Here is a 230,686-nt window from a genome sequence, read left to right as displayed (position 1 = left end):
CAACGGAAATGTACCATCTGAAAAAGACGAATGGAAGATTCAGCCTGATGATATGGGAAATCTTGTTTTGGATATTTTAAAAATGAATCCAAGAGTTTTACCTAGCAAGATAGAGTTTAGGGCAACAAAACCAGCCAAGTAAATACATCTAATGCTTTGAATAATAAATTAATAAGTATTATGCATGCATAATATATTTTTTATTTATATTAGCAAAAATTAATTAAAACAAAATCTCTTCATAAAACACCTGTTTTTATGGTGTAAAAAGGGAAACAATAAAATAGTACACATGAAAATATTAGTTTGTATTAGTAGTGTTCCGGATACTACTTCCAAAATTAACTTCACAGCAGATAAATCTGCATTCGACAAAAACGGTATTCAGTGGGTTATCAATCCATTAGACGAATTTGCGTTGACAAAAGCGGTTAAACTTCAGGAGTCTCAAGGAGCTACTGTAACAGTGATCAATGTAGGAGATACTGCTACGGAACCGGTAATCAGAAAAGCTTTGGCAATCGGTGCAAATGATGCGGTAAGAGTAAATCTTGATCCAAAAGACAGTTATTCTACAGCTAAAGAAATTGCTGCTGTTGCTCAAAATGGTGGTTATGATTTAATCCTTTGCGGTAAAGAATCTATCGATTATAACGGTGGATCTGTTCCGGGAATGGTTGCTCAGTTATTGAATCAGCCTTTCGTAAATGCATCTGTAGGTTTAGATGTAAACGGAGCTGAAGCTACTGCAGTAAGAGAAATTGAAGGGGGTAAAGAAACTATTTCTGTGAAATTACCTGCTGTAATTGCGGGTCAGAAAGGATTAGTGGATGAAAAAGATTTGATCATTCCAAACATGAGAGGGATTATGTCTGCAAGAACAAAGCCTTTGCAAGTTGTAGAGCCTACTTCTTCAGAAGTGAAAGTTCAGGGAGTTTCTTATGATAGCGTTCCTCCAAGAGCTGCTGTAAAGCTTGTTTCTCCGGATAATTTAGATGAATTGGTAAGATTACTTCACGAAGAAGCTAAAGTTATCTAAAAGCCGGAAGCTGGAGGTAAGAAGTATGAAGTTTAATTCGATTTCTAAATCCACTCTAATCTTTTAATTATTAAATTTTTTAATCTTTTAATTTAAAAAAAATGGCAGTATTCGTATACACAGAAAATATAAATGGAGTTTACAAGAAAGCAGCTTTTGAAGCGGTTTCTTACGCTAAAGCTGTTGCAGATCAGGCTGGAGATACCGTTACAGCGATCTCTGTAAACCCTACAGATTCTTCAGATTTATTATATAAATATGGAGCATCAAATGTTATCAATATTAAAGACGAAGGTCTTAAAAGCTTCTCAGCTAAAGCTTATGCTCAGGCTGTAAGTGAAGTAGCAAACGGAAACATTATCGTTTTCCCTCATACTACAGATGCTTCTTCAGTTGCTCCAATGTTGGCAGTAATGAACGGACATTCTTTAATTACTAATGCTTTGGCTGCTCCGGAAAGTCTTTCTCCATTCCAAGTGAAAAGAAGAGCTTTCTCAGGAAAAGGTTTCATGCATGCAAAATCTGAAGCAGCTGGTGTAATCATCACTGTTTCTCAAAATGCTTTCGGTGTTAAAGAAAATGCAGTTTCAGGTTCTGAAGAAGTGAAAAACTTATCAGTAGCAAACGAAGATACTAAAGTAATTTCTCACGAACAGAGTTCTGGAAAACTAGACCTTAAAGAAGCTGAAGTTGTAGTTTCTGCAGGTAGAGGAATGAAAGGTCCTGAAAACTGGGGAATGATCGAAGAATTAGCAAACGTTTTAGGCGCCGCTACAGCTTGTTCTAAGCCAGTTTCTGACATCGGTTGGAGACCTCACACAGAGCACGTTGGACAGACTGGTAAAGCAATTTCACCAAATCTTTACATTGCAGTTGGTATTTCTGGAGCTATTCAGCATTTAGCTGGAGTTAACTCTTCTAAAACTATCGTTGTAATCAACAGTGATCCTGAAGCTCCGTTCTTCAAATCAGCTGATTACGGTGTAGTTGGAGATGCTTTCCAGATTATTCCTGCATTAACTGAAAAGATTAAAGCCATCAAAGGATAAGAGAGTGAATTGTGAATTTTGCTTCGCAAGTCAATAGTGAATTTTTAAAATTGACAACGAAGTGAATTGACATTTGACTATTCACATTCAAATAAATACAATAAAAGCTCGGCTTCCGGGCTTTTATTTTTGTCTAAAAAGTAAATCCTACAATAAAAAATTAATTTATATTTGTAGTTATGGATTATAAACAGCTAATTATTCGCGGAATATCGTACAGCCAGACCCAATCAGGGGCGTACGCTTTGTTATTGGAACATGAAGAAACACACATAAAATTACCTGTTGTTATAGGAAATTTCGAGGCACAATCCATTTCTCTTGGTCTGGAGAAAGATATACATCCGCCTCGTCCTCTTACACACGATTTATTCACCAAATTTATAGTTTCTACTAATTATGAATTGATCTCAGTGATCATTTATCAGATCGTAGACGGCGTTTTCTTTTCAAATATTAATTTTAAAAATAAAGTTAATGATGAAGAATTGATTCTTGACGCCAGAACTTCCGATGCCGTTGCAATGGCAGTAAGATTCGATGCTCCTATTTTTACCACTCAGCAAGTTTTAAATGAAGCAGGAATTCTGCTGGAACTTGAGGATGTGGCTAAAGAAGAACAGCCGTTTTCTGAAACCATTCAGTCAGAAGACAACTTAATATCTCTTTCGATGGAGGAGCTTCAGAAATTATTGGATGAAGCCGTAAAAGAAGAAGATTATGACACCGCTTTAGAGATCCAGGAGGAGATCAAAAGAAGGAAAAAGAAAATTGACTAAAAGAGATATTTTACACTAACTATGAATTTAAAACTACGACTTACCATCCTTAGCTTTCTTCAGTTTTTTGTCTGGGGAGCATGGCTAATTACGATGGCTAATTTCTGGTTCGGTACAAAACATTGGGACGGAACTCAGTTTGGGGCTGTTTTCGGAACAATGGGGATAGCTTCTATTTTTATGCCGACCCTTACAGGAATTATTGCAGACAGATGGGTGAATGCAGAACGAATTTTTTCTGTTTTACAAATCCTTTACGGGATTACACTTTTCATTTTACCACATACAGAGACTCCCAGTTCTTTTTACTTGATAATGCTTGTTGCGATGTGTTTTTATATGCCGACAATCGCTCTTGCAAACTCTATTTCTTATACTGTTTTGAAGAACAGTAATTTGGATGTTGTTAAAGATTTTCCCCCGATTCGTGTTTGGGGTACAATAGGTTTTATTGTGGCCATGTGGGTTACCAATCTTACAGGAAATAAGGCTACAGAAGGACAATTTTATATTGGAGGGATTGCAGCTATTATTTTGGGAATATATGCACTGACTTTACCAAAATGTCCGCCACAGAAATTAATTGATAAAAGTACATCTATATTTGAACAATTAGGTTTGAATGCATTCAAGCTGTTTGCTAATTATAAAACGGCTTTATTTTTCGGATTTTCTATGCTTTTGGGAGCTGCATTACAGTTGACAAACGCTTACGGAGACGTATTTTTGAGTGAATTTTCTCATTTCCCTAAATATGCAGAATCTTTTGTAGTTCAAAGATCAACCATTGTAATGTCTATTTCTCAGGTTTCTGAGACGTTATTTATTTTGGCGATTCCTTTCTTTTTAAAGAGATACGGAATCAAAAAAGTAATGCTGATTTCAATGTTTGCATGGGTATTAAGATTCGGATTCTTTGCATATGGAACTCCAGAAGGATATGGTGTTTCATTAATCATTTTATCTTGTATCGTTTACGGGATGGCTTTCGATTTCTTTAATATTTCGGGATCACTTTTCGTGGAAACGACTACGGATAAGAAGATGCGTTCTTCTGCGCAGGGATTATTTATGATGATGACAAATGGTTTCGGAGCCTATTTCGGAAGTAATATCGCAGGTTGGGCAATTGATAAATTCTTCACCCATAAATTTGTAAATGCTACACAATTATCAAGCTATCTTGATACAACACCAAGCAATCCTACTTTTCTTGAGATTCTTAAAAATACATTCAATTCAGCTGTAAATGCAGATGGAACTTTAACTTCTGCAGTAATGCTAAGAGATTGGACAAATATTTGGCTGGCTTTTGCAGCTTATGCATTGGTTTTAGCTATTTTGTTTGCTATTTTATTTAGACATGAACATAAACCTGAAGATGTTTCTGTTGTAAAACATTAATTTATTTCAGTTATTAAAATATAAATGCACTTTTGAGAAAAGGTGCATTTTTTTTGTTCTGAAGTAAACTTGAAAAAATTATATCAATAATTTGATCTTTATATATTTTTAATGAAAGTTGAATATGAATTTACATCAGCATTTAATAATAAAAATCATATTGAAGAAGAAATATGGCTTAAAAGTAGATGTTAAAATCTTTAATGTTAATTTTTAATTAAATAACAAAATAATGTTTTTATTGTGAAATGTTTAAAATTATAATATTTATTTTGAAACTAACAAATGTTTGTATGCAAATAATTTGTTTTTAAAACACACTGATATAAAGTGTGTTTTTTTTTGTATTTTGGCACTTTAAGAATTATGAAAAATATTCAGTTATTAGGATTGTTATTGGTGGTTGTGGGTAGTTTTTTACCCTTGGTCCATGTTCCGATTATTGGTAATTGGAATTACTGGAAGCTAGACCATTTTCTGGCCATTGCATGCTGGGTTCTCTCTGCCTGCGCCCTTTTCGGAATAGTGAATAATAGTGCGAAAATCGTAAGAAGTTTTGCGGTTCTTTTAATCCTTTTATTCATCCTAAGTTTGATTGCCATTAAAGTTCAGTCTTTAGATTATTTCAGCTTTTTGCCGTTTAAATCTTGGAGAGAAACTTTCGCTGGCGTTGTAAAGCTAAAGTGGGGTTGGGCAATTGAGTTTCTGGGTGCTTTCCTAATGATTTTTGCAAAAAATAATAAAGTTAAATAACACACAGATATGAAGTACATAAAAACAATTTCCCTTGCAGTATTATTTTTAGGTGTTTCTCAGATGAACGCTCAGAAAAAAATAACTACCGATACCAAGAAAAAAGAAGCCGTACAGCAAAAGCCTGTAGATAACCCTACTAAATGCAGTAATATAAAGGAAGGAACGTTTTTGCGCTCTAATTATCCAAAAAATCTTTGGTATATGACTGTGAAAGATAATGTTCAGACAGAATATTATAATGATGGTAAAGATCATATAAAATCAAGTATGGTTTTTGTGGATGACTGTAATTATAAGCTGATCGTTCTTGAAAAAACTGAAGAAAGTAACCCTGTTAAAGTTGGGGATGTTTTCAGTAATAAAGTAATTGCAACAATGGATAATTATATTAAAATTCAATCTAAAGTTGATAACAATCAGTTTGATTTGGTTTTAATAAAGGCAAAAACAAAATAACCGAAAAGGTTAAGATTAATTTAAAAATAGAAAAAATAAAGATATACACATGAAAGAAGTATTCATCGTTTCCGCAGTAAGAACACCAATGGGGAGTTTCTTAGGAAGTTTATCAACTGTTCCGGCTACAAAGTTGGGATCGGCTGCAGTAAAAGGAGCATTAGATAAAATTGGTCTAGATCCTAAAAACGTTCAGGAAATCTATATGGGGAACGTTTTACAGGCAGGTGAAGGACAGGCTCCGGCTCGTCAGGTTGCTTTAGGAGCGGGACTTTCAAACGAAACAATTGCTACAACAATCAATAAAGTTTGTGCTTCAGGAATGAAGGCAGTAAGTATGGCTGCACAGGCGATTAAAGCTGGTGATGCAGACGTAATTGTTGCAGGAGGTATGGAAAACATGTCTTCAGTTCCACATTATTACAATGCAAGAAATGCTACAAAATTAGGAGACGTTAAAATGTTGGACGGAATGGTTCTAGACGGTCTTACAGACGTTTACAACAAAGTTCACATGGGAGTTTGTGCTGAAAAATGTGCGACTGACTATAATATTACAAGAGAAGAACAAGATAATTTCGCTATAGAATCTTACAAAAGATCTGCAAAAGCTTGGAGCGAAGGGAAATTTGCTGATGAGGTTGTTCCTGTATCAATTCCTCAAAGAAAAGGAGATCCTATTATTTTCGCTGAAGATGAAGAATACAAAGCAGTAAATTTCGACAGACTTCCTACACTTCCAACAGTATTCAAAAAAGAAGAAGGAACGGTAACTGCAGCTAATGCATCTACTTTAAATGATGGTGCTTCTGCGTTGATCCTTGTTTCTAAAGAAAAAATGGAAGAATTAGGTCTTAAGCCTTTAGCGAGAATTGTTTCTTATGCTGATGCCGCTCACGAACCTGAAAACTTTACAACTGCACCTTCAAAAGCTTTACCAATTGCTCTTAAAAAAGCTGGTTTAACGCTTGCAGACATTGATTTCTTCGAATTTAACGAAGCATTCTCTGTGGTAGGTTTAGCAAACAACAAAATTTTAGGATTAGATGCTGCTAAAGTAAACGTGAACGGTGGTGCGGTAGCTTTAGGACACCCACTTGGAAGTTCAGGTTCTAGAATTATTGTTACTTTGATTAATGTTTTAAAGCAAAACAATGCAAAATATGGTGCTGCAGCGATCTGTAATGGAGGCGGTGGTGCATCTGCAATTGTTATTGAGAATTTATAATACTTTTTAAAGTATATTTACAACCATTAAGGATTTGATAATTTTTTTAAATTGTTATCAATTTCTTAATGGTTTTTTTATTTTTGCTAAATTAATACTATTATAAATGTCTGAAACAGGGAATCAACCATCACAAAATATTAAGAATAATCCAAAGATTATGAAAGCATGGGCAGTCTACGACTGGGCCAATTCTGTTTACTCTTTGGTAATTACCTCTGCAATATTTCCTATTTATTACACCATTCTTACTACGGCATACAACAAAAAGGAATATGTTGCAGCGGCAGGAGAAGTTCAGGAAATTCCTGTGAGAACGATGATAAAAATATTTGGAGAAACTTATGAACCGGATGCTGTTCTGAGTTTTTCTTATGCTTTGTCATTTTTCTTGGTCGTTTTATTATCTCCATTTTTGTCTTCTTTGGCAGATACAATTGGTAATAAAAAATCCTTTTTACAGTTTTTCTGTTATTTGGGAGCTACTTCTTGTATGGGATTAGCGATGTTTACGGGAATGCATAATTTCTTTTTAGGACTTCTTTTCAGTGTAACTGCGAGTGTTGGCTTCTGGGGTAGTCTTGTATTTTACAACTCATTTTTACCGGATATTGCAACACCGGAAAAGCAGGATTCACTTTCTGCAAAAGGATATATTTACGGTTATGTAGGATCAGTCGTATTGCTTATCATTTGTTTGGTTTTAATACAGGTTGTTGCTAAAGGTGCACATCAGCAGAATATATTTATCCGAATTAGTTTCTTATTAACAGGAGCTTGGTGGTTTGGTTTTTCTCAATATACTTTTAAACATTTACCTCAATTTGGAGATGTTAGAGAAGAGAAACTTCCAAAAGATTTAGTATTATTAAATTATAAAAATATCTTCAAAAAGCACGAAGAACAGGGTGGATTTCTTGAAGTTTTAAAAGATAACATCAGTTTTTATAAAGATATTGCTAAGGAAAGTTTTAGAGAGCTATTTAGAGTCGGAAATAAACTTTTCGCAGATAAAAGCTTGAAGTTTTTCTTATCAAGTTTCTTCTTTTACAGTGTAGGAATGCAGACCATATTTTTAATGGCAACCCCATTTGGAAGTAATGTAATTTTCCCTAAACAGGATGAAAAGTATAAACTGATTATTACTATTTTGGTTATACAGATCATTGCTATTTTTGGAGCATTTTTATTCTCAAAAATTTCAAAAAAGATAGGAAACAAAAACGTAATTACCATTGCTGTAGTTATTTGGATCGTTTGTTGTCTTTCTGCATTCTCATTAAATAAAGAAAACCCGAATCTTCAATATCAGTTCTACGGTTTAGCGGCGCTTATCGGTTTGGTAATGGGTGGTTTACAGGCTATGTCTAGGTCTACTTATTCCAAATTATTACCTGAAAATTCTATGGAAAATACAACGTTTTTCAGTTTCTATGACGTTCTTGAGAAGCTTGCGATTATCTGTGGAATGCTAATATTCAGTGTGCTTATTCAAAAGTTTGGAAATATGCAGTATGCCTTTATTGCAATGTCCGGATTCTTTGCGGTAGGAGCAATTTTAATACGTTTCTTAAAAATTGATTCTCATAAGAACTAAATTTTAAGCAAGAAAAATAATAAAACAATAATTTTTGAATAATTAATAATAAAAGCCTGATTTTGTCAGGCTTTTTTGCTAACTTTAAGATATTAAATAAGGTTGTTAAGATTTAATTAAATACTAAGAATCAATTTTCTGTTAAAATAAGTTATAATTCGGCGTGGATTTTGCTTATACTGAGCAGAATAATTTTAACTTTGCAAAAAAGATTTATTATATAATGACAAACCCTTTATTTTACGCAAAAATTCTTTTGTTCGGGGAATACGGAATCATTGAAGATTCCCAAGGTTTGACATTACCTTATAGTTTCTATAAAGGTACCCTCAAGTTCTCAGCATTAGATTCTGATTTTGAAAAGAAATCTAATGAACACCTTACAAAATATGCAGAATATCTCCTAAATTTGGAGCTTCCGAAAGGTTTTGAAATTAATGTTTCAACATTTAAGGAAGAGATTTCAAAAGGTTTATTCTTCGACAGTAATATTCCGCAAGGATATGGAATAGGGAGTTCAGGCGCTCTAGTTGCTGCTATTTTCGAACGTTATTCAATTACAAAACGTAATCCTGAAAACATTGCTAAAGACGAACTTAAAAATTTAAGAAGCGTTTTTGGCTTAATGGAAAGCTATTTCCACGGAAAAAGCTCTGGAATTGATCCACTTATCTGCTACATGAACCTTCCGATTTTAATCGAAAGCAAAGAAAGTGTAGATAAAGTAGCCATTCCTAGAAGTCAGGAAGGCAAAGGAGCAATTTTCTTAATTGATTCTGGAATGACGGGCGAAACAGGACCAATGGTTCAGATTTTCTTTGAAAAAATGAAAACAGAAGGTTTCCGTAAAACGTTGAAAGAAGAGTTTATCCGTTACAATAACGCTTGTATTGAGGCTTTCCTTAAAAAAGATATGAATCCTTTCTTTAGAAATTTAAAGAAACTTTCTCATTGGGCATACGAACACTTCCGTCCGATGATTCCTGAAAGTATTTTTAATGTCTGGAAAAAAGGTTTGGACTCAAATGCGTATTACTTAAAACTTTGCGGAAGCGGAGGTGGAGGTTATATTTTAGGTTTCACTAAAGACTACGAAAAAGCTGAAAAAATGCTTGATGGCTTCCATAAAGAAGTGATTTACAGATTTTAATTGTATTGGAAATGAATTCTGAAAAAGAAACTTTCCAACAAAAAAACTTTGTCAAAAAATCTCTATTTTACAGATTTTCACAATTCGTGGGCTTTCTTTTGGGCGCACGATTTTTTGTGGCTATTCTGCTCACTTTTGCCTTGTATGTTTCTACCTTTTTCCTGTTTAATCAAGATGAAAGTTTCAGGAAATTTGTGTTCGATTTTAAAGTTCACGGCATTATTTTCTGTACTGTTTTAACCATTTTGGCAGGTGGAATTATCAACCAATTCTACGATTTTGAAAAAGATCATATCGTAAAACCGTTCAGAACACGAGTTCAAAGCTTCATAAAACAGAAATATTTCCTTTACGCTTACTTGTTTTTAAGCATCATTTCCTTGGGAGTTGCATGGACAATTTCCCATAATGTCTTTGCTTTTTTTGTCGTTTATCAGTTTTTTATGTGGTTTTACAGCCATAAATTGAGTCGATTTTTAATACTAAATAATCTCACTTTTGTAAGCCTTACGCTCTATCCTTTTTTCGGAATGATGGTGTATTATGAGACGTTTTCAAAGAAGGTTTTGTTAATGGCAATCTTCCTTTTTTTGATGCTTTTATGCATTGATATTGTAAAAGACACGCTCACAAAAAGTGTAGATAAAGCCTTTGGATATACTACAATTCCGAATTATTTTAAGACGAAAACAACAAAAGGAATTATTATTTCCTTGCTGATTATTACGATGGCAGTTTCCATGAAACTCATTCTCAGAACAGGAATTTCCGGTTTTATGGCTTATTATTTTTCTGGTGGATTATTTGTTTTCATCTTTTGTATTTATTTACTTTTAAATTCTTCTAGGAAAAGTAATTTTTTGACAATCAATATATTAAGACTTTGGGTTTTTGTAGGAATCATTGCAATGCTTCTGAACGGAATTGAAGGTAAAATATAATAGAAAATGTTGGAAAAAGATTAAGGTTATCCTTACCTTTGCAAAACTAAATTTAATAAAAAGGAATGCCCATTTTTAACGATACCAAAGTTGCATTTGCAGATAAATCTGATGCACAGTTAAGAAAAGCGTACTGGATGTTCAAAATGATTGAACAGCCCGCTCTTACAAGTCTTGGAACTTCTATCCTTAATTTCACTGTTCATAATAATTTCCCTTTCGTTACCGGAATTGTAAAAAACACTTTGTTTGATCAATTTTGTGGTGGAGAAACGCGTGAAGAAAGCATGAAAGCCGTGAAACAACTCTTCAAAAGAGGGGTTGGAAGTATTTTCGATTACTCGATTGAAGGTAAAGAAGATGAAGAAACATTTGATGCTGTTTGCAAAGAAATTAAAGATATTGTAAGATTTTCTGTAGGAAATCCTGCTATTCCTTTTATCGTTTTTAAGCCTACTGCGTTCGGTAGAATTGATCTTTACGAAGCTGTTGGAAAGAATGCAGAGCTTACTTCAAGTCAAAAAGAAGAGTGGGAAAGAGTTGTAAAAAGATTCGATGAAGTATGTAAACTTTGCCATGAACACGACAAAAAAGTAATGGTAGATGCCGAGGAAACCTGGATGCAGGATGCAGCTGATCACTTGTGTGAAGAGATGATGGAGAAGTATAATCAGGAAAAACCTATCGTTTGGAATACGATCCAAATGTACAGAACCGGCAGATTGGAATACATGGAAGAGAATCTTCAGAGAGCAAGAGAAAAGAATTATTTCATTGGATATAAGATCGTTCGTGGAGCTTATATGGAGAAGGAAAGAGCGAGAGCGGCAGAAAAAGGATATGCAGATCCAATCCAGCCAAACAAAGAAGCTTCCGATAAAAATTACAATGCAGGAATTGATTTTGTAATGAATCATTTGGATAAAGTTTCGGCGTTTTTCGGGACTCATAATGAGGTTTCTTCTGAGTTGGTAATGGATAAAATGAAGGCTAAATCTCTTGAAAATAGCAATCCCCATATCTATTTTGGACAGCTTTACGGAATGAGTGATAACATTACATTCTATTTGTCTAATAAAGGCTATAATGCAGCAAAATATCTTCCATACGGACCCGTAAAAGATGTTGTTCCTTATCTTACGAGAAGAGCTAGAGAAAACACTTCTGTAGCAGGGCAAACAGGACGGGAGTTAGGTCTTATTCAGAAAGAATTGGACAGAAGAAAGAATAAATAATTTCATTTAAAATATAAATACCTCACATTTTTTGTGAGGTATTTTTTTATCTATAGTTTAAATTGATAATATGTATTAAATAATTTATTATGTTAATTATATAATATTAAAATAAAAATTTTATTGTCAAGTTCGTAAACTTTTTGTAATTTAGTTGAGCAACATGAAAAAAGCAATAAAATGAACGCTCATTTTACTTTAAATAGCTGAAAAATATAAAGCTTTAGCTTTAGTTTTCTTCTTCAAATATTTTTTTGCCTGATCATTTTCTTGATCAGGCTTTTTTATGGCTCAAAACTTTCAAATTTTCCGTTTTCGTAGAATAGGACTATACGTTTTATTTTATTAGACTGATTTCCAATTACTTGATCGAGTATTTGCTGATTAGATTTTTCTAATCGCTGAGAATCGAATATTTTCTCCTGAGGTATACTTTGGTGCGGTATAAAAGATTCCTGAAGCCTCTCATTGGGAAGCTCAATTTCTGTTTCATCTGCTCCAAAATCATCGTCATTATTCATCATCGTAAACAGATCGGGAAGTGAAGTAGGCTTGGCTTTATCTTCGTCGATTTCCAATTCTAATTCTTCCAAATCGTTCGTTTCCGGTAATTCAGATTTCAGCATTTCACCATCGCCGTTCACCAACCAGTCCCATAAAATCTCCGGAAATCGGGATTTTATTTTTATGATAAATTCTAACGACGGTTTATTTCTTCCTGAAGTAACATGAGAAATAGAAGATCGTTGTACATCGATCTCATCTGCAAATTCAGAAGACGTCAATTTTGAATACTCTATAACTTTGGAAATTCTTTCATTTAAACTCATAAAATAAGCTTTTAATCACTTTACAAATGTAAAGATAGTATTTACAATTGCAAAATACAAATGTAAATCAAAATAAAGTTATTGACAATACATTTGTAAACTAATATATTTAACTAAATATCAGATATTTACATTATGGATAAAATTAAATCACAAATTTTATTTAACATTTTATCCGCAAAATTGACTTTTTAAGATTTTACTTAAAGTAATAGGCGAAGTAAGCTGATTATTGAACGATTTAACATTGTATCAGTCATTAAATAACCTGTTAAAGAGGATTCATGTAAACATCAGATCATAATTTTAACATATAGAGTAGGAGATCAGCTAAATACCTGATTTTGTAGATATTTACTGATTACAAATGTATGTTTTGGATTATTTTACCTCCGTGAACACCCAATACAAGCTCATTTTAGTGGTTAATTATAGTTAAGCAACAAAACCTATTTCAAATAAATTTAAAGGCGAGTTACGCTTTTATTTTAATTCAAATTAAACACTAATTTTTAAGGTAGTTTTCTGAATAATTAACAATTTACATTTGTATATAAAAAGTAATTAACATACTTATCCACTATCCACATGTTTAAGTTAATTACACTCATTTCGTGATAAATAGGGTTTTCCACACTTAAAGTGAAGTTCTAATTAACATTTAAGTAAATTTTATAATTAACTGAATTTTATTTAATTACATGTATTTAATTAAATTATCAACAATCCACAATTTTATCCACAGTCAATCTGTCATTTTACATTGTTTAATGAGTTTACAAACGTTAATTTTATTTTTTAACTAAAAATGGTTAAATTTGACTCTTGTAAACTATTCCACAATGAATTTTGAACAGATCTATTTAGAAAACCCTAATTTCCCAAACCGTTATATTTCCCCTGAAAAATTATTTTCATACTTACAGACGAATCTCGCAGACTATATTCAGGAGATCGGAAAATCGTATTTGGAAAAGCCTATTTATAAACTAAGCATCGGAACCGGAAACATAAATATTCTGGCTTGGTCACAAATGCACGGAAATGAGTCGAACGCTACCCATGCAATGTTGGACTTGTTGATCACTTTAGATAAAGCTCCGGAACTGAAGGAAGAACTTTTCAGTAAGATCAAACTGGATTTTATTTTTATGCTAAATCCTGACGGCTCTGAAAAATGGACAAGGCTCAATGCTTCGGATATTGATCTTAACAGAGACTTCCATAACGAGTCAAGTAAAGAGATTAAATTTCTGAAAAATGCTGTCGCTTCAAAAAAGTATGATTACGCTCTGAATTTACATGAGCAGAGAACAATTTTTACAACAGACGGAATCCATCCTGCGACTTTATCGTTTTTGGCACCTTCGGAAAATGTTGAACGTACGCTTACCGAAAACAGAAAAAAATGCATGGCGGTAATTGCAGAAGTTTATCATCATCTGAAAGAATTAATTCCAAATCAGATTGGCAGATATTCTGATGAATTTTATCCGACTTCTACAGGCGATAATTTCATCAAAGCAGGAATGCCTACGATTTTATTTGAAGGCGGACATTTTGTAGATGACTACACGAGAAAAGGAACTAGAAAATATTATACGATTGCATTATATTATGCACTAAAAGCAATCAGCGAATTAAACTCTGATATTACAGGTTGGGAAGCTTATCTTGAAATTCCCGAAAATCAGGAAACGCATTACGATATCGTTTACAGAAATGTAAAGTTGAATACCGATCATGAATGTATTTTAGACGTGGCTGTTCAGTACCGCGAGATTATGGAGGAGGGCAAGGAGGAAATATCTTTTGTACCGTTTGTAATGGAAGTCGGAGATGTGAAGAAAAGGAAAGGCTGGCTCGAAATCGACTGCACCGGAAAGAAATTTATTTCTGCCACTAAATATCCAAAACTGGATGCTGTAGTAGAATTTAAAATAGAAGACTAAAAAAAAAGCGGAACAAATTGTTCCGCTTTTGTTTTTATGTAATTTTTTAAACGTCGCTTTATCAGCAAATTTATTTGCCATTCTTTGCTCCTTAAAATTGGAGACATCAAAATAAAACTTTGCGTTTAAAATTTTAGAATTATTAGTTCACAACTTTAATTCCATTCGCTACAAATCTGATCTCTTCTTTCGGAGTCGTAATCGCGTCAATTTCAGCTTGAGGTTTTTTAGCATCTTCTGCGTAATGTTTTTGCTCATCGATAGAAGTTACTTTTCTTTCAGCGCTTCCGTCCAACACAACAGTTTTTCCTTTCAAAGCAGTCGGAACGAAAAATGCATAATCTTTCATTTTTACGAAGAACTGAGATTTATCTTCAGTCTGAATCGTTAACCAACAACCTTTTTTATCACAAACATCAACTACTTTTCCTTTAATAGCTACGTTTTCTACTTTTTTGTTCTCTTTTTTAAGCTTTTTGCTTAATTTATCTACAGAAATAGCTTTAGATTCCACTCCAGCAGAAACTGCGCTTCCGTAAGTATCACCAACCACTGCATTTCCTGCCGGTGGACCGAATTTCTTTGTCTCCTGTGCAAAAGCTAAAGTGGATGCACTTACAGCGACTGCAAATAATATTGCTTTGAATTTCATTTTTAATATTTTTTCCAAAAATACTAATAAATATTGAATAAGAAATCGTTAAAAACTTGATAAAAAACAGGTCGTTGTTTCTTGTGTTTAAAATGATTTTAAATAGAAATCTATTTGAATATTTTTTAAGAGCTATTTCCCGCTTTCCATTGCAATCTTTTTTTTTCAAAAAAGGATTTTCATTACAATCGGGGCTAGGATTGCAGTCATCCATTTAAGAATCAGGGAAATACTCACAAAGTTTGTCATTCCGTGGGAATCTGGACACGAATCTTTCTATACATTTAATAAATATATTTGTTGATATTTTTTTTTCAACACGATGTTCACAAAGATGCTTTACATTATTTTTTTAAATTTTTTACTGTAGAATCTGTATTTATTTAACAGCGTAAGTTCCAAAAAAATAGGAGATTAATATTGCAAAACAAAAATCCTATAATTCTGGAACTCATTAGCCTTGTAAATAAAAGTATTTATAGAATTAGTTTTAATCAAATACTTCCATTGTCATATGGATATTATGAGTTGAATTACCATAATACCCCCACCATGTGCATCTGTACATTTTACCGTTGCGATTAATTACAGCACTACAAGTTTCAAAAGTTGAAGTATCATAATATACGATTCCGTCAGGATCCACATTTACATAGCTACCATTGGCAAGAGCGCTATATGCTACTCTTTTTGTACCACTTACTGTTGACTGATTGTACAATACAAAGTCGTTAATGGCAGCACCTGATATATTTTCTATTATCGGACTCATAAGAGTCCCCGATGTACCTTTGTTGTAAAAAACAACATTCATTCGAATTCCATCTATAACAGGAACATCGGATAATTTTGAAGGATCGTTATTTGTTAAATAGCCTACAATATTACTATTAACTGTTTCAGAGGGTTTAGCCCCTGTTGTTGTAAAAGCTGTTGAGGTTGTCATTGTAGTATAATCTGGCTGATAAAATAAGTGTTTAAATGTTCCATCACTATTTGTACTTCCTCCGCCGCTTGATGTGCATGCCCAATTCGGAGAAGAAGGAGTTCCATTATTAGACATCAGGCATTTTAAGTCTGTATCATAAACTAAAAGTCCTGTAGCGGGCAAAGAAATTGAATTTCTTTGGGCTGTTGTTATTGGATTTAATAATGTTCCTCTGATAGATGTGCCATTATTAGCAACATGTAAATTAGCAGAGGCATCTGGAGATGCTGTGTTAACGCCAGTTTGAGCTGAGATGTGAGAAATGCTCGTCAATAATATTATTGACAAAAAATAAGTTTTTTTCATGATTAATTTATTTTGAAAGTTAAGTTTGTTTTATGGTGTTTTTGCATAATCCCATAATAGGGAGGAAGGCGAAGAAAGGATGCCAATAAATAGAGAATGGTTTTCCCATTAGAGAAATTTTTTTTCATTTTTAATATTTTGCGTTATTACAATCAATTTTAAATAAATTATGAGAGAATAATTTATTTGAAAAATAAAATTAGACTATACACCAATAAACAAGGGAAGATATAAAGTTTAAAATTTTCTAAATATAATAATTTTCACTCAACTAAGATTTATTATTGTCATTTACTGAATGAAATGCTCTTGCGGTCAAAAAAATAAAATCATTTATTATAAAAGACTTGGGAATCATTGGATTGAAGAGATTAAAAATACTTTTCAAACAAAACCTATATTTATTTATATTTGACGCCTATACTTGACTATGCAAAAAAAACTAAAACTTTGGGACGCCATCATGCTTGTAATGGGTTCCATGATCGGAAGTGGAATCTTCATCGTAAGTGCCGACATGATGCGGAATCTAGGGTCTGGATACTGGCTTATCGTTGTTTGGGTGATAACGGGAATCATGACGGTGGCTGCAGCGATCAGTTATGGTGAACTATCAGCCTTATTTCCTAAAGCAGGAGGGCAATACACCTATCTTAAAGAGATCTTCGGTAAAAAGATGGGGTTCTTGTACGGATGGGGATTATTTACGGTAATTCAGACAGGTACAATCGCTGCGGTGGCAATGGCTTTCGGAAAGTTTACGGCATATTTGGTTCCTGCTCTTAATGATGCAGCACCCATCTTTCAAAGTGGAGAATTTAAAATTACCTGGATACAGATTTTAGCCATCGGGACAATAATTTTATTGACTTATTTTAATACAAGAGGTGTTGAAAGCGGAAAAATATTACAAAATGTTTTTACAGGTTCTAAAATCATAGCCATATTGGGTTTAATTGCTGCTGGATTTATTTTAGTTGATTTCTCTCATTTGGCGGAAAATTTTAGCTTGGGATATGATTCTTTCAGCAATCTTAAAAAAGATACTCTCGGAAACTTCCTTAAAGAAGGTTGGGAACCAATCGGCGGAATGACTTTACTGGGCGGAATTGCAGCAGCAATGGTAGGTTCCGTATTCAGTTCTGTGGCTTGGGAAAGTGTGACCTTCGTTTCGGGTGAAATTGAAAACCCCAAAAAAAACGTTGTAAAATCTATGATCTACGGAACTACTGCCGTAATGATCTTATACATCGCAGTGAATTATGTTTATTTAAATGCTTTGGACAGAGACGCGATCGCCTTTGCTGAAAATGATAGAGTAGCGGTTGCCGCTTCACACTTTATTTTCGGAAGTGCAGGAACTGTAATTATTGCCGTTTTGGTAATGGTTTCTACCTTCGGATGTAATAATGGATTGATCTTAGCCGGAGCAAGAGTTTTCCAAACTATGGCTAAAGACGGGATGTTCTTCAAACAGGCCGAAAAAAACAACAAAAACGAAGTTCCCGCTAATGCACTATGGATGCAGGGAGTTTGGGCTTGTTTGTTGTGTTTAAGCGGGCAATACGGGAATCTTTTAGATATGATCTCATTCGTGATCGTTTTATTTTACATGATAACCGTTTTTGGAGTTATTTATTTAAGATTTAAACAACCCGATCTCGAAAGACCTTACAAAACATGGTTATATCCGGTTACGCCTATCGTTTATTTGCTTATTGGCTCTGGTTTTTGTATTTTATTATTAATTTACAAGCAACAATATACTTGGCCCGGATTCGTAATGGTTTTGCTCGGACTTCCGGTTTATTATTTTATCAATCGAAACAAGAAAATAGAAGAATAAATTTCAAAAGCTGTTTGACTAAGTCGGACAGCTTTTTTTGAAGCAATTTCCCGCTTTCCACTATATCTTTTTCATTACGGCCTCCGTTTCGCTCCGGCCGCAACAAAAAAGGATGTCGTTTCAATCGCGGCTAATGATAATATTCTGCAAATAAACCTAACAGGTTTTTAAAACCTATGAGATTTGAATAACAACCCAACAACCCAGAAAGAATTTTAAACAGCAATTTTAAAATATTACAATACTCTATTTCGTGAAAAATGTTTAATTTGGTATTTCGTTTCAAGTAAACAAGACTATGACGTAAAAAATAAAGCTGAATCATGGACACACCAAATTATAGAATGCCTTTTGTTCCATCAACATTAATGACGGAGGGAGGGAGTATCGACACCTGCGACATGGGTGAAAGTATTGCCCACAACATCATGTTGCTGATAACCACCAAAAAGGGCGAAAACAGATATGATGAAAATTACGGAAACGACGTTTGGAATCTGGAATTCGATAATGGAGTTACAAGTGCCGTCTGGGAAAATATTTTTATCAAAAGTCTCAAAAGACAAATACAGGAATACGAACCCAGAATCGTTCAGCCGCAAATCGATGCGCACATACAAATTGTAGAACACAACTACGACACGAAAGAACACACGGAAATCAAAAAGAAAGTAAAAATCGCCATCAATGCAAAAATGGAGGAGTCGGGAGAGCGTTTCAGCTTTTCTACAGAATTATTTTTGAGCCCGATGTCTATCGACTAAATATTTTTATTGTAATTAGAATTTATGAATTTAGACCAGAATATTTATTCCAAAGAATCTGTAAAAGCAAGAATGCTTCAGAACGCAACCAAAGTTTGGGGATTAAAAAGTCCGCAGTCATTGGATCCTTTCGTTAAATTACTGATCGATGCGTTCAGTACAGAAGTTTTTAAGGCAAACAACGAAATACAGACGGTAAACGCCAGAATTTTAGAAAAGTTGGCGAAATTATTGACGCCGTCCATCTATACTCACCCGATTCCTTCGCACGCCGTTGCCTTTACACAGCCTTACGAATCTTCGGAGGTTTTGTTGGAGCATACAGAATTTTTCTTCAAAAAGCAGATGACTTCCACGGTGAAATCGGAGTCGGACAAACAGGTGAATATTCCTTTTACACCGATCGGGAATGTGAGAATCAATAAAGCTCAGACATCAATCATGTTTGTAGGAAATACCTGCTACAGTATTGATGATCGATTAAATAAAATTCCAATCTCAAGATTTCAGGGAAAACCGGAAGATTACAGAAAAGTAACAATCGGAATTAACGTCAGCAAATATGCAAGCGAAAATTTTCCTAAATATTTAAGCATTTTTTGTTCGAATCCAGCTTTCGAGCATTTGGATTTTGTTTACAAACTGTTGCCTTACATCACGGTTACCAGCAATGGAAATCCTTTGTTTGTGAGAGAAGGTTTATCGTATCTGAAAAACAGTCAGCCGGAAGGGTATGAGCAGATGTTCCGTGAACAGTCGATCAGAACAAAAACGATTGAAGATATCAAAAGCATTTACCATCATAAATTCATTGAGATCACAGGAACTTCGGACAGTCTTTTTTCGGAACCCGGAAAACTTCCACAAAATCTGGATTTCCTTGAAGAAAAAGATGAAATTTCAAAACATATTGAAGGAAAACGTTATTTATGGCTGACTTTTGAGTTTCCGCCACAGTTTTCTGCGGAGATTTTAGATAATTTTTCTTTTGTATTAAATGCTTTCCCGATTTACAACAGAGCTTGGAAAAAAACAGAATACAGTCTGGATATCATGGGAAATAATATTCCTTTGGTAACGGATGAGGGCGAGCATTTCCTTTACGTTGATGAAGTTCAGGACGGAGAAGGAAGAAGATATACGGAAATTCCTTTCACTCCTGCAGATGATTTAAAGAAAGGTTTATACACCGTCCGAAAAGGCGGAATGGAACGTTTTACCAACAGAAATGCAGTCGATATGATCGCAAACGTGTTGGAACTGACAAGAGATGAGATCGCAGCGTTTTCACTTTTAAACAGAGATAACGTGAAAGGCGTGTTGAGCGAAATGTCCGATAAAATGAAATCAATGGTTCAGAAAGTGAATAATGCGAAAAGAAGCATTAAGCAAGAGCTAAATTATGTGATCATGGAACCTGTAGAAAAAACAGATCATACATACGCCTCATTTTGGGTAACTCATTGTACGTTGGCCAATCACATGCGTCCGGGAACGGAACTTTCCAATCAGTTAAAATCGCAGTCGTTGGTACTTCTTACGGAAAGTATCGGCGGATCTGAAGAGCAAAAAGGCACAGATAGTATTCAGGCTTATAAATACGCTTTGACAACAAGAGATAAGATCATTTCTCTGGAGGACGTTAAAAACTATTGCAGAATGGTTCTGAAAGACGAAGTAAAAGACGTGCGAGTAAAACGTGGAACCATGATCAGCAACAGACCAAAAGAAGGGTTCGTACGAACCGTTGAGGTTGAAATTATTCCCCAAAATTATTCTTTCTACGGAAGAGCTTATTGGGAAAATATGGCCAACATTCTCAGAAATCAAATTATATCAAAAGCAATCGACGGAATTGAGTACGTTGTAAAGATCAGCAACGAAGATGTAGATTTTTTTGAAAATTAAAATAAAAAAAATTCCGGAAGCTCAATAGTTCTCCGGAATTTTTATTTTTAAAGAATCATTAAAAAAGCTGATCCATAAGAATGACTTCTCTATTTTCAAGCAAAGGGATAATTTGCTCTGCTACCAAACTTTTATAATGTTCAGAATTACGGTGAATTTCTACAGCAGATTCATCTTTATATCCTTCAAATAAGATCAAAGTATTTTCGTCTGATTTGCTTTGATGTAATTTATAAAACAAATTTCCTTCTTCCTGACTGCTTTTTTGCGAAGCTTCTTTCATAATTTGCAGTACAAGATCCAATTTTCCTTCTTTCACTTGCCATTTGGCGTAAACATAAACAGCTTTCTGATTCATTTTCTTTAGATTTAATATTTAATATTTTGTTTTAACCACAAAAGAGACAAGAGATTAGCACTTTAAGTATTTTAAGTTCATCATTAAACTACAAATAAGAACACATAAGTTTTAAAAATCTTTGATTTTTTAATGATTAATTTATTCTAATGGCTTTTGTAACTTTTGTGGTTAAAATACTTTTTTAGATTCTAAAATTGCCACAATCTTTTCACCCACACCTTTTGCAGAGGCAGGATTTTGTCCGGTTACAATATTTCCATCCGTAATACTGTTGGCAGACCAAGCTTCGGCAGCATGAAAAATAGCACCTTGTTTTGTCAATGCAGTCTGAAGATCAAAAGGAACATCTTCTCTTGCGTAATTATCTTCTTCTTCTGTTGTAAAAGATGCAATGTTTTTTCCGTTTACGAGATAAGAGCCGTCGCTTAATTTTACATTTAATAAAGATACGGGACCATGACAAACTGCGCCAACAACTGCACCATGTTCGTAAGTTTCGGCAATTACTTTTTTAAGTTCAGAATTTTCCGGCATATCTACCATTGGAGCCAGACCTCCGGGAATGAAAATAGCATCATAATTATTTACATCTACCGTAGATAATTTTGCAGCTTTATGCATGTCTTCCCAGCCTTTACCTGTTAAGAATTTTAAATTATCAGGATCGTCAGCTAAATTTAAAGCATCTAAAAATGGTGATTCACCGGTAAAGCTTGCAAAATCAATTTGATAATCTGCTTTTTCAAATTCTGCGTAAGGATGTGCTACTTCAGATAAAAATGTACCTGTTCTTCTGTTATTGGTTCCGATGGTGTTGGCATTAGAAACAATGATTAAGATTTTTGATTTCATGACTTAAAATTTTTTTGTTAATTAAATAATTGGATTGATTTTTTTGAAATTGTTTTAATTTCTATAGCAAATTTATGCCGATCCAATGCCTTAACAGAAGGAGCAAAGTCACAAAAAAAGTGTGATCGAAATCACACTTAGTAATAAGTTGGTTTAAACGATATAATTTTAACCACAAAAGGGACAAAAGCCTTTATTTGCTATTAAAACTTATGTGTTCTTGTTTGCAGCTTAATGATGAACTTAAAATCACTAAAGTGCTAATCTTTTGTCTCTTTTGTGGTTAAATAAAATTTTATTTATTATTACTAGAATATAATCTACTTAATGTTTCCCTGCTTACTCCCAAATATTCTGCAATGTATTTTTTAGGGATCTGTGAGATGAGGTCAGGATATAATTTTGAGAACTCTTCATATCGTTGTTGAGGTGTGCTTGATAGTAAAAGAGTTATTCTCTGTTGTAAAGCGATGTAACCGTTTGTTAATTTTACTCTGAAGAAATGTTCCATTTTATGAAATTCTGAAGCTAATTTTTCTCTTCCTTCTAAAGTAAGAAACGCAACTTCACCATCTTTTAGGCATTCTACAAACATGGTGGCATTATTTTGTTTAAAAAATCCTATATAATCTGTCATCCACCAATTTTTTTTCGCAAACTGTAGAATATGTTCTTTTCCATCTTCATCTATATAGAAAACTTTGAAAATTCCGTCTAAGGCAAGAAATTCAAATTTCACTTCATCCCCTTCATGAATTAGGAATTGATTTTTACGGACTTTTTTTAGAGTGAAAAATGTTTTAATATAATCAAACTCTTCGTCTGTAACTGGGGTTATTTCCTCGATATGTTCTCGTAGCCTGTTCATGGTTTTGGATTAATGAATGTAAATTTAATTAAATTTTTTATTAAGAATAAAAGAGACGCTTCGACTCCGCTCAGCGTGACAGTATAATATTAACTGTTTATTTTATGAAGGATAATTTGCCAGTGTCATCCTGAGCGGAGTCGAAGGATCTTAATGATAAAACTATAATTAAGCTAAAAGTCTTACTTGAAAACAAAAGATTTTATCTATTTTACAGTTAATAAACTAACATTTTTTAACACAAAAAATTCCATAAAATTCCGTAATTTTGCACAGCGTGATTTTCAGGTAAGATCACATCAAATTATGAGTAAATCAAAAGAATATATAGAAGTTTACGGTGCACGAGAGCATAATCTTAAAAACATTAATGTCAAAATTCCTCGTAATGAATTAGTCGTAATTACCGGACTATCCGGAAGTGGAAAATCTTCATTAGCTTTTGACACGATTTTTGCTGAAGGTCAGCGTCGTTATATTGAAACATTTTCAGCGTATGCCCGTCAGTTTTTGGGAGGTTTGGAGCGTCCTGATGTAGATAAAATTGAAGGACTTTCGCCCGTAATTGCCATTGAGCAGAAAACAACCAACAAAAATCCGCGTTCAACTGTAGGAACCGTTACAGAATTGTACGATTACCTTCGTCTTTTGTATGCGAGAGTTTCCGATGCTTATTCATTATCTACAGGCAAGAAATTGGTAAGCTATACCGAAGATCAAATTTTAGATACGATCAAACAAAATTATAAAGGAGAGAAATTGATGTTGATGGCGCCAGTTGTGCGTTCCAGAAAAGGTCATTACCACGAACTTTTTGTTCAGATGGCTAAAAAAGGATACGGACAGGCAAGAATTGATGGAGAATTACAGGATATTGAATATGATTTAAAACTTGACCGTTACAAAACCCACGACATCGATATCGTAATCGACCGTTGGATCATCGGCGAAAGTGCTTCCGAAAGCAGAATGGAAAAATCATTACGTACAGCAACGGAAATGGGAGAAGGGCTGATCGGGATTCAGAAGTTGGGAAGTACGGAAATTGAATATTTCTCAAAAAACTTAATGGATGCGGAAACAGGACATTCATTAGCGTTACCAGAGCCTAATACTTTTTCATTCAACTCGCCGAAAGGAAGCTGTCCGGATTGTAAAGGTTTAGGAACAATCAAAAAAATCAACACTGATTATTTTGTTGAAAATAATAAATTATCGATCAATCAGGGAGGTTTACTGCCTTTGGAAGATATTAAATCTAATAAATGGATCTTGTCACAGATCAAAAGTATTCTTGAGATCTTCGGACTTGGTTTAACGACTCCATTTAAAGATATTCCTGAGGAAGCATTAGACTATATATATAATGGTTGTCATAAAGAATTCAATAAAGATCTGAAATATGCAGGAATTGCTAAGAAGATAAAGATTAGTTTTGACGGTCTGATTCCTTTTATGGAAGAAATGATCGATGAAAGAGAATCTTACGAAGCGATTTTACTGGAAAGGCATTTCACAACAGAAGAAACTTGTCCATCATGTAATGGGGCTCGTCTTCAACCTGGAAGTCTAAGTTTTAAAATTGATGGAAAAAATATTGCTGAGGTTAACGGATTAAGTTTAGCCGACCTGAAAGACTGGTTAGCTGATATTAAAGATAAGTTTTCCGAAAAACATAAAATCATCGCTCACGAAATTTTAAAGGAAATCGAAACCAGACTTCAATTCTTATTGGATGTTGGTTTGGATTATTTAAGTTTGAGCAGAAGTTCAAAAACGCTTTCTGGGGGAGAATCTCAAAGAATTCGTCTGGCAACTCAAATTGGTTCTCAGTTAGTGAATGTCTTATATATTTTAGATGAACCAAGTATCGGACTACACCAGAGAGACAACGAAAGATTAATTAATTCATTAAAAAATCTTAGAGACATTGGAAACTCTGTTTTGGTTGTTGAACACGACAAAGATATGATTCTTGAAGCCGATGAGGTTTTAGACATTGGTCCAAGAGCTGGAAAATTCGGTGGCGAGATTCTTTGGCAGGGAAAACCAAAAGATTTATTGAAAGCTGATACAATAACAGCCGACTATATTACAGGAAAAAGAAAAATTGAAGTTCCTAGCGAAAGAAGAGCTGGGAATGGAAAAAATATAGTTTTAAAAGGAGCTACAGGAAACAACCTTAAAAATGTTAACCTTGATATTCCGTTAGGAAAATTGGTAGTTGTGACAGGAATTTCAGGAAGCGGAAAATCTTCCCTGATTAACGGAACTTTGTATCCGATCCTTAACAAACATTTTTACAGAGCAGTTCAGGAACCTTTACCATACAAGAAAATTGAAGGTCTTGACAACATCGATAAAATTGTAGATGTAGATCAAACTCCGATCGGAAGAACTCCTCGTTCAAATCCTGCAACCTACACAGGAATGTTTACAGACATCAGAAATCTTTTTGCAGAATTGCCAGAAAGTAAAATCCGTGGTTACAAGCCGGGAAGATTTTCTTTCAACGTAAAAGGCGGAAGATGCGAAACCTGTCAGGGTGGAGGTTTGAAAGTTATTGAAATGAATTTCCTGCCTGATGTTTATGTTCATTGCGAAACCTGTAACGGAAAACGTTTCAACAGAGAAACATTGGAAGTTCGTTACAAAGGAAAATCTATTTCCGATGTGTTAGATATGACGATTGATGAAGCGGTAGATTTCTTCCAGCCGATTCCTAAGATTTTTGCTAAGGTTAAAACTTTACAGGATGTTGGTTTAGGATATATTACATTAGGACAACAATCGACAACTCTTTCCGGTGGAGAAGCTCAACGTATCAAGTTAGCGACAGAATTAGCAAAAAGACAAACCGGAAATACATTATACATTCTCGATGAGCCAACAACCGGACTTCATTTTGAAGACGTGAAAATTCTGATGGAAGCAATCAACCAATTGGTAGAACTAGGAAATTCATTCATTATTATTGAACATAATATGGATGTGATAAAATTAGCAGACCATATTATTGACGTTGGCCCAGAAGGAGGAAAATACGGAGGTGAAATTGTAGCCAAAGGAACTCCCGAGGAAATTGTGAAGTCTAAGAAAAGCTTAACAGGGAAGTTTTTGAAGAGGGAGTTGGAGTAAATCTTAATACATGGACACATTAGCACAAAAAGATGGAAGAAACTCAAAGTATTTTGAAATTCAGGAAGACGGAGTTTTTATAAAAAATAATTTTGCAAAAGAAATAAATGAATATAAGGTCTATTTTTCTGATATTCAGGATGATGAAACTGTATTTAGAAAAAAGAAAGATTTTGTATTAATTGGAATAGTCATTTCTATGGTATTTAATTCGATATTGTTAACTATCTTTATTAATGATAGTTATCAACTTTCCTATTCAATAGGCATGATCGTTTTTGTAATTGCATTGTTTCCTACTTTGATTGTAGGTGGTATATGTAATAATGAATTCAGAAAGGAAAATTCTAAAAGTCTTACAGCTTCAAAGCCTATTATTTTTTCTTATGCGAAGAAAGAAATGGAAGAGGTTGATTCTTTTATTCTAAGAATTAAAGAATGCAAGAAAGAGTATTATTTAAAAACCTATTATAAAGTAGATAATTTAATTCCTGCTCATGTACAAATTTCTAGAATTCATTGGCTCTATGAAAATAAATACATTAATGAAAGTGATGCAAAATTTATTTTAGATGAAATTGATAGTAAGAGGATTATAGAAGGTTTATAATTTTAAAATAAGGGCTAAACTAATCAAGTTTAGCCTTTTTTATGCTCTTTATTAACTCCCAATGTTAAATTTTCAATTATTTAAAAATTTTATTTAACTGATAATCAGTATTTTATATTTCAATGTTAACCCAATGTTAACAGCATGTGAATTTAGTATTAATTATTTTTAATACCTTTGGTCAAGAGATACAAAATAAGTTTAATATAATATTTAAAACCAAAGAGTTATGAAAAATAAAATTCAAATATTTATTGCTTCCTTTTTAGTTTGCGGATCTATATCTGTAATGAACACAGCGAAGGCACAAAATACAAATAGTAATGTAATTCAGGAGATTCAATTAAATAAAAGTGATATGCTAAGTGAAGTTAGAAGCGAACTGATTGATAATTTCGACTTCACAAATTATGAATATAAGCAAGGAATTGTAAATTCGGAAGTGAAATTTGAAGTTTCAGAAAACGGAAAAATCATGAACGTTCATTCAACAGGAGATTGTAAAAATGTAAGTAAAGAAATTGAAAACGTTTTAACCAATCTTAAAATAAGTGGTAAAAAATTAAATGAAAATATGACAGCATATACCTATGTAATGCCTGTAACATTAGAAATTGATAGATAGATTAATAAAAGATCTTTTTTAAATAAGCCATACAGATTCTGTGTGGTTTATTTTTTTAATGAAAATCCTGAAAATTTTAAATATAAAATTGTAATAATCGAGTATGAATTTCGTTTTAACTTTAACCAACAAAATTAAAACGATATGAAAAATTTAAAGAAACTTAACAAAGAAGAACTAAAATCAGTGTACGGAGGGCAACCAAAAAAGTATTGCGTGTACTGTGAAAGATTGAATCAGACAGTATGCAGCGAGGTTCCAATTGCTCAATGTCCTTAAAAAACAAAAAACTGCTTAAATTAAGCAGTTTTTTTATGTTGAAAATTTAATCTATTTTTTCGCTTGAGAAATAAAACTCTTTAAATTAGATTGTAAATCATTTTTTCCTCCAAACTTTTCCGAAAAAGTAATATTATCAACTTTCCATCCGCTGTCAAGGGCGTTTATTAAATGTACGGTGTCACTCCAGGTAATTTTTGGAGAAACTTGTGAGTTTTCAAAATCAATGGTAACATCAGCAGCCATACCCAAAGGTTTTGTGCTTTCCATTAATTGAATTGACTTTATTTTGTAAGTCGTATATCCTTCATAAAGACTTGTAAACATCGATCCTTCCATTAATAAAGGCTTATCTGTAGGATGATCACTCTTTTTTACTTTCTCAATATCAGATTTTGAAGTGTTTATTGCTTCCTGAAAAGTTTTTTCAAGCTCAGGCGAGAATAGGTCTTTGGGAATGGGCTTGTTATAAATTGCATCACTCGACTTTCCATAAGTGGAATACAAGGTTTTTACTTTCTGAGTGATCTCGGCATCAGCTCCCAATGCCTTGGGTTTGGGCTCGTTTTTTATACAGCTTGTTAACAGTAGAAAAATACTTAGGTAAAAAAATAATTGCTTCATAATTTGTGTGTTTTCTTTAATTTTTTCGAAAAAAGAATTTCAAAACTTATGCCAACAATCATATACAAAGTACTTTATCTATTTACTACTTCATATTTCTTTTTAAGGTTTAAGAAAAATTTTTCATAGGTTATAAAAGATATCCATGAGATAAAGATCGTGCTAGATAAGATGGTAGAATATAATACAGTATTATATAAAAAACTATTATCTATTTTCGGAATGTATTTCACCAATAAAATAACAATGATCCAGTGATAAAGGTATATTCCGTAAGATATTTTCCCTAAAAATCTTGTAACCTTATTATCAATATTTATGTTGGGATGCTGAACAAGATTATAAATTGAAAAAGCAAAAAGCACGGCATACATTTCATCATTCAAATGATTAGTTCCAAATTTAAAAAACCATAAAATAAAGGGCAGTAAGGTTAAGATTATGGTTAAGAAATTATATTTAAACAAGATTTTATTAATGTATTCTTTATTTCTAAAAAATAAGAAACCAATCAAAGTTCCAAGTCCTAAACAATTGAATTTTGTTCCATAAAAAAATCGACTGATCAGACTGTAAATTTCTTCACTTTTAAAAAAAATTTGATTAATAAACTTTAGACCAAAAGGTAGAAGCGTAAAAAATGCAATTAATGAAATAATATAATGTAAAGCCTTTTTCCTTTTTGAAATAAAGATGAAAAGTAACGGCCAGACAATATAAAACTGTTCTTCAACGCCTATCGACCATATTTGCGGGCTAACATCCCATGTTTCCTTAAGCGCATAAGCTACATTGGGAAATATAAATAATGGCAATAAAATTCTGCTCAAAGAATAATCCGGACTGAAAATAATATAAGACAGAAATAAAACCAAATAATACAAAGGCCAAATCCTTAAAACCCGCCTCATGTAGAAGTTTTTGAGATCTATACCACCACTTTTTTCCTGTTCTGCTAATAACAAATAAGTGATAAGAAAACCGCTGATAACAAAGAAAAGGATTACAGAAAGATGACCGTCAGGATAGATTAGGGTAGGGCTATCAATAAAATTATGAATCCCGTTGTCTTTTTTGATGATTTCCACATGATCCACCACCACAATTGTCGCGGCTAATGCTCTTAATGTATCTAATCCCTTTAAATGTTTCATCATCTATGACCTGATTGACGGCAAATTTAATGTTTATATTTAAAACTAAAGTAATTCCTTTAAACTTGAAATTATTATCACAGCAAATCATAAAAATCAATACATTTGATACTATAAATAAATTCTTGTGAATCCCATTCTAGATGTAGTTGTCCGCTCGCTTTGTGTTTACCTTTTCATGATGGTAGCTATTCGGTTATTTGGTAAAAATCAGCTTTCTCAACTTAATGCTGGAGATGTGGTTTTGTTATTGCTGATTTCCAATGCGGTTCAGAATGCGATGGTAGGGCAGGATACTTCTTTGCAGGGAGGATTAATTGCAGCTTTGGTTCTTTTTGCGGCTAATTTTATTGTAAAAAGATTAATGTTTGCCAACAAATCTTTCAAAAGTTTTATGGAAGCAGATCCTGTAATTTTGGTGAAGGACGGTAAAGTAGATGAAAAAGCTTTAGATGATGTTAAAATAACCATAGATGAACTTGAAGAAGCCGTCCGCGAACACGGTGTTGACGGAATTAAAAATGTAAAATTATCTATTCTTGAAGTTGACGGAAATATCAGCGTAATTTCAGAAGATGAAAAAGATAAGCAGACGCACTATTCCAGAATTAAAAGAAAAAACAAAAGAAAATATCATTAAATACAATGAATTACGAGATACGAGAAATGCTTCCCGATGACGAACCCAAGGTACTGAAGATCTACAAGCAGGGAATAGATGGAGGGATGGCTACTTTTGAAACAGAAGTTCCCAACAGAGAAGTCTGGAATACAGAGTTTTTTAACGACTGCAGATGGGTTTTGGAAAACGAAAATAATGAAGTAGTTGGTTGGTGTGCCTTAAAACATGTAAGTAAAAGAGAATGTTTTAAAGGCGTTGCAGATGTGAGTATTTATTTGGACAATAAATATCAGGGACTAGGTTTAGGTTCAGTTTTGCTTAAAAAGATGATTTTGGACAGCGAAAACCACGGATTCTGGACTTTACAGGCTAATATCTTCCCCGAAAATGAAGCGTCGATCAGATTTCATCAAAAAAACGGTTTCAAAAACGTTGGTCTCCATAAAAAAATCGCAAAATTAAACGGCGAGTGGAAAGATCTTATCTCGTATGAAAGAAGAAGCGAAATAATTTCTTAGATTAGGTTTAAGTCGATAAAATTATAAAGTTTCTTAAAATTTATATAGAATCAAATAATAAAGCGTTATTGGCATCAGACTTGCAAGTTTTCATATCGTAATTTGAAAATAGTTGATTTATGAAAATGCTAACTAAAATAGTAGGATTTTTCTTACTGATTTTTTCTTTTGCTTATTATCAAGCATCACCCCTACAAAAAGGACGTCATCACCGTGGACACGGACCATCGAAACATTATTATCACGGGCCGAGACCGCATTACAGACCTGTTGCTTACAGGCATCACAGACCTGCAAGACATTATTATAAACCCAGACATTATTACAGACCGGTAAGACCTCATAGATATTCTCATCACAGAGAATACAGAAGACATTATGCACCGTCTAGACCGGTAGTTGTTGTAAGATTATAAATAAAAAAGCACTGATAATTTCAGTGCTTTTGTTTTATGTTTAATTTAAAACAATAATTGTATCAATAGGAACGGGCTTTAGCCCGTTTAAAACGAAAAATCATCTTCAAAATGGCTTTAGCCAAAACCTAATATTAATTTCAATTTTTAAAATTAAAATCTAGATTTTTTCGGATTTAAAAAAGTATTAAAGATCATTACTTCCTGTCCAAATTTATTTTCAACGATTTCAGTGATATTTAAAAGCTCACTTTCCATAAAATCATTTCGGACATCATCATTATCGAACATCAAAAGGAGGTTGTAATTTTTTCCGTCTTCGATATAATCGCTATGTACTTCAGAAAGGATATATTTATCTACATCCAGTAGGTTTTCAGTCATTAAAACCAATGTTTCATCCATATAATTTTCCCATTTTTCGATATTATCTTTTGTGCAGTGGAAAGTTATACTTAATACGCTCATATTTTATGAATTTTTAAGATTTTGTTGGTAAATTCTAGGGCAAAAATCGACAAATTTTTCGTAAATTAGCACGTTAATAAAAAATCAAAATAGATAATTTTCAGACTCACAGCTAATGGTCTGAATATCATTATAATAAAATTTGTTTATGCAAAAAGAAGGAGAAAGACTGATTCCTATCAACATTGTTGATGAAATGAAGTCATCTTATATCGATTATTCGATGTCGGTTATCGTGTCAAGAGCGTTACCTGATGTAAGAGATGGCTTGAAACCCGTTCATAGAAGAGTGCTGTATGGTATGTATGGATTAGGGGTTTTTTCTAATAGAAAATATTTGAAATCTGCGAGAATTGTTGGGGATGTTTTAGGTAAATATCACCCGCACGGAGACTCTTCAGTATACGATGCAATGGTAAGAATGGCTCAGCCATGGAGTTTACGTTATCCTCAGGTTGATGGTCAGGGTAACTTTGGTTCAATGGATGGTGACCCGCCTGCAGCAATGCGTTATACGGAAGCAAGATTGAAAAAAATCTCTGATGATATTCTTTCAGATTTAGATAAAGAAACTGTTGATTTCCAGAATAACTTCGATGATAGTTTAACTGAACCTACAGTTATGCCTACAAAAATCCCTAACCTTTTGGTTAACGGAACTTCAGGTATTGCAGTGGGTATGGCAACAAACATGGCTCCTCACAACTTATCTGAGGCTGTAAATGCTATTGGTGCATATATCGACAATAGAGATATTACGATTGACGAATTAATGCAACACATCATAGCTCCCGATTTCCCAACAGGAGGGATTATCTATGGTTATGATGGTGTAAGAGATGCTTTCCATACAGGTAGAGGTAGAGTAGTTCTTAGAGCTAAAGTAAGCTTTGAAGAAGTACATAACAGAAATGCAATTATCGTTACTGAAATTCCTTTCCAGGTTAATAAGGCTGAAATGATTGCCAGAACAGCCGAATTGGTAAAAGACGATAAGATTGTAGGAATCTACGAAATTAGAGATGAGTCAGACAGAAACGGTCTTCGTATCGTTTATGAATTGAAAAATGATGCAATTCCAAATGTTGTTCTGAACTTATTATATAAATATACGTCACTTCAAACATCTTTTAGTGTTAATAATATTGCTTTGGTACATGGTAGACCGGAACAATTGAACTTAAAAGATATCATTCATCACTTCGTTGAGCACAGACATATTGTCATTGTAAGAAGAACTCAGTATGAGCTTAAAAAAGCGAAAGAAAGAGCTCATATCTTAGAAGGATTCATGAAGGTGATCGGAACTCAGGATTCGTTGGATAAAGCGATTGCTATCATCCGTCACAGTGCAAACCCTCAAGGTGCAAAAGAAGGATTGATTCAGGAGTTTGAACTTTCTGATATCCAGGCTCAGGCAATTCTTGATCTTCGTTTAGCTCGTTTAACGGGAATGGAACTTGATAAGATCCGTGATGAGTACGATGCAATCATGAAAGAAATTGCAGATTTAGAAGACATCTTGGCAAATGAACCTAGAAGATTCCAAATCATTAAGGATGAATTAGCTGAGGTTAAAGAAAAATATGGAGATGAAAGAAGAACTGAAATCGATTATTCAGGAGGAGAAATGTCTATTGAAGATATTATTCCGAACGAAGCGGTAGTTCTTACGATTTCTCACGCAGGTTATGTGAAGAGAACATTGCTTTCAGAATATAAAATTCAAAGTAGAGGTGGTGTAGGAAACAAAGCAGCTACAACAAGAGATTCAGATTTCTTGGAGTATATCGTTTCTGCGACCAATCACCAATACATGTTGTTCTTTACTGAAAAAGGTAAATGTTATTGGTTAAGAGTGTTCGAAATTCCTGAAGGGTCTAAAACCGCTAAAGGTAGAGCAGTCCAAAACTTAATTAACATCGAACCGGACGATAAGATCAAAGCATATATCAGAACCAACGATTTGAAAGATGTAGATTACATTAATCAAATGAGCGTTGTAATGATCACTAAAAACGGTACGATCAAGAAAACTTCTCTTGAAGCTTATTCAAGACCGAGAGTAAATGGTATCAACGCTATCGAAATTAGAGAAAATGATCAGTTGTTAAGTGCATATTTAACAAACGGAACTTCTCAGATTATGATCGCTACTAAAAATGGTAAATGTATCCGTTTCCCTGAGGAAAAAGTAAGAGAAGTTGGTAGAGGATCTATCGGAGTTCGTGGTATCACGATGGAAGATAGCGATGAGGTTATTGGTATGATTGTTGTGAACGATGGAGAAAATGAAACGGTTCTTGTAGTCTCTGAAAAAGGATACGGAAAGAGAACTGCAGTAGAAGATTACAGAATTACCAACAGAGGAGGAAAAGGAGTTATTACCTTAAATATTACTGAAAAAACAGGAAATCTGATTGCTATTCAAAACGTAACAGACGACGATGGATTGATGATTATCAATAAATCAGGTGTTGCGATCCGTATGAATATGGATGAAATGAGAGTAATGGGTAGAAATACTCAAGGGGTAAGAATGATTAATCTTAAGAAAAATGACGAAATCGCAGCCATTGCAAAAGTAGCGATGGATAAAGATGTAGAAGAAGATTCTGAAGAAATTCAAGAAGGAAGTGAAATTGTAGCTGATAACCAAGAAGACAATACAGCACCTCAGGTTGAAAATGAAAATCCTACAACCGGGGAAACAGAGAGCTCTGATTCTGAAGAATAAAATTGTACAATTAATATAAAATAGTGATTATGAAGAAACTAATTTTAGGTATGGCTATCGTAGCATCAGCTTTAGTTTTCGGACAAAAAGAAGATGCAAATGCTAAGCTACAGGTTGCTAACAAAGCAGCTATGGATGCATACAGTGCGAAAAACTATACCGTTGCGGCTCCTAAGTTTTTAGAAGTTTATAACTTATTGAAAACGAATGGTCAGGACGATAAAACGTATATGTATTATGCTGGATTAAGCTATGCTTTGGCAAACAACAGTGATGAAGCAATTAAGATCTATACAGAACTTATTAATTCAGGGTATACTGGTGTTCAAACAACATATACTGCAAAAGATAATAAATCAGGACAAGTTACTACTTACGATAAAAGTACTTGGGATTTATTGAAAAAAACCTCTTCAAAAGATTATTCTGATTTCAAAACTGAGCAGACTAAAAGTGTAGAACCGGATTTGTATGAAACTTTGTCAACACTACTTTTAAATGCTAAAAAAAATGACGAAGCGGTAGCTATTATTGAAAAAGGATTGGCTAAATATCCTAATAATGCTAAGTTGAAAGAATATCAGGGAACAGCATATTACCAATCAGGTAATAATGATAAGTTCTTGGCGAATTTGAAAGAACAATTGGCTAAAAATCCTAACGATGCTACAAACTGGTATAATTTAGGAGTTTTACAGTCTAAAGATCCTGCTACAACGGCTGATGCAGAAGCTTCATTCAAAAAAGCAATTGAGCTTAAGCCTGATTTTTCAAATGCATACCAAAACTTAGTTTTAATAACGATTGGAGATGATTCTAAAGCTGTAGAAGAAATTAATGCTCTTAGAAAATCGAAACCGGATGATGCTACTAAATTAATTGAAGCAAGAAAAGCTAGATTTGAAAAAGCGATACCATCTGCAGAAAAATGGTATCAGGCAACACCAAATGATTTAAATGCTGTTTCTACATTGAAAGACATTTATAACATCACAAAAAACCAAGCTAAAGCTGCTGAAATGAAAGCTAAAGAAGCTGAACTTAATGCTAAAGCAAAATAATAATTCAACCTTAAAGGCAGAAATCAAACCGAAACAATTTTGTTTCGGTTTTTTTATGAAAATTTTTCGTATCATTTACATATACCTAAGAAAAAGAATAGTGAACAATCTCTTTTTTCCAATTAAATCAGATCAATAGGAATGGGCTTTAGCCCGTTTTCAATAGAAACATTCAATTCGGCTTTAGCCAAAACTTAAAACACATAAATAAACATAATCATCCGTGTAAATCTGTGAAATCCGTGGGAGAAAAAATCAACACAATTTCTATCATTTCGAAGAAGGAGAAATCTATCTTTTAAGACATCTTTTTTCTTTGCTGAGTAAAAGCCTTTGCGAACGAAAAATATCCCCAATATTTTAAAGAAAACTTAGTGTTCTTTGCATTAAAACTAATTTCATCCAAAATACTTTAAAAGATAAATTTTCATCCAAAAATTCTCATAAACTTTCCAATGATTATCATCAAAAATCAATGTTAAAATTCTCTGTAATTCCGTATCTTTGGGAAAAATTTTTACAAGATGATCGAGTGGAAAACCGTCAAAGAATACGAAGATATTACCTATAAAAAATGTAATGGTGTAGCAAGAATTGCCTTCAATAGACCGGAGCTTCGAAATGCTTTTCGTCCAAAAACTACTTCCGAATTATATGATGCTTTTTATGACGCTTCAGAAGATTCGTCAATAGGCGTTGTTTTGCTTACGGGTGAAGGACCAAGTCCTAAAGATGGAGGTTGGGCTTTCTGTAGTGGAGGAGATCAAAAAGCTAGAGGACATCAGGGTTATGTTGGTGAAGACGGCAGGCATCGTTTAAATATTTTGGAAGTTCAGCGTTTGATCCGTTTTATGCCTAAAGTTGTTATCGCGGTTGTTCCGGGATGGGCTGTGGGTGGCGGACATTCACTTCACGTGGTTTGTGACCTTACTTTAGCGAGTAAAGAACATGCTATTTTCAAGCAGACGGATGCTGATGTTACAAGTTTTGACGGTGGTTACGGTTCTGCTTATTTAGCAAAAATGGTTGGACAGAAAAAAGCTCGTGAAATTTTCTTTTTAGGTAGAAATTACTCTGCTCAGGAAGCGTTGGAAATGGGAATGGTAAATACTGTAATTCCTCACGACGAATTAGAAGATACTGCTTACGAATGGGCTCAGGAAATTTTAGCTAAATCTCCAACTTCTATCAGAATGCTGAAATTCGCGATGAACTTAACAGACGACGGAATGGTTGGTCAGCAGGTTTTTGCAGGCGAAGCAACCCGTTTAGCGTACATGACCGAAGAGGCAAAAGAAGGAAGAAACGCATTCTTAGAAAAAAGAAAACCAGACTTCGGAAAAGATCAATGGATATCTTAACATAAACAATTGGTAATAAGTAATGAGCAATATTGGCATTACTTATTACCAATTACACATTACTTATAAATTATGTCGGATTGGATAAAAGCCGCAAGGCTAAGAACATTACCGCTTTCTTTAAGCGGAATTATCATGGGAGCTTTCATTGCAAAATGGAGGCTTTATGGCGAAGGTGGAATTTGGGACTGGAAAATTTTTGCTTTGGCACTTGTCGTGACTTTGCTGTATCAGGTACTTTCAAACTACGCCAATGATTATGGCGATGGAGTAAAAGGAACGGATGCAAAAAGAGCAACAGAAGCAGAATCGAGAGCAGTAGCTTCAGGAAGAATTACGGCAAAACAAATGAAAAATGCGGTGATTCTTTTCTCAGTTTTATCTTTTGTAGCAACGATTGCACTTTTATACATTGCTTTCATTCCAAAATATATGAATGAGTTTTACATTTTCATAGGATTAGGAGTAGCGAGTATTTTAGCGGCAATTGGCTACACAGTTGGTAAAAAACCTTACGGATATATGGGATTGGGAGATCTTTTCGTATTTATCTTTTTTGGTTTAGTTTCAGTTTGCGGAAGTTATTTTCTGTTTACAAAATCGTTCAGCTGGGATATGTTATTGCCTGGAACAGCAGTCGGAATGATGAGTATGGCAGTTCTTAACCTTAACAATATGAGGGATATAGAAAGCGACAGGTTATCAGGAAAAAATAGCTTTGCATTAAGAATTGGCTTCAAAAATGCAATGATTTATGAGATGATTTTACTACAGCTTCCTTTAATCTTAATTATGATATTTTTAGGATTAAATGGCTTCATTCAGAATCAAAATTATTACGTTTTCATCGTGATGATATTATTAATTCCGTTTGCGAAACTGAGAAGAAAAATCATGGCTGTAAAAGAACCTAAAGAATTAGATCCATTCTTAAAACAAGTTGGAATTCTTACGTTTACAATGGCTGTTCTTACAGCAATTGGACTTAATTTCTTTAAATAAACGTCTAATCTTTGCTAAGTGTTAACGCCTTTGCGAACTTAAAAACATTTAGTTTATAAAAAAAAATCTTAGCGCCCTTTGCGTTTAAATAAAAAACACAAATAACACCAATATTTACACAAATTTTCACTAATATTTTAATTGTGTTATTTGTGAAGAAATTAGTGTTATTTGTGTTTAAAGTTTAAATAAAAATTCAAAAATAAATTAGAAATGAAAATACAATACTTAGGACAAAACTGTTTTTTGTTCAATTATAAAGACAAAACTATTTTGAGTGACCCTTTCTACAACTACAAAAAAGTAGAATCGGGGTTTGATATTTCAGCTCAAAAAATTGATTATATCTTATTAACTCACGCACACGGAGATCATATTGCGGACGTGGAAGAAGTTTTACAATTTCATCCTGATGCTACGATAATCGGAGTTCCGGAAGTTTGTGCGTATTTCAAAACAGCTAAAAATAAAGACGATGTAAACTTAGGAGGATCTGCAAAAATCGACGATCTTAAAATCTCTATGGTAACGGCTCATCACACGAGTTCTTTCCCTGATGGAAGCTATGGAGGTGTTCCTGTAGGATATATTTTCAGATTACCAGAAGGTAAAAACCTTTATATGGCAGGAGATACAGGCGTAATGGCTGATATGGAATTATTCCCGAGACTTTTCGGAAACATCGATCTGTCAATCTTACCAATCGGAAGTCACTACACAATGTGTCCAAGAAAAGCAGCTTTCGCAGCAGCAGAATTATTGAAAACTCCAAAGGTTATCGGATGTCATTTCGATACTTTCCCTGCAATTGAAATTAATCACGAAAGTGCATTAAAGCATTTTGCAGATAAAAATGTAGAACTTGTTTTGCCTAAACTAGGAGAGGAGTTCGAATTTTAAGTAAAGATAAAAGGTAATTTGAAAATGAAGATTGAAATGTTGAAACGTATAGAGACAAAAAAAGATAATTATAAAATTACCTCTGTTCAACTTAAAAATAAAAAAATGGCAAGCTACCTAAATCACACCGCTACGACCAATTACCTTTGCTGCGTTCCCACCCTGGAGGGTTCTCAGGAGCTGGTTGTTTAGGACTTGCCGTTGCAAAGGTAGGAATATTTTATAAACTTCAAAATAAAATCAAAGAAAAATAATCTGAAAAATCCTTTATTGAAGCTAAATTGCTGAAATTTAGACTAATAATTTTTCAAAAAATTTCTAAAAAATTAAACATGACGAAAAGTCCAACTACAATAGGAATTATACTTTTTATAGCCACTATGATCGTTTTTTTCATAGTATATTACTTCTTTTCAGGAATACATTATTTCGATATTTCGCTGAAAGCCAATGCTTTCGTTTTACCAGTTTTATATGCCGGAGCTGCATTTTGGTCAGTAAAAGTGTATTGGAATGATCACCGATTAAATTTCAGACAAGCTTTTAAAAGAGCATTTATCCCGATGTTTATTGGAGGGATTCTTTCAATTTTCAGCATATATTCGTTCTTAAATTTTGTTGATACAGATGCAAAAAAGTTGTTAAATTACCAATATGTTCAAAGACAAAAATCGGAATTGGACAAAGAATATCTGTCTGCCAAGAAGATTTTAAAGCATCAAAAAGATATTGACGAATTAGAACAAAAATATAAAGAAAGACTTCCAAGTTTTACACCGGAAGCTGTGAAAGGAAAAGATATGCTTACGGCAAGTCATTTTTCAGGATATTTTGCGGCAATTCTTATATTTTACGTAGTTTTGTCTTTGTTTTTCGGAGCATTTTTCAGAACAAGAAGTGTTCACGAGGAACCAATAAATCAAGAATAATTTTTATTAAAATTAAATGAATCTATCTATAGTTATTCCGTTACTTAATGAAGAAGACTCTCTGGAAGAGCTTTTTTCGAGGATTGATAATGTTTGTAAAACAAGCAGTTTATCATATGAAATCTGGTTTGTGGATGATGGAAGTACGGATCTATCATGGAATATTATTGAAAATTTGAAGATCCAGCATCCTCAGATTCATGGAATTAAATTTTCCAAAAATTACGGAAAATCTCAGGCGCTTCATGCAGCTTTTGAAAGAACAAACGGAGATGTAATTATCACAATGGATGCTGATTTACAGGATTTTCCGGAAGAAATTCCTGAATTGTACGACATGGTAATTAAAGACAATTACGACATCGTTTCCGGTTGGAAAAAGAAGCGTTTTGATAATGTGATGACGAAAAATGTTCCGTCAAAATTATTCAATGCAGCTGCCCGAAAAGTTTCTGGGGTTGAGCTTCATGATTTCAATTGTGGTTTGAAAGCTTATAAAAAACAGGTAGTAAAAACAATCGATGTGTATGGAGATATGCACCGTTATATTCCTGTTTTGGCTGCCAATGCAGGTTTCAGAAGAATTACTGAAAAAGAAGTTCAGCATCAGGCAAGACCTTACGGAACTTCAAAATTCGGAACAGAAAGATTTATCAGAGGATTTCTGGATTTGGTAACGCTTTGGTTCGTAAGTCGTTTCGGCGGAAGACCAATGCATTTCTTTGGAGCTGTAGGAACAATAATGTTCATTTTAGGTTTTCTTTCTGCAGTTTGGTTAGGTGTTTCAAAATTAATTGATGTTGCAAGAGGAATTTATGGTCATTTAATCACCAATAATCCGTGGTTTTTCATTGCTTTAACGATGATGATTATGGGAACTTTACTGTTTATAGCAGGATTTTTAGGAGAAATGATCATTAGAACGAATAGAGAACATAAAAATTATAATATTGACGAAGTTATTTAGGTAACATATGAGTAAAAAGAGTTGTTTAAACTGCGGTCACACGATTTCCGGTGAGTTTTGTTCTCATTGCGGACAAAAATCCGACACAGCTAGAATAACTCCACATTCTCTTATCAAAAATGATATTTTAGGATCTATTTGGCATGTTGAAGCTAAATTTTTCCATACACTAAAAGATGTTTTGTTCAAACCCGGACAAACAGCGATGGATTACATTTCAGGGAAAAGAATTAAGTATTATAATTTATTTTCCCTGTTGCTTATCCTATTTGGATTCAATGTTTTAGCACTACATTTTTATCTGGATTTAAATCCTCAGGAGATTCCCGCAGACAGCTCAAATATTATGAGTTTTTTCTCAAAATATTCTAAAACAATTTTATTTGCGCTCATCCCAATTTTAGCCTTCAATGCTTTTATTATTTTTAAACGCATGAAGCTGAATTTTGCTGAACATATAATTATTGCATCTGTCAGTCTTTCAGCAATTTTGACGATTTTATTATTAGATGATGTGATTAGTATCATCGGAACATATGATCCTTTGTCGAATATTATTAATATTTTAGATAAAATTTTAGTGTACGGACTGCTTTTATTTCCTGCTTTTACCTATTTTAATGCCTTTAAAAATTCGTATTCAAAATCAGGTTTATTCTGGAGATTGTCTGTATTTTATGTGATATTAGGAATCGAAATTTTTACTATAATTATACTTATATATAAAATATTTTAATAAAAATAATGAAGAATATATTTTATGCAGTTGCTGTTTTTGCTTTAGTTTCTTGCGGAAAAGTATCCCCGAAAGGGAAAATTGAAACTAAAGATATTGATGTTGCAGAATTTGTTAATCTTGAGCTTGAAGGTAAATTTCGAGTTTTCTACGCAAGAGGAACCAAAAATTTTGTTGAAATAGAAACGTATCCGAATGTCGCCAATAATTTAGATGTTGATGTGAAAGATAAAACACTTTTCATCAAAGAAAATAGAGGCACGAAAGGTGTTGATTTCTATAATGTAACGATTTATTCAAAATATAATTTGGAGAAAGTTTCTATCTCAGATTCGGTAGAAATGAACATTTCAAGTGAAATTAAGACCGATAATTTTAGGCTTAATTTAAAAAATAATGCTACTTTTATGGGTTCCGTGAATACGAGAAGAGCAGAAGTAGATATGCAGAACAGAAGCCGTGCAAATTTTCTTGGACTGACAAAAGATGCTGTCATCAAAATCTCTGATACAGCAAGTTTAATCGCTCCTTACTGGAAAATTACCAATCTGAAAATAGACTCCAAAAATGGAAATTATGCAGAAGTAAATGTAAAAGATTCACTAAAAGGACAAATTCAAAATACCGCGAAATTTATTTATTATGATAACCCAATCAGAGCATTTAAAATAGATAAAATGGCAAGGGTTGAGAATAAAAAACTGGATTAATAAGGCTTGAAGAGGGAAGTTGGAGGATGGAAGAATCGAAGCCTTTCAATTTTAAAGATAAACAAAGTATTAATTGATGAGTTTCAAATTTGAAAAATTAATTATTTGGCAAAAATCAATGGAGTTTGGAGAAGATATTTTTAAATTATCTCAAAATTTTCCAAAAGATGAGTCATTTAACTTAACATCACAAATTAGAAGAGCTTCTGATTCTGTTGCACTTAATATTTCTGAAGGAAGTATTTTACAGTCAAAATTAGAATTTAGAAAATTTTTAGGATACTCAATCCGTTCTCTAGCGGAAGTTGTAACTTGTTTATATAAAGCGAAAAATAGAAAATATATTTCAGAAGAAGATTTTAATAAATTATATAATGATAGCTATAATATTATGAATCAAATTATAGCATTTAGAAACAAAATAATAGAATAAAAGGCTGGAAGCCTAAAGCAGAATAATGGAAAACTTCCAGCTCCCAGCTTCAAACTTCCAGCCTAAAAATAACAACTATAAAAGAACAAAATACACATATGACAACATTAGAAAAAGCAAAACTTTGGTTAAGTGACACATTCGATAATGAAACAAGAGACGCTGTTCAATCATTAATTGACAGCAATTCACCTGACTTGGAAGACTCATTTTACAGAGAGTTAGAGTTCGGAACAGGAGGGATGCGTGGAATTATGGGTGTCGGAACCAATCGTTTAAATAAATACACGTTAGGTCAAGCAACACAGGGACTTGCGAATTATATGTTAACGCAGTTTCCTAACGAGGAAATCAAAGTTGCGATCGCTTATGACGTGCGTCACAATTCAAAGGAATTTGGAAAATTAGTTGCTGATGTTTTAACGGCAAACGGAATTAAAGTGCTTCTTTTTAAGGATCACAGACCGACTCCTGAATTGTCTTTCACGGTTCGCGACAAGAAATGTAACGGAGGAATTGTATTAACGGCTTCTCACAATCCACCTGAATATAACGGTTATAAAGTATATTGGAATGACGGAGCTCAAATCGTTCCGCCACATGATGAAGCGATTATCAATGAAGTATATTCTGTAAAATTTGATGAAATTAAATTTGAAGGAAACGATGATTTAATTGAATGGATTGGGCCTGAACAAGATGATGTTTACATCGATGCTTGTATAGAAAATTCTACGTATCAGAACGTTGGAAAAGAAAATTTAAATATTGTTTTTACTTCAATCCACGGAACGACTTATACAACGGTTCCTAAAGCTTTAGAAAAAGCAGGTTTTAAAAAGATCGATCTTGTTAAGGAACAGATGATTCCGAGCGGAAATTTCACAACAGTGGAATCTCCAAATCCTGAAGAGCCTGCAGCATTGGAAATGGCAATGGATTTAGCCAAAATCACTAATGCAGACATCGTTATCGGAACCGATCCTGATGGCGACAGACTAGGAATTGCTGTTAGAAATCTTGACGGAGAAATGCAGTTATTGAATGGTAATCAGACCAATACGATTCTTACATATTACATTTTAAACGAGTGGAGAAAATTAGATAAAATCACAGGTTCTGAATTTATCGGTTCTACGATCGTAACTTCAGATATTTTCTTTGATATTGCTCAGAAATTCGGTGTTCAATGTAAATCTGGACTTACAGGTTTCAAATGGATCGGAAAAATGATTCGTGAAGCAGAAGGAAAAGAAAAATTCATTTGTGGTGGAGAAGAAAGTTTCGGGTTTATGACAGGAGATTTCGTTCGTGATAAAGATTCTTGTGGAAGTATCCTTGTTGCATGTGAGATCGCTGCATGGTGTAAAGCCAATGGCAGAACGATGTATCAATATTTAATCGAGATTTATCAAGAAGTAGGAATGTACTATGAAGGATTGGTAAATCTTGTGAGAAAAGGTAGAGACGGAGCAGAAGAAATTCAGAATATGATGAAGAATTTCCGTGAAAATCCACCAAAAGAATTAGCAGGTTCGTTGGTTGAAGAAGTGAAGGATTTCAAAGAGCAGACTAATTTTGTCGTTTCCAAAAATGAAAAATTAGTGATGAACGAAATTCCAAAGTCTAACGTACTAATTTATTATACTCAGGACGGGACAAAAGTTTGTGTAAGACCTTCAGGTACAGAACCAAAGATTAAGTTTTATATTTCAGTAAAAGACAGCATTAATTCTGAAGCAGATTTTAAGAAAAAACTGGAAAGTTTGGAGGAAAAAATTCAGGAAGTAAAAAAAGATTTGAAACTGGATTAATTTTCCAATATCAGAATTAATGATAAAAAAGAGTTTAGCAATTTTTATTTTGTGTATTTCTTTATTTTCCTGTAAAAAAGAGGTATCAAAAACTTCTGAAATAAAACAGGAAAATGATTCTATTGCAAAAGTAGAAACAAAGGAAGATCTGTACAAACCTATTGATACTGCATGTTCTTCTCAAAATAAAACGGAGGATTATATTATTGCACTTCAATGGTATCAGACAAAAACAGAAAAAGAAATTGCTGAAAACTCACCGGAGCAGAATGATAAATTATACGAAGATTATGTGAAAATTCGTAATAAATACATCGGTTGTCTCAGTAATACTCTTGGTGATGTTTTGGAAAAATATGTCAATTATTATGATTCTGAAAGCGAAAGCTACAAGTTTCCTGAAAACATAAAGAAACTTACAGCCGAGTTTAAAAAAGGAGGTCTTGAATTCAGAGAAGTAGGAGAAGGGTACACCGAAATTTGGTCTAAACCGGATCATTATTTTTCTGTTTTTAAAAATAAAGTAACTCCTGATTATGAAGCATATGTCTCTCAGACTGCAAAAGAAAATGAAGGAAATTATGCTGCCGATGCAGGTTTAATAATTACATGGAAAGAATTGGGCGACCGATTGATTTTTTGGGAGAATTTTATTAATAAATATCCTAAAAGTCCTTTAATTTCCAGAGTGAAAGAGGATTATAATAATTATCTGTACGATTATCTGTTTGGAATGGACAATACACCGACTTATGAAAATTCAGACGGAAAATTGTACGATGAAAACCGGGCAGAATTCAATAGAATGATTAAAAAGTATCCAAATTCGTATATTGCAAAAAAAGCACAGGAACTTTTGAATCTATTTGATTCTAAAACTCCGACAGAACAAATTCGTGAGAAAATAAATATCGAGAGAAAATATTAGTAAATTTTAAATAAAAATAAAGTGAAAGTTTCAAAATTAGCGGCGAACCTGATTGGTTCTGAAATTGTAAAAATTGGTAATGAAGTAAATGATTTAAAGGCAAAAGGAGCGGAAATAGCCAATCTTACCATTGGTGACCTGAATTCTAATATCTACCCGATACCTGCAAAGTTGAAGGAAGAAGTTCAGAAAGCATATCAGAACAATCTGACAAATTATCCGCCGGCAAATGGACTTTTATCTTTAAGAAATGAAGTTTCTAAAGACTTGAAAACGAGATGGAATCTTGATTATTCTGCAAATGATATTTTGATCACGGCAGGTTCAAGACCTTTGATCTATGCGGTTTACAAAACGATCGTAGACGAAGGTGATAAAGTGGTTTACCCAACACCATCTTGGAACAACAATCACTATGCTTACCTTACTTCGGCTGACGCTATTGAGGTAAAAACGACTCAGGAAAATAACTTTCTTCCGACTGCGGACGATTTAAGACCACACTTGGAAGGAGCAGTTTTGGTAGCTCTTTGTTCACCATTGAACCCTACAGGAACAATGTTTACAGAAGAACAGCTTTCTGAAATCTGTGAATTAATTTTAGCTGAAAACAAAAAAAGAGGTGAAGACGAAAAGCCGTTATATTTAATGTATGACCAAATTTATTCTAACCTAACTTTTGGAGCAAAACATTTCGATCCAGTTTCTCTTTTCCCTGAAATGAGAGAATATACAATCTATATCGACGGTATTTCTAAGTGCTTGGCAGCAACTGGAGTTCGTGTTGGTTGGGGATTTGGTCCGGCTCATATTATTGATAAAATGAAGGCTCTTCTGACTCACGTTGGAGCTTGGGCACCAAAACCGGAGCAGGAAGCTACTGCAAAATATTTCGAAAATCCAGACGATGTTAATACTTTCGTTGATGATTTCAAAGGTAAGCTTGAAGCGAGTTTAAAAGTTCTTCACCAGGGAATCCAAGATCTAAAAGGAAAAGGATTGGCTGTTGAAAGTATCGAGCCAATGGGTGCGCTTTACCTTACCATCAAATTAGATTATATCGGAAAAACAAAACCTGACGGAACTATTATCGAAAATTCTTCAGACTTAGTATTTTATCTAATTAATGAAGCTGGAGTTGCATTAGTGCCGTTTTCAGCGTTCGGAGAAGAAAAATCTGAGCCTTGGTTCCGTGCTTCTGTTGGAGGATTGCCTATCGAAGAAATTTCAGGTATGATGCCTAAATTGGAAAATGCTTTAAACAAATTAAAGTAATTTCATATAAATAATGAATGCTTCGACTAAGCTTAGCATGACAAATCTAATACTATCTGCTTTTTAATAGCATATTTTTAGCGATGTCATGCTGAGCGGAGTCGAAGCATTTTGATAATTAGCAATCAGAATCAGCAGATTATTAATGAAATTTCAAAAAAAATCTTTTTTAGAAACTAAACTCCTCAGCTATTCAACATTGGGAATTATTGTTTTGGTAATTCTAAGTGTTTGGCTTTCAGGAGCAGGTTCTCATAGATCTTTATTTCTAAATTCTATTTTGTCAACTTCAATTTTAGCTGGTGCATTTTTTCTGTTCATCAGTTTGGGATTGTATTATGGATTGAAATTAAAAGATAATGTTGGAAATGTTTTAAATCATGAAAGAATAAAAAAGGTTTCAGACAAAACACCAACAATTGATGGTTTTGACTTCGATCCTCCTGATATTGGAGACGGAATTGGAGGAATAATAGTTTCAATCATTGTTTGGTTCGTGTTTTCAATTATTATTACATTTTTATTTTATATTCTTGGAGTTTTCTTTTGGGCTGTAATTTTATTATTCATAGCAATGTTATATTGGATTTTTTTCCGAGCTTTACGTTTGGTATTTAAAAATTCAAGGCATTGTAAAGGAGATTTATTAAAAAGTTTAGCATTTGGATTTTTTTATTCATTTCTTTACATTTCATGGATTTATGGAATTATCTTTTTAACTAATTATTTAAATTAAAAGAAACTCATAATTAACAACTTATAACGATTTTACCTTATGAAAATCATCGCTGTTATTCCTGCACGTTACGAAGCAAGCCGTTTTCCGGGAAAATTAATGCAGATTTTAGGAGAAAAAACTGTAATTACAACAACGTACAAAAATGTTGTTGAAACAGGTTTGTTCGACGAAGTTTTTGTTGCTACAGATTCTGAAATTATTTTTAATGAAATTGAAAATAATGGCGGAAAAGCTGTCATGACAGGACAACACGAAACAGGAAGTGATAGAATTGCAGAAGCTGTACAAAATATTGATTGTGATATCGTTATCAACGTTCAGGGTGACGAACCATTCCTTAAATTAGACCCTTTAAAACAATTAATTGAAGTTTTTAAAGAAGATGAAAATCAGGAAATTTCTTTAGCTTCATTAAAAATACAACTGACTGAAAAAGAAGAGATTGAAAATCCAAATAATGTAAAAGTTATTACAGATAACAGTGGTTTTGCCTTGTATTTCAGTCGTTCCGTGATTCCTTTTCACAGAGAAATTTCTTATGATGTAAGTTATTTTAAACATATTGGAGTGTACGCTTTCAGAAAACATGCTTTACTTCAATTTTCAAAATTAGAAATGAAGCCGTTGGAAATATCAGAAAAGATAGAATGCATCCGTTATTTAGAATATGGTATGAAAATCAAGATGATAGAAACAAATTTTGTCGGAGTTGGAATTGATACACCCGAAGATCTTGAGAAAGCCAGAAAAATAATATCAGAATAATTGGTAAATTACTAGATTGATACACGGGTAAATTATTTAAAGCCTTATATTTGAATTTATAAATTGAATTAATGAAGAAATTACTTTTAGTATTCGTCCTGATTTATTCGCAAACTTTTTTTGCACAGACGGCAAAGGAAATCATAGAAAAAAACATCGAATTATCCGGAGGATTAACCAATTGGAAACTGTTAAATTCAGTATTACTTCAGGGAAAAGTAGTCTTAGGAATTAAAGATGAATATCCGATTAAAATTTTTCAGGAGCGTCCGAATCTTACCAAAACCGTTCTTACAATAAACAATAAGGAAACAGCCATTGAAGGCTATGACGGAAACAAAGGTTATGCAATGAACTACGCAACCAACAAAGTTCAGGAATATCCGAATTATGTTCCCGAAAGTTTTGATAACGACTTCATAGACTGGGAAAATAAAGGTTTTGATGCAAAATATTTAGGAAAAGAAAAAGTAGGAGAAATCTACTGTCATAAAGTTGAATTGACGAAAAACGTAAATAAAAATTACTATTATTTCGACACCAAAACCTACATGCTTTTGAAAGAAATTAAGAAAGACGAAACCCTAAATTATTCTGATTACAGGAAAGTTGGAAACCTGGTGATGCCTTTCAGAATAGAATCTTCAAGCCCTAAAAAGGACGGAGATTATGTTATGTTAATTAATAAAATTGACATCAATAAAGTATTTCCTACGAATATTTTTAAGTTTTAATAATCCAAAAAGCTTGATGAACTTTGCTGAGTGAAACGCCTTTGCGATCCTTAAAAGTAATTAATAGTCAAAAAAATCTTTGCGAGCTTTGCGTTAAAGAAAAGTATTATTAAAATCAGATATAGAATAATTTTAATTAAAGAAAATAAAATATACTAAAATGAAAAAGGTTTTCTTATTGATGCTTTCTTTCGTAGCATTTCTACAAAGTTGCACCAACCAAAAAAGTGAATTGTCTAAAACTAAAACCAACGAACTTATGGGAAAAACAATATACGATTTCAAAGTAAATGCTTTGGAAGAAGGCAAAGAAATCAACTTTGCAGATTTCAAAGGAAAGAAAATTCTTATCGTAAATACAGCTTCAGAATGCGGATTTACTCCACAATATGCTGATCTTGAGAAAGTTTATGAAGAGTATAAAGATAAATTAGTAATTGTTGGTTTCCCTGCAAACAATTTTGGAGGACAGGAGCCAGGAACAAACACTGAGATCGGTGCTTTTTGTCAAAAAAATTATGGAGTAACATTTCCATTAGCTGCTAAAGTTTCAGTGAAAGGTGATGATACTGCTCCAATATTTAAATATTTAACTGAAAAAGATTTAAACGGAGTAAAAAATACAACCATCCTTTGGAATTTTACGAAATTTTTAATCGATGAAAACGGTAAGTTAGTTGATAGTTTTATCAGTACTACAAAACCTACTGATCAGGCGATTACAAAATATTTGAAATAAGATTTAAAATATATATTTTTGCAGAGTGGATGTTTTTCATCCACTTTTTTTATTTTTAAAACTATGAAAAAACTATTAATCATTTTTATTTTGATCTTTTCTATTAAAGGGTTTTCACAAGACAGCTATTTTTTAGGAAAAACAAATTATTGTACTCCTGAAAAAGCTGAATCAAAAAAGAATTTTGAGTTAGGTATAAAAGCACTTCAATATCCTGAATTTTACGAAAAAGTAACTCGTATTCTTGTTTTAGCTGCAGATAAAGATCCCAAATATTGTGATGCTTTTTTCTTGGCAGGATATTTCTTAAGATTACAGGACAAGCATGAGGATGCTATTGCATATTATTATGTTGCAGATAGTTTAGCACAAAATAAAGCGCCGATATTTAAACAGAATCTTGCAATTGAATTCATGAGATTTGGAAAAGCCGATGAAGCCAGAAAAGAATATGAAGAAATGGTAAAATATTTTCCAACCAACCCTGAAGGATATTATGGAATTGCCAATACTTCTATAATGTTGGCTGATTATGATAAAGGACTTGAAAATCTGAAGAAAGCTGAAGACCTATATAAAAATACGGGTGGAATGAAGGATGACGGAAAGTATATGTATGGAATGTTGTATAGTCTGAAAGGTAGCTATGAACAGGCTTTACCATATCTTGAAGATGTATATTCTACTTATAAAAAAGATAATAACTATTTGGCTCTTTATGCCTTATCTCAGATAAAAGTTGGAAAAAGTAAAAATGATGAAAAGCTTATCAAAAAAGCAAAAAATACTTACGATAAAATAAAAGATAAGCCTATTGTTGAAGATATTTCTAAGAAATTAAAAGAAGAGTTTTCTTAAATTTTAAGCAATATAAAAAACTTCGACTCCGCTCAAAGTGACACATTCAAATTATACAAATAGTATAAGAAACGTCACGCTGAGCGGAGTCGAAGCGTTTTATTCTAGTCATTACTCTTTTCCGCAAAGCAAAAAATATTCCCCAATTTAATACTCGAATACCCATTACTTTTTATTTTAGCAGAATTAATCATCGCTTTAGCTAAAATATCAGTCGGAAGCGGTTTTTGACTTTCCAAAAGCCCTAATTTATTCGCAAATTTTATAATTCTGCTTCCCAGAACTTCTCCGGTTCTTTCGGAATCTTTTCTTTCCAGCATTCCGGGTTTGAAGATTGTAATTTTATTGAAATGTAACTGTTTTACAGCCTCTTCGAGCTCTCCTTTCATTTTAGAATAGAAAATTTTAGACTTAGAATTAGCTCCATAAGCAGAGACTAAAACATAATCATCAACCTCATTTTCTTTTGCTGCTTTTGCAAATTCATATTGATAATCGAAATCGACTTTTCTTTGAGCCTCTTTACTTCCTGCACTTTTCAAAGTCGTTCCAAGACACGAAAAAGCAACATCACCTTTTACGGAATCTTTCCATTCATTAGGTTTTTCGAAATCAACGACATGAACTTTCAATTTATTATCCTGAATATCAATAGGTTTTCTAACAAAAACATTTACTTCTTCAAAATCTTTATCGTTAAGTAATTGATTAACTAAATCTTTTCCTGTAGCACCTGTAGCGCCGATTACCAAAGCTTTCATATTAAATATTTTAAGGTGGATGATGTTTCTTTCTTAAATTTACTAAATTTGAAATTAATATCAATGATCATTAATCACTTATCATTTATTAAAATTCATGGATGCCAACGAAATACTAGATTATTGCCTAGCAAAAAAAGGAGTTACAGAAACATTTCCTTTTGACAATGAAACACTTGTGATGAAAGTAGGAACAAAAATGTTCTTATTGATGGGACTTGAAAGACAACCATTAGCAATCAATGTAAAAACAGATCCGGAATGGAGCGCAGAACTTCGCGAGCAACATCCACAAATCACAGGAGCATTTCATATGAATAAAACGCATTGGAATTCTGTTTCCGTAGATGGATTAAAAAGAGAGTTGATCTTTAAACTAATCGATCATTCTTATGAATTGGTATTTAATTCATTAACAAAGAAAGCAAAAGAGGAAATTATAAATAGTTAGAAATTAAACTCTTCGGTTAATTTTTTATCTTCATCCAATCTTTCAACTAATTTTTCCAGCCCTTCGAATTTAATTTCCTCATGAAGAAAATCTCTGAATTTCACAGTGATATTTTCATCATAAATATCTCCGTCAAAATCAAGGATATAAACTTCTACAGTTAATTTTTCTCCGTTTACGGTTGGATTGGTTCCAACGCTTAACATTCCTTTATATTGTTGATTCTTAATGAAAACTTCAACGATATAAGCTCCTTTTTTAGGTAAAAGCTTGATAGTTTCAGTTCCGATATTGGCTGTAGGATAGCCGATTGTTCGTCCTAATTTTTTCCCATGAACCACCGTTCCGGAAACAGAGTAGGAGTAACCCAACATTTCATTGGCTTCTTTAATATTACCTGTTAAAAGTGCATTTCGGACTTTCGTAGAACTGATATTGTTCTCATGAATATTGATGGCTTCCATTTGTTCAACCTCAAAATCTAATTCTTTAGATAATTTTTGAAGCAATTCAAAGTTTCCGCTTTTATTTTTTCCGAATGAATGGTCGTATCCTATAATTAAATACTTTACATTTAATTTTTCAACTAAAATCTGACGAACAAATTCTTCTCCCGTAAGATTTCTGAATTCTTCATCAAATTCTTTAAGGAATAAATTATGAATGTCATATTTTTCCATCAACGATTTTTTCTCTTCTAGGGTATTCAGAAGCTTAAGATCTTCATTTGGATTAAAAATAAATCGCGGATGTGGCCAAAAAGTAAGGATAGCAGTCTCCAAATTGTTCTCTGAACCTACTTTTTGTAATTCGTCGATAATACTTTTATGCCCCAGATGCACTCCGTCAAACATACCTAAAGACAATGCTAGAGGCTTTTGAGAAGAATAATCACTAAAATTCTTGAAAACTTTCAAAACGGAAAAATTTTGACTGCAAATATAAAGCCTTTAAAATGATCTATTATAATATAGTAAGAGTTATTTTCGATAAGAAAATTCGATAAATTATTAATTTGAAAGTATAATGATTTGAAATATTCTAAATGAATATCGGTATTAATTGTTAAATATTTAAATATAGACCCAAAATCTGCAATTTTAGATACAAGTCATCTCAACTCAATCCTAAATCCTGATTCCTTTTGTTTAATACGAAAAGCATGATAAAAATCTTTTTTTTAGCAATTGCGGGTTTGGTAAGAATCATTATATTTGCACCAAGAAAAAATTTAGCAATGGCAAACCAAATTAAAGGAAAAATTTCTCAAATTATTGGTCCTGTAATCGACGTAGTATTTAAAGATGTGGAAGCAATTCCAAGTATTTATGATGCATTGGAAATTACAAAAGGAAACGGTGAAAAAGTAGTCTTAGAGGTAGAACAACATATTGGTGAAGATACTGTAAGATGTATCGCAATGGATGCTACAGACGGTCTTCAAAGAGGGCAGGATGTGATCGGATACGGAAATCCTATTACTATGCCAATCGGTGATGCCGTGAACGGAAGACTATTCAACGTTGTTGGTGATGCTATCGACGGGCTTCAAAATATTTCTAAGGAAGGTGGTCTTCCAATTCACAGACCAGCTCCAAAATTTGATCAACTTTCAACTTCTGCAGAAGTTTTATTCACAGGTATTAAAGTAATCGACTTAGTTGAGCCTTACGCAAAAGGAGGTAAAATTGGTTTGTTCGGTGGTGCAGGTGTAGGTAAAACAGTATTGATCCAGGAGTTGATTAACAATATTGCAAAAGGACACGGAGGTCTTTCTGTTTTCGCCGGAGTAGGTGAAAGAACGAGAGAAGGAAATGACCTTTTGAGAGAGATGCTGGAATCAGGTATTATTAAATACGGTGATGATTTCATGCACTCTATGGAAAACGGAGGTTGGGATCTTTCTAAAGTAGATTTAGAAGCTATGAAAGAATCTAAAGCTGCATTCGTTTTCGGACAAATGAACGAGCCACCAGGAGCAAGAGCTAGAGTAGCACTTTCTGGTCTTACATTAGCTGAGTATTACAGAGATGGAGGTGAAACTGGACAAGGTAGAGACGTACTTTTCTTCGTAGACAACATCTTCCGTTTTACACAAGCTGGTTCTGAGGTATCTGCACTTCTTGGTCGTATGCCATCTGCGGTAGGTTACCAACCAACATTGGCATCTGAAATGGGTGCGATGCAGGAAAGAATTACTTCAACTAAAAATGGTTCAATTACTTCAGTACAGGCGGTTTACGTACCTGCGGATGACTTAACTGACCCGGCTCCGGCAACAACGTTTGCTCACTTAGATGCAACGACAGTACTAGATAGAAAAATTGCTTCATTGGGTATTTATCCAGCAGTAGATCCATTGGCTTCAACGTCAAGAATCTTGGCTCCGGAAATTATCGGTGAAGAGCATTATAACTGTGCTCAGAGAGTAAAAGAAATTCTTCAAAGATACAAAGCGCTTCAAGATATTATCGCGATCCTTGGTATGGAAGAACTTTCTGAAGAAGATAAATCTGTTGTTTACCGTGCTAGAAAAGTTCAGAGATTCTTATCTCAGCCTTTCCACGTAGCTGAACAGTTTACAGGTCTTAAAGGATCATTGGTAGATATCAAAGATACTATCAAAGGATTTACAATGATTATGGACGGTGAATTAGATCACTTACCAGAAGCTGCTTTCAACTTGAAAGGAACTATCGAAGAAGCTATCGCAGCAGGACAAAAAATGTTAGCTGATAACGCTTAAATTTTTGAACGCTTTATGCCTAAAGCTTAAAGCCTAAAGCCTTAAAAATATGAATATAAAAATTTTAACACCAGAATACGTAGTTTTTGAAGGAGAAGTAGACTCAGTATTATTGCCTGGAAAAGATGGTGAATTTCACATCATGAAAAACCACGCAGGAATTGTTTCTTCTTTAATCGGCGGTAAAGTAAAGCTTTTTGCTCAATCTATTGATAATGCTTTTGCTAAAAACTTAACTAAAGAAAATGAGAAAGACTCTGTTTTTTCTTACTCAATCAAAAGCGGTGTTGTAGAATTTAATCATAATAAAGGAATTATCCTTTGCGAATAATTAAATGAAAAGCTAAATATATTTTCAAAAAGTGTAACTTTGGTTACACTTTTTTTATGTCATGTAAAAATCTGATTCTATGAAGAAAAATATGATCATGTTGTTTACAATTTTGAGTGTTTTCCTGAATGCCCAAAGTATTAAAACTAAAAGAGGAATTGTAAGTCTTGACGGAGTGCATGTTGCAAAAATTTCAAATAAATCAAATGAATATACTTTTTTAGATTTAAAGGAAACTCCTATTTACACAATGCAGTTTATTGATAAAGGTATAGTTGATTCTGTAAGAGATAGTTACGTTACCCTCAATCGTGTTTATAACAGAGATAAAACACTGGATCTGGATTATATTTCGCCATCTGCATTTTCGGGTGAAGAAAAATCGGCAGTATACACTTCAATAAAAGGATTGAAAATTATCGACGAAAGAGGAATCAATATTAAAAATTTAGATGACATTTTTAAAAATCCACCTAAAAGAAAGCTTGATTCTAAAACCAAAGATGCTTACACAACAAGAAGTAAAATTGATAGACTGAAAATTGAGATCAATAATGTTGGTGAAATCCTCAGCAATGGAGTTCCGGTAGGATATTTTACCAATTTACCGGTAAGTTTCGGCTCTGATGATACCGTTTCTGAGAAATCTTTTTTGGATATTGAGATCTATGATGCTAAAAGTAAATACATTGGAAAGTATATTACAACAACAAAACAGATTAAAACTGCTGGTGGAAAGACTTTCACGCTTTACAGGGAAATGTCTGGAAGAGCTTCAATTCTAAAGTTTCCTACCTACAAAGCTATCGCAGAAAGAATGGCAATTATGGATCCTAGTTTTATTAAGATTCAGGACAAAGTAACTGTAGGAGAGGTTGTAAAAGATGGTGTTCAAAAATAAGGTTATCAATAGGAACGTGCTTTAGCCCGTTTAAATAAGGAATAAATTCAATTGGCTTTAGCCAAAATCTATAAAAAACTCTTGAAAATTAATTTTCAAGAGTTTTATTTTTCCATTCACTTTGTTATTCCGGTAGGAATCTCAACATAATTTTACTAAAATTGGAGTTTAGATTCCTACCGGAATTACAAACTTGATGTTATATTTTTTATGTATAAAAGTTATTAAAAAAGATAGCTTTCAAAGTTTACAAACTCAAAACCACTCCATTATCTTTAAGCTGCTGCATTGGTTTTGAAAACCAAAATAATTCAAAGTCTTCTAAATTTTCTTCAAACTGAATCTTCAATTGTTGAAGTGTAATTTTTTTCGCGTTATCAGTAGAATTTTCTTTAAGCGTTTTTATCAGCCATTCTGCTTTTTCCTGCTCCAAATCTATTTTTACTATATTGGTTTTTAAATGGAATGTAAGTTGTGTATACGCCCATGAATTCTGCTTTTTTGTTTTTATGTAATTCTCAGCGATTACGTTTTTGTCCAGAAAAACAATCTTTGAATTTCCTTTAAATTTAAAATCATCTTCTTCCAAAAGACAATCGTGAATATAATCGGGATGAATCGTTGTTTTTGGAATTTTAAAATCAAACCAATCATTTAACGGAATTTCAAAATTAATTCCATGCATATAATTGAATAAAGATTTTTTTAAACCAAAACTAAATTTGCTATGATCGATTCCGGTTTTGTCTGTAAAATCGATATCGTTATTGGCAAATAAGATTTCCTGCTTTATTGGAGTAACTCCAAATTCCTCGGGATTTAATCCGACAGGCGAGTGGGCAGTCATTGCAAACTGATGCCAAAATCCACTTTGTAGAATTCCCATTTCGAATAATTGTCGAACCATTTCTAAGGAGTCAATCGTTTCCTGAATGGTTTGTGTAGGGTAACCATACATCAAATAAGCATGAACCATAATTCCAGCTTCAGTAAAGTTTCTTGTAACCTTGGCAACCTGTTCTACAGAAATTCCTTTGTCAATTAATTTTAACAGTCGATCACTTGCAACTTCAAGTCCACCCGAAACGGCAACACAACCGGAAAGTTTTAATAGAAAGCAGAGATCTCGCGTAAAACTTTTTTCAAAACGAACATTCGTCCACCAAGTCACGACAAGATTTCTTCTTAGAATTTCCAGTGCAACTTCTCGCATCAAAGCGGGTGGAGCTGCTTCATCCACAAAATGGAATCCTGTTTCGCTTGTCGTAGCAATCAATTCCTCCATTCTGTCAACCAAAATTTTTGCAGAAATGGGTTCGTAAATTTTAATGTAATCTAAAGAAATATCACAAAAAGTACATTTTCCCCAATAGCAACCGTGCGCCATTGTTAATTTATTCCATCTTCCGTCGCTCCATAAGCTGTGCATCGGATTGGCAATTTCAATAACAGAAATATATTTATCTAGCTGTAAATCAGTATAATCAGGAGTTCCAATATCTGCTTGCTTGTAATCGTGTCTTTTAGAATTATTTTTATAAGTAACTTCTTGATTTTCAATTAAAAAAGTTCGCTTAAATTCTGCTGTTTCAACTTCAATATTGATGTTTTCATGAAGCAATTCAATCGGAAGTTCGCCATCATCCAACGTAATAAAATCAAAAAATTCAAAAACTCTTTGGTCTTTGATTTCTCGTAATTCTGTATTCGGAAAACCGCCTCCCATGGCTGTTTTGATGTGAGGATAATTTTCTTTGATGAACTTTGCACATCTAAAAGATGAGTATAAATTACCAGGAAAAGGGATTGAAAAACAGATCAATTTTGGCTGAACAGATTCAATTTTTTCCTGAAGAATTTTTAAAGTAAAATCATCAATAAATGTTTGATTATCTGATAGTTTTAAATATAATTCATCAAAGGAATTGGCGCTTTTTCCTAAACGTTCCGCATATCTGCTGAAACCAAAATCTGAATCTACATTTTCAACAATATAATCAGATAAATCTTCTAAATATAAGGTAGCCAGATGCTTAGCTTTATCATGAAGTCCCATATTTCCGAAAGCATATTCCATATCATCCAATTGATTGAAACGGGAAGCTTCGGGAAGGAAATTCATTGAACAAATCTGTCTGGCCAACGTAGGATTTTTACCCTGTAAAAAGGAAATAACCTGATCTATTGTTTTTAAATATTCTTCTCTTAAAGCAAAAATTCTCTGAGAATTTTCTGAAATATTTTGAAGATCAATTTCTGTATCGAAAATTTTCTGAATTCCGTCTTTTGAAAATAACTCCAAAATAACTTCAATCCCCAAATCGATCTGATAGCTTGAAATATTTTTTGTATTCAAAAAACCTTTGATATAAGCCGTCGCGGGATAAGGAGTGTTAAGTTGGGTAAAAGGCGGAGTGATAAGAAGCAGATCTTTCAACAGTAAATTTTTTGTAAAGTTATTTTAAATATTTTAAATTTTATGAATGGGCAATTTTTTTACTTCCCGCCAGAACATTAAGTATGACTCCAAAAAGAATTAACGAAATTCCGATGAATAAATTAAAGGTAAATTTTTCATGAAAAATCATAACACTCACCATCACGGCAACTACTGGTTCTAAAGCTCCCAGAATTGCTGCAGGAGTAGAACCAATACTTTTAATCGCATACACCAAACATAAAGTTGAGATAACGGTTGTAAGAAACGCAAAAACTGTCAGGTTAAAAAAAACAGCTGTTGATGGAATTTCAAAAGATTCTTTTCCGACCAATGCTTTAATCATAAAAAATCCTGAAGTAAAAAGCATGGAATAAAAGGAAAGCTTAAACCCTGAAACTTTAATATTTGATTTATTGACAATGATAATGTAAAGTGCATAAAATAAAGAGCTTAACATTACAATTCCTAATCCTGCATAATTAATTTCCAAGCCTTTTCCTTTTAAGCATAAAATAATTACGCCTGTAAAAGCAAAAAATAAGGATAAAATGGAAAGTTTTGTAAGCTTTTCTTTATAAAAGAAAAACATGATCAATGCTACTATGACTGGATAAATGAAAAGTACGGTTGAAGCAATTCCGGCTGTGAGATAATCGTATCCTAAAAATAAAAGTTCGGAAGAAAATGCATAGCATGTTCCCAATGCGGCTAAAATTAATCCTTCTTTTTTATTGATAGAAAGATTCTCTTTAGAATAGAGTAAATATCCGCCAATCATTAAAGCTGAAAATAAAAATCTATAAAATAAAGTAATATCTAACGAAAAGTGTGCTTGCTTCACAGGCAAGATAAAAATCGGAATCAAACCATATGAAACCGCTGAAATAATTCCTAAAGCATAACCCTTAATCTTCATTACTCTTATTTTATAAAAAACCACTGAAAATGATCAGTGGTTTTTTTGTATTATATGATGATATCGAAATTACATTTGTTTGTACTCGATGTTCATTTGCTTTTCCATTTCTGCGTAGGCTCCTGAATTTAATTTTTCTTTGATGCCGTCAAAAGCAGCTAAAGTTTCATTAATTTCTGAATCTGTGTGTGAAGCTGTAGGAATTAATCTTAATAAAATCATTCCCTTTGGAATCACCGGATATACAACAACTGAAGTAAATACACCGTAATTTTCTCTTAAATCTTTTGCTAAAAGAGTAGCTTCAATCGTAGTTCCTTCAATAAAGACAGGAGTTACACAAGTGTTTGTGTTTCCAAGGTTGAAACCTCTTTCTTTTAGTCCACTCTGAAGTTTATTTACGTTTTCCCACAATTTATCTTTAATTTCCGGGCGGGTTCTCAATAATTCCAATCTTTTCAAACCTCCGATTACCATTGGCATTGTTAAAGATTTAGCAAAAATCTGAGAACGAAGATTGTATTTTAAGAATCTGATGATCGTTTCATCTCCTGAAAGAAATGCTCCGAAACCTGCCATAGATTTAGCAAAAGTTGAGAAATATACATCGATCTGATCTTGGCAACCTTGCTCTTCACCTGCTCCAGCTCCGGTTTTACCCAAAGTTCCGAAACCGTGTGCATCGTCTACCAACAATCTGAAATTGAATTTTGATTTTAAATCACAAATTTCTTTCAGTTTCCCCTGCATTCCTCTCATTCCGAAAACACCTTCAGTGATCACCAAAATTCCGCCTCCGTTTTCTTCGGCTACTTTGGTTGCTCTTGCCAAGTTTTTTTCTAAACTTGCAATATCGTTATGTTTGAACGTAAAACTTTTTCCCATATGAAGACGAACTCCATCTACGATACAAGCGTGAGAATCAGCATCATAAACAATTACATCGTGTCTTGTAACCAAGGCATCAATAGCCGAAACCATTCCCTGGTAACCGAAATTTAAAAGATAAGCAGACTCTTTTTGAGTGAATTCTGCCAATTCTTTTTCTAATTGTTGATGTTGTTGAGTTTCACCAGACATTGCTCTTGCGCCCATCGGATAAAACATTCCGTATTCTGCGGCAGCTTTTGCATCGGCTTCTAAAACCTCCGGATGGTTGCAAAGACCTAAATAGTCATTGGCACTCCAGAAAATTACATCTTTACCCTGAAATTTCATTCTTGGACCAATCGGACCTTCCAATTTTGGGAAAACAAAATATCCTTCTGCATAATCTGCAAATTGTCCCAATGGACCTGGATTTTGTTTAATACGATCAAAAATATCTAACATTTTATTAATATTTAAGTAAAAAAGCCTTCTGTAATCTACAAAAAAGGCTTGATTTGTATAAAATTATTTATTCTTATTTAATGAATTCTGTCTTGAAAACTTCATCATAGTTGTGTACACAATTATTAACGAAACCTTGCTCAGCCATCCATTTATCACTGTAAACTTTGGTGATATATCTTGAACCGTGGTCAGGATAAATTAAAACAACAACATCGTCTTTAGAAAATTCGTGAGACTGTGCATATTGTATTAATCCCTGAGTTACTGCTCCCGTTGTATAACCTCCCATAATTGCTTCTTTTAAAGCGATTTCACGGGTTCTGTAGGCAGACATTTCATCATTCACTCTTACAAATTCGTCTACTTTGTCAAAAAGCAGGGCAGAAGGGATCAAATTTTTTCCCATTCCTTCGATCTGGTAAGGATGAACGTCTTCTTTGTGAATCTCTCCTGTTTCGTGGTAACTTTTTAAAATAGAACCATCAGCATCAACACCAATAATCTTGATGTTGGGATTTTTTTCCTTTAAAAACTTCGCCGAACCGGATAATGTTCCACCTGTTCCAGTGCATGCAAAAAGGTGAGTGATCTTACCTTCTGTTTGCTCCCAAATTTCAGGTCCAGTACTTTGATAATGTGCATCAATATTCAACTCATTAAAATACTGATTGATATAAACTGAATTTGGTGTTTCTGAAGCAATTCTTTTTGCTACTTCATAATATGATCTTGGATCGTCCGCAGGTACATTCGCAGGACATATATATACAATAGCTCCAAGTGCTTTAAGATAAGCAATTTTTTCCGGCTTGGTTTTGTCACTTACCGCAAGAATACATTTGTATCCTTTGATGATGCAAACCATTGCAATAGAAAATCCGGTATTTCCTGATGTGGTTTCAACCACTACAGAATCCTCCTTTAATAAACCTTTTTTCTCAGCGTTATCAATAATATGAAGTGCGATTCTATCTTTAGTGGAATGTCCAGGATTATATGATTCTAACTTGGCATAAACGGTTGCAGGAATATCTTTCGTCACAGCATTTAGCTTCACCATAGGCGTGTTCCCTATTAGGCCAAGGATATTATCGTAAACATTACTCATTATTTGTTATTTTTCAATAAAAATCTGACCGCAAAAATACAAAAAAATAAATAATTTCTAAACTTTTGTTTGATTTGTAAGCATTGTTTACTAAATATTCTTTCTTTCTTTTGCAATCTAGCTCTACTATGTTCGCAAATACTGCGCCATTTTTTTTAAATTTTGTTAAAATCGACACAGAATCATATAAAAGCCTTATTTTCGCGTAATTGATTTAATACTATGAAAAATTGGACTTTTAGGCAATGGAACACCATTTTAGGATGGGTGATTTTCGTCATTGCATTTTTCACGTACTTGTCAACTATTGAACCTAATTTTAGTTTTTGGGATTGTGGTGAGTACATTTCTTCTGCAGTAAAATTAGAAGTAACGCATGCTCCCGGAGCGGCTTTATTTCAGATAGTGGGTGCTGTGGCAGCCATTTTTGCATTTGGAAAAGGTGAAAATTATTCTATTGTAATCAATGCAATGTCTGCATTGTTTAGTGCGTTAACGATTTTATTCTTATTCTGGACGATCACACATTTTGTGAGAAGACTTCTGAATAAGGATTTTGAAGAAATTACGAAACATCAGGAAATCTCTATCCTGTTTGCCGGAATGGTAGGAGCTTTATGCTTCACATTCTCAGATACATTCTGGTTTTCGGCGGTGGAAGGGGAAGTTTACTCGATGGCTTCTATGTTTACAGCACTTTTGGTCTGGTTGATCACGAAATGGGAAAATGAGTACAAAGCAGTTGATAATGAAAGATGGATCATCCTTATTTTCTTTATTTTAGGAATGTCTGTTGGGGTGCACATGATGTGTATGTTGGCGATTCCTGCAGTTTGTTTGGTATATTATGCTAGAAATTATAAGTTCACTTGGAAAAATTTCATTTGGGCTAATGCAATCACATTAGGAATTTTAATTATAGTTTTCAAAATTATCTTCCCATTGATTATGTCAATGTTTGGTAAGTTGGAGATTTTCTTTGTTAATGGTTTAGGACTTCCTTTCCATTCGGGAACTATTGTTGCGTTTATTTTAATGGTGGCGATCTGCTATTTCATTATTAAATATGCCAGAAGAGCAAAAAAGAATATTTATCAGACAGCTGCGCTTTCTGTAGTTTATATGATGATTGGTTTTTCTTGTTGGATGGTAATTCCTATCAGAGCGAATGCAAATCCTCCAATGAACCTTAACGATCCTGATACGGCGATTGGTATGTTGGATTATTATAACAGAGTTCAGTATGGGGATTGGCCAACAATTTATGGTCAAAACTATACAGCTTTCCTTGATGCGAACGGAATTGAAAAAAATGAAGACGGAAGTTTCAAGACAACTAAAACCGGAGATATTTACGAAAAAGACGAAAAAACAGGGACATACAGAAAAACTGGGGACAGATTCAATTATGTTTTCAGTAAGTCTCAGGTGAGTTTAATGCCGAGAATGTTTAATGAAGATAAGGATGTAATGGCAAATTACATTTCTATGTACGGAGCTCCGGATTTTACTTTTAATTATGCAAACGAAGATGTTGCAGATAGCCCTCAGGCTAAGCAGATCTTTGACGAATTGAGAGGTAAATATGAAGATAAAAGCATCACAGCAGCAGATTATTTAAAGGTAAAACCTTATAATTTGATCAATGTTCAGAAGCCTTCATTGGCTCAGAATATGGATTATTTCTTCACTTTCCAGAACGGATATTACTTTGTAAGATACCTGATGTGGAACTTTGTAGGTAGACAAAACGACCTTGAAGGAAGTTATGAAGATACCAAAGGAAACTGGATCTCAGGAATTTCTGCAATAGATAATGCAAGATTAGGAAATCAGGATGCAATGCCTGCAAAATTCAAAAATGAAAGTACGGTTGCGTTTTTCTTTTTACCATTAATTTTAGGTTTAATAGGATTCTTTTTCCAATTAAACAGAGACTTCGGAAGATTTTACGCGATATTATCTTTATTTATATTAACAAGTGTCGGAATTGTTTTCTACACAGGAGTAAAACCTTTCGAACCAAGAGAAAGAGATTACGCAATGGTAGGTTCATTCTACGCTTTTGCAATCTGGATTGGGATGGGAGCCGGAGCAATTTTATGGTTCCTTCAGGCTAAAGTAAAATCTAATGTCGCAAATATTGTTGCAGGAGTAGTTTTATTAGGGGTTCCTTTTATGATGGGCTTCCAGAACTATAATGTACACGATAGAAGCAATAGATATACAGCTTACGATTATTCTTATTCAGTATTAAAATCATTACCGAAAGAAGATATTTTATTTGTTTACGGAGATAATGATACATATCCGGTTTGGGCAATTCAGGAGACTGAAAATTTCAGAGATGATGTAAAAGTGGTCAACTTCACCTTAGCTTCAACTCCTTGGAATATCGATCAAATCAAGAGAAAAACATACAACGCGAATGCTATTCCAAGTCAATTGACACACGATGACTACAGAGATGGCGTGAATGATCAGATTTATCTGATGAAAAAAGATGATTGGGAAGGAATTTTCTCAATGTTAAAAGAGCAGGGCGCACCAGCAACTGAGTTTGCAGAATTTAGAAAATATCTTACTCAGGATTCAATGACGATGAAAGAGGCAATGACCTTTATCAAACAAAAATCTGCAACAAAAGACGAACTTTTAAAAATGTATTTCGGAGAAGAGAAATTTGAAAAATATAATATTCTTCCGGTTAACAAATTCATTTTACCTGTAAATAAAGACAACGCTTTAAGAGCCGGAATCATCAATCAGGCTGATCTTCCGAACACGGCAAATCAGATCATGATTAGTTATAAAGGAAATACGCTTTTCAAAAACAACTTAATTATGCTTGATATTTTGGCTAATTTTGATTGGAAAAGACCGATTAACTTCTCTTCAGGAGGTATTTATGACAGCGAAAATATTTTCTATCTTGATGAATATCTTCAGTTTGACGGTTTCAGCTACAGATTAGTTCCTATTCATACGCCACAGACTCCGGATGGGGAAATGGGAAGAGTAGATGCCAATTCTTTATATAACGTAGTGAAAAACTTCAGATGGGGTAATTTCAAGAACTTAAATGTTCATTTTGATGAGACTGCAACCTCTAACATTATGAGCTACAGAAGTTCTGCAAGTAGAGCTGCATCAGCATTGGCTTTAGGCGGACAAAAGGCAAAAGCGATTGAATTATTAGATTTAGCTGCTAAAGAAATTCCTGCTGAAAAATACAATGATCCTCGTTCTTTAAGTTCAATGGTTTACGGATATATCGTTGCCGGACAAGAGCAAAAAGCATTAAAATTAGCAGAAACTCTTAAGAAAGGAATCTTTGAAGAGTATGATTATTATTTAAGCCTTACTCCTTACGAGCAGCAGTTTGTAAGAAGACAAATGAGAACAAAACCAATGGAATATTCATTAGTTGTTTCAGGGGTTACAGACGCTTATGTGAAAATCGGACAGAAGGATAAAGCTTATGATTACCTTGTAAAATCAATTGAACCGATTGATAAAAAGTTCAATGGTTTTGTGAAAGATCTTCAGCAAATGGGTAAAGAAAAAGCGATGAAAGAATCTGAAAATGTTCAAAAAATAACGCCTTTCTATCAATATTTATTTGATGTTATGCAGCCTTTTGATTCTACCTATTCAAAAGAAAAAGAAGAGCAGATCACAACGTCAATTATCAAAGCAACACAATAATCAAAACGAATTTTTGAAAAAATGATGAATATTTTAAAAAAAACAAATTTTCCCTTTACTGTTTTTTTAATAGCAATCGTTACATGGATATTTTTAGCTGTAGCGGTATTTTTAATAAATAAATATGTGGTATTTACCGGAAACAATCTTTTATTTCCGTTTTCGGTAATCTATCCATCCTCATTTCTAATAATAGGCAGTTTATTCTGCCTATTATTTTTGGGTACAGGGCTCTTGGCTTACCAATATCACCAGAAGCTCAATTTCTTTGCCATCTACATGATCTGTGCGTTATTAATCGTATTTGGGAATATGGGACAGGGAAATGTAGATATTGCATTTTTGCAGCCTTTCTACCTCAAAGGAAGACAGTATTACGCCGACGCCATCAACATTACAGATTGGAGATTATGGATATTGAATTTCAACCATAATTTAGAGTCTTTCCAGATGCATACACGCACGCATCCGCCTTATACAACTTTGATTCACTATGCTTTTCTTGAACTTTTTAATGGAAGTATATTAGGATTAAGCCTTTCATTTCTGGTAATCTCACTTTGTAGTTTTCCGTTAATGAATTTATTGATGAAAAACTTTAGATTTGATAAAACAAAAAGGAAATTTTTATTGATATTATTCGCTGTAATTCCATCAGTAAATATCTATCTTTTGGTTTCTATTGACGGTTTAGTTCTGGCTACAACTTTATTATTTTTATGCGGAATTTCTACGATTTTCATTAAAAATAAACTAAGCTTTTTAGGAATTTTAATGAGTGTTTCGGGATTAATTCTTACCAATATGCTGACGTTCTCAGGATTGTTTCTATTTGCATTTCTGGGACTTTTAGTATTGGTGACATTGTATAAAAAGCAGTATTCTGTTTTCTTTAATTCAGTCATTTGTTTCGTTTTAACGGTTGCTTTCTTCTACGGAAGTTATGAAGTTACAGGAAGCAATCATTGGGAAACTTTCAGAGAAGCCAGCCATTCTGAAAACCCAAATGGTTTTATGTTATTACATTCGCCAATAGTATATTTCTTTACAAGATTGGAGGATATTGGAGAGATTCTGATTTTCCTTTCTTTTGCTTATATGGCATTATTTTTTAGCTTTAAAAATGAAAATTTAGGATTATTTTCAGATAAGCAGGTTAATATTTTTTCATTCGCTGGAATTGCAGCTTTAGGAGTGATGTTCCTTACAGGTGCCTATGGAACGGGAGAAACAGCGAGAGCTTGTTTGTATATCGTACCGTTTTTTCTGTTATTTTTGAAAGAATTAAATAACAACAGAACTCTTAAAGTCTTATACATTCTTTGCTTATTGCAGACGTTCGGAATGCAGCTTATAGGCAATTATTATTGGTAAAAACTTAAACTATGAAATACTGTGCTTTTCTTCGGGGCGTGAATGTAAAAGGAACCAACATGAAAATGGCAGACGTTTGTCAGGTTTTCAAAGATGCCGGAATGAAGGATATTGGTTCAATTCTAGCTTCGGGAAATATTGTTTTTTCGTCTGATAAAAAAGCGGATGATTTAAAGAAAATCCTTGAGAAAGCAATGTCAGAGCATTTTTCCTATGAAGCATTTTTATTTATTAAATCTCAGGAAGAAACAGAATCTTTTTGGAACAACAATCCATTTGAAAAGAATGAAAACTTGCATATTTACACATTTGTAGGAAGTTCTGAAGTTGAAAATATTTTAATGAAAGAGTTTGAAAACGCTGCAAAAACAGAAGACGAAAAAGGAGAAATCGTCAATAATATTTTCTATTGGCAGGTTCCCAAAGGAAATACATTAGATTCTACTTTCGGAAAAATTTTAGGTAAAAAAAGCCTGAAAGATCAGTTTACAAGCAGGAATATCAATACTTTTGAGAAGATTCTTAAAAAGATGAACTAAATTATTCACGGTTAATTATATTTGTCAGCTAATAATAGATTATTATGAAATATTCAAAGGAATACACGGTTAAGGATGAGCATATTGATGTACAGGGAATTATGGATGGATTATATTATCCGTTTTATATGGAGTACTGCAGACATTCTTTTATTGACGAAGTTTTAGGCTTTAATCTGGAAACTGAAGCAAAAAACGGAATAAATATGGTTTTATCTGAATATACGATCAACTTTCTAAGATCATTAAAGAAAGATGATGTTATAACAGTAACATGTGAATTGCACCGCGACAAAAATAATATTCCTAAATTACACTTTAAGCAATCTATCATTTTGAATAATAAAGTGGTAACAAAAGCTGTTTTTTCAGGTACATGTGTTCCCGCAACAGGAGGACGACCATTTATTCCGGAAACATTAAAAACGATCATTGAAAATGCTCCTGTTTTAGAGTAAATAAATCTCACGGAGTAAATTTTTCTTGTTTTTAAATTCTTTGGAATACTGAATTATAATCAGCGAAGGAGAGATTGTGGTAAAACCCTTAAATAATTTCCGATTCTGAAACTTTATAAGTATTTTTACTGAACTTTTAATTTACAATAAAATGATTCAGTATTTAGATAATATTCATCACAAAGATTCCAAAAACTTTTTCCTTATTGCCGGACCTTGTATTATTGAAGGCGAAGACATGGCATTAAGAATTGCCGAAAAAGTAATTGAATTAACCAATAAATATAACATTCCTTACATTTTCAAAGGAAGCTTCAAAAAAGCCAACAGAAGTAGAGTAGACTCTTTTACGACGATTGGAGAAGAAAAATCTTTGGAAATCCTTAAAAAAGTGGGTGAAACTTTTAATATTCCTACAACGACAGATATTCACGAGAACGAACATGCTGCTTTGGCGGCTCAATATGTTGATGTTCTGCAAATTCCGGCATTTTTGGTACGTCAGACAGACTTATTAATTGCTGCAGCAAAAACAGGAAAATGTGTTTCTCTGAAAAAAGGACAGTTTCTTTCTCCGGAATCAATGAAATTTGCCGTTCAGAAAATTACAGACTCTGATAATCAGAAAGTTGCTATAATTGAAAGAGGAAATTCTTTTGGATACACAGATTTAATTGTTGATTACAGAGGAATTCCTACAATGAGAGAATATGCGCCTGTTATTCTGGATGTTACGCATTCTCTTCAACAGCCAAATCAAAGTTCAGGAGTTACTGGTGGAAGACCGGATCTTATCGAAACTGTTGCAAAAGCAGGAATCGCAGTAGGAGCAGATGGAATTTTCATCGAAACCCACCCAACACCGGAAACTGCATTATCAGATGGAGCCAATATGTTGAGACTTGATTTACTAGAAGATCTTTTACAAAAACTGACAAGAGTAAGAGAAGCGATTCTGTAATTCTTTAAGAAAAATACATTACTACTTATCTAAATTGTTTTCAAAGTTTTGGTTTAATAGGCAAAATTTAGAAAATATTATATAAAGATCATTTTAATAAATGTTAAATAAAGTTTAAATAAGTTAAAATAAAATTTATATATTCACGTTTGAAATTTTAAAACATTTCTTTTGAAAAAACTAGTTTTACCACTGAGCCTTATGGTTCCCATGTTAGTATTCTCTCAAACAAAAAAGAGGGATACAGCAAGAACAACAGATATTGAGGAAATCGTTTTCCAGAAAAAAGTGACCGGAAAAACGAATGACCTTACTGCTGTAAAAATTTCAGCAAAAGATGCTCAGAATGTAGCGAGTATTTCCGGAGGTATAGAAGGTGTTATTAAAACGTTACCTTCCGTAAACTCCAATACAGAGCTTTCTTCACAATATATGGTTCGTGGTGGAAACTATGATGAAAACCTTATTTACATTAATGATATTGAGATTTACAGACCTTTCCTGATCAGGAATTCTCAGCAGGAGGGTTTAAGTATTATTAATCCTGATATGGTTTCTACCGTCAATTTCTCTGCCGGAGGTTTTGAACCGAAATACGGAGATAAAATGTCTTCTTCATTAAATATCTATTACCGTGAACCTGAAAAATTTGAACTTTCAGGAGAGGCGAGTTTAATTGGAGGAAGATTAACGGCAGGTTTAGCTTCAAAAAACAAAAAATTAACTGCTTTATTTTCAGGAAGATACAGGAATGCGAATTTGGTTCTTAATACTTTAAAAGAAGACACCAATTTTAACCCTAGATATTTTGATTTCCAGACGTATCTTAATTATCATATCAATGACAAGTTTTCACTTTCGTTCATAGGATATTATTCTAAGAATGATTACGAAATGATTCCTAAAGAGCAAAGTATAGACTTTGGTTCTTTGCAAAGACCTATCAATCTTAGCGTTTTTTATAACGGTAAGGAAGACGATAAGTATAAAAATATGATGGGAACATTCTCTATGAATTATAAGCCATCAGACAAGTGGAAATTTACGCTAGATGCTTTTTCTTATCAGAACAGAGAAAAGGAATATTATACGATTTCATCAAGCTATATTTTACAGACTTTTGATCCTATTACAGGAGATCCAACGACTTCATATGATGCTGGCGGACAGATAGAACATGCAAGAAATGATTTGTTTGTAAGAACGTACGGAGCTCAATTTAGATCCCGTTTTTCACCTAATCCGAATACGGATATTGAAGTTGGATTTAAATATGAGAAAGAAAACCTAAAAGACCTTACCAACGAATGGAAATTGGTAGATTCTGCAGGATACAGCCTTCCACATGAAGAGTTCGTCGACCCGAGAAATCCAGGGAATTTGGAACTGATGTACAATATTTCGGGAAACAATCATATTGAGCCAACGAGAATGTCTGCTTATGCGCAATACTCTCAGAAGTTTTATTGGGGTTCAAGCAAGGTTTTTGTAAATGCAGGAGCGAGAGTTTCAAATTGGAGTTTCAATAAAGAAACAATCTTTTCTCCAAGAGCCCAATTTGCCATTAAGCCAGATTGGGATAGTGACATGTTGTTCAAACTTTCTGGAGGGATTTACTATCAGTCACCTTTCTATAAGGAAATTAAAGACTTAGATGGTAATTTTAATAGTAATATAAAATCTCAGCGTTCAATTCAGGCTATTTTAGCGAATGATTATGAGTTTACGATGTATAATCGACCGTTTAAGTTAACGACAGAATTATACTATAAGAAAATGAATAATTTGATTCCTTATTACATGGATAATGTGAGAATTCGTTACTCAGGTCAGAATAATGCAACAGGTTATGCTTACGGAATTGATACAAGGTTATTCGGAGAGTTTGTTCCTGGAGTAGATTCGTGGTTATCTGCAAGTTATGCCAGAGTATACGAAAATATTGAAGGAAAAGGAGATATTCCTAGGCCAACAGATCAAAGGTTCAGATTTGCGATGTTCTATCAGGATTATATGCCGGAATTCCCTTCTATGCGTGTGAATCTTACATTAACCTACGCAATGGGATTGCCAACAGGCGCACCGGTTCTTACAGATCCATATACTTACCAAAGAACGTTACCTTCTTATAAAAGAGTAGATATAGGACTTTCTAAAGTGTTCATTGACAGAAAAGATAACAAGAAAACATACGGATTCTGGGGGAATTTTGAAGAACTGACATTAGGTGTTCAGGTTTTCAATGCTTTCAATATCAGAAATACCGTTGCCAACCAATGGATTACAGATGCGAATACAAATTTAATGTATCCAGTTCCTGTTCGTTTAACAGGTCGTTTCTTCAATGTAAAACTTGAATTTAAAATTAAGTAATCAGGTTATAGGAGCTAGGGCTTAGGATTTAGGTTAAAATTAAACACAATTATCTGTGAAAATCAGTGTGATCCGTGGGAGAAAAAAACCACAACAAAATAAATTAAAAATCTCTTGAATATTTCAAGAGATTTTTTGTTTCCTGAATTTTATAACAACATCACAGAATTTTATAACAGTCATTCAATACTTATTTCTACCTTTGCTACAGCATATGAAAAAGATTCTTGCCATATTGTTTTCTATCTTCTACTTCGGATTTTCTTCCGGAGCGGTTGTTAGTGTACATTATTGCATGATGGAAATGATTTCCGTAAGTCAGAAAACGGATGATCTATGTAGCAAATGTGGTATAAAAACTAAAAAAGACTGTTGCAAAACAGAAATCAAAGTTGTAAAAGTTGATGATTCTCAGAAATCAGATCTTTTGAAAATTGATTTTTTAAAACAGATTTCAGAACTTCCAACTCATCAGTTTTTCTTTGTAGACAGGTCTTTTTCAGCTACAAAATTTACACAAATTCAAATTAATGCACCGCCTGAAAACAGGACGGTTCCCATCTTTATAAATCATTGTAATTTTAGAATTTAGAATTTGTCAGTCGTTTGGTATAGTTACCATTACGGACGACATGTTAGTCGCAATAGGCGATATTAAATTATTCTTTATTAATTATTCTAAATTTTAAAACAATGAAAAAGTATATCATTACAGCAGTATTCTCTTTATTTTCAATTATTTCTATTTCAGCACAGTCAAAATCTGATGCTCAGGTTTCTAAATTATATCAAAATTACATTACCATAAAAACAGCGTTGGCTTCTGATGATGCCGATAAAACTTCGAAAGCGGCTTCTGAATTCATTAAAACAACTTCAGCGATCGATTATAAAGTAGTTTCTGAAGGGAATTTAAATGTCCTTAGAAAAGATGCAACAGCGATTTCTGATGCCAGAAGTATTGCTGCTCAAAGAGAAACATTTTCTAATCTTTCAGACAATATGATTGCGTTAACGAAAGAATTCAAACTTTCAGGTAAATCAGTCTTCGTTCAATATTGCCCAATGGCTGATGCAAGCTGGTTGAGTAACGAAAAACAAATCGCAAACCCTTACTACGGAAGTTCTATGCTTACTTGCGGAAGTGTGAAGTCAGAGATAAAATAAGTATTGTACTTATCTTTAAATTAATAAGTTGTGTAGTTTAAGTTACAATTAACTTTAAGCTATGCAAATTGAAAAATAATTCGAAATATTATGAAAAAGCTAATCCTGTTTCTGATATTTTTGTTCTCTGTTTTTAATTTCGCACAAACAACCAAAACGTATTATACTTGCCCGATGCATCCGGAAGTAGTTTCTTCAAAACCTGGAGACTGTCCGAAATGCAAAATGACGTTGGTAAAAAAGACGGTTGTTATAAAACCTGCGGTTACTCCAAAACCCGTAGCGAAGCCTATTTTAAAACAAGAAACAAAAGTTGTAGAAACAAAGAAAAAACTTCCAACTAAAGTTAAGGCAAAGGTTGAGTCTAAAATAAATACAAAACCAAAAACAAAGGAGGTTCAAAAATCAGATAAAAAAGAGACAAAAATCTCATCTAAACCATTATCTCAACAATCTCAGAACCAGTCAATGTATGTTTGCCCAATGCATCCCGAAGTTACTTCAAATAAACCCGGAACATGCCCAAAATGTGGAATGGATCTGGTTGAAAAAGAACGTAAAGAGGATAAAGTAGTTGACAATCCTGAAGATAAGAACTTACAGTTTAAAAGAAATTCCGAGAACGGAAAAGTAAGTTTTGGAGGAAAAACGGTTCGTTATGATTTGTATGTAAAAGACACGATTGTCAATTTTACAGGTAAAAACAGAAGAGCAATTGCGGTAAATGGTAAACTACAGGCTCCAACTTTATATTTTACAGAAGGAGACACAGCAGAGATTTATCTTCACAATATGTTGAAAGAAAACACTGGTTTTCACTGGCATGGCGTGATTTTACCCAATGAACATGACGGTGTTCCTTATCTTACTACAAAACCTGTAGAACCTGGTGAAACGCATTTATATAAATTTAAAGTTTCACAGAATGGAACCTATTGGTATCATTCGCATCAAGGTTTGCAGGAGCAGATTGGGATGAATGGAATCTTAGTTTTCAATAAAAGAGAAGGTGAACCAAAAGTTCAATATACTAAAGAAATTCCAGTATTATTGGGAGATTGGAGCGATGACGATCCCATGCAGATCGCAAGAAGACTTCACATGGCCAATACAGATTGGTATGCGATCAAGAAAAATGCAGTTCAAAGTTATTGGGAAGCCATAAAATCCGGAAATTTAGGAACAAAAGCATTGAATGAATGGAAAAGAATGGAAGCAATGGATGTGAGTGATGTGTATTATGATAAATTTCTCATCAACGGGCAGCCAAGCTCCGATTATTCAAATTTAAAAGCTGGTGATAAAGTAAGGCTGAGAGTGGCTAATGGAGGTTCTTCCACTTATTTTTGGTTAAATTTTGGAGGCGGAAAATTTAGAGTAGTTGGTAATGACGGAAATGATGTCGTTCCTGTTGAAGTAGATCGTTTGATCGTCGGTGTTTCCGAAACTTATGATATTGAAGTCACCATTCCTGAAAATAAAAGCTTTGAATTTCGTGCAACTTCAGAAGATAGAATTGGTCATGCTTCACTTTGGCTAGGTTCTGGTGAAAAAATTGAAGCTCCAAATTTACCAAGATTAATGCTTTTTGAAGGCATGAAAATGATGAACGGAATGATGGAAATGAGCGGAAATATGAAGCCGATGAACATGACGATGGGAAATCAAATGATGGATATGAATGAAGTAATGTATCATGAACTCTCTGAAAGTCAACGAAAAATGACGGCTAAGCATATAAATGAAATGATGGGGGTGAAAGAAAAGCAATCTAGGAAAGAAGAAGATCATTCGAATCATTCAGAAATGGATATGAAAGAAGAAAAATCTATTAAAAGATTATCTTACAATATTTTAAAATCACCTGAAAAAACCATTCTTCCTACAGAAAATGTAAGAGAAATGAAGTTTACGCTGGAAGGTAATATGAACCATTATCTCTGGACTTTAGATAATAAAACCGTTACTGAAACAGATAAGATCTTGGTTAAAAAAGGGGAGGTTTTAAGAATTACGCTCTATAATAATTCAATGATGCGTCACCCGATGCACTTGCATGGTCATGATTTTAGATTGATCAATTCAAAAGGGGAATATTCGCCGTTGAAAAATGTGGTTGATATTATGCCGATGGAAACGGATATAATTGAATTTGCGGCGAATCAGGATGGTGACTGGTTTTTCCACTGTCATATTTTATATCATATGATGGCAGGAATGGGAAGGATTTTCAGTTATGAAGATTCAAAACCTAATCCTCAACTTCCGAATAGAAAACTGGCTTGGAAAGATTTTATGAAAGACAACAGAATGGTGAGCTCCATGGCGATGCTGGATGTTGCAAGTAATAAAATTCATGCAGAAACAATGACGATGTTTGGGCCAAGATGGGCTAATTTAAATGAATTTCACACCAATTGGAATATGGATCATTTTGACGGAAATTTTAAAGTTGGAAGATTTCTAGGGAAATTTCAGTGGGCATTGCCTTATGCAGGCTTCAGGATTCAAAAAAATCATGAGATCATGGAAAGGCAAATGTCAGAAGAAATGGGAATGGATTTTCATGGTAAGAAAACCTGGTTCGGACAGCAAAAAGCCTCAAAGAATAAAGCTACTTTCATTGTTGGTGCTCAATATCTTTTACCGATGTTGGTTACCGCAGATGCCAGTGTAGATCAAAACGGAAAGGTTTTATTAGAACTGAGTAGGGAAGATATACCGATTTCCAGAAGAATAAGAGGGAATTTCAGCCTTAATTCTGATGGAGAATTTACAACTGGATTGAGATATATTGTACAAAAATGGTTCTCAATCTCCGGAAATTACGATAACGAAATGGGCTGGGGAGCCGGACTAACTTTAACTTATTAATAATTAAGTACTAATCCTTCAAGGTTTCCAAAACCTTGAAGGATTTTTTTAAGAGTAAAATTACATTTCCAGTTTTATAACTTTCTCAACCATCTTTTGGTTTATACTTTCCGGAGTCAATCTCATCAAGAAATTTCGTAGAGAATTTCCCTGTTCCCATTGTGAGATCTGCCCAACTTTCCAGCTGGTGTTCACAACATAATCAACCTTTTTTCTTCTGATTTTCTGGAATTTTTCGAAAACAGTATTAAAATCTTTATCAGTTTCAAGTAATTTACCAATAATGTAGGAATCTTCAATGGCCTGACAAGCACCTTGTCCCATATTTGGCGTTGTTGCATGAGCTGCATCTCCAATCAGACAAAGGTTTTCAGAATACCATTTTGGAATAGGAGACAGGTCTATAATATCATTAAGAATAATATTTTCTTTTGGAGTAGATTCTAAAATTTTTAAAACTAAAGGATCAAAATCGCTAAAATTTTCAGCTAAACTGTTGTATCGTTTATGTTTTCCGTGATTAATTAACGCATACCAATACACTTTTTTCTCTGAAAGCTTTACAAAACCAAAACGCTTTGCTTTTCCCCAAATTTCAAGAGCTTGATGATGAAATTCCTCGGGTAAATCAAAATCTAATAAACCTCTCCAACACATTTGCTTTGCGTTTCGGATAGTTCCTGTTTCGAAAATTTGATTTCTGATTTTAGAATGAATTCCGTCTGCTCCAAAAACTATTTTACTTTCGACTTCAGTTGCATTTTCAAAGTTTAAAATATAGTTTTCCTTTTTCTTAATTGAATGTAAACAATGATCAAGTTTAATATGTTCAGAACCAATGTTTTCTGCTAATATTTTTTGTAGCTCAGCTCTCCGAATGGCTACGTTGCAGGAATTATATTTCTTTTCTAATTCAAGAATGTTGGTTTTTGTAATAGGTTTCAACTTTTCATCCGTAATAGAAATTCCATGAATTTTGTTTCCTGCTTTCTCAATTTTTTCTTTTAATCCTAATTGATCAAAGATCTGCATAGCATTTACGGCCATCATAATTCCGGCTCCGACAGGTTTTATTTCTGGTGCTGATTCATAAATTGTGAAGTCTAAGTTGTGTTGTTTTAGAATATTTCCAAGAGTTAAACCTCCAATTCCTGCTCCGATTATTGATATTGAATTCATTATTTTAAGTTTTTTAATTCGTTCAATAATGTGTTTTGTTTATTGATGAAATTATTCAAACTGTCTGTCTTCAAAGGATGAGCATTTTGATATTTTTCGATTTCGGGAAGCGTTTTTTTGATTTGGAAAATTACGTACTGATCATACAGTTTTACTCTGTTTTTACCAACTTGTTCAATCAGGTCTTTAATACGTTTGACTTTTAATTGATACTTTTCAGAGCTAGCTTTAATTTCTTTATTAATTTCCTGCTTTAAGATAGTGTCGCTTATTGCTCTTGTTAATGCGTTCGCATCTGTGTAATAGTTTTCAGTTTTATCAATAACATCATTATACTGGGAAGTTACTTTTTCGGTTTCTTCATCTGTTTTTGCTACTTTATCATCGAGAATTTGTAGATTTTTATCATTTTTCATTAATTCTACATAAATCTTATGAACTATATTTTCGCCATGACCACTTTCAAACGATCCTTTTATTGAAGAATCTGCATTGTCAACTGCATTTTTTATGATCGGCTTGTTTTCAAGTTTATTTTCTGAACAAGAAAGTAATGATAATGCTAGGATAGAGGAGAAAAGTATTTTTTTCATAGTTTATTTTTAAGTTTTTATTCTCAATTTTTGTCATTCTGGAGGAATACTGACATAGTTTTTTTAATATAATTGTTGAGATTCTTCACTCCGCTCCGCTTCGTTCTGAATGACAAACGCGATGGTCAATTTATTATTTCAATTAGTTGAAGATACTTCCAAAATTGTTACAAAAAAAAACGGAGCTTGAAAAATCAAACTCCGCCTAATAAATTGTTGCGCTAAAATTATTTACCTAAATAAGATTTCAGGATCTTGCTTCTGGTATTATGCTTTAGTCTCTTAATTGCTTTTTCTTTGATCTGACGAACTCTCTCTCTTGTAAGATCGAAAGTTTCACCAATTTCCTCTAAAGTCATTGGATGTTTTCCGTTCAATCCGAAGTATAATCTTACTAAGTCAGCCTCTCTTGGAGTCAAAGTATTTAATGCTCTTTCAATTTCAATTTGAAGAGATTCAAGCATTAGATCTTTATCTGGACTTGGAGATTCTCCTGAACGCAATACATCATAAAGATTAGAATCTTCACCTTCAACTAAAGGTGCATCCATAGACAAGTGTCTTCCGGAGTTTTTCATAGATTCTTTAATATCTTCCTCGCTCATATCAAGAACTTCAGCCAATTCTTCCGGAGAAGGTGGTCTTTCATTTTCTTGTTCTAAGTGAGCATATGCTTTGTTGATCTTGTTGATGGAACCAATTTTGTTCAACGGCAATCTTACAATTCTTGACTGTTCTGCCAAAGCCTGTAAAATCGACTGACGAATCCACCAAACCGCATAAGAGATAAATTTGAAACCTCTAGTTTCATCATACCTTTTTGCTGCTTTCATCAATCCTAAGTTACCTTCATTAATTAAATCGGGTAAAGAAAGACCTTGATTTTGGTATTGCTTAGATACGGAAACTACGAAACGAAGGTTGGCCTTGATTAATTTCTCCAGTGCAGCTCTGTCGCCCGCACGTATTCTTTGTGCCAAATCTACTTCTTCGTCCGCAGTAATCAGTTCCACTTTACCAATTTCCTGCAAATACTTGTCTAATGAAGCAGTTTCCCTGTTGGTTACCTGCTTAGTGATTTTTAATTGTCTCATTTATTTTATCCTCAAAATAGAGTTACTATATATTATACGTTTGAAAAGGTAAAAAGGTTACACAGGTTTTAATTATTTTTTATTTAATTAAAATAAATTTCGAAAATTAGTTGTAAATTATCGCTCTTGTAAATCTGGAGAGGATTTTGAACCATTAAGATTTTATTTAAGGAATTGGACTTAATTAAGATAAATCATTTTGATTTTTTAAGATTAAGGTTAATATTTTTATTTGAAGCTTTATCCCGCTTTCCACTATATCTTTTTGGTTACGGGCTCCGCTTCGCTTCGCCCGCAACCAAAAAGGATGCCGTTACAATCGGGGCTAGGAAGTTGCGACTGCTCTTAGAAACTAAACCTTCAAGGTTTTTAAAACCTTGAAGGTTTGATATTTAAAACAAAAAAAGCGAAACCAAAGTTCCGCTTATATAATTTTAAATTGACAATCAACTAAAGACCATCAACGATCAACAATTAAAAAAGATCATTCAACAATTTCGCCAGTCTCAAACCTCCGTAAAGAAGCTGTCTTTCCATTGTATCATTGAATTTGTACTGATAATCGTAAGATAATTTTGAATCATTTGGAGTTTGTGCATAGATTTTATTTGCAATTTTGTGAGAATCATACAACCAATCTTCCAAAGTTCCTGTCTGAATTTGTTTTACTTCATCATCAGTTTTGATATCCAATAATTTTGAATATTCTGTGTAGCTGTATTTTTGAGAATCTACTAATTTTCCGTCCCAAACTGAGTGTAAATTTGTTTTTTCTCCAAAATAAGTTACATTAATTTTGTTTCCACCTAAATCTTCAGATCTTCCTGTGTGCATAGGCTGAGCAAGATCTCCCATAATGTGAATCAAGAAAATTAAAGCAATTTTTCTGTCTTTTTCAGACGTTTTTTCGTCTTTTACCTGAGCAGATAATGTTTTTACCTGAGTATATAAGCTTGGACCAGCCTGAGCTTTCAGATTTTGCTCAAATGCTTTGAAATCTGCCTGTGGATCAATGTTTACGTAATGCCAAGCTGAAGCCTGCTTCCAAGCTCCTGTAGTGTCAGATTTAATGAAATCCGGCCAGTTTGCCCAATACGCAAGACGTTCTCTCCCCATTATTTTTTTAATCTCTCTTCTTGCTTTCCCGGAAAGGTGGTTTTCAGCGATTTCTGCAATAATTCTGTGCCCCGTCAATCCCCACGCATAAGAATACAGTGAAGATGTGATGAATGCTAACATCAGAATTTTAGAATAAATACTTTTCATTTTATATAACATTTTTCAGATCGCAAAGATACGGCTCGCTTTCCGAAATAGAATTAAATATGATGAATTTCTTATTATTAATGATGTTAATAAAATTTAATCTAAATAAAAGGTTTGGGTTAAATCATTCTTACTTTTTAATAAAGATTAAAAAAATTAAAGCACAGAAACTTAGTATTCTTAACAACTTGAATAAATCTTAATGGTTAAATTTTTAAATATTAATGATATACAAATCTCAAACTTATACTTTTACCGTATTTTCACGGAAATTGTAATATATTATTCTATTAAATGTTAATAAATTAGTATTTTTAGAAGAAATTTATTGAGAAAATGCTTTTTCTATAATTAGAGATATATTACCTTTACAAGCCAAATAATCACAGGAAACACTATGTATGAGAATAATATTGTAGATATGTATTACAATAAGCTGCAGACAGATTTCAAGGCTGAAGCTGTCGCGGTTAATCTGTTGAAATATCACAGAGCGGTAAGCAATATCTTTATTGACAGGATCGGGATCAATGACAGGGCTTATTTAAAGGATATTAAAAATATTTCAAGCAATTATTTAGGTTTTGATGAAGAAGTTTTTACGATAGAAACGTACAGAGAAGGAATTTACGATTACCTTCCTGAAGGGCTTTTTCATCCACCTTCATTGGGTGCTACGAGAAAAAATGTAGAAAGCGTTGTTAAAGAAATTCGTAAGCAGAAAAGGGTAGAGGAAGATGCCAGAAAATTTTTCCAACCTTTTGAATTGGAGATTTTCTTTACGGAAGTCAGCGCTTTGCTTAAAGAATTCGATTTTGACCTTACCAGCGACACCGATACATTGTTAGAAACTGTCAGCGAACTTTGGCCTTTGGTGAAGATGCTTGATAAACAAAATGCCTATATTTTTATCTATATTTTACCGTTTTTTCATCAGATAAGAGGAGATAAAAACTGGTTTGAAAGATGTATGACAGCATTTTTACAAGTTCCTGTAGAAGTAACTTTTGCCCCAAATATTATTGATGGAATAGAGCAAAATGATGATTCTATGTTATTGGGAAATTCAAAATTGGGAGTTACTTACATTCCGAGTGGGAAACATATGGACGGACAGCGAAATTGGGTAGTGAATATCGGTCCGATTCCGTATTCGGATATGAAAAAATATATTCATGGAAACCCGTTCAGAAAAGTACTTCAGGCTTTATACGATTATTTTCTTCCCGTAAGCGTAGATGTGGAAGAAAATTTTATTACAGAAAAGAAAGAATATTCATTTATGCTTGAGGATGATGGCAGAAATGCAAACCGCCTCGGATACTCTACCTTTCTGTAAAATATTTTATTATATTTACAATCACCAACAAAATATAAATTCGAAAAGAAACAAATGGAAATTTCTTCAGTTAAAGGGATCTTTTTTAGGTATATTTTAATGCCGTTAATAGCAGTTATTATGATGGTTATCCTCGGGGTAATCAGAAGAAACAAACCTGCTATAAAAATTAAAGTTATCATTATATACGTTCTGCTTTGCAGTTTGTGTCTTGCTTTGCCTGGTTTTTTCGGGTTTGCAGGGAATTTGTTTAATCCGTATTGGTATCTTATTGCACAGATCATTTACCTTATTTTTGGGATTATCCACGTTAATTTATTAGACAAATATTTCAAAAAACATATTGAATCTGTATCGATGAGTATTTTGTTTGAATCAATACTTTCATTGACGTGTATTGCTTTCGGGGGATATCTTTTTTATCTGATTTTCAATTGGATGAGTAAAGGAACGGGGTACCCCATTATGTCTGCAACGAGTATGCTGATCTTTTTGGTTCCGATGGTATTCTACTATTGCTATATTCAGTTCATCAGCATTCCGTTTGATATTTATAAAACCTGGAGATATTCACCGGATCAGAGACTTCCGGACTTTGAAGGCGCGGATTTTGATAGATTAATGGTGTTGAATGTTGAGTTAAGTAAAAACCTAGAAGACGCCAACAGATTTAGAATTAAAGCTAAAACTTTACCAACCGGAGTAACTTTCGGAGATTGGTTTTATAGAGTAGTGGATGATTACAATCACAAGAATCCGGGATCCATCATTCACTTATCAGACATTGAAAAAGAACCGTATTACTGGATCTTTTATACAAAAAAATCGTTTTTCAGCTTCAGAAGGTATATTAATTTTGATATGGATATTTCTGCAAACGGCATTTCTGAAAATGAAGTGGTGATCTGCAAAAGAGTTATCCAGCATGAAGAAGAAGGAATTACGAGAAAACCATAATCACAAATTTTAAAAGTATTAACTATGATACAGCCTATAAAACATTTTGCAATCAATTGGGTAGATGGGATGAAAGTTTCCCAAAGACACCTGAATGATCAGGATAATTTTCTAATAGATACCATAAGAGATTCAAATTCTTTGGCGATCACAACATACAATTACGGACTTTTACCAATCCCGAACGAGTTTACGGACAAAACTATTTTTGATGTTCACAATACAGCTACAAATGATGTTCAATTAGTCATAAAACATTGTAGTGCAGTGACTTTGGCAGGTTACAGAGTTGAATTGAATGATAGGAGAGTAAGCGTAAAATCATTAGCCAAATCAATGAATGAAGAACAGGCTGATGGTGAATATTATATCCTAATTTCCGTTAATCCGTTTGATAAAGTTCCGTTTGGAGATATCGATCCTGAAGAGATTCCACCTCGCCATCCCAATGCGCAACCGAATCATCATATCGAGTTGCTTCCCGTAACTTCTTTGAACAGCAGCTACTCAGGAGGGAATTATCTGATCGTCGGAAAGGTTGATTTAAAGGGAAATATTGCTCAGGTAGATTCTAATTTTATTCCGCCTTGTACGTCTATTCAGAGCCATCCGGCTTTGTTGGATTATTACAACAGCTATGCAAAATCTATCGGAAATTTACAGCAATATGCTTTTAAAATCATTCAAAAAGCATCTCATAAAAACCAAAATACAGCGTTAGCTCAGAACGTTAAGTTTCTGTGTACTACAATGGTAAATACTTTTGGAGATATGTATTTCCAATTCAGAAATATTATTCCTTGGCAACCGCCTGTATTTTTAATTGAAAATTTTGCAAAATTGGCGCTTCATTTATACAATTCAACTCAGGTTTTGGTTCCTGCAGAATTGGAAGAAATGCTAAATTACAGCTTAGAATGGAGTGAAATTGCTCCTCATACTTTATTAAATCAGTTGTCAATTGTTGCTGAAACCAATTACGATCACCATAATTGTGGCGAACCACTTCTTTATATCCAACAGATGCTGAGAAGTTTAGAAACAATTTTCTCAAAATTAAGCGAGCTTGATTATATTGGTCAAAGAAAAGAAAACATCATTGTTAACGAACAGGAAGTTTCTTCAAACAGCAATCCGAAAAGAGGTTGGAGTGTTCTTGATTAATTTTATAATCACTTTCAAAAAAATATTTAATCCCGAACGCAATAATTCGGGATTTTTTGTATAAAATTGTCAGATTAAAATTCAGTTCAATTTTTACAGGTTTTTAAACACAATCATCTGTGAAAATTTGTGAAAATCCGTGGGAAAAAAATAAAAAAAATGAATCTAGACCAAATAAGACAAGACACAAAAGGTTTATCCGATAATAAAATATTTCTAAACAACGCCGGTTCATCATTAATGCCAAAAGTTGTTGTAGAATCAATGGTTGATTATTTTCATCAGGAGGAACAATTCGGAGGATATGAAATAGCAAACCGAAATGCAACTTTACTCGAAGAATTTTATGAAGAGACAGCAAAACTGATCAATTGTAAATCATCAAATATTGCTTTTGCGACAAGTGCTACAGATGCTTATGCAAAGGCTTTGGCGAGCATTATTTTCAAAGAAGGAGATGTTATTATTACAACAGTTGATGATTATATTTCGAATCAAATTGTTTTTATTTCGCTTCAGAAAAAATTAAATATAAAAGTAATAAGAACGAAAAATCTTTCAGATAATGAATTGGATTTGGAAGATTTAGAAAATTTAATCAAGCAGCACAATCCAAAATTAATTGCCGTAACTCATATTCCCACAAATTCAGGCCTGATTCAAAATGTGGAAGGTGTTGGAAAAATCTGTCGTCAATATGATATTTTGTATTTGGTTGATGCCTGTCAGTCTGTTGGACAAATGGTTGTTGATGTCAAAAAAATTGATTGTGATTTTCTGACGGTAACAGGAAGAAAATTCATGCGAGGACCAAGAGGAACTGGTTTTCTATATGTTTCAGATCGAGTTTTAGAGCAAAATTACACCCCATTATTATTAGATATGCGAGGTGCAAACTGGACGGAATACGATGATTATGAATTATTTAAAACTGCAAAAAGATTCGAACATTGGGAAGTTTCTTATGGTTCTTTGCTAGGTTTTATGGAAGCTGTAAAGTATGCAAATAATATTGGCTTAGATAATATTGAAAATTATAACAAAAATTTATCCGGAAAGCTTAGAGAAAACCTTAAAAATAGTGGTTTCAAAGTTTGGGACTGGGGAAATAAGCTGAGTAGTATTATTACTTTTTCTGAACCTAATGGCGATCTTGAAAATATTCAAAAAGTCCTAAAAGAGAATAATATATTTTTCTCAGTAACCTACAAAAATTCTGCTTTGATTGATTTTACTAATAAAAATGTGAATGGAATAGTAAGACTTTCACCACACTATTTTAACACCATAGAAGAAATTGAAACTGTTTCTGAAATTTTGAAGAATAGTTTTTAACCATTAAGTTTTGTTTAAGGAATTAAGTTTAATTAAGAAAAATATGCTAAGAATACTTAAAGCGTAGCTAATCTTAACATTCTTAACTCCTTAAACAAAACTTAATGGTTCAAAAAAATTATTTCTTAACCAATATTTTCTCCGTAGCTTTTTTACTTAAAACTTCCTGTTTTCCTTCAACTTCAACCGTTACAGATCTGTCAAAGCTTTCAATTTTAATAACTTTTATTTTGGTATTCAGAAGGAGTTTTCTTTCAGTTAAATAATTAAGAAAAGCATCATCAGAAAGAGTGACAGAGGCAAAAACTACGGTTTCACCAACATTGCAAGAGCTTAATTTCTGTAAATCCTGGGAGATAATATTTCCGTCTTTATCAGGAATTGGTTCTCCGTGCGGATCAAATTTTGGATGGTCTAAAATTTCATCCATTTTATCAAAGAAAATAGTAGAGTGCACGTGCTCAAGCTGTTCTGCAATTTCGTGGACATTTTCCCAGCCAAAATTCATTTTTTTAACCAAAAACATTTCGGTAAGTCTGTGTTTACGTACCACCAAAGCGGCTTCCCGTCTTCCTTTTTCAGTTACTCTGAGAGGTTTGTAGGTTTCATAAATTACCCAACTTTTGTCGGCAAATTTCTTCATCATGTTGTTCACGCTCGGCATTTTTACATTTAAAAATTTGCTTAGCTCGTTAATCGTAACCTTTCCTTCATTGTCAACTAAATGAAACAAAGCTTTCAGATAATTTTCTTCTGTTAATGTTGTTTTCAAAATGTTAGATGATTTTCAATACAAATCTAACAAAATATTATTAAAATTCAGGTCTTGTTAATTTAACTTTTTTTAATTTTACTGTATGAAATTTTCATTTAAAAACGACTATTCAGAGGGATGCCACCCGAATATCTTGCAGGCACTTTTACAAAGTAATCTCAATCAGCAGGCTGGCTATGGCGAAGACGAATATTCTTTACAGGCTAAAGAATTAATTAAAGAAAAAATTAAAAATCCTAATTCGGACATCTATTTTGTTTCTGGCGGAACACAGGCAAATTTAATTGTAATCTCTTCTATTTTAAGACCTTATCAATGTGCAATTTCGGCTTCTACAGGACATATTTTAAATAATGAAACCGGAGCAATCGAAGCGACAGGCCATAAAATATTAAATATTGAAACAGAAGATGGGAAATTAAGACCAACGGATATTACTCCTGTTTTGGAAAGTCATCAAAATATTCCGCATCAGGTAATGCCAAAATTGGTTTATATTTCGAATTCTACTGAGCTTGGAACGATTTATAATGCAAAAGAATTAGAAGAATTATCTGCTTTTTGCAAGCAAAAAAATCTGTATTTATTTATGGATGGGGCAAGACTGGGGCACGGTTTAACATCTGAAATAAGTGATTTAACTTTAGAAAAAGTAGCGGAACTAACGGATATTTTTTATTTAGGCGGAACCAAAAACGGAGCATTGATTGGAGAAGCAATTGTTATTAATAATCAGGAACTTAAACAGGATTTTGGTTTTAATATTAAACAAAAAGGAGCATTATTGGCAAAAGGAAGATTACTTGGAATTCAGTTTTTGGAACTGATGAAAAATGATCTGTATTTTGATCTGGCAAAACACGCTAATAATCAGGCGATGAAGATTAAAAATGCAATGAAAAATAAAGGAATACAATTTCTTTCCGATACTTATACCAATCAAATATTTCCGATTTTGAGTAATGATTTAATTGATATTTTATCTGAAAAATTTGAGTTTTATGTTTGGAAGAAAATTGATGAAAATAATTCTGCAATTCGTCTTATAACTTCTTGGAATACAGGCGATGAACCTGTAGACAGTTTTATAGAAATCATTAATAGTGAATTATCATAATTAAAAAAACAGCCTGATTACAGGCTGTTTTTATTTTAATCTTCAACAAGTATTTTTTTGATACCTTCAATGACTTCATTTTCAAGTTTTTTAATCTTTTCCTTTTTCATGTACATATAAATACCGATTGGGAAACAAAAAATAAGATATAACAAAGCAGAATCTGAAGCTGTTTCTGTGGTTACTTTTCCAATCTCAGGTTTTGCATTTATTTTCACATTTCCTGTTAATGTAAATCCACTGGTTCTTACTTGAAGTGCTCCAAAACTTGTCTGAATTTTATATTGTGGAAACGTTTTCTTCAGTCCATCAATCAATTCATTTTTCGAAAACGGTTTAAAATTTAAACTTTGCATAGTGTTTGTTATTAATAATTTTTGTTAGTATGAGTGTGAGCCCGTACTATAGCAAATACCATGCAATATATTTCAATAATTAGGGAATAATTGATGTTTTATTTTAAAACTTTTGAAATCAATTTGCAATCAACTAATTTATAACCTGTTCCCTCATATTTTATCTTGTTTTCATGAACGAATTTAGTGCCTGTCTGAGAATCTCTTTCACCAACACCTTCAATTATTGCGTCTTTTTTCTGTAGAAAATAAATGTCGTTTGTATTTCCTGATTTTCCTTCTGCAGCAAATTCATAAGTCAACTTAAGCGTATCGCCAGATTTTATTCCGGATAGAGTTCCCGTTGAACTGTCTTTTTCGCTGTTTTTATAAGATAATTTTCCCGTAATGGTTCCTAAATTATCATCAATAGTAGCAAAAACACTGTCTTTTCCAACAACTCCTAAATAGCAGAATGATTTTGGGCCCAGCGTATCAACCACAGGTTCAGTTGTTGCCACTGTATCCACATCTGTTTTTGGAGTTATAGTTTCCGTTTTTTTATTACAGTTCATCAAAAAAAATGATACCGAACTTAATAAGATTAATTTTTTCATACCTTTTTTATTATGTTAAATCAAATTTCGTGCTGCTAAAATAATAATACTATTTTTAATATAATTAAATATAAATTAAAAATAATATTTAGTTTTAAATGTATTTATGATTTTAATTTAAGCAATAATGATAAAATTATGAATGATTTTCCTAATCGCTGAGAATCGCTTAAAAAATATATTTCCGAATAAATATTCGTACACCAGAAAAATAATTTGAGGCATGATTAATGTTTCCATACTATTAAAAATTCATTGTTATGAAAAGTTTGCTTAAAATTATTTTTGTTGTTGTATTTATTTTTGGACTTAATCAATTAAAAGCAGAAACTCCACAAAATTATATTTATACATCTTCAGGAGATCTTCAGAAAATTGAAAAGCTCATCACTCGAAAAGATATTCGAGGAGTTCAAATTGTTTATAATTGGAAATCATTAGAAACAGCGAAAGATGTTTATGATTTTTCTAGAATTGAAAACGATCTTGATTATTTAACCAAATTGAATAGAAAATTATTTATTCAACTTCAAGATAGATTTTTTGAACCGGAAGCGAAATATGTGCCGGATTATATTTTAAATGAAAAAGAATATAAAGGAGGCTTGGTTCCACAATTTGATAATCCCGGAGAAAATAAACCGATTGGAAATGGTTGGGTTACTCAACAATGGAATTCTGCGGTTCAGCAAAGATTTCAAAAACTGATAGGAGAGTTGGCTAGAAAATTTGATGGAAAAATCCAAGGAATCAATTTACCGGAAACTGCGATTGACATTGATATGAAAAGAGATAAAACAGGTTTCAGTTGTGATAAATATTTTCAGGCTGAACTTGACAATTTAAAATTTACAAGAAGTATTTTTAAAAAATCATACGTTTTACAATATGTGAATTTTTTTCCGTGTGAATGGGAAAATGACCATAAATATATGTCCAGATTGTTTGAATTTGCGAAAGAAAATAATGTAGGTTTGGGCGGACCGGATATTGTTCCGAATAAAAATGCACAGATGAAAAATTCATATCCATTTTTTAATAAGTATAAAGGAAATTTACCTTTGATAGCAATGGCTGTGCAGGAACCGACTTTAACCTATAAAAATCCAAAGACTAAAAAACCTTTTACAAAAGAAGAGTTTGTAGAGTATGCCGAAAATTATTTAGGAGTTAACATAATATTTTGGAGTGTAGAATCTCCTTGGTTGAAAAATTCCTAATTGATTTTAAACCATTAAGATTTATTTTATTGTAATTATAAAACTTAATATTCTTAATTACTTAATTGAATCTTAATGGTTTAATTATTTTTGTCATAATTTCAAACAGCCCCGAAAACCTCTTGCTGCATAATAAGAATCTGCACCGTTATGGTATGTGAAAACGGTATTATAACGGCGATCACAGAAAATAGCACCGCCTAATTCTCTAATATTGGCAGGAGTTTTTATCCAACTTGAAGTTTTTAAATCAAATTTTCCGAGCTGTTGAAGTTGGTGATATTGCTCTTCTGATAATAGTTCAATGCCCATTTCTGAGGCTTTATCGATCACATTACTTTCAGGTCTATTGGCTTTTCTTGCTTCCCAAGCTTGATAATCGTAGCAAAAACTTCTGCGTTTTGGGCTTTCTGCGGAACAATCGAAGAAGATATATTCATCATTTTTTTTGTCATAATCAACAACATCTGGCTCACCTTCAGTTTCTTCCATTTCGTTCAATGACCAGAGTTTATCAGGATTTTCTTCCAGTTTTGACTGAATTTTATCCCAATCAAGACCTTTATGACGATTCATATTCTTTTCAAATCGGTTTCTTAAAGTTTTAAGTAAAGCTCGTGCCTGTTCTGAGGGTAGTTTTTTATTGTTTTTCATACGGACGATATTTGTGTTAGAAATTAAAGTTTAAATGTATTCAAAAATAATTAAATAAATTTTCTGTCTGATGGTCGGAAATACCAAGAAATACAAGTAATAATAAGAAGCAATAATGGCGGAAAAGTCCTGCCAATCGGATCTCCGACAAGAATATGAGAAACCAAAGCTCCGGACATAGCGAAGAAAAATCCGGCATAAGCCCATTCTTTTAATAGTGGATATTTTGGGATTAATGCGATAATAACTCCCAATATTTTGCAGATTCCAATGATGCTCATTAAGTAAATTGGGTAGCCTAGTTTTGTGAAATTTTCTACTTCATCTTTGTTTTTCATCAGTTGAACAATGGCTGTTGAAACCATTCCCAAAGACATCCAAAGAGTGAAAATCCAGTAGATAATCTTGTTCCTTTTTTGTGATTTATTTTGTGTTTCCATTTTTATAATTATTTAGTAATTAATCATTTATACCTTTTCCGATAAGGATATCAGGAATACATTTCTCAATCCTTGATTCGCGGGTTTTCGTTTGTTTTGCAGATGAAAAGTAGAGTAGATAAGCTCTTTGTCTTCCGGGAGTTAATGCTTCAAAAGCTTCTTTTAAGGCTGAATTTTCCTCTAATTTTTTTTGAAATTCTTCAACCATTTCAAACTGTTTGGTTTCTTTCATTTCTACTTTTATGCCTGATTTTTCTACTTCAAGAGCTTCAAACATATAGTTTTTAATGATTTTCTCTAAATCAACAATTTCTTTTAATTCCGTAAATCGAATTTGTCTTGCAGCCTGCACATTTTCAGATTGTTGGATTAAAATATTGTCTGAATCATTCATCAAAGCACCTTTGAAAAATAGGAGTGCGCAATATTCTTTAAATCCGTGGATCAAAAAAATATTTTTACCATGATAGGTATAACACGGACATCCCCATTTTAGATCTTCCTCAAGGCCTGTGTCCAGAGCAATTGTTCTTAATTTTTCAAATTCTTTCTGCCATTGTTTGGCATTATCAAAGAAGAAATCAACTTTAGGATTCATAATTTATGAGTGATAAGTAATTGGTAATGAGTAATATTTGTCAATCATTAATTTTAATGATGAGCTTTTAAGCTTCCTTAGAAAAAATTTCCTGCAGGCGATTATGAGCCATATTTAATCCTTGTGCAAATGGAAGTTTAAGGATTTGATCTCTGTAATCAACTGATTTGTAAATAGTTTTAATTACTATTTTGCTTGTGTTTTCCGTTAATTTTTCAAATTCTAAAAACTCTAGCTGAACGGGAAAAGGAGTGTTTTCCATTTGGAAAGTTCTTGTAATCTTTTGATTCTGAACAAATTCGTGAATCGTTCCATTGGCACGAAAAACTATATCGCCTTGAGGATTTGATGTTTCAAACTGATATCCGCCATGTTGTTGATTTTCAAGCTTTAAAACTTTTGTTCCCATCCATTGTTCAACCAATTCGGCTTCTGTATAAGCTTTGAATAATAGCTCTAAAGGTAAATCAAACTCTCTTGTAATAAGGATTTCCTGCTTGTTGTCTTCGGCTTGAATTTTCGTTTTTAGTTCCATATTTTCTATTTTTTCTGTTGATAGACTTTCATTACGCTTTCTAATTTATTGAATTTTTCGTCCCACATTTGACGGAAAGGTTCAATAAAATTGGCAATTTCTTTCATTTTATTTGGATTGAGATGATAGATCATTTCGCGGCCATTTTGTTCCTGAGTTAATAATTCACATTCTGTAAGGATCTGCAAATGTTTTGAAACAGTAGGTCGGGCGGTGTCAAAATTCGAAGCAATAGCGCCAGCAGTCATAGATTGAGTGGCAACCAACATAAGAATTGATCTTCTTGTAGGATCGGCTATGGCCTGAAAAACATCTCGTCTTAAATTCATTACGTAGTTATTTGACTACAAATATATGTGAAGTTATTTGACTACGCAAATTTATTTTTATAAAATGCTGATTTTTAATGATTAATGGATCGAAATTGAAATGAGACTCAAATAAAGCACTTAATTTAAGTCAGGTATTATGCTATCTAAGTGTATTAATACTGGGTAAATGGCTGAAAATAATCTAAAGATAATTTTGCCGTTTTCTGGTTGGAATATAGTAGGTGTACTCTTCTTTTTCGGCAAAATATAAAATACCTATAATTAATATTATGTTAAATTGAATATATCGACAGTTTTTATTCAACTATAAATTGTATCTATAATATATTGATTAGCTTATTTTTTACACTTGAAGTTTCTAAAGATCATTCACAGTCTTTTAGAAATATCGGCTTTTGTTTTTCTTTGTAATGTTGTATGAAATCCCTATTTTAAATTTGTGATGTGGTTAAACCAAATTTTTCTTTGAACGATGTATAAAAATGAGATAGATTTTCAAAACCTAAATCCAAATAAAATTCGGCTGGCTTTTGTTTTTTGTGCTTGATTAAATAATGGGCTTCTTCCAAACGTTTTGCAAGTAACCATTGTTTTGGCGTAGCATTAAATGTTTTGGTAAAATCACGTTTAAATCCTGAAAGACTTCTCCCAGTAAGCTTTGCGAAAGATGATACCGAAATATTGAACATATAATTTTGGTTCATAAACTCTTCCAAATCTATTTTGTAAGGTTCGGAAAAATCGAATAAAATTTTTTTAAAATCAGGGTTACTTTGTAATAATAATTCTATCGCTTCCCTGATTTTTAAATCTGCTAACCGTGACGTTGCTTCTTTGGTCTTATTGATATAAGGAGCTAATGAACTGAAATAATTTTGTAGAAAATCATCGGGTTCAAAAAACAATTTCTGTTTGCCTGCATATTTTTTATCAATCACGATTTTGTTTTCTAAGGCATATTGCTGTAAGGTTTCCTTGTCCAACGTGATCGACAAAAACTGGTATTTTCCTGATTTTGCGGGATATTTAGTTGTTCTTATTAATTGGTTTTTCCGAACCAATATGATGGTGTTTTCAGGAATTACCGTATTTCCATCTGCGTGAAAAGCGTGTGTTTCACCCGATAGTTGAAATCCTAAAAAATGTTCGGGAATAAATTCTTCATTTCCTCTGTGCTTTTCAAAAACACAGGAATAGACCAACTTATCGAAAATGATTTCACGCTTTGCTTCCATACTACAAATATCTTAAAATTTAATTGAGCAAAACCGCTCCTGCACTCGCAATTTCCTTATCTTGTTCTGGTGAACCGCCCGAAGATGCAATAGCTCCGATGATTTTGCCTTCTTTGTTCTTAATAACAACTCCACCAGCAATGGTCAATAACCCGTTGTTTGAATTCAACATTCCGTAGCCGTGAATGTCTGCTTCAGAAACAATTGTTCCCATTACGTCGCTATCTACGCCAAACATTACTGCAGTTCTGGCTTTTTTTATGGCGAATTCTATCACGCCAAAAACGCTGTCTAATCTTGCAAATGCAACCAAATGTCCGCCTGTATCTACCACAGCAACACTAACGGGAATATTTAAAGTTTTGGCTTTTTCAATTGAAGCATTCAATGCTTTTGTTGCTTCGTTATAGTTTATGTTCATCCTTTTTAAATTTAATTAATGATAAAAAAGAAAGCACAGTTTTTTGAACCGTACTTTCTGAATTTTTTTAGCTTTTTGCCGTCCAAGCATCTGCTTGTAATTGTTTTACAAAATCTTCGGTTTCTTTTGGATGTACATTTCTGAAATTTGAATTTTCATTCAAAGCCACATCAACAATACATTCTGCCATTGATTGCGGGTCTAATTGATTTGCCAAAGCTTCAGCAGTACCGTCGAATGCCGATGAAGGTGTGAAATTGGTTTCAGGATTGTACCAACGGTTGATGGTGTCAACTCCCCGATCGTTAAAACCAGTTCCAAAAATGCCCGGATTACAAGTTGCAATTTTGATATTGAAAGGTGCTAATTCTGTTTTCAGACCTTCGGCAATTGAACCCATTGCGTGTTTAGATGCACAATAAGCGGCAACGTAAGGAACCGTCCATAATTCGCCCATAGAAGTTGTGAAAACAATTTTTCCTGGTCTTTTTTCGTCAATAAATTTTTTGATGAAACCTTGAGCCAACTGCAATCCTCCAAAAACATTTACATCAAACATCGAACGAATTAAATCTAAAGGCTGCTCGGCAATTGGACCGCCTTCCATTATTCCTGCGTTGCTGATTAAAATATCGATATCGTATTTTTGAGTGATGTAAGCAATGTCTGTTGTATTCGTTACATCCAATTTATCAACAGTCAATTCTATTCCCTGTTCTTTGGCTTCTCTTATCAAGTCGCTCATTTGCGGATAAACTTGTGCCGTAGCAATTACTTTGTGCCCTTTTTTAGCTAAATCAAAAGCAGCAATTTTTCCAAATCCACTTGCTGCTCCTGTAATTAAAATTCTTTTGCTCATATTTTCTATATTTAAAAGTTATAGAGCAAAATTGAACGAATTAACGATGAAATTAGTTTGTGAGAGGCTCAAGTTTGTATTGGTGGGAAGCTCAATAAAAACTTAGAGCTACCCTATCATTTTTGTTTTATAGTAGAAGTTTTAATGGATATAACTTCAACATTCCAAAAAAAATCCCGAATTAACGGGATTTTAATTTTTCATATATACATTTATTTTATCTCCACAGGAACTGAGATTTTATCCCAATCCATTGTAAATCCATTGCTGTTTATTTTATAAACTAAAGTTTCCTGTGTTGCTGGTAAAGCCTTTGTTTTTACATCAACACGTAAAGCATCTTTAGCTTGTTCGTATTTATAAGCACCCCATTGTTTTGGCTCTTTATTAAAAATCGCAGTCCAGGTTCCGCTTTGTTTAGGGATCAAGAAAAAGCTGTATTTACCTGCAGGCAATTTTTTACCCTGAACGGTAATATCTTTATCCGTTTCGAAAGTAGTCGCTTCATTGGCACCCGCTCTCCAAACTTTATCATAAGCTTCTAGACCACCCCAGATTGTACGTCCTTTTACAGAAGGACTGCTATAGGCGATCGTAATATTTGCATCTTTAATTTTTCCTGTAGCAGTAGCTGGAGGACTCGCAGGTTTTTTAGTTTCCTGTGCAAAGGCATTTACAGAAATCGTCATTGCAGCAACAAGGACGGTAGCAGATTTAAGAATTGCTTTCATACTATTTTTATTTGTTTGTTTTTGTTATTGTTCGTTTACGAATTTACGGCTTTCGGCTTATAAAATAACAACCCGATTGCAGAAAATATAATTACTGCCGCTGCTCCGATTACGTTCAACCAAAGGAAAGAAACAATATCGAACTGATAAACGGCAATAACTGTAATTTCTGATAAAATGGCAGCAATAAATACATTCGAACCGGTAATTTTTTTATAATAAAATGCAACAAGAAAAATCCCCAATATCGGACCGTAGAAAAGAGAGCCCAATACATTCACCGCTTCAATAAGGGAACCCATTTGAGTGGCAAACATCGCTACACCGATTGAGAAAATACCCCAAGCTAAAGTATGTAGACGACTGTATTTCAATTCCGTTTTGTCATCAGGAATTTCTTTTTTAAATATTAAATGAACATCTTTTAATGAACAAGCGGCAAGGGAATTCAGAGCTGCCGAAATGGAACCCCAGCTCGCCAGAAAAATAACGGCAAACAGTAAACCAATCATCCCTACAGGCAAGGTATTTTTTACAAAATACAGGAAAATGTAATTCGTATCCGTTTTCTCTGCATTATAATTTGAATTATTAATCGCTTCCTCTACCTTTCCGTGAAGTGCTTTTACCTCGGTTTGTGTATTTTTAAAATCCTGAATTGTTTTTGTGAGTTGGGGAGATTGAGTTTCTTTCAACTTTAAAATTTCTTTCGATTCTGCATTGAATTTTAGTTGTAAATCCTGATGCTCTTTTTCAAAAACCGCAGCCTGTTCAGGTTTTGTTTCTTTTAAATGTTGATAAGACCGTTCATTAAAATAAATCGGAGCCGGTTTTAGAGAAAAGAAAGCGAAAAGCAAAGCACCGATCAAAAGAATAGCAAACTGCATCGGAATTTTAACCAATCCGTTCAACAGCAAGCCCATTTTCGCATTGGTATTGTCTTTCGCGGTAATATATCTCCCGACCTGACTCTGGTCAGTACCAAAGTAAGACAATGCCAGAAAAAAACCGCCAATCAATCCGCTCCAGATATTGTATTTATCTTTCCAGTCGAATTCTGTGGTGATTACATTGAGTTTTCCGGATTTCCCCGCCAGATAAAGCGCGTCGTTAAAACCAATTCCATTCGGCATATTTTGAATAAGTAAATATCCTGCAAAAGCCATGGTTCCCAGAATAATGAGAAACTGTAATTTTTGAGTGTGAGCGATTGCTTTTGCCCCGCCAACATAGGTGTAAATCAACAGAATACCGCCTGTTAAAACATTCGTTAAGTAAATATTCCAGTTTAAAACGCTTGATAAGATGATACTCGGAGCGTAAATACTGATTCCTGTTGATAAACCTCTGGAAAAAAGGAAAAGCAGTGAAGTCAATACCCTTGTTTTTTTATCAAAACGGTTTTCTAAATATTCATAGGCGGTGTACACATTTAAGCGCTGAAAAATCGGGATGAAAGTGATACAGATCACAATCATCGCCAAAGGCAGACCAAAGTAATACTGAACGAAACGCATCCCGTCTGTATAAGCCTGTCCCGGTGCTGAAAGAAATGTAATGGCACTTGCCTGCGTAGCCATAATACCGATCAACACAATGTACCAAGGCATTTTATTATCTGCTTTCAGGTAGGATTCGTTGCTTTTTTGACCACGACCGATAAATACGCCGTAAACAACCACTGCAACCAATGTAAAAATAAGAACTGTCCAATCTATCGTACTCATGCCCAGAATTTAGTAAACCAATAATAAAATACAATCTGAGATATTAATGCAACGGCTAATAATATATACCAGATATTCCAATTTTTAAGTTGCTTGTTCATCAGTTTTTCTGTGCAGATAAAAAGTTTAAAAATAATCTTGCCGCCCCAACATTTCCCGCAGGTAATTGTCTGAAAAATGCCAACGGGGTATAAATAAAATTACCTTTCCCGTATTTGGCATATAAAGTTGATCCCTGCAAAGGCTCTTCATTGGTATCGTGCATTTCAAAAAGTGGTTCATAAGCTGCATCCCATTGATCAGGGAAATAGGCGCCACGCTCCTGTACCCAGCCTTTAAAATCATTTGTAGTAATTTTGTTCGGAAAGTTCAGTAATTTATGATTTGGATTAAAAAATTTAACCTCAGCATTTTCTTCGGTAACGCGTTTATTGGCAATATTGAAATTATACATTCCCAATTGGTTAACTGTTGTATCCTGATTCGTGTTATACTGCATCACCAAATTACCTCCGGCTTTTACGTAAGACCATAAAAAAGGCATCCAACGTCCTAGTTTTTTCTCCGTATTATTGGCACGAACACCAAATACAATAGCATCATATTGTGATAGCTTGTTTTGACTTCCGTTTCCGCCAGATTCATCTAAGTTGCCATAAAAATCTTCGTCTTTCAAAACATCTACCTGAATGCCCGCAATACGCAGGAATTCAGGAATGAAATCGCCAGCTCCTTGTATGTAACCCACTTTTTTAACCTTCGCCTGAATATCGCCTTTCATTACGGTTACAGTTGCAGGCGTAAAATATTGTAATGAAGGTAAATGAGGATATTGAATTAATACTTGTTTTTTATTATAAGTTACTCCATCTGCAACAAAATTGGCATCCAATTGTAACTGATTTGATTTTATTGAAGCAAGTTTAGTTTTTGGAATGACATAATCAACAGAAAAATCTTTTCCATTCATTGATTTTAAATCGCCGCCGCCCAATCGTTCTCCATTATATAACAAGTTTACTTTACCGTTACTGAACTGTTTATTAGAATTAATTTTAAAATTTAAACTCAAATGTAAATCTTCATTTTCTTTGACTAAATAAAGCGGTTGTGTAAATTTCAGTTCCAATGCAGGAACAATGCGCAAGGCTTCTACCACATCACCACGCACCGGATCTAATTTCTTGAAAGATAAAGGAAGTTTAACCTGAAACTTTTCCGAACCGATTTTTAAACCAATCAAAACATTCAGTGGTGATTCTGCCTCGGGTAAACCAATTAAAGTATCATTTGGAACAGAGAAAGTTGCTGCATTCGTCGGAGGTTTTGCCAACCAGTAAGGTTCTGTAAGTATTGCGTCTGCAGGAATCTGAATGTCGTGCTGAATGGTAATTAAAGAATCTTTTGACAGTTTTCTGTTGAAACTTTCTGACTGACTTAACCATTTTATATCTTCTAAAACCACAGGATTTGCAGCTCTTGAAATCAAATTTAATCTGAAATTGTAATGATCACCGACAACAGCTTCAGCCTGATTGGTAACAGCTTCGCCCATAAACCCCGCACAGCTTAAAATGATATTGTCGAGAGATTTAATTTTATCCTTTTTTAAGTCTGAATCCTGTAGTGCAGTGACCTTTTTTCGTAAAACAAGCAAAGCTGGCAAACTACGGTCTGGCTCGTTGAAATTGAAATCGGAAATAATTTTATCTAACGATTGATCAATATCAGCGTTTCCTTGTGAAGTCCAGGTTTTAGTTATTCCATCAAAAAGTGTTGCTTTTGCAGGCTCGCCGATAACATGGGAAAAATATTCAGTTTTTATTCCGGCTACGGACTGTGTCCCTGCACCTTGGCTTTTATGTAAACTTCTGCTTAATCCTGCCAATTCGCCATAACCCATTCCCAATTGTGCATCATATTGCCCAACCGTGACTTTCAGTTGATTTTCAGCGGTCGTATTGTTGTTACCAAATCGGAAAGTGTTCCATAATACGCGTTTTGGCTGCCATACATTCACATATTTTAATTGATCCGGGAAAGCCGTTTTATCACCAGCCAGCTTAAAAGCTTTTTCCGCAACCACAGCCGAAGCCGCGTGTTGTCCATGCCCTGCTGCTGCAGTAGGAGGAAAACGACAAATAATAACATCAGGACGGAATTTACGGATTGCCCAAACTACATCAGCTATAATACTATTTTCATCCCATTGTTTAAAGGTATCGGTCGTATTTTTAGAGAACCCGAAATCAATCGCGCGGGTAAAAAATTGTTGGGCACCGTCTAACTTTCTTGCCTCTAAAAGTTCATGTGTTCTGATTAAACCCAATGCAGCACCTTGTTCTGTCCCTAATAAATTCTGACCACCATCACCTCTGGTTAAAGACAAATAGCCCGTTTCTACATTTTGGTCGTTGATTAACCAGGAGAGTAATCCCGTATTTTCATCATCGGGATGAGCTGCGAGGTATAAAACTTTAGGTAGGTGTTTTAGGGTTTTGATTTCGCGGTAAATTTCAGATGATTTTGAAGGTCGAACCTGTTGGGCCGAACAAAAAACCGTATAAAAGCCAAGAATAAATACAGTGCTTACTTTTTTGAACATTTGAATTTGCTTTGCGGGGCAAATATAAGTAAATCATCTTTCTTTCAACCTTAAAAGGAAAAAACAACACTTTTTGCTGACGATTTATAAATCTGTTTTTATGGCTCATGATTTATCATCAACTTAAATAAGGATACAACTTTATAATTTAGGATTAATTTAGTTTTAAAAAAATCTTATTAATTCTAGTTATTAGCTCAAATCTATTTCGATTATTATGGTATAAATTATAATATTTATATTTGCTCAAAATTAATAATTATGAAAAAATATGGAGCATTTTTATTATTTGCTTTTATCTTATTTACACAGAGCATTTCAGCACAAACAGTTCCTATTGAATGGCAAAAGAACTATGGTGGAAGCTACGATGATTCTGGTACCGCTATAGATAATACTCCTGATGGAGGTTATATATTGTTGGGAACAACGAGATCTTCCGATCGCGATGTAACGGGGCTACATGGAAGTCTTTATGATGTTTGGGTAGTTAAAACCAACAGTGTAGGGAATATACAATGGAAAAAATGTTTCGGTGGTACAGGAACAGATGTGGCAAGATTAGTAAAATCAACAAGTGATGGAGGTTACATTTTTGTAGCAGATACTAACTCTAATAATGGAGATCTTACTGGTCATTATGGAAATTTAAATGTTAAAGATGCTTGGATTGTAAAGCTTGATGCTTCCGGTAATCTTCAATGGCAACATCATTTTGGTGGGACTTCAGAAGATTCCGTTTCCTCTGTTGTTGAAACTCCGCAAGGATTTTTAATGGTAGGTTATTCTTATTCATCCAATGAAAATATACCCGCAAATAAAGGTGGAACTGATGCTTTTGCTGCATTTTATGACAAACAGGGAAATCTTCAGTGGGTAAAAAATTATGGTGGTGCGCGTTATGATTATGCTTCTTCTGTAGTGGCTGATAATAACGGGTTTGTTATCGCTGGAAACTCCGCATCCGTAGATGGGGATCTTTTAAATGCTAATTATCACTTAAATGGTAGTGGGGTTTTTTATTCTGATTATTGGGTATTTAAAATTGATTTTTCAGGAAATATGATGTGGAGCAAATATTATGGGGGCCCCGCGGAAGATTTTGCAACCTCTCTTGTAAAAACCACGGATGGTGGATACATTGTCGCTGGTAATGTACAAGCGTATGGAGGAGATATTACACAAAACAATGGAAATACTGATTTTTGGGTTGTTAAATTAGACGCTAATGGGAATATGCAATGGCAAAAGACCTATGGTGGCAGTGGTTCTGATGTACCTGAAGAGATTAGACAGACCTCGGATGGTGGATATATATTGACAGGTATTACCTATGGTAATGGGATAGATGTGACGGGTTACCATATTGGAATCCCGGGTGATATGTGGGTTTTAAAAATTAATAACAGTGGTGTCCGAGAATGGCAAAGAGCTTTAGGAGGTTCTAAAATAGACAGGGGAATGGGAATCGTTGAAGCTACTGATGGAGGCTTTATGGCTTTTGGTACTACGGCTTCTCGTAATGGGGATGGAGATGTGGTTGGCAATCCTTACGAAGTTGCTGATTTATGGTTAGTAAAACTAAATGCAGGTATTTTAGATGTTTCTGAAATTTCTACAACAGTAAAAGATCAAATAAATATTTATCCTAATCCAGCTACTGAACATTTTTTTGTTGACAGTAAAAGTTCAGTGACCCAAGTGAGTCTTTATACTGCTTCAGGAAAATTAATTTCAGAATATTTGTCTCCGGATAAACCTATTGATACAAAAAGTTTTATACCTGGAGTGTATTTTGTTCACATTAAAACAAAAGAGGGCATTACTATAAAAAAACTTATAAAAAAATAAATAATTGTTTTTCAATTATTATATACCGTAAAGAAACTTAACTTCTTATGATTAAAACTAATAAACCTCTCATTTTTGAGAGGTTTATTCTATTATTACTTTGATGTTAAATTTTACTTATATCTAAATAAAGCGCAGTAATTAATTTAAGCTTCTAAAAGCATTCGGTGTCATTCCTGTTTTCTGTTTAAATAATCTTGTGAAATGCTGAGGATATTTAAAACCTAATTCATATGCAATTTCACTAATTGATTTATTCAGATCAAACATTTGCTGTTTCGCAATATCTATAAGTTTTAACTGAATATATTCCTGAGCTGATTTTCCTGTCTCTTTTTTGATAAGATCTCCAAAATAATTGGCTGACAATCTGAGTTCTTCTGCACAATAATTTACATTTGGCAGACCTAATTCTAAAGGTTTATCAGAACTAAAATAATTGGTCAATAAACCTTCAAATCTCTCTACAATACCGTGATTTACAAAATCCCGTGTCATAAATTGTCGGTCATAAAACCTTGTGCAATAATCAAGAAACATTTCAATATTTGATACAATTAGATGCTTACTGTGCTTATCTATAGAATGTTTTAGCTCATACTCAATCTTTTCCAGACAATCCAGGATGATTTTTCGTTCCTGTTCGGATAAATGTAAAGCTTCATTTACGGCATAGGAAAAAAAGCTGTACTCTCCTATTCTTCTGCCTAAGGATGTTCCGTGTATTAAGTCGGGATGAAATACCAATGCGATACCTTGTGGCTGGTAATATTCGTCTTTATTTTCACCAATAACCTGTCCAGGAGCCAGGAATATTAAAGTTCCTTCTTCGTAATCATAATTATTAAGTCCATATCGGAGGTCACCACATTTAATTTGTTTCAAAAAAATGGTATAAAATTCATATCGTAACCTTCTAAATTGTCTTGGATGAGCATGTTGGAGGTCAACGACACTTACCAATGGATGCAGCGTTTCAACATTATTGAAATCATTATACTCTTTTATACGCTTGAAATTTACAATATCATCCATTCCTATATATTTTGATTGAACAGTACAAATTTATTGAATAATCTGCGATTAAACTTAGGTCTCTCAGGTCAATCAGTGATTTTGGTAAGCAATCGGTAATTGGGTTAATAGATTGAGTGTTTATAATCCTGAATTTTGTAAAAGTAAATGATAACGAACCAATTAACAAACAGATAATACATACTTAAATAATTAATTAAAAATGGAAAAAATTACATTAAACAACGGCGTAGAAATGCCCATATTAGGTTTCGGAGTTTTTCAGGTAGCAGATCCTTTAGAATGTGAAAAGGCAGTTTCAGAAGCTATTGAAACAGGATATCGCTTAATAGATACCGCAGCCTCTTATTTAAATGAAAAAGCGGTAGGAAATGCCATCAAAAAAAGCAGTGTTCCGAGAGAAGAATTATTTATCACGACCAAGCTCTGGATTGAAGATACCGGTTATGAAAAAACAAAAGCCGGTTTTCAGAAATCATTGGATTTATTGCAATTAGATTATTTGGATCTATACCTAATTCACCAACCTTATGGTGATATATTCGGTTCATGGAGAGCCATGCAGGAATTGTATCATGAAGGAAAAGTTAGAGCAATTGGTGTTTCAAATTTTCATCCAGACAGGATGATAGACTTGATCGTAAATAGTGGCTTTACCCCTGCTATCAATCAGATAGAAACGCATCCTTTTCATCAGCAAACAGAAAATCAGAAATTTCTTCAGGAAAACAATGTTCAGATTGAATCTTGGGGACCTTTTGCAGAAGGAAAAAATGATATTTTCAAGAATGAAATTTTAGTGAAAATTGCAATTCAATATAACAAATCGGTTGCCCAGATCATTCTTCGTTGGTTAACGCAACGAGGGGTAATTGTAATTCCTAAATCAGTTCGTAAAGAAAGAATGGCGGAGAATTTTGACATATTTGATTTTGAGCTTTCTGCTGAAGATATGGAAATCATCAAGACATTAGATACGAATGCCAGTTTATTTTTTGATCATAGAGACCCAAATATGGTAAAATGGTTAAGCGAGCGTAAAATAACCAGATAAAAATTTAATATGAATATGTATTTCAATAAAGTTTTAACCATTTCAGCATTCTTTGCAATTTCGTTGCTATCGTTAAATGCACAAACTTTAAAAAAGCAGAATCCTTTAATTATAGAATCCCAAGGAAGTTTTGCCATTGGCGGAACGGTTGTTACAACACCCGGAATCTTTGATCCAATACAACAAGGCGCTTATAATCCGGCAGGAACAGACCCAACAGGACAGACATTGCATGGCGATCATGCGGCAGTTTATTATCAAATTCCTGCAAAGGCAAAGAAATATCCTATTGTATTCTGGCATGGTCACGGCGAAAGTTCAAGATGTTGGCAAACTACACCGGATGGCAGAGAAGGTTTCCAGAATATTTTCTTGCGAAAAAATTATCCTGTGTATTTAATAGATCAGCCAAGACGCGGAAATGCAGGACGATCTACTCTATCAGCCACAATAAACTCTGTTCCTGATGAACAGTTATGGTTTGGTATTTTTCGTATTGGGGTTTATCCTGATTATTATCCTAATGTTCAGTTTTCAAAAGATCCAAAAGCGTTGGAACAATTTTATCGTCAGATGGTTCCAAATACAGCCAATTATGATGCTAAATTAAATATCAATGCTGTTGACGCATTATTTAATAAGATTGGTAAAGGAATTTTGGTTACTCATTCTCAAAGTGGCGGTCCTGGATGGTTTAGTGTTTTGAAAAATCCAAATATCAAAGCGGTGATTTCTTACGAACCGGGTGGCGATTTTGTTTTTCCTGAAGGTGAAGCTCCAACATCCATCGTGTTATCTGGACGAACAATTACTCCACCCACAATTCCGATAGAAGATTTTATGAAGTTTACCAAAATCCCGATTGTGATTTATTATGGAGACAATATTCCAAATACGCCAAGCACAAATCCAGGACAGGAACAATGGAGAGTATTTCTTGAAGTTGCAAAAAAATGGGCTGAAACTGTAAATAAACACGGTGGCGATGCTACAGTAGTACATCTTCCGACCATTGGAATTAAAGGCAATACCCACTTCCCTTTTTCAGATCTAAATAATATTGAAATTGCAGATCTTACCTCAAAATGGCTGAAAGATAAAGGGTTGGATTAAATAAAAATCAAACTATGAAATATGTGTCAATTTTCGCTTTTATAGCAACGATTATCTGTTCGTCATTATTTGGACAATCATTAAAAACAGAATCAATGGTAAAAAATAATCAAAGTTTAAGTGTAAAAGAAAAAAGCATCATTAAAATTTCTTCTTTCGCGGCAAAAGGCGATTTGGAACAATTAAAAACCGAATTGAATACTGGTCTTGAAGCAGGTTTGAGTATCAATGAAACGAAAGAAATTCTCATTCATTTATATGCTTATTGCGGGTTTCCTCGCAGTATCCGTGGATTGCAAACCTTTATGGAAGTATTGGATGAAAGAAAGTCAAAAGGAATACATGATGATGTTGGAAATAATGCGCTACCAATTAATCAAACAGAAAACAAATATGAACGTGGTAAAAAGGTATTAGAACAGCTTACAAAAACACCAGAATCTGAAACACTTACAGGCTATTCGGCATTTGCTCCGACCATAGATGTTTTCCTTAAAGAACATTTATTTGCCGATATTTTTGAAAGAAATGTTTTGACTTATGCTCAAAGAGAATTGGTAACGATTTCCGTACTCAGTACAATTGGTGGTGCTGAACCGATGCTACAATCCCATTTAAATATTTGTTTGAATATAGGGTTAACTCCCGAACAGTTAAATGAATTTGTAAACACTCTTCAATTAACTAAAAAAGAGACTGAAACGTTGAAAAATGTATTAAAAGAAGTCCTAAATAGCCGAAAATCTCAATAATTTTTAATAATAGAAAATGAAAAAAATAACTTATTTATTCATCAGTATACTATCATTAACATCAATCAAAAATACCTCCAATGCACAAATTCCCATGGAAAATAAGAAGCAAACAGAATTTCCAAATACGAAGATTTATCCGTTAAGAGATACTGAAAACGGAGTGAAAGTTCAAAAAGTATCTTATCCGAACAGAATTCAGATCAATGTAGTTGCCAATGTTTTTTATCCGCCAAATTACGATATCAATAAAAAATATCCTGCCATTGTTGTCGGCCCTCCGTTTGGTGGTGTAAAGGAACAAACTGCCGGTTTACATGCTCAGAAATTAGCGGAATTAGGCTATGTAACGTTGGCTTTTGATCCTGCATTTCTTGGTGAAAGCGGCGGTTATCCCCGTTATATTGAAGTTCCGGAAATAAAAGTTGAAGACTTCAGTGCAGCGATAGATTTTTTGAGTAATCACTCCTTGGTTGATAAAAAACGTATCGGTGTTTTGGGGATTTGTGGAAGTGGCGGATATTCTGTGGCTGCCACAGCAATTGATCATAGAATTAAAGCTCTAGCAACTGTGAGTATGTATGATATGGGACGTGCCAGACGAGAAGGCATCAACAATTCAACTTCTTATGATCAGAGAATGAAAATTTTGGATGAAATCGGGGAACAACGCACCAAAGAATTTGCTGGAGCAGAGAGAAAAGATATTCGCGCATTGCCTGAAAAAGTAGATGCCAATACTCCAAAATTTGCCTTGGATTTTCTTGATTATTATGATACTCCAAGAGGAAATCATCCCAATTCTACAGCGTATTATTCGTTTACAAGTTTGGCTCCGATGATGAATTTTTTCTCTTTTTCTAATATTGAAACCATATCTCCGCGTCCTCTTTTATTCATTGCAGGAGAAAAGGCAGTCTCAAAATATTTCAGTGCAGATGCCTATCAAAAAGCAAAAGAACCGAAAGAATTATTTATAGTTCCTGGAGCAACGCATGTTGATTTGTATGACAGACCGGAATATCTGAAAACTTCAATTAAAAAATTAGATGATTTCTTTAAACAATATTTAAAATGAAAAACATTCTAGTAATAAGCGGTGTAATTATGACATTAATGGCTTCCGGTTGCAAGGAAACATCAGATAAAAGTGAATTGATCTTCCCAAAAGGAGAAAAAATAAACAATACTAATTTCACAGGAACTGCCTGGTTAAATACTTTAGTTGAAGGAGACAGCAGTAACCAAAATTCTGTTGGCAGTGTGACTTTTGAAGCTGGAGTAAGAACAAAATGGCATTCTCATCCTGCAGGACAGATTATTTTGGCATTAAACGGTAAAGGATATTATCAGGAAAAAGGGAAGTCAAAAATCATTATTAAAAAAGGAGATGTCATTACATGTAAACACGATATTCCGCATTGGCACGGGGCAAGTTCAGATTCAGAATTTGTTCAAATTGCTATAACGGGAAGAGAAAAAGGGCCAACTTTATGGCTGGAAGAGGTGAGAAACGAGGAATATAATGCAAAATAGACCTATTTTTCAATATTTAGAAGAAGGTTTTACTTTAAAATAGGCAATCTCCTTTAAACAATTTGTATTTTCGCGAATCTAATTTTTAATAATGTCAATTTTTTCAGATAACATCAGGCTTTTGCGAGGTAAATTAGGAATCACCCAACGCGAATTGTCTGAGCAAATTACCATAACCACTTCACGATATATTTCCTACGAAAACGCCAGATCAAAACCTCCTGTCGATGTATTGATCAGGATTTCAAGATTATTTCATGTCAGCATCGATCTTTTACTTTCTGTAGATTTGATAAAATATCCTTTAGATGATATGCTGAAACTTCCCGATAACAGGATTGTATTGCCTGTTGTGGTAGATCAGAATGGAAATGAAAGTATTGAAATTATTCCGCAAAAAGCTTCTATGGGCTATTTGAGAGGTTACAGCGATCCTGAATATATTGAAAGTCTGGAAACTATTTCTTTACCTTTTCTGAAGAACGGAAAATTCAGAGCTTTCCCTGCCAGTGGGGATTCTATGCCGCCGTTTAAAGATGGTTCATTTATTATTGGAAAATATATGGAAGGAATTAATGATCTAAAATCAGGAACTTCTTACATATTTGTTACCTCAAATGACGGAATTACCTATAAAAGATTGAAGGCAAAAAATTCAGGTTCTATCACTGTTTCGTCAGATAATACATTTTATGAGCCGTATGAAATTCCTTTTGAAGAAATTTTGGAGGTCTGGAAATATGCATCCGGGATTTTTCCGGAAGAGTTTTAATGTAAAATAAAAATATTATATTTATTTCCGAAAAAAAATGATAGGTTATGCCGACTGATGCGTCTCACAAGCTGATTCCGATGACAACTTTTGTTATTGAATATTATTCTAATGAAGGTTATGCTGATCTTCAGACATTACGCTTGATGAATAATTATGCTAATTTCTTAAAACAGTCTTTAACTCTTGGAATGTTTGTTCCGGTAGATCCGCAAGGGAATGTACTAAAGGAACCAAAAAACTATGCAATATGGAAAACGCTTGAGCATAACGACGGAAAAAAAAGCGATGCTGTTGGCTTTGAAGAACATAGGATATATCAAACCGCAGAACGAAACCGTCTTTTTGAAGGGTTTGAATTGGTATACAACGGATATTCTGTTGTTCGAATTGTTAAATCAAATAATAATTCCGTTGAATTGTCTTTTAGCAAGAATGATTTAAAATGTTCAACATTTAAAGATATTGAGGCATTTTCTGTTTTAGATGAAATATCTTTAACGCCTAAAGCATTAAAAACCATCGGAATAAAAAAATAAATTTTTGAAGAAAGGCTCAGATCGTAAATCCAAGCCTTTTTCTAATTTTTATATTTTACAATTTAATCAAATCTTTTCTGAAAAGAAAAACCGGATTGATGCATTGCAATTTCATTTTTATTTGTGTCAAGTTGTGCTTGGCTCACATAAATCTTCATTTGCTGTTCATAATCGTTGATGGCTGATTCTATTGTTTCAAACTTTCCGTTGGTTAAATTTTCCGATAAAATTAATGCATCCAATAATCCTGTATTAGCACCCTGACCAGCAAAAGGAGGCATTACATGGGCAGCATCTCCAATCAAAGTTATTGGTAAAGGACGATTGCTTTTCCAAGGTTTATCTATAGAAATTTTTCTTGTCGGCAATCCTGCAAAAAAGTTTGTTGAACGGAATAATTGATGATAACATTCGTGCCAATGAGGAAGCATATTGGATAGAAATTTAGCAATATTTTCTGTATTTTGAAAATTTAAGCCATTTTCATGAATCCATTCTTCAGGTTTTCTAAATGTTACATTGTACGTTAATGCGCCATTGTTATTAGGATTTGCGACTAGATTAATTCCATTATTTGCCATCATTAATATATTGTTGTTGCACAATTGGAAAAACTCAGGACATTGTATTTCAGGCTGAAAAACTTCGCCCTGTATAATAAAAGTTCCGGTATACTCTACTTCTGCCTCTGTTACAAATTTTCTGGCTTTGGACATTTCTCCATTGGCGCCGATCACAAGATCTGCGGTTGCAATCATTTCATTTTCAAAATGGATGAGCCATTTTCCGTTTTCTTCTTCAAGTTTTGTGAATTTTCTGTCCCAAATCACAGTATTTGGTGTTAAGCTGTCTAGTAATATTTTTCTTAAATCATTTCTGTTGATTTCAGGATTATCGTATTGATTTTCGGGTGCCGGATTTTTAATAAATAAAACTTTGCCTTGTTCATCAACTACCGTTCTTCCCATCGGAATCGCTTTAGCATAATAACTTTTCAGTAATCCTTCTTTTTTCATAGCATCCTGTCCTGAGCCTTTATGCAGATCTAATGTTCCACCCCAAATTCTGGCTTTTGGATCTTTATCTCTTTCGTAAACAGTTACATTTATTCCTTCTTGTTGTAGCAATTTTGCTAAAGTTAAGCCAGCCGGTCCTGCGCCGATAATGGCAACATTTTTATTCTTTAATAACATAATTTTGCGTCGTTTAATATGAATACAAAATTCTGAAATGTTTCTACGACAGGATTGTATAAATGCGACAAAATGAGGTTTGAAAATGATTAATTTAAAAGCTAATCGTTTGCGTATTTCTTTGACGGATAGCTTCTTCCGTTCTTGGAATAAAATTTTCTGTAATATTTAATGCTGCAGTAGCCTGAACTTCTTCAATAAATGGTCTCAAATTTTGATTATATTCTTGAAATGCGAGAGTAAAATTACCGTCATATTTTTCCAGAGCATCCGCTAATGTTGCAGCTCCAATCATAGATAATGAACCGCCCATTCCAGCGGCGGGAGAAGCACAATATCCGGCATCGCCTATCAGTGCTACTCTACCTTTTGTCAATGATGGCATTTTGATCTGACAGAATTTATCAAAATAAAAGAATTCGGAATTTTGTACTTCTTCCAATAATTCTGCGGTTCTCCAGCTTTGTCCTTCAAACTGTTTCAGAATAATTTTTCTTTGTTGATTTTCATCTCGATAATCGTAAGTAATCTCTTTTTCTGAGAAGAAACAAAAAATAATATCAGTTTTTTGGTTGTAAGCATTCAATGTAACAGCCTTGTCGGGCACATTGTACATTTGCATTGTTTTTTGTTTGATTAAAAGTTTATCGGCGATTGTGATTGAAAAATAAGCTCCCAGAAAATGAGAATATTCTTTTTCTTCGCCAAACCAGATTCTTCTTACTCCCGAATGAATGCCGTCGCAACCTAATACCAAATCAAACGAACGTTGCGAACCATTTTTAAAACTAACATCTATCTTTTCTTGTGTTTCGTTTAAAGCTGTGATACTGTTGTTGAAAATAAATTCAACATCATTTTTAAGTTTATCAAATAAAATATTCATAAACTGATCGCGTTCAATTTCGATCTCATCATCGGTAGATTCGGGATCTTCATTCAAGACTATCGAGCCTTCTGAAATATCATCAGCATTTTTAAATTCTATCTTTTCGACGTTCAGTCTGTTTGCTTTTAACTGCTCAAAAATTCCCATTCGTTTAGAAATATCGAAAGCCATGCCTTTGATATCAATTGCTGCCCCAGCAATTCGGGGTTTGTCTGAGAGTTCAACCACAGTTACTTTATAACCTAATCTATTCATCCAGTAAGCGGTTGAAAGTCCGGCAATACTTGCACCGGAAATGAGGACTGATTTTTCTTTTAATGATTCCATTGTATTGATTTTTTGTTGATACAAAGGAACATCGTAAAAATGGAGACAGCAATATCAGAACAAAGTAAGTATTGGACTAATCGCGGTTTTTATTTCGAAATGTTAAAGGAGTGATTCCGACAACTTTGGTAAAAAGCCTTGAAAAATAAGGATAATCGTCATAACCCAATTCTGTAGCAATCTCTTTTACAGACTGATTTGAATGATAAAGCAAACGTTTGGCTTCTAAAATAATACGTTGCTGAATGTGATATGAAACTGAATAACCGGTAGTGTTTTTGATGCACTCATTTAGGTAAGGTGTAGAAATATTTAAGACTTGGGCATACTCTGACGGACGTTTTACAGTTATATATTTCTCTTCTAAAATTTGTTTAAAAGCTTTGGTGGCAATTTCAAACCTAGACAATTTTTCCAAAGGTTGATTATGTTCTAAATATTGAGAAATAACCAATGCCACCAACGTGTTACAGCTGTCTTTTAGTAAAGAATGATAGAGTTTTTCGTTTTTTCGGGTGTAGTATTTTAAAGAAAGTGATACGGATTCAGAAATTAGGGAAAATGTTTCTTGATCTAATAGTAAAGGTTTTACAGGCCTGATTTCATCCAATAATTTTAGATATTCAGGATTCAGATATTCACTGTTAAGCGCCCAGGTGCTGACGGTTATATTTTCGGTAGATGTGGTATAATGCACCTGATCAGGGTGAATGTAAATGACAGATGATTCTTGAATATCATATTTTTGAAAATCAATTTCAATGGAAACCGTACCTTTTTCAAGCAAGAAAAATGAATGAAGATCATGCCGATGCGACTGTTTTTCCTCTTCATTAATTATTGAATGATCGAAAGACACTCTTTCCATAACAATGCCCGGACTGCGTTCATCAGCCATCGAATTAACAGGAATAGATTTTGTCTTTTTATTCATTAGAATGTTTATTAACCAAAAAAGGGAAAAGGTTTTTTAACCTCTTGTGGTTTAATTTTTAGATATATTATGCAGGCTCCCAAAGCTCTATTTTATTACCGTCTGCGTCCATAATATGTACAAATTTCCCGTATTCATGAGCTACAATTTCGTCAACTACAGTTACGCCGTTTTCTTTAAGGTTTTTAACTAATCCTTCAATATTCTGAACTCTGTAATTGATCATAAATTCCTTTTTTGAAGGCGCGAAATATTCACTTCCATTTTTAAAAGGGCTCCACTGTAAAGCATTAACTTCATCTGGATTGTTAATATTTCTGGATTCAAAAGTTGAACCCCAGTCATTGGTGTCTAATCCTAAATTTTTCGCATACCATTCTCTGGTTTCCTTTGGATTGTCTGTGAAAAAGAAAATTCCGCCAATTCCTGTCACTTTTGGGTTTGTATCGGTTGAGTTTGGTTGTTCTGTTTTGTTATTTTGATCTTCCATATTTTTTATTTTAATTAAATTTTAGTTTGTTTAAAAGTGATAAAATCACTGCTTATTATTCGTTTCCCTTTCTTCGCATTTCGAGCAAATACAGACGGTGTCATTCCACTGTATCGCTTAAATTCTCTGCTTAAATGAGCCTGATCGGTATATCCCAATTCAACGGCTAAAGCAGCAAGATTAGATTCCGGATTTATCCATAATTGATTTCGTACCTGTTCAAACCGAATTAGACCAGATACATCTTTTACCGTATGACCAGACGATTGCTTAAATTTTCTTTCCAATGTACGGACGGTTGAATGAGCTTCCGTTGCTATCTGGTTTACAGGCATTGTACCTTTCGCTTCTCTCATTGCATTTCCTGCTTTTGAGAGTGTCGTATCGTTAGAAATTTGTAGTGTATTTAGGAAATATTGTTCTACCTGGGCGACTGCTTCATCTACTCTATCATCCTGAATATATTGAGCTAAAATAGGTTGAAGTTGAGCGATTGAATGTTCAAAAATTCGTACTCCGTCTTTTCCTGAGGGTAATTCAAGCAAATCAAAAATACTCCACGGGAAACATCTGATTCCAATAATTTCTAAGCTGTTTTTTGAGTAAAAATTGACAGGCTGATTGAGAAGTCCTATCATAAATGGTGAAGGCAAGGGCTCTATACTTCCGTTATTAGAAATGCTGCAACCGCTTCCGAAATGAAAAATAATTTCTGCATAACCATCAGGAATTACTTCAAAACCAGATTCTACTTCTCCGAATTCTCTTTTGTCATACCAAAAACATTGGATGCTATTTCGTAATTCTTCAGGAGGTTCAAATTCTAGGTGTTGCATTTTAAAGATTAGAGTTTTTCGGCTCAGTTTTTTTAGAAATATTTTAGAAACGGGTTTTATCAAAAATAATAAATAATTAGATAAATTGGAAATATTTATTTGAGATTCAAATTGTCACGATTTTTATTTTAAAGTGTAAGTTTCAATTATTTAGATATTAATCAATTATAATGAAAATTTTATAGGTGTATGGCATAATAATAGGTTGTTTTTAAGTAAGTACAACTTTTAAAACCATTCACAACATGAAATCAGATCATATAGTACAAAAAAGCCTTAGAGGAAAAACAGTAGTTATTACAGGCGGAAGCAGTGGCGTTGGACGGGCAGTTGCAGAAGCTTTTGCATTGGAAGGATGTAACATTGTTGTTGCTGCGAGAGGTAAAGAAGCGTTAGACGAAACTGTAAGTTTATGCAGAGATTTGGATGTGACAGCCATTGGTGTGCCTACAGATGTTTCGGTAGCCGAACAGGTTGAAAATCTGGCACAAACAGCTTTACAGTTTAACGGAAGAATTGATATCTGGGTAAATAATGCCGGAGTAATGGCCAGCGGAAAATTTGAGGAAATTCCAATGAAACTTAACGAGCAGGTAATTAAAACTAATCTGTTTGGATATATGCACGGCGCCTATTCCGCATTGCCAATTTTCAAGAAACAGAATGAAGGAATTCTTATTAATAATGTTTCGATTGGCGGATTTATGCCTGCTCCGTACAGCGCGGTATATTCAGCAACGAAATTTGGAATTCGTGGAATGATGGAATGCCTTCACGGAGAAATTTCAGATTTTCCAAACGTTCATATTTGCAATCTCTATCCACAGATTCAGCGGTCGACAGGGAATATGCATTCTGCAAAATATTCGGGATTGGATTTTAAAATTCCTCCTTTTGCAGCAGATCCAAGAGATACCGCAGCGAAAATAGTTGAACTGGCAAAAAATCCACGAAAAGATCTATTTCCGGATGCAGTTTCATTAATTCTTAAAAATGTCTACGGATTATTTCCAAAACCAATCATTAATATTGCTTCTGCCGGAATGCGATTAATGATGAAAGTTAAAAAAGCACCTTCTGATGATGGAAATGTTTTATATCAATCCTCAGAACCTCACAGAATTTATGGTGAAACGATGTTTCCCGTTCCTTCGAAGAAGACTAAAATGGCTGTATTAGCCGGAGTTGGCCTTGGACTAGCTTATATGTTATTGGCAAACCGATCTTCGAATAAAGATTAATTAAAGAAGAAAATTAGCATAAAAAAACATCTTTCAAATTGAGAGATGTTTTTTCTATTATAACATTTTGTTGGTAATCGCAAAGGCGCAAAGATTTTGATCTTCATTGTGTTTTAAGGCGCAAGAAAATCAAAGATTTTCAGCAAACGTTGAACTTGAAACGTGATAAATTTTATCGTAGATAAAATCTTTGCGTCTTAACAGAGTCTTAATTATAATTTTGCGCCTTTGCGATTTTCCAACTATTATACTTTTGGAACTTGTACTTTTTCATAAATTAATCCTTCCGCTTTCAATTCATTCCAAAAATCTGCTGGAATAACTTTTTGAAGAGCATTTATATTATCCTGAACCTGCTGTGGCTTGCTTGCTCCAGGAATTATTGCTGCAAATTCATCAGCTGCCAACACAAAATGAAGCGCTGCATCGATGATATATTTCTTTGCAATTTCATCTATTCGATCACGTTTTTCCGTCATTCCTTTTGGAATCAAATCTTTGTAATTATATCGATTTCTTCATGCTATAAAACCAGAATTATAACCTGCTCCTGAAACCAGTTTCACTCCGGCTTTTTTTGCGGCAGGAAGCAATCTGTCAACTGCATCTTCATGCTCTAAAATTGAATATTGTGTTGCAGAAAGACAAATATCTGGATCCGCAAATTCAATACAATTTAAAATAGGTTCGATGTTATTGACGCCCATTCCCCAGGCTTTTATCACATCTTGATCTCTCAATTCTGAAAGAACTTTAAAAGCTCCTTTTTTTGCCTGTTCCAAAAAATAAGGATACCTGTCTCCTACCTGATCTTCAGATAAGTCATGAACGTAAACGATATCGATATGACTCAAACCTGTTCTTTGTAAGCTTTCATCGATTGATCTTTTTATTCCGTCTGCGGTGTAATCGTGTTTAAAATCATAATTTAAGGGCTTTTTCCACATGGTTGGTGGCACTTCAGATTCCGGAACTTCTGTAAAAAGTCTTCCCACTTTGGTTGAAAAAACAAAATCATTTCTATCTTTATTTTGAAGAAAATTTCCAAATCTTCTTTCGCTTTTTGTAAATCCATACCAAGGAGAAGTATCATAATATCTTATTCCCAGATCCCATGCTTCCTGTAAAATGCTGTTTGCTTCTTCATCAGAAATATTTTCAAAAGCTGTTCCTATTGCTACTCCACCTAATCCGAGCCTGTGTTTTTCTGTTAGAACCTCTGTTTTCATATTTTATTATTTAAAGTGTTTGATTCTTCATTTTATGCAAACATCGTGCAGACCTTTTATAAAGTGATTGAGAAAAATGAGTTGATATAATTCTTTTAAAATTAAATTTTGATTTAAATAATTAATGATCAGCTTCTTTTGGTCTTATTATTGAAAGTATTTGATGGTGAGATTAGATCTATTCATTCTCAAACCTTTTCAAACCTAAAAATCACTAAAATATAAAATATGGAAACGAAAGAAATATCGAGAATTGCTCTTGGAGCATTTTTAATTACTGCAGGAATTGGTCATCTTACCTTTGCAAGAAAGGAATTTCAGGCTCAGGTTCCGGATTGGGTTCCTTTAAAGAAAGACGATACAGTTGTTTATTCTGGAATTGCTGAAATACTCTTAGGTACAGCAGTCATTGCAACTCCTAAAAAGTATAGAAAAACAATGGGAAAAGTTGTAGCCACCTTCTTTGCTGCAGTTCTTCCCGGAAATATTGCTCAATATCGAAACAGAAAAGATTCTTTTGGGTTAAATACAGATAACCGAAGATTGGGAAGACTTTTTATGCAGGCTCCATTAATTGGTTGGGCTTTGAAATCAACTGATGAATAATAAAGTAACAATCGATTTTAAATTTAAAATCTAACTTGTTATTTATGTGTTTATTGAGAAAAAAATATATAAATATTTAATAAAAAGGCACAGTATATGCTAGTATTTAATCAAATCACTTAAAAAATTACTATTATGAAAAGTTTATTATGGTTAGTAGCAGTCATTTGTATTATTGTATGGCTATTGGGAATGTTGGGCATTGTACCAGGAATTAGTACAGGTTATTTAATTCATGTGTTATTAGTAATTGCCATTGTTGTAATTCTTTATAATATTATTTCGGGCAGAAAGCCGCTCGATTAAAAATTTCAATAATTAAGCTTAAATTATAAAAAGATGTTCGTCACTGATGAGCATCTTTTTTTGTAGAAAAATTTTGAAATTAAAATTATTTCATATATTTGCATAACTGATTATGTAATTAATTATTTAAAATGAATTAGAAACTCACATTTTATCTCAATTAAAAAATAAAACAAATATGGATTTTTATAACAGAACAGGAAAAATGGCGATCGGAAGCAGATTAAGATTGTTGACAGGAAAGTAACCGAAGATGCTGCCAAGATCTATGAATTATATAATATAGAATTTTCTCCAAAATGGTTTCCCGTATTTTTTATTTTAATGGAAAATACAGGAAAAACAATCACCGAAATTGCTGAAGAAATTGGGCATTCTCAACCATCTGTCACGAAGATTATTAAAGAAATGACTGCGGCAGATCTGGTAAATTCAAACTTACAATCGGATGATAAAAGAAGAAATGTTGTAGGATTGACTAAGAAGGGAATTGAGGTTTCCAAAACATTAGAAATCCAATGTGCTGACATAGAAAACGCAATTGAAAACATGACAGCCGAAGCTTCGCACAATCTTTGGGAAGCAATTGCTGAATGGGAATTTCTTTTAGAAAAAAAATCTCTTTTTAAGCGAGTTTTAGACCAGAAAAAAAACAGAGAAAGTCAAGATGTACAAATTGTAGAATATCAGCCAAAATATCAGGAAGCTTTCCGGGCTTTGAATGAAGAATGGATTTCCACGTATTTTGAAATGGAGGAAGCAGATTACAAAGCATTAGACAATCCGAAAGAATATATTCTAGACAAAGGCGGAAAAATATTTGTCGCTCTGTACAATGATGAACCTTTGGGAGTTTGCGCCCTTATTAAAATGAATGATGTAAATTACGATTTCGAAATGGCAAAAATGGCCGTATCACCCAAAGCACAAGGCAAAAGCATAGGTTGGCTGTTGGGGCAGAAAGTTGTGGATTCAGCCAGAGAATTAGGTGCTTCAAAGCTTTATCTTGAAAGCAATACGATCCTTAAACCAGCAATTAACCTTTATTATAAGTTAGGTTTTGAAAAAGTTGCTGGGCATGCCACGCCTTACAAACGATGTAATATTCAAATGGAATTGGTTTTATAAATGATAAAAAAGCCTCCTGATTGGGAGGCTTTAGATTAGGGGAAAAAGTTTGGTATAAATTACTCAATATTCTTTTTAAAATTTCTGGACAACGGAATTTCTATTTTCCCTTCCAGAAAAACGGAGGTTCCGTTATTGGAAATAATCGAATTTTTATTGACAATAAAAGACCTGTGAACCTGAGTGAAATTGGGTGGTAATTCTTTAATAATTTCAGAAATTTTCCCTCTTACAAATTCTTTCTTTTTGGATGTATAAAGTTGTAAATAATGATCTTCTGCTTTGATGTATAAAAGTTCCTTGAGGTAGATTTTAGTTCTGTTTTTCAACACGATATGATCTTCTATGACCAATTGTTTCACTTTTTCCAACTCCTGAATGGTCTGTGTATGCTCTATCTGCAGGGATTCTTTTTCCTGATCCACTTTTTTCTTCCTGTAGTCTACCCTCTTCCATCGAACAAAAGAATACATAGCGATAAGAAAAACGATTCCTATCAAAACGAAATACAGTATTTTATTTTCCTGGTAATTCATTGCTATTTTTTTTAGGGAGGAAATCTGCTTATCCTTTTCAACTACCTGATATTTGGTATTTATTTGATGGATGGCAATATTTTGCTCTGTATCATTTATTTTTTTGTTTAAATGAGTGTAGAGAGAATCATATTTTTTGCGGTTTTGGTGGTCGTTTAAATAGTCATAACTTTCCTTTAACTTCTGATATAGAAGCCTTTTGGATTTTAATTCATATTGTTGAATGGGAACTGTTTCAGCTTTCAGAAACCAATAAACAGCTTCATTATATTTTTTTTGAATGAAAAATGAATTTCCATAATTGTAATAAAGAATGAATAATTCATATTGTATTTTATGTTTTGCAGCTAAATCAATTCCTTGAATAAAAAACTTTTCTGCTTCTTGAAAATCATTTTTTGTGTAATTAAAAAGTCCGAAATTGTTTAAAATTTTAACTTTTGTTTCAAGATCAGTAGAATTTTTGCTGTAAGTGTAAGCGGTATCTAAAACTTTAATGGCAGCATCAATAACTTCAACATTTTTTCTTTTATCAAAATCAAATTCATAAAATTTTTCAATCGCTTTTTGATTGTAGGCTAATGCTAATCTTTCATTTGACCTTGTTTTGGAGGCATAATTATAGTAATCATTAAAAAAAGTATATCCATATTTGTCATAGTTTACCTGTGAGGAAATCACTTTATGAATTTCCAGCGACAAATCGTGATACTGATTTTTATAATTTAATTTTCCAAATAGATCCCTGCTTTTCATGTAATAGTAAAGCGCAGAGTCTTCCTGATTGAGATATTCAAAATTTTTGCCCAAAACATAGTTGTATTTTGCCAACTCTAATGAGGATTTTTCGTTGAGAATATTCCTTTTTATTGTGACTATATTTTTGGGGAACTCTTCAAATTTCTGATTCTCGAGATAACCGTTCAGACTCTGAGCTTTAATGATGATTGCAGAAAATATAAGAAGTATATATTTTAATGCTTTCATGGAAGTTCTTCTATTCTCACAACTCCTCCGTCGTGTGTTTGGCGTGGGATGGGGCTCAGAGGGTCACAAATATCATTGACTAAAAGATCGTCATCTCCTGCATTTGATTGATTCCAAGCATCGTCAAATTTTTTGTAATCTTCGTCTGCTATATTAAGTAAATATTCAAATTTCAACAATCTGCTTCTGAAATATGGAATATGTGAGATAACATCATCGAAGGCTTTTTCATTAAAATAAATAATTCTTATCTCTTTGCCTAGTGCAAAATCTTTTGAAACTTCTATTGTTGATCTGAAAGTGAGAGTATCCGGAGCATCTTTAGTTTCGAAACAAGGATAGTCCATACTGTTATTTTTAAAACTAAAAATAATTGCCAATAATTTTGTACCGTCTGGTTTTCGTAATTTAATAGGAATACACTCTCCTACTTGGAAAAAGAATTCATCACCCGGTTTTTGAAATAATTTAAATTCAGAGGTAATAGTTAGCTCATTGCTTTTAAGAGTTACTGAATGATTCATGGTTGTTAGTTTAAAAGTTAATAATTATTTAAAAATTTAAAATGTAAAAAATTCTGTACATTGTTAATGAGTTCTAATGATTTTCTGGAATGCTGGAGGAGGTTGTAAAACTCAATATAAGTTCCTTCAAATATTTTATCGTTATTTTGATATAAATTCTTAAAATATCCGGTAAATAGACCGTCTCCTACCATCATATTTTTAGATGCTGATATAGAAATAATAGGACATTGAGGCATATTGCTTTTATGCAAGTGTAATTTTATATCCTTCAGGTAATTTTCAGAATCTATTTCTCTGTCTTTTATAGGTTTAATCTTTTTTTGAAATACCTTTAGATTATCAAAATACTCTCCGGCATAGCAACAATTAAATATGATGAAAACATAGCAGTCTTTGGGAAACCATGACAAAGCATTTCTTATTTCATCATCCAGAAAATACCTGTCACTCAGGACTATCATCTCATCTTCGCCATCAATTTCTTTCTTTAGAAGATCTTTCATATAATAACCGTGACCACAGAAGGTTAAGAAAAACAGCTCATTACTTCTTATTTTTTCGGAAATTATTTTTAACGAGTTTAATACATTATATGAGTCAGGTTCAATGTTTTTTTCACAGTTATCAGTACCATCACTTATCAAAATTTGGGATTCGAAACCTAATTCTTGTGATAAAGAATGATAATAACACGCATCGGGGGTTATAAGTTGAGTATTGCTTTTCTTGCCAATATCATCTACTAATGTTGTTGCAACTCCTATGTGCAGTGCATAGTTTATCATTAGTATTAATATTTATTCAAAGTTATCTCGGAAGATTCTCTGGTATAGCTGTCCAAGCCTTTTTTCCACTCAGTATCGGCTGCATAATAGCCTTCGAAAAGATCGACATAATCATTTTTGTCCATTTTTAAAATGGTTCCTATTACTTTGGTGAGCTCTAATGCTGCTTTTTCTATCAGATTTATCGTAACTCCGGTAACTCCTGTCGCCAACGATACTAAGGACAATACATTATTGAGTTCAGATTCGCTAATGGCATTTGATATATTAACCAATGTCTCCCCTAAATCTCTGGATTTTTGGTCAGATTCCCATATAAAAAGACGCACTGCAATACCTCCTTTTACTTGGCGTTTAGGGAATAAATTAATGCCATCTCCTATAAACTCAGTCAGTTTTCCTTTTTTCACATTTATTACAACATCCTGAGGATTAATTCCCTCACCTGGATAGTAGTGAACGGGCTGTCCGCTGAGGTCATAAGACCATGCAATGAAATAAATTTCGTTGGAAGGATTAAAAATTGTACTTATAAAGTCTTCAAAACTCTTATTTAATTTAAAGCTTTTCAAAGCTAAACCACGTTTTTCCTCAGATACGGAGAGTTCGTAATTTAGATTTTTATTGTCTGCTGAAAGTTCTTCCAGTTCAAAAAAAGATCTCAGCTTTCGTGAAGCATCATTTTTAAGATGTGATTCTGTGTTGGCCTCTATTGTAAAATTTTTAATAGAGCCCTCTGTGATTAGTGCCATAGTTATATCGTTTTTATTAGTTTTTATCCAAAATCTCTTTCATTCAATAAGGTGTAGGTAAACTTATTTCCGAAAGCATTTCTTGCGTTTTTACATTTAAGCATGAATTCCTGAAAATGTCTTGCATCTGCAAAAACTTGGCATCCCGCTGAAAATTGAGTGTTGTCTGAATTCCAATCTCCATTAAGCGGACCTTTGTGAATATTAATTCCAAACATTCCTGTATCAACTCTTGCTGGATCAGCATCCAAATTTCCATTTCGATTACTATCCCGATAGACTTTTACATTTCCTAATCTTTGACAAATCGCATCATATTTTCCTTGATGCTTGTCTATACAATGCGTTCCTAGATATTGTCCTTCCACCAAAATAGCTGTCCCCCTGCTGTTAATAGGGTGTTCCAAATAGTGTGTGCTAGGATCTGTGGTTATCGGATAATAATTCACATGCCAGTTCCCCATAAAGTTATGAAAAACAACTAAAGTATCGTCAAATTTTTCATGTCTTAATGCTTTATTTCTTATTCCGACGATGTTGATGTTCCAATCTATTTCCGGCGTATTATAAATTCTATAGTTTTTAGCGTTCATAACATTCAGAATACTGTTGATGTTTGGCTGTATCATGATGATTAGTTTTTTATTTATAAATTTTATTCCATAATTTTTTCGGCATCTTCAGTCAAAGCGAATGCCTTTTCGCCTTTTCTGAGCTCAATTTCTTTTACGAGATTGTTGTTTTTTAGAATTTCTATTTTCTTGTCGATTTCGGTATTGTCTTGATTTACTTCTGTTTTGATGAGGTCAAGCGGTCGGAACTTATTCTCTTTATTTTTGATTGAGTTGATGATTTCCGTATAAGGCAGTGTTTTGAATTTTTCCAATTCATTCGCATTAACTTGTGTACTTTCTGTGCTTATGGCAATCGTTTCTACTGTTTTGCTCAGTTGTTCGTTTTCAGATTTTACTTGTTTAATTTCTTCCTTTAAATTTTGAATTACTTTTCCTGAAATAGTATTTAGAAATGTGAGTGACGAAAAAGATGCAATGATGCAAAAACCAGAAAAAATTAAATAATTAGAAATGTGATTTTTTTCATCCAAATAAATACTTTTTACAATATCGCTGGATACAAGATTCAAAAAAAGAGGGACAGCGATAGAAGCAATAATTCCCAGACAGATGTTTTTTGATAAGACTACCCAATTACAGGTTGTGCCTCTCAATGTGTTTCCTACTCCGCCAACAATTCCGCAAATGAGCATGATAATAATGAGATTATTTGTTGGCTCGTTTAAAAAAGTTATTGTTGTAAACATGGTTATTAGTTTTTGTTTTCTGAGACAAAGTTTGCTATTAATCAGGGCTCTAGCAAATAAATGTCGTGAATGACACGAAAAATAACGTGAGTGGTAATTCCCAATTTGAGAAAAAACATTTCAATTAATAAAACTTAGTTTTAAGAAAAAAATATTTAAATTTTGACTTAGACTAAAAACAAAATCATTAGAAATTTTATATGATTTTTAATATTTTGATCTAAAATTTTCTGGACAATGAGTTAACATTATCATTAAATTTACATTTTCAATATTTCTTTAATGGCAAGAACCGAAATAGCACTTCATAGAGACGAACTCACAACAATCGGGATTGAGATAAGTCCCATTGTCGGACTTTGCGATATGTGGCAGACTCCGCATCGTGATGATCATTTTATGTTTATTATCCAGAAAAAAGGGGATTTTATCTGGGAGTTGGATTTTCGTGAAGTTGTATTGTCCGGACCTTCGATTTGCTATATTGCGACAGGCCAGGTTCATCGCTATTTAGAGTATAAAGATTGTGAAGGTTGGTTTGTTTTTGTGGAAACAGCATTGATTCCCAAGGTTTATCTTGAAGTTTTTAATGCCTGTCAAAATTCTCATCAGATTGCTTCGATAGTAGAAAATAACGATATTTTTTCGTTTATTCCTGTTTTTGAATCTATAATTAAAAGTGAGACTACTCCGTTTCAAAATATGCTTATTAGTTCATTAACAGATAGTTTAATGGGAATGATGGTGAAAGAATTTATCCAAACACAGAATTCTGAAGGCTTGATTGGCGGAACAAAGTATAAAACCGTGATTCAATTCAAACAATTGGTACAGGCAAATTATAAAGAATTGAAACTGGTAAAAGAATATGCTTCTTTATTGAATATCACCCCATTATATTTAAACGAAATTGTAAAAGAGATCACTGGATTTTCTGCCAGCCACTGGATTCATCAGGAAATAATCATTGAAGCTCAGCGTCTTTTATACTATACTGATCTGGATATTAAGCAAATTGCGTTTCAGCTCGGATATGAAGATTATACTTATTTTTCAAGATTTTTTAAGAAAAATGCAGGATTGACAGCTTCTAAATTCCGTGAACAAAAACCATTATTTGTCCAACCATAACCTTTGAATAGCTATCGTCTATTCTACCCTGCCGATCTACTTTTGTATCGTAATTATTTAAAATAAAACATTACGATATGACAATGAAAAATACAAAAGTAGTCGCTCAAAATATGGACGACAGTATTCAACAAGAACAAAAAACACAATTGGTAAAAGTGCTTACCCCGATTGTAATTTCCGTATTTGCGGTTTATCTTACTATTGGTATTGCTTTGGGAGTTTTGCCTGCATTTATAAAAAATGATTTAAAATTAGGAAGCCTTGCCATAGGAGCTGTGATCGGACTTCAATCTTTAGCTACTTTACTCACGCGTGCCTATGCCGGAAAAATTACAGATACTTTGGGTGCAAAAATCAGCAATCATCGGGGTGTGATCATGGTTTTGCTTACCGGAATATTATATATTTTAGGAAGTTATTTTGTAAATATTCCTCTTTTAGCGATCGGATTAATTCTAATCTCAAGAATCATCCACGGAATATCTGAAAGTATGTTGGTCACGGGTTCATTAACCTGGGGAATTGGTTTGCTTGGTCCTCAAAATTCCGGAAAAGTAATGACTTGGAACGGAATTGCAATGTATGCCGGAATTGCCATCGGTGCACCTTTAAGTATATGGCTGGGAAGTAGATTTGGAATTATGGTTCCTTTTATTTTAATCATCATTTTATCTTTTATAAGTTGGTTGTCAACAGCTAAACTTCCTACACTTGCAGTGGATGCTTCTCATATCCGAACACCATTTTATAAAGTAATCGGAAAGGTATCGGATCAAGGATTAGCACTCGCTTTTTCATCGATGGGATTTGCTTGTATAGCATCTTTCATTGCTTTATTATTTGCAGAAAGAAATTGGGGTGACGCTTCTTTAGGGTTTATTTGCTTTGGTGGATTTTATGTCCTCACCCGTCTATTTTTCTCTTCATTTCCGGATAAATATGGAGGTTATAAAGTGGCTCTAGTATCCTTTGTAATTGAGATTATCGGGCAACTTTGCATCGGATTTTCTACTTCAGGCTGGATGGCAATCGTTGGTTGTGCGCTTACGGGAATCGGATTTTCGTTAGTATTTCCTGCGTTGGGAGTGTTGGCGATCAAAAAAGTTACGCCACAGATGAGAGGTACTGCTTTGGCAGCGTATGCTGCTTTTTTTGATCTTTCATTAGGATTAGCCGGACCAATTGCAGGGATTATTGCGGGCTGGTTTAGCTATCAGTCCATTTATATATTTGGTGCGGTGAGCGGTTTATTAGCTTTTTTGATTCTATTAATGAAACAAAAAAATTATAAATCTTAGCTGATTTATCAGCAAAAATAAAATAGGATGCGTATTACTACCCATCCTATTTTTTATTTATACTTTATCTTTCGAGATCCATTTATCAACTTTTGGAGCTTCGTAGTTTTTTATTTTATTTAAAAGAGATTCTATATTTTCATCTACGATCAGCATCTTTTGGTTGATTTTTTTCAGGAAACCTTTGTCGACCATCGTTTGAATCATTTGTAATAAATCATCATAAAATCCATTGATATTTAAAATAGCAATTGGTTTCTGATGCAATCCCAATTGAGCCCAAGTGATCATTTCAAAAAACTCTTCCAGCGTTCCATAACCGCCCGGCAAAACGATAACGCCATCCGAAAATTCATTCATTTTGGTTTTTCGTTCATGCATTGTCTCGACTAAGATCAGTTTGGTAAGATGGTTGTGAGCAATTTCTTTTCCTTGTAAAAAATGCGGTAAAACACCAATAGCTTCTCCGTTATTTTCCATTACTCCATTCGCTACGGTTCCCATCAAACCTGTGATGGCGCCACCATAAACCAATCCAATTTTTTGGGTAGCTAATTGTTTTCCCAATTCATAAGCCTGCTCTTCATAGATCTTATCAGTTCCGAAACTTGATCCGCAGAATACGGTGAGTCGTTTTATCATTTTCTTAGTTTTTGAATAGTAAATTTAAACGTAATATATTTAAGATATCGCCATTTCTGCTTTCTTAATTTTCACTTCTTTTACGACTAAATAAGTCAATATTCCGATAGCGCAAACCGCATAAGCTGTTAAAATTCCCAAACTTAAATTCCCAACTGCCCATTTTGACGGGAAGATTTGGCTCATTAAACTCATAAATGATAAACCTATTCCTGCACCCAAAAAATAGCTCGTACTTGTTAAGCTGGAAGCCACTCCATAATCTGAAGATTCTACATCTTGGATGCCTAAAATCGATAAACTTGTGAAACAAAACGTCATTCCAACTCCTGAAATACACGCTGCGCCTAATAAAACACTTGTTAATGGATGACCAATATAAACGGATATAAATAAAGATAATGCTCCTATCAACATAAAACTCCATCCAAAAACTCCCATTTGTGAAGGGTTCATTCTTTTTGAAATATGAGGCAGAACAAATTTAGAAATCAAAGCAGACATCAAACTAAACGGAACCAACATTAATCCCGCTGAAGCCGCACTGTGATTCATATCTTTCTGCAACATCAAGGAAATCAGAAATAAAAATGAAATGAAAAAAGCTCCCAACGCAAAAAACGTAATATTTGAAATCACCAAAGATCTGTGTTTGAATAATTGCAGATCAATTAATGGTTGAGCAACCGTTTTTAAACGATAAAATACAACTCCCAAAATAGCAAATGAGATGGCTAAAGAACCAATAACCTGAATCGGCTGTTCTTTGATGTGAAATAATTCGTGGGTTCCGTAAGTTAACGTTAACAGTCCCAAAACAAGGAGAATCCCAGATATGGCATCTGTTTTTTGAACATTCGTATTCTTTTCATCCTTAGGTAGATATTGATACGAAAGAACAAGAGTCACCAAAAGAATCGGAACATTAATAAGGAAAACCCAATGCCAGCTCATATAAGTACTGATGATACCTCCAATGGACAATCCACTACCCGATCCGATCGCTGCAAATGAACTGAAAACGCCTAAAGCACGGTTTCTTTCCTGATTTTCCCTGAAAGTATTTGTAACAATAGACAAGGCTGAAGGCATAATAAATGCAGCTCCCAGTCCTTGCAAAGCACGGAATATTGCTAAAACTTGAAAATTGGTTGAAAGCCCGGCGCCTAAAGACGTCAACATAAAAATCAGTCCGCCGATAAGGAATATTTTTTTTCGTCCGATTTGATCGGATAATTTTCCGCCAATAATTAAAAATCCACCAAAAAACAGAACATATAAAGTCTGCAACCACTGAACAGTATCCGCTCCAATACCGAATTGCTCCTGAATGGAAGGGATTGTAAGGTTAATGATAGCAATATCAAGGGCTTCCACAAAAGTTCCTATCGAAGCTAAAATTAATATCAGGTTTTTTCTTGTTGGCATGATCTTCAAAATTTCTGGCAAAATTACTATTATTAGAACATTTTTAAAAATTATGTTTTAAATTTGGAACAAATATTAGTTTAATTGATTAATAAAGAACAAATGTGCTTTTAATTGAATTTTAAACCTTTAAAATAGAACAAATGGCAAGCGAAAATTATTCAGTCGACGAGAAAGACCTTTCTATACTGCGTTTATTGCAGAAGGATGCGAAATTAAGCATCAGAGATATTTCGGCAAGAATTAACCTGAGCCCAACACCAACGCATGAACGCATCAAACGTATGGAAAAGCTAGGAATCATTAAAGAATACACCGCAATTGTTGACCGTAAAAAAGTGAATAAAGGAATGATGGTCGTTTGCATGATCGCTCTAAATGCCCATAATAAAAGCGTTGCAACGAAATTCATAGAACAGGTAAGCAAACTTAAAGAAGTAGTTGAGTTTTACAATATTAGTGGTGAATTTGATTTTATGTTGAAAATTTTAGCCCCTAATATGGACGAATTTCATGAGTTTTTTGTGAATCAGCTTTCAGAGATAGAGGGGATTGGGCAAACCAAAAGCATTTTTGTAATGAACAGTATCAAAGAAAGTGCTCAAATACTCTAATTTTTTTAGTAATAAATAATAGTTCCAATATTAAGTGATTTATAGATTTTGGTTAATTTTAATAATTTGATTGATTGTTATTTATGAATTAAATTTTCCAATATATGTTATTTGAATTAAGAAAATAATATAAATATTTTAATCTATTTCGCTAGATAAAATAAATATTTCAATCAATTATGTAAATTTTATATGAAACCTAATATAATTTGCTATATTTGCGGATCGAAATAATTTTTTTTCATCATTTGTGTTTTTTTAGACCTCCTTTTTGGAGGTCTTTTTTTGTTTTAGATTTAAATGTAAACTATTAGTATTTAGTACATTATGATTTGCGTATAAATACTGAAAATAAAAAATAGTGTTTTCTACGCTATATTATATCTCAATTTAGTGACAACTTTGTAATGTTAAACAACTTAAAAACATTACACCATGTCAAATTTCAAAATTAACATCATTGCCGGACCACTTTGGAGCAATGACGAAGCGCAAAAATTAGGAGGTCGTATTGCGGCGGCACATTTAGGAAAGTTTACCGGACAATGGAGCACCATTGTTGAGGGAGAAATGAGTGTTATCGAAGTTGAGCTGAACACTCAGCCGACAGGAGATAGCGAATATACATTAGACGTTCTTGCTGGTCCTCTCTGGAGCATTGAGGATGCAAAAGAAGTTTGTCCTGCAATATGTGCGTCTTACGGAGGTACTTGGAACGGACAATGGACTACAGTCGTAGAAGGCAAAATGAGCGTTTGCGGTTGCGTGTTCAAATTCTAAAATAATTAAAACTATTATGAATCTCCAGGGTAACTTGGAGATTTTTTTTGGTTTTAGGATATACTTTTTTGTCGTTTCAGATTAAAATATTGGCAAATTTAAACAAACTGACAAGGTTAATTTTGCATCAAAATAATTCTGTTACCATGACAAAGACTGAAAAAAGAAAAAATGCTTCTTATATTTTATTGATAATTAATGTATTGATAGTGATTTTAGTGTCAAGTAACTTACGATCACCCATTATTTCGGTTGCTCCAGTGTTGAGCGATGTACGGGAAGCTTTGGGTTTGGATAATTTCCAAGTAAGTATGCTGACCTCTATTCCACTGTTTATGTTTGCAACCTGTTCGGTTCTGGTGAGCCGATTTTCTCATAAATTCAGTATTAGTCGGTTTTTGATGTATTCATTAATTATTTTAAGTTTTGGATTATTTCTTAGAATTACAGGTTCTCTTTGGATGCTATTTTTAGGGTCAATATTCATCGGTTTAGGAATTTGCATCGGAAATGTGGTAACTCCTGGATATATTAAAAATAATTTTCCAAAGCAGATCGGTTTAATGACAGGAATTTTTGCCGTATCAATGAATCTTACGGCCGCCTTGGCTTCAGGTTTCAGCGTAAGAATTGGAGAATGGACGGGTTTCGGATGGCGGGGATCTCTCGGAATCTGGCTCGTGATTGCGGTTTTGGGGCTTTTAGTTTTAAGTCTTGAAATTATATTCAATAAAAAGAATGCTGATCAGGCGAAAACGGCTTTAAGTGTTTCATATTTTAATATGTTTACATCTTCCCAAGCTTGGAGCATCAGCGTTTTTATGGGATTACAGTCCTTATTTTATTATTGTCTGATGACGTGGCTTCCATCGTTGTTGACGGATTTTAATATGCAGGCGGAAAGTACGGGTTGGGTTCTTTTTGTGATTCAAATTACGATGATTCCGGTTGCTTTTTGCTGTCCGATTATTGCGAGTAAAATGAAAAATCAGAGAATCTTGATCGTTTTTATTTGTACTTTAATGTTTGCAAGTACGATGATGTTTGTCTGGTTACAATCTCAATGGATCTATGTAAATGCTTTTATCATCGGGATTTCGAACGGATTGTCTTTTAGTTTATCTATTTTATTCTTTTCAACAAGAACAAAAAACAGTGCGAATGCAATCAAAATTTCAGGAATGGCTCAATCTATAGGATATTTAATTGCCGCATTTGGCCCGCCAATTTTCGGGAAACTACATGATTGGGATGTTTCCTGGAAAAGTTCGTTTTACTTTTTAAGCTGTGCTGTAATTCTGATGTTTTATTTTGGGATGAAAGCTGCGAGAAATAAAAGTGTTGAGGATTAATTTGCTTTTCAATTGTAATTGATACGCTCACTTTGTCATTTCGTAGAAATCTCAACAACTATACTTAAAATCTAAGTCTAAATTCCTACGGAATGACAAAATAAATGTGATATAGATCTGATTTAAATTAAAAAATTAATCATTTTCCGTGATTTCCCTTAAAACTTTACAAGGATTTCCAACAGCAATCACATTATCCGGAATGTCTTTGGTGACAACACTTCCCGCCCCAATAATAGAGTTATTTCCAATAGAAACTCCCGGTAAAATGACTACATTTCCGCCAAACCAAACGTTATCGCCAACAGAAATTGGATAAGCATATTCCAAGCCTTCGTTTCTTTGAGTTGCATTAATAGGATGTCCAGCAGTGTAAAAACTACAGTTCGGACCAACAAAAACATTGTCTCCAAAACTAACTTTAGCGCAATCGAGGATTACAAGATTATGATTGGCATAAAAATTTTCTCCAAGCTCAATATTATAACCGTAATCGCACCAAAATGGCTGTTCAATTAAAAACTGCTCTTTTGAATGTTTGATAATTTGTTTTATCAACTCATTTCTCTTTTCTGTATCGGAGTTTTTGGTTTGATTGTATTCGTGACACAAATCCTTGCATTTCACTCGTTCATCAATTAATTCCTGATCGTAATTGGCATTATATAAAAGTCCTTGGGCACATTTTTCTTTTTCTGTCATATTCTTTATTTAGGTAACTCTTTTTTTATTGCTTGCAGGAATCCACTCATCTTTTTTGCATTTTGAGCATTTTCGGGTGTCTCCCGGAGTTTTGATTTCTGTATGTCCGCAGAAAGTACATGCATAATGATCGTCTTTTTCTATCTTTTTTAAAGGTTTTTCTAAGGAATTCGGCATGATTGGTAGGCCATATTTCACATCTTTATCTTCATAAAAGAAAACACTGATCTCTCCGGAAATTTCTTCGATCGCAGTTTCTACCTGACCTAATTGCGAAACTCCTCTCAATCTTAATTCAGCAAAAAATTCATCACTTCCGAGATTTTCCTTTTTAAAATTATCTATTGCAAATTCGCCATTTTCAATTAAACAAATGGATTTTCCTTCAAGCAATTGCTCAAAGCCTTTATATTTTCCAATAAAATGAGTAATGATACTATAGAGTAAAATAATGACTACGAAAACGATAATGGATGAAATAATTCCCACATCTTTATTAAACATTGGGTCTCCGGCTGCCGATCCCAGGCCGATAATAACCACAAGTTCAAATAATGAAAGTTGTTTTACTCCTCTTTTTCCTAAGATCCGTAATCCGATAATGATTGTTAAAAACATGATTGCCGTACGCAATATGATTTCTAAAATAAATGACCATTCTTCATGACCCATTAATAATTCTTTCCAGTTAAGATTTAATAAAAATGTCGATAACATAGAAAATTATTTATAATTAAGAGTTCAAAAAATACGCCAATCAATCATAGAGTTTGTTTTAAACAAATAAAAAAGTTTCGAGGAAAAATGGAAGATAGTATTTTTATTTTATAACCTTTTAATTTCCATCAAGTTTGTCGTTGCGGAGAAATCTATACTATGCTTTAATTGCGATATGGAGATTCCTCCGGAATGACAAAGTGTGTGTTTGTTTATGCTTTAATTGATTCTTTTTCAATTTTAAATTTACCCAAAACCTCTAAAATATTTTTATAGATAAAATCCAATTCCTCAGAAGTAATACAGTAAGGCGGAACCAGATACATCACATTTCCCAAAGGTCGCATGATAATTCCTCTCGACAGAAATTCATCATACAACATCTTCCCTATTTCATTAAAATAAGAAGTTCCTTGATCATTTTTAAATTCCCAAGCCAAAATTGTTCCTGTCTGACGAACATTTTCAACATTTGAACGTTGTTTTAAAATAGTTGAAAACTGAAAATGCTGTTCAGAAATCCGTTGAATATTGTTTTGCGTTTCTTCAGTTAATAACAATTCCATACTCGCCAAAGCAGCCGTACACGACAATGGATTGGCGGTAAAAGAATGTCCGTGAAACAAAGTTTTATATTTGTCATCCGACAAAAAGGCATTGTAAATTTCATTAGAACAGGTGGTAATTCCCATTGGTAGCGTTCCACCCGTCAATCCTTTAGAAAAACACATAATATCAGGCTTTTCTGAAAGATGATTGGCTGCAAACAGTTTTCCTGTTCGTCCAAAACCTGTAAAAACTTCATCCTGAACCATTAAGATTTCCTGTTCTCTGCAAAATTTCATTAATTCATCCAAATCCTTGGCTTCGTACATCAACATTCCTGCAGCGCCCTGAATTAAAGGCTCGTAAATAAAACACGCAATTTCATTGGCTACATTTTTAATCTGATTTTTTATACTTTCCACATTTTCAGAATTGGGAGTATCAATAAAAATCACTTCAAAAAGCATTTCCCCGAAAGGTTTTGTCCAGACACTTCTTCCGCTCACAGACATGGCACCAAAAGTATCTCCGTGATAGGCGTTTTTAAAAGCTAAAATTTTAGTCTTTTCTTTTCCCTTATTATAGCAAAACTGAATACACATTTTCAACGCTACTTCCACGGCAGTCGAACCATTATCAGAGTAAAAAACTTTCTGCTGATTGTTTGGAAGCAATTGCAATAGATTTTCGGAAAGTTGTATAGCCGGTTCGTGCGTAAAACCTGCAAAAATAACCTGTTCTAACGTATTCAACTGTTCAGAAACCCGTTGTGCAATATAAGGATGCGCATGCCCATGCAATGTCACCCACCATGAAGAAACGGCGTCGATATATTGTTTTCCTTCGTTATCATAAAGATGAACTCCTTTCCCTCTAACAATGGGAATGGCATCATTTGCTGTTTTCATTTGGGTATAAGGATGCCAGTTGACGGCCTTGTCGCGTTCTTTTAGATTCATAAGTAATGGGTAATTGGTAATGAGTAATTTTGTGAATGGTCAATAGTGAATTGTGAATTTCCGTTGCTATATTGACAATTGAGTATTCACAATTCACAATTTTAAAATTAGACTAAGCTTGTTTTCCAGGTTTCAAACTGATCCATCACTTTTTCTGTTTCTCTTTTCATCGGCTTTAATCCTAAAGTTTGCAACATCTGCATATCTTCCGAAACTCCCGGATTGGGCGTCACCAATAAGGTTTCTCTTTCTCCTGTAAAAATAGAGTTTGCACCTGCCATAAAACACCAACCTTGCTCAAATTCTGTCATTTCAATTCTTCCTGCGCTTAAGCGAACCATCGAAGAAGGCATAATTATTCTTGCAGTGGCGATCATTCTTACCATTTCCCAAGTATCCGTTTTCTCATTGTTTTCAAGTGGAGTTCCTGCTACTCTTGCTAATGCATTGATTGGAACTGATTCAGGATGTTTCGGCATTGTTGCTAAAGTCAACAACATCGAAATTCTGTCTTTATGGCTTTCTCCAAGACCAATAATTCCTCCTGAACAAACAGTAATTCCTGCTTTTCTGACGTTATTAATAGTGTTGATTCTATTGTCAAAAGTCCTCGTAGATATGATCTCTTCATAATATTGTTCTGAAGTATCAAGATTATGATTATAAGCATATAAACCAGCTTCCTGCAAACGAATGGCTTGATCTTCTGTTAGCATTCCTAGTGTGCAACAAACTTCCATTCCAAGCTCATTAACTCCTTTCACCATATCAATTACTCGATCAAAATCACGGTTATTTCTTACTTCTCTCCATGCCGCAGCCATGCAGAAACGGGATGATCCATTATCTTTTGCTTTTTGAGCATGTTCAATAACGGTTTCTGTAGGCAACAACGCCTGAACTTTAATATTGGTATGATAACGTGCAGCTTGTCCGCAATACGAACAGTCTTCTGTACAACCACCCGTTTTAATGGATAATAAGGTAGACATTTGTACTTCCTCCGGATTGTGCCATTTGCGGTGAACGGTTGCTGCTTTATAGATTAATTCAAGTAAAGGCTGATGATAAATTTTTTCTATTTGTTCCTTAGTCCAATCATTTCTAATTTCTGTTTTTCTATCCATTATCCTAAATTTGTTAATTGTTTTGTGATACTTTCTATATTTTCTTTTGTTATATTTTTGATGTCCGGAATTTTAATGATTTCGGTTTCTTGTTGAATATTTTCACAAATGACTCTTTCTGTATCAGGCGGAAAATTTCCGTTAAGAATCAAATATTTTAGATTAATTTTTTTTTGGTTTAAAGCCATGATCGATAATAAAGTATGATTGATGCATCCTAAATAATTCCTCACCACTAAGGCTACGGGAATATTTAATTTTTCAATTAAATCAATAATAAATTCTTTATCAGAAAGAGGAACCATCAATCCTCCGGCTCCTTCTATAACTAAATTATTCTGTGTTTCAGGAAGTTTAAATTCATTTAAATCAATTATAATTCCTTCTTCTTTTGCAGACTGATGTGGTGAAGCTGCCAATTGTAATCGAAAGGTTTCAGGATGAATAACTACTTTTTCACCAACCCAATCTTGAATTTTCATGCTATCTGAAAAAAGTAAATCTCCAGACTGAATTGGTTTCCAGTAATCAGCATTAAAATATTTGGTTAAAATTGCCGAACAAACGGTTTTTCCTACTTCTGTCCCGATTCCGGTTACAAATAATTTCATGTAAATTCTTTAATAACTTTCGTTAATTGTATAATTTCTTCTTCTGTATTAAAACTATGAAGACAAATCCTCAACCTTTCTGTTCCTTCTTTTACAGCTGGACTGAAAACAGCATAGGTTAAAAACCCTTCATTCAATAAAGTTTCCTTTAAAGTTTTTAATTGCTGATTATCCGGAATTACAATCGCCTGAATTGGACTCTTTTCAGAAGACGGAGTTTTTAAATTTTGTTGACGAAAAATTTTAATATTCTCTTGAAGTTTTATTGATAGTTTTTCATTCTCTTTTAAAAATTCATACCCAGTTTTTATACTCATCCACTGAATGTCCTGAGCCGAAGTTGTATAGATGAATGGAGATGCAAAATTGACGAGATATGACTTTATAATATCATCACAAAGTATTGCTGCTCCATGAGCTCCAAGTGCTTTCCCATACGTAATAACGGTTGCTAAAACTCGATTCTGCAACTGATATTTTTCAACCAAACCGTATGCGAAAACCCCAAAAGCATGAGCTTCATCCACAATTAAATGAGCATTGTACTTTTCAGCGATTTCGGCAATCTCTCGAATCGATGTAAAGTCTCCATCCATCGAATAAAGGCTTTCGATTGCGATGTAGCAATTTTCGTTTTGTCTTTTTAAAACCTGCTCTAAATCTTCAACATCATTATGTTTAAATTTCAATTTTTTCGCATGTGACATTTTACAAGCATCATGCACAGAACGATGAATTTTTTCATCAACAATAATTGTATCATGACGAGTTGGAAGTGTTGAAAATAAAGCCAAATTCGCATTATAGCCCGAAGAGAAAAGTAAAGCAGAGGAATACTTATGCTCTTTTGCAATAAAATTTTCGATTTCAATAACAGTCGAACTGTTTCCGCTTATCAACCTTGAGCCTGTACTTCCAGAGAGTAATTGAGGATTTTCTATAATTTGTTTTAATAATAAATTTTGCAATTCACTATTTCTCGCCAATCCCAGATAGTCGTTAGAATAAAAATCTATTCCTTCGGATTTTGGGTGTAAAATTCTCAAAGTTCCTTCTTCTCTTCTTTTTTCTAAAGCTTCCTGAAAATGGTTAAAATTTTTAAGCATAATTAAACTTTGCAACTTCGTCAATGATCGCGTTGATCCATTGGTCATGAAGTTCATGTTCGATTTTTAAAATATTTTCAGCATGAGGTTTCCAATTTTCAGAAAATTCTTCGAGTTGATTAATCATTTCCTCCAAATGGCCTTCTTCTTCTAGAATTATTGATTTAACCATGATTTTTGAAGAAGTTTTTGTCAGGATATCTTGATAAACCGGATATAATTCATCGGCACGAACTTCAATCGCATAAGTCACAAAAAGATAGGCTGCATATTTCAATTCTTCTTTTGTTAAGCTGAAATTTTGCTGAAGATATTTACAAGCTTTAACATCCAAAGAATGAAGGTATTGTCGTGTCGCAATTGAAGCTAAAAGTTCTTTCCCATCATAGGTTTTACACAATTCAGAATCCAATTTTCCGATTTGTTTTTTAAGATAATAAGCATGACGATGCTCTTCTGCAGCATGCTTTAATTGAATTAAACTTACTTTGGTCGGATGTTCACAGGCAGAAATTTTCCTTGCTCCTGCATTTTCCATGAAAGAAAGGGTGTTCAGCCACTTGGCGTGAGTTTCGTTATCCTGCACAATTCTTTCGAGTAGATTGTAGAATTCCATAGATTTTTATTTTATGGTTCAAATGTAGTATATTGCCGGATGGTTGAATGGTGCCAGTTTTTATATTATGGATAGTCCGGTTGAAATTCCTTATAAAAGTTTTGTGAAAATTGATAGAAAGTCTGAAACTTCTATCTACATGCAAATTGCGAATCAGTTGATTAATGCCATACAGAGAGGTTATATTCCTTTTGGCACAAAACTTCCGGGAACGAGAGCTTTAAGCCAGATTTTAGAGGTACACCGCAATACAATTGTTGCAGTTTATGATGAATTATTTGCGCAAGGTTGGGTAGAGAGCCTTCCGAATAAAGGAACTTTTGTCATTGGAAAGAATCAGGAAAAACCATTAGAAATTAAAAATTTTGAGAAGAATCACCTTGAAAACTATCCAAAATCGACAGGTTTTTCATTTAAAACATCTAATATTTTAGATAATCCTTTTGAGCATTCTACTTGTGAATATGTTTTCAATGATGGCGTTCCGGATATAAGATTAACCCAAATTGATCAACATTCTAAATTTTACAGTTCTATTTTGAAACGAAAGTCACAGCAAAAAATGTTAGGATACTACAATCACGATGGAAGTGAATTTTTCAAGAAAAACCTTTCTCATTATCTCAATTTATCACGAGGATTACCTATTTCGAAGAATAATCTTCTAATTACTAGAAGCACAGAAATGAGTATTTACATTGTTTCTGAAATATTATTATCCCAAGGAGATACTGTTTTAGTGGGCGCTTTAAGCTACTTTTCGGTGAATATGATCTTTCAAAAAGCTGGAGTTAATATTGTTTCAATTCCGATTGATGAAGAAGGAATTATCGTGGAAAGTGTAAGAGAAGCCTGTCAAAAGCAAAAGATCAGAATGCTTTACATTACGCCCCATCATCACTATCCTACCACGGTCACTTTGAGCGCAAAACGAAGATTAGAACTTCTTAATTTAGCCAATGAGTATGGCTTTATCATTCTTGAAGATGATTACGATTATGAATTTCATTACGATAAAAGTCCGATTCTTCCCTTGTCCAGCGCAGATACGAACGGAATGGTTATTTACATCGGTTCTTTTGGTAAGTCTCTTGCTCCGGGATTTCGTACAGGGTTTATTGTTGCTCCAGAAAATTTAATGATCGAAATGAGAAAATACCTCGGAATTATCGACAGACAGGGAGATGTTTTGATGGAACGGGTTCTTGGAGAAATGATTGCTGAGGGTGAAATTAACCGGTATTTAAAGAAATCACTAAAAGTATATCAGGAAAGGCGGGATCATTTTTCTGATTTGTTGAATGAACATTTAGGTAATTTTATCAACTTTCAAAAACCATCGGGAGGCCTCGCTATCTGGGCAGAATGGAATATTCCGATCAACTTAATGCAGCTCAGCCGTCATTGCGCTCAAAACAATCTTTTCATTCCTAAAACTTCACTTTATCAGAATAAAAACATTAACGCCATGAGATTAGGATTTGGAAATTTAAACTTTGATGAAATGGAAAAAAGCATCGAAATTTTATCTGAAAGCGTAAAATTACTGACCTAAGTATCAATTTTGGGGATTTCAATTTATCAAATAATGAGCATTTTTATGCTGCAATTAATTCTACAATATTACATTTCCGTTAATTTAAATAATTAATATCTAAAATGTTTTCTCATTTTGGGACTGCCAATTTCGCTTCTATAAAGATGTTTAATCGGTTGCATTAACCATTAATTCTAGCTTAAGTTGACATTGGTTCACCGAGTTTTGAATTATATGACAAATATCATTTTGAATTTTATTGAAAGATTCATTTATATTTACCTCGTTATTTTTAATTATTCTAAATAAATGAAAAAGCAATACGCGCTTTCTATATTCTTGCTGGCAACGATAGCCGCAAATACTTCTGCTCAGAGTAAGCAGGACAGTTTAAACACCTCAGACATCAACGAAATCATCTTAGTTTCTTCACGTTCTCCGAAACAGATCAGTGATATTCCGGGAACGGTTTGGGTGATTAGTGATAAAGAGCTTCAAACCCAGATCAGAGGCGGTGCCGGACTGAAAGAAGTATTGGGAAATATGATTCCGGGATTTGATTTTGGAAATCAGGGAAGAACAAATTATGCCCAAAATATGCGTGGCAGAAACGTTCTTGTCTTGTTGAATGGTGTTTCTTTAAACAGTACGAGAGCGATCAGCCGACAATTTGATACCATTGATCCTTTTAACATCGAAAGAATTGAAGTGCTTTCCGGAGCTTCTGCAATCTACGGAGGTGATTCTACGGGAGGAATTATTAATATTATTACCAAGAAACCAAAGTCAAATAAATTGGCTTTTGAAACTTCAGTTGGTTTGAAATCTGGCTTCCATAAAGATGATCTCGATAAAAGAATCGCACAGTCTGTTTCAGGTGGAAACGATAAAGTTCAATTCAGATTGGGGGCTGCTTTTACTCAAAATGAAGGTGCTTTTGATGCGAATGGAAATCAAATTATAACTGATGTTAAGCAAGCCGATTTTCAATACAACAGATCGATTGATATTTTAGGCGGAATCAGTGCTAAGTTAAGTCCAGATCAGGATTTGAGCTTAGATTTACAGTATTACAATTCTAAAGTCAGAAATAAAAAATGGCTTTCTTTCGGACAGAATTTCGTTGGATTTACTACTAAAAACCCTGATCTAATCAATGTTTTAGATGGAGCAGACTCTGATATTGTTCCAAGAACAGAGCGTTTTATGGGCAACTTACAATATAATCACCGGAATATTTTGGGAGGTCAAAATTTAATTCTACAAGCTTATGCAAGACGGGAAGAAGTCGATTTTGGGGCATCTTTTGCGGAAGTTCCAAAACCGCCAGCGGGAGTTACGCTTCCCGTATTTTTATCTTCAGCAAGAGGAAATACTGATGTTTACGGAGCAAAAATCGTTTTGTCTAAAAAATGGAATTCATTCAATTTCACTTACGGAATTGATACCGATTTTGAAAATTTCACCGGAGATCAGGCGATATTTAATCCTCAAAAAAGCAGTGAATCAGGAGGTTTGATCAACAGAACAGACGCTTTTGTCGGAAGATATCCGGATACCAAAATATTCACTTTGGCAGGTTTCATTCAGGCAGATTGGAATATTACTAAAAAACTAACCCTTTCCGGAGGGGTAAGACAGCAATTTATCAATGTGAAGTTGGATGATTTTGTTGGATTTAAAGAACAGGTTTACATGCATTTCGGATATGGAAATTCTGCAGATGTTGTGAAAGGCGGTAAAAATAACTACGATGTAACCTTGCTCAATGGAAGTTTACTATACAAATTTAATCCCGCTTGGCAGGCTTGGTTTAGCTTTTCTCAAGGATTTGCCGTTCCTGATGCTGCAAAATCTTATGGTTTTGGAAAATATCAATTAAACAGCAATCGTTGGAACTTATTGAACAGCATCAACATTGCAGAACAGCCATTAAGCGGCATAAAAACCGATCAGATGGAATTGGGTTTCAGACATAACAGAACTTCGGAAGCCGGATTCTACGGGCAGGGATCATTTTTCTACGCCCTTTCCAATAAAACATTGAAAATCGACAATGCGGCTTTTACAATTTCTTTACTTGACCAAAAATTGAGAAACTATGGGTTTGAAGGAGCTTTAGGCTATCGTTTTGCAGAAGGCTTAGAATTAGGAGGAAACATTTTATTGATGCAATCTGAAACGGAAACCGTAGATAAAGGCTGGCAAAATCAATCTGTTTACACAACAAATCCATCAAAATTCATGGCTTTCACAGGTTGGAACGCTAAGAAGTTTTCTGTAAGACTACAAATGCAGAATTCTATGAATTACACCGATTTAGCAGATATGAAAATCACGGGTTATACCCTATTCGACTTTATCGGCGATGTTAAATTAAACAAAGGAACGATCAACTTCGGTATTCAGAATATTTTCAATAAAGAATATACTACAATTTGGGGACAGCGTTCTGTGTTTTTTTACGGAGCACCTCAAAAGGCCTTTGCTTACCAAGGGCGAGGAACTACATTTTCTGTAGGGTACACGATAAATTATTAATGATTTGAATATTTTTTGAACCATTAAGATTTTACTAAGGAGTTAAGTTTAATTAAGATTAATCATTCTGATTTACTTAAGCGAAGCTTGCCCTAATATTCCTTAATAAAACTTAATGGTTGAATTAAAAAAGTTAGAAATACTATTTAAAAAGTAAAAAGAAACAACCAATCCAGAATTTTATGAACACACTTATTACCGAAAAATTGGTTTCGGAAAAGGAAAGTCTTTTCCCAAATCTGGAGAATTTATTTTGTGATCTCAACATTCACGAATACCAAAATGCAGTTAGCAAAGCACAGGAAAGTGTTATTTCATTTTTGGAAGATACCACCAAGCCTTTCAGCGGAATTTCTCCACGAGAACTGAGAAAACAGTTTGAAAATATCAACCTTAACGATCCTTCACAGACCTATGAAGAGGTTTTTGAGGAAGTTAAAGAATTGTACACCCAACATGCAATTGCTTTTCATCATCCTAAATATGTTGCCCATCTTAATTGTCCGATTGTCATTCCTGCGATTGCAGCGGAAATGTTGATCAGTTCTATTAATTCTTCGCTTGATACCTGGGATCAAAGTGCGGGCGGAACATTAATGGAACAAAAATTAATTGAATGGACTTGCAATGAAATCGGTTTTGATCATCTGTCAGACGGAGTTTTCACAAGCGGTGGTTCTCAAAGCAATCTGATGGGAATGCTGTTGGCGAGAGATCATTATTCTCTGAAATATTTAAACCATAGCATCAAAAAAGACGGATTATCAAAAGATGCCCATCGTTTCAGGATTTTTGTTTCTGATGCAGCGCATTTTAGCATTCAGAAAAGTGCTTCGATTTTAGGATTGGGCGAACAGGCTATTGTTAAAATTAAAACCGACCGCTCTTTCAGAATGAACAGCGTGTTGCTAGAAGACGCTGTTAGAAAGGAAATTGAAAACGGGAATATTCCAATTGCAGTTGTTGCAACGGCAGGAACCACAGATTTTGGAAACGTTGATCCGATGATCAATATTTCAGGAATTGCAAAGAAATACAACCTTTGGTTTCATGTGGATGCCGCTTACGGTTGTGCTTTATTGTTGACAGAGAAATATCGTCATTTAATTCAGGGAATTGAGGATGCAGATTCTGTAACTGTAGATTATCACAAATCGTTCTTTCAGCCTGTAAGCAGCAGCGGATTTATCGTGAGAGATAAAAAATATTTCGGACTGATTACGCATTATGCCGATTATTTAAATCCAAAAGATCATGATGAAAACGAAATTCCTAATCAGGTTAATAAATCAATACAAACCACAAGACGTTTTGATGCACTAAAACTTTGGTTTACCCTTAGAATTATCGGCAAAAAAGGCTTGGGAGGTTATATTGACAGAATTATACACACCGCAAAAGAAGCTGCAATTCTCTTAGAAAATGATCCGAATTTTGAATTATTAAACCGCTCGGATCTCTCCGCTTTGGTCTTCCGTTATTCGGCAGATCCATTTAAAACTTTTGATCTAAATAGGATCAATACATACATTAAATCACAACTCTATAAAAATGGGAATGCCCTTGTTGCAGGAACTAAAGTCAACGGGCAGTTTTATTTAAAATTCACCATTCTAAATCCTTTAACCACAGTTGAAGACATCAAATCAATATTAAACACCATAAAAAAACACGGAAATGAATACATTGAAGTTAACTAATCAGGAATACGCAGAACAGATTAACTATACTGCTCTCATCAATTGCTACATGAGAGAATTTACAAACTGGAGCCGTTATTTGGGAATTCCAAAATATGATGACGCCATTGCTAAACATTTACAAAAAACACCAACAGATTTACATATTAGAATCGATTTTTCTTCGATTGGATGCGATGTATACGTTCCTGTAAACTATTTCTCAGAAACCGGAAGACATCTTTTTGATTTTCCTGTTTTAAGAAGAGTTTTGGATACGGATGAAGTTTCAGAAGTTGATATTTATGGTTTTATGACGCTGACTGCAGAATATTCAAAAGGAATTCATTCTAATATTGATGCTTCAACAGTGTTAAAAAGATTGAACAACAGCATTGAAAATTTGACTACTTATTTAGATCATTTGGTTGAAAATAATAAGTCGGTCAATGACCTGGAGATGTCTTTTATTGAAGCTGAACAATCACTTGTTTTAGGGCATATTTTACATCCTGTTCCAAAATCAAAACAAGGATTTAATCAAGAAGACTTATTGAAATATTCTCCTGAAACTTCCGGGCAATTTCAATTATTTTATTTCTTAATTAATCCTGAGAATATAATTGAGAAAAATGCAGATGGAACGCCTGTTACCAAAGAATTAGGTGAAAAAATCTATCCTCTTCTAGATGCAGAACATAAAAAATTATGGGACGAATTTCCAGATTATCAAATTGTTCCAATGCATCCTTGGGAAGCTGAATATTTATTGGTTCAGGAAGATGTTCAAATCATGCAGGAGCAGGGAATTTTATTTGCATTAGGACATTATGGAGAGTCCTTCACTCCTACTTCGTCTGTAAGAACAGTTTACAGCGAAAACAGCAAATGGATGTATAAGTTTTCTCTTCATGTAAAAATTACAAACTCAGAAAGAATCAACTTGTATCCTGAGCTTCACCGTGGTCACGACATCAGTCAGCTATTAAAAACAGATTGGGGGAAAAATTTACAAAAAGATTTTCCAGAGATTGATTTTATGGTGGATCCTGCCTTTATTGCTGTAAAATTTAATGACAAAATAATTAATGGATTCAATATCAGCATCAGAAGAAATCCTTTCCAAGGTGAAAATAAGACTAAAAATGTAACCCTTTTAGCGGCTCTTTGTCAGGACGGAGTTTTTGAACAGCCTTCAAGGCTTCAAAATATTATTGAAAATACAGCTAAAAACCTTGATTTACCAGTTGAACAGGTCGCTTTAGATTGGTTTAAACAATACCTTCATATTTGCGTAAGACCAATTGTCGGTATTTTGAATACCTACGGATTGGCTTGTGAATTCCATCAGCAAAACGTAATGATTGAGCTTGATAAAAAAGGCTTTCCAGGGAAAATTTATTTCAGAGATAATCAGGGATTTTTCTTTAGAGAAGGTAGAAAAGATTTGGTTTCTAATGCGCTTCCTGGAATTGCAGACGAAAGCCAGTCGATTATTGATGAAGAATCATTGGCTCCAAAATATACCTATTATTTGGTAACGAATAATATTTTAGGCGTTGTGAATGCTTTAGGATACAGCGGATTAGCTAACGAAAGAAAACTCATTAATTTAGTTTACAAAGCATTCAAAGAGCTTGAAAATGAAGATGAAACAGGGTTAGTGGATTACATTATCAACAAAAGAAATTGGTATACGAAAGGAAATTTAATCACAAGTCTTCAAAATATCAATGAAGCAGATGAAAATCTAGAATATCCTGCTGTTTTCTTGGATACTCCCAATCCTTTAAATAAATACTTCTTTTCAAATAAATTAATCAAGCCTGAATCTACACAAACTGTTTATTCAAGATACTTTGAAGAAGATAATGTAAACATCAGTATTCGTCCTTTCGACATCGATAATGATTTTGAAATGATTCACGACTGGTTCAACATGGAACACGCAAAACCTTTCTGGAAAATGGATGGTCCGAAAAGGGATTTGGAACTTTGGTTCAGAACCATTCTTCCAAGTGACGAACAGCACAGTTTTATTGGAGAAGTAAACGGTGTCGCACAGTTCAGTTTTGAGCCTTATTGGCCGATGAGGGATGTTGTAGGAGCTTATTATGAGTCTTTACCAACAGATTACGGAACGCACTTTTTTGTTGCCGAAACACAGAAAGATAAGAAGTTTTCTTTTCAATCATTCCAAGTCGCTTTAGATTATATTTTCATGCTTCCTGAAGTAGGAAAATGTATTGGCGAAGCGTCTGTAGATGCTGTTCCGACCGATAGAATCATTACAAAATTAGGCTACACTCGTGAAGGAATTATCGAAATGCCTCACAAAACCGCATATCTGACTTTCTGCACCCGTGAAGGATATTGGGGAAAGTGTCCTGAAAGCAGATTAGAAGCGAAAAGTATTTAATATTAAAAAATAACCATTAAGATTTTATTAAGAAGTTAAGAAATTTAAGTTAGATTCTTCATTTCGCTTTGCTCCATTCAGAATGACAGTACGAATGTCATTTCGAAGGAGAAATCTCTTAATAATCTTAACTTCTTAATAAAATCTTAATGGTTAAATAATTCAAATTTCAAAAAACAAAAACATTGGAAAATAACAAAATATACGACATCATCGGGATCGGAATCGGTCCTTTCAACCTTGGATTAGCAGCGCTTTTGGAGTCTGTAGAATCCATCGATTCACTTTTTTTAGATCAGGCAGAAGGCTTCGATTGGCATCCAGGTTTGATGCTTAATAATGCTACTTTACAAGTCCCTTTCATGGCAGATTTGGTAACGATGGCAGACCCGAAAAGCAAATACAGCTTCCTGAACTTTTTAAAGGAAACCGACCGTTTATATAAATTTTTTATACGAGAAGATTTCTTCATTTTAAGAAAGGAATACAATCTTTATTGTCAATGGGCAGCAAACCAATTACAGAATTGTCTTTTCGGAAAAAAAGTTGAAAACATTATTTTTAATGAATCAGAAAAACTTTACATCATCGAAGTTTTAGATTTAAAAAATAAAGATGTTACAAAATATTATAGTAAAAAATTAGCTTTAGGAACGGGAACTCAGCCGAGATTGCCTGAATTTATGAATGATAAAAACTATTCAAATGTCATTCATACTTCAGAATATTTAAATCACAAAGAAAATATTCTGAATGCAAAATCGATTTCTATTATTGGTTCCGGACAAAGTGCAGCCGAGATTTTTCAGGATCTTTTGCCAGAAACAAATGAAAATTTCCACATGAGCTGGTTCACGAGACCAGACCGTTTTTTCCCGATGGAATATTCAAAATTGACCTTAGAATTAACCTCTCCGGAATATGTTGATCATTTTTATCAAATGTCACCCAATCAGCGAAAAAATTTATTGGCAAAACAACCTCCTCTTTATAAAGGAATTAATTTCGAGTTGATCAACGATATTTTTGATACAATGTACGAAATGAGTGTTGGGAACGTGCCTCTGTATGTAGACTTGAAACCAAGCTGTCAACTGGATAATATTTCTCCTGAAGGCAATTCTTATGTGTTAAATTTCACGCATGTACAGGATGAAATTACATTTACAAATATCTCAGATTATGTTATTTTGGCCACAGGCTACAAATATAAAGAACCAAAATTCTTGAAAGGAATTGAAAATCAAATTCAAAGAAATGAAGATGGATTATTTGATGTAAGTCGCTATTATACAATTGATAATAAAGAAAATATCTTTGTTCAGAATGCCGAACTTCATACGCATGGTTTTGTGACTCCGGATTTAGGAATGGGTGCATACCGAAATGCAATCATTATCAATTCGATTGCCGGAAAAGAAATTTATAAAGTAGAAAAGCGAATTGCCTTTCAACAATTCAACACAACAAAAGCATGGACCGCAAAACATTCATCTTAAAAGGTGATCTTAAAAAGGTCATGTGGGAAACCTCATGGCCTGCCGTTGCGGCGATCGTTTTATATGGAATCAATAATTTTTTGGATGCCATTTTTGTTGGCTATTTAATTAATACAAAAGCGCTTGCAGCAGTCGGAATGGCCTATCCATTATCTCAAATTGTTCTCGGATTTGGAAGATTAGTAGGAACAGGTGCGGGTGCAGCAGTAAGTATGTGGATTGGAGAAAACAGACAGGATAAATTGTATAATTTATTTGGAAGTTTCAATTTTCTATGTATTTTTTTCTCTCTCCTTTGTACAATTCCGGCTTATATTTTTGCGCATGAATTAATGGCGATGATGGGTGCGAAAGGAGAATTACAAACCATTGCAGTTGAATATTTTAGAGTTACATTAATCGGAACAATTTTCTGGATTTATGGTTTAGCATTAAATATGTTAATCCGTGCAGAAGGAAAAATGAAAACAGCAGCTGTTATGATTGCGGTGGGATTGGTTATCGATATTATTTTAAAACCAATTTTCATTTCCACTTTCGGAATGGGAGTTTCCGGTGCAGCTTGGGCAACGAACTGCGGAATGCTGATCTATTCGCTTCTTGGATTTTATTATTACGCTAAAGGAAAAAGTTCTTTTAAAACCAATTGGAAATCAATTTCATTTGATCAAACAATTGGAAAAAAAATATTGAAATTAGGACTTCCCGAAATGATTTTATCGGTAATGGGAGTCGTTCAAAGTATTATTATTTTCAACGCAATCGCAAGATATGGTACCGAAAATGATATCTCATTTTTTACCGTTTTGAATCGATTTTTCCTCTTTTTATTAACCCCTTTATTTGGATTGATGCGAGGTTTACAGCCCGTTGTCGGAATTAATTTTGGAGCCGGGCAATTCGAAAGAGCTCGTAAATTTCTGAAAACCTATATTGTAGCCGGGATCGCCATATTGCTACCTTTCTTTTTGATCGCCCTTATTTTCCCGAAACAATTAATTGGTTTAATGCTTCCGGGATATACAGTGAGCGATAATCAAATTAATGATTTTAGATTATTCTTTTCTGTACTTCCTTTGTTGCCGATTACGGTGTTGGCGCTCTCCTACTATCCTGCAATAAATGACAGTAAGAAAGCAAGCTTTTTGGTATTTTTACGCCAGTTGATATTATACATTCCGTTAATGTTAGTTTTACCGTATTATTTCGGGGTTAAAAGCATCTATTGGGGAAGTGCTTTGATTGAATTAACAGTCGGAATAGTTACTTTCTTCTTACTGAATGATTATAAGCTAAAATTTAAAAAGGCTTAAAAATTTTAATTTTCATACATTCTTAAAGTGATTGGTTAGATTTTTGAATATTAAATCTAAACCAATCACACCATTGAAACTAATCACATTCACTAATAAAGGTATTTACTGTCCGCAAGGAAAATTTTACATTGATCCGTGGCGACCTGTTGATTTTGCAGTTATCACGCATGGTCACGCCGATCATGCCCGTTGGGGAATGAAAAAATACCTTTGCCACCATTTCACTAAACCTATTTTACACCAAAGAATTTCTCCCGATATTGAATGTCAGACATTACAATATGGTGAAGTTTTGGATATCAATGGTGTTAAGCTCTCACTCCATCCGGCTGGCCATATCATTGGTTCTGCCCAAATCCGTTTGGAATATAAAGGATATGTAAGTGTGGTTTCCGGAGATTATAAAGTTCAGGATGACGGATTGAGCACACCTTTTGAATTAGTCAAGTGCAATGAATTTGTTACAGAAAGTACTTTCGGACTTCCTATTTATAATTGGCTGGAAGTTCCTGATCTTAATAAAAGACTTCAAAACTGGGTGTTACGAAATCAGGAAAATCAAAAAACATCTGTTTTTATCGGTTATTCTTTGGGGAAAGCTCAGAGAATTATGAAAGCGGTTGAGGGAATGGGGAAAATCCATGTTCACTACTCTATCGGTAAGCTCAACAAAGCATTTGAAGAGGTCGGAATTGTACTTCCAGACTATGAAATTCCTGATTTTAGAGAAAGTATAAAACATGTTCAAGGCGACATTGTGATTGTTCCACCCGCTTTGTTGGATAGTAATGTAATTAAAAAAATACCTGATGCTGCAACTGCCATTTGTTCAGGCTGGATGCAGGTTCGCGGTGCGCGAAGATGGCGAAGTGCCGATGCCGGATTCCCGATGAGCGATCATGCCGATTGGAAAGGATTATTGCAAGCCATTAAAGCGACAGAAGCGGAAATTGTTCATGTAACCCACGGACAAACTGAAGTTTTTTCTAAATATTTAAATGAAATCGGAATAAAATCTGATGTCGTAGAAACCTTATATGGCGATGATGAAGAACAGGCAGAAGAAAAAGAAACCATTGAAAATCCTAAGCCATGAAACATTTTGCAGAATTGATCAACGCTTTGGAAAGTACCAACAAAACCAACGCAAAAATTGACGCCATTATTGATTATCTGGAACGCGCTCCCGATGAAGATAAATTATGGTTTATCGCCCTGTTTACGGGTAAAAGACCGAAACGAAATGTCAACACCAATTATATGAAAGAATGGGCATTGGAAATTACCCAATTACCATTTTGGCTGTTTCAGGAAAGCTATTCTTCGGTTGGAGATTTGGGCGAAACTATTTCGTTAATTCTTCCTCCTCCAACGGAAAAAATTGATAAGACATTGTCTGAATGGATGAATGAAATTATCAGTTTAAAAAATAAAACTGAAGCAGAGAAAAAAGAATTCGTTTTACATTCATGGAATGGATTAGATTATACAGAACGTTTGATTTTCAATAAATTACTAGGCGGAAGTTTCCGTATTGGAGTGTCTTCTAAAACATTAATTAATTCTTTAACAAAGTTTTCAGGACAGGAAGCAAGCACGTTAATGCACAGTTTAATGGGAAAATGGCAACCTGATGAAGTTTCATTTAAAGAACTGATTTCAGCGGAAAATATTAACCCGGATAATTCTAAACCCTATCCTTTCTGTTTGGCTTATCCTTTAGAAAAAGAATTGGGAGAACTTGGAACTCCAGAAGAATGGCAAGTTGAATATAAATGGGACGGAATTCGCGGACAAATTATCAGAAGAAATGATGAAGTTTTCATTTGGTCGAGAGGAGAAGAATTGGTGACAGAACAATTCCCTGAAGTCGCAGAAACAATACAGGAAATGAAAGGAAACTTTGTTTTAGATGGAGAAATACTTGCGGTAAGAGATGGTAAGGTGTTAAATTTTAATGAATTACAAAAAAGATTAAACCGAAAAAATTTAACTAAAAAAATGCTTTCGGAAATTCCGATTGAAGTTTTTTGTTATGATCTTTTAGAATTGGAAGGAACAGATTTACGTGAAAAACCAATCTCTGGTAGACGTGCCATGTTGGAGGAATTATTATTAAATCAAGCTCCTGAAAATATTAAACTTTCTCAGGTTATTGATTTTGAAAACTGGGAAGATCTCAATCAAATCAGAGAAAATTCCAGAGATATTAATAGTGAAGGTTTGATGCTAAAACAAAAGAATTCCCCTTATCATTCAGGAAGAAAAAAAGGCGATTGGTGGAAATGGAAAATCAATCCTTTAACGATTGACGCTGTTCTCATTTATGCTCAAAAAGGAAGCGGAAGACGAAGCGCTTATTACACCGACTACAGTTTTGCCGTGAAAAATGGCGATGCTTTGGTCACAATTGCAAAGGCATATTCAGGCTTAACGGATAAAGAAATTATGGAAGTAAGCAAGTTTGTCAATAAAAATGCGATTGAAAAATTCGGGCCTGTTCGTACCGTAAAACCGGAGTTGGTTTTTGAGATTGCTTTTGAGGGAATTGGTTTCAGCAATCGACATAAAAGTGGTGTCGCATTACGATTTCCAAGAATTGTAAGATGGCGAAAAGATAAAACCGTGAACGAAATTGATGATTTGGAAGAAATTAAAAAACTGATACAATAAATTAAATCTATAAACGCAAAGACACAAAGAATTTATTTATAATTGAAAATATTTTTCGTTCGCAAGGGCACTTCGTTCAGCAAATGATAGCAATAAACCTTGGCTGAAAACGAAAAAATATGCAGAAAATATTTTAAAAATATCCTTGCGAACGTAGCGTTAAAAATCAAAAAACAAAAAATTTGGCTGCATTTGAAAATACCGACGGATTTAAGGTCATTCAACAATGGATGGCTGATAAAGGTAATTCCCCTTTCAATTTTCAGATAGAAACCTGGAGGAAATTCGGCAACGGATATAGCGGAATGGTCATTGCTCCGACTGGTTTTGGGAAAACTTTTTCCGTTTTTTTAGCTCTAATTTCAGATTTTCTAACGCATCCTGAAAAGTATAAAAAAGGATTGAAAATGATCTGGGTAACACCCCTCCGTTCGCTGTCAAAAGATATTGCAAAGGCAATGCAGGAAGCGATTGATGAGATTGGACTAGATTGGCTCGTAGGCGTTCGAAACGGTGACACCGATCCTAAAGTAAGACAGCAACAGGTGAAAAATATGCCTGATATTTTGGTGGTAACTCCCGAAAGTTTACATCTTCTTCTCGGACAGAAAAACCACCTTCGATTCTTTACAAATCTCCAATGTTTTGTGGTGGATGAATGGCATGAATTGTTAGGTTCAAAACGTGGCGTTATGGTTGAGTTAGGCGTTTCTCAATTGAGAAAATACGTTCCGAAAATGAAAATTTGGGGAATTACAGCAACCATTGGTAATTTAGATGAAGCCTTGGAAACTTTAATTCCTTATGATATTAAAAAGACTAAAATTACCGCCAAAGAACATAAAAAGATTGATATTATTCCTGTTTTTCCGGATGAAGTAGAAATTTTGCCTTGGGCCGGACATCTTGGACATAAATTGGCAGACAAAGTAGTTCCTATTATTTTAGCTTCTAAATCAACCATTGTTTTTACCAATACCAGAAGTCAGAGTGAGATGTGGTATCAGTTGTTACTGGAGGCTTATCCGGATTTTGCGGGTCAGATTGCCATTCACCATAGTTCGATTGATGCCCATTTAAGAATTTGGATTGAAGAAAATTTGAGTAATGGAAAATTAAAAGCTGTCGTTTCCACTTCATCTTTAGATTTAGGAATTGACTTTAAACCTGTTGATACTGTGATACAAATTGGCTCAGCAAAAGGGGTTGCGAGATTTTTACAAAGAGCCGGACGAAGCGGTCACTCTCCTTTTGAAACCTCAAAAATATACTGCGTTCCTACACATTCTTTAGAATTGATCGAGGTTGCGGCATTAAAAGAAGCGGTTAAACAAAAAGTAATTGAACCTCGGGATCCGCAGGTGTTGTGTTTTGATGTTTTGGTTCAGTTTTTAATGACTTTAGCAATTGGTGACGGATTTTATCCTAAGGAAGCCTATGAAAGGATTAAACAAATTTATACTTTCCAAGAAATTAGAGATGAAGAATGGAAAAGTATCCTTGAGTTTCTAACGATTGGCGGAAGTGCTTTAAAAAGTTACGAAGAATATCACAAAGTGGTTGTGATGGAAGATGGTCTATTTAAAGTAACATCACGAAAAATATCCATGCTTCACCGTATGAACATGGGGGCAATCGTAAGTGATGCGATGTTAAAAGTGAAATTTATTTCAGGTGGTTATATCGGAATGGTTGAGGAATATTTTATTTCAAGATTAAAAAAAGAAGAAAAATTTATACTAGCCGGAAGAGTGTTGGAAGTTGCGATTGTGAAAGACATGACAGTCTATGTTCGGTTATCGAAAGGAAAAGCGATGGCGCCAAGTTATTTGGGCGGAAGATTGCCGTTAAGCTCTAATTTAGGACATTTTTTAAGAGAAAAACTATCAGGCGCACTGAATCCAAAAGCTTCTGAGAAAGAACTGAAATTTTTACATCCATTATTGGCAAAGCAGGAAGAACGTTCTCATATCCCGAAAGATGATGAATTTTTGGTTGAATTAATTAAAAACCGCGAAGGATATCATTTATTTATGTATCCTTTTGAAGGACGTTTGGTGCATGAAGTGATGGCGGCATTGATTGCTTACCGAATTTCAAAATTAGCACCAATCTCCTTTTCAATGGCGATGAATGATTATGGTTTTGAATTGTTCAGCGATAAAGAAATTCCGTTAAATGAAGAAAATTTACAAAAAATATTAACCAGAGATAATTTGATGGTTGATGTTATTTCAAGTATTAATTCAGCTGAAATGGCAAGACGAAAATTTAGAGATATAGCCGTAATTTCAGGAATGGTAATCCAAAATTTCCCGGGACAACAGCGATCAAATAAAGCTTTACAAAGTTCTGCAGGTCTGATTTTTAAAGTGTTGGAGGATTACGATCCCAATCATTTTCTCGTAAGACAAGCTTATACTGAAGTTTTTAATATGCAGTTGCAGGAACAAAGATTGGTGGAAGCTTTTAAAAGAATAGAAAAATCGAAAATTATTTTGAAATTTGCCAATACTTTTACTCCTTTAAGCTTCCCGATAAAAGTAGATAGTTTACGACAGACATTGTCAAGCGAAAGTTTAGATGCAAGGATTAAAAAATTGATTGAACAGGCGAAGAAAAAATGACAAAAGGATGAATTGTCAATGAGTCAATAGTTAATTTATGATAGATTAGCTTCCTACATCCGACATCCAGCCTCTAACAAAAAGATATGAATTTAGCAACAAAAAATACAATTATTCAAAACGAAACTTTCACTTTAACCAATCAGCGTGCGTTGTTTTGGAAAAAAGAAAAAGCCTTGATTTTATCTGATCTTCATATCGGAAAAACCGCTCATTTCAGAAAAAACGGAATTGCCTTAGCGAATCATATTATGAAAAATGATTTAGAGCGATTATCAATTTTAATAGAATATTTTAAACCTGAAAAATTTATTGTTGTCGGAGATCTTTTACATGCCGGCGATAATTCTGATGTTGATGAATTTTGTTCATGGAAAAATCAGTATTCAAACATAAAATTTTATCTAGTTGAAGGAAATCATGACCGAATCTCCAAAACTTTAGTCCAAAAATTATGTCTTGATTTTAGAGCTAATCAATTAAAAATTAATGATTTTGTTTTTGTGCATGATTTTGATAAATCAATCGCAGGTTTTCAGATTACAGGTCATATTCATCCTGGAATTGTACTTAATTCTGCAATTAAAAAAATAAGACTTCCCTGTTTTGTACAGACAGAAAATCAGTTATTACTTCCTGCTTTTAGTGAGTTTACAGGCTTAGATACAAAAAATCTTCCGAAAGGCGGAAGATTCTATGTTTTTACGGATTCTGAAATTCATGAAATTTAGATTATTACAGTATTTTTTTCATCATTAAATCAGTCTGTTCGTCATCTCCCAATCTGAAAATATGTTTGTCGAATTCAACAAAACCGTTTTTCGTGTAGAAATTTACGGCTCTTAGATTTTCTTCCCAAACACCTAACCATAAATATGATTTTTTCTGTTTTTGTGCTATTTCCAAGGCTTTGTCATATAATAATTGTCCAACTTTTTTGCCGTGATGACTTTTCTTAACATAGATACGCTCAATCTCCAGAGAAGTTTCATCCTGTAATTCAGTTTGAGCTTGTCCGGAATTCAATTTTAAATATCCTACCGCATCATCTTCTTCCCAAGCGATAAAGAAAAATGAATCGGGATTATTAAGTTCCGATTTAATTTTTTCTGTATTAAAGCTTTTTTCAAGATATGTTTTCATCGCTTCTTCTGAATTACTTTCTGCAAAGGTTTCAGAAAATGTTTGGATTCCTAGATTTTGTAATGTTTCAAGGTCTTCAAGAGAAGCTTTATTAATGATAATTGATGGCATTGATTAGAATTTTAATTAAAACTATGAAAATAATATTTTCTTAAAAGCTTCAGAAGCCAAATGGACCTGTACCGCCCAATCGTCTGCTGCATCGCTTCCGGCGTCATCTGAAATATACTTTAAGCACAGAAACGGAATATTTTCCTTCATTGCGATCAATGCTAATGGATAGGCTTCCATATCTACAATATTATAATCAGTTTCGGAGTGATTCATCTCAAAGCTGTCGCCGCTTCCGCAAACGCCTTCTTTTAGCTCCTGCTTTTTCAAACCATATTCCAACACAGGCGGAATTCCGGACAAAGGCGTTTCATATAAACTGAATCCAAGACCTCTTACATCCATATCTCGTTGGATAAATTTTGTACAGCAAATAACTTCACCTTTATTAAAACTTTTGCTTCCTGCCGAACCTAAATTTACAATCAATTTTGGTTTTCTGATATGAATTTCTTTGGTTAATTCCATGGCTGCATTTACTTTACCAATTCCTGTAACCAATTTATTTTTATCATTAAAATCTTCTCCAGCTTCAGAATCTAAAGCAAAAACAAAAAGCGTATCGGAAACAGGAAAATGAAGTTCGTCGTTTATTTTTATCATGAAATAGGAATATTAAATGCTGCAACCATCGGCATCACAAGAAGCTCCACCACTAGAAATATCTTTAAAAGGAACTACAGTTTCTTTATACGTCTGTTGAAGGGCTTCTGCAAAAGCTTCTACAGGTTGTGCACCTGAAACCGCGTATTTTCCATTCAGAATAAAAAACGGGACACCGCTAATTCCATTACTTTTTGCGTCTGTAATATCCTGATTTACTTCGTTATCAAACTGATCAGAACTTAAAACTTGTCGTGCTTCTTCCTTATCAATTCCTAATTTTTCAGCAATAGAAACCAGTACTTCAAGATCTCCAACATTTTTACCTTCCAGAAAGTGGGCTTCAAATAAGGCTTCTTCTGCTTCGGAAGCTTTGTTGTATTTTTTAGCTAAATGGATAAGTTTATGGGATGAAAATGTATTGGTAATTAATGCTTTTTCAAAATTAAAATCAATTCCCGACATAGCTCCCATCTGTGCTACCTGACCAATCATTTGCTGAGCCTGAGCATCAGGAAATCCTTTCTTTTCTTTGAAATATTCAGTCGTAGTTTTTGTTTCCGAAGGATCTAAAGTCGGGTCCAATTGAAAGCTCTTCCACTCTACTTCTACTTCATCTTTGAATGGCAATTTCTCAAGCGCCTGTTCAAAATTATGTTTTCCAATATAGCAAAACGGACACATCACATCCGACCAGATTTCTACTTTCATTTTTTCTTATTTTAATACTTTAATGAATCTTCTGTAAAGATTTCTTCACTTATTTTAAGTCAATCAAAGTTAATATATCTGACTATTTCGACCAAATATATTACGGTTTATTCCCCGCATAGTACCACAGTTTTTTCTCTGCGTTCCAACAGGCTTCTCACCCCCATCATGATGAATGCCAAAATCCCAAAAACAAGTCCAATCCAAGGATTAAATTCTACCCCTTTTGTGATGATCATCCATCCGCCTACGGTTGTTCCAAGTGTTACGCCTAAATTACCGAATGACGTTGCCAGGCTGTTGGCAAATTCCAATGATTGGGGTACTGACGAGATCATATACGTGGAAGCGTTAAGGAAACTTGGAGAATAAAGAAAGCCCCAAATACCAATGACCACAATGGTTGCCAGTAAATTTCCATCTGAAAAGTATAATAAAACAGGTACTAAAATAGTTCCGGAAAGGAAAAAAGCAGTAGATCCGGCGATATTTTTATTCAGCATTTTTCCTGAGATCCAATTGGCAAAAACTCCGATGATGCCGAATAGAAAAAGCATATAGCTAATCATTGTGCTGTCCATTCCTTTTGCTTTATTCAGATAATCAGCAAAGTAACTGTAGGTGGAAAACCAAGCCGTGATCATGAAAAAGTTCATCAGCGTACTGATGATAAACGTAGGCTGTGCTAATATTTTAAGCTGACTTCCGTAAGATTTTTTCTCTTTTACAGGCATTGGAGGCAGTAAAAAATAAATTCCTGCCAAAGCAATTACACTCACAACAGACTGAACGATAAAAGAAGATTCCCAAGACCAAACACTCGATAACCATGTCGCAAAAGGAACTGTAGTTACCATAGCTAGTGCAACACCGCTGAATACAATCCCCATCAATTCATTGCTGTGTTTTTTATCGGCATGAGAGACTGCAACCGATAAGGCACTTGCAATGTAAACAGGCTGTAAAAATGCAGGCAATATTCTCACCAACATCAGCAACCAGAAAGGTGGCGAAAAAGAGGAAACAACTCCCGTGATCAGAAACATAAATATGGCAGCAAACATTACTTTTTTACGGTCAAACCCTGACATCAATAATGTCATAAAAGGTCCTGTAAGCGCAATAATCAATGCAAAAGCACTTAATAAATACCCAGCCTTATCGATACTGATTTGATAATGTTCAGCTATCTGAGGAAGAATACCAATCACTCCGAATTCTGTTGTGATAACGGCCAGAAAGCCTAAACATCCTATATATGCGAATTTTTTCATTTTTCTTTTAGTCTAAATATTTTTATAAATTTTAATGCTGCAAAATTAGAATACAAACCCTAAATTTGCACTGTACACAGTTAATTGTATGGTACTAACAAATTTGTAAGTAATGGCAAAGAAAAAGGAAAATTCAACGAACAGTATTAATTCACAATATATTACGGAATGTGATTTAACGTATGCAGTTTGCAAAACTGGAGGAAGATGGAAACTCTTGATCTTATGTAAGCTTGAAAACGGCAAATTGCGTTTCAGTGAGATTAGAGACCGAATTTCAGGGATCACAGAGAGAATGCTTACCCTACATTTAAGAGAAATGGAAAAAGATGGATTACTAAAAAGGACTGTGTATGCCCAAGTTCCTCCAAGAGTAGATTATGAATTAACAGAAATAGCCAGAGAACTGATTCCTATTTGGAGACAGTTGGAAGATTGGGGGAAGAAACATAAAAAATTAGTAAAAGAACAGCTATTGGAAGTTGATGAAAATTAATGAGATTTATTCATATATTTTAAACTTTAAAACACTCTAGTTTCCAGTCTCTTTATTAACCTTGTTAGAGAATAGTATATGGGCAATCAAAGCCAATAATCCAAAAGACGCTCCCACGAAGCAAACACCATCCCATTGCGCATATTGCCATGCGATAGAAGCCAGCCATGTTCCTAATGATCCACCGATGAAATAACAAACCATATAGACAGTATTCAATCTGTTGACGGCGTTAGATTTTATTAAAAAATAATTGGTCTGATTCATAATGTGACTCGATTGTACACCTAAATCTACAAGGATTACGCCTACAATCAATCCCCAATAAGTTTCTCCTGCAAAATACGTGAATGTCCAGCTTCCCAATACAACCAATAAAGAATAAGAAATAATTCTGTTGATGTCTAAGAATTTTTGAAGTTTCCCGACTTTTGCTGCAGCTAAAGCACCGACCGCACCTGCTAATCCGAAACTTCCTACAACTGATGCACCTGCATTGAATGGTGGCTTTTCCATGTGGAAGACCAATGTTGTAAACAAAGCACACATCGATCCAAATGCCATCGCTCCACGGAATGAAGCTAATTGTAAAATCGGTTGTGTTTTGGCTAAATGTCCCACAGAACGCATCAATTCTTTATACGTTCCTTTGAAATTAGGTTGCATCTCGGGTAACATTTTGTACACGGCAAACCATACCAAGATCATCAGTCCTGCAGCAATTCCAAACATAGCTCTCCATCCCCAGACATCGCCTACAATTCCGCCTATAAATCTTGATAAAAGAATTCCTAATAATAAGCCCGACATAACGGTTCCGATATTGGATGATTTTTCTTTGTCAGAAGATAATTCAGCGGCGATAGGAATGAATAACTGAGGAATTACAGATGTCACTCCTATCAGTAAACTTGCAGCGTATAACATCCATAATTGAGTTGCAAAAGTCATCCACAATAACGATCCAAAAACTAAAAATAAATCGATAAGAATTAATCTCTTACGCAAAAATTTATCTCCCAATGGAACAATCATCAATAATCCAATCGCATATCCTATCTGAGTAAGCATTGAAATTCTGCTGGCTGCACTTTCAGAGACATTTAAATCTTTCGAAATAAGTCCCAATAAAGGTTGGTTATAATAATTGTTGGCAACTACAAGTCCGGAAATAATGGCCATTAGCCAAATCACAGTACGCGATATACCGTTGGAAGCGTTCATCTGCATGGTAAAAATTTACTTCAAATTTAATTATAGAATTCTTGAATTTTGATTGATTTCAAATTGTTAATGATTAATTATCAGATTAATGAAATCAATCAGAAAAAGAATGCTTTTTTAAGATTAGCAAAGGTACTTATTTTTATAAAAAGAGATTTGTACAAATTATCTATTTTCGAGTATTTAATTCATTTTTTTTGTTGAAAAATCACAAGGCGTAAATATTTCTAATCATTATGTTGTTAATTTGTATTGACTTTTGATAAAAAGATTATTAAATAATTTAGCTGTTTTTTTGACGCAAAGTTTTATTTTAAAGAATGATTTATTTAAGTGAGCAAAGAAGAATCAACCAAGTTGATTTGGTGAAGCTATATTTTCAAGCTTTGCGAAGCAAATTTTATTTGCCTTTGCCTCCTAAAAATCAAAAGTATGCAATAAAATCTTTGCGTTAAAAAATAAAATTCAAACAAATAAAACCTTTGTTTGATGAATAAAATAAACAACTCATAAAAAAATCCTTGCGCCTTAAAACGTTTTTTAGTTATACTTTGCGCCTTAGCGATTCACCAACTACACAATGTTTTAATATTTCTGTTTTTCATTGAATTCAAGCACTTTTTTGTACATTTATCTAATAAGATTAATTAGAAAAGATACATTCATGAATATTCAACTGATATCAAAAAATGCACTGGTAGGAGCTGCTACCCAAGGAATCGGAGCCGGAATTGCTCTGGAACTGGCGAAATGTGGGGCAAATGTCACCGTCATGGCTCGAAATGAAGAAAAATTAAAAAGCTTTGTGGCTTCCTTACCTGTTATTAACGAAGAACAGATACATCAATATCTGGTAGCTGATTTTTCTGATTTTGAAAAGTACAGAGGGATTATTTCGGGGTATTTTAAAAACAATTCAATTGATATTCTCGTCAATAATACTAATGGTCCTGAGTCCGGAGTTGCATTAGAAAAGAATGTGGATGATTATCAGAAGGCTTTTGATCTGGTCTTTAAGACTGTTTGTGAAACCACAAATTTGGCGTTACCTTATATGATCAGACAAAATCACGGACGGATTATCAACGTCTCTTCTTTGTCGGTAAAATCACCAATTAATAATTTAGTGCTGTCAAATTCTATTCGTTCTGCCGTGGCAGCATGGGCAAAAACCTTAGCTAATGAAGTTGCACAGCATAATATTACGGTGAACAATGTTCTCACCGGATATTTTGACACTGAACGAATCAAAAAACTGATTGATCACGAAGCAGAACAAAGCAATCAATCTGCGGAAGAAATAAAAAAAGGAAGAGAAGAGAAAATTCCTATGAAAAGATTGGGTAAACCTGAAGAATATGGTCATTTGGTCGCTTTTTTAGCTTCAGAATATGCTGCTTATCTTACCGGAACCAATATTCCTCTGGATGGAGGATTGAATAATACATATTAAAAAAAAGAGGTTCGTATTGAACCTCTTTTCATTATTTATTTTTAAGGTTTTAAATCCTTAAACTGTTTGTCAGCAGGAAAAACATGCTGTACTTTTTCTACGGTAATATCTGAATTGACTTCAAACTCCGCATTTTGTTTAATGTCTAAAGATGATGCCCCTACAGAAACTTTATATTTTCCTTTTTCAGCGATCCAGGCGCTTTTATCAGTGATAAATGAAGCCAAATCTTTTGGATTAAGCTGCAGAATAAGTGTTTCACTCTCACCAGGCTGTAATTCCTTCGTTTTTGCAAAAGCTTTCAGTTCAGATTTTGGTTTGTCGATCAACTTGTTCGGAGCAGAAAGATACAACTCCACCACTTCTTTTCCGGCTACTTTTCCGTTGTTTTTAACCGTAACACTCACCTGAATTTTATCTTTAAAAGTTGGTGAACTGATTTTTATATTTGAATAATCGAAACTGGTATACGACTTTCCAAATCCGAATTCATATGAGGGTTTTACATTAAAGGTGTTGAAATAACGGTATCCGACATAAACTCCCTCTTCATACGTCACTTCTTTTGGGTTTTCAGCAGGAACTCCCGGAAAGTTTTTCGCAGACGGAGTATCCGAATATTTTACAGGGAAAGTCATCGTTAATTTTCCGGAAGGATTTATTTTCCCGGAAATAACGTCCGCTACAGAATGTCCACCTTCCTGACCCGGCTGCCATGCCAATAAGATAGCATCTACTTTATCTTTCCACGATGCCGTTTCAATAACACCGCCGATATTTAAAATTACCACTACTTTTTTACCTTTTGAATGGAAAGCTTTTGAAATTTTATCCAGCATTTCGATTTCTTCAGTCGCCAGATTAAAATCATTATCAACGACTCTATCGCCGCCTTCTCCCGAATTTCTTCCTAACGTAACAAAAGCAATTTCTGAAGTTTCAGCTTTTTTAGCCAAGAAGGCATCATCCATTTTCATTTCGGGAAGTCTTTCCGGCAACGCTAAAATTCCTCTGGCTTTTCTTCTTTCCTTTTCCGCGGCTACTTCTTTTTCGGCGTGAGGCTTGTATAAATCCACCAATTCTTTATCCAGTTGATAGCCTGCAGAATTCAGCCCTTCCAATAATGAAACAGTGTGTTTGTTATTGACACTTCCACTCCCAGTTCCGCCCGTGATCCAAGCATAAGAAGTAACTCCGAATAAGGAAACTTCTTTCTGCTTATTGGCAAAAGGCAATGCACTGTTATCATTTTTAAGCAATACCATTCCTTCTGTGGCAGCATTTCTTGTCACTTCTGCATTTTGGGCAAGATTGGGTTTATCGCTGTATTTGTATTGCGCGAAAGTCGGAGTACGGAAAACATACTCAAGAATTCTTTTTACATTGAGATTGGCAACTTCCTGAGATAATTTCCCTGAATCCAGGGCGGCAAGAAGTACTTTTTTCTGTGCGGGAATTCCCGGCATCAGAAGATCGTTTCCTGCATTCATCTGTTTTACAACATCAGAAATTCCTCCGCTTTGGATAGATTCAAACCCCGGAAAACCTCCGAACCAGTCGGTCATTACAATGCCTTTGAAGCCCCATTCATTTCTTAAAACCTGAGTCAGTAAATCTTTACTGTCGGAAGTATAGACTCCGTTTAACAAATTATAAGAAGACATTACCGTCCATGGCTGAGATTCTTTGACCGTAATTTCAAAACCTTTTAAATACAATTCTCTCATCGCACGTTCTGAAACATGGGCATTGATCGTCAAACGGTTGGTTTCTTCATTGTTAGCCGCAAAATGCTTAACAGAAGTTCCTACTCCCTGGGACTGGATTCCGTTAACAATTGCTGCAGCAGTTTTTCCTGAAATTAAAGGATCTTCAGAATAATATTCAAAATTTCTTCCGTTCAACGGGTTTCTGTGAATGTTTAAAGCCGGAGCCAAAAGGACATCTACTCCATATTCTTTTACTTCATTTCCCATGGCTTTTCCCACTTGCTCCAGTAAGGTTTTGTTCCAGGTGGAAGCCAATGCTGTTCCCACCGGAAAGGCCGTTGCATAATAATTTTTTGAATCATTATCTCTGGTCGGAGCTATTCTTAACCCTGCAGGACCATCGGCAACTACTGTCGCAGGAATCCCGAATCTGTCAAAATTGGCTGTTCCTCCCGCAGCTCCCGGAACAAGACCCTGTTTAGAATCTCCTACAGGTCCTGTCAGTACTTCAATTCCGGGCATTCCTGTTCCGATCAGCAAATCAACTTTTTCAGCATTCGTCATTTGTTTGACGATGGCATCAATTCTTTTATCGACAGAAAGACGGCTGTCTTCCCAGGGATCTAATTTTCCGTTTTTATTTAAATCTTTAAAGGTTTGACCATTTACCGTAATGGTCTGAGTATTTTGCTGAGCATTTGCAACTGCTGATGTCGCCAGTAATACAAGAAATAATCCTGAATTTTTGGCTTTCTGAACAAGTTTGATCAATGCAGATTGGTTCTTCTTCATATTTTATTTGTTTGAATTAAATAATTTGAGTTTAGCATAAAAATCTTCGAACATCAGTCGGATATCTAAGTTGTTGTATATCCTGATATTTCTTCCGTTCGGATTGTATTCATATGTTCCGTTATCATTGATTTTCGGAGCATTCTTTAATACATACTGACTTGATGACGGATCGGCTTCGAAAGACGATTGTAAAGCGGTTAACAGAACCAGCGGACTATCTCCCATAATGTAAGTTTCACCAATTTGAAGATTGAACTTCTGAGTTCTTTCCATAAGGTCTTCAATCTTTTTTGACAGATACGCTCCGGTCTTTCCTTCCGCCTTTACTCTGGTCATCAGTTCTGCATACGACATTAATGCCTGTCGGTAAGCATTTCTCGGAATCTGCCATACTTTTAGATCAGATTGATTAAAAACTACCTGTCCCGCTTTGATATCGATTCCAAGATTGTATTCTAAAGGGGTGAAATTCGGTGGTGGAGTTGCCAGATCCTGATATTCAGGACCGCCAATCCATACAACGATTACTTTTTCAGCGATCTTCGGTTCCAGCAGATAGGCACTCGCAATTTCTGTTAATCCGGCTCCACATACGACAAACAGTGGCGTTTTTACATCTGTTCTCATCGCTTCAGCAACAATGGCTTTAGCTCCGGCTGAGATTTGTGGTGTTTTCAGATCTTTTAGCTGATCATTTGAACCCTGATAAATTTTAAATTTGTCTTTAAGATTCATGATCGTAAGGGTTTCATTCACCTTTTTCACTGCATTTTCTGCGGTAATTGTAGATGAATCAAACGGATCTCCCGGCTTTAAATGAGAACCGATAATGCCCCGAATTTCTGTTGATGGCGAAAGAATCTGATGAACCAATTGAAATAATCCATCCGGATCACCACCAAAATCATTGTCGACAATCACTCTGTAACGAGATTTTACAAATGGGTCCATTTCAGAAATCACAGCAGTATTCTGCGCCGAAACAGATACTGCTGCGAATAAAGAAACTATATTAAAAAATACTGATTTCATGATAAGAATTATAAAAATTTATGAAATTTCAACCAGTCAAAATAGACATCCGACCATTTGTCGACAGGTAAATTCTGAATTCCCATTCCGAAGCCATGACCTCCTTTCTCATAGATGTGAAGTTCTACAGGCTGTCCGGCATCCAGCCATTTATTGTAAAGCTGAATACTTTTTGGAGCCAGTTTCAACTGATCATCAGTCGCTGCACAAATAAACATCGGTATTGATCCCGGAATTTTTGAATTCAAAATATCCTCATTGGGACCACCGTAAATAGATGCGGCAAAGTTGGGTAAGGTTGAGGCCTCTTTACTGTGAAGTACACTTTCTAAAATGACACTTGCTCCGGCTGAGAAACCGATTACACCTAACTTATCAGTCTGAATATTTAATTCTTTAGCGTGAGCTCTTACATAAGAGATAGCGGTTTTAATATCCTCGCCTGCCATTACTTTGATCGGAGCTGTTTTAGCGTCAAAAGCTTTTCTGTCTTTGATATTTTCCATCATTTCACGGGCAGGATCGTTGGATTTTGTTTCCAGTAAACGGTATTTTAAAACAATGGCTGTTATTCCGTTTTCAGCGAGTTTTTTTGCGAGATCAATCCCTTCTCTGTTGATCGATAAACTTTGAAAACCACCTCCCGGAGCAATAACGATGGCTGTACCATTTGCTTTAACTTTGTCGGCTTCGAAAACCAAAATTGAAGGCTGTGCTACATTGTAAACAACCTCTGTTTTAAACAGATCCGAATACGTTTGTGCTTCTTTCTGCTTCCAGCTTTCTGTTCCGGGTGCTTTAACAGTGTATAACGGAATACTTTTTTGAGCCTGTATATTGTTGATTCCGATAAGGAATACACTTGCTATGATAAATTTTTTCATTTCGATTAGTTTTAAATATTTTTTAACCACAAAAGACTCAAAACACTTACATTTAAGTAGTTATAAAGTTAAAAGTCATGCTGTTGATAAGTACACTTAAGTTTTTTGAAAACCTTTGATTTTCTTCTTATGTGAACTTTAGTACTTTCGACATTTTAAATTCTTATATTCTTTTGTGGTTTAATTTTTATTGAATTATTTCACGTATTTCTGTGTTCTGGCATCTTTAATAATCCCTGACCAGTTCAGCCCATACCCGAAGTCATAGGCATGACCTTCCGAATCTTTGTAAGGAATCATATCAAACGGAACATCTTCTTTCTGAGTTTCCACTGTTTTCATATCGGCAGGCATCTGAAGTGGCAATAATCCCGATGGCTCATATTTTCCTGCGATAATATCTACTACAGCCTGATTGGAAACATTGAAATTCACTAAAATACCGTCAGAATGTTTTTCAAATTCAGAGAAAATCATTGGCTTTGAAGCGGTCACAGAAACAATGACCGGTTTTCCGTTCATTGCTTTATAAGTATTTTCAATATTCAGTAAATCAGTGAAATTTGTGGCGGTACTTGTCTTATTCCTGAACGTTCTGTCTTTAACCGTTGGTGCCACCACCGCATCTCCTGCCGCAATACTTTTTTCACGGGCATCTGTTGCCGTATAGGTTTGATATTGAAGAGAAATCGGAAGGTATCCGTTTCCGCCATCTTTTACGTCAACATCGCTGTAGCCTCCTTCTTCACTGTGCGGACTTTGAACAAATACGATGGCAAAATCTGCTTTGGTCGGATCATCTGTAACGTTGTAGTGTTTTTTAACAAAATCTAAGTCAACAGGATAATCTAAAGACGGAGCCGTGTACACTCCCCACCAATTGAATGTTGCGGGAGAATATCTCTTCGGAATGTATACCGTTTTGCGTTCTTTAATCGGTAAAACCTGCGCTTTATTTTTAAGCATAACGATAGATTTTACCTGTGCATCGTATCCCGCTTTCATAAACTCAGGATTTCCTACGATCTTTTTGGTTTCTTCCACGTTTACATAAGGATTTTCAAATAATCCGGTTCTAAAAATATTCTTTAACAGACGAACAGCCGATTGCTCGAAGCGTGTACGCATATATTTTTCACCATGTTCTTTTACGCCCATTTGATAGGCTTCCAGAACAGGTCCTTTATCATTATTTCCTCCAAACTGATCAACTCCGGCTTCCAGTACTTTGTAATGACGCTCTGCAATTGACAGTTTTTCAACACCCCAGGGCTTTCCCGCAAAAGTTCCTGGAGTTTTTCCTTCTTCAGCAGTAATCAGCCAGTCGGTACATACAACTCCGTCATAGCCATATTTTCCTCTTAAAAGATCAGTAATTAAATATTTGCTGAATCCATTTCCTACATTTTCACCGTTCTTGGTATCCTGGTTAAAGCTGATTGTATAGTAAGGCATTACTGCAGATGCTTCTTTGGTTCCGCCATTTAATTTAAAAGCTCCTTCTGTAAAGGGTTTCACATGATTTTGGAAATTATTTCCCGGATAAACGGCATATTTTCCCATGGCCCAGTGACCGTCACGACCTCCTTCTTCAGGACCACCACCCGGCCAGTGTTTTACCATTGCATTAACGCTTTTGTAACCCCAGCCATTTTTAATCACATCTTTTCCAAAAGAAGTCTGGAAACCATCGATATAACCTCTTGCTAAATCAGTAGTCAATTCAGGGCTTTCGCTGAAAACGTAAGCAATTCTGTACCAGCGAGGTTCTGTCCCTAAATCGATTTGCGGAGATAAGGCGGTAGAAATTCCCAACGCCCGGTATTCCTGGGCAGCAATATTTCCGAATTTTCTGACCAGTTCAGGATCAAAAGTAGCTCCCATGGCCAATCCATCCGGCCAAAGAGAAATTTGCCCGCCTGCCCCTTCATTAAATTCAGCAGTAACAGAAGCAGAATGCCTCGGATCAGTACTGTTATTGGATGGAATTCCAAGTCCCAGACCTTCAATATAAGACTGTAAATTGTTATTCCATTTTGCAGCGACTTCCGGTGACTGTAAAGTGGTTACCAGAACATGGCGAAGATTGTCATCTTTTAAAAATTTCTTTTGCTGATCGGTAAGATCCCATGGATTGGCACCGCTTTCGCTGAAAAACTTGCCATTGTATTTTCCCGCTCTGAAACCTTCAGACGGAGCCGGAACTGCCTGGTGAGCACTGTAAAGCATCAAGCCGGCGATCTGTTCAACAGACATTTTGGAAGCCAGATCTTTTGCTCTTTCTTCTACAGACAAACGCCAGTCTTCATACTTGTCGAGTTTTCCGTTTTTATTTAAATCCTTAAATTTCTTTCCTGCAACTTCAAGAATTTTCACTCCCGATTCTTCGGAATATCCTAAAACGGGTCCGCTGTTGTTTTTTATCTGATGAATATTTTGTGCAGAAACCGAGATTCCCAAACACAAAACTGCAATACTTAAAACTGTCTTTTTCATTGTTCTTCCTGTTAAAAATTAAAGCTTACTGAAAACTGTCCTGTCAGCGGCATAATGTATGTTCCTGTCAATAGTTTTCCGTAATATGGACTGGCATCTGTAATTAATTCAGCACCGTTGATGGTACCACTTGCTCCCCTTTGGTTCAGGAAGTTGATCACTGTTGCGCCAAGGTTGATATTTTTGTTAACCGTATAACTTACCCCACCGAAAGTTTCCCATCTTGGAGCGAAGTATAAGGCGTTGGTAAGGTTGGCATACTGTTTTGAGAAATATCTGAAGCTCGCCCAGAATCTCCATTTGTCAACGGTATAACTAGGGTCGATTTCCATTAAAACTTTAGCGACTCCCAAAACATTGTTGTCGTTGTAATCGTAATCTGTTCCGAATGCGTTGAAATTGAACTTCTTATATACAGGATTCTGTAATGTAATCAGATAATGAAGATTAAATCCTTTAAATGGTTTTAACACAAAATCTGTCGTCCATCCGATTGTCTGGATATCATAGTAAACAGTAACGTTCTGAGCCTGTGTCGTATTGGCTGGATTAACTAAATTATATCGGTTAAGGTTATTATTCTTTTTAAGGTAAGTAGCCTGAGAAATCAACTGAATGTAATCTGTGTTCCAGAAAACTCCCAATGCTCCGAGTGGGCTTTTAATTTTGTTTGTATTGGGCTCAAAAGCCTGAGAATAACTTTCCAGTCTTCTGTTTTCTTCCGTATACAGTAAATTGGCAATTACTCCGAAATTTTTGCTGATATTATAGGTTGCATTTAAGCTACCATTAATCTGGAAAAAGCTTTGACTGATATGATTAAACTGGCTTGGATCTGTAAAATTGAAGCCTACTGTTCTCGGAGTTAAAGAATATTCTCCGTCTATGATATGATTTTTCAAATGTAAGCCATAGCTCAGATTAAAGTTGTCTGATACTTTCCACTCATCGGTTGCATATACTGAAAGTTTATTTTCGGTTCCGCTGTGAAATTCACCTCCTGCATTATAGTTATAAAAGCCATCTGCATCAGTTGCTGGCCCAATCAGTCTTTGTGGCTGTGGCTCAACAGTCTGAAAAAAGAAAGATCTGTTGGATGTGAATTTATCAATGTTATAATATTGTTCTAAAATTCCCACCGTTACGTTGTGATTTCCTACTTGTTTATTTAATGAAAATCTTCCTGCAATATTGGTGATCGGAGTTGCCGGCGTGTGCATTGCCAGCTGGGTACCAACAGCTCCGGAATATGACTGTCCCGTAGAAGCTATCGTATAACCCGCAGATGGATCCGCATTGAAAATACTTAAAGGAATAATATTGGATGATTTTGCAGTGGCAAAGTGGGCTCTTGTTGAGAATTTGAAATTCCAGCCATTATTTAGCATGTAATTCCCTAAAATATCGATGTTGTGAGACGTATTTCTGTTGTCGTTTCCGGCCATGTTTGCCCAATATGTTTCTCCAGACAGAATATCTTTCATTTTGATTTTTCCGTCGTTTACAACATACGAATCTCTTCCGATCCTGAAATTGTCAAGCTCAGTCACTTTTCCGTTTTCCCCATACTGAAAAACTGCGTAGTTTCCTACATTATAAGAATCTGCATATTTATATAGAATTGAGATCTTTCCTTTATCATTATTAAAATATTTCGTAACCCCTGCTCTGAAGATTTTCGTCTCGTCTACATTTCTTGCAAAACCAAGTTTGAAAGTGCTTGGATCATAGTTTGCAAAAGCCCCCACGGTATAGGTCCAGCCGTTTTTAGAAATGGGTCCTGAGGCATTTACATCTCCCTGAAGCCATCCGAAAGTACTTGTGGTGAATTTTCCTTTCAGTTTAAAATCCTTTGTTCCTGTCTGAGAATAAGAATTAACGGCAAAACCAAGATCCCCCATGGTATTAGCCAGCTGATCCATTTTCAGCAGTCCAGTTTTCTCCAGACCTACACTTTGTCTCCATGTTTTATTGGGAAGTTCTGGCCAGAAAAAATAGACTGCGGGAAGGTCGTTTTCAAGGATGGTAATTCCGCCGACTGTGGATGGAAGTCCGATATTTACGTCTCTCGGGCTGGTGTTGTTAGCGGCATTCAGCATTACGTTTCTGTTATTATCTTCTTTTGAATTGCTGGTTTTTATTTTTTCCTGCAATTTCACAGAATCCTGTACGGTAATGTTATCTTTCTGCGCAAAAGTAAGGTTTGAACAGAAAAGAGCAATGCCCAGTGCTGAAATTTTTAATGTTGATTTTCTCATTGTTTAGTTTCTATAATTTCTTCTGTTAGTTTCTTTTTTATCTTTTAAATATTTGAATTTCAGTATTTTAAATTATTTTCATTCAAATATTTAAAACATAGAAATATCCTGCACTCAAATTTTATTTGAATGGATTTTGCAATCATTAAAAATCAGTACCGGATTTTTTAAACTAATACAGCCACTTTATTCATCTACATCTGCCTAAGAATGAGAATAATGATGCTTTGTAACATCTATTTTCATTCAGCTATTATAGTTGATCAGAGATCTACTTGTACTGAAGAATGGATACTCTCAGGGAAGAGTATTTTCGAAGTAATTTTCATTTTCTTAGTGTTGTTTTCTTATTGCTTCATTACGAAGCATTACAATACTACATTTTCTGATTCGATTTACCAAAAAAATATTAAGAAAATTTAATATCGACTTTAACTAACTGATATTTAATTAAATAAGTGTATTTTTACTTGCATGATTTCATTGATTCTTAGTGAAACAATGATTAGTGAAGTCTTAAATTTTCCCCAAAATTTGCTTCAAGAATGCGTTTTCGGGGTTGTCTCAAAATTTTTATTACTAAATTTGTGATATTACGTTTTTTCATACAATACAAATGGATTCCAAACAGCAACTTTTAGATAAATCAAACGAAGCCAGAGAACTTTTTCTTCCTCATATATCCGCAGATCCTGTGATTTTTGGGTTTGAACAGAACGAGTTAAAGGTTTTACTGATCAAAATGAATTACCGAAAACAATGGCTGCTGCCGGGAGGTTATGTGAGAAAAGATGAAGATCTGGATGAAGCTGTGGAAAGAATTTTAAGAGACAGAGCCGGTGTAACGGGCGTTTATCTTGAAGAGTTCGGGGTTTTTGGAAAGAAAAACAGAAGCGAATTTTATTTTGAAGATTTTGATGAAACGCTTTTTCACAAACAAAGATTTATCTCTATTGGATATTACGCCTTGTACAATCCTACAAAGTTGAATCCTATTCCTGATGAATTTAGTGAGAAGGTTGAGTGGATTTATTTAAGTCAATTATCAGAAATTGAATTGGCGATGGATCACCGTGAGATCGTAGAAAAAGCATTAATGACTTTACGCGAAAAAATCTCAACAAAGCCTATCGGATATAATCTTTTACCTGAAAAATTTACTCTTTCTGAATTGCAGAAATTATATGAAGCGATTTTAGGGAAAGAACTAAACCGTGGAAATTTTTACAGAAAAATAAAAAATCTTGGAATTTTAAATAAATTGGAAGAACAAAGACGCGGAGGCGCTCATAAATCTCCTGATTTGTATTCTTTTGATGAAGAAAATTACGAAAAAGCGTTGGAAAATGGGTTGAGTAATTGGTAGGTTTTAGGTTGGAAGTATGAAGATGGATGATGGAAGTTATCTTTGTTGTGTATATTAACCACAAAAGTTATAAAAGCTTTATATATTTTTTAGTTTAAAATAATGCTAAAAAAGAAGAACACAAAAGCTTTTAAAAATCTTTGATTTTCATTTTGTGAACTTTAAAATCTTTAACTTCAAGATTGGTCTTTTGTGACTTTTGTGGTTAATTTTTTTCTTCAGTTTATATATCAAGCTGTCTTTGGAACTCTTCCAAATATCTTGCAATATGAATTCCGTCTGCTAAACCGTGATGTGCTTCAATAGAAACAGGCAAGAATTTTTTAACATCACGAATACTGAATTTTCCGAAAGTAATTTTTGGTACAGATTCCGTTTTATCTAAAGGAGTCGGATGAAGTAAAGCGCTGAAAGAATTCCATGGAATGGTGGAATGTCTGATTAAATCTTTGCCCAATTCTCCGTTATTCATTCTGATTCCTGTTGTATTTTGTACTCCTTCTATTTCGCTTTGTAATTCTTCATTAAAGACATTAAAATCTTTAGAAAAATGGATGAACGCAAAACCAAAAGTCCCGTCTGCTCTGCCAATCGTTGTTCCGGCATGAATATCATCAAATTCTACAACTTTACCATCGAGGATTCTTAATCTTAATTCATATACAGAATTTACGGCAACCATTGATTTGTGCAGGTATGAGGCAAAAAAGGAATGTCCCTCATCTTTAGCTTTTTGAAATGCTTTTGTACAATCTACCTCAGTTGTAAATCCAAAATATGGACTTGTCATTCTTGAGAAAAATTCGAAATGTTCTTTTCTGTTCCAGTTTTCTACATCTATTATCTTCATTATGTCTTCATTTTTACTTGCTGCAAATTTCAGGAAGTTTTCTGATTTTAAAAAATTGTAGGAACAGAAAATTGTATTATATAATTACAATTATTAGAAATTTCCTGATTTTTAATCATAAAAAAAGAGAGCATTGAGCTCTCCATTATTTATAAAATAGGTTTGAAAAAATTAATACTTTTAAGAAATGGATCTCGATTCCAGAATTATGAAATAAGCAATACGTTCCTTTATCAGCCATTTTCCGTTTAGATATACATATTGGTCGTCATATTTTACACTGTAATCTGTTAAAACATCTTTTCCTTCGACTTCTCTGATCATTTTTATTTGTGAAAAAGAAATACCTGTAGCAGTATCAGCGTTGATTTTCACTGTGTGTTGTCCGTTTAAAGTAAAATAAGTTTTTACCTGCGATGCATGAGTGTTAAAATCACTTTCCATATTTTCTCTTCCAGAAACACTGGATACTAAATTTCCATTCATATAAACATTGTATGAAAGATCAGGTGTAAATAAATCCATCACTTTCGATATCTTTTTCTCGTCACCTAAATAAGCATAATCATCGATCAGGTTTCTTAATTCTTCTTTGATTTTTACAATTTCTAATGTCATAATTTTATTGTTTTAATTAATATTTTTTGTAATTATTACATGACAAAATTATATTATATTTGCTTACATTTTATTAGTAGTTACTAAAAGGTTAGTTGCTAATATAAATCTAACTTATGAAAGAATCGCAAGAAAATCAAATAGATAGCAAAGCGTTTACAGAAGAATGTAACACTGTTTTAATGGCAGTTTCGGATGCATTATATGTAATTGGTGGCAAATGGAAACTAATGATCATCATTGCAATGGCGAGAGGAAACAAACGTTTTACCGAAATTCAGAGACAGGTAAGCGGAATTTCAGCAAGAGTTCTTTCAAGCGAGCTTAAAGAATTGGAGCTTAACGGATTTATCATTAAAAAAGTAGAAGTTGGCTATCCCGTAAGTATTGAATATGAGCTACTACCCTACAGTCAAACGCTGGAAGAATTGGTTGGAGCTATGACAAGATGGGGAATGCAGCACCGCGAGAAAATTAAAAGTGAAATGTCTTCAGTAAAATTAAAAAAACAATAAAAAACCTCGCAATTTTATGATTGCAAGGTCTTATTACGGTTTGATTATCAAGAGTTTAAAATACCTCAGCTTTTCAAAAGTTGATCATCTTTAAATTCCAAAAACCTTGACTAAATGTGCAGGATAATTCTCCAAATCTTTAGCAATATCTCCATCTTTGAAAATATCAAAACAATTATAATCCGGAACAACCTCAACCCCACAGAAACGGTAATTGCTGGTAATGTGCAATAAATAATCCTGCGTACTTATTCCTTGAAATAGCTGTTGATTAACATCATTGAAGTTCACTGACGGAGCGTTCCAAGTGCTACAGACCATAAACTTTTTACCCTGCATTTTTCCACCTGTTCCATATTGTTTTGTTGGGTCTTCCCTGGTTCTACCATCGCCAGAAAGGAATTTTGCGCTATACAATCCACTATTGAAAACCTCATCTACATATTTTTTGTAAATCCAGGGAGCGCCGAACCAATTGATGGGTGTTTGCAAGATAATAATATCTGCTTGTAAATGTTTTTCTACTTCTTCGTCTGCATTATAACCGTTCTCAACTTTTGTTTCTACAATTTCAAAACCTTTTGATGTGAAAAATTCTTTTGCTTTTTGATTGAAAGCATCATTTAAAAGGCCTTCTGACCAATTAGGATATGTTAAATGGGTATTGATTAACAGTACTTTTTTCGTTTGATTCATTTTTGATTTTATTTAAATATTTTTAATAACTACTCACAAATTGCCATTTGCATTGCATTCATTCTGCCACCGTATACTTTTAGTTTTAAATATTCTGTTTCTAATTCCTGCAAGTCAGCATTGGTGAGTTGAATATGTAATGCTCCCAAATTTTCATTTAAATGAGGGATGTTTCTTGTTCCCGGAATAGGAATAATAAATGGTTTTTGAGCAAGCAACCAAGCTAAAGCGATTTGTGAAGCAGTCGCATTTTTCCTGGATGCAAAATCATTAAGCAAATTAACGATAGGCATATTCAATGCTAAGTTTTCAGGACTAAAACGGTCGAAAGTTTTGCGTAAATCCAGCTTTTCGTCGAAATGACTTTGAGCATTTAATTTTCCAGTTAAATAACCCATTCCAACAGGTCCCCAAGGAACAAAACCAATTCCCAGTTCTTCACAAATGGCTAAAACTCCGTTTTTTTCAACAGTTCTTTCCATAAAAGAATATTCGGTTTGAATAGCCGAAATCGGCTGAACTGTATGTGCTCTGCGAATGGTTGATACCTTAGCTTCCGACAAACCAAAATGCAACACTTTTCCTTCTCTAATCAAATCTTTTACTGCTCCGGCTACCTCTTCAATTGGCACATTCGGGTCAACTCTATGCTGATATAAAAGATCTATGCGGTCGGTTTTTAAACGGATCAAAGATTCTTCAACTACTTTTTTAATATGTTCAGGACGACTGTTTAATCCGCCTTTTTCGAGGTCAAAGCCAAATTTTGTAGCAATAGAAACTTTGTTTCTCATGGGTAATAAAGCTTTACCTACCAGTTTTTCGTTGGCATGTAATCCATAAACTTCGGCTGTGTCAAAAAAGGTTACTCCATTTTCATAAGCTGTACGAATCGTTTTTATGCCATCTTCAATTTTTGCCCCTGCCCCATAATTTGCAGTAATGCTCATACAGCCTGCGCCTAAAGCTGAAACTTCTAACGTACCCAATTTTCTTTTAGTCATTGTATCCTCTTTTTTATCCATATTATTTTCAAGGGGCTCATTTACTGATGCAGACAATATATTCGGAGCTAACATTAATCCAAGTCCTGCCATTGCTGTTTGCTGAATAAATTTCCGTCTTGAATTTTCATTATTACTGTTTTTCATTTTATCCTATTTTGTACTGAACAAATGTAGAAACGAATAAAATTTTTAACAGAGACAGATTACCAATAAAAAAGATACAAATTACTGATACAAAAAACGCCTCTTGTGAAGGCGTTTATGATAAGTTTACTCTTTATTAATGCGTTGTAAACGATACTCTTTGGGACTTAATCCCACTTGTTTTTTAAAGAACTTCGAAAAGTAATTGGGATATTCAAAGCCTAATTCATATGCAACTTCAGTGGTATTCATTTCAGCGTTTTGTTCCAGTAATTCTTTTGCTTTTCTAATGATGAAGTCGTGAATATTTTCAAGTGCCGATCTTTGAGTATAATGTTTAATGATATCTCCTAAATAATTAGCCGTTAATCCCAGCGCATCTGCAAAATACTGAACATTGGGAAGCTGTTTTATGGGCTGATTGTAATACTCTATCAAACTCTGCTGAAAATCGGTCACAATTCGGTTGTATTGTTTAGGATCGGTTGAAAACTGTCTCTTATAAAAAGCTTCTACCAATGAAATTAAAACATTCACATAAGACAATAAAACACCAAAATGCTTTTTTTCGCTTTTATAATATTTAAATAGCAATCTGAAAACAGCACTTATTTCATCAACTTCCTCTTCTGTTAAATACAGCGCTTCATGCTGTCCGTAATCTAAGTACGTTTTAAATAAAAATCTATTTTGATCAATGACTTTTTTAGAAAGCTGAAGATACATTCCTGTATACGTAGGTTCGGCATCCCAACCCGGTGCTATAACCAGATCTGGACTATTGAAAAACACTGCGGTAATGGGCTCTGCAAAAGGTGTTGCTTTACGCTTGAATTTAATCTTAATAGATATTCTGTAAAAATCAACCATCACAGGATCGGATCCCAATATGATATTTGGAGGATCATAATATCCAACATCAATATCTTCATTCAAAGGTTCAGACATTCCCATGAATCTATTATATGATGCAAAATCTTTAAAAACTTTCATTACGTAAATATATCAAATTGAATTGTCAAAAAGATTTAATTGGGTTTACTAATTCCCAAGTTTTCATTGATATACAAATTCGGATAATTAATCAATTTTGAAACAAAATCTGCAATGCTTTTTCTTGAAATGGCGGAACCAATTTCAGGTGAGCCTTTAATCGTGGTTTCGTAATCAACCTCATCTACATTGGTGAACCAATCGGGTCTTAAAATGGTGTAATTCAATCCTGAATTTTCAATAATATCCGCCAATTTTCTGTAAGGAACCAAAACAGGTCTCAACGGAACATTGTAAATCCCAATAGAGCTGATCCCAATGATTCTCTTTACCTTCTCTTCCTGCATAGCCAGTACGATGTTGTTCGTCATTGTCTCCAAATCGCCATCGAGGTTGATGTAAACAATGTCCTTTCCTTTTACGGCGTTTTTGATATCAATGAAATTCAATGCATCTCCTTCTATAATTTCACAATCATCCGAAAGGTCTTTGGAAAGTCTGTTTTTGTTTCTTACGAATAAGGTTAATTCAATATTTTCTAAAGGTTTTACCGCCTCGACAACGTATTTTGCGAGGCTTCCGGTGGCTCCTATGATAAGTACTTTTTTCATTTAAAATTTTTATTTTCCTACTCTGTTTTGAAGATGCTGAGGATATCTTTCACCTAAAATGGTAATTTTTGAAGCGGTTTCTTCAATTTGATGTAAATCTTCCTGAGTTAATTCAACGTTTGTTGCCCCAATATTTTCCTGCAAACGATGAATTTTTGTAGTTCCAGGAATTGGAGCAATGAAAGGTTTTTGAGCTAATAACCAAGCCAGAGCAATCTGTGCAGGAGTTGCTTCTTTTTCTTTCGCAATATTTTGAAGAAGATCTACCAATGCCTGATTCGCTTTTCTATTCTCTTCCGAAAATCTAGGAACAATGTTTCTGAAATCATCCTTATCAAATTTTGTCTGATCATTAATAGCTCCGGTTAAAAATCCTTTTCCCAGCGGACTGAATGGTACGAAACCAATTCCGAGTTCTTCCAAAGTTGGAATAATCTCTTTTTCAGTTTCACGGAAAAACAATGAATATTCGCTCTGCAAAGCAGCAACCGGCTGAACTGCATGTGCTTTTTTAATGGTTTCAACACCAGCTTCCGATAATCCCCAATGTCTGATTTTCCCTTCTTTTATCAAGTCCTGAATTGTTCCTGCAACGTCTTCGATGGGAACATTCGGGTCAACTCTGTGCTGATAGAATAAATCGATATAATCAGTCTGTAAAAATCGCAATGAGTTTTCTGCAACCTGACGGATTCTTTCCGGACGGCTGTCTAAACCTTTGGTAGCATCACCTCCCTCAAATCCAAATTTTGTAGCAATTACTACCTTTTCACGGAATGATTGAACGGCTTTTCCTAATAACGATTCGTTTCCTCCCTGACTGTAAGCTTCTGCAGTGTCAAAAAATGTCACTCCTGAATCGTATGCATTTCTTATTAAGTTAATGGCTTCTTTTTCGTCAGTTGCAGGGCCGTAACCAAAAGTTAATCCCATGCATCCTAATCCTAATTCGGAAACTTCTAATCCTTGGTTTCCTAATGTTCTTGTTTTCATATTTTTATTTATAAATGATTAATGATAAGTGATAAATGATGAGCAGCTTTGAATCGCAAAAAGATTCATGATTTACAAAATATAAGTTCTAATTTTCTCTCTCTGCAAATTTCAGAAGATAAAACAACGATAACTTTATACAGATTACTGTATTTGTTACCAAAATTACTGATTGAGGTTTTTGGATGATTATCAACGTCTTATAATATGTAAATTTGTATTATCAAAACGAAGAGAATGGAAAAGATTGCAAAAATTGACAGTGTAGATGTTTATAATAAATTAAGAGGAGTGGAAACTTTGAATCCTTTGATTAGTATAATTGATATGTCTAAAGCGACAGCCATGCCTGCCCAAACTTTAAATTTTGGAGTTTATGCCGTTTTCCTGAAAGAATTAAAGTGTGGAGAGTTAAAATATGGGCGTGATTATTACGATTATCAGGAAGGAACTTTAGTTTTCATCTCACCCGGACAGGTAATCGGTGTACAGCCAAAAGTTACCAAATTTGAACCGAAAGGCTGGGCTTTGATTTTCCATTCTGATCTTATAAAAGGAACGTTGTTAGGAAAGCATATTCAGGATTATTCGTTCTTTTCTTATGAATCCAATGAAGCGTTACATCTTTCAGAGAAGGAAAAGCATATTGTGACGGATTGTTTTGAGAAAATTCAGGATGAATTAGCACAAAATATTGATAAACACAGCAAAACTTTAATTGCTTCTAATTTAGAACTGTTTCTGAATTACTGTACCCGATTCTACGACCGTCAATTTATCACAAGAGATAATGTCAACAAAGGAATTTTAGAACGTTTTGAAACTGTTTTAAATGAATATTTCTCTTCTGATAAACCTCAGACGGTCGGATTACCTACTGTGGCTTGGTGTGCGGAAGAACTCAATTTGTCTGCTAATTATTTTGGAGATCTTATTAAAAAAGAAACAGGAATTTCACCTCAGGAATATATTCAAACGAAAGTTATTGATGTCGCGAAAGATAAAATTTTTGATATTGATCAGTCGATTAGTCAGATTGCGTATAATTTAGGTTTTAAATATCCGCAGCATTTTACAAGACTTTTCAAACAAAAAGTTGGAATGTCTCCTATTGAATACAGGAATTTAAACTAATTTGAATAATTATTTACCATACTTTTGTTATTCTGCAAGAAAATCCTTTTGATGATATTAAACATGCAAGAAAAATTTTCTCAGTCTAAACATGCAAGAAAAATTTTCTCAGTCTAAACAGAAAGAAAATAATCAAGGCTTTATAGCTAAAAATATTAATCATCATTAATAATTAGATAAAAACATGGAATACAGGAAGTTAGGGAACAGCGATTTAGAAGTTTCGGCAATCACTTTTGGAGCTTGGGCTGCAGGAGGTTGGATGTGGGGAAGCACAGACAGAAACGAAGCGATTGAGGCCATCAAGGCATCGTATGAAGTTGGGGTAACCTCTATTGATACGGCTCCGATTTATGGACAGGGAGTCAGTGAAGAAATTGTGGGTGAAGCCATCAAAGGATTTTCAAGAGATAAAGTTCAGATTTTAACTAAATTTGGGATGCGTTGGGATCTTGCAAAAGGAGATTTTGCGATGAACAGCTACAAGAATAACGGAGATGCTATCGACGTTTACAAATATGCAGGAAAAGAAAGCATTATTTATGAATGCGAGCAGAGTTTAAAAAGATTAGGAACAGATTATATTGATTTGTATCAAATTCACTGGCCAGATTCTACAACGCCTATTGATGAAACTTTTGAAGCTGTTTCAAAGTTGATCGAACAAGGAAAAGTACGTCATGCTGGGGTTTGTAACTACAACGCTTCACAAATGGCAGAAGCAGAAAAAACGTTGAATTTGGTTTCAAATCAAATTCCGTTCAGTATGGTAAACCGAGGAATTGAAGCAGAAACAGTTCCTTATTGCATTAAAAATAACAAATCTATTTTGGCATACAGTCCATTGGAAAGAGGTTTGTTGACGGGAAAAATTCATTCTAATTATAAATTCAAGGATGGAGATCACAGAGCGAATCTTGCTCATTTTCAACCAGAATTCGTAGCAAAAACAAATGTTCTTTTAGATAAAATAAAACCGATTGGAGAAGCGCATAACGCAAGTTTAGGGCAGTTGGTTTTACGTTGGACGATCGAAAGACCGGGAATTACGATTGCTTTGGCAGGAGCTAGAAATGCTGAACAGGCTGTTCAAAATGCTGAAGCAATTAATATCAAATTAAGCGCAGAAGAATTGAAAATAATTGATGATCTGGTGAATGCTTTTTGAAACGTTGAAAATTAAAGTAGACTATTATTTTTCGTAAGAATTTAGAACATAGTTTACAATAAAGGCTTCGACTTCGCTCAACCTGACAGTGGATAATATTGAGAATAGTATTAGCGTTGTCAGGCTAAGCGGAGTCGAAGCCTTCTTAATGAATATCCTAGAATTTTTATCGAAGATAAAATCCTTGCGCCTTAAAAACAGTATTCTAACTTTATTTGCGCCTTTGCGATTTTCCAACAATACAGTATTATTTTACTAGCATAATTAATCGCTTTTACCGATGATTTATATCGAAAAAAAACGTTTTCCAGATTAATAAATAATCAGGAAATTTGTACCATGAAGATCGTACCACTAAAAGAAGGAAATTTTTCGGCAAGTAAAACTAAAGACTTTACGCTTTTAACAGAAGAAAATTTTGAAACAGTTGGAGGAATAAAAATGTCTATTCAGCCTTTTTTAATTATTACCGAAAATGATTACATCCTTTTAGACACCGGTATCGGATGGAAAAATGAAACAGAAAAAACTGTCATTTCTGAAATTTTTGAACGGGAAAATATTACGCATCATCAGATCACAAAAGTTTTGCTTTCGCATCTTCACAAAGATCATATTGACGGGATTATAACGAACACAGAAAATGGTTACGAGGCCACTTTTCCCAATGCAGAAATCTACATTCAAAAGCGCGAACTTGATTTTGCAATGGAAAATAAAGGCAATCATTCTTTTGATTTCGGCATCTTAGAAAAGCTTATTAAACTGCCAAATATCGTCTGGATGAACGATGATCAAGGACAAATAAATGAAGAGATTTCTTTTGAAGTTGTTGGCGGTCATACTCCATTCATGCAGGTTTTTTGGATCAAAGAAAATGGAGAAACTGTTTTTTACGGAGCAGATGATCTTCCGCAGGAATCTTATCTAAAATATCACGTTGCCTACAAAAGTGATTTTGATGGCAAAAAAGCAAGTGAATTGAGACAAAAATGGGAGAAAGAAGCCAAAGAAAACCATTGGAAAGTATTATTCTACCATGATTTAGATAAAGCTATTGTTGAATTTTAATTAAAAAAATGGTTTAAATATCATTAAACCATTTATAAATATCTAATTCCGAAGGAATATTCAGTTTTTTTCTTATTCTGTTTTTTCGGTTCTGAATTGCTTTTGGCGTGACATAAGTGTATGTCGCAATTTCTTTAGTTGTAAGATTAAGTTTTAAGTAAATACAAAAAATAAGTTCCGAATTTTTGAGATTAGGCTGTATCAAAGATATTTTGTCAAAAAAATCTGGATATGCCAATCTGAATTTATTTAACAAACGGGGCGAATTTTCTTTAGCTAATGCAATGATTTCGTCTTGAGCTAAGAATTTTTGATTTAAATCTTCTAGTTTGAACTCAGGTTTTTCGTTTTTCATAATAATTTTCTCATCTCTACAGTACTTTCTGTTGCCGGTGTGCTTATGATTTTAAAGTTCCGCGTCAGAATTTAGTTTCTCATTTTAGTTGTACTTCAATCGTTAATCTTAATAAAAATTAGGAATTGAAGTCCATTAACAATGTTTTTTTAATTCAATTTTAAATAAAGCTATTTTTTTTGTCTTGATATAATTTTCTTAATATTTACATTTGTGTTTGAAATTATTCTTAAAAAAGTAATCAAAACAAAGAATTTATAATTGTCGACAAAGAAAGAAAAAATGATTAAAATTTTCCTGAATTGAAATACCACATACATACCACGCGACACCATTAGACCGTCTAATTTTACTGTTTTTTATCAAGTTTTCTAAAATCGATTTTATTTTAATTGTTAATGATCAAATATATCAGATTCTACTATTGACTTTTTATGACCTTAATCAATGTTTTTCTGTTATTTCAAATTTAATTTTAATCCTTAAAAACGCCGAAACCGATACTTTGTGGTACTTGTGTGGTATTATTTTTGGTTATTATTGATCAAAATTATTCTTTCTTTATTTTTTGATAGAGAACTTTGATTGTATTAGACGTGAAAAAGGAATTAATGATATCCTAAAGATTGATAATAGAAAAATTTTTATTAAAACTATCAAAAACAGTTAATATTATGAATGTCAATTTTTTTGAAGGTAATTTGTGGACTGCGAGGAAAATAGAAAATACATATGTTGTAAGGTTGAAAAATCTTACAGACATTATAGACGGATTGACTGACTTTGCCCTTGATCAAAAAATTAATCACGGAAAAATAAAAGGGATCGGAATGTTATCAGACATTACGTTGAACTTTTTTAATCCTTCAAAAATGAAAAATTTCAATATAAAATTTGAAGAAACGATAAGTTTTTCAGACATCTTTGGAACTGTTTCTGAAATCGACGGAACTCCAATATTTCATCTTGAAACTACCTTGAAAAGAGAAGACTACACCACTTTAGCCGGACATCTTTTGGACGCCAGAATAATCGGTATCAATGAATTCTTTTTTTACCCTTTAGAAACGGAAATTATTCAGTTTAAAAGTGAAATATTTGGTTTTAATTAATTTCATTAAAATATGATTTCTCCTTTAAAATTTAAAACAAAAAAGACCACTCTAAAATGAGTGGTCTTCTATAATTTAATTAAAATATTTACTTCAATCTATTTTTAGAAATTCGAATGCTATACATTGTAATTAAAACAGTTACGAGAAGGAATAAAGCTCCGATCCACGGCGTGCTTTCTATTCCTAATGCTGAAGTTACAATCAAACCTCCTGAGTATGAACCAATAGCAATTCCAATATTAAAAGCTGCAATATTGATTCCTGAAGCTACATCTTCTGTCCCAGGCAATTCTTTTTCTGCGATCTGAACGACCAGAAGTTGCAATCCGGGAACGGTAGCAAATGATAATGCTCCTAAAAAGAAAAGCGTAATGATACTCAAAACCGGACTGTTTACTGTGAAATAAAACGCCAATAAAACCAATCCTTGTGCTGCAAACATCCAAAGTAATACTTTCAATGGATTTTTGTTGGCTACTTTCCCGCCGATTAAATTTCCTAATGCAATCGCAATTCCGTAAATCAATAAAATAATCGTTACGACTGATTCTTTAAATCCTGTAATCTCCTGTAAAATAGGTGATAAATACGTAAACACCACAAAAGTTCCACCGTATCCCATTGCGGTCATTAAAAAAGCAAAAATCAGACGTCTGTTGGTTAAAACTTTTAATTGTTGTTTTAAAGATGCCGTTTTTCCTTTCTGTAAATTTTTCGGAACCAAAAGAATACTTGCTACTAACCCGATTATTCCTAAAATTGCGACTCCGATAAAAGTGGCTCTCCATCCAAAATGTTGCCCGATAAAAGTTCCCAGCGGAACACCAGTTACAATCGCCATCGTTAATCCTGCAAACATGATGGATATTGCCGTTGCTCTTTTTTCCTCAGGAACTAGAGAAGCTGCAATTGTAGATCCGATGGAAAAATAAACCCCGTGAGCAAATCCTGTTAAGATTCTCGCCATTATTAAAGTGATAAATCCGGGAGCGATAGAAGCTAACCCATTTCCGATAACAAAAAGCAACATGATTGCGATTAATAAAGCTTTTCGTGGTACTTTTCCTGTTAAAGCCGTTAAAATAGGAGCTCCAATAGCAACTCCAATGGCATATAAGCTTACCAACAATCCGGCTGATGGAATGGAAATATTCAGGTCACTGGCAACGGTTGGAAGCAATCCTACAATAACAAATTCTGTCGTTCCGATTCCGAAAGCGCTTATCGTTAGTGCCCAAAGTGCTGCGGGCAATTTTTTCTTTTTTATGATTTGAGAATCAGGATTGATATTAATCTCATTTTGATAATTCATTGTGAATGTTTTAATGATTTTGACAGTACAAATTTCCGATGATTTATTGTATTATAAAAATTATATAAATAGTAGTTAATTATCATTAAAATGATAGTTTGGATTTCAAATTACATTTGAAATCACCAAAAAAAGTTGTTCCTTTGTATAAAATACAAGTCAGTATCTTATGAAAAAATCGGAAGCAACCCGTTTAAATATTCTACGAAAAGCCTTTGAATTAATCTATGAAAAAGGTTATCAAACCACTAGTGTAGATGAAATTATTGCGACCACTCAGGTTACAAAAGGGGCTTTTTATTATCATTTTAAAACTAAAGATGAGATGGGTTTGGCGATCATCAATGAGCTGATGAGATCTACTTTTCAGGATACTTTTATTGATCCTTTTCAATCTTCAGAGAATCCCTTAGACACGATTTATGATCTGATGGAAAATATTCTGATGAAAAATGAATTTTTAAAAGTTGAATACGGCTGCCCCACTTCCAATTTTACACAGGAAATGGCTCCCTGGAATATTGAATTTACCAAAGCACTGAATAAGCTTTCTTCAGAATGGGAAAACGCAATGATTGAAGCTATTGAAAAAGGAAAAGAAAATGGAGAGGTAAATCAGGATGTTAATGCAAAAGGAGTTGCTGTTTTTGTGATGTCCGGATACTGGGGAATAAGAAATTTGGGAAAATTAGAAAATTCAAAATCAATTTATCTTGTTTATTTAAAGCAACTTAAGTCTTATTTTGATTCATTAAGATAATTTTTTATTAAAAAACATACCAATTAGTATGTTTTTGTTTTACCTTTGCTACATCTTAAAAATGAAAAGATGTACCAAACACTTACTTTTTTGCATTCTACATTTCGTTGGCTGGTTTTATTAAGCCTTATTTCCTCCTTATATATCGCTTACAAAGGGTATTTTTCTAATAATAAATTTTCAAAAACAGACGATTCGGTAAGACATTGGACGGCAACTATAGCCCATGTTCAATTAATTTTAGGAATCACTTTATATTCTCAAAGCCCTATCGTTAAATACTTTTGGAACAACTTCAGCACTGCAAAAGAATCTTTTGATCTCTTATTTTTCGGATTGATTCACATTTTTCTCATGTTATTTTCTATTGTCTTAATTACGATCGGCTCGGCATTAACGAAAAGAAAAGAAACCGATAAAGAAAAATTTAAAACCATGTTAATCTGGTATACGATTGCCTTGATCATTATTTTCATAGCCATTCCGTGGCCGTTTTCTCCATTTGCTAACAGACCTTATTTCAGATAATTATGATAAATTTATTTAAAACAAAAATCGGACGATTAAGAATTCTTGCTATTTTGGAAGGAATCTCTTTATTAACCTTAGTATTCATCGCAGTTCCATTAAAATACGGAATGGAAAATCCTGCTTTAGTTAAAATGATGGGACCTATTCATGGAACTCTATTTCTGCTTTTTCTTTTCAATACGCTGAGTGTAGGTGTAGAGCAACATTGGAAGTTTAAAGAGACAACCTGGAAGATACTTTTGGCGTGTTTTATTCCGTTTGGAACATTTTATATTGATTATAAAATATTAAGCAAATTATGAGAAACCTATTAATTTTTTGCGGAATTGTTCTTACCGTGTATGTTGTTTATCGCATTTACAGATACCAAACGTTGGAGAATGGCTTAGATAAGCTAATTAAAAACGGAGCCGTCATTTTAGATGTAAGAACAGAAAAAGAATATGCAATGGGACATATCGATGGATCTTTGAACATTTCTTTAGGAGAGATCAGAGAAAGATATGTAGAGCTGGATTCAAATAAAACTTATATCACCGTCTGTTCACACGGACTCAGAAGTGTAAAAGTTGAACATATTCTTAAAGAAAAAGGCTTTAAAAAGGTTTACAATGGTGGCGCTTGGAGTGATTTAGAAAAGAGCTTAAAGTAAATTTTAAGCTCTTTCGATATAAATAATGTATTTTTTAATTATTCTTAGAATCAATCCAAACCACCTTTTGCTCAGACAAATGATCCATCCCAATAATATCTTTATATAATTCAGGTCTTCGAGCTTGAATATATCGATATCCGCCAGCCTGGGTAAGTTTTTCAGGAGTAATGACGGCGGTTTCAAAGCTATCATCAAATGAGCGGCATTCTGCAATGATGTCGCCAAAAGGATCAATGATCATCGAGCAGCCATTTTTCAGTTGATCGTCATCCATTCCGATAGGATTTGAAAATATAACATAAGCTGCATTATCATAAGCTCTCGAAGGAAGCCATTTCATCAGCCAGTCTCTTCCTTTCATTCCATCAAATTCTAAACGTAAAGAGGTTGGGTCTGCTACTCTATTTCCCCAGAGTTTTGGATCAACAAAACCTGCGCCCGGCCTTGTGGAAGGCGTACACATCGTAACGTGAGGCATAAAAATAATATCTGCTCCCAACAATTTTGTAGCTCTTACATTTTCAATAATATTATTGTCGTAACAGATCAGAATGCCGCATTTCCAGCCATGAATTTCAAAAATGCAGTATTCATTTCCTGGCGTAAGATTGGGATTGATAAATGGATGTAGTTTTCTATATTTTGTAACTAATCCTGTTTTATCTACACAAACATAGGCTTTGAAGAGATTATCATTTTCATCCTTTTCAAAAAGACCTGCTAAAATGGTAATGTTATAATTCTCCGCGATTTCTTTTAGTTTTTGAATACTTTTTCCATCTGGAATAAGCTCTGCAACATCCAGAAGTTGTTCTCTATTGAGTTTTCTGGCAAATGTATATCCCGTGATTGAACATTCGTGAAAAGCAATAACATGAGAACCTTTAGAAGCTGCTTCTCCGGAAAGTTTTTCTATTACGGAAAGATTGTAGTCTTTATCACCACTTTTATTTTCAAATTGTGCTGTTGAAATTTTAAGATTGATCATCTTTTTTTTCTACAAATTTATGATAGCCAAAGATCTAAAAATTGTAAAAAACCGACATCAATTATTTTGAATGAAGCTCTATGAAATTTACCGCCAATTTATTTTCTGTTTTTAAATATTCACTTGGTGTAAGTCCAATATTATTTTTAAATTCTTTGATAAGATGAGATTGGTCTGTGTAGCCTGCATTGTAAGAAAGACCTGTAATGTTTTCTTCATTATTATTTGTCTTCATTAAGCTTAGAAAATAATGAAGACGCGCAATATTGCTGTATTTTTTGGGAGATAATCCCATATACCGTTGAAATTTCCTTTCAATCTGACGTTCAGAATACCCTGTGAAATGTTCCAATTCTTTTGACGTGACAATGCCTTTATTCTGAATAATATATTGTTGAGTTGCCTGTATAAGTTCATAATCTGAATTGATTATTTTAGACAAAAACTTTGTGAAATAAATATTTAAATCATTGATAATTAACTTAGGATCAGTTTTATAAAAAAGCTGTTCCTGAAAAATCTGCATTTCATTTTTTAAAACATCTTCCACAGACACAATCTGATTTTGAACTTCTTTTGCTGAAATTTTAAGTAAAATATTCAAAAAATAAGGTTGAAAAACAACAGCCATTAAAGAAAACGAACCATTAGCAACAAGATCTTTATATTGAGTTAATTGTCCGTAAAAAAATGAAAGCGGAAGTTGATCTCCGGAAAGATCTTGTAGATTAATATTAGCAGACAAAATAAGTCCCGTATTACCATCTGTAAACAGTCTTAATTTCTTTATATCTTCCTCAGAATTTTCCAGGAAAATATAATGTTTAATGTAAGATGCTAAATGTTTCGGCGGAGAAATCTGCATAGATCAAAATTAGGCAAAATAGATTTAATCAGTTTATGATTTGAACTTTTTAACGATCCACGGTAAAGTCAAGCCCTGCCCCAATAAGGAAATTAAAACAACCACAACAGACAGAAAAATGATCTCATTGCGCATAGGAAACGGTTCGCCATTCTCTAATGTTGCAGGGATACCAATAGCAATTGCCAGAGAGACAATTCCCCGCATTCCCGACCATGTAATGATAAAACTTGTTTTAGAATCAAACAAGGCTTCTTCACTAATTTTACGTTTTCCCTGAAAAGCTTTCTGAAGATTAAATTGTTGCAGATAAACACGCGCCATTCTGATCAATAAAGTTACTAAAACGATAATTGCAGAATAACCTGCAAGCGTCCAGACTTGTGCCTGAGGCATTTTCTTTAAGATAATAGGAAATTCCAGTCCGATCAATAAAAAGATCAAACCATTCAGTAAAAAAATAATAATGTCCCAGAAATTACGGGATTGGTCTTTCACGTGATCTGGGAATTTGTTTCGACTCAATTTTGACATTCCTAATCCTAAAATAACGACCGCAATCACTCCGGAAACTTTAAAATGTTCCGCAATAAGATATGTCACAAAAGGCATTAATAAAATCAAACTGTTGACTACCATCGCATCAGAACGGAAGAATCTAATCGTGAGTAATAATGCTTTAAAAACAACCCAACCCACCAAAAAACCGCCTCCCAAAACCATCAGAAATTCTAAAGATGCTTTCCAGGTTACAAAGGCTATTCCGGTTACGGCAGCTATTGCGAAACGGTAGGCAACCAATGCTGAAGCATCATTAATCAAACTTTCACCCTCCAATATGGTTACGGTTTTATGAGGGAGTCCGAGCCCTTTTGTGACTCCAACTGCGGCGACAGCATCTGTCGCAGAAAGAATTGAACCTAATACAAACGCCAACGGCCAAGTCATTCCGGGAATTAAATAATGCGCCAAAACCGCAATTCCTGCTGTTGTTATAAATACCAATCCGATCGCTAATGTCCCGATGGTATTCATATTGGTTTTAAAATCCTGAAAAGAAATATTAAAAGCCGCATCATACAGCAAAGGTGGCAGAAAAAGAAGCATAATAATTTCCGGATTCATCTCTATTTCCGGCATTGCAGGAATAAAACCGATTAAAATTCCGACAACCAGAAGAAGCATCGGTACAGGAATTTTGATTTTTCCCGCAAAACCAGACACTCCGATCATCAGAGCCATAATCATTAAAATAACTGCATAATTTTCCATTAATCTTCTTTTTTAATTGCTGTTGTTTGTTAAGAGTAACGAATAACCCCATAATCATTACTTTAAAAATAGTAAAAAAAATATAATGGAATTTTTATTCAAATATAAATGAGTTTGATTTTTTTTGGTCAGGTTTTTGAATTGATAATTAATATCAATTTATTGTTTAATACTAATTGATTTTATTCTTATTTAAAACTAAATCACTTAAAATATTATATTATGTCAACAGAAAATCTTACACATCTAGAAGCAATTAAGAAAATCAAAGAACTGTCCGAAAGTGCAAAATTTTGTATGTTTTGTACCGAATTGGAAACTCTTCCTATCAATTCACGACCGATGGGTTTACAGGAAACCGATGATGAAGGGAATCTTTGGTTCATCAGCAGTGATGACAGCAACAAAAATTTTGAAATAAAAGAAGACCGAAGAGTTCAGCTATTTTTCATGAATAATAGTGACTATCAATATCTTTCTGTATTCGGAGAAGCAACTGTTTACAAAGATAAAGCAACTATTGAAGACAAATGGTCGTCTATGGCCAACGCATGGTTTGAAGATGGAAAAGATGATCCCAAAGTTTCAATTATTCGTGTAGAACCAACGGAAACCTATTATTGGGACACAAAAGTTGGAAAACTCGTAAGTCTCTTTAGTTTCGTAGCTGCAGCCGTTACAGGAAAAACAACGGATAATTCCGATGGCGTGGAAGGAAATGCAACTGTATAGTTTATAATTTTTAATATTAAAATAGGCTGCCTTTTTATGAGGCAGCCTATTCTTTTTACTTTTTAACATCTTCCATTGATGCTCCAAAATTGATGTGCAATACATTACCATTTGGAGTAACCAAAGCCGGAACAGATTGTACACCTGCATTTTCAGCGTCGAAAATTTTATCTCTAAATTCTCCTAAATGAACAACTTCTACATTTTCGGCTCCAATAAGATTAATAATGTCGTGTTCTGCACTCACACATACAGGACAACCTGCATGATAAAAAACTGATTTTTTCATTTTTGACTAATTTTTAAGGGTTTTAATAATATTTTTTAATTCTTCTGTTTCACTTTCTGTTAGAGGTTTCAAAGGACTTCTTAGATTTCCTCCTTCTTCACCTAAAATATTTAATCCTGCTTTTATGGCTCTTGGAAGCCCTTTTGCTACGATGAATTTTAATAATTCAACTTGTTGATAAAAAAGATCCTGCGCTTCGTGAAGCTGATTATTTTCAATGGCATTGTACAAACCAATATTCAATTCCGGAATAAGATTCGGAGCGGCAGTACACCAACCTCTTGCTCCCGCAGAAAAGGCCGCCAAAGCTAATGGATTTGATCCATTATAAAATGCGACGTCTTCTCCCAATTCTTTTCTCAGATAATGCATTCTCTGGATATCTCCCGTGCTTTCTTTGATCATCGTCACGTTGGGAATTTCCAATAATCTTTTTAATAAATTCGGAGACATATCTACTCCACCCGTTGCCGGATTATTGTAAGCCATAATCGGGATTGAAATTTTACGGGCAACAGCATCATAATGCGTAAGGATCTCATCATCTGTCAATTTCCAATAGCTCATCGGGATGATCATTACGGCATCGGCTCCGGCTTTTTCTGCAAATTGAGCGTGATGGATAGTTTTTTCAGTCGTAAGATTAGACACGCCAACCAATGTTGGAATTCTGCCATTAACCTGTTGTATGGTGGCTTCGGTTACGGCTTCTTTTTCTTCATCAGAGAGATACGGTAAAACTCCCGTGCTCCCTAATGGAGCAATTCCATGGTTTCCTGAAACAACCAATCTTTCAACCAACTTTTTGAACAACGGAATATCAACTTTCTCCTCCTTATCAAAAGGCGTGATCGGATACGCTATGATCCCTTTAAATGGAACATCTTTCATGTAATTTTGATTTTTAATTTTAATTTTAATTATTATTTCATTTAAAGGTCTCTGCCTTCTTCTTCTCTTAATGCAACGCCCAAATTCTGTAATTGAGGGGCATTTTCGCAGGCGATATATTTTGCAGATTCTGTTTCACTAAGGTTCTGATGCTTATGCCAAGCCCAAGAGGGAATATAAACGGCATCACCAGCCTTCCATTCTACTTTTTCACCCTCAACTTCTGTCCAGCCCTTTCCTTCGATGACGTATAAAACGGTTTCGTAGGTGTGACGGTGTTTGTTGGTTTGCTGTCCCGGCAATAAACCTCCGATGGTCATGCTTACATTTTTACTTGGAAGATCAACAAAGAACACAGGATGTTTTCTTTCTGTTGAAAATTGATTGTGCTCGCCTTCATTCTCTACGTTTTTGTGAATTAAATGAGTTGGTTTTACATACTTTGGTCTTGCAAAAGTTTCGTGGAAATCTTTTGAACTGAATTGTTTAGTGTCCATAATTTTTAAATATTTAATTGTTGTTGTTTTATTGTGATACAAAATTATTTTATATTTGGACTGTTTAAATGATTCAGTTTTTACATAAATAGGTAGTCCAGATGTTACGTCCATGGAAATTAGAATTTGAGATCGATAAAAAACTTGATAAAGCAGTCTATTTACAGATCGCCGATACGATTATTGGAGATATACAATCAGGCAGGTTACAATCTGGAGTTGCCCTTCCCGGAAGCCGTAATTTGGCATTATTGCTAAAAATCAACAGAAATACGGTCGTAGAAGCTTACCAGGTTTTAATTAATGAAGAATGGGTGATTTCAAAAGAGAGAAAAGGGATTTTTGTATCGGATCAATTGCCTGTTTTAAAGGCAAGATTCAATAAAAATGAATCAGAAGATGAATACAAAACTGAAATTAATAATGGCTTACTGATCAATTTTGATGACGGACATCCCGACAGTAAAATCGCTCCGGTTGCCGAATTGGCCCGTGCCTACCGCCAGATATTTAACAGAAAAGCAAAATGGCAAATGATGGGCTACAGCAGTGAACATGGTGATCTTGAATTCAGAAAAGCGATTTCTCAAATGCTTAATCATCAGCGTGGAATGCATCATAATGAACATGATATTTCTATTACCCGAGGAAGCCAAATGGCGATGTTTTTAACGGCTCAGAGTCTATTTAGTAATGGTGATTGTGTAATCGTAGAAAATCCGGGATATCAACCTGCGTGGAATGCTTTCGAATATGCAGGAGCAAAATTATTACCTATTTCCGTAGACGAAGACGGAATTATTGTAGAAGATATTACTCAGCTTTTAAAGACAAATAAAAATATAAAAGCAATTTATTTAACTCCTCACAGACAATATCCTACAACGGTTACTTTAAGTTTGGCTAGAAGATTAAAATTAATTGAATTATCAAACGAATATAACTTTACGATCATTGAAGATGATTACGATAATGAGTTTCATTTCGGCTACCGTCCTATCCTGCCAATTTCCAGTTTTCCAGAATTAAAAAACAGTGTTTATGTTGGAACAATGAGTAAAGTAGTTGCTCCGGCTTTGAGGATTGGATATTTGGTGACCAAAAATCAGGAATTATTAAAGAAAATCGGTGATTTGCGGAAAATAATTGATGTACAAGGCGATGTGATTATGGAACAGGCCGTTTTACAATTAATCAAAGATGGGGCTGTGAAAAAGCATATTAAGAAAGCAACAATTCACTATAAAAATAAAAGAGATTTTGTGTACGCACTTTTGGAAAAGCATTTGAAAAATACTGCAGATTTTACATTACCGGAAGGAGGTCTTGCTTTCTGGATCGTTCCTAAAGTAAAATTAAATTGGGATATCGTAACTAATTTATTATTAGACAAAAATATTAAAATAATTCACCCTGAACAATTTAGTTTTAATGAAGTCGTAAACGGCTTTAGATTAAGCTATGGTTCTATTTCCGAAGAACAATTGGAACAGAGTATAAAAATAATTGCAGGAATTTTTAATGATCAAATTCCTGCAATTGGTATTTCTTAATTTTATGTTTTAACTTAATTATTCAACCTCAAAAATAGCCTGTATTTCCACAGAAGAATTCACGGGAATTGATGAAGTGCCTAATGTTGCTCTTGCATGCTTTCCTTTATCTCCAAAAACCTCAACGGTAAGATCGGATGCGACGTTCATCAAATCGGCATGTTTTGTATAATCATCTTTGGTATTGAAAATCCCAGTCAACTGTACACATTGTCTTACTTTGCTTAGATCTCCGCCAACAGCTTCATTTAAGACTGATAAAACATTCAGCATCGTTGCTCTTGTAGCATCTTTTACCTGTTGTTCATTCACATCAACACCTAATTTTCCAGGATTTAAGATTTTTCCGTCTTTCAAAGCAACCTGATTGATGAAAACCAAATTTCCTGAGCGCACAAAGGGCTTATAATTTCCTGCAGGTTTTGGAACCTGAGGAAGAGTAATATTTTTTTGTTTCAACGTTTCATTAAAATTAACAGACTTTTCAATCGTGGTCATTGCTTTTTTAGTAAATGTTCCCTTTAAAGCTAGCGCCACTTTTGCGAAATTTTTTCCTTGAAGTTCGGCAAGATTTCTTTCGTCTTTTGTAGGTCTTTCAAAATCTTTCAAAGAAGCCATGCTTGTTACTCCCAACACCGTGTTTCCTTGCGGAATCGCTTTATTAATGCTTTCTGTCCCACGAATTCCGTTAGAAACCATAACCATTCCGTGAACGGTAAGACTGTTCCAAAAAGCCTGCAAAGCCAATTCTTTTCCGGCTCCGCTTCCCGCAGACATGAAAACCGTTGCCGGCATTCCTTCCAGCGAGTGGTTGGTCCAAAGATTGACTGTTTTAGATAAGAATTCGCTCATTCCGGTGCTGATATTTCCGAAATAAACGGGTGAACCGAAAGCAATTCCGTCATACGTTGGAAGCTCCTCCACTGTTGCAACAGGGATGTCTTTTAATTTTTGATTTTGAGATGTTTTTACCTGCTTTATAATTGCCGTTGCATTTTTATCGCTTTCAATTCCTTTGGCGATTTCTTTGGCCAGTTCATACGTTCCGCCATTGTCTGAATGGATCAAAACCAATACTTTAGCTTTATCTTGTGCCATGATGTTTGTGATTTTTAGTAATAAGAGTAATACAAAAAGAGAACCTAATTTTTTCATTCTGAATAAGATATATTTTTATAATACAAATTTAGTAATGACGTTTTTATTAAATTTGCCAAAAACTTTATGCAGAACGACAAATTGAAATGCGGTTTGACTGAACAAAAAGAAAGTCATTTTATCGATACCATCGAGAAAGAAGCCTATGTTTGGTGCGAAGAAAATTGGAAACATGACGATTATGAGCATACCCACAAGCGCGCCCAGTTAACGTATGTGGAAGAAGGCTACCAGTATTTTCATATTGATCAGAAGATCTATCTGGTTCCTCAAAATCATGTAATCTGGATTCCTTCGGGTAAACCTCATCGTATTACTTCAGAAGCGAAAACGGTAAAATTGATGCTTTTTTTGTTTAATTCTTCCTTTAAAGAAGATTTTTATGAACATGTTCAAGTGTTTGCGATTCCTCCCGTTTTGCGGGAAATGCTTTTATATGCCTCAAAATGGAACAAAATTTTAACTGAAGATGATGAACAGGATATATTTTTTAAAGCTATTTTAAAAAGCCTTCCTCACTTTTGTAAGGAAAGCAATTATTTGGAGATTCCTGTTCCGACTGATGTCCGATTGATTCCTGTTTGCAACTATATCAATTCAAATTTTAAATATAATCTGAATATTGATCTTTTAGCCGAAAAAGCACAAATGTCGGTAAGAAGTTTACAGCGGATTTTCAAACATGAAACGGGAATTACACTCCAAAAATATTTACAATTGATAAGAATTCTAAAAAGCGTTGAATTAATTGATATGAAACAGTTTACACTGAGTGAAATTGGGTTTAAAGTTGGTTATCAGAGTCTTTCTGCGTTTACATCTTCTTATTTTTCAATTATGAAATCGAAGCCGAATAGTAAAAAATAAAACCATAAAATACATTATGGTTTTATCATTAATTCAAATATAGTAGGATAGTTAAGTGGTCATTATTTTAGGATTAATAATTGATTCATTTCGCTTTTAAAGCATCCTAAAATAAACTCGGTGTAATATAATTGAGCATTCAGGGCTTGTGTTTTGGGGTGTAATTCTAATTTTTTAGTCAGAACAATTTCACCTTTATATGAAAATGAAAAATAAGCGAAAATTTTATATAATGAATTGCGTATTGGCGTACAGTAGCCTGTTGTGGCAATTGACCAGTCGGATTCAAAGAGTTTTGCGACATTTAAAGCCATAGTTTCTGCTATGTTTTCTGAGACGCAATCGCATTCTTCAGCTTCATCTGAATCAATGCTTAATAATCTTACTTTTTCGGGTAAAGTGTAAGCTGTCATTCCGCCTTTATAGAACAATGAGGCGTTTGGCATTTGTGAAAAAGCAAGTTGAAGGCACCCAGAAGTTACGCTTTCTACAACTGAAATAGACTCATTAACGCTCATTAATGAACGACTGATATACTCGAGTAGGTTTTGTTGAAATTTCATAGTAATTAAGGTTTAAGTGATTTATATTGGTGTTTTAATTTAAAATTTTAATGAGAATCAACTCATTTTTGGGAACCTTTACTTTTTAATTTCTTTTTATGCTTAGTGTTTTATTAATTATTTTTAATCACAAATTTTCATGAATTTTTCAAAATAATGCAGATCATTTTTTTTCCTGATTGAAAGATAAAAAAGAATCTGTTCCGGCTCATGTTTTCCGATATTGCCAACATCATCAAATTGTGCAATCAAAGCTCTGATATCTTCTGTTTTTCCTTCGCTTTCTGAAACTACAAATAATAAAAATATCGTGTCTTTTATTTCTTTTGCGTAAATAATAGCGTGACTTTCGAACCAATTTCCGTTATTTATAATTTTAATAAAATGACTTGCTTCCAGTGATTTTAATATTTTCTGATGATCCATTTTTTCAGTATTCATGGTTAAAACAAATCAGATAGATCTTTACATAATCGGTGTTTTTAGAGTAATTTGAGTCCTCTATTTTATATCAAAATTGATGATAATTCTACACTTCAATTTATGCTATTATATTTCACTTTTTTATGACTTGGGTCATGTTCTTAATGAACTTATTTAAACTTTTATTAACCACAAAAGATACAAAAGACAAAACATTAGTATTTTAAGCTAATTAATAAACCGCAAATAAGAACACATTAGTTCTAAAAATCTTTGATTTTTATTCTTTTGAGAACTTTGTTTTCTAATAGTTGGATAAAAGTCAGTTATTCGAATAACTTTTGTCCCTTTTGTGGTTAATAAAAGTTTAAATAGGCTCAATATAATATTTTTCGGTTTACGATTTTAAGGAGACTCTCTTTTTCCATCCTTTTCAGAACTCTAATAACCGTTTCTACACGCAATCCGGTTAAATTAGCTATCTGCTGTCTCGTGAGTTCTATGTGAAAACAGTGCTGACAATCATCTTCGTAATAGCTTTTTAAATACTCCATTAATCCTTTTAATCTTAAGATAGGATTGGTAGAAGACATATTTTGCGTCATTAAAATTTTATAATAAAGTCTTTGCGAAAGGCAGGCATTCATTCCTAAAGATATTTCGGGATGTATTCTTAATAATTCCAGGAAGCTGTGCTTGGGAACTCTTATGATTTTGGAACTTTCCAGACAGATGGCATTGATGGGGTAAAACTTCTCCAAAAAAAGCATAGAATCTCCAAAACTCTGATTTTTTCCAAAAATATTCTGGATAAATTCTTTACCGTCACCATTGTAATTATTCAGTTTTACTTTCCCTTCCTCAATCTGAAAATAATAAAGTGCATGGTCTCCTTCTCTGAAAATTATTTCTCCTTTTTTATACTCTTTAGTTTCTCCACTAAAGGTGCGAAGAAGCTCCATATCAATGTTCATACAGCTTATGGTTTTCATATGTACTAGTTTTAAGTCTCTTAGTTTCTATTGTAGAATTTACGCCAATTTTTTATCAATCAATAATTATTTTTTTGTCAAACAAATTTTAAACCATATTTGATGTTTTCTCTTAAAAAATTCACAAAATGATACAATTAACCCCATTTAAGTGTATAAATGGGGTTGATTTGTAGTTGAATTAAGCTTTTGGAAGCGTATAATTAATTATTTTAATGAAATATTCTATTTCGCGAACTTTTTTGTACCCGCTACACAAAGGATAACTCCAATGGTAACACCCAACATTCCAGTGCTTACAGGTTCGTGAAGAAAATATGCGGCCAATGCCAATCCGAAAAACGGCTGTAATAATTGTAACTGACCGACCGTTGTAATTCCGCCCTGAGCCAAACCTTTGTACCAGAATATAAAGCCGATAAACATGCTGAACAAGGCAATATAAGCCAACCCAAGCCATCCTCCGGTGGTTACAGTCTCAATATTATTAGGAAAATAGATGAAAAATAAAGGAATCATTAAAGGTAAAGCTAGAATCAAAGCCCAAGAAATTACCTGCCATCCGCCCAAGGTTTTTGAAAGTTTAGCACCTTCAGCATATCCCAATCCACATAAAACTACAGCTGCCAACATTAAAATATCGCCAATCGGAGAAGCCGAAATTCCTTGAGAAATGGCAAAACCAATCACCAAAAGACTTCCAATAATTGAGAAAAGCCAAAATACAGGATGCGGTCTTTCTCCTCCTCTAATTACTCCGAAAATTGCTGTCATTAAAGGCAACATTCCTAAAAATACAATAGAATGAGCCGATGTCACATATTGTAAAGCCAATGCCGAAAGCAAAGGAAAACCAATCACACAACCTATCGATACTAAAGCTAAAGGAAATAACTGATTTTTAGTTGGTCGTTTTTCTTTATAAATTAAAAGTACAATTAAAGCAAGTAAACCTGCGATTGCTGCACGGGCAATTGTTACAAAAATCGGACTCATATCATACACTGCCAGTTTGGTTGCAGGCATAGAACCGCTGAACAAAAGAACTCCTATGAAACCGTTGATCCAGCCGTTAACTGTTTGATCTTTTGATATTGTGTTTGTCATCATTTTATTTTTGGTTTTATTTAATGTGTCAAAATTATAGAAGTTAATTCAGTAAGCACAGTCTCAGTTTTGTATATTTGCATGAGCACAGTTAGAAAATATGAATAAAGAATTTTTATATACAGAAATCGCCAACGGAATTGCTTCTCAGATCAGAAACGGAGTTTTAAAAGCCGGAGATAAACTTCCGTCAGTAAGAATTTTATGTAAAGAACATCAAATCAGCATGAATACGGCAAAACGTGTCTTTCTGGAATTGGAGTCGATGTCTTTAATAGAATCTAAGCCACAGTCCGGATATTTTGTAAGTCAGTTACTTTCAATTAAACTTCCGCTTCCCGAAGTGAGCCGACCGTCTTTGATCGCCAATAATAACGAACCCAATGAGCTGATTAGCAAGGTTTATGAAAATATGGGTAAAAATAATCTTACGCTTTTTTCTATTGCGATTCCGTCTGGAGATTTGCTTCCTCAGGCTAAACTTAAAAAAGAAATCATCAATGCAACAAGAGAATTAAAATCCGGTGGCGCTGAATATGAAGAACTTCAGGGAAATTTAAAGTTAAGAAGAATGATCGCCCTAAGATCATTGTCTTGGGGCGGAAATTTTAATGAAAATGATGTTGTGACCACAAACGGCGGAATGAATGCTCTATCTTTTTGTTTGATGGCTTTGGGAAAGCCGGGAGATACGATTGCCATTGAAAGTCCGTGTTATCCGGGGATTTTACAATTAGCTGCAGGTTTTGGATTGAAAGTTTTAGAATTGCCCACCCACCCTGCTCACGGGATTGAAATTGAAGCTTTAAAAGAGGTAATTCCTAAAATTGATATCTGTTTATTAATTCCCAATTTCAATACGCCATTGGGAAGCTGTATGTCTGATGAAAACAAAAAAGAAGTCGTAAAACTTCTCGCAGAAAATAATATTCCTTTGATTGAAGATGATGTTTATGGAGATCTTTATTTTGGACAGAACCGTCCGAAATGCTGTAAATCTTTTGATAAAGAAGGAAATGTCTTGTATTGCAGTTCAATTTCAAAAACATTGGCACCGGGTTATCGCGTTGGATGGATTGTTCCCGGAAAATATAAAGAGAAAATTTTAAAGCTAAAACTACTCCATTCTACTTCATCAATATCGATTGTAAATGAAGCCGTTGCTAATTTTTTAAAGACCGGAAGATACGAGAAACATCTTCAGCAGATTCGAAAAACCCTGCAAAATAACTATCAAAATTATGTCCAAACCATCGCAGAATCTTTTCCTGAAGGTACAAAAACCAGCCGGCCACAGGGCGGACTTTCTCTTTGGGTAGAATTTGATAAAAAAATTAGAACAACAGAATTGTATGATCTTGCAATAAAAGAAAATATAAGTATTGCGCCCGGAAGAATGTTTACGCTACAGGATCAGTTTGAAAATTGTATGCGACTTTGTATTGGTTTGCCTTGGTCGGAAGATATTCAATTAAAATTAAGGCAAATTGGAAGTTTAGCGAAGAGAATTTAATAGTTAGGAAGATGGATGCAGGAAGTTGGAAGTTAAATACTCCAAAAACTTCGAGCTTCTAACTTCCCTCTTCCAGCTAAATTATTTATTATCCGGAACGAAATTTTTCCTAGCCAATTCCTTTCTTACACGGCTTAAGCTTTCAGGAGTGATTCCCAAATAGGAAGCGATCATCCATTGTGGAACTCGCAGTAACAAATCAGGATACATTTTGATGAATTTCATGTATCTTTCTTCTGCGGTTTCTCCCAATAAAGAATTGATTCTGTCTTGAAGACTTTTGATATGTTTTTGAACTAAAACATCACTTTTTCCAAGACTGCTCGGGAATTCACCTACCAATTTACTGATGAAGTCAGGATGTAATAAAAGTACCTCGCAATCTTCAATAGCTTCTATATAGTAAATTGATTTTTCATTGAAATAAAGACTGCTTCTATCAGAAATCAGCCAGCTTTCAGGAGCGAATTGTATAATGTGTTCTTTTCCGTTTTTATCGATAGAATACATCTTCAAAAGGCCTTTTTCTACAAAGTAAATGTGTCTACAAACCTCTCCGTATTGTAAAATAAATTGATTTTTCTGAATTTTCTTTACTTCATAGTGCAGGCTGCACATATTCACTTTTTCAAGCGGAACATTTAAAACTTTAGATAAATAATTATTAATATTTTTCATTAGAGGATCTGGCTTAAAGATATATCCTGATGCGAAGCATTGCTAATTGCTTTTCCGTTTTCTATGACGATAAATTGCGGACTTTCATGTCTTACTCCCAAATCTTCTGCTATTTTATTGGAGATAGGTCTGTAAGCCAACAAATCTAAGAAATACAAATCTACTTTTTCATCGGTATTTTCTATTTCTTTTTCAAAGTTTTTCAATACAGTTTTACTGATAAAACAACTCGTCGAATGTTTGAATATCCCAATCTTATGCTGAGAAGAATTTTCAATAGCCTTTTTTAAATCTTCCTCAGATTCTATCTTGTTCCAAAAAGATTTTTCTTCTTGTTTTTCTTCTTTTCCGCCAAATATTTTATCAAAAAAACTCATACATTAAATTGTTTAAGGTGATGATTAAGATGTTTATACTCTAAAAACCCCCAGTCTTTCTCCTTCATTTTACCAAAAAGTCTGTGCTGATGAGCTAGTTTATGGTTTTCAAATGCATACCAATAATCATCCAGTGTTTTCAGGAGACTTTTCTTTACTTCATCAAAATCACATTCAAAATTAACGATTAGTTTTTGAAAAGTAGGCATGTTTCGGGGAATTCCGTTATTAAAAATTTGCATTTCGAATTTTGTAAGAATGCCTACAGCTGAAAACAAAATATTAATTTCCGGAAGAATGATTTTCTGTAAAGCAACCTGAAGAACGAGATCACAATGTCTCAGCATTTGGGCACCAGACATTTGCCCCCATTTTCTGGGAGAATTTTCGTCAAGATTAGAAATTCTATTAATAATTTCCTCAAAATAAATCCGATTATGAAGACTCTTTTTTACCAACCTTTTTCTTTCTTCAAATTTTCAATATGAGCAAAATGATGGTTGCAGTGCCAGACATACAGAGCAAGGTAATTTCTCAGATCGTAATTTTGGTTTTGTTCAGGATGATGAAAAGTTCTTTCAAACTGTTTATTGGTAAGAGTTTTAAGCAATGCAGCCCACCTTTGATGCGTTCCTTTTATCATTCTCATTGCGGGTTTTATCGGCATATTTACGCTGTCCTGAAGTTCTGCCCATTTCGCTTCATCGTAAGGTCTGATGGTTGGATTGTCTTCCGTTAATGCCAATTTAAGACGGATAAAACTGTTGATATGGCTGTCTGCGATGTGATTCACAAGCTGTCTTACCGTCCAGCCACCTTCTCTGTAAGGAGTATCTAGTTGGTCGTCAGAAAGATCTTCTATTAATTTTTTAAGCTTTTCGGGGAAGTTTTTGATGACTTTGATATATTCATCAAGTTTGATATCACAGATGTTCTCAGGCTGTTGGTACTCGCCTATTGGAAACCTTTTCTGTTCTAAATTGCTCATTCTATTAGTTTTAATTTTTAATTTTGCCGTTTTGTCCGATCATTAATTTTTTGGACAGTTTCTGAATTTTGCCGTTTGCTAATTTATCAAAAATTCGAGAATTTAAAATGAAAAAAGCGTTAATTGTATTTATTACAATTAATAAAGTAAGAATCCATAATTTACTTTAGTAAATGCCTTTAATCACAAAAGAAACAAAAGCTTTTTGGATATCTAACCAATTTTTAATTATCAGAAAACAGAAGTTCTCAAAAGAATAAAAATCAAAGATTTTTAAGCTAATGTGTTCTTGCTTGCAGTTTGTTAATTAGCTTAAAATACTAGTGTGCTGATCTTTTGTACCTTTTTTGGTTAAAATAAAAAGCTCCAATTCTATTAAAATTGAAGCTCTTATTATTTAAATTAAAGGATTAATAACCATGTAAATTAATACCTTCTGTTCTTTGTAAAGTCACTTTCTTGCCCATTTTCTTTTGAATAACTCTGAAATGCTGCAATTCGTCATCCGTCAGAATATTAATTGCAGTTCCTTTTTCGCCTGCACGACCCGTTCTACCAATTCTGTGAATATAATCTAAAGGCGAGCGTGGAAGTTCGTAATTGATAACACAAGGCAAAGATTCAATGTGAATACCACGACCGATTAAGTCTGTAGCAACCAAAATTTGCGCACCATTTACCTTAAATTCTTCCAAATTATTTCTACGAGCACCCTGCGATTTCTGACTGTGAATCGCTACTGCTTTAATTTTATTTTTCTTTAGTTTTTCAACCAAATTATCTGCAGATTTTGTAGAGGAAACAAAAATCAATGCTTTTTCAACCTTCTTTTCTTTAATTAAATAACGCAAGAATGGACCTTTATTTTCCGGAGAAACATGATAAGCCAATTGCTCGATATTATCAATTTCAACTTCTTCTTTTTTGATCTCAATTAATGTCGGATTGATTGATAAACGCTCCTTCATTTCAGAAACTTTATCATCTAAAGTCGCAGAAAACAAAGTCGTCTGCTTCATAACAGGCATTTGAGCGAAAAGTTTATTCATTTCTTCTCCAAAACCTAACTGAAACATTTTGTCTGCCTCATCAATCACCAAATGTTGGATTCCTGAGATGCTCAACGCTTTATGATCGATCAAATCTAATAAACGACCAGGTGTTGCAATAAGAACTTCTACCCCAAACATTCCTTTCATCTGCGGATTGATGGAAACGCCGCCATAAACAGCCATTGTACGAATCTCACGCTTTAAATTGTCTGTAAAAGCTCTGAAAACTTCATCAATCTGAATCGCCAATTCACGTGTAGGAACCAATATTAAAACCTGAATATTACGGTCTTTCTTAACCTCTGCATTTTGTAGTTTTTCTAAAATAGGCATCACAAAACAAGCCGTTTTTCCGGAACCTGTCTGCGCAATTCCCATCAGATCTTTTCCCTGCAAAATAACAGGTATCGCCTGCTCCTGAATTGGAAACGGCTTTAAATACCCTAATTTTTTAACAGAATGAATAATATTGTGTGATAATCCTAACGATTCAAATGACATAAAAATACTTATTTGCTGCAAAGATAAGCTATTGGTATTTGTTTTATATCCCGAAAGTGAAATAGTGATTGTTTTTATAATTAAACAAAGATGTTGTTTTGTTGGAGAATCGCAAAGACGCAAAGGTTTTTAATCTTGACACTGCTTTAAGGCACAAGAAAATCGAAGATTTTCATCTATAACGGGACAAATTTTATCGAAGATAAAATCCTTGCGTCTTACAACAGCATTTTTTCATCAACCTTTGCGTCTTTGCGATTGATAACCTTTATTGTATCCATAAAATCTCAGTCAAAAATTATTAATCTAAATGCCGTTTTGTCCGATAATTAATCTTTGGACAATTTTTTGAATAGTAGTTTTTATATATTTATCAAAAATTCGAGAAATCTAAATATGAAAAAAGCGTTAATAATAGTAGATGTACAGAATGATTTTTGTGAAGGCGGTGCATTGGCAGTTCCTGGAGCTAACGAGGTTATTCCTTACATCAATCTTCTGATGGAAGAAAATGAATACGATCAAATTGTTCTTACTCAGGATTGGCATCCTGCAAATCATAAAAGTTTCGCAAGCAACAACGGACAAAAAGTTGGGGAAAGCATTATTTTGAATGGTGTTCCACAGTTTATGTGGCCGGATCATTGTATTCAGGGGACTTTTGGAGCAGAATTTCATAAAGATCTGAACAGAGATAAAGTAACTCACATTATTCAAAAAGGAAAAAATACTGAAATTGATGCTTACAGCGGTTTTCAGGACAATAATCACTTTATGAAAACCGGTTTGGATGACTTCTTAAAATATCACGAAATTCAATTATTGGAAATTGTAGGTTTAGCAATGGATTATTGCGTGAAATTTACATGTACTGATGCTGTAGCCAACGGATATGTAACTTGTCTGCATTTCAACGGAACGCGTGCTGTAAACGTAAAACCGGATAATGCAAGAGATGCTATTTTCGAAATGCTTCAGAAAGGAGTAACTGTTTTGGGATAGTCTTTAAAATACACATATTGTCATTCTAAATGACAAACTAATTGCTAAAAAAAGACGTTGAAAATTAATTCAACGTCTTTTTTATTTTTAAAAACTTAAAATTTAGCTTAATTAAAGCATTTTCAAGTTATTCACTTCTAATTCTGTAAGAATTCTCCAGTGTCCTCTTTTGATATTCTTCTTCGTTAATCCGGCAAATGTTACTCTGTCAAGAGCTTCAACTTCATATCCTAATCTTTGGAAGATTCTTCTGATAACACGGTTCCATCCGATGTGGATTTCAATTCCGATCTCATTTTTAGGCTTACCTTCAATGAATGAAATTTGATCAACTGTAGCAATTCCTTCATCCAAACGAATCCCTTCAACGATCAGTTTCATATCTTCATTGGTTAATTTTTTATCCAACGTTACGTGATAGATTTTTTTCGCGTCAAAAGATGGGTGCGTTAGTTTCTTCGTCATGTGTCCGTCATTTGTTAAAAGAATAACACCCGTTGTAGAACGGTCTAATCTTCCAACTGGGAAAACACGGTACGGAGAAGCATTTGCCACAAGATCCATTACTGTTTTTCTTGCTTTATCGTCTTTTGTAGTAGAAATATAACCTTTTGGCTTGTTTAATAGTACATAAACTGGTTTTTCTGGAGTAATGTTTTGTCCGTCGAAAACTACTTTATCAGTTTTTTCAACCTGGTAACCCATTTCAGTTACTACTTTCCCGTTTACTTCAACTAAGCCCTGAACAATCAGATCATCAGCTTCTCTTCTGCTACAAATCCCTGAGTTTGCGATATATTTATTAAGACGAATGGTATCTTTATGGATATCCTTTTCAATCTTATTTAATCTTCTTTTCTGTACAAAAGATTTTGCTCTGTCTTCATCTCTGTCGCTTCCGGTAGAAGGTCTCTTACCGTACTTTAAGCTGCCTCTTTCGTATTTACCTCTTTTGTTGTCTTTGGCATCAGGATCTCTTGGCCCACCTCTTTTAGAAACAGGTTTACCACCAAATGTTTTTCTTTCTCTGCCTTCGTTTTGTGAAGTAATGTAAGGCTCTCTGCCAGGTTTTGAGCTGCGATCTTCATCACCACGGCTTTCAAAATTTGTATCACCTCTCCTAGAATCAGGTTTGTTGAAAGATCTAGAGTCGGTATCTCTATCACTTCTGCTGAAAGGCTTTTTCTCAAATTTTGAATTGCCATTTTCATCTCTATCTTTTTGGCCAAAACTCTTGTCACTACTTTTAGAAAAAGGTTTTTTGAAAGGTTTTGATTCTGAAGAATTTCCAGATTTAGGAGCGCGAGAACTTCCGGAATTTCTTGTTGAAACTCTTGGTCTTTTAGGTTTTCCTGAATTATTATTGTCTCTGCTCATGCTAAAATATTTTTGCAAAGATAGTAATTTAGTTACGAGTTAAAAATTAAGAATCATAACTTTGCAATATAGTTTCACTATTAACGTTATAGAAATTCTGAAAATGATAACAATATTAAACGATAATTTTTCTCAATTAAACGACTTTTTACACGAAAAATCATTCAGCAAAATCTTTATTTTAGTTGATGAAAATACACATGAATACTGTCTTCCCGTTCTTTTGGGCAATATGGAAACCGATCTTGGATTTGAAATTCTGGAGATTGAAGCGGGCGAAGAAATGAAAAATATTCAGACTGCCAATCAGCTTTGGGAAATTCTGACAGAAATGAAAGCCGACAGAAAAGCGCTTGTCATCAACCTTGGAGGCGGTGTTATTACGGATATGGGAGGTTTTGTAGCTTCTACCTATAAAAGAGGAGTTCAGTTTATTAATATTCCGACTACTCTTTTATCGATGTGTGACGCTTCTATTGGCGGAAAAACGGGAATCGATCTGATGCACTATAAAAATATGGTAGGAACTTTCAGCTTTCCTGAACAGATTTTTGTGTATCCTAAATTCTTAGAAACTCTTCCTTCTAAAGAATTAAGAAGTGGTTTCGCAGAAATGCTTAAACACGGATTAATCGCAGATAAAAAGCATTGGGACAATCTTATTCAGATCCATAAATTAGATATAGAAGGAATTATTCCACATATTCAAACTTCTATGGATATTAAACAAGATGTTGTAGAAAAAGATTTTCATGAAAAAAATGTCAGAAAAACACTGAATTTTGGTCATACTATCGGTCATGCGATTGAAAGTTTATGCTTGGAACAGGGAAATCCTATTTTACACGGTGAAGCTGTTGCAATGGGAATGATTTCAGAAGCACATCTTTCGTATCTTGAAGGTTTGATTTCAGAAGATGATTCAAAAATTATTATTGAAAATGTTCAAAGATATTATCCTTATTTAGATATAAGTGATTTTAAAGATGAAGACATTTTCTCTTTATTATTGAATGATAAAAAGAATGCTGACAGTAAAATCAACTTCTCATTAGTCTCAGGAATCGGGGAATGTACTTATGATTATCAATGCAGCCAGAAAAATATCGTTGAATCCTTGAATTTCTACAGACAATTGGACAGTATTTAATTAAAATTCCAAAAAATTTCAAGCAAAATAATCCGGTTTTAGAAATTTGTGTCAATTTATTTGATTTGCAATCAAATGTTTGTTTAATCTTTTAATTAATTGATTTTTAAATATTTAATCGCAATGTTGCTCGTTTTTCAGGCGATATTTTTACTGACTTTTGTCATGTTTGTCAGTTTTGGCAAGCAATTTGAAAGATACTCTGCGTCAACGTAAAAATTGACAGTAGTAAAATTTAAAATTAAGAATAGTAAAATATTAAAAAATTAAAGTTATGAAAAAGTTAATTTTAGGATTAGCAGTAACTGCAAGTTCACTAGCATTCGCACAAACAACTACAGCTACGGCTTCATCTTCAAACCCAGTTACATTTGGTGTTAAAGGAGGAATGAACGTTTCTTCTGCAACTAAAGGATCTGGTCTTGATGACAACAAATCAAAAATCGGTTTTAACGCAGGTGTATTTGCTAATATTCCAATTGCAAGTTCTTTCAGCATTCAGCCAGAGGTTATTTATAGCCAATATGGTAACAAAACTGAATATACTGTACTTGGTAACAAATACTCTACTTCTAGCCATTTAGATTATGTTGCAGTACCGGTAATGTTTCAGTACAACGCTTTACCAAACCTTTATTTAGAGGCTGGACCAGAATTTGGTTTGATGGTAAGTGCTAAAAACAAAATCAAAAACGAAACAAACGGAAATTCAACTACAAGTGATAACTATAAGGATGATTTAAATACATTCAACGTAGGTATAGGTATTGGAGCTGGATATTATTTCACACCAAACTTCGGAGTTACAGCTAGATATGTTGCTGGTTTAACGGATATCGTTAAAGATAACCCTGGAGATGCAATTAGAAATAATGTATTCCAAGTAGGATTGGCTTATAAATTCAAATAAGCTTTCTTAACATTCAGATAACAAATTTTAATTCAATATAAAGTCAGATCGTAAGGTCTGACTTTTTTTGATTTTTAGCTGATTAATAATAAATCGAATACCAATATAAAATGTAATCGTTAAAATATCATGTTATTTTTATTGATTTTAAACTCAATTAATATTTTTTGGCAAGAAATTTGCATATTCGGGATTATTAAACGAACAAATCAATAATAAAAAATTAACTAAACAAAAAACTATGAAAAAATTATTCTTAGGATTAGCAGTTGCAGCAAGTTCAATCGCATTTGCTCAAGAAAAAGCGCCATCTTCTTCTCCACTTAAATTAGGAGTTAAAGCAGGTCTTAACGTTGCTACTATTTCTGGTGGTGATTCTAAAGCTAAAGCAGGATTTTATGGAGGTTTATTTTTGAATGCTCCAATTGCATCAAATTTCAGCCTTCAACCGGAAGTTTTATATAACGGTGTTGGCGCAAAAGCAGACGGTCTTGAAGATCTTAAAGTAAATTTAAGCTACATTTCAGTTCCTGTAATGTTCCAATATAACGCAACTCCGGAATTTTATCTTGAAGCTGGACCTCAATTCAGTTTCTTAATAGATTCTAAATTCAAATATCAGTCTGTATCAGTAAAAGCTAATGATTATATCAAAGGTTTTGATTTCGGTATTGGTATCGGAGCTGGTTATTACTTCACTCCAAATATCGGTGTTAATGCAAGATATGTTGCAGGTGTTACAGATATAGGAAAAGAAGTTGCAGGTGAACAGCCAGAAGGAAAAAACAATGTTTTCCAGGTAGGTCTTGCATACAAGTTCTAACAGATATTGATTTTAATAAAAAAGGGTCAGGTTATTTTTTAGCCTGACCTTTTTTTGTCTTTATATTTTTACAAATTATCGCCTAGAAAAAAATATATGCTCTGAAATATTAGTGTTTATAAAATTAATTAATAATTCTTAATTCTTTATAGTAACTATGTTAATTAATTAAAATTTAAATAAAAATAACATTATTTAACTATTTGATTTTCAGTTATTTGAATTTTATTTTGGTATAAGCTTTGCTAATGAGAGAGAAAGTCAGACTTCAGAACTAACAGTCTGAAAATATAACAAGTAAGTAAAATTAAAACAAATTATGAAGAAATTAATTTTAGGATTAGCAATTACCGCAAGCTCTTTAGCATTTGCACAAACTACAACAAAAGAAATAATCAAATCTTCCTCGCCTGTTACATTTGGTATAAAAGGAGGAGCAAATTTCACACCTCGCCCATCAGGTGATTTTATAGAAAATCCAAAGGGCAAAGTGGGATTTTATGCAGGTGGATTTGTCAATATCCCACTTTCTGAGCATTTTAGTATTCAACCAGAAGTATTATATACTATGACGGGAACTAAGGCTACAAATCGTTATTCAACTTTTTCAGAGTCTTATACAACTACAAGTCATTTGTTAACAATACCGGTAATGCTTCAGTATAATTTTACCCCTAAATTTTATTTAGAAGCAGGCCCACAAGCGACTATCTTGTTGAGTCAAAATACAAAAAGTATTATAGATAACACTTCTCATGTAGACCATTTTAAATCTAAAAATGCTTTTCAGGCTAATCTTGCTATAGGTGCAGGTTATAATATCACCCCAAATCTCGGGATCAATGCAAGATATGTTACTGATAATGGTTTACAAGTTGGTTTGTCTTATAAATTCAAATAAAGAAAAATTTATAATATACTAAATAATTAAAATTACACTTTATAAAAATAATAATTACAGATGTTTTAATTATTCAATTAAACAAATTAATGCATTTTTAATTAAAAATAATTATTTAAATTGCTGATTTACAATGTTTTAAATATTATTTTGGCATGTAATTTGAAAACAATTGAAATATAAATTAGGTTTAGCTCATAAACTTGGTCTATAAAATAAAAGTGATAGATTAGATTTCAAAGAGAGTCAGGATTATTATGATCTTGGCTCTTTTATTTAGCCGGAATCGTCGAAAATTTAAATTAATCCTAAACTATTTCTTAAGTTTAAACTTTTTTAGGATCATAATTTTTGATAATTAAAGGAGCTTATCATACAAATTCAAGTAAATATTTGATCATTGAGTAACAAGGAAGGTCAAATTTTTCCTACTAATCATCATTTTTAATTTTTAAATAATATAAATTTCAACACTTAATGAAATAAATTTTAATATCATAAACTTAATTAATTTGATGTAAAAATTAATATAAAATTCATATTTGATTACGAAATTTCAATTTATTATGTTAAAATTTAGTTTATTTTCAATTTTAAGAATCCCTTCTACAGGGCATCTATGACAGGTTAAACGTGTAAATTTTCAGTTTTGGCAAGCAATTTGCAAATTACTGAACGTCCGGTTGAAAAATCAGACTGAGAAAGTAAAGTAAAATTTAAAAATAAACAATTATGAAAAAGTTATTTCTAGGACTAGCAGTAGTCGCTGGTTCACTAGCATTTGCTCAAGAAACAAAAACTACTCCTACAGTAACTACTGTGAACAATGATAAAGGGCCAATAAGAGTTGGTATTAAAGCAGGAGGAAACACAGCATCTTTCAATGATCAGGATGTGAGTCTGGATAATCAAAAATTAGGATTCCATGCGGGTGTACTTGTTAATATTCCATTATCTAAAAAGTTTGCAATTCAACCAGAGGTTTTATATAATCAGTTAGGTGCAAAAAGTGTACTTTCTTCTACTGAAGTTACTACAGGAGCAACTACTGTAAAAACAAAAGATGATTATTCTACAACGCTGAATTATATTTCAGTTCCGTTGATGCTTCAAATGAGACCTACTGAGAACTTTTATATAGAAGCAGGTCCGGAATTCAGTTATTTTATTGACGGAAAAAATAAAGGTTCAAGAACAATTGAATCTACAACAGGAGGTGTTACAACAACTCAGGCTTCATCAACATCTGAAGACATTAATAAAGATGATATCAAGAAATTTAATGTTGGTTTAGGTCTTGGTTTAGGGTACGATTTCACTCATAATTTAGGAATCAACGCGAGATACGTAAACAGTTTAACTAATATTGATGCAAACCCTGTAAAAGGAGTTGATGCAACAACCAACAGAGTTTTCCAATTAGGATTAAACTACAAATTCTAGAACAAATTTTAATATATCAATAGAAAAAGGTCAGACTAAATTATTAGTCTGACCTTTTCATTTATCAATTTATTTAAGCTTAATTAAATAGCTCTATTTCTTCTCCTTTCGCAACAGGATATTCTTCTGTAAAACATCCGAAGCAATGGTTGGAAGACCCTAAAATTTCTTTCAGGTTGTCTGTACTTAAAAATTCTAGAGAGTCAACACCCAGATAAACTCTAAGTTCTTCAGTCGTCATATTGGCAGAGATCAAATCATCTTTCGAAGGTGTATCGATCCCCAAATAACAAGGAGCGATAATTGGCGGAGAAACACTTCTGAAGTGAATTTCCTTTACACCAGCTTCTTTCAGGATCTTAACCAATCTTTTAGAAGTCGTTCCACGAACGATAGAGTCGTCAATAATGACTACTCTTTTGCCTTTGATTTCAGAAATAATCGGATTCAATTTCAGGTTCACTACCCTTTCTCTCATTTCCTGAGTCGGTACGATGAAACTTCTTCCAATGTATCTGTTTTTAATTAAAACAGGACGGAAAGGTATTCCAGAAGCCTTAGAAAAACCAATCGCCGCCGGAACTCCCGAATCAGGAACTCCAATTACGATATCTGCTTCTACAGGAGCCTGTTCCCAGATCTTTTCACCAGATTTTTCTCTGATTTCGTAAACGTTGATATTCTCTAAAGTAGAGTCTGGTCTTGCAAAATAAATGTACTCAAAAGAACAGATTCTCTGCTTTCCTCTTTCTTCATTTACCATTGAAGAATTCAGCTTTCCAGGTTCGTTTTCATTGGTGTAAATGATCTCTCCCGGTAAAATATCACGAACATATTGAGCGCCAACAGCGTCTAAAGCTACAGATTCTGAAGCAACAACATATGTTTTTTCGTCCACTGCACCTAAAACTAAAGGTCTGATTCCGTTGAAATCTCTGAATGCAAAGAATTTATTTCTCGTCATCCCAACAACAGAATACGCACCTTCTATTTTTTCCATGGTTGCTTTGATAGCGCCACGAAGTCCTAGATCAAGATTTTTTTGAATTAATCTTAAAATAACCTCAGAATCCGAAGTTGCTCTGAAAACAACGCCTTCAGCTTCTAATTCTGTTTTTAATTCTCTCGCATTGGTTAAGTTACCGTTGTGAGCGATAGAAAGTATAATCTGATCATATTCGTTTTTGGCGAAAAATGGCTGAAAATTATATTTCTTTTTGTCTCCTGCCGTCGTGTAACGTGTGTGCCCGATTGCAGAATTTCCCATAAAAGCTTCAGGATCCTGGATCTCTTTATAAACATCCAAAACCAAACCTTCATCCTTCATGTTGGTGATTTTTCCGTCCTTAAGAACAGAAATACCGCAAGCTTCCTGACCTCTGTGCTGTAAAGCAAAAAGCCCGAATTGTGAAAGAGAAAACGTATCAAGATCGTTGTCAGAATACATTCCGAAGATACCGCACTCCTCGTTCGGAGCATCCAGTCTTTCTTCTTCCTGCGTTCTGAAAAGATTTCTACCGTAGGTTTGAGTTTCAAACTGTTTTAAATATTCACTTTTATGAATGTCTAAACTTTTCATTTCTATTTTTTCTAAATTAGAAGTTAGATATTAGATGTTAGAAATTAGTCTAAGTTAACTTCAATTATAATTTTAAACTTGTCTTTAATGAATAAATCATTTTCTGTATCTCAGTTAAAAGTGCTTTTAAAGGAACTATTTTAGTTTCAGAAATAAAATTTAAATCTACCAATAATTGTAACTGAGTTTGCAATTCATAAGTTGAACCAAACGCAATTCCAAGAAATTGATAAAATTCGTTTTTATTATTTCTTCCTGCTCCTTCTGCAATATTAGACGGTATTGAAACTGCACATCTTCTAATTTGAGACAGTAAACCAAATTTTTCTTCACTTGGTAATTCTGCGGTAACCAAATAAACTTCTTTTACTAAAGCCATTGATTTACTCCAAACTTTAAGATCTTCTATCCGGTGCGATTTCATACTAACCTCTAATATCTAACTTCTAACTTCTCAAACTTTACTTACCTAGTAAAGTTTTCAGTCTGTTGTAGATCTCAACGTAAGCTTCAGTTACTTCTCCAAGATCTCTTCTGAATCTGTCTTTATCTAATTTTTTCATTGTATCCTTATCCCAAAGTCTGCAAGTATCTGGAGAAATTTCGTCTGCCAAGATGATCTCTCCGTCAGAAGTTTTACCTAATTCAATTTTGAAGTCAACAAGGATAATATTCATTTTATCGAAAAGATCGATTAGGATTTCGTTGATGTCAGAAGTTAATTCATACATTTCATCAAGCTCTTCATACGTAGCTGCACCTAAGAAAACTGCGTGGTGATCGTTGATAAGCGGATCTCCCAATTCGTCCTTTTTGTAGCAGATATCGAAGATTGTAACCGGAGATTTAATTCCTTCTTCAACTCCTAATCTTTGAGCCATACTTCCTGCAGAATAGTTTCTTACAACCATTTCCAAAGGAATAATAGATACTTTTTTTACCAACTGCTCTCTTTCGTCCAATTGCTTAATGAAATGAGTTTTGATCCCTTTTTCATTTAAATATTCAAAAATCAAAGTTGTGATGGCATTGTTCATTTCACCTTTCAAATCCACAGATCCTCTTTTTTGAGCATTAAATGCAGTCGCATCGTCTTTGAAACGTACAACTACCTGATCCGGATTATCAGTTGCAAATACTTGTTTTGCCTTACCCTCGTACAACATTTCTTTCTTTTCCATTTTTCTAAATGTCTTATTAGTTAGATTTATATTTATTTTACTTAATTAAAATTCCTGTTAAAACTGCCATTCCAAAGCTCAGTAATGTACCGATTAATACATATTCTGTTAATTTCCTTTGTTTGGCCTGTGCAAGATCGCTGAACCTGAAAACAGATTTCGCAGCCACCATAAAACCTACACCTTCCCAGTGATTCACCATAATAAAAGTGAAAACCAGTAAACGTTCTAAAATCCCGATATATTTTCCTGCACTTGATAAAGATTCGGTTTGTATATTGCTTACTGTCTCCGGAACGGGTGTCCATGAAGACAATAATATTTTAATAAAAATAGAAGCAGGTGTCGTTAAAAACAAAGCTGACATTACTATTTTTAAAGTGTTTTGATCTGTTAAAAATTCAAAATTAAATTCATTAAAATAAAAAGATACTCCTGCAATGACTAAAATATGAAGCACTTGATCAATAAAAAACCAGTTCTTTTTATTCTTAATCGTTTGAAAAGTTAATTTGGCAGCATCAATAATAAAATGTGAAACTCCCACCAAAACCGCTACCCACCAAAGTTGTAAGTCCCAAAGAAACATAAAACTTAAAACGGTATGAATCAGAACATGAAGATACAAATATTTGCTCTTCAGTTTTTTGCTTTCTTTATCAGCTACCCATGAATTTGGCTGGAGAATAAAGTCTCCAAGTAAATGTGCCAATATGAGTTTAGTAAAGATCATAGTTTATAATTCTGAGATTTTCTTTCTAAAATATTGATTGGTTTCTACGATAAGCTCGTAGTTTGCACGTTTCAGTCGCTGACTTATCGACGATTGTGAAATCGCGAATTTCTTAGCCAGATCTTCCTGAGTAATGTCTTGGTTCATGATCATTTCGTGAATGATTTCTGAAGTCGCCATTGTCCAGTTGTCAAAGTCTTTGGAGGACCATTTCAAAAGTATGTTAAGATCTCTGTCTACGTTGTCGTTGGAAGTTTTAATGGCAACGGTGTGCCCGTCATTCTTAATGTCATTCAATAATCTGCCGGAATTTACATAGGCAGTTCCGTTGGATTCTGTGATTTTTTCGGACGAAAAATTTTCCTCACCAATACCAATGGCAATTCTTACATCTAAATTTTCCTGACTTTTTATAAGAGATTTTATGGCTAGAAAATGCCAAAACACATCATCAATGTTACATTTGAACTGAAACTCGTCTCCTCTGTAAATTTCCCACGTAAGTGGTGAGCTCCCCCAATGTTCCAGAAGATTCTTTAGCTTGGTAATCCAAACTTCTGTGTCTGCGTGTTGCGAATTTATAATATCACCCGTAAGGACCGCTATCATTTTGCAAATATAAGCATAATTACTTATAAATAAAAGATATAAGCAGAAACACTTATAGATATTGATTATTAGTGAATCTGCTTATATCAATGATGTTGTAAATCCTTGATTTTAGGGCTTTTTTGTATAATTAATTTTTTATCTGTTCTTTTATAAGTGAAATGCTTCGACTACGCTCAGCATGACATCGCTAAAAAGATACTGCTGAAATAATGCAGTTAGTATTAGAAATGTCATGCTGAGCGAAGTCGAAGCATCTTATATTTTAACCTTAAATTTTATTTTTTAATAAACTGATATGCTTTCCCATCAAGGTTTAATAAATACGTTCCTGATGATAAATTTTGCAAAGAAATATTCTTCTTATTTTTAAAAGGAGTTTTTTCAGTATATATCAATTTTCCGGATAAATCTAAAATCTGTGCAGTTTTGATTTTTTCTGTTTCATTTCCGCTCACAAAAATATTTTCCTGAGTTGGATTTGGATAAATTCTGAATTTTTTATTTTCAGTCAATAATTCAGAGGTAGACAATGTTCCTAAGTTATCACAGTAATTACTTGCATAAGAATCCCATTCACTAAGATTAAACGCATTTGTAGGCTGTGTAATATTTGTTTTTCTGTATAAAGAAATATTTCCCAATGAATTACTCTGTCCGTTGGTTCCAATTGCGTCAACGGTTGTTGTTTTGTAACGTAATTCTAAATACTGAGTTCCTGAAAACGTCATTTGAGGAGCTGCAGTAACAAATTTCGCCTGATTAATTACATAACAAGAGAAATTAGCGTTTGGATGAAGGATTACAAAGCTTTCATTGTTTTGTACTGTTCCCTCCAATTCATAAGGCGCAGGATAATAGAAATTACTACCACTCGGAAGCTGTATTGATAATCTATAATCATTTAAATTTACTGTGTGACCTGTTTTATTTGTTATTTCTAGCCCTTTATTATTAGATGTTCCTTCTAAATATTTTGTAATTAATAAATCTTTAGAATAAATATCTGAGGCTAAAGTTGTAACAGGAACAATATTGCTGTCTGAAGAAAGTAAATATCCGTTATCATAAGCTTTAACCGTAAAACTATAGGCTGTAGACGGCGTCAAATGATCGATACTGATTGAAGTATTTTTTGTTGAAGCTACCAATGTACCGTTTTGATAGATTTTATAGCCAATAACATCTGTACTTGTACTTGGCGACCAGCTTAAAGTCGTAAAATATGCACTGGTCTGAGTTGCCGTAAGATTTAATGGTGTTTGTGGAACAACTGCATCCGGAGTTTGAGACCAAATCGCGTTTACCCAAGCAGGATTGTCTATAAATGGATTTCTATTTTTCTGTAAAGTATAAACGGAATTATTTCGGTCAATTTCCTTTTGAGAAACAGGATCCTGAGCATTCCATTGAAGAAGCATTGCGATATATGCGCTATCAAAAGCTTTTTCTTCTGTTCCATCCAAAGGATTCGTGTCAGAAGCCGGGTTTGCATTATTATTAAAGTTAAAAGAACCTAATTTTCCTTCATATCTCACCACAAAATACAGTAAACTTCTTGCTACATCACCTTTAAATTCATTAATAGGCTCATAAACACGCCCTGTATAAACTGAATTAGGAATCGCACTGTTTCCGATTTTCGAAGTGTTCGTGAAGGTATAAAAAGTCGTTGTACCAGCAATTCCATAAGGATAATTACTTCTTAACTGATTGATTCTCGCATCCGTAGGAACCACGTAAAATAAATCAGAATACATCGGATAATTACTATAAAATGTACTTTGAGGCATCATGTGCTCCCTATTCCACCCCAGTCCTTCTGCGCCTGCGCTTCCGATAATATTTGCTGTTGTATATTCATAGGCATCCGGTCCTGTAGGAATTTCAGAATACATATCTAATAATATAGTTGTATTGCTGGCATCGTGGTCATAATATTTATCCAGATCGGTTTGATTATAGTAATTGGTAAGGTCGCCATAATTCCAATTCGTGTTTTTTGCCGATATAATATCGTGAAGTTTCGACTTTAAGGCATAGCCTGTAAGCCCCGCTGTTCCATCATAATATCCTGCAGGAGCCTGAGCCGAGATATACGATGAAAATAAAATAATAGGAAGTAAAAGTTTTTTCATGCTTTAAAATTGGGTGGCTAAAATAGTAAATTAATCAACTCAAAGTTCTGAAATTTTTATTAAAAAATCATTAATTAACAAAATATAAAAAATTGATAATTAAAACTTTGTGAATGAAATACCGTGATGGTAATAATTTTTTTTCGTATACCAACAATTTAAGTATCTTTGGGCACTAACTATTTTATCTATATGAATACAGAAACAATTGACAACATTAAAATGATAGCTGAGACGGCAAGAGAATTTGCTGAAAAAAACATCAGACCGAATATAATGGAATGGGATGAAAGTCAAACTTTTCCAAAAGATTTATTTCACCAATTAGGAGAAATGGGTTTTATGGGAATTGTTATTCCTGAGCAGTATGGTGGTTCTGGTCTTGGTTACCATGAGTATGTTACGATTCTTGACGAGATTTCTCAGGTTGACCCATCAATTGGTCTTTCTGTAGCGGCACACAACTCTCTTTGTACAAACCATATTTATGAATTTGGAAATGAAGAACAAAGACACAAGTGGCTTCCTCAATTGGCTTCTGGTAAAGTAATCGGAGCTTGGGGATTAACTGAGCACAACACAGGTTCAGATTCTGGAGGTATGTCTACAACGGCTGTAAAAGACGGTGGTGACTGGATTATCAGTGGTGCTAAAAACTTTATTACTCACGCTATTTCTGGTGATATCGCTGTTGTAATGACAAGAACAGGAGAAATTGGTGCTAAAAATAACTCTACAGCTTTCGTTTTAGAAAAAGGAATGACTGGTTTTTCTTCTGGTAAAAAAGAAAACAAACTAGGAATGCGTGCTTCTGAAACTGCAGAATTAATTTTCGACAACGTTAGAGTTCCGGATTCTCACCGTTTGGGAGAAGTTGGTGAAGGTTTCAAACAGGCAATGAAAATTCTTGACGGAGGTAGAATTTCTATCGCAGCATTAAGTTTAGGTACTGCAAGAGGAGCTTATAAAGCTGCTTTAAAGTATGCTAAAGAAAGACATCAGTTCGGAAAATCAATATCTGAATTCCAGGCGATCAACTTCATGTTGGCAGATATGGCTACAGAAATCGATGCTTCTGAATTATTGATCCAAAGGGCTTCAACATTGAAAAATGCTAAGCAAAAAATGACAAGAGAAGGAGCTATGGCAAAATTATATGCTTCTGAAGCTTGTGTAAGAATTGCAAATAATGCGGTTCAAATCTTCGGAGGTTACGGTTATACAAAGGACTTCCCTGCTGAGAAATATTACAGAGATTCTAAATTATGTACAATTGGTGAAGGAACTTCTGAAATCCAGAGATTGGTTATCGGTAGAGATATTACAAAATAATTTTATTTAATTAAAAATTATTAAAAGGCTACTCGCCCAACAATAAATATAAAATTAGAATTATATTATCATAATTGAATAGTACACGTATTTTGCGTGTGCTATTTTCTTTTTTTGAGATAATGCGTTTTGAACTACATTCAATGTATCGCATAATAATTTAAATAGATTATCATAAATTTTCTTAAAAAATTTCGTTTTTCATTATAAATTTTTCATTAGCTTTGATATCCCACAATCAAAATAATATTTATATGAAAAAACAGTTATCAATGATCGGAATGCTTCTTATCACAGGCATTTCTTTCGCTCAGACAGATCGTCTTTGGTCTGAAGGCTCAAGAAAAGCTACTTCTGAGGTCTTCGAAAACAAGAATTTCGTTACTAATCCTAAGGTTTACAGCCTTGATATTAACGGTTTAAAAAATGTATTGGCCAAAGCTCCTAAAAGACTGGCTGTTGGCGAAAAATCCATGATCATTATTTCTTTCCCGAATTCAGAAGGGAAAATGGAAAATTTTAAAGTTAAAGAAAATTCAAACTTCGATCCTCAGTTAGCGGCAAAGTATCCTGATATCAAATCCTACGTTGGTGAAGGTCTTGATGATCCAAATTCTACAGTTTATTTCAGTATTTCTCAGCTAGGATTATCTTCCATGGAAATTTATGGAGATAAATCCGCAGTTTTCATTGAGCCTTACACAAAAGATCTTTCAACTTATGTTGTTTACAAAAAATCAGACAAAAAAGATGATCTTAATAAATTTGAATGTACCGTAATTGATGTTGCTCAAAAAGGTGTTATCAGTGCAAACAATCTTGCAGCAAGACCCAATGCTGACGATGCTAAATTAAGAACATTCAGATTAGCCCTTTCAAGCACAGGAGAATACACAACTTATTTTGGAGGAACAAAAGCCAACGCTTTAGCAGCAATGAACAACACAATGACTCGTGTAAACGGAGTTTTTGAGAAAGATTTTGCAGCAAGAATGGTGCTTATCGCTAATAATGATGCGGTAATTTATACCAACGCTTCTACAGATCCTTATTCTGCAGCTTCAGGAATGAGCAGTTGGAATTCTCAGCTTCAATCAACTTTAACTTCTGTAATCGGTGAAGCAAATTACGACATCGGTCACTTATTCGGAGCTTCCGGAGGCGGCGGAAATGCAGGTTGCATCGGCTGTGTTTGTACAAACGGTTCAAAAGGAAGCGGTTATACTTCTCCCGCAGATGCCATTCCATCAGGAGATAACTTCGATATCGATTATGTAGCTCACGAAATGGGTCATCAATTTGGAGGAAATCACACTTTTTCTCACTCAAATGAAGGAACTGGTGTAAATATGGAACCTGGCTCAGGATCAACGATCATGGGATATGCGGGAATTACTGCTCAGGATATTCAACCACATTCAGATGCATTTTTCCATGCGGTGAGTATTCAGCAGATCACCAATAATATTAAAGCTAAAACCTGTCCTGTAAGTACTTCAACAGGAAATTCAATTCCAACAGCTAACGCAGGTTTAGATTATACAATTCCAAAAGGAACGCCGTTTATGCTGACAGGAACGGGAACTGATGCCAACGGTGATTCATTAACTTATGTTTGGGAGCAAATGGACAACGCTTCATCTTCTCAAACTGGAGCGAGTTCTGCGGCAAGTGCTACAAAAGCAACAGGACCGACTTTCAGATCTTGGACTCCACAGACTACTCCTGTGAGATATTTCCCAAGAATGGCTTCAGTTTTAACGGGAGCAACCACCACAGCAGGTTCGGAAATCACTGTTGAAGCTTTATCTAATGTTGCAAGAACGTTGAATTTCAGATTTACAGTTCGTGACAACAGAGCGGGAGGTTCAGGAAATAATTCTGATGATGCGATCGTTACAGTTAATGGAACGGCAGGACCATTCAGTGTAAGTTCTCAAAATTCAGCAACAACTTATACAGGCGGAACTTCTCAAACCGTAACCTGGAATGTTGCAGGAACTACCGCCAACGGAGTAAACGCGGCAAATGTAGATATTCTTTGGTCTACCAATTCAGGAACAACATGGACTACTCTATTGGCAGGAACTCCAAACGACGGAACTCAGGCTGTAGTTATTCCAAATGCTTCTACAACAACAGGAAGAATTATGGTAAAAGGTTCTAATCATATTTTCTTTGATGTAAATAATGCTAATATTACGGTAAATGCAGGCTCAGGAAGTGGTGATGTGATCGCTCCTACTGCTCCTACTTTAGCTGCTTCAGGAACAACTTCTACAAGTACAAATCTTTCTTGGTCTGGCGCAACAGATGCGGTAGGTGTTACAGGTTATGATGTGTATCAGGGAGCTTCATTAATAGGTTCTACGGCTTCAACAACTTACACAGCAACAAGTTTAACGCCATCAACAACTTACAGCTTTACAGTTAAAGCGAAAGATGCAGCAGGAAATGTTTCAGTTGCAAGTAACTCTGTGAGCGTTACAACTCTTGCGGGAAGCGCAGTAAGTTACTGTTCAGCGGCTTCAACAAATACGGCTGATGAGAGAATCGGAAATGTAAAGTTCGGAACAATCAACAATACTTCTACAGGAACTGCAGGATATGAAAACTTTACTGCTGTTTCTACAAACGTAACAAGAGGAAGTGCTTATACAGTTTCAGTAACTCCGGTTTGGACATCAACGGTTTACAGTGAAGCTTACGCAGTTTACATTGATTACAACGGTGACGGTGACTTCACAGACAGTGGAGAATTGGCTTGGTCTAAAACAGGCTCTACAACAACTCCTGTAACAGGAAGCATCACAATTCCGGCAACGGCAACGGTGGGAACTACCAGAATGAGAGTAATGATGCAATATAATTCTGTTCCAACATCATCTTGTGGTTCATATACTTACGGACAAGTTGAAGATTATACACTAAATATTGTTTCTTCAGGAAAAGGAGATCTATTGGGTACTAAAGATTTAATGACAGACATTAAATTATATCCAAATCCTGTAAGAGATATTTTAAATATTTCAAATACGACAACAGAAGATTACAAGATCTTCGATATGGGTGGAAAACTAATTAACTCAGGAAAACTTCAAAGAGGATCTGCAAATGTGAGCAATCTTACCAAAGGTGCTTATATGATCCAAATCGGTGAAATCTCAAAAAGATTCATCAAAAACTAAATAACCTTCATCATTTTAAACTTTGAGATAAAAGGCTGTCCATTTGGGCAGTCTTTTTTATGGGTAATGAATAATAGGTAATAAGTAATTTTGATTATGAATTATGAATTATGAATTATGAATTATGAATTATTTCTGTTAAGTTTCAATGTTTTAATTGTCAATATCAATAGGAACGGGCTTTAGCCCGTTTAAAACAAAGAAAATCTTCATTCGGCTTTAGCCAAAACTTAATTTTCAATATTTTTTTCCTCCTTTTGCATGTAAGAAACTTCTCAACTTTACTTTTAAACCTAAAAAAATAAATTCTACATTCAATCAATGACAAAACCTGAAAAACTAATCTCTAATTTCTAGCTTCTAACTTCTAAAAATTTTATATTTGTCACAAATTTAAAAATTTCATGGAAAAAATTGACAGCCTGAACCAAGTAGCAGAATTCCACACAACTTTCAAAGCGCCTATTTTAGATAATCCACAAATTCCTTCTCCGGAAAGATGTAACCTTAGAGTTGAGCTTTTACAGGAAGAATTAAACGAATTAAAACAAGCGATCGCAGATAATGACATTGTAGAAATTGCAGATGCACTTTGCGATTTGCAATATGTTTTGAGTGGTGCAGTATTAGAATTTGGACTTGGCAACAAATTTGTAGAGCTATTCAACGAAGTTCAGCGTTCCAATATGTCTAAAGCTTGTGATAATGAAGAACAGGCACAGGAAACGGTTGAGTTTTATAAAGCAAAAGAAGTTGAATCTTTCTATGAAAAATCAGGAGAAAAATTCAATGTTTACAGACAGGCAGATCATAAAGTATTGAAAAACAAATACTACTCTCCTGCCGATTTAAAAACAATTATCGAAAAATAATATGAAAAAAATAATCACAAATGTTGTTACCATTTCATGCTTGGTTTTTGCAACTCAGCAGTTCAGCGCTCAAAAAGTAGTGGTGAACCGCGAAGTTGAAACGACTAAGGATGGAAAAATGCTTTTAGGAACCCAAACTAAAGATCAGTTTACAAAAGCGCCTTACGCAGATTGGTATGTGAAAGAGCATGACGAATATGCGATTGACCAAAAAGCGATCAGTGAACTTAGAAAGGATAAAATAAATTCTTACAATATCACCGTTTTCATGGGAACTTGGTGCGAAGACAGTCACAGAGATTTTCCAAGATTAATGAAGATTTTGGAAGAAGTGAAATATCCTGAAGGAAAATTAACCATTATTGCCGTAAACCGTAAAAAAGAATCGCCTTCTGGTGAGGAAGGGCTTTATAATATTCAGAAAGTGCCTACCATTATTGTTCAAAAATATGGCAAGGAAATTGGAAGGATAATAGAAATGCCTACAACAGGTTATATTGAAAGAGATTTGGTTGAAATTTTAAAGAAAGACGACAAATCTGTAATAAAAGAAATATTTAAAAAATAGATATTGAGAAATAATAGAATCATATTACCATTTTTAGCAGGAGTTGCGATCATGTTGATTCTCTTCTTTGGTCTTAAATCTTGTTTAAATCTTACCGGAAAAACGGAAAAATCAGATTATTATATTCTGACGAACCAAATTTCCAAAATGAATAAAATGGTTGTTTTGGAGCAGGATGTTTCTTCGATGCAGAAAACCAAGATGGGTTACGAAGTGTTCGGAAGTGAAGTTTCGAGCAACAGCATTATTACTTATACGAAGACTAATGCGCAAGTTTCCTATGATTTAAACAAAATGAAAATGGAGGTTGATTCTATTAATAAAAAATTGATTATCACAGAATTACCCAATGCAGATATAAGAATCACTCCAAGTGTTGAAATACAGTCTCTTGACGACTCTTTTTTCAATAGAATTTCTGAGAAAGACATTAAAAATGTTACTCAAAAAGCAAAAGATGCTGCTTTGAAATCTATTGATCAAAATAAGCTAAGAAACGAAGGACGTCAACAATTAATGGAAAATCTTAATAATATTTTCGTTTTGGCAAAGGCTTTGAATTATACTATAGAAGACAAAACCGGTCAGCTAGGTATTTTAGGACTTTAAAAATTTAAAGCTATGAATTCAAAAGACGATAACAAAAAGAAAGAATCTACAAATTCTGCAGAATCAAAAAAGCAAAATCAGGATTTTCCTGATATTCCTGCTTCTTCGAAAAAAACAAATCCGCCTGATATTGATAAAGAAGACATTCAAAAAGCTTCTAAAAACAAAACAGGAAAAACGGATAATACAGATCAATAAAATTAAAAGTCTGCTTCGAAAGAGGCAGACTTTTGTTTTAAAAAAAAAATAATATCAAACGTATAGTATATTACACGATGGTAGACTTTCCGATTTTAATATTCTCAAAATTGTAATATGTTTTTTCAGAATATTTAATATAATCAACGATAAAATCTCCTACTTCACTCGTTGAATATGATTGTTTTGAATTAAGATCAGCAGTAACATATTTACTTTCAATTGTATACTCTACAGATTGTCTTAATTTATGAGCGGCATCCTCTAATTTTAAATGATCCAACATCATGGCAGCACTCAAAATAGAGGCAATAGGATTGGCAATTCCTTTTCCTTTAGCCTGCGGGTAAGAACCATGGATAGGCTCAAATAATGCACTCGAATTTCCAATCGAAGCTGATGGCAACAAACCTATTGAACCTCCGATAACACTGGCTTCATCAGAAATAATATCTCCAAACATATTCTCCGTTAAAATAACATCAAACTGTTTCGGATCAAGAATCAACTGCATCGCTGCATTATCTACAAACATAAAATCTAATGTAACATCAGGATATTCTTCCGCGATTTCCTTACACACTTTCCTCCATAATCTGGAAGTGTCCAACACATTCGCTTTATCGATAAGGGTTACTTTTTTCCTTCTTTTTTGCGCATCCTGAAAAGCCAAATGAGCAATCTGCGTAATATCTTCTCTGTTGTACCTGCAGACATCATAGGCATAAGCTCCATTTTCTTCAGTAAATTTTTCACCAAAATAGATTCCGCTTATCAATTCTCTGTAGATCTGAATATCTGTTCCTTCAATAATTTCCTGTTTCAACGGACTTTTTGAAATAAGTGAAGAATACGTTTTCAAAGGTCTGATATTCGCAAAAAGACCTAACTCTTTACGAAGTTTCAAAAGCCCTTGCTCCGGTCTTACTTTCGCATCAGGATTATTATCAAACGAAGGATCTCCGATGGCTCCAAAAAGAACTGCATCAGAAGTTTTACAAAGCTCCAGAGTATCGTCTGGTAATGGATTTCCTGTTTTGAAAATAGCATCAGCACCAACGATTCCGTACTTGAAATCGAAGCTATAATTGAATAAACTACCGATCGCATTCAATATTTTCACACTTTCATTGGTTACTTCCGGACCAATTCCGTCTCCGGGAAGTACTGCTATTTTAAAATAATTTCTGCTCATATTATTTGTGTTTTTAGTTCAAATTCTTGTATCGCCTGTTTTTTGCTGATTAAAAAATCAATATCGTCATAGCCATTTAAAAGGCATATTTTTTTATAAGAATCAATTTCAAAATTTTCTGTTTTGTTTTTAAAAGTGATCGTTTGTTTTTCTACATCAACGGCAATCTCACTTTCGGGATTTTCTGTGATCTCATTTAAAATTTCTTTTAAAAATTCTTCTGAAACTTTTATGGGAAGCAATCCATTGTTGAGGGCATTTCCTTTAAAAATATCCGCGAAAAAACTGGATAGAATAACTTTAAATCCAAAATCGGTTAATGCCCAGGCAGCATGTTCACGGCTGCTTCCACATCCAAAATTATTGCCTGCAACCAGAATTTCTCCGCTGTATTTTGGATTATTTAAAACAAAATCAGGATTCGGCTCATACGTATGAACATCATATTTCCAGTCTCTGAAAAGATTATTTCCAAAACCTTTTTTATCGATACTTTTTAAAAATCTTGCCGGAATAATCTGATCCGTATCTATATTTTCTGCCGGCATAGGCACGGCACGCGATTGTAATGTAACTAGTTTTTGCATTTGTTTATCGTAAATAAAAGTAAAAACTGTCTTTGAGAATATGATGGATTTACATTTACAAAAACAGCATTCTCTCTCATCATTTGTTGTTAATTTAAATTTTCAAAAATTGAAATTCGTCCTTCAATGGCAACTTTTGCAGCAGTGAGCGGACTAGCCAAAATGGTTCTCGCTCCCTGCCCTTGCCTGCCTTCAAAGTTTCTGTTTGAGGTAGAAACACAGTACTCACCTTCCGGAATTTTATCGTCATTCATAGCGAGACACGCAGAACATCCCGGTTGTCTGATCTGGAATCCTGCCTCATTGAAAATTTTATCGAGTCCTTCTTCATAAATCTGCTTTACTACCTGTTGCGAACCCGGAACAATTAAGGCCTGAACCTGCTCCGATTTATTTTTTCCTTTAATATATTGAGCCGCAGAACGGAAATCTTCAATTCGGGCATTGGTGCAGCTTCCGATAAAAACATAATTCACTTTAATATCAGAAAGTGGCTGACCAGCTTTTAAACCCATATATTTCAGCGCTTTTACTTCTGATTCATTTTGAGGAACAGGAATTGTTTCATTAATTGAAATTCCCATCCCCGGATTGGTTCCGTACGTGATCATCGGATGAATTTCTGAAGCATTAAATGAATATTCTTTGTCAAAAACAGCCTGATTATCAGTTTTCAATGTCTTCCAATATTCTACTTTTTCTTCCCATTCTTTGCCTTTCGGGGCAAAAGTTCTTCCTTTTACATATTCGAAAGTGGTTTCATCAGGAGCAATCATTCCGCCTCTGGCTCCCATTTCAATGCTCATATTACAGACAGTCATTCTTCCCTCCATTGACATTTCTTCAAAAACATTTCCGGCATATTCACAGAAATAGCCTGTTCCGCTGTCTGTTCCAACTTTTGAGATGATATACAAAATCACGTCTTTAGGCTGAACATTTTTATTTAATTCACCGTTAACGGTAATTCTCATTGATTTCGGCTTATTCAATAATAAACACTGACTCGCAAAAACCTGTGCCACCTGACTCGTGCCAATTCCAAATGCAATCGCCCCAAAAGCACCGTGTGTTGAAGTATGGCTATCTCCGCAAACAATACTCATTCCGGGCTGTGTAACTCCTAATTCGGGAGCAATAATGTGAACAATTCCCTGATATTGATGTCCTAAACCGTATAATTCAATATGATTTTTTTTGCAGTTTTCTGTGAGTTGTTCTACTTGATTTCTTGAAGATTCATCCCTGATCGGCTGATCCTGATCTAATGTCGGAACGTTATGATCTGCTGTCGCAACAATCTGTTTTGGACGGAATACTTCCAGATTTCTGGCTTCCAATTCGGCAAAAGCCTGTGGGCTTGTTACCTCATGGATCAAGTGTTTATCAATGTATATAATTTGAGGACCGTTTGGGATCGTTTCCACAACGTGAGCATCCCAGACTTTATCAAAAAGTGTTTTATAATTATTCATTTAAAGGTCTATTAACGTTATGAGAGGTCTATCCTATTTTTCTGGTAACTTTTTCGATAATTGCATTTAAATCATCGTTTTTAACTTCTTTTTTCATATCGGCAATTTTCAAAAATTCCTCATACAAAAAGTCAAGCTCGTTTTTAGTAACATCAAAACCAATATGCTTGAATCTGTAAGCTAAAGCCGAACGTCCACTTCTGGCTGTTAAAATGATTGATGACGCATTTACACCCACTTCTGCAGGATCAATAATTTCGTAAGTTTCCCTGTTTTTAATGACCCCATCCTGGTGGATTCCTGAGCTGTGAGCAAAAGCATTGCCACCAACGATTGCTTTGTTGGGTTGTACAGCCATTCCCATTAGATCAGAAACCAGAACACTTATTGAGTTGAGCATTCTGGAGTTGATATCAGTATGTAATTTTAAATGTGAATGCTGTTTTAAAACCATTACCACTTCCTCCAACGCTGTATTTCCAGCTCTTTCACCTAAGCCATTAATGGTACATTCAATTTGTCGGGCACCATTGATAACTCCCGAAATTGAATTAGCAGTTGCTAATCCCAAATCATTGTGGCAGTGGCAGGAAAGTATGGCTTTATCAATTCCCTTTACATTTTCCTTTAAATATTTGATCTTGGCGCCATATTCTTCAGGAAGGCAATAACCCGTTGTATCAGGGATGTTGAGGACGGTTGCGCCTGCTTTAATTACTTCTTCGCAAACTTTTGCTAAATATTCGTTATCTGTTCTTCCTGCATCTTCTGCGTAAAATTCTACATCTTCTACAAAGGTTTTCGCGTATTTTACAGCGTTCACGGCACGTTCTATAATATCTTCCCTATTTGAGTTGAATTTATATTGAATATGGGAATCCGAAGTTCCTATTCCCGTGTGAATTCTAGGTCTCTTGGCATATTTCAGCGCTTCTGCTGCAGTTTCAATATCTTTTTTGTTAGCTCTTGTCAGTCCGCAAACTTTTGCGTTTTTTACTAATTTTGAAATCTCTGAAACAGAATGAAAATCTCCGGGACTTGAAATCGGGAAACCAGCTTCAATAACATCTACTCCAAGCTCGTCCAGTTTTTCGGCAATAACTAATTTTTGTTCTGTATTTAATTTACAGCCAGGGACTTGCTCTCCATCACGCAATGTGGTATCAAAAATTTCAATTTTTTCGGAATTCATAATGAAGTTTTTTACTTAATTTTGATTCAAAACTAAAGATTGAATTGTTCTTTGATTTTGATTTTGTCAAAAAAATACAATATTCAAATGATGAAATTTTAAACACAAAAAACTAATAATCAAATAATTATATCATAAAAATCTACAATGGCAGAATTACAGAAAGATTTTTTATTTGTACTTATTAAATCATTAACAACTTCCGAAAAACGACAATTTAAGCTCTATGTTAATCGCCTAGGAATTAATATCGATGCTAAATTTCTGTTACTTTTTTCAGAATTGGACAAAATGAATGAATATGATGAGAGCATTATTATAGGAAAAAAGATTTCGACGAAACAACAGCTTTCTAATCTTAAGGCTCATCTCTACAAACAGCTTTTGGTAAGTTTACGCCTGAATCCAAGTCATCAAAATTTTAGAATTCAGCTTCGTGAGCAATTGGATTTCGCCAATATTCTTTATCAGAAAGGACTTTACAAACAGGCTTTAAAAATATTAGATAAAACCAAGCAGACCGCCCTGGAATTAGATGAAAAAAGTATCGCGTCAGAAATTATCGATCTTGAAAAAGTAATTGAATCACAGTTTATTACACGAAGTATTGCCGGAAGAGCTGAAGAATTAATCAGGCAATCTAATGCCGTAAGTAAGCAAAACCAATATACAACGCAGCTTTCTAATCTTTCATTGAAATTATACAGTGAAATGCTTACTCATGGCTACGTAAAAAATGATAAAGACCGGGAGGAAATCTTAGAAATATTTAATTCACAGATTAAAAATATAAAACCGTTTAAACTTAATTTTACCGAAAAGTTATGGTATTATAAGGCGCATGTGTGGAAGAATCAATTACTGCAGAATTATAAATATACTTTAAAATATGCCTATCAGTGGGTTGAATTATTTCATCAAAATCCTGAAATGATCGCCAGCCATCCCGTTTGGTATATTAAAGGAAACACTTATCTGCTTAAAATTCTTTTCCTTTATGGTAATATTGATGTGTTGGAGAAACAGTTTGAGCATTTTAACAAAATGGTTCAGTCACAAATTTTTGTACAAAATGAAAACCTGCAGTCCCTTATTTTTCTTACACATTACAATACACTGATGAATATTCACTTTATAAAAGGTGAATTTTTCACGGGTACCAAGCTTATTCCGGAAATAGAGCTTAAAATGGATAAACTTCGCGATAAAATTGACGAGCACCATTTTATGATCCTTTATTTAAAGATGGCGGCTATGTTCTTTGGAAGCAAAAAATATGAAGAATCCATCTTGTATTCTATGAAGATCATCGAATCTAAAGGAAGTGTACAGGAAGATTTATTGTTTCATACCAGAATTCTTATTTTAATGTCGAAATATGAATCGGGAAATGATGAAGATTATGACGAATTTATAAAAGCAACCTTAAAATTTGCGCTTAAAATGAAAAAGCCGGAAGAATTTCATTTTGAAAGCATTACATTTTTTAAAAATCTTAATGGATTATTTTTAAATAAAAGAAAGGAAGCCTTCGAATCATTTAATAAAAAGCTGGATGAATTTTCTAAAAACGAATACTATAGAAGATCATTATTCTATATTGACATCCACGGTTGGGTACAGTCTAAAGTTCAGCAGATAGATGTGATAGAAATTATAAAAAGAAGGGTAAAATATAAAAGAAAAAGTTAAAATGACGGTTTAAAAAAATATAAACCGCCATTTTAAAAGTTATTTCCATAGTTTTTCAATAAAACTCAAAGCATTTTTATGACTTATTTTTTCCATTATTTCAGGTGAAAAATCCTTTGCTATTCTTTTATTAATCGAATTATACATTGTTGCATCTTTAAACTCATCAAAGAAAAAAGGATAACGGGATTGGTCGGGATGCTCATCGTCAAAGAAAAAGTCTGCTCCATACGCAATGCAATTTTCGGCACCTAAGTCCAAACCGTACTGAATATGCTCGTAAAATCGTTCAGGATGGTGATGATCAATATAATCTTTGATAAAATTAAGTCCGATCAAACCTTCTCTTTTAATCAATTCTTTAACCAATTCATCAGGAAGATTTCTGTTATTTTTGTATACATTTCTATAGTTGGAATGACTTGCAAGAATGGATATTTTATAATTTTTCTGATCAACATAATTAAGAATATCATACGCTAATTGATCGCTTGTATGAGCCAAATCGATCGCTATTTTCTTATCTGCTATATAATCGATTAAAATTTTTCCGTCGTCTTTTAAACCTAATTCAGAATTATTTCCACCACCAAAACGATTTTCAGAATGGTGGGTAAGCCCGATATATAAAACTTTTTGAGTATTTTCAATGATCGTTTCAAGGTTTTTAAATCCAATATCCAAATCAGTATCTTCTTCACAAAATGAGGACCCATTTTCAATAGAAGCAAGAACTCCTACTCGATTTTGATTTTCAATATTGCTGTAATTTTTAGTGTCAAAAAGAAAAAAATCTTCACTTTTTAATAAATCTGCGAAAATTTCACTTTGTTTGACACCTTCTGCTATACTATTCTTTCCCGTTGCTGTATAAATAGCCATTACCTGAAGCTTTACATGGCCTTCTTTTAAATAAGGTAGTGAGCATTTCACTTGTTTATCATCGGTTTTTGAATCCGGTCTTAATAAATAGTATAATAAATCGCAGTGTAAGTCGATATTTAAGTCATTCATAATGAGAGTGTAAATTATTTATAGAAAATTAAAAAAGTTTTTCTTTACCTTTAGCATTAAATATTGCTTCAAATATACGTTAATATCGCTTTTTAAATAAAAAATGCGTATTTTTGCAACTTAAAATTTCTTAGTAAACAATGATAAAAATTACACTTCCAGACAATAGTGTCAAAGAATTTGAAGGAGCAGTTACTCCTTTAGATGTGGCAAAATCTATAAGCGAGGGATTGGCTAGAAACACCATTTCCGCAATTGTTAATAACAAACAAGTAGAGATCACCACACCTATAACCACGGATTCTACGGTACAGTTGTTAACCTGGAATGACGATCTTGGAAAGAAAGCTTTCTGGCATTCTTCTGCCCACCTTTTGGCGCAGGCTATCATGGAATTTTATCCAAATGCTAAGTTAACAATCGGTCCGGCGATCGAAAGTGGCTTCTATTATGATGTAGATTTCGGTGACGAAGTTTTATCTGAAAAAGATTTTGAGAAGATTGAAAAGAAAGTATTGGAAAATGCTAAAAAAGCTTCAACATTCTCATTATACCCTGTATCTAAAGAAGAAGCATTAAAAACATACGCAGATAATCCTTACAAAGTTGAGTTGATCTCTAATCTTAATGATGGAGAAATCACTTTTGTAACACACGATAACTTCACAGATTTATGTCGTGGAGGTCACATTCCTAGCACAGGAATTGTGAAAGCAATGAAGATCTTAAATGCAGCAGGAGCTTATTGGAGAGGGAGTGAAAAAAATCCTCAATTAACAAGAGTTTATGGTATTTCTTTCCCTAAACAGAAAGAATTGACTGAGTATCTTGAAAGATTAGAAGAAGCTAAAAGAAGGGATCATAGAAAATTAGGTAAAGAACTTGGAATTTTCGCTTTCTCTGAAAAAGTAGGTGCCGGTTTACCACTTTGGTTGCCAAAAGGAACTGCTTTAAGAAGAAAATTGGAAAATTTCCTTTCTGTTGCTCAGAAAAAAGGAGGTTATGAATTCGTAATGTCTCCACATATCGGTTCAAAAGAATTGTATGTAACTTCTGGTCACTGGGATAAATATGGTGCAGACAGCTTTCAGCCGATCAAAACTCCGAATGAAGGAGAAGAATTCTTACTGAAGCCGATGAACTGCCCTCACCACTGTGAAATCTACAAAACTTCACAATGGAGCTACAGAGATTTGCCGAAAAGATATGCAGAATTCGGAACTGTTTACAGATACGAGCAAAGTGGAGAGCTTCACGGATTAACAAGAGTTCGTGGATTTACTCAGGATGATGCTCACCTTTTCTGTACTCCGGATCAGCTTTCGGAAGAATTTGAAAAGGTAATTGATTTAACGCTTTATGTGTTTAAATCTTTAGGATTTGAAGATTTTGTGACTCAGGTTTCTTTAAGAGATCCTGATAACAAAGAAAAATATATCGGTTCTGATGAAAATTGGGAAAAAGCCGAAAGTGCAATCATCAACGCTGCTCAAAAGAAAGGTTTGAAAACCGTTGTTGAATATGGTGAGGCTGCATTCTACGGCCCTAAATTGGATTTCATGGTGAAGGATGCTTTAGGAAGAAAATGGCAGTTAGGAACTATTCAGGTAGATTATAATTTACCGGAAAGATTCGATCTTCATTATATCGGAAGCGATAATGAAAAACACAGACCGGTAATGATCCACAGAGCACCATTTGGTTCTATGGAACGTTTTATCGCGATTTTATTAGAAAATACTGCAGGAGATTTCCCATTATGGTTAAGCCCTGAGCAGTTCATAATTCTACCAATCAGTGAAAAATATGCAGATTATGCGAAAAAAGTTTCACAATTTTTAGAAAATCACGATATTAGCGGTCAGATTGATAACAGAAATGAGAAAGCGGGTAAAAAAATCCGTGATGCAGAATTAAACAAGATCCCATTCATGCTGGTTATAGGTGAAAATGAGGAAAGAGATGGCACGATTTCTGTGAGAAGACGTGGAGAAGGAGATCTTGGAGTGATGAAAATGGAAGATTTCGTCAATTATTTTAAAAAAGAATCGGCAATATAAATTATTGCCATATAGAAAGTTAACCAATAAAATTTAATACAATAGCACAAAGATTTAACAACAGGGGCCCACAAAGACGTCCTGTACAGGAGGACTTACACTTGATCAACGATAAAATTCGTGTGAGAGAGCTTCGTTTAGTGGGCGATAACGTAGAGCCGGGAATTTATCCAATCGACAAAGCAAGACAGCTTGCTTCGGATCAGGAATTGGATCTTGTAGTGATTTCCGATAAGGCAGAACCGTTTATTGCAAGAATATTAGAATACAAAAAATTCTTATATGAGCAAAAGAAAAAACAAAAAGAACTTAAAGCTAAGCAAGTAAAAGTGGTAGTAAAGGAGATCCGTTTCGGACCTCAGACTGATGACCATGATTATGAGTTTAAAAGAAAACATGCTGAAAAGTTCTTGGAAGAAGGTTCAAAATTGAAAACCTACGTATTTTTTAAAGGACGTTCGATTATCTTTAAAGATCAGGGTGAAATCTTACTTCTAAAACTTGCTCAGGAATTAGAGCACGTTGGAAAAGTAGATCAGCTACCTAAACTTGAAGGAAAGAGAATGATTATGATGATGAGTCCTAAAAAACCAGCAAAATAATTTTAATAGATTTAAGATCTATTCTTTAAAATATAAACCTCAAAGCAATTTGAGGTTTTTTGTTTTTAGTATTTGGTCAATTATGCTAAATTAAATAACATTAGTGTGATTTAATTTATGTAATTCTTATATTTGCAGCTTAAAAATTTATATGAAAATAAAATTATTGACTTTTTTAAGTCTTGCGCTACTTTTATCTTCTTGTACTCAAGATGATACTATGGATAATGTGAATGTAGAAAATGGAAAATTACAGACGAATGAAAATAATGCTTCACGTGGTATTTCTCTAGTTAATTTAACTTTTATTAAAGAAACAACTAATCATCCTCAAAGACTAGATCCAGGCCAATCAATCAGCTTTACACATAATATTTATACTTATAGATTAGAGATGCAAGGTGATAGTAACCTAGTTTTATATCAAGACAGACCTGGTTTTACGCGTGCGCTGTGGAGTACAAATACTCATAGAGATTCCGGAACTCCTTGGCTAATTGCACAGAATGATGGAAATCTGGTAATTTACAA

The 230,686-nt window shown here is 33.9% G+C and carries 220 protein-coding genes, 1 other RNA gene and 1 pseudogene (2 of these 222 running past the window's edge); 119 read left to right on the top strand and 103 right to left on the bottom strand.

The genetic code is table 11. The annotated features are described in order from the left end of the window. The 12 genes from SB689_RS03175 to SB689_RS03120 all read left to right on the top strand — a co-directional run. Positions 1-142, top strand: the 3' end of a protein-coding gene (locus SB689_RS03175; RefSeq protein ID WP_410690687.1) for an SDR family oxidoreductase. It extends 566 nt beyond the left edge of the window; 142 of the gene's 708 nt are visible here — the last part of the coding sequence; the start codon falls outside the window, past its left edge; its stop codon occupies positions 140-142. A gap of 150 nt (positions 143-292) precedes the next feature. Then, positions 293-1,039: an electron transfer flavoprotein subunit beta/FixA family protein gene (locus tag SB689_RS03170; protein WP_066758136.1), complete on the top strand. Its 747-nt coding sequence runs from the start codon at positions 293-295 to the stop codon at positions 1,037-1,039. 101 nt (positions 1,040-1,140) lie between these two features. Continuing rightward, positions 1,141-2,088, top strand: a complete 948-nt coding sequence (locus SB689_RS03165; protein WP_410690686.1) for an electron transfer flavoprotein subunit alpha/FixB family protein — start codon at positions 1,141-1,143, stop codon at positions 2,086-2,088. 179 nt (positions 2,089-2,267) lie between these two features. After that, complete coding sequence (locus SB689_RS03160; RefSeq protein WP_410690685.1) at positions 2,268-2,867, top strand: bifunctional nuclease family protein; 600 nt, start codon at positions 2,268-2,270, stop codon at positions 2,865-2,867. A gap of 21 nt (positions 2,868-2,888) precedes the next feature. After that, complete coding sequence (locus tag SB689_RS03155; protein WP_410690684.1) at positions 2,889-4,271, top strand: nucleoside permease; 1,383 nt, start codon at positions 2,889-2,891, stop codon at positions 4,269-4,271. A 366-nt stretch (positions 4,272-4,637) separates the two neighbouring features. Further along, a complete protein-coding gene (locus tag SB689_RS03150; protein WP_066758150.1) occupies positions 4,638-5,024 on the top strand; it encodes a hypothetical protein in 387 nt (128 codons plus the stop codon). A gap of 9 nt (positions 5,025-5,033) precedes the next feature. Then, positions 5,034-5,483, top strand: coding sequence for a hypothetical protein (locus SB689_RS03145; protein ID WP_410690683.1), 450 nt, complete (start codon positions 5,034-5,036; stop codon positions 5,481-5,483). A 49-nt stretch (positions 5,484-5,532) separates the two neighbouring features. Then, a complete protein-coding gene (locus tag SB689_RS03140) occupies positions 5,533-6,711 on the top strand; it encodes an acetyl-CoA C-acyltransferase (RefSeq protein WP_410690682.1) in 1,179 nt (392 codons plus the stop codon). A gap of 106 nt (positions 6,712-6,817) precedes the next feature. Further along, on the top strand, positions 6,818-8,308 hold the full coding sequence (locus SB689_RS03135; RefSeq protein WP_410690680.1) for an MFS transporter: 1,491 nt from the start codon (positions 6,818-6,820) through the stop codon (positions 8,306-8,308). Between the two features lie 223 nt (positions 8,309-8,531). Beyond that, positions 8,532-9,458 (top strand): mevalonate kinase, encoded by a 927-nt coding sequence (locus tag SB689_RS03130; RefSeq protein ID WP_410690679.1) that lies wholly within the window; start codon positions 8,532-8,534, stop codon positions 9,456-9,458. Between the two features lie 11 nt (positions 9,459-9,469). Beyond that, the gene (locus SB689_RS03125) at positions 9,470-10,399 is read left to right on the top strand and encodes a UbiA family prenyltransferase (protein ID WP_410690678.1); all 930 of its coding nucleotides are present in this window, start codon (positions 9,470-9,472) and stop codon (positions 10,397-10,399) included. A 65-nt stretch (positions 10,400-10,464) separates the two neighbouring features. Further along, positions 10,465-11,634 carry a proline dehydrogenase family protein gene (locus tag SB689_RS03120; protein ID WP_410690677.1) on the top strand — a complete coding sequence of 390 codons (1,170 nt, stop codon included), beginning with the start codon at positions 10,465-10,467 and terminating at the stop codon, positions 11,632-11,634. A gap of 284 nt (positions 11,635-11,918) precedes the next feature. On the opposite strand, the gene SB689_RS03115 is transcribed toward SB689_RS03120, so the two are convergent. Then, a complete protein-coding gene (locus tag SB689_RS03115; RefSeq protein ID WP_410690676.1) occupies positions 11,919-12,464 on the bottom strand; it encodes a helix-turn-helix domain-containing protein in 546 nt (181 codons plus the stop codon). An 842-nt stretch (positions 12,465-13,306) separates the two neighbouring features. On the opposite strand from SB689_RS03115, the gene SB689_RS03110 reads away from it, so the two are divergent. Then, a complete protein-coding gene (locus SB689_RS03110; RefSeq protein ID WP_410690675.1) occupies positions 13,307-14,416 on the top strand; it encodes a M14 family zinc carboxypeptidase in 1,110 nt (369 codons plus the stop codon). A 142-nt stretch (positions 14,417-14,558) separates the two neighbouring features. Here SB689_RS03110 and SB689_RS03105 read toward each other — a convergent pair whose 3' ends face one another. Both SB689_RS03105 and SB689_RS03100 read right to left on the bottom strand, forming a co-directional pair. Beyond that, on the bottom strand, positions 14,559-15,068 hold the full coding sequence (locus SB689_RS03105) for a DUF4920 domain-containing protein (RefSeq protein ID WP_410690674.1): 510 nt from the start codon (positions 15,066-15,068) through the stop codon (positions 14,559-14,561). Between the two features lie 490 nt (positions 15,069-15,558). Further along, positions 15,559-16,344, bottom strand: coding sequence for a hypothetical protein (locus SB689_RS03100; RefSeq protein WP_410690673.1), 786 nt, complete (start codon positions 16,342-16,344; stop codon positions 15,559-15,561). 448 nt (positions 16,345-16,792) lie between these two features. Between SB689_RS03100 and SB689_RS03095 the strand changes: the two genes are divergently transcribed. The 3 genes from SB689_RS03095 to SB689_RS03085 all read left to right on the top strand — a co-directional run bounded on the left by SB689_RS03095 (position 16,793) and on the right by SB689_RS03085 (position 20,880). Continuing rightward, positions 16,793-18,208, top strand: a complete 1,416-nt coding sequence (locus SB689_RS03095) for an APC family permease (RefSeq protein WP_410690672.1) — start codon at positions 16,793-16,795, stop codon at positions 18,206-18,208. Positions 18,209-18,531: 323 nt separating this feature from the next. Then, complete coding sequence (locus SB689_RS03090; protein WP_410690671.1) at positions 18,532-18,972, top strand: GPW/gp25 family protein; 441 nt, start codon at positions 18,532-18,534, stop codon at positions 18,970-18,972. Between the two features lie 24 nt (positions 18,973-18,996). Beyond that, on the top strand, positions 18,997-20,880 hold the full coding sequence (locus SB689_RS03085; RefSeq protein ID WP_410690670.1) for a type VI secretion system baseplate subunit TssF: 1,884 nt from the start codon (positions 18,997-18,999) through the stop codon (positions 20,878-20,880). Between the two features lie 58 nt (positions 20,881-20,938). Here the strand turns inward: SB689_RS03085 and SB689_RS03080 are convergent, their stop codons facing one another. The 3 genes from SB689_RS03080 to SB689_RS03070 all read right to left on the bottom strand — a co-directional run bounded on the left by SB689_RS03080 (position 20,939) and on the right by SB689_RS03070 (position 22,961). Continuing rightward, on the bottom strand, positions 20,939-21,238 hold the full coding sequence (locus SB689_RS03080) for a putative quinol monooxygenase (protein WP_410690669.1): 300 nt from the start codon (positions 21,236-21,238) through the stop codon (positions 20,939-20,941). A 171-nt stretch (positions 21,239-21,409) separates the two neighbouring features. Continuing rightward, positions 21,410-22,093: a type 1 glutamine amidotransferase domain-containing protein gene (locus SB689_RS03075; protein WP_410690668.1), complete on the bottom strand. Its 684-nt coding sequence runs from the start codon at positions 22,091-22,093 to the stop codon at positions 21,410-21,412. Positions 22,094-22,388: 295 nt separating this feature from the next. Beyond that, the gene (locus SB689_RS03070) at positions 22,389-22,961 is read right to left on the bottom strand and encodes a Crp/Fnr family transcriptional regulator (RefSeq protein ID WP_410690667.1); all 573 of its coding nucleotides are present in this window, start codon (positions 22,959-22,961) and stop codon (positions 22,389-22,391) included. Between the two features lie 306 nt (positions 22,962-23,267). On the opposite strand from SB689_RS03070, the gene uvrA reads away from it, so the two are divergent. From uvrA to SB689_RS03050, 4 genes are all read left to right on the top strand, one after another. Further along, on the top strand, positions 23,268-26,099 hold the full coding sequence (uvrA, locus tag SB689_RS03065; RefSeq protein WP_410690666.1) for an excinuclease ABC subunit UvrA: 2,832 nt from the start codon (positions 23,268-23,270) through the stop codon (positions 26,097-26,099). Positions 26,100-26,109: 10 nt separating this feature from the next. After that, positions 26,110-26,709, top strand: coding sequence for a hypothetical protein (locus SB689_RS03060; RefSeq protein WP_410690665.1), 600 nt, complete (start codon positions 26,110-26,112; stop codon positions 26,707-26,709). Positions 26,710-26,938: 229 nt separating this feature from the next. After that, entirely contained in the window at positions 26,939-27,334 is a 396-nt protein-coding gene (locus tag SB689_RS03055; protein ID WP_410690664.1) for a hypothetical protein, read from the top strand. Positions 27,335-27,478: 144 nt separating this feature from the next. Beyond that, complete coding sequence (locus tag SB689_RS03050) at positions 27,479-27,613, top strand: bacteriocin-like protein (protein WP_082891208.1); 135 nt, start codon at positions 27,479-27,481, stop codon at positions 27,611-27,613. Positions 27,614-27,664: 51 nt separating this feature from the next. On the opposite strand, the gene SB689_RS03045 is transcribed toward SB689_RS03050, so the two are convergent. After that, a complete protein-coding gene (locus SB689_RS03045) occupies positions 27,665-28,237 on the bottom strand; it encodes a hypothetical protein (protein ID WP_410690662.1) in 573 nt (190 codons plus the stop codon). Positions 28,238-28,311: 74 nt separating this feature from the next. Then, on the bottom strand, positions 28,312-29,394 hold the full coding sequence (locus SB689_RS03040; RefSeq protein ID WP_410690661.1) for an acyltransferase family protein: 1,083 nt from the start codon (positions 29,392-29,394) through the stop codon (positions 28,312-28,314). A gap of 124 nt (positions 29,395-29,518) precedes the next feature. Here SB689_RS03040 and SB689_RS03035 point away from each other — a divergent pair, with 124 nt between their 5' ends. The 3 genes from SB689_RS03035 to SB689_RS03025 all read left to right on the top strand — a co-directional run bounded on the left by SB689_RS03035 (position 29,519) and on the right by SB689_RS03025 (position 30,947). Continuing rightward, a complete protein-coding gene (locus tag SB689_RS03035) occupies positions 29,519-30,031 on the top strand; it encodes a DUF421 domain-containing protein (RefSeq protein WP_410690660.1) in 513 nt (170 codons plus the stop codon). Between the two features lie 5 nt (positions 30,032-30,036). Continuing rightward, entirely contained in the window at positions 30,037-30,531 is a 495-nt protein-coding gene (locus SB689_RS03030; protein ID WP_410690659.1) for a GNAT family N-acetyltransferase, read from the top strand. Positions 30,532-30,650: 119 nt separating this feature from the next. Next, entirely contained in the window at positions 30,651-30,947 is a 297-nt protein-coding gene (locus SB689_RS03025; RefSeq protein ID WP_410690658.1) for a hypothetical protein, read from the top strand. Between the two features lie 153 nt (positions 30,948-31,100). Here the strand turns inward: SB689_RS03025 and SB689_RS03020 are convergent, their stop codons facing one another. Then, positions 31,101-31,415, bottom strand: a complete 315-nt coding sequence (locus SB689_RS03020) for a DUF4286 family protein (RefSeq protein WP_410690657.1) — start codon at positions 31,413-31,415, stop codon at positions 31,101-31,103. A gap of 148 nt (positions 31,416-31,563) precedes the next feature. Between SB689_RS03020 and gyrA the strand changes: the two genes are divergently transcribed. The 5 genes from gyrA to SB689_RS02995 all read left to right on the top strand — a co-directional run bounded on the left by gyrA (position 31,564) and on the right by SB689_RS02995 (position 38,476). Beyond that, complete coding sequence (gyrA, locus tag SB689_RS03015) at positions 31,564-34,152, top strand: DNA gyrase subunit A (RefSeq protein ID WP_410690655.1); 2,589 nt, start codon at positions 31,564-31,566, stop codon at positions 34,150-34,152. Between the two features lie 29 nt (positions 34,153-34,181). Further along, entirely contained in the window at positions 34,182-35,213 is a 1,032-nt protein-coding gene (locus SB689_RS03010) for a tetratricopeptide repeat protein (RefSeq protein WP_410690654.1), read from the top strand. Between the two features lie 524 nt (positions 35,214-35,737). Continuing rightward, positions 35,738-36,574, top strand: coding sequence for a 1,4-dihydroxy-2-naphthoyl-CoA synthase (locus tag SB689_RS03005; RefSeq protein WP_410690653.1), 837 nt, complete (start codon positions 35,738-35,740; stop codon positions 36,572-36,574). A gap of 72 nt (positions 36,575-36,646) precedes the next feature. Then, complete coding sequence (gene menA / locus SB689_RS03000) at positions 36,647-37,576, top strand: 1,4-dihydroxy-2-naphthoate octaprenyltransferase (RefSeq protein WP_410690652.1); 930 nt, start codon at positions 36,647-36,649, stop codon at positions 37,574-37,576. Positions 37,577-37,789: 213 nt separating this feature from the next. After that, positions 37,790-38,476 carry a metal-dependent hydrolase gene (locus tag SB689_RS02995; RefSeq protein ID WP_410690651.1) on the top strand — a complete coding sequence of 229 codons (687 nt, stop codon included), beginning with the start codon at positions 37,790-37,792 and terminating at the stop codon, positions 38,474-38,476. 103 nt (positions 38,477-38,579) lie between these two features. Here SB689_RS02995 and ffs read toward each other — a convergent pair. Further along, positions 38,580-38,677: signal recognition particle sRNA small type (gene ffs / locus SB689_RS02990), an RNA gene on the bottom strand. Positions 38,678-38,808: 131 nt separating this feature from the next. Here ffs and SB689_RS02985 point away from each other — a divergent pair. From SB689_RS02985 to SB689_RS02925, 13 genes are all read left to right on the top strand, one after another. Beyond that, a complete protein-coding gene (locus SB689_RS02985) occupies positions 38,809-39,405 on the top strand; it encodes a DUF4199 domain-containing protein (protein ID WP_410690650.1) in 597 nt (198 codons plus the stop codon). A 16-nt stretch (positions 39,406-39,421) separates the two neighbouring features. Continuing rightward, entirely contained in the window at positions 39,422-40,372 is a 951-nt protein-coding gene (locus SB689_RS02980) for a glycosyltransferase family 2 protein (RefSeq protein ID WP_066758222.1), read from the top strand. A 7-nt stretch (positions 40,373-40,379) separates the two neighbouring features. Further along, complete coding sequence (locus tag SB689_RS02975; protein ID WP_410690649.1) at positions 40,380-41,108, top strand: DUF3667 domain-containing protein; 729 nt, start codon at positions 40,380-40,382, stop codon at positions 41,106-41,108. 8 nt (positions 41,109-41,116) lie between these two features. Next, complete coding sequence (locus SB689_RS02970) at positions 41,117-41,818, top strand: GIN domain-containing protein (RefSeq protein WP_410690648.1); 702 nt, start codon at positions 41,117-41,119, stop codon at positions 41,816-41,818. Between the two features lie 76 nt (positions 41,819-41,894). Beyond that, positions 41,895-42,251: a four helix bundle protein gene (locus SB689_RS02965; protein WP_066758231.1), complete on the top strand. Its 357-nt coding sequence runs from the start codon at positions 41,895-41,897 to the stop codon at positions 42,249-42,251. 98 nt (positions 42,252-42,349) lie between these two features. Continuing rightward, complete coding sequence (locus SB689_RS02960) at positions 42,350-44,065, top strand: phospho-sugar mutase (RefSeq protein ID WP_410690647.1); 1,716 nt, start codon at positions 42,350-42,352, stop codon at positions 44,063-44,065. Between the two features lie 19 nt (positions 44,066-44,084). Next, entirely contained in the window at positions 44,085-44,993 is a 909-nt protein-coding gene (locus SB689_RS02955) for a hypothetical protein (RefSeq protein WP_410690646.1), read from the top strand. 21 nt (positions 44,994-45,014) lie between these two features. Next, positions 45,015-46,268 carry a pyridoxal phosphate-dependent aminotransferase gene (locus SB689_RS02950; RefSeq protein ID WP_410690645.1) on the top strand — a complete coding sequence of 418 codons (1,254 nt, stop codon included), beginning with the start codon at positions 45,015-45,017 and terminating at the stop codon, positions 46,266-46,268. 145 nt (positions 46,269-46,413) lie between these two features. Further along, positions 46,414-47,004, top strand: a complete 591-nt coding sequence (locus SB689_RS02945; RefSeq protein ID WP_410690644.1) for a hypothetical protein — start codon at positions 46,414-46,416, stop codon at positions 47,002-47,004. Positions 47,005-47,043: 39 nt separating this feature from the next. Beyond that, positions 47,044-47,772, top strand: coding sequence for a 3-deoxy-manno-octulosonate cytidylyltransferase (gene kdsB, locus SB689_RS02940; protein ID WP_410690642.1), 729 nt, complete (start codon positions 47,044-47,046; stop codon positions 47,770-47,772). Between the two features lie 71 nt (positions 47,773-47,843). Then, the gene (locus SB689_RS02935) at positions 47,844-48,506 is read left to right on the top strand and encodes a histidine kinase (protein WP_410690640.1); all 663 of its coding nucleotides are present in this window, start codon (positions 47,844-47,846) and stop codon (positions 48,504-48,506) included. A 160-nt stretch (positions 48,507-48,666) separates the two neighbouring features. Beyond that, positions 48,667-49,245 (top strand): glutathione peroxidase, encoded by a 579-nt coding sequence (locus SB689_RS02930; RefSeq protein WP_066758267.1) that lies wholly within the window; start codon positions 48,667-48,669, stop codon positions 49,243-49,245. Between the two features lie 63 nt (positions 49,246-49,308). Next, positions 49,309-50,103, top strand: a complete 795-nt coding sequence (locus SB689_RS02925) for a tetratricopeptide repeat protein (protein ID WP_410690639.1) — start codon at positions 49,309-49,311, stop codon at positions 50,101-50,103. A 104-nt stretch (positions 50,104-50,207) separates the two neighbouring features. Here the strand turns inward: SB689_RS02925 and SB689_RS02920 are convergent, their stop codons facing one another. After that, positions 50,208-50,864 carry an NAD(P)H-binding protein gene (locus tag SB689_RS02920; protein WP_410690638.1) on the bottom strand — a complete coding sequence of 219 codons (657 nt, stop codon included), beginning with the start codon at positions 50,862-50,864 and terminating at the stop codon, positions 50,208-50,210. A gap of 97 nt (positions 50,865-50,961) precedes the next feature. On the opposite strand from SB689_RS02920, the gene SB689_RS02915 reads away from it, so the two are divergent. After that, positions 50,962-51,315, top strand: coding sequence for an MmcQ/YjbR family DNA-binding protein (locus tag SB689_RS02915; RefSeq protein ID WP_410690636.1), 354 nt, complete (start codon positions 50,962-50,964; stop codon positions 51,313-51,315). Here SB689_RS02915 and SB689_RS02910 read toward each other — a convergent pair. After that, positions 51,312-52,232 (bottom strand): bifunctional riboflavin kinase/FAD synthetase, encoded by a 921-nt coding sequence (locus SB689_RS02910; protein WP_410690635.1) that lies wholly within the window; start codon positions 52,230-52,232, stop codon positions 51,312-51,314. The genes SB689_RS02915 and SB689_RS02910 overlap by 4 nt on opposite strands. 320 nt (positions 52,233-52,552) lie before the next feature. Between SB689_RS02910 and atpD the strand changes: the two genes are divergently transcribed. The 3 genes from atpD to SB689_RS02895 all read left to right on the top strand — a co-directional run bounded on the left by atpD (position 52,553) and on the right by SB689_RS02895 (position 55,293). Further along, positions 52,553-54,061, top strand: coding sequence for a F0F1 ATP synthase subunit beta (gene atpD / locus SB689_RS02905; RefSeq protein WP_410691280.1), 1,509 nt, complete (start codon positions 52,553-52,555; stop codon positions 54,059-54,061). A 49-nt stretch (positions 54,062-54,110) separates the two neighbouring features. Next, entirely contained in the window at positions 54,111-54,392 is a 282-nt protein-coding gene (locus SB689_RS02900) for a FoF1 ATP synthase subunit delta/epsilon (protein ID WP_066758288.1), read from the top strand. Positions 54,393-54,471: 79 nt separating this feature from the next. Next, positions 54,472-55,293 carry a hypothetical protein gene (locus SB689_RS02895; RefSeq protein WP_410690634.1) on the top strand — a complete coding sequence of 274 codons (822 nt, stop codon included), beginning with the start codon at positions 54,472-54,474 and terminating at the stop codon, positions 55,291-55,293. 247 nt (positions 55,294-55,540) lie between these two features. Here the strand turns inward: SB689_RS02895 and SB689_RS02890 are convergent, their stop codons facing one another. The 4 genes from SB689_RS02890 to SB689_RS02875 all read right to left on the bottom strand — a co-directional run bounded on the left by SB689_RS02890 (position 55,541) and on the right by SB689_RS02875 (position 61,092). Next, the gene (locus tag SB689_RS02890; RefSeq protein WP_410690633.1) at positions 55,541-57,730 is read right to left on the bottom strand and encodes a B12-binding domain-containing radical SAM protein; all 2,190 of its coding nucleotides are present in this window, start codon (positions 57,728-57,730) and stop codon (positions 55,541-55,543) included. A 40-nt stretch (positions 57,731-57,770) separates the two neighbouring features. After that, positions 57,771-58,649: a DMT family transporter gene (locus SB689_RS02885; RefSeq protein ID WP_410690632.1), complete on the bottom strand. Its 879-nt coding sequence runs from the start codon at positions 58,647-58,649 to the stop codon at positions 57,771-57,773. Between the two features lie 69 nt (positions 58,650-58,718). Next, a complete protein-coding gene (locus SB689_RS02880; protein ID WP_066758299.1) occupies positions 58,719-59,981 on the bottom strand; it encodes an aminotransferase class I/II-fold pyridoxal phosphate-dependent enzyme in 1,263 nt (420 codons plus the stop codon). A 73-nt stretch (positions 59,982-60,054) separates the two neighbouring features. Continuing rightward, positions 60,055-61,092: a PLP-dependent cysteine synthase family protein gene (locus SB689_RS02875; RefSeq protein ID WP_072406276.1), complete on the bottom strand. Its 1,038-nt coding sequence runs from the start codon at positions 61,090-61,092 to the stop codon at positions 60,055-60,057. Positions 61,093-61,314: 222 nt separating this feature from the next. On the opposite strand from SB689_RS02875, the gene SB689_RS02870 reads away from it, so the two are divergent. The 9 genes from SB689_RS02870 to SB689_RS02830 all read left to right on the top strand — a co-directional run bounded on the left by SB689_RS02870 (position 61,315) and on the right by SB689_RS02830 (position 74,546). Continuing rightward, a complete protein-coding gene (locus SB689_RS02870; protein WP_410690631.1) occupies positions 61,315-64,800 on the top strand; it encodes a DUF2723 domain-containing protein in 3,486 nt (1,161 codons plus the stop codon). 21 nt (positions 64,801-64,821) lie between these two features. Continuing rightward, positions 64,822-66,174: a hypothetical protein gene (locus SB689_RS02865; protein ID WP_410690630.1), complete on the top strand. Its 1,353-nt coding sequence runs from the start codon at positions 64,822-64,824 to the stop codon at positions 66,172-66,174. 11 nt (positions 66,175-66,185) lie between these two features. Then, positions 66,186-66,713, top strand: coding sequence for a DUF1697 domain-containing protein (locus SB689_RS02860; RefSeq protein WP_410690629.1), 528 nt, complete (start codon positions 66,186-66,188; stop codon positions 66,711-66,713). A gap of 44 nt (positions 66,714-66,757) precedes the next feature. Beyond that, positions 66,758-67,171, top strand: coding sequence for an acyl-CoA thioesterase (locus SB689_RS02855; protein WP_410690628.1), 414 nt, complete (start codon positions 66,758-66,760; stop codon positions 67,169-67,171). 151 nt (positions 67,172-67,322) lie between these two features. Then, positions 67,323-68,132: a 3-deoxy-8-phosphooctulonate synthase gene (kdsA, locus tag SB689_RS02850; protein WP_066758312.1), complete on the top strand. Its 810-nt coding sequence runs from the start codon at positions 67,323-67,325 to the stop codon at positions 68,130-68,132. Positions 68,133-68,303: 171 nt separating this feature from the next. Further along, positions 68,304-70,505: a TonB-dependent receptor plug domain-containing protein gene (locus SB689_RS02845; protein ID WP_410690627.1), complete on the top strand. Its 2,202-nt coding sequence runs from the start codon at positions 68,304-68,306 to the stop codon at positions 70,503-70,505. A 214-nt stretch (positions 70,506-70,719) separates the two neighbouring features. Continuing rightward, positions 70,720-71,097, top strand: coding sequence for an HYC_CC_PP family protein (locus SB689_RS02840; RefSeq protein WP_410690626.1), 378 nt, complete (start codon positions 70,720-70,722; stop codon positions 71,095-71,097). A gap of 101 nt (positions 71,098-71,198) precedes the next feature. Continuing rightward, positions 71,199-71,672, top strand: coding sequence for a DUF3347 domain-containing protein (locus SB689_RS02835; RefSeq protein ID WP_410690625.1), 474 nt, complete (start codon positions 71,199-71,201; stop codon positions 71,670-71,672). Between the two features lie 90 nt (positions 71,673-71,762). Then, positions 71,763-74,546, top strand: a complete 2,784-nt coding sequence (locus tag SB689_RS02830) for a multicopper oxidase domain-containing protein (RefSeq protein ID WP_410690624.1) — start codon at positions 71,763-71,765, stop codon at positions 74,544-74,546. Positions 74,547-74,606: 60 nt separating this feature from the next. On the opposite strand, the gene SB689_RS02825 is transcribed toward SB689_RS02830, so the two are convergent. The 4 genes from SB689_RS02825 to SB689_RS02810 form a co-directional block, all read right to left on the bottom strand. Further along, positions 74,607-75,725: an FAD-dependent monooxygenase gene (locus SB689_RS02825; protein WP_410690623.1), complete on the bottom strand. Its 1,119-nt coding sequence runs from the start codon at positions 75,723-75,725 to the stop codon at positions 74,607-74,609. Beyond that, entirely contained in the window at positions 75,725-76,318 is a 594-nt protein-coding gene (locus SB689_RS02820) for a hypothetical protein (protein WP_410690622.1), read from the bottom strand. Before SB689_RS02820 ends, SB689_RS02825 begins: the two co-directional genes overlap by 1 nt. A 227-nt stretch (positions 76,319-76,545) precedes the next feature. Beyond that, on the bottom strand, positions 76,546-77,412 hold the full coding sequence (locus tag SB689_RS02815) for an RNA polymerase sigma factor RpoD/SigA (RefSeq protein ID WP_027385416.1): 867 nt from the start codon (positions 77,410-77,412) through the stop codon (positions 76,546-76,548). 474 nt (positions 77,413-77,886) lie between these two features. Then, positions 77,887-78,678 carry a S1/P1 nuclease gene (locus SB689_RS02810; RefSeq protein ID WP_410690621.1) on the bottom strand — a complete coding sequence of 264 codons (792 nt, stop codon included), beginning with the start codon at positions 78,676-78,678 and terminating at the stop codon, positions 77,887-77,889. A gap of 397 nt (positions 78,679-79,075) precedes the next feature. Between SB689_RS02810 and SB689_RS02805 the strand changes: the two genes are divergently transcribed. The 4 genes from SB689_RS02805 to SB689_RS02790 all read left to right on the top strand — a co-directional run bounded on the left by SB689_RS02805 (position 79,076) and on the right by SB689_RS02790 (position 83,473). Continuing rightward, positions 79,076-80,017, top strand: a complete 942-nt coding sequence (locus SB689_RS02805) for a type VI secretion system baseplate subunit TssG (protein WP_410690620.1) — start codon at positions 79,076-79,078, stop codon at positions 80,015-80,017. Between the two features lie 54 nt (positions 80,018-80,071). After that, complete coding sequence (locus SB689_RS02800; RefSeq protein WP_410690619.1) at positions 80,072-80,974, top strand: TssN family type VI secretion system protein; 903 nt, start codon at positions 80,072-80,074, stop codon at positions 80,972-80,974. 24 nt (positions 80,975-80,998) lie between these two features. Then, positions 80,999-82,138, top strand: a complete 1,140-nt coding sequence (locus tag SB689_RS02795; protein WP_410690618.1) for a hypothetical protein — start codon at positions 80,999-81,001, stop codon at positions 82,136-82,138. Positions 82,139-82,297: 159 nt separating this feature from the next. Next, positions 82,298-83,473, top strand: coding sequence for an aminotransferase class V-fold PLP-dependent enzyme (locus SB689_RS02790; protein WP_410690617.1), 1,176 nt, complete (start codon positions 82,298-82,300; stop codon positions 83,471-83,473). Between the two features lie 118 nt (positions 83,474-83,591). Here SB689_RS02790 and SB689_RS02785 read toward each other — a convergent pair whose 3' ends face one another. Continuing rightward, on the bottom strand, positions 83,592-84,245 hold the full coding sequence (locus tag SB689_RS02785) for a metal-dependent transcriptional regulator (protein WP_410690616.1): 654 nt from the start codon (positions 84,243-84,245) through the stop codon (positions 83,592-83,594). 85 nt (positions 84,246-84,330) lie between these two features. Between SB689_RS02785 and SB689_RS02780 the strand changes: the two genes are divergently transcribed. Beyond that, positions 84,331-85,365 carry a threonine aldolase family protein gene (locus tag SB689_RS02780; protein WP_410690615.1) on the top strand — a complete coding sequence of 345 codons (1,035 nt, stop codon included), beginning with the start codon at positions 84,331-84,333 and terminating at the stop codon, positions 85,363-85,365. A 35-nt stretch (positions 85,366-85,400) separates the two neighbouring features. Here SB689_RS02780 and SB689_RS02775 read toward each other — a convergent pair whose 3' ends face one another. Together SB689_RS02775 and SB689_RS02770 are read right to left on the bottom strand one after the other, a co-directional pair. Further along, positions 85,401-85,721, bottom strand: coding sequence for a hypothetical protein (locus SB689_RS02775; RefSeq protein ID WP_066758344.1), 321 nt, complete (start codon positions 85,719-85,721; stop codon positions 85,401-85,403). 98 nt (positions 85,722-85,819) lie between these two features. Further along, a complete protein-coding gene (locus SB689_RS02770; protein WP_410690614.1) occupies positions 85,820-86,317 on the bottom strand; it encodes a hypothetical protein in 498 nt (165 codons plus the stop codon). A gap of 260 nt (positions 86,318-86,577) precedes the next feature. Between SB689_RS02770 and SB689_RS02765 the strand changes: the two genes are divergently transcribed. Next, on the top strand, positions 86,578-87,537 hold the full coding sequence (locus SB689_RS02765) for a hypothetical protein (RefSeq protein ID WP_410690613.1): 960 nt from the start codon (positions 86,578-86,580) through the stop codon (positions 87,535-87,537). A gap of 93 nt (positions 87,538-87,630) precedes the next feature. Here SB689_RS02765 and SB689_RS02760 read toward each other — a convergent pair whose 3' ends face one another. From SB689_RS02760 to SB689_RS02710, 11 genes are all read right to left on the bottom strand, one after another. Further along, on the bottom strand, positions 87,631-88,191 hold the full coding sequence (locus SB689_RS02760; protein WP_410690612.1) for a DUF4256 domain-containing protein: 561 nt from the start codon (positions 88,189-88,191) through the stop codon (positions 87,631-87,633). Between the two features lie 50 nt (positions 88,192-88,241). Continuing rightward, positions 88,242-88,631 carry a DoxX family protein gene (locus tag SB689_RS02755; protein ID WP_410690611.1) on the bottom strand — a complete coding sequence of 130 codons (390 nt, stop codon included), beginning with the start codon at positions 88,629-88,631 and terminating at the stop codon, positions 88,242-88,244. 19 nt (positions 88,632-88,650) lie between these two features. Continuing rightward, entirely contained in the window at positions 88,651-89,229 is a 579-nt protein-coding gene (locus SB689_RS02750; RefSeq protein WP_410690609.1) for a YdeI/OmpD-associated family protein, read from the bottom strand. Between the two features lie 67 nt (positions 89,230-89,296). Continuing rightward, positions 89,297-89,764: an SRPBCC family protein gene (locus SB689_RS02745; RefSeq protein ID WP_410690608.1), complete on the bottom strand. Its 468-nt coding sequence runs from the start codon at positions 89,762-89,764 to the stop codon at positions 89,297-89,299. Positions 89,765-89,769: 5 nt separating this feature from the next. Then, the gene (locus SB689_RS02740) at positions 89,770-90,093 is read right to left on the bottom strand and encodes an ArsR/SmtB family transcription factor (RefSeq protein ID WP_410690607.1); all 324 of its coding nucleotides are present in this window, start codon (positions 90,091-90,093) and stop codon (positions 89,770-89,772) included. 434 nt (positions 90,094-90,527) lie between these two features. Continuing rightward, positions 90,528-91,331: a helix-turn-helix domain-containing protein gene (locus SB689_RS02735; RefSeq protein ID WP_410690606.1), complete on the bottom strand. Its 804-nt coding sequence runs from the start codon at positions 91,329-91,331 to the stop codon at positions 90,528-90,530. Positions 91,332-91,350: 19 nt separating this feature from the next. Beyond that, complete coding sequence (locus SB689_RS02730) at positions 91,351-91,752, bottom strand: GlcG/HbpS family heme-binding protein (RefSeq protein ID WP_410690605.1); 402 nt, start codon at positions 91,750-91,752, stop codon at positions 91,351-91,353. A gap of 67 nt (positions 91,753-91,819) precedes the next feature. Then, the gene (locus SB689_RS02725) at positions 91,820-92,611 is read right to left on the bottom strand and encodes an SDR family oxidoreductase (protein ID WP_410690604.1); all 792 of its coding nucleotides are present in this window, start codon (positions 92,609-92,611) and stop codon (positions 91,820-91,822) included. Between the two features lie 212 nt (positions 92,612-92,823). Next, entirely contained in the window at positions 92,824-93,342 is a 519-nt protein-coding gene (locus SB689_RS02720; RefSeq protein ID WP_410690603.1) for a DUF2911 domain-containing protein, read from the bottom strand. A gap of 35 nt (positions 93,343-93,377) precedes the next feature. Next, a complete protein-coding gene (locus SB689_RS02715) occupies positions 93,378-95,069 on the bottom strand; it encodes a sodium:solute symporter (protein WP_410690602.1) in 1,692 nt (563 codons plus the stop codon). A 100-nt stretch (positions 95,070-95,169) separates the two neighbouring features. After that, on the bottom strand, positions 95,170-97,674 hold the full coding sequence (locus tag SB689_RS02710; protein ID WP_410690601.1) for a PIG-L family deacetylase: 2,505 nt from the start codon (positions 97,672-97,674) through the stop codon (positions 95,170-95,172). Positions 97,675-97,935: 261 nt separating this feature from the next. Here SB689_RS02710 and SB689_RS02705 point away from each other — a divergent pair, with 261 nt between their 5' ends. Continuing rightward, positions 97,936-99,525 carry a T9SS type A sorting domain-containing protein gene (locus SB689_RS02705; RefSeq protein WP_410690600.1) on the top strand — a complete coding sequence of 530 codons (1,590 nt, stop codon included), beginning with the start codon at positions 97,936-97,938 and terminating at the stop codon, positions 99,523-99,525. A 141-nt stretch (positions 99,526-99,666) separates the two neighbouring features. Here SB689_RS02705 and SB689_RS02700 read toward each other — a convergent pair whose 3' ends face one another. After that, on the bottom strand, positions 99,667-100,560 hold the full coding sequence (locus tag SB689_RS02700; protein ID WP_410690599.1) for a helix-turn-helix domain-containing protein: 894 nt from the start codon (positions 100,558-100,560) through the stop codon (positions 99,667-99,669). 202 nt (positions 100,561-100,762) lie between these two features. Between SB689_RS02700 and SB689_RS02695 the strand changes: the two genes are divergently transcribed. The 7 genes from SB689_RS02695 to SB689_RS02665 all read left to right on the top strand — a co-directional run bounded on the left by SB689_RS02695 (position 100,763) and on the right by SB689_RS02665 (position 106,326). Continuing rightward, positions 100,763-101,614 carry an aldo/keto reductase gene (locus SB689_RS02695; protein WP_410690598.1) on the top strand — a complete coding sequence of 284 codons (852 nt, stop codon included), beginning with the start codon at positions 100,763-100,765 and terminating at the stop codon, positions 101,612-101,614. 15 nt (positions 101,615-101,629) lie between these two features. Beyond that, on the top strand, positions 101,630-102,727 hold the full coding sequence (locus tag SB689_RS02690; RefSeq protein WP_410690597.1) for an alpha/beta hydrolase: 1,098 nt from the start codon (positions 101,630-101,632) through the stop codon (positions 102,725-102,727). A 14-nt stretch (positions 102,728-102,741) separates the two neighbouring features. Beyond that, complete coding sequence (locus SB689_RS02685; protein WP_410690596.1) at positions 102,742-103,479, top strand: carboxymuconolactone decarboxylase family protein; 738 nt, start codon at positions 102,742-102,744, stop codon at positions 103,477-103,479. Positions 103,480-103,495: 16 nt separating this feature from the next. Then, complete coding sequence (locus SB689_RS02680) at positions 103,496-104,557, top strand: alpha/beta hydrolase (RefSeq protein ID WP_410690595.1); 1,062 nt, start codon at positions 103,496-103,498, stop codon at positions 104,555-104,557. Continuing rightward, positions 104,554-105,015, top strand: coding sequence for a cupin domain-containing protein (locus SB689_RS02675; protein WP_410690594.1), 462 nt, complete (start codon positions 104,554-104,556; stop codon positions 105,013-105,015). Before SB689_RS02680 ends, SB689_RS02675 begins: the two co-directional genes overlap by 4 nt. A gap of 91 nt (positions 105,016-105,106) precedes the next feature. Next, positions 105,107-105,787 (top strand): XRE family transcriptional regulator, encoded by a 681-nt coding sequence (locus tag SB689_RS02670; RefSeq protein ID WP_410690593.1) that lies wholly within the window; start codon positions 105,107-105,109, stop codon positions 105,785-105,787. 47 nt (positions 105,788-105,834) lie between these two features. Further along, entirely contained in the window at positions 105,835-106,326 is a 492-nt protein-coding gene (locus SB689_RS02665) for a hypothetical protein (protein WP_410690592.1), read from the top strand. A gap of 62 nt (positions 106,327-106,388) precedes the next feature. Here SB689_RS02665 and SB689_RS02660 read toward each other — a convergent pair whose 3' ends face one another. The 5 genes from SB689_RS02660 to SB689_RS02640 all read right to left on the bottom strand — a co-directional run bounded on the left by SB689_RS02660 (position 106,389) and on the right by SB689_RS02640 (position 110,995). Continuing rightward, positions 106,389-107,519 (bottom strand): FAD-dependent oxidoreductase, encoded by a 1,131-nt coding sequence (locus tag SB689_RS02660; RefSeq protein WP_410690591.1) that lies wholly within the window; start codon positions 107,517-107,519, stop codon positions 106,389-106,391. A gap of 94 nt (positions 107,520-107,613) precedes the next feature. Next, positions 107,614-108,735 (bottom strand): FAD-dependent monooxygenase, encoded by a 1,122-nt coding sequence (locus SB689_RS02655; protein ID WP_410690590.1) that lies wholly within the window; start codon positions 108,733-108,735, stop codon positions 107,614-107,616. Between the two features lie 76 nt (positions 108,736-108,811). Then, positions 108,812-109,669, bottom strand: coding sequence for a helix-turn-helix domain-containing protein (locus SB689_RS02650; protein WP_410690589.1), 858 nt, complete (start codon positions 109,667-109,669; stop codon positions 108,812-108,814). Positions 109,670-109,736: 67 nt separating this feature from the next. Beyond that, positions 109,737-110,159 (bottom strand): VOC family protein, encoded by a 423-nt coding sequence (locus SB689_RS02645; RefSeq protein WP_410690588.1) that lies wholly within the window; start codon positions 110,157-110,159, stop codon positions 109,737-109,739. 14 nt (positions 110,160-110,173) lie between these two features. Beyond that, on the bottom strand, positions 110,174-110,995 hold the full coding sequence (locus SB689_RS02640; protein ID WP_410690587.1) for a helix-turn-helix domain-containing protein: 822 nt from the start codon (positions 110,993-110,995) through the stop codon (positions 110,174-110,176). A gap of 245 nt (positions 110,996-111,240) precedes the next feature. Here SB689_RS02640 and SB689_RS02635 point away from each other — a divergent pair, with 245 nt between their 5' ends. Beyond that, the gene (locus SB689_RS02635; protein WP_410690586.1) at positions 111,241-112,236 is read left to right on the top strand and encodes an SDR family oxidoreductase; all 996 of its coding nucleotides are present in this window, start codon (positions 111,241-111,243) and stop codon (positions 112,234-112,236) included. A gap of 245 nt (positions 112,237-112,481) precedes the next feature. Here SB689_RS02635 and SB689_RS02630 read toward each other — a convergent pair. Beyond that, a pseudogene (locus tag SB689_RS02630) lies at positions 112,482-113,465 on the bottom strand (aldo/keto reductase). A 228-nt stretch (positions 113,466-113,693) separates the two neighbouring features. Here SB689_RS02630 and SB689_RS02625 point away from each other — a divergent pair. The 3 genes from SB689_RS02625 to SB689_RS02615 all read left to right on the top strand — a co-directional run bounded on the left by SB689_RS02625 (position 113,694) and on the right by SB689_RS02615 (position 115,505). Further along, on the top strand, positions 113,694-114,071 hold the full coding sequence (locus SB689_RS02625) for a hypothetical protein (RefSeq protein WP_410690585.1): 378 nt from the start codon (positions 113,694-113,696) through the stop codon (positions 114,069-114,071). Between the two features lie 135 nt (positions 114,072-114,206). After that, positions 114,207-114,377: a lmo0937 family membrane protein gene (locus SB689_RS02620; protein WP_123984526.1), complete on the top strand. Its 171-nt coding sequence runs from the start codon at positions 114,207-114,209 to the stop codon at positions 114,375-114,377. A gap of 324 nt (positions 114,378-114,701) precedes the next feature. Then, positions 114,702-115,505, top strand: coding sequence for a GNAT family N-acetyltransferase (locus tag SB689_RS02615; RefSeq protein WP_410690584.1), 804 nt, complete (start codon positions 114,702-114,704; stop codon positions 115,503-115,505). Between the two features lie 59 nt (positions 115,506-115,564). Here SB689_RS02615 and SB689_RS02610 read toward each other — a convergent pair whose 3' ends face one another. The 6 genes from SB689_RS02610 to SB689_RS02585 are packed head-to-tail and all read right to left on the bottom strand — an operon-like array spanning position 115,565 to position 120,413. Beyond that, a complete protein-coding gene (locus SB689_RS02610) occupies positions 115,565-117,028 on the bottom strand; it encodes a LytR/AlgR family response regulator transcription factor (RefSeq protein WP_410690583.1) in 1,464 nt (487 codons plus the stop codon). Then, positions 117,025-117,552, bottom strand: a complete 528-nt coding sequence (locus SB689_RS02605) for a hypothetical protein (protein WP_410690582.1) — start codon at positions 117,550-117,552, stop codon at positions 117,025-117,027. The genes SB689_RS02610 and SB689_RS02605 overlap by 4 nt, the downstream gene beginning before the upstream one ends. 17 nt (positions 117,553-117,569) lie before the next feature. Then, on the bottom strand, positions 117,570-118,340 hold the full coding sequence (locus SB689_RS02600; protein WP_410690581.1) for a caspase family protein: 771 nt from the start codon (positions 118,338-118,340) through the stop codon (positions 117,570-117,572). 5 nt (positions 118,341-118,345) lie between these two features. Further along, on the bottom strand, positions 118,346-119,092 hold the full coding sequence (locus SB689_RS02595; RefSeq protein ID WP_410690580.1) for a hypothetical protein: 747 nt from the start codon (positions 119,090-119,092) through the stop codon (positions 118,346-118,348). Positions 119,093-119,115: 23 nt separating this feature from the next. Beyond that, a complete protein-coding gene (locus SB689_RS02590; protein WP_410690579.1) occupies positions 119,116-119,721 on the bottom strand; it encodes a hypothetical protein in 606 nt (201 codons plus the stop codon). Positions 119,722-119,747: 26 nt separating this feature from the next. Further along, positions 119,748-120,413 carry a YEATS-associated helix-containing protein gene (locus SB689_RS02585; RefSeq protein ID WP_410690578.1) on the bottom strand — a complete coding sequence of 222 codons (666 nt, stop codon included), beginning with the start codon at positions 120,411-120,413 and terminating at the stop codon, positions 119,748-119,750. 282 nt (positions 120,414-120,695) lie between these two features. Between SB689_RS02585 and SB689_RS02580 the strand changes: the two genes are divergently transcribed. Together SB689_RS02580 and SB689_RS02575 are read left to right on the top strand one after the other, a co-directional pair. Beyond that, positions 120,696-121,544: a helix-turn-helix domain-containing protein gene (locus SB689_RS02580; RefSeq protein WP_410690577.1), complete on the top strand. Its 849-nt coding sequence runs from the start codon at positions 120,696-120,698 to the stop codon at positions 121,542-121,544. Between the two features lie 83 nt (positions 121,545-121,627). Continuing rightward, positions 121,628-122,845: an MFS transporter gene (locus SB689_RS02575; RefSeq protein ID WP_410690576.1), complete on the top strand. Its 1,218-nt coding sequence runs from the start codon at positions 121,628-121,630 to the stop codon at positions 122,843-122,845. Between the two features lie 57 nt (positions 122,846-122,902). On the opposite strand, the gene SB689_RS02570 is transcribed toward SB689_RS02575, so the two are convergent. Both SB689_RS02570 and SB689_RS02565 read right to left on the bottom strand, forming a co-directional pair. Further along, positions 122,903-123,487 (bottom strand): TIGR00730 family Rossman fold protein, encoded by a 585-nt coding sequence (locus SB689_RS02570; RefSeq protein WP_410690575.1) that lies wholly within the window; start codon positions 123,485-123,487, stop codon positions 122,903-122,905. A 39-nt stretch (positions 123,488-123,526) separates the two neighbouring features. Further along, positions 123,527-124,915: an MFS transporter gene (locus tag SB689_RS02565; protein ID WP_410690573.1), complete on the bottom strand. Its 1,389-nt coding sequence runs from the start codon at positions 124,913-124,915 to the stop codon at positions 123,527-123,529. A 143-nt stretch (positions 124,916-125,058) separates the two neighbouring features. On the opposite strand from SB689_RS02565, the gene SB689_RS02560 reads away from it, so the two are divergent. The 3 genes from SB689_RS02560 (at position 125,059) to SB689_RS02550 (ending at position 127,661) form a co-directional block, all read left to right on the top strand. After that, complete coding sequence (locus SB689_RS02560; RefSeq protein ID WP_410690572.1) at positions 125,059-125,529, top strand: Lrp/AsnC family transcriptional regulator; 471 nt, start codon at positions 125,059-125,061, stop codon at positions 125,527-125,529. A 435-nt stretch (positions 125,530-125,964) separates the two neighbouring features. After that, positions 125,965-126,309, top strand: a complete 345-nt coding sequence (locus tag SB689_RS02555) for a mannan-binding protein (protein ID WP_410690571.1) — start codon at positions 125,965-125,967, stop codon at positions 126,307-126,309. A 146-nt stretch (positions 126,310-126,455) separates the two neighbouring features. Then, a complete protein-coding gene (locus SB689_RS02550) occupies positions 126,456-127,661 on the top strand; it encodes a CynX/NimT family MFS transporter (RefSeq protein ID WP_410690570.1) in 1,206 nt (401 codons plus the stop codon). A 135-nt stretch (positions 127,662-127,796) separates the two neighbouring features. Here SB689_RS02550 and SB689_RS02545 read toward each other — a convergent pair whose 3' ends face one another. From SB689_RS02545 to SB689_RS02515, 7 genes are all read right to left on the bottom strand, one after another. Further along, positions 127,797-128,363, bottom strand: coding sequence for a sugar O-acetyltransferase (locus SB689_RS02545; protein WP_410690569.1), 567 nt, complete (start codon positions 128,361-128,363; stop codon positions 127,797-127,799). A gap of 9 nt (positions 128,364-128,372) precedes the next feature. Further along, the gene (locus SB689_RS02540; RefSeq protein WP_410690568.1) at positions 128,373-129,080 is read right to left on the bottom strand and encodes a YetF domain-containing protein; all 708 of its coding nucleotides are present in this window, start codon (positions 129,078-129,080) and stop codon (positions 128,373-128,375) included. Between the two features lie 212 nt (positions 129,081-129,292). Further along, positions 129,293-130,585, bottom strand: a complete 1,293-nt coding sequence (bioA, locus tag SB689_RS02535; protein ID WP_410690567.1) for an adenosylmethionine--8-amino-7-oxononanoate transaminase — start codon at positions 130,583-130,585, stop codon at positions 129,293-129,295. 107 nt (positions 130,586-130,692) lie between these two features. Next, positions 130,693-131,712 (bottom strand): biotin synthase BioB, encoded by a 1,020-nt coding sequence (gene bioB / locus SB689_RS02530; protein ID WP_410690566.1) that lies wholly within the window; start codon positions 131,710-131,712, stop codon positions 130,693-130,695. Next, positions 131,712-132,323 carry a dethiobiotin synthase gene (bioD, locus tag SB689_RS02525; protein WP_410690565.1) on the bottom strand — a complete coding sequence of 204 codons (612 nt, stop codon included), beginning with the start codon at positions 132,321-132,323 and terminating at the stop codon, positions 131,712-131,714. Before bioD ends, bioB begins: the two co-directional genes overlap by 1 nt. Beyond that, a complete protein-coding gene (locus SB689_RS02520) occupies positions 132,320-133,429 on the bottom strand; it encodes an aminotransferase class I/II-fold pyridoxal phosphate-dependent enzyme (protein ID WP_410690564.1) in 1,110 nt (369 codons plus the stop codon). The genes bioD and SB689_RS02520 overlap by 4 nt, the downstream gene beginning before the upstream one ends. After that, on the bottom strand, positions 133,422-134,045 hold the full coding sequence (locus SB689_RS02515) for a hypothetical protein (protein ID WP_410690563.1): 624 nt from the start codon (positions 134,043-134,045) through the stop codon (positions 133,422-133,424). The genes SB689_RS02520 and SB689_RS02515 overlap by 8 nt, the downstream gene beginning before the upstream one ends. Positions 134,046-134,112: 67 nt before the next feature. Here SB689_RS02515 and SB689_RS02510 point away from each other — a divergent pair, with 67 nt between their 5' ends. From SB689_RS02510 to pdeM, 10 genes are all read left to right on the top strand, one after another. Beyond that, the gene (locus SB689_RS02510) at positions 134,113-135,600 is read left to right on the top strand and encodes a PLP-dependent aminotransferase family protein (protein WP_410690562.1); all 1,488 of its coding nucleotides are present in this window, start codon (positions 134,113-134,115) and stop codon (positions 135,598-135,600) included. Between the two features lie 291 nt (positions 135,601-135,891). Further along, a complete protein-coding gene (locus SB689_RS02505; RefSeq protein WP_410690561.1) occupies positions 135,892-138,123 on the top strand; it encodes a TonB-dependent receptor in 2,232 nt (743 codons plus the stop codon). A gap of 182 nt (positions 138,124-138,305) precedes the next feature. Further along, a complete protein-coding gene (locus SB689_RS02500) occupies positions 138,306-139,823 on the top strand; it encodes a pyridoxal phosphate-dependent decarboxylase family protein (RefSeq protein WP_410690560.1) in 1,518 nt (505 codons plus the stop codon). Continuing rightward, entirely contained in the window at positions 139,801-142,221 is a 2,421-nt protein-coding gene (locus SB689_RS02495; protein WP_410690558.1) for a GNAT family N-acetyltransferase, read from the top strand. Before SB689_RS02500 ends, SB689_RS02495 begins: the two co-directional genes overlap by 23 nt. A 185-nt stretch (positions 142,222-142,406) precedes the next feature. Then, positions 142,407-143,720: a lysine N(6)-hydroxylase/L-ornithine N(5)-oxygenase family protein gene (locus tag SB689_RS02490; RefSeq protein ID WP_410690557.1), complete on the top strand. Its 1,314-nt coding sequence runs from the start codon at positions 142,407-142,409 to the stop codon at positions 143,718-143,720. Next, a complete protein-coding gene (locus SB689_RS02485; protein WP_410690555.1) occupies positions 143,696-145,033 on the top strand; it encodes an MATE family efflux transporter in 1,338 nt (445 codons plus the stop codon). The genes SB689_RS02490 and SB689_RS02485 overlap by 25 nt, the downstream gene beginning before the upstream one ends. Before the next feature lie 73 nt (positions 145,034-145,106). Beyond that, positions 145,107-146,132: a ligase-associated DNA damage response exonuclease gene (locus SB689_RS02480; protein ID WP_410690554.1), complete on the top strand. Its 1,026-nt coding sequence runs from the start codon at positions 145,107-145,109 to the stop codon at positions 146,130-146,132. Beyond that, positions 146,129-147,709 (top strand): ATP-dependent DNA ligase, encoded by a 1,581-nt coding sequence (locus tag SB689_RS02475; protein ID WP_410690553.1) that lies wholly within the window; start codon positions 146,129-146,131, stop codon positions 147,707-147,709. Before SB689_RS02480 ends, SB689_RS02475 begins: the two co-directional genes overlap by 4 nt. A 182-nt stretch (positions 147,710-147,891) precedes the next feature. After that, positions 147,892-150,336 carry a ligase-associated DNA damage response DEXH box helicase gene (locus tag SB689_RS02470; protein WP_410690552.1) on the top strand — a complete coding sequence of 815 codons (2,445 nt, stop codon included), beginning with the start codon at positions 147,892-147,894 and terminating at the stop codon, positions 150,334-150,336. A gap of 86 nt (positions 150,337-150,422) precedes the next feature. Then, positions 150,423-151,067 carry a ligase-associated DNA damage response endonuclease PdeM gene (gene pdeM / locus SB689_RS02465; RefSeq protein ID WP_410690551.1) on the top strand — a complete coding sequence of 215 codons (645 nt, stop codon included), beginning with the start codon at positions 150,423-150,425 and terminating at the stop codon, positions 151,065-151,067. Positions 151,068-151,071: 4 nt separating this feature from the next. On the opposite strand, the gene SB689_RS02460 is transcribed toward pdeM, so the two are convergent. The 4 genes from SB689_RS02460 to SB689_RS02445 all read right to left on the bottom strand — a co-directional run bounded on the left by SB689_RS02460 (position 151,072) and on the right by SB689_RS02445 (position 154,178). Further along, positions 151,072-151,590 carry a GNAT family N-acetyltransferase gene (locus tag SB689_RS02460; protein ID WP_410690550.1) on the bottom strand — a complete coding sequence of 173 codons (519 nt, stop codon included), beginning with the start codon at positions 151,588-151,590 and terminating at the stop codon, positions 151,072-151,074. A 21-nt stretch (positions 151,591-151,611) separates the two neighbouring features. Beyond that, entirely contained in the window at positions 151,612-152,193 is a 582-nt protein-coding gene (locus tag SB689_RS02455; RefSeq protein ID WP_410690548.1) for a nucleosidase, read from the bottom strand. A 12-nt stretch (positions 152,194-152,205) separates the two neighbouring features. Next, positions 152,206-152,904 (bottom strand): DsbA family oxidoreductase, encoded by a 699-nt coding sequence (locus SB689_RS02450; RefSeq protein ID WP_410690547.1) that lies wholly within the window; start codon positions 152,902-152,904, stop codon positions 152,206-152,208. Positions 152,905-153,011: 107 nt separating this feature from the next. After that, positions 153,012-154,178, bottom strand: a complete 1,167-nt coding sequence (locus SB689_RS02445) for an MFS transporter (protein ID WP_410690546.1) — start codon at positions 154,176-154,178, stop codon at positions 153,012-153,014. Between the two features lie 112 nt (positions 154,179-154,290). Between SB689_RS02445 and SB689_RS02440 the strand changes: the two genes are divergently transcribed. After that, a complete protein-coding gene (locus SB689_RS02440; RefSeq protein WP_410690545.1) occupies positions 154,291-154,674 on the top strand; it encodes a winged helix-turn-helix transcriptional regulator in 384 nt (127 codons plus the stop codon). Between the two features lie 36 nt (positions 154,675-154,710). Here SB689_RS02440 and SB689_RS02435 read toward each other — a convergent pair whose 3' ends face one another. Further along, positions 154,711-155,904: an MFS transporter gene (locus tag SB689_RS02435; protein WP_410690544.1), complete on the bottom strand. Its 1,194-nt coding sequence runs from the start codon at positions 155,902-155,904 to the stop codon at positions 154,711-154,713. A 658-nt stretch (positions 155,905-156,562) separates the two neighbouring features. Between SB689_RS02435 and SB689_RS02430 the strand changes: the two genes are divergently transcribed. Beyond that, the gene (locus SB689_RS02430; protein ID WP_410690543.1) at positions 156,563-157,351 is read left to right on the top strand and encodes an SDR family oxidoreductase; all 789 of its coding nucleotides are present in this window, start codon (positions 156,563-156,565) and stop codon (positions 157,349-157,351) included. A 41-nt stretch (positions 157,352-157,392) separates the two neighbouring features. Here SB689_RS02430 and SB689_RS02425 read toward each other — a convergent pair whose 3' ends face one another. The 5 genes from SB689_RS02425 to SB689_RS02405 all read right to left on the bottom strand — a co-directional run bounded on the left by SB689_RS02425 (position 157,393) and on the right by SB689_RS02405 (position 166,525). Continuing rightward, complete coding sequence (locus tag SB689_RS02425; RefSeq protein WP_410690542.1) at positions 157,393-159,852, bottom strand: glycoside hydrolase family 3 C-terminal domain-containing protein; 2,460 nt, start codon at positions 159,850-159,852, stop codon at positions 157,393-157,395. Positions 159,853-159,855: 3 nt separating this feature from the next. Then, on the bottom strand, positions 159,856-160,887 hold the full coding sequence (locus SB689_RS02420; RefSeq protein ID WP_410690541.1) for a nucleoside hydrolase: 1,032 nt from the start codon (positions 160,885-160,887) through the stop codon (positions 159,856-159,858). Positions 160,888-160,895: 8 nt separating this feature from the next. Then, positions 160,896-161,771 carry an alpha/beta hydrolase gene (locus tag SB689_RS02415; protein ID WP_410690540.1) on the bottom strand — a complete coding sequence of 292 codons (876 nt, stop codon included), beginning with the start codon at positions 161,769-161,771 and terminating at the stop codon, positions 160,896-160,898. Positions 161,772-161,966: 195 nt separating this feature from the next. Beyond that, positions 161,967-164,267 (bottom strand): glycoside hydrolase family 3 N-terminal domain-containing protein, encoded by a 2,301-nt coding sequence (locus SB689_RS02410; protein WP_410690539.1) that lies wholly within the window; start codon positions 164,265-164,267, stop codon positions 161,967-161,969. Positions 164,268-164,278: 11 nt separating this feature from the next. Next, positions 164,279-166,525, bottom strand: a complete 2,247-nt coding sequence (locus SB689_RS02405) for a TonB-dependent receptor (RefSeq protein ID WP_410690538.1) — start codon at positions 166,523-166,525, stop codon at positions 164,279-164,281. A gap of 616 nt (positions 166,526-167,141) precedes the next feature. Here SB689_RS02405 and SB689_RS02400 point away from each other — a divergent pair. Then, the gene (locus tag SB689_RS02400) at positions 167,142-167,891 is read left to right on the top strand and encodes an NUDIX hydrolase (RefSeq protein ID WP_410690536.1); all 750 of its coding nucleotides are present in this window, start codon (positions 167,142-167,144) and stop codon (positions 167,889-167,891) included. Between the two features lie 223 nt (positions 167,892-168,114). Here the strand turns inward: SB689_RS02400 and SB689_RS02395 are convergent, their stop codons facing one another. After that, a complete protein-coding gene (locus SB689_RS02395; RefSeq protein WP_410690535.1) occupies positions 168,115-168,741 on the bottom strand; it encodes a CatA-like O-acetyltransferase in 627 nt (208 codons plus the stop codon). 180 nt (positions 168,742-168,921) lie between these two features. Further along, entirely contained in the window at positions 168,922-169,359 is a 438-nt protein-coding gene (locus SB689_RS02390; protein ID WP_410690533.1) for a nuclear transport factor 2 family protein, read from the bottom strand. A 116-nt stretch (positions 169,360-169,475) separates the two neighbouring features. Here SB689_RS02390 and SB689_RS02385 point away from each other — a divergent pair, with 116 nt between their 5' ends. Then, positions 169,476-169,874: a winged helix-turn-helix transcriptional regulator gene (locus SB689_RS02385; protein ID WP_410690532.1), complete on the top strand. Its 399-nt coding sequence runs from the start codon at positions 169,476-169,478 to the stop codon at positions 169,872-169,874. A gap of 90 nt (positions 169,875-169,964) precedes the next feature. Here SB689_RS02385 and SB689_RS02380 read toward each other — a convergent pair whose 3' ends face one another. The 5 genes from SB689_RS02380 to SB689_RS02360 all read right to left on the bottom strand — a co-directional run bounded on the left by SB689_RS02380 (position 169,965) and on the right by SB689_RS02360 (position 174,318). Next, positions 169,965-170,570 (bottom strand): NAD(P)H-dependent oxidoreductase, encoded by a 606-nt coding sequence (locus SB689_RS02380; protein ID WP_410690530.1) that lies wholly within the window; start codon positions 170,568-170,570, stop codon positions 169,965-169,967. 29 nt (positions 170,571-170,599) lie between these two features. Then, the gene (locus tag SB689_RS02375) at positions 170,600-171,721 is read right to left on the bottom strand and encodes an aldo/keto reductase (RefSeq protein ID WP_410690529.1); all 1,122 of its coding nucleotides are present in this window, start codon (positions 171,719-171,721) and stop codon (positions 170,600-170,602) included. Between the two features lie 126 nt (positions 171,722-171,847). Continuing rightward, on the bottom strand, positions 171,848-172,714 hold the full coding sequence (locus SB689_RS02370) for a helix-turn-helix domain-containing protein (RefSeq protein ID WP_410690527.1): 867 nt from the start codon (positions 172,712-172,714) through the stop codon (positions 171,848-171,850). A 35-nt stretch (positions 172,715-172,749) separates the two neighbouring features. Continuing rightward, a complete protein-coding gene (locus tag SB689_RS02365) occupies positions 172,750-173,325 on the bottom strand; it encodes an NAD(P)H-binding protein (RefSeq protein ID WP_410690526.1) in 576 nt (191 codons plus the stop codon). Positions 173,326-173,334: 9 nt separating this feature from the next. Further along, on the bottom strand, positions 173,335-174,318 hold the full coding sequence (locus SB689_RS02360; RefSeq protein WP_410690525.1) for an aldo/keto reductase: 984 nt from the start codon (positions 174,316-174,318) through the stop codon (positions 173,335-173,337). A gap of 237 nt (positions 174,319-174,555) precedes the next feature. Here SB689_RS02360 and SB689_RS02355 point away from each other — a divergent pair, with 237 nt between their 5' ends. The 3 genes from SB689_RS02355 (at position 174,556) to SB689_RS02345 (ending at position 177,691) form a co-directional block, all read left to right on the top strand. Continuing rightward, a complete protein-coding gene (locus tag SB689_RS02355; RefSeq protein WP_410690524.1) occupies positions 174,556-175,452 on the top strand; it encodes a helix-turn-helix domain-containing protein in 897 nt (298 codons plus the stop codon). A gap of 184 nt (positions 175,453-175,636) precedes the next feature. Continuing rightward, positions 175,637-176,620, top strand: coding sequence for an aldo/keto reductase (locus tag SB689_RS02350; RefSeq protein WP_410690522.1), 984 nt, complete (start codon positions 175,637-175,639; stop codon positions 176,618-176,620). Positions 176,621-176,959: 339 nt separating this feature from the next. Continuing rightward, a complete protein-coding gene (locus SB689_RS02345) occupies positions 176,960-177,691 on the top strand; it encodes an MBL fold metallo-hydrolase (RefSeq protein ID WP_410690521.1) in 732 nt (243 codons plus the stop codon). 13 nt (positions 177,692-177,704) lie between these two features. On the opposite strand, the gene SB689_RS02340 is transcribed toward SB689_RS02345, so the two are convergent. Further along, a complete protein-coding gene (locus SB689_RS02340; protein WP_410690520.1) occupies positions 177,705-178,046 on the bottom strand; it encodes a helix-turn-helix transcriptional regulator in 342 nt (113 codons plus the stop codon). Positions 178,047-178,720: 674 nt separating this feature from the next. Here SB689_RS02340 and SB689_RS02335 point away from each other — a divergent pair. After that, positions 178,721-179,158, top strand: a complete 438-nt coding sequence (locus SB689_RS02335) for a PPC domain-containing DNA-binding protein (protein ID WP_410690519.1) — start codon at positions 178,721-178,723, stop codon at positions 179,156-179,158. A gap of 88 nt (positions 179,159-179,246) precedes the next feature. Here SB689_RS02335 and SB689_RS02330 read toward each other — a convergent pair whose 3' ends face one another. Next, the gene (locus SB689_RS02330) at positions 179,247-180,473 is read right to left on the bottom strand and encodes an MFS transporter (protein ID WP_410690518.1); all 1,227 of its coding nucleotides are present in this window, start codon (positions 180,471-180,473) and stop codon (positions 179,247-179,249) included. Between the two features lie 169 nt (positions 180,474-180,642). Between SB689_RS02330 and SB689_RS02325 the strand changes: the two genes are divergently transcribed. The 4 genes from SB689_RS02325 (at position 180,643) to SB689_RS02310 (ending at position 182,416) form a co-directional block, all read left to right on the top strand. Then, complete coding sequence (locus SB689_RS02325) at positions 180,643-181,233, top strand: TetR/AcrR family transcriptional regulator (protein ID WP_410690517.1); 591 nt, start codon at positions 180,643-180,645, stop codon at positions 181,231-181,233. A 69-nt stretch (positions 181,234-181,302) separates the two neighbouring features. After that, on the top strand, positions 181,303-181,761 hold the full coding sequence (locus SB689_RS02320) for a hypothetical protein (RefSeq protein ID WP_410690516.1): 459 nt from the start codon (positions 181,303-181,305) through the stop codon (positions 181,759-181,761). A gap of 2 nt (positions 181,762-181,763) precedes the next feature. Then, positions 181,764-182,066 carry a DUF3817 domain-containing protein gene (locus SB689_RS02315; RefSeq protein WP_410690515.1) on the top strand — a complete coding sequence of 101 codons (303 nt, stop codon included), beginning with the start codon at positions 181,764-181,766 and terminating at the stop codon, positions 182,064-182,066. After that, positions 182,063-182,416 (top strand): rhodanese-like domain-containing protein, encoded by a 354-nt coding sequence (locus tag SB689_RS02310; protein ID WP_410690514.1) that lies wholly within the window; start codon positions 182,063-182,065, stop codon positions 182,414-182,416. The genes SB689_RS02315 and SB689_RS02310 overlap by 4 nt, the downstream gene beginning before the upstream one ends. A gap of 34 nt (positions 182,417-182,450) precedes the next feature. On the opposite strand, the gene SB689_RS02305 is transcribed toward SB689_RS02310, so the two are convergent. From SB689_RS02305 to SB689_RS02295, 3 genes are all read right to left on the bottom strand, one after another. Then, positions 182,451-183,407, bottom strand: coding sequence for a nitrilase family protein (locus SB689_RS02305; protein ID WP_410690513.1), 957 nt, complete (start codon positions 183,405-183,407; stop codon positions 182,451-182,453). A 61-nt stretch (positions 183,408-183,468) separates the two neighbouring features. Beyond that, the gene (locus tag SB689_RS02300) at positions 183,469-184,272 is read right to left on the bottom strand and encodes a DUF6597 domain-containing transcriptional factor (protein WP_410690511.1); all 804 of its coding nucleotides are present in this window, start codon (positions 184,270-184,272) and stop codon (positions 183,469-183,471) included. 33 nt (positions 184,273-184,305) lie between these two features. Then, entirely contained in the window at positions 184,306-185,544 is a 1,239-nt protein-coding gene (locus SB689_RS02295) for a Na+/H+ antiporter (RefSeq protein WP_410690510.1), read from the bottom strand. 222 nt (positions 185,545-185,766) lie between these two features. On the opposite strand from SB689_RS02295, the gene SB689_RS02290 reads away from it, so the two are divergent. Continuing rightward, positions 185,767-186,276, top strand: coding sequence for a pyridoxamine 5'-phosphate oxidase family protein (locus tag SB689_RS02290; protein WP_410690508.1), 510 nt, complete (start codon positions 185,767-185,769; stop codon positions 186,274-186,276). Positions 186,277-186,331: 55 nt separating this feature from the next. On the opposite strand, the gene SB689_RS02285 is transcribed toward SB689_RS02290, so the two are convergent. From SB689_RS02285 to SB689_RS02275, 3 genes are read right to left on the bottom strand one after another with little or no spacing between them, the layout of a single operon-like run. Further along, positions 186,332-186,565 (bottom strand): thioredoxin family protein, encoded by a 234-nt coding sequence (locus tag SB689_RS02285; RefSeq protein ID WP_410690507.1) that lies wholly within the window; start codon positions 186,563-186,565, stop codon positions 186,332-186,334. Positions 186,566-186,571: 6 nt separating this feature from the next. Next, positions 186,572-187,456 (bottom strand): dihydrodipicolinate synthase family protein, encoded by an 885-nt coding sequence (locus SB689_RS02280; protein ID WP_410690506.1) that lies wholly within the window; start codon positions 187,454-187,456, stop codon positions 186,572-186,574. Positions 187,457-187,497: 41 nt separating this feature from the next. After that, entirely contained in the window at positions 187,498-187,953 is a 456-nt protein-coding gene (locus tag SB689_RS02275) for a cupin domain-containing protein (RefSeq protein ID WP_410690505.1), read from the bottom strand. 101 nt (positions 187,954-188,054) lie between these two features. Between SB689_RS02275 and SB689_RS02270 the strand changes: the two genes are divergently transcribed. After that, on the top strand, positions 188,055-189,506 hold the full coding sequence (locus SB689_RS02270; protein WP_410690504.1) for a PLP-dependent aminotransferase family protein: 1,452 nt from the start codon (positions 188,055-188,057) through the stop codon (positions 189,504-189,506). Between the two features lie 18 nt (positions 189,507-189,524). Here SB689_RS02270 and SB689_RS02265 read toward each other — a convergent pair whose 3' ends face one another. After that, entirely contained in the window at positions 189,525-190,661 is a 1,137-nt protein-coding gene (locus tag SB689_RS02265) for an Atu1372/SO_1960 family protein (RefSeq protein WP_410690503.1), read from the bottom strand. Between the two features lie 69 nt (positions 190,662-190,730). Here SB689_RS02265 and SB689_RS02260 point away from each other — a divergent pair, with 69 nt between their 5' ends. After that, a complete protein-coding gene (locus SB689_RS02260; protein WP_410690502.1) occupies positions 190,731-191,531 on the top strand; it encodes an AraC family transcriptional regulator in 801 nt (266 codons plus the stop codon). A gap of 62 nt (positions 191,532-191,593) precedes the next feature. Here SB689_RS02260 and SB689_RS02255 read toward each other — a convergent pair whose 3' ends face one another. The 4 genes from SB689_RS02255 to SB689_RS02240 form a co-directional block, all read right to left on the bottom strand. After that, complete coding sequence (locus SB689_RS02255) at positions 191,594-192,094, bottom strand: CinA family protein (protein ID WP_410690500.1); 501 nt, start codon at positions 192,092-192,094, stop codon at positions 191,594-191,596. Between the two features lie 123 nt (positions 192,095-192,217). Then, complete coding sequence (locus tag SB689_RS02250) at positions 192,218-192,535, bottom strand: hypothetical protein (RefSeq protein ID WP_410690499.1); 318 nt, start codon at positions 192,533-192,535, stop codon at positions 192,218-192,220. Positions 192,536-192,894: 359 nt separating this feature from the next. Beyond that, positions 192,895-193,509 carry a Crp/Fnr family transcriptional regulator gene (locus SB689_RS02245; RefSeq protein WP_410690497.1) on the bottom strand — a complete coding sequence of 205 codons (615 nt, stop codon included), beginning with the start codon at positions 193,507-193,509 and terminating at the stop codon, positions 192,895-192,897. A 225-nt stretch (positions 193,510-193,734) separates the two neighbouring features. Next, positions 193,735-194,619 (bottom strand): DMT family transporter, encoded by an 885-nt coding sequence (locus tag SB689_RS02240; RefSeq protein ID WP_410690496.1) that lies wholly within the window; start codon positions 194,617-194,619, stop codon positions 193,735-193,737. 97 nt (positions 194,620-194,716) lie between these two features. Here SB689_RS02240 and SB689_RS02235 point away from each other — a divergent pair, with 97 nt between their 5' ends. Beyond that, positions 194,717-196,129 (top strand): PLP-dependent aminotransferase family protein, encoded by a 1,413-nt coding sequence (locus SB689_RS02235; RefSeq protein ID WP_410690495.1) that lies wholly within the window; start codon positions 194,717-194,719, stop codon positions 196,127-196,129. A gap of 81 nt (positions 196,130-196,210) precedes the next feature. Here the strand turns inward: SB689_RS02235 and SB689_RS02230 are convergent, their stop codons facing one another. From SB689_RS02230 to SB689_RS02210, 5 genes are all read right to left on the bottom strand, one after another. Continuing rightward, on the bottom strand, positions 196,211-196,807 hold the full coding sequence (locus tag SB689_RS02230) for a Crp/Fnr family transcriptional regulator (RefSeq protein WP_410690494.1): 597 nt from the start codon (positions 196,805-196,807) through the stop codon (positions 196,211-196,213). Beyond that, positions 196,807-197,184: a bacillithiol system redox-active protein YtxJ gene (gene ytxJ, locus SB689_RS02225; protein WP_410690492.1), complete on the bottom strand. Its 378-nt coding sequence runs from the start codon at positions 197,182-197,184 to the stop codon at positions 196,807-196,809. Before ytxJ ends, SB689_RS02230 begins: the two co-directional genes overlap by 1 nt. Beyond that, a complete protein-coding gene (locus tag SB689_RS02220) occupies positions 197,181-197,642 on the bottom strand; it encodes a DUF1569 domain-containing protein (RefSeq protein ID WP_410690491.1) in 462 nt (153 codons plus the stop codon). The genes ytxJ and SB689_RS02220 overlap by 4 nt, the downstream gene beginning before the upstream one ends. Further along, on the bottom strand, positions 197,636-198,172 hold the full coding sequence (locus SB689_RS02215; protein ID WP_066758676.1) for a YfiT family bacillithiol transferase: 537 nt from the start codon (positions 198,170-198,172) through the stop codon (positions 197,636-197,638). Before SB689_RS02215 ends, SB689_RS02220 begins: the two co-directional genes overlap by 7 nt. 410 nt (positions 198,173-198,582) lie before the next feature. Continuing rightward, on the bottom strand, positions 198,583-199,725 hold the full coding sequence (locus SB689_RS02210; protein WP_410690490.1) for a DEAD/DEAH box helicase: 1,143 nt from the start codon (positions 199,723-199,725) through the stop codon (positions 198,583-198,585). Positions 199,726-200,121: 396 nt separating this feature from the next. On the opposite strand from SB689_RS02210, the gene pncA reads away from it, so the two are divergent. Continuing rightward, a complete protein-coding gene (pncA, locus tag SB689_RS02205; RefSeq protein ID WP_410690489.1) occupies positions 200,122-200,727 on the top strand; it encodes a bifunctional nicotinamidase/pyrazinamidase in 606 nt (201 codons plus the stop codon). A gap of 111 nt (positions 200,728-200,838) precedes the next feature. Here the strand turns inward: pncA and SB689_RS02200 are convergent, their stop codons facing one another. Next, positions 200,839-201,777, bottom strand: coding sequence for a pseudouridine synthase (locus tag SB689_RS02200; RefSeq protein WP_410691279.1), 939 nt, complete (start codon positions 201,775-201,777; stop codon positions 200,839-200,841). A 430-nt stretch (positions 201,778-202,207) separates the two neighbouring features. On the opposite strand from SB689_RS02200, the gene aroB reads away from it, so the two are divergent. From aroB to SB689_RS02175, 5 genes are all read left to right on the top strand, one after another. Then, positions 202,208-203,254 carry a 3-dehydroquinate synthase gene (gene aroB, locus SB689_RS02195; protein ID WP_410690488.1) on the top strand — a complete coding sequence of 349 codons (1,047 nt, stop codon included), beginning with the start codon at positions 202,208-202,210 and terminating at the stop codon, positions 203,252-203,254. Between the two features lie 274 nt (positions 203,255-203,528). After that, complete coding sequence (locus SB689_RS02190) at positions 203,529-204,164, top strand: porin family protein (RefSeq protein ID WP_066758682.1); 636 nt, start codon at positions 203,529-203,531, stop codon at positions 204,162-204,164. A 241-nt stretch (positions 204,165-204,405) separates the two neighbouring features. Next, positions 204,406-204,987: a porin family protein gene (locus SB689_RS02185; protein WP_410690487.1), complete on the top strand. Its 582-nt coding sequence runs from the start codon at positions 204,406-204,408 to the stop codon at positions 204,985-204,987. 319 nt (positions 204,988-205,306) lie between these two features. Continuing rightward, the gene (locus SB689_RS02180) at positions 205,307-205,888 is read left to right on the top strand and encodes a porin family protein (protein ID WP_410690486.1); all 582 of its coding nucleotides are present in this window, start codon (positions 205,307-205,309) and stop codon (positions 205,886-205,888) included. 732 nt (positions 205,889-206,620) lie between these two features. After that, positions 206,621-207,331, top strand: coding sequence for a porin family protein (locus SB689_RS02175; protein WP_410690485.1), 711 nt, complete (start codon positions 206,621-206,623; stop codon positions 207,329-207,331). Between the two features lie 79 nt (positions 207,332-207,410). On the opposite strand, the gene purF is transcribed toward SB689_RS02175, so the two are convergent. From purF to SB689_RS02145, 6 genes are all read right to left on the bottom strand, one after another. Then, positions 207,411-208,910 (bottom strand): amidophosphoribosyltransferase, encoded by a 1,500-nt coding sequence (gene purF / locus SB689_RS02170; RefSeq protein ID WP_410690484.1) that lies wholly within the window; start codon positions 208,908-208,910, stop codon positions 207,411-207,413. Between the two features lie 64 nt (positions 208,911-208,974). Further along, positions 208,975-209,334 (bottom strand): four helix bundle protein, encoded by a 360-nt coding sequence (locus SB689_RS02165; RefSeq protein WP_410690483.1) that lies wholly within the window; start codon positions 209,332-209,334, stop codon positions 208,975-208,977. Positions 209,335-209,371: 37 nt separating this feature from the next. Further along, the gene (gene purC / locus SB689_RS02160) at positions 209,372-210,091 is read right to left on the bottom strand and encodes a phosphoribosylaminoimidazolesuccinocarboxamide synthase (RefSeq protein WP_066758692.1); all 720 of its coding nucleotides are present in this window, start codon (positions 210,089-210,091) and stop codon (positions 209,372-209,374) included. A gap of 37 nt (positions 210,092-210,128) precedes the next feature. Then, positions 210,129-210,824, bottom strand: a complete 696-nt coding sequence (locus SB689_RS02155; protein WP_410690482.1) for a DUF3307 domain-containing protein — start codon at positions 210,822-210,824, stop codon at positions 210,129-210,131. Positions 210,825-210,827: 3 nt separating this feature from the next. Beyond that, the gene (locus SB689_RS02150; RefSeq protein ID WP_410690481.1) at positions 210,828-211,433 is read right to left on the bottom strand and encodes a SatD family protein; all 606 of its coding nucleotides are present in this window, start codon (positions 211,431-211,433) and stop codon (positions 210,828-210,830) included. Positions 211,434-211,711: 278 nt separating this feature from the next. Further along, positions 211,712-213,571 carry an endonuclease gene (locus SB689_RS02145; protein ID WP_410690480.1) on the bottom strand — a complete coding sequence of 620 codons (1,860 nt, stop codon included), beginning with the start codon at positions 213,569-213,571 and terminating at the stop codon, positions 211,712-211,714. A 192-nt stretch (positions 213,572-213,763) separates the two neighbouring features. On the opposite strand from SB689_RS02145, the gene SB689_RS02140 reads away from it, so the two are divergent. From SB689_RS02140 to SB689_RS02115, 6 genes are all read left to right on the top strand, one after another. Next, entirely contained in the window at positions 213,764-214,903 is a 1,140-nt protein-coding gene (locus SB689_RS02140; RefSeq protein ID WP_410690479.1) for an acyl-CoA dehydrogenase family protein, read from the top strand. 254 nt (positions 214,904-215,157) lie between these two features. After that, positions 215,158-218,091, top strand: a complete 2,934-nt coding sequence (locus SB689_RS02135) for a reprolysin-like metallopeptidase (RefSeq protein WP_410690478.1) — start codon at positions 215,158-215,160, stop codon at positions 218,089-218,091. Positions 218,092-218,495: 404 nt separating this feature from the next. Beyond that, positions 218,496-218,963, top strand: coding sequence for a hypothetical protein (locus tag SB689_RS02130; RefSeq protein WP_410690476.1), 468 nt, complete (start codon positions 218,496-218,498; stop codon positions 218,961-218,963). A 1-nt stretch (position 218,964) separates the two neighbouring features. Further along, complete coding sequence (locus SB689_RS02125) at positions 218,965-219,531, top strand: TlpA family protein disulfide reductase (protein WP_410690475.1); 567 nt, start codon at positions 218,965-218,967, stop codon at positions 219,529-219,531. Between the two features lie 3 nt (positions 219,532-219,534). Next, on the top strand, positions 219,535-220,140 hold the full coding sequence (locus SB689_RS02120; protein WP_410690474.1) for a DUF4230 domain-containing protein: 606 nt from the start codon (positions 219,535-219,537) through the stop codon (positions 220,138-220,140). Positions 220,141-220,152: 12 nt separating this feature from the next. After that, complete coding sequence (locus tag SB689_RS02115) at positions 220,153-220,338, top strand: hypothetical protein (RefSeq protein WP_410690473.1); 186 nt, start codon at positions 220,153-220,155, stop codon at positions 220,336-220,338. Positions 220,339-220,408: 70 nt separating this feature from the next. Here the strand turns inward: SB689_RS02115 and leuB are convergent, their stop codons facing one another. The 4 genes from leuB to SB689_RS02095 form a co-directional block, all read right to left on the bottom strand. Then, a complete protein-coding gene (gene leuB, locus SB689_RS02110) occupies positions 220,409-221,533 on the bottom strand; it encodes a 3-isopropylmalate dehydrogenase (protein WP_410690472.1) in 1,125 nt (374 codons plus the stop codon). Then, entirely contained in the window at positions 221,530-222,120 is a 591-nt protein-coding gene (gene leuD, locus SB689_RS02105; protein WP_410690471.1) for a 3-isopropylmalate dehydratase small subunit, read from the bottom strand. Before leuD ends, leuB begins: the two co-directional genes overlap by 4 nt. A gap of 89 nt (positions 222,121-222,209) precedes the next feature. Continuing rightward, positions 222,210-223,595 (bottom strand): 3-isopropylmalate dehydratase large subunit, encoded by a 1,386-nt coding sequence (leuC, locus tag SB689_RS02100; protein WP_410690470.1) that lies wholly within the window; start codon positions 223,593-223,595, stop codon positions 222,210-222,212. A 28-nt stretch (positions 223,596-223,623) separates the two neighbouring features. Next, a complete protein-coding gene (locus SB689_RS02095; RefSeq protein ID WP_410690469.1) occupies positions 223,624-224,787 on the bottom strand; it encodes a 2-isopropylmalate synthase in 1,164 nt (387 codons plus the stop codon). Between the two features lie 147 nt (positions 224,788-224,934). On the opposite strand from SB689_RS02095, the gene SB689_RS02090 reads away from it, so the two are divergent. After that, a complete protein-coding gene (locus SB689_RS02090) occupies positions 224,935-226,479 on the top strand; it encodes a hypothetical protein (RefSeq protein ID WP_410690468.1) in 1,545 nt (514 codons plus the stop codon). A gap of 39 nt (positions 226,480-226,518) precedes the next feature. Here SB689_RS02090 and SB689_RS02085 read toward each other — a convergent pair whose 3' ends face one another. Then, entirely contained in the window at positions 226,519-227,493 is a 975-nt protein-coding gene (locus SB689_RS02085) for a dipeptidase (RefSeq protein WP_410690467.1), read from the bottom strand. A gap of 140 nt (positions 227,494-227,633) precedes the next feature. Between SB689_RS02085 and thrS the strand changes: the two genes are divergently transcribed. The 3 genes from thrS to SB689_RS02070 form a co-directional block, all read left to right on the top strand. Beyond that, positions 227,634-229,553: a threonine--tRNA ligase gene (thrS, locus tag SB689_RS02080; protein WP_410690465.1), complete on the top strand. Its 1,920-nt coding sequence runs from the start codon at positions 227,634-227,636 to the stop codon at positions 229,551-229,553. Positions 229,554-229,654: 101 nt separating this feature from the next. Further along, on the top strand, positions 229,655-230,155 hold the full coding sequence (gene infC / locus SB689_RS02075; protein WP_410690464.1) for a translation initiation factor IF-3: 501 nt from the start codon (positions 229,655-229,657) through the stop codon (positions 230,153-230,155). Positions 230,156-230,375: 220 nt separating this feature from the next. After that, positions 230,376-230,686, top strand: the 5' portion of a protein-coding gene (locus SB689_RS02070; protein WP_410690462.1) for a hypothetical protein. Its footprint extends 190 nt past the window's final position; 311 of the gene's 501 nt are visible here — the first part of the coding sequence; the start codon lies at positions 230,376-230,378; its stop codon lies beyond the right edge, outside the window.

Origin of the sequence: Chryseobacterium sp. SIMBA_038 (assembly GCF_046535115.1) — a bacterium.
Classification (GTDB): domain Bacteria; phylum Bacteroidota; class Bacteroidia; order Flavobacteriales; family Weeksellaceae; genus Chryseobacterium.
This window is presented reverse-complemented; position numbering and strand designations above follow the sequence as displayed.

Coding starts and splice junctions, on each gene's coding strand:
- SB689_RS02370 (WP_410690527.1), bottom strand. CDS start 172,714: ATGAAAGTTTTTAAAGATTTTGCATCATATAATAGATTCATGGGAATG.
- SB689_RS02315 (WP_410690515.1), top strand. CDS start 181,764: ATGATAAATTTATTTAAAACAAAAATCGGACGATTAAGAATTCTTGCT.
- kdsA (WP_066758312.1), top strand. CDS start 67,323: ATGATTCAGTATTTAGATAATATTCATCACAAAGATTCCAAAAACTTT.
- SB689_RS03005 (WP_410690653.1), top strand. CDS start 35,738: ATGATCGAGTGGAAAACCGTCAAAGAATACGAAGATATTACCTATAAA.
- SB689_RS03030 (WP_410690659.1), top strand. CDS start 30,037: ATGAATTACGAGATACGAGAAATGCTTCCCGATGACGAACCCAAGGTA.
- SB689_RS02380 (WP_410690530.1), bottom strand. CDS start 170,570: ATGAATCAAACGAAAAAAGTACTGTTAATCAATACCCATTTAACATAT.
- SB689_RS02565 (WP_410690573.1), bottom strand. CDS start 124,915: ATGCCAACAAGAAAAAACCTGATATTAATTTTAGCTTCGATAGGAACT.
- SB689_RS02540 (WP_410690568.1), bottom strand. CDS start 129,080: ATGTTATCGACATTTTTATTAAATCTTAACTGGAAAGAATTATTAATG.
- SB689_RS02710 (WP_410690601.1), bottom strand. CDS start 97,674: ATGTTCAAAAAAGTAAGCACTGTATTTATTCTTGGCTTTTATACGGTT.
- SB689_RS02290 (WP_410690508.1), top strand. CDS start 185,767: ATGTCAACAGAAAATCTTACACATCTAGAAGCAATTAAGAAAATCAAA.
- SB689_RS02500 (WP_410690560.1), top strand. CDS start 138,306: ATGAACACACTTATTACCGAAAAATTGGTTTCGGAAAAGGAAAGTCTT.
- SB689_RS02675 (WP_410690594.1), top strand. CDS start 104,554: ATGAAAAACATTCTAGTAATAAGCGGTGTAATTATGACATTAATGGCT.
- SB689_RS02215 (WP_066758676.1), bottom strand. CDS start 198,172: ATGAGCAATTTAGAACAGAAAAGGTTTCCAATAGGCGAGTACCAACAG.
- SB689_RS02340 (WP_410690520.1), bottom strand. CDS start 178,046: ATGAAAAACGAAAAACCTGAGTTCAAACTAGAAGATTTAAATCAAAAA.
- SB689_RS02495 (WP_410690558.1), top strand. CDS start 139,801: ATGAATACATTGAAGTTAACTAATCAGGAATACGCAGAACAGATTAAC.
- SB689_RS02980 (WP_066758222.1), top strand. CDS start 39,422: ATGAATCTATCTATAGTTATTCCGTTACTTAATGAAGAAGACTCTCTG.
- SB689_RS02755 (WP_410690611.1), bottom strand. CDS start 88,631: ATGGAAACACAAAATAAATCACAAAAAAGGAACAAGATTATCTACTGG.
- SB689_RS03090 (WP_410690671.1), top strand. CDS start 18,532: ATGGACACACCAAATTATAGAATGCCTTTTGTTCCATCAACATTAATG.
- SB689_RS02135 (WP_410690478.1), top strand. CDS start 215,158: ATGAAAAAACAGTTATCAATGATCGGAATGCTTCTTATCACAGGCATT.
- SB689_RS02385 (WP_410690532.1), top strand. CDS start 169,476: ATGAAAGAATCGCAAGAAAATCAAATAGATAGCAAAGCGTTTACAGAA.
- SB689_RS02820 (WP_410690622.1), bottom strand. CDS start 76,318: ATGAAAAAAATACTTTTCTCCTCTATCCTAGCATTATCATTACTTTCT.
- SB689_RS02705 (WP_410690600.1), top strand. CDS start 97,936: ATGAAAAAATATGGAGCATTTTTATTATTTGCTTTTATCTTATTTACA.
- SB689_RS02880 (WP_066758299.1), bottom strand. CDS start 59,981: ATGTTAGATATTTTTGATCGTATTAAACAAAATCCAGGTCCATTGGGA.
- SB689_RS02320 (WP_410690516.1), top strand. CDS start 181,303: ATGTACCAAACACTTACTTTTTTGCATTCTACATTTCGTTGGCTGGTT.
- SB689_RS02960 (WP_410690647.1), top strand. CDS start 42,350: ATGACAACATTAGAAAAAGCAAAACTTTGGTTAAGTGACACATTCGAT.
- SB689_RS03105 (WP_410690674.1), bottom strand. CDS start 15,068: ATGAAATTCAAAGCAATATTATTTGCAGTCGCTGTAAGTGCATCCACT.
- SB689_RS02365 (WP_410690526.1), bottom strand. CDS start 173,325: ATGAAAAAAGTACTTATCATAGGAGCCACCGGAAGCCTCGCAAAATAC.
- SB689_RS02975 (WP_410690649.1), top strand. CDS start 40,380: ATGAGTAAAAAGAGTTGTTTAAACTGCGGTCACACGATTTCCGGTGAG.
- SB689_RS02805 (WP_410690620.1), top strand. CDS start 79,076: ATGTATGAGAATAATATTGTAGATATGTATTACAATAAGCTGCAGACA.
- SB689_RS02175 (WP_410690485.1), top strand. CDS start 206,621: ATGAAAAAGTTATTTCTAGGACTAGCAGTAGTCGCTGGTTCACTAGCA.
- SB689_RS02945 (WP_410690644.1), top strand. CDS start 46,414: ATGAAATTTCAAAAAAAATCTTTTTTAGAAACTAAACTCCTCAGCTAT.
- SB689_RS02375 (WP_410690529.1), bottom strand. CDS start 171,721: ATGAAAAACAGTAATAATGAAAATTCAAGACGGAAATTTATTCAGCAA.
- SB689_RS02590 (WP_410690579.1), bottom strand. CDS start 119,721: ATGATACAGCCAAACATCAACAGTATTCTGAATGTTATGAACGCTAAA.
- SB689_RS02410 (WP_410690539.1), bottom strand. CDS start 164,267: ATGAAAAAGACAGTTTTAAGTATTGCAGTTTTGTGTTTGGGAATCTCG.
- SB689_RS02510 (WP_410690562.1), top strand. CDS start 134,113: ATGGATAGTCCGGTTGAAATTCCTTATAAAAGTTTTGTGAAAATTGAT.
- SB689_RS03115 (WP_410690676.1), bottom strand. CDS start 12,464: ATGAGTTTAAATGAAAGAATTTCCAAAGTTATAGAGTATTCAAAATTG.
- SB689_RS02575 (WP_410690576.1), top strand. CDS start 121,628: ATGAAAAATACAAAAGTAGTCGCTCAAAATATGGACGACAGTATTCAA.
- pdeM (WP_410690551.1), top strand. CDS start 150,423: ATGAATTTAGCAACAAAAAATACAATTATTCAAAACGAAACTTTCACT.
- SB689_RS02350 (WP_410690522.1), top strand. CDS start 175,637: ATGGAATACAGGAAGTTAGGGAACAGCGATTTAGAAGTTTCGGCAATC.
- SB689_RS02665 (WP_410690592.1), top strand. CDS start 105,835: ATGCCGACTGATGCGTCTCACAAGCTGATTCCGATGACAACTTTTGTT.
- SB689_RS02245 (WP_410690497.1), bottom strand. CDS start 193,509: ATGAAAACCATAAGCTGTATGAACATTGATATGGAGCTTCTTCGCACC.
- SB689_RS02775 (WP_066758344.1), bottom strand. CDS start 85,721: ATGCAAAGTTTAAATTTTAAACCGTTTTCGAAAAATGAATTGATTGAT.
- SB689_RS02115 (WP_410690473.1), top strand. CDS start 220,153: ATGAATTCAAAAGACGATAACAAAAAGAAAGAATCTACAAATTCTGCA.
- SB689_RS02870 (WP_410690631.1), top strand. CDS start 61,315: ATGAAAAATTGGACTTTTAGGCAATGGAACACCATTTTAGGATGGGTG.
- SB689_RS02700 (WP_410690599.1), bottom strand. CDS start 100,560: ATGGATGATATTGTAAATTTCAAGCGTATAAAAGAGTATAATGATTTC.
- SB689_RS02390 (WP_410690533.1), bottom strand. CDS start 169,359: ATGACATTAGAAATTGTAAAAATCAAAGAAGAATTAAGAAACCTGATC.
- SB689_RS02605 (WP_410690582.1), bottom strand. CDS start 117,552: ATGAATCATTCAGTAACTCTTAAAAGCAATGAGCTAACTATTACCTCT.
- SB689_RS02515 (WP_410690563.1), bottom strand. CDS start 134,045: ATGGAATTCTACAATCTACTCGAAAGAATTGTGCAGGATAACGAAACT.
- SB689_RS03150 (WP_066758150.1), top strand. CDS start 4,638: ATGAAAAATATTCAGTTATTAGGATTGTTATTGGTGGTTGTGGGTAGT.
- SB689_RS02520 (WP_410690564.1), bottom strand. CDS start 133,429: ATGCTTAAAAATTTTAACCATTTTCAGGAAGCTTTAGAAAAAAGAAGA.
- SB689_RS02335 (WP_410690519.1), top strand. CDS start 178,721: ATGAATGTCAATTTTTTTGAAGGTAATTTGTGGACTGCGAGGAAAATA.
- SB689_RS02830 (WP_410690624.1), top strand. CDS start 71,763: ATGAAAAAGCTAATCCTGTTTCTGATATTTTTGTTCTCTGTTTTTAAT.
- SB689_RS03145 (WP_410690683.1), top strand. CDS start 5,034: ATGAAGTACATAAAAACAATTTCCCTTGCAGTATTATTTTTAGGTGTT.
- SB689_RS02295 (WP_410690510.1), bottom strand. CDS start 185,544: ATGGAAAATTATGCAGTTATTTTAATGATTATGGCTCTGATGATCGGA.
- SB689_RS02670 (WP_410690593.1), top strand. CDS start 105,107: ATGTCAATTTTTTCAGATAACATCAGGCTTTTGCGAGGTAAATTAGGA.
- SB689_RS02765 (WP_410690613.1), top strand. CDS start 86,578: ATGAAAAGTTTGCTTAAAATTATTTTTGTTGTTGTATTTATTTTTGGA.
- SB689_RS02550 (WP_410690570.1), top strand. CDS start 126,456: ATGACAAAGACTGAAAAAAGAAAAAATGCTTCTTATATTTTATTGATA.
- SB689_RS02355 (WP_410690524.1), top strand. CDS start 174,556: ATGGAAAAGATTGCAAAAATTGACAGTGTAGATGTTTATAATAAATTA.
- SB689_RS03155 (WP_410690684.1), top strand. CDS start 2,889: ATGAATTTAAAACTACGACTTACCATCCTTAGCTTTCTTCAGTTTTTT.
- SB689_RS03095 (WP_410690672.1), top strand. CDS start 16,793: ATGCAAAAAAAACTAAAACTTTGGGACGCCATCATGCTTGTAATGGGT.
- SB689_RS02770 (WP_410690614.1), bottom strand. CDS start 86,317: ATGAAAAAATTAATCTTATTAAGTTCGGTATCATTTTTTTTGATGAAC.
- SB689_RS02145 (WP_410690480.1), bottom strand. CDS start 213,571: ATGAAAAAACTTTTACTTCCTATTATTTTATTTTCATCGTATATCTCG.
- SB689_RS02570 (WP_410690575.1), bottom strand. CDS start 123,487: ATGATAAAACGACTCACCGTATTCTGCGGATCAAGTTTCGGAACTGAT.
- SB689_RS02280 (WP_410690506.1), bottom strand. CDS start 187,456: ATGAAAGATGTTCCATTTAAAGGGATCATAGCGTATCCGATCACGCCT.
- SB689_RS02450 (WP_410690547.1), bottom strand. CDS start 152,904: ATGAAAGTAGAAATCTGGTCGGATGTGATGTGTCCGTTTTGCTATATT.
- SB689_RS02970 (WP_410690648.1), top strand. CDS start 41,117: ATGAAGAATATATTTTATGCAGTTGCTGTTTTTGCTTTAGTTTCTTGC.
- SB689_RS02915 (WP_410690636.1), top strand. CDS start 50,962: ATGGATGCCAACGAAATACTAGATTATTGCCTAGCAAAAAAAGGAGTT.
- SB689_RS03130 (WP_410690679.1), top strand. CDS start 8,532: ATGACAAACCCTTTATTTTACGCAAAAATTCTTTTGTTCGGGGAATAC.
- SB689_RS02165 (WP_410690483.1), bottom strand. CDS start 209,334: ATGAAATCGCACCGGATAGAAGATCTTAAAGTTTGGAGTAAATCAATG.
- SB689_RS03020 (WP_410690657.1), bottom strand. CDS start 31,415: ATGAGCGTATTAAGTATAACTTTCCACTGCACAAAAGATAATATCGAA.
- SB689_RS02790 (WP_410690617.1), top strand. CDS start 82,298: ATGAATCTAGACCAAATAAGACAAGACACAAAAGGTTTATCCGATAAT.
- SB689_RS02435 (WP_410690544.1), bottom strand. CDS start 155,904: ATGCAGATGAACGCTTCCAACGGTATATCGCGTACTGTGATTTGGCTA.
- SB689_RS02715 (WP_410690602.1), bottom strand. CDS start 95,069: ATGAGTACGATAGATTGGACAGTTCTTATTTTTACATTGGTTGCAGTG.
- bioB (WP_410690566.1), bottom strand. CDS start 131,712: ATGGATAGAAAAACAGAAATTAGAAATGATTGGACTAAGGAACAAATA.
- thrS (WP_410690465.1), top strand. CDS start 227,634: ATGATAAAAATTACACTTCCAGACAATAGTGTCAAAGAATTTGAAGGA.
- SB689_RS02270 (WP_410690504.1), top strand. CDS start 188,055: ATGTTACGTCCATGGAAATTAGAATTTGAGATCGATAAAAAACTTGAT.
- aroB (WP_410690488.1), top strand. CDS start 202,208: ATGATAACAATATTAAACGATAATTTTTCTCAATTAAACGACTTTTTA.
- SB689_RS02720 (WP_410690603.1), bottom strand. CDS start 93,342: ATGAAAGCAATTCTTAAATCTGCTACCGTCCTTGTTGCTGCAATGACG.
- SB689_RS02600 (WP_410690581.1), bottom strand. CDS start 118,340: ATGATAAACTATGCACTGCACATAGGAGTTGCAACAACATTAGTAGAT.
- SB689_RS03125 (WP_410690678.1), top strand. CDS start 9,470: ATGAATTCTGAAAAAGAAACTTTCCAACAAAAAAACTTTGTCAAAAAA.
- SB689_RS02865 (WP_410690630.1), top strand. CDS start 64,822: ATGATGAATATTTTAAAAAAAACAAATTTTCCCTTTACTGTTTTTTTA.
- SB689_RS02405 (WP_410690538.1), bottom strand. CDS start 166,525: ATGAGAAAATCAACATTAAAAATTTCAGCACTGGGCATTGCTCTTTTC.
- SB689_RS02795 (WP_410690618.1), top strand. CDS start 80,999: ATGATACAGCCTATAAAACATTTTGCAATCAATTGGGTAGATGGGATG.
- SB689_RS02635 (WP_410690586.1), top strand. CDS start 111,241: ATGAAATCAGATCATATAGTACAAAAAAGCCTTAGAGGAAAAACAGTA.
- SB689_RS02415 (WP_410690540.1), bottom strand. CDS start 161,771: ATGAAAAAATTTATCATAGCAAGTGTATTCCTTATCGGAATCAACAAT.
- atpD (WP_410691280.1), top strand. CDS start 52,553: ATGGCAAACCAAATTAAAGGAAAAATTTCTCAAATTATTGGTCCTGTA.
- SB689_RS02250 (WP_410690499.1), bottom strand. CDS start 192,535: ATGAATACTGAAAAAATGGATCATCAGAAAATATTAAAATCACTGGAA.
- SB689_RS02400 (WP_410690536.1), top strand. CDS start 167,142: ATGGATTCCAAACAGCAACTTTTAGATAAATCAAACGAAGCCAGAGAA.
- SB689_RS02265 (WP_410690503.1), bottom strand. CDS start 190,661: ATGAAAAAATTAGGTTCTCTTTTTGTATTACTCTTATTACTAAAAATC.
- SB689_RS02745 (WP_410690608.1), bottom strand. CDS start 89,764: ATGGAACTAAAAACGAAAATTCAAGCCGAAGACAACAAGCAGGAAATC.
- SB689_RS02725 (WP_410690604.1), bottom strand. CDS start 92,611: ATGAGCAAAAGAATTTTAATTACAGGAGCAGCAAGTGGATTTGGAAAA.
- SB689_RS02255 (WP_410690500.1), bottom strand. CDS start 192,094: ATGAAATTTCAACAAAACCTACTCGAGTATATCAGTCGTTCATTAATG.
- SB689_RS02800 (WP_410690619.1), top strand. CDS start 80,072: ATGGAAATTTCTTCAGTTAAAGGGATCTTTTTTAGGTATATTTTAATG.
- SB689_RS02305 (WP_410690513.1), bottom strand. CDS start 183,407: ATGATCAATCTTAAAATTTCAACAGCACAATTTGAAAATAAAAGTGGT.
- SB689_RS02240 (WP_410690496.1), bottom strand. CDS start 194,619: ATGATGACAAACACAATATCAAAAGATCAAACAGTTAACGGCTGGATC.
- SB689_RS02925 (WP_410690639.1), top strand. CDS start 49,309: ATGAAAAAACTATTAATCATTTTTATTTTGATCTTTTCTATTAAAGGG.
- SB689_RS02430 (WP_410690543.1), top strand. CDS start 156,563: ATGAATATTCAACTGATATCAAAAAATGCACTGGTAGGAGCTGCTACC.
- gyrA (WP_410690655.1), top strand. CDS start 31,564: ATGCAAAAAGAAGGAGAAAGACTGATTCCTATCAACATTGTTGATGAA.
- pncA (WP_410690489.1), top strand. CDS start 200,122: ATGAAAAAAGCGTTAATAATAGTAGATGTACAGAATGATTTTTGTGAA.
- kdsB (WP_410690642.1), top strand. CDS start 47,044: ATGAAAATCATCGCTGTTATTCCTGCACGTTACGAAGCAAGCCGTTTT.
- SB689_RS02155 (WP_410690482.1), bottom strand. CDS start 210,824: ATGATCTTTACTAAACTCATATTGGCACATTTACTTGGAGACTTTATT.
- SB689_RS02760 (WP_410690612.1), bottom strand. CDS start 88,191: ATGAAAAACAATAAAAAACTACCCTCAGAACAGGCACGAGCTTTACTT.
- SB689_RS02090 (WP_410690468.1), top strand. CDS start 224,935: ATGGCAGAATTACAGAAAGATTTTTTATTTGTACTTATTAAATCATTA.
- SB689_RS02640 (WP_410690587.1), bottom strand. CDS start 110,995: ATGCAACACCTAGAATTTGAACCTCCTGAAGAATTACGAAATAGCATC.
- SB689_RS03170 (WP_066758136.1), top strand. CDS start 293: ATGAAAATATTAGTTTGTATTAGTAGTGTTCCGGATACTACTTCCAAA.
- SB689_RS02485 (WP_410690555.1), top strand. CDS start 143,696: ATGGACCGCAAAACATTCATCTTAAAAGGTGATCTTAAAAAGGTCATG.
- SB689_RS02300 (WP_410690511.1), bottom strand. CDS start 184,272: ATGCAGATTTCTCCGCCGAAACATTTAGCATCTTACATTAAACATTAT.
- purF (WP_410690484.1), bottom strand. CDS start 208,910: ATGAAAAGTTTAGACATTCATAAAAGTGAATATTTAAAACAGTTTGAA.
- leuC (WP_410690470.1), bottom strand. CDS start 223,595: ATGAATAATTATAAAACACTTTTTGATAAAGTCTGGGATGCTCACGTT.
- SB689_RS02140 (WP_410690479.1), top strand. CDS start 213,764: ATGAATACAGAAACAATTGACAACATTAAAATGATAGCTGAGACGGCA.
- SB689_RS02460 (WP_410690550.1), bottom strand. CDS start 151,590: ATGCCATCAATTATCATTAATAAAGCTTCTCTTGAAGACCTTGAAACA.
- uvrA (WP_410690666.1), top strand. CDS start 23,268: ATGAGTAAATCAAAAGAATATATAGAAGTTTACGGTGCACGAGAGCAT.
- SB689_RS02610 (WP_410690583.1), bottom strand. CDS start 117,028: ATGAAAGCATTAAAATATATACTTCTTATATTTTCTGCAATCATCATT.
- SB689_RS03135 (WP_410690680.1), top strand. CDS start 6,818: ATGTCTGAAACAGGGAATCAACCATCACAAAATATTAAGAATAATCCA.
- bioD (WP_410690565.1), bottom strand. CDS start 132,323: ATGAAATTATTTGTAACCGGAATCGGGACAGAAGTAGGAAAAACCGTT.
- SB689_RS02095 (WP_410690469.1), bottom strand. CDS start 224,787: ATGAATTCCGAAAAAATTGAAATTTTTGATACCACATTGCGTGATGGA.
- SB689_RS02900 (WP_066758288.1), top strand. CDS start 54,111: ATGAATATAAAAATTTTAACACCAGAATACGTAGTTTTTGAAGGAGAA.
- SB689_RS03110 (WP_410690675.1), top strand. CDS start 13,307: ATGAATTTTGAACAGATCTATTTAGAAAACCCTAATTTCCCAAACCGT.
- SB689_RS02330 (WP_410690518.1), bottom strand. CDS start 180,473: ATGAATTATCAAAATGAGATTAATATCAATCCTGATTCTCAAATCATA.
- SB689_RS03050 (WP_082891208.1), top strand. CDS start 27,479: ATGAAAAATTTAAAGAAACTTAACAAAGAAGAACTAAAATCAGTGTAC.
- SB689_RS02185 (WP_410690487.1), top strand. CDS start 204,406: ATGAAAAAATTATTCTTAGGATTAGCAGTTGCAGCAAGTTCAATCGCA.
- SB689_RS02555 (WP_410690571.1), top strand. CDS start 125,965: ATGTCAAATTTCAAAATTAACATCATTGCCGGACCACTTTGGAGCAAT.
- SB689_RS02190 (WP_066758682.1), top strand. CDS start 203,529: ATGAAAAAGTTAATTTTAGGATTAGCAGTAACTGCAAGTTCACTAGCA.
- SB689_RS03060 (WP_410690665.1), top strand. CDS start 26,110: ATGGACACATTAGCACAAAAAGATGGAAGAAACTCAAAGTATTTTGAA.
- SB689_RS02835 (WP_410690625.1), top strand. CDS start 71,199: ATGAAAAAGTATATCATTACAGCAGTATTCTCTTTATTTTCAATTATT.
- SB689_RS02935 (WP_410690640.1), top strand. CDS start 47,844: ATGAAGAAATTACTTTTAGTATTCGTCCTGATTTATTCGCAAACTTTT.
- SB689_RS02325 (WP_410690517.1), top strand. CDS start 180,643: ATGAAAAAATCGGAAGCAACCCGTTTAAATATTCTACGAAAAGCCTTT.
- SB689_RS02995 (WP_410690651.1), top strand. CDS start 37,790: ATGAAAATACAATACTTAGGACAAAACTGTTTTTTGTTCAATTATAAA.
- SB689_RS02645 (WP_410690588.1), bottom strand. CDS start 110,159: ATGGAAGATCAAAATAACAAAACAGAACAACCAAACTCAACCGATACA.
- SB689_RS02425 (WP_410690542.1), bottom strand. CDS start 159,852: ATGAAGAAGAACCAATCTGCATTGATCAAACTTGTTCAGAAAGCCAAA.
- SB689_RS02825 (WP_410690623.1), bottom strand. CDS start 75,725: ATGAATTCAATATCAATAATCGGAGCAGGAATTGGAGGTTTAACTCTT.
- SB689_RS02395 (WP_410690535.1), bottom strand. CDS start 168,741: ATGAAGATAATAGATGTAGAAAACTGGAACAGAAAAGAACATTTCGAA.
- SB689_RS02585 (WP_410690578.1), bottom strand. CDS start 120,413: ATGTTTACAACAATAACTTTTTTAAACGAGCCAACAAATAATCTCATT.
- SB689_RS02445 (WP_410690546.1), bottom strand. CDS start 154,178: ATGAAAAAATTCGCATATATAGGATGTTTAGGCTTTCTGGCCGTTATC.
- SB689_RS03120 (WP_410690677.1), top strand. CDS start 10,465: ATGCCCATTTTTAACGATACCAAAGTTGCATTTGCAGATAAATCTGAT.
- SB689_RS02260 (WP_410690502.1), top strand. CDS start 190,731: ATGCAGAACGACAAATTGAAATGCGGTTTGACTGAACAAAAAGAAAGT.
- SB689_RS02085 (WP_410690467.1), bottom strand. CDS start 227,493: ATGAATGACTTAAATATCGACTTACACTGCGATTTATTATACTATTTA.
- SB689_RS02985 (WP_410690650.1), top strand. CDS start 38,809: ATGACGAAAAGTCCAACTACAATAGGAATTATACTTTTTATAGCCACT.
- SB689_RS03045 (WP_410690662.1), bottom strand. CDS start 28,237: ATGAAGCAATTATTTTTTTACCTAAGTATTTTTCTACTGTTAACAAGC.
- purC (WP_066758692.1), bottom strand. CDS start 210,091: ATGGAAAAGAAAGAAATGTTGTACGAGGGTAAGGCAAAACAAGTATTT.
- SB689_RS03160 (WP_410690685.1), top strand. CDS start 2,268: ATGGATTATAAACAGCTAATTATTCGCGGAATATCGTACAGCCAGACC.
- SB689_RS02690 (WP_410690597.1), top strand. CDS start 101,630: ATGTATTTCAATAAAGTTTTAACCATTTCAGCATTCTTTGCAATTTCG.
- SB689_RS02180 (WP_410690486.1), top strand. CDS start 205,307: ATGAAGAAATTAATTTTAGGATTAGCAATTACCGCAAGCTCTTTAGCA.
- SB689_RS02580 (WP_410690577.1), top strand. CDS start 120,696: ATGGCAAGAACCGAAATAGCACTTCATAGAGACGAACTCACAACAATC.
- SB689_RS03075 (WP_410690668.1), bottom strand. CDS start 22,093: ATGAAATCAAAAATCTTAATCATTGTTTCTAATGCCAACACCATCGGA.
- SB689_RS03040 (WP_410690661.1), bottom strand. CDS start 29,394: ATGATGAAACATTTAAAGGGATTAGATACATTAAGAGCATTAGCCGCG.
- SB689_RS02455 (WP_410690548.1), bottom strand. CDS start 152,193: ATGATAAAAATAAACGACGAACTTCATTTTCCTGTTTCCGATACGCTT.
- SB689_RS02130 (WP_410690476.1), top strand. CDS start 218,496: ATGGAAAAAATTGACAGCCTGAACCAAGTAGCAGAATTCCACACAACT.
- SB689_RS02230 (WP_410690494.1), bottom strand. CDS start 196,807: ATGAAAAATATTAATAATTATTTATCTAAAGTTTTAAATGTTCCGCTT.
- SB689_RS02285 (WP_410690507.1), bottom strand. CDS start 186,565: ATGAAAAAATCAGTTTTTTATCATGCAGGTTGTCCTGTATGTGTGAGT.
- SB689_RS02125 (WP_410690475.1), top strand. CDS start 218,965: ATGAAAAAAATAATCACAAATGTTGTTACCATTTCATGCTTGGTTTTT.
- SB689_RS02685 (WP_410690596.1), top strand. CDS start 102,742: ATGAAATATGTGTCAATTTTCGCTTTTATAGCAACGATTATCTGTTCG.
- SB689_RS02895 (WP_410690634.1), top strand. CDS start 54,472: ATGAAGAAAAATATGATCATGTTGTTTACAATTTTGAGTGTTTTCCTG.
- leuB (WP_410690472.1), bottom strand. CDS start 221,533: ATGAGCAGAAATTATTTTAAAATAGCAGTACTTCCCGGAGACGGAATT.
- SB689_RS02545 (WP_410690569.1), bottom strand. CDS start 128,363: ATGACAGAAAAAGAAAAATGTGCCCAAGGACTTTTATATAATGCCAAT.
- SB689_RS02810 (WP_410690621.1), bottom strand. CDS start 78,678: ATGAAAAGTATTTATTCTAAAATTCTGATGTTAGCATTCATCACATCT.
- SB689_RS02345 (WP_410690521.1), top strand. CDS start 176,960: ATGAAGATCGTACCACTAAAAGAAGGAAATTTTTCGGCAAGTAAAACT.
- leuD (WP_410690471.1), bottom strand. CDS start 222,120: ATGCAAAAACTAGTTACATTACAATCGCGTGCCGTGCCTATGCCGGCA.
- SB689_RS02420 (WP_410690541.1), bottom strand. CDS start 160,887: ATGAAATCAGTATTTTTTAATATAGTTTCTTTATTCGCAGCAGTATCT.
- SB689_RS02625 (WP_410690585.1), top strand. CDS start 113,694: ATGGAAACGAAAGAAATATCGAGAATTGCTCTTGGAGCATTTTTAATT.
- SB689_RS02210 (WP_410690490.1), bottom strand. CDS start 199,725: ATGTCATTTGAATCGTTAGGATTATCACACAATATTATTCATTCTGTT.
- SB689_RS02695 (WP_410690598.1), top strand. CDS start 100,763: ATGGAAAAAATTACATTAAACAACGGCGTAGAAATGCCCATATTAGGT.
- SB689_RS02730 (WP_410690605.1), bottom strand. CDS start 91,752: ATGAACATAAACTATAACGAAGCAACAAAAGCATTGAATGCTTCAATT.
- SB689_RS02505 (WP_410690561.1), top strand. CDS start 135,892: ATGAAAAAGCAATACGCGCTTTCTATATTCTTGCTGGCAACGATAGCC.
- SB689_RS02740 (WP_410690607.1), bottom strand. CDS start 90,093: ATGAATTTAAGACGAGATGTTTTTCAGGCCATAGCCGATCCTACAAGA.
- SB689_RS03085 (WP_410690670.1), top strand. CDS start 18,997: ATGAATTTAGACCAGAATATTTATTCCAAAGAATCTGTAAAAGCAAGA.
- SB689_RS02150 (WP_410690481.1), bottom strand. CDS start 211,433: ATGATAGCGGTCCTTACGGGTGATATTATAAATTCGCAACACGCAGAC.
- SB689_RS02660 (WP_410690591.1), bottom strand. CDS start 107,519: ATGTTATTAAAGAATAAAAATGTTGCCATTATCGGCGCAGGACCGGCT.
- SB689_RS02750 (WP_410690609.1), bottom strand. CDS start 89,229: ATGAATCCTAAAGTTGATTTCTTCTTTGATAATGCCAAACAATGGCAG.
- SB689_RS02235 (WP_410690495.1), top strand. CDS start 194,717: ATGAATAAAGAATTTTTATATACAGAAATCGCCAACGGAATTGCTTCT.
- SB689_RS02680 (WP_410690595.1), top strand. CDS start 103,496: ATGAAAAAAATAACTTATTTATTCATCAGTATACTATCATTAACATCA.
- SB689_RS02275 (WP_410690505.1), bottom strand. CDS start 187,953: ATGGACACTAAACAATTCAGTTCAAAAGATTTCCACGAAACTTTTGCA.
- SB689_RS02955 (WP_410690646.1), top strand. CDS start 44,085: ATGATAAAAAAGAGTTTAGCAATTTTTATTTTGTGTATTTCTTTATTT.
- SB689_RS02780 (WP_410690615.1), top strand. CDS start 84,331: ATGAAATTTTCATTTAAAAACGACTATTCAGAGGGATGCCACCCGAAT.
- SB689_RS02360 (WP_410690525.1), bottom strand. CDS start 174,318: ATGAAAACAAGAACATTAGGAAACCAAGGATTAGAAGTTTCCGAATTA.
- SB689_RS02920 (WP_410690638.1), bottom strand. CDS start 50,864: ATGAAAGCTTTGGTAATCGGCGCTACAGGTGCTACAGGAAAAGATTTA.
- SB689_RS02475 (WP_410690553.1), top strand. CDS start 146,129: ATGAAACATTTTGCAGAATTGATCAACGCTTTGGAAAGTACCAACAAA.
- SB689_RS02310 (WP_410690514.1), top strand. CDS start 182,063: ATGAGAAACCTATTAATTTTTTGCGGAATTGTTCTTACCGTGTATGTT.
- SB689_RS03080 (WP_410690669.1), bottom strand. CDS start 21,238: ATGAATCAGAAAGCTGTTTATGTTTACGCCAAATGGCAAGTGAAAGAA.
- SB689_RS02965 (WP_066758231.1), top strand. CDS start 41,895: ATGAGTTTCAAATTTGAAAAATTAATTATTTGGCAAAAATCAATGGAG.
- SB689_RS03025 (WP_410690658.1), top strand. CDS start 30,651: ATGAAAATGCTAACTAAAATAGTAGGATTTTTCTTACTGATTTTTTCT.
- SB689_RS03055 (WP_410690664.1), top strand. CDS start 26,939: ATGAAAAATAAAATTCAAATATTTATTGCTTCCTTTTTAGTTTGCGGA.
- SB689_RS02855 (WP_410690628.1), top strand. CDS start 66,758: ATGAAATATTCAAAGGAATACACGGTTAAGGATGAGCATATTGATGTA.
- SB689_RS02930 (WP_066758267.1), top strand. CDS start 48,667: ATGAAAAAGGTTTTCTTATTGATGCTTTCTTTCGTAGCATTTCTACAA.
- menA (WP_410690652.1), top strand. CDS start 36,647: ATGTCGGATTGGATAAAAGCCGCAAGGCTAAGAACATTACCGCTTTCT.
- SB689_RS02815 (WP_027385416.1), bottom strand. CDS start 77,412: ATGAGACAATTAAAAATCACTAAGCAGGTAACCAACAGGGAAACTGCT.
- SB689_RS02595 (WP_410690580.1), bottom strand. CDS start 119,092: ATGGCACTAATCACAGAGGGCTCTATTAAAAATTTTACAATAGAGGCC.
- SB689_RS02560 (WP_410690572.1), top strand. CDS start 125,059: ATGGCAAGCGAAAATTATTCAGTCGACGAGAAAGACCTTTCTATACTG.
- SB689_RS03140 (WP_410690682.1), top strand. CDS start 5,533: ATGAAAGAAGTATTCATCGTTTCCGCAGTAAGAACACCAATGGGGAGT.
- SB689_RS02840 (WP_410690626.1), top strand. CDS start 70,720: ATGAAAAAGATTCTTGCCATATTGTTTTCTATCTTCTACTTCGGATTT.
- SB689_RS02655 (WP_410690590.1), bottom strand. CDS start 108,735: ATGGAATCATTAAAAGAAAAATCAGTCCTCATTTCCGGTGCAAGTATT.
- SB689_RS02860 (WP_410690629.1), top strand. CDS start 66,186: ATGAAATACTGTGCTTTTCTTCGGGGCGTGAATGTAAAAGGAACCAAC.
- SB689_RS03070 (WP_410690667.1), bottom strand. CDS start 22,961: ATGAACAGGCTACGAGAACATATCGAGGAAATAACCCCAGTTACAGAC.
- SB689_RS02650 (WP_410690589.1), bottom strand. CDS start 109,669: ATGAATAAAAAGACAAAATCTATTCCTGTTAATTCGATGGCTGATGAA.
- ytxJ (WP_410690492.1), bottom strand. CDS start 197,184: ATGAGTTTTTTTGATAAAATATTTGGCGGAAAAGAAGAAAAACAAGAA.
- SB689_RS02615 (WP_410690584.1), top strand. CDS start 114,702: ATGGAAAATACAGGAAAAACAATCACCGAAATTGCTGAAGAAATTGGG.
- SB689_RS03165 (WP_410690686.1), top strand. CDS start 1,141: ATGGCAGTATTCGTATACACAGAAAATATAAATGGAGTTTACAAGAAA.
- SB689_RS02885 (WP_410690632.1), bottom strand. CDS start 58,649: ATGAAGATTAAGGGTTATGCTTTAGGAATTATTTCAGCGGTTTCATAT.
- SB689_RS02620 (WP_123984526.1), top strand. CDS start 114,207: ATGAAAAGTTTATTATGGTTAGTAGCAGTCATTTGTATTATTGTATGG.
- SB689_RS02735 (WP_410690606.1), bottom strand. CDS start 91,331: ATGGAAGCAAAGCGTGAAATCATTTTCGATAAGTTGGTCTATTCCTGT.
- SB689_RS02875 (WP_072406276.1), bottom strand. CDS start 61,092: ATGAGTAATGTTTACGATAATATCCTTGGCCTAATAGGGAACACGCCT.
- SB689_RS02440 (WP_410690545.1), top strand. CDS start 154,291: ATGGCAAAGAAAAAGGAAAATTCAACGAACAGTATTAATTCACAATAT.
- bioA (WP_410690567.1), bottom strand. CDS start 130,585: ATGAATCTAAAAGAACGCGACAAGGCCGTCAACTGGCATCCTTATACC.
- SB689_RS03010 (WP_410690654.1), top strand. CDS start 34,182: ATGAAGAAACTAATTTTAGGTATGGCTATCGTAGCATCAGCTTTAGTT.